Source organism: Rhizobium sp. P38BS-XIX (genome assembly GCF_012641435.1).
Lineage (GTDB): Bacteria > Pseudomonadota > Alphaproteobacteria > Rhizobiales > Rhizobiaceae > Rhizobium.
The window spans coordinates 1,526,895-1,756,416 of the sequence record NZ_JABAIJ010000001.1; the positions used below are offsets into that span (position 1 = coordinate 1,526,895).

At 59.3% G+C, this 229,522-nt stretch carries 217 protein-coding genes and 1 tRNA gene (2 of these 218 only partly in view); 115 read left to right on the forward strand and 103 right to left on the reverse strand.

The window, feature by feature from the left end; translation table 11 throughout:
• The 10 genes from HGP17_RS07410 to dnaG all read right to left on the reverse strand — a co-directional run.
• On the reverse strand, positions 1–687 hold the 5' portion of the coding sequence (locus HGP17_RS07410; RefSeq protein ID WP_168807337.1) for a phenylalanine--tRNA ligase beta subunit-related protein. The gene continues 6 nt to the left of window position 1, outside the view; the window shows 687 of its 693 coding nt (coding positions 1–687); its start codon is at positions 685–687; its stop codon lies off the left edge, out of view.
• 82 nt (positions 688–769) lie between these two features.
• Complete coding sequence (locus HGP17_RS07415) at positions 770–1,576, reverse strand: AraC family transcriptional regulator (RefSeq protein ID WP_168807339.1); 807 nt, start codon at positions 1,574–1,576, stop codon at positions 770–772.
• A gap of 107 nt (positions 1,577–1,683) precedes the next feature.
• On the reverse strand, positions 1,684–2,664 hold the full coding sequence (locus HGP17_RS07420) for a DMT family transporter (protein ID WP_168807341.1): 981 nt from the start codon (positions 2,662–2,664) through the stop codon (positions 1,684–1,686).
• 134 nt (positions 2,665–2,798) lie between these two features.
• Positions 2,799–4,238: a DUF930 domain-containing protein gene (locus HGP17_RS07425; RefSeq protein WP_168807343.1), complete on the reverse strand. Its 1,440-nt coding sequence runs from the start codon at positions 4,236–4,238 to the stop codon at positions 2,799–2,801.
• A gap of 236 nt (positions 4,239–4,474) precedes the next feature.
• The gene (locus HGP17_RS07430) at positions 4,475–5,275 is read right to left on the reverse strand and encodes an APH(3')-II family aminoglycoside O-phosphotransferase (RefSeq protein ID WP_168807345.1); all 801 of its coding nucleotides are present in this window, start codon (positions 5,273–5,275) and stop codon (positions 4,475–4,477) included.
• A 91-nt stretch (positions 5,276–5,366) separates the two neighbouring features.
• Positions 5,367–7,427, reverse strand: a complete 2,061-nt coding sequence (gene rpoD / locus HGP17_RS07435; RefSeq protein WP_168807347.1) for an RNA polymerase sigma factor RpoD — start codon at positions 7,425–7,427, stop codon at positions 5,367–5,369.
• A gap of 450 nt (positions 7,428–7,877) precedes the next feature.
• On the reverse strand, positions 7,878–8,915 hold the full coding sequence (gene tdh / locus HGP17_RS07440; RefSeq protein WP_168807349.1) for an L-threonine 3-dehydrogenase: 1,038 nt from the start codon (positions 8,913–8,915) through the stop codon (positions 7,878–7,880).
• Positions 8,916–8,936: 21 nt separating this feature from the next.
• Positions 8,937–10,124, reverse strand: a complete 1,188-nt coding sequence (locus HGP17_RS07445) for a glycine C-acetyltransferase (protein ID WP_168807351.1) — start codon at positions 10,122–10,124, stop codon at positions 8,937–8,939.
• 330 nt (positions 10,125–10,454) lie between these two features.
• The gene (recQ, locus tag HGP17_RS07450; RefSeq protein WP_168807353.1) at positions 10,455–12,335 is read right to left on the reverse strand and encodes a DNA helicase RecQ; all 1,881 of its coding nucleotides are present in this window, start codon (positions 12,333–12,335) and stop codon (positions 10,455–10,457) included.
• 8 nt (positions 12,336–12,343) lie between these two features.
• Positions 12,344–14,332: a DNA primase gene (dnaG, locus tag HGP17_RS07455; RefSeq protein WP_168807355.1), complete on the reverse strand. Its 1,989-nt coding sequence runs from the start codon at positions 14,330–14,332 to the stop codon at positions 12,344–12,346.
• Positions 14,333–14,902: 570 nt separating this feature from the next.
• Between dnaG and HGP17_RS07460 the strand changes: the two genes are divergently transcribed.
• A complete protein-coding gene (locus HGP17_RS07460; protein ID WP_168807357.1) occupies positions 14,903–15,136 on the forward strand; it encodes a hypothetical protein in 234 nt (77 codons plus the stop codon).
• Between the two features lie 335 nt (positions 15,137–15,471).
• The gene (locus tag HGP17_RS07465; protein ID WP_246703962.1) at positions 15,472–16,380 is read left to right on the forward strand and encodes a hypothetical protein; all 909 of its coding nucleotides are present in this window, start codon (positions 15,472–15,474) and stop codon (positions 16,378–16,380) included.
• Here the strand turns inward: HGP17_RS07465 and HGP17_RS07470 are convergent.
• Positions 16,355–16,807, reverse strand: coding sequence for a GatB/YqeY domain-containing protein (locus tag HGP17_RS07470; protein WP_168807359.1), 453 nt, complete (start codon positions 16,805–16,807; stop codon positions 16,355–16,357). The genes HGP17_RS07465 and HGP17_RS07470 overlap by 26 nt on opposite strands.
• A gap of 4 nt (positions 16,808–16,811) precedes the next feature.
• Complete coding sequence (locus HGP17_RS07475) at positions 16,812–16,979, reverse strand: hypothetical protein (RefSeq protein WP_168807361.1); 168 nt, start codon at positions 16,977–16,979, stop codon at positions 16,812–16,814.
• A gap of 126 nt (positions 16,980–17,105) precedes the next feature.
• Here HGP17_RS07475 and carA point away from each other — a divergent pair, with 126 nt between their 5' ends.
• Entirely contained in the window at positions 17,106–18,314 is a 1,209-nt protein-coding gene (gene carA, locus HGP17_RS07480; protein WP_168807371.1) for a glutamine-hydrolyzing carbamoyl-phosphate synthase small subunit, read from the forward strand.
• Positions 18,315–18,431: 117 nt separating this feature from the next.
• Here the strand turns inward: carA and HGP17_RS07485 are convergent, their stop codons facing one another.
• The 4 genes from HGP17_RS07485 to HGP17_RS07500 form a co-directional block, all read right to left on the reverse strand.
• Entirely contained in the window at positions 18,432–19,004 is a 573-nt protein-coding gene (locus HGP17_RS07485; protein ID WP_168807380.1) for an EVE domain-containing protein, read from the reverse strand.
• 94 nt (positions 19,005–19,098) lie between these two features.
• Positions 19,099–20,496 carry an MATE family efflux transporter gene (locus HGP17_RS07490; protein WP_168807382.1) on the reverse strand — a complete coding sequence of 466 codons (1,398 nt, stop codon included), beginning with the start codon at positions 20,494–20,496 and terminating at the stop codon, positions 19,099–19,101.
• A 148-nt stretch (positions 20,497–20,644) separates the two neighbouring features.
• The gene (locus tag HGP17_RS07495; protein WP_168807384.1) at positions 20,645–21,901 is read right to left on the reverse strand and encodes a TCR/Tet family MFS transporter; all 1,257 of its coding nucleotides are present in this window, start codon (positions 21,899–21,901) and stop codon (positions 20,645–20,647) included.
• Between the two features lie 160 nt (positions 21,902–22,061).
• On the reverse strand, positions 22,062–22,973 hold the full coding sequence (locus HGP17_RS07500) for a LysR family transcriptional regulator (RefSeq protein ID WP_168807386.1): 912 nt from the start codon (positions 22,971–22,973) through the stop codon (positions 22,062–22,064).
• 125 nt (positions 22,974–23,098) lie between these two features.
• Between HGP17_RS07500 and HGP17_RS07505 the strand changes: the two genes are divergently transcribed.
• Entirely contained in the window at positions 23,099–24,091 is a 993-nt protein-coding gene (locus HGP17_RS07505; RefSeq protein ID WP_168807388.1) for an aldo/keto reductase, read from the forward strand.
• 49 nt (positions 24,092–24,140) lie between these two features.
• Here HGP17_RS07505 and HGP17_RS07510 read toward each other — a convergent pair whose 3' ends face one another.
• Complete coding sequence (locus tag HGP17_RS07510) at positions 24,141–25,055, reverse strand: neutral zinc metallopeptidase (protein ID WP_168807390.1); 915 nt, start codon at positions 25,053–25,055, stop codon at positions 24,141–24,143.
• A gap of 93 nt (positions 25,056–25,148) precedes the next feature.
• Entirely contained in the window at positions 25,149–25,640 is a 492-nt protein-coding gene (locus tag HGP17_RS07515) for a DUF2306 domain-containing protein (RefSeq protein WP_168807392.1), read from the reverse strand.
• Positions 25,641–25,725: 85 nt separating this feature from the next.
• Here HGP17_RS07515 and HGP17_RS07520 point away from each other — a divergent pair, with 85 nt between their 5' ends.
• The 4 genes from HGP17_RS07520 to HGP17_RS07535 all read left to right on the forward strand — a co-directional run bounded on the left by HGP17_RS07520 (position 25,726) and on the right by HGP17_RS07535 (position 32,069).
• On the forward strand, positions 25,726–26,550 hold the full coding sequence (locus HGP17_RS07520; protein ID WP_168807394.1) for a LytTR family DNA-binding domain-containing protein: 825 nt from the start codon (positions 25,726–25,728) through the stop codon (positions 26,548–26,550).
• Positions 26,551–26,722: 172 nt separating this feature from the next.
• Positions 26,723–30,208 carry a carbamoyl-phosphate synthase large subunit gene (gene carB, locus HGP17_RS07525; RefSeq protein WP_168807405.1) on the forward strand — a complete coding sequence of 1,162 codons (3,486 nt, stop codon included), beginning with the start codon at positions 26,723–26,725 and terminating at the stop codon, positions 30,206–30,208.
• Positions 30,209–30,506: 298 nt separating this feature from the next.
• Positions 30,507–30,983 (forward strand): transcription elongation factor GreA, encoded by a 477-nt coding sequence (gene greA, locus HGP17_RS07530; protein ID WP_168807407.1) that lies wholly within the window; start codon positions 30,507–30,509, stop codon positions 30,981–30,983.
• Between the two features lie 6 nt (positions 30,984–30,989).
• Complete coding sequence (locus HGP17_RS07535; protein ID WP_168807409.1) at positions 30,990–32,069, forward strand: glycosyltransferase family 4 protein; 1,080 nt, start codon at positions 30,990–30,992, stop codon at positions 32,067–32,069.
• Between the two features lie 9 nt (positions 32,070–32,078).
• Here HGP17_RS07535 and HGP17_RS07540 read toward each other — a convergent pair whose 3' ends face one another.
• From HGP17_RS07540 to HGP17_RS07550, 3 genes are read right to left on the reverse strand one after another with little or no spacing between them, the layout of a single operon-like run.
• Positions 32,079–32,993: a glycosyltransferase family 92 protein gene (locus tag HGP17_RS07540; protein WP_168807411.1), complete on the reverse strand. Its 915-nt coding sequence runs from the start codon at positions 32,991–32,993 to the stop codon at positions 32,079–32,081.
• 47 nt (positions 32,994–33,040) lie between these two features.
• A complete protein-coding gene (locus tag HGP17_RS07545; protein WP_168807413.1) occupies positions 33,041–33,946 on the reverse strand; it encodes a glycosyl transferase in 906 nt (301 codons plus the stop codon).
• A gap of 4 nt (positions 33,947–33,950) precedes the next feature.
• Positions 33,951–34,418, reverse strand: a complete 468-nt coding sequence (locus HGP17_RS07550) for an Lrp/AsnC family transcriptional regulator (RefSeq protein WP_168807415.1) — start codon at positions 34,416–34,418, stop codon at positions 33,951–33,953.
• A 239-nt stretch (positions 34,419–34,657) separates the two neighbouring features.
• Between HGP17_RS07550 and trxB the strand changes: the two genes are divergently transcribed.
• The 5 genes from trxB (at position 34,658) to HGP17_RS07575 (ending at position 39,725) form a co-directional block, all read left to right on the forward strand.
• Positions 34,658–35,632, forward strand: a complete 975-nt coding sequence (trxB, locus tag HGP17_RS07555) for a thioredoxin-disulfide reductase (RefSeq protein ID WP_168807417.1) — start codon at positions 34,658–34,660, stop codon at positions 35,630–35,632.
• A gap of 23 nt (positions 35,633–35,655) precedes the next feature.
• The gene (locus tag HGP17_RS07560) at positions 35,656–36,552 is read left to right on the forward strand and encodes a LysR family transcriptional regulator VtlR (RefSeq protein WP_015340580.1); all 897 of its coding nucleotides are present in this window, start codon (positions 35,656–35,658) and stop codon (positions 36,550–36,552) included.
• Positions 36,553–37,116: 564 nt separating this feature from the next.
• Positions 37,117–37,410 (forward strand): metalloregulator ArsR/SmtB family transcription factor, encoded by a 294-nt coding sequence (locus HGP17_RS07565; RefSeq protein WP_168807419.1) that lies wholly within the window; start codon positions 37,117–37,119, stop codon positions 37,408–37,410.
• A 2-nt stretch (positions 37,411–37,412) separates the two neighbouring features.
• Positions 37,413–38,579, forward strand: coding sequence for an MFS transporter (locus HGP17_RS07570; RefSeq protein ID WP_168807421.1), 1,167 nt, complete (start codon positions 37,413–37,415; stop codon positions 38,577–38,579).
• A gap of 33 nt (positions 38,580–38,612) precedes the next feature.
• Positions 38,613–39,725, forward strand: a complete 1,113-nt coding sequence (locus HGP17_RS07575; protein WP_168807423.1) for an alkene reductase — start codon at positions 38,613–38,615, stop codon at positions 39,723–39,725.
• A gap of 80 nt (positions 39,726–39,805) precedes the next feature.
• Here the strand turns inward: HGP17_RS07575 and HGP17_RS07580 are convergent, their stop codons facing one another.
• Positions 39,806–40,783: an SDR family oxidoreductase gene (locus HGP17_RS07580; protein ID WP_168807424.1), complete on the reverse strand. Its 978-nt coding sequence runs from the start codon at positions 40,781–40,783 to the stop codon at positions 39,806–39,808.
• Positions 40,784–40,875: 92 nt separating this feature from the next.
• Between HGP17_RS07580 and HGP17_RS07585 the strand changes: the two genes are divergently transcribed.
• Both HGP17_RS07585 and HGP17_RS07590 read left to right on the forward strand, forming a co-directional pair.
• A complete protein-coding gene (locus HGP17_RS07585) occupies positions 40,876–41,787 on the forward strand; it encodes a LysR family transcriptional regulator (RefSeq protein WP_168807425.1) in 912 nt (303 codons plus the stop codon).
• On the forward strand, positions 41,787–42,302 hold the full coding sequence (locus HGP17_RS07590; protein ID WP_168807426.1) for a GrpB family protein: 516 nt from the start codon (positions 41,787–41,789) through the stop codon (positions 42,300–42,302). The genes HGP17_RS07585 and HGP17_RS07590 overlap by 1 nt, the downstream gene beginning before the upstream one ends.
• Here the strand turns inward: HGP17_RS07590 and HGP17_RS07595 are convergent.
• On the reverse strand, positions 42,299–42,580 hold the full coding sequence (locus tag HGP17_RS07595) for a DUF2188 domain-containing protein (protein ID WP_168807427.1): 282 nt from the start codon (positions 42,578–42,580) through the stop codon (positions 42,299–42,301). The two genes, HGP17_RS07590 and HGP17_RS07595, sit on opposite strands and share 4 nt — an antisense overlap.
• Before the next feature lie 232 nt (positions 42,581–42,812).
• On the opposite strand from HGP17_RS07595, the gene HGP17_RS07600 reads away from it, so the two are divergent.
• Complete coding sequence (locus tag HGP17_RS07600; protein WP_168807428.1) at positions 42,813–43,910, forward strand: calcium:proton antiporter; 1,098 nt, start codon at positions 42,813–42,815, stop codon at positions 43,908–43,910.
• Positions 43,911–44,050: 140 nt separating this feature from the next.
• Here HGP17_RS07600 and HGP17_RS07605 read toward each other — a convergent pair whose 3' ends face one another.
• The gene (locus HGP17_RS07605) at positions 44,051–45,253 is read right to left on the reverse strand and encodes a pyridoxal phosphate-dependent aminotransferase (RefSeq protein ID WP_168807429.1); all 1,203 of its coding nucleotides are present in this window, start codon (positions 45,251–45,253) and stop codon (positions 44,051–44,053) included.
• A 561-nt stretch (positions 45,254–45,814) separates the two neighbouring features.
• On the opposite strand from HGP17_RS07605, the gene HGP17_RS07610 reads away from it, so the two are divergent.
• From HGP17_RS07610 to HGP17_RS07625, 4 genes are all read left to right on the forward strand, one after another.
• Positions 45,815–46,924, forward strand: a complete 1,110-nt coding sequence (locus HGP17_RS07610) for a PQQ-dependent sugar dehydrogenase (protein WP_246703993.1) — start codon at positions 45,815–45,817, stop codon at positions 46,922–46,924.
• Positions 46,925–47,017: 93 nt separating this feature from the next.
• On the forward strand, positions 47,018–47,908 hold the full coding sequence (locus HGP17_RS07615) for a DMT family transporter (protein ID WP_168807431.1): 891 nt from the start codon (positions 47,018–47,020) through the stop codon (positions 47,906–47,908).
• Between the two features lie 498 nt (positions 47,909–48,406).
• Positions 48,407–48,622 (forward strand): cold-shock protein, encoded by a 216-nt coding sequence (locus tag HGP17_RS07620; protein WP_004116423.1) that lies wholly within the window; start codon positions 48,407–48,409, stop codon positions 48,620–48,622.
• Between the two features lie 147 nt (positions 48,623–48,769).
• On the forward strand, positions 48,770–49,207 hold the full coding sequence (locus tag HGP17_RS07625) for a BA14K family protein (RefSeq protein ID WP_168807433.1): 438 nt from the start codon (positions 48,770–48,772) through the stop codon (positions 49,205–49,207).
• A 145-nt stretch (positions 49,208–49,352) separates the two neighbouring features.
• Here the strand turns inward: HGP17_RS07625 and HGP17_RS07630 are convergent, their stop codons facing one another.
• A complete protein-coding gene (locus HGP17_RS07630) occupies positions 49,353–49,997 on the reverse strand; it encodes an MBL fold metallo-hydrolase (RefSeq protein ID WP_168807435.1) in 645 nt (214 codons plus the stop codon).
• Positions 49,998–50,247: 250 nt separating this feature from the next.
• Between HGP17_RS07630 and HGP17_RS07635 the strand changes: the two genes are divergently transcribed.
• The 6 genes from HGP17_RS07635 (at position 50,248) to HGP17_RS07660 (ending at position 55,046) form a co-directional block, all read left to right on the forward strand.
• A complete protein-coding gene (locus HGP17_RS07635) occupies positions 50,248–50,886 on the forward strand; it encodes a DUF1236 domain-containing protein (protein ID WP_168807437.1) in 639 nt (212 codons plus the stop codon).
• A 244-nt stretch (positions 50,887–51,130) separates the two neighbouring features.
• Entirely contained in the window at positions 51,131–51,394 is a 264-nt protein-coding gene (locus HGP17_RS07640) for a hypothetical protein (protein ID WP_168807439.1), read from the forward strand.
• A gap of 406 nt (positions 51,395–51,800) precedes the next feature.
• Positions 51,801–52,271, forward strand: coding sequence for a MarR family transcriptional regulator (locus HGP17_RS07645; protein WP_205925802.1), 471 nt, complete (start codon positions 51,801–51,803; stop codon positions 52,269–52,271).
• Between the two features lie 75 nt (positions 52,272–52,346).
• Complete coding sequence (locus HGP17_RS07650; protein ID WP_168807442.1) at positions 52,347–53,048, forward strand: response regulator; 702 nt, start codon at positions 52,347–52,349, stop codon at positions 53,046–53,048.
• Between the two features lie 23 nt (positions 53,049–53,071).
• Positions 53,072–54,454 (forward strand): ATP-binding protein, encoded by a 1,383-nt coding sequence (locus HGP17_RS07655; RefSeq protein ID WP_168807444.1) that lies wholly within the window; start codon positions 53,072–53,074, stop codon positions 54,452–54,454.
• A 10-nt stretch (positions 54,455–54,464) separates the two neighbouring features.
• Complete coding sequence (locus HGP17_RS07660; protein ID WP_168807446.1) at positions 54,465–55,046, forward strand: DUF1349 domain-containing protein; 582 nt, start codon at positions 54,465–54,467, stop codon at positions 55,044–55,046.
• 34 nt (positions 55,047–55,080) lie between these two features.
• Here the strand turns inward: HGP17_RS07660 and HGP17_RS07665 are convergent, their stop codons facing one another.
• The 4 genes from HGP17_RS07665 to HGP17_RS07680 all read right to left on the reverse strand — a co-directional run bounded on the left by HGP17_RS07665 (position 55,081) and on the right by HGP17_RS07680 (position 57,435).
• A complete protein-coding gene (locus HGP17_RS07665; RefSeq protein WP_168807448.1) occupies positions 55,081–55,422 on the reverse strand; it encodes a tRNA-binding protein in 342 nt (113 codons plus the stop codon).
• A 21-nt stretch (positions 55,423–55,443) separates the two neighbouring features.
• Positions 55,444–56,283 carry a pyrroline-5-carboxylate reductase gene (gene proC, locus HGP17_RS07670; RefSeq protein ID WP_168807450.1) on the reverse strand — a complete coding sequence of 280 codons (840 nt, stop codon included), beginning with the start codon at positions 56,281–56,283 and terminating at the stop codon, positions 55,444–55,446.
• A 1-nt stretch (position 56,284) separates the two neighbouring features.
• A complete protein-coding gene (locus tag HGP17_RS07675) occupies positions 56,285–56,785 on the reverse strand; it encodes a YbjN domain-containing protein (RefSeq protein WP_168807452.1) in 501 nt (166 codons plus the stop codon).
• 389 nt (positions 56,786–57,174) lie between these two features.
• The gene (locus tag HGP17_RS07680) at positions 57,175–57,435 is read right to left on the reverse strand and encodes an accessory factor UbiK family protein (RefSeq protein WP_168807454.1); all 261 of its coding nucleotides are present in this window, start codon (positions 57,433–57,435) and stop codon (positions 57,175–57,177) included.
• Between the two features lie 265 nt (positions 57,436–57,700).
• Between HGP17_RS07680 and lgt the strand changes: the two genes are divergently transcribed.
• From lgt to HGP17_RS07710, 6 genes are all read left to right on the forward strand, one after another.
• On the forward strand, positions 57,701–58,588 hold the full coding sequence (gene lgt, locus HGP17_RS07685; protein ID WP_168808138.1) for a prolipoprotein diacylglyceryl transferase: 888 nt from the start codon (positions 57,701–57,703) through the stop codon (positions 58,586–58,588).
• A gap of 78 nt (positions 58,589–58,666) precedes the next feature.
• Positions 58,667–59,764: a class I SAM-dependent methyltransferase gene (locus tag HGP17_RS07690; protein ID WP_168807456.1), complete on the forward strand. Its 1,098-nt coding sequence runs from the start codon at positions 58,667–58,669 to the stop codon at positions 59,762–59,764.
• Between the two features lie 125 nt (positions 59,765–59,889).
• Positions 59,890–60,681: a peptidoglycan editing factor PgeF gene (gene pgeF, locus HGP17_RS07695; RefSeq protein ID WP_168807458.1), complete on the forward strand. Its 792-nt coding sequence runs from the start codon at positions 59,890–59,892 to the stop codon at positions 60,679–60,681.
• Position 60,682: 1 nt separating this feature from the next.
• Positions 60,683–61,834: a Xaa-Pro peptidase family protein gene (locus tag HGP17_RS07700; protein WP_168807460.1), complete on the forward strand. Its 1,152-nt coding sequence runs from the start codon at positions 60,683–60,685 to the stop codon at positions 61,832–61,834.
• Positions 61,835–61,888: 54 nt separating this feature from the next.
• Positions 61,889–62,770 (forward strand): hypothetical protein, encoded by an 882-nt coding sequence (locus HGP17_RS07705; protein WP_168807462.1) that lies wholly within the window; start codon positions 61,889–61,891, stop codon positions 62,768–62,770.
• 105 nt (positions 62,771–62,875) lie between these two features.
• Positions 62,876–63,808 (forward strand): ribose-phosphate pyrophosphokinase, encoded by a 933-nt coding sequence (locus HGP17_RS07710; protein ID WP_168807464.1) that lies wholly within the window; start codon positions 62,876–62,878, stop codon positions 63,806–63,808.
• 35 nt (positions 63,809–63,843) lie between these two features.
• On the opposite strand, the gene HGP17_RS07715 is transcribed toward HGP17_RS07710, so the two are convergent.
• The 3 genes from HGP17_RS07715 to HGP17_RS07725 all read right to left on the reverse strand — a co-directional run bounded on the left by HGP17_RS07715 (position 63,844) and on the right by HGP17_RS07725 (position 68,119).
• The gene (locus tag HGP17_RS07715) at positions 63,844–65,082 is read right to left on the reverse strand and encodes an MFS transporter (protein ID WP_168807465.1); all 1,239 of its coding nucleotides are present in this window, start codon (positions 65,080–65,082) and stop codon (positions 63,844–63,846) included.
• Positions 65,083–65,107: 25 nt separating this feature from the next.
• A complete protein-coding gene (locus HGP17_RS07720) occupies positions 65,108–66,568 on the reverse strand; it encodes a hypothetical protein (RefSeq protein WP_168807467.1) in 1,461 nt (486 codons plus the stop codon).
• Positions 66,569–66,676: 108 nt separating this feature from the next.
• Positions 66,677–68,119, reverse strand: coding sequence for a hypothetical protein (locus tag HGP17_RS07725; RefSeq protein WP_168807469.1), 1,443 nt, complete (start codon positions 68,117–68,119; stop codon positions 66,677–66,679).
• Between the two features lie 301 nt (positions 68,120–68,420).
• On the opposite strand from HGP17_RS07725, the gene HGP17_RS07730 reads away from it, so the two are divergent.
• The 5 genes from HGP17_RS07730 to HGP17_RS07750 all read left to right on the forward strand — a co-directional run bounded on the left by HGP17_RS07730 (position 68,421) and on the right by HGP17_RS07750 (position 73,664).
• On the forward strand, positions 68,421–69,038 hold the full coding sequence (locus HGP17_RS07730; RefSeq protein WP_168807471.1) for a 50S ribosomal protein L25/general stress protein Ctc: 618 nt from the start codon (positions 68,421–68,423) through the stop codon (positions 69,036–69,038).
• Between the two features lie 257 nt (positions 69,039–69,295).
• The gene (locus tag HGP17_RS07735) at positions 69,296–71,662 is read left to right on the forward strand and encodes an EAL domain-containing protein (RefSeq protein ID WP_168807473.1); all 2,367 of its coding nucleotides are present in this window, start codon (positions 69,296–69,298) and stop codon (positions 71,660–71,662) included.
• A 14-nt stretch (positions 71,663–71,676) separates the two neighbouring features.
• Positions 71,677–72,408 (forward strand): transporter substrate-binding domain-containing protein, encoded by a 732-nt coding sequence (locus tag HGP17_RS07740; protein WP_168807475.1) that lies wholly within the window; start codon positions 71,677–71,679, stop codon positions 72,406–72,408.
• A gap of 73 nt (positions 72,409–72,481) precedes the next feature.
• Positions 72,482–73,201 (forward strand): aminoacyl-tRNA hydrolase, encoded by a 720-nt coding sequence (pth, locus tag HGP17_RS07745; RefSeq protein WP_168807477.1) that lies wholly within the window; start codon positions 72,482–72,484, stop codon positions 73,199–73,201.
• A gap of 1 nt (position 73,202) precedes the next feature.
• Positions 73,203–73,664 carry a GNAT family N-acetyltransferase gene (locus tag HGP17_RS07750; protein ID WP_168807479.1) on the forward strand — a complete coding sequence of 154 codons (462 nt, stop codon included), beginning with the start codon at positions 73,203–73,205 and terminating at the stop codon, positions 73,662–73,664.
• A gap of 15 nt (positions 73,665–73,679) precedes the next feature.
• Here the strand turns inward: HGP17_RS07750 and clpS are convergent, their stop codons facing one another.
• Entirely contained in the window at positions 73,680–73,991 is a 312-nt protein-coding gene (gene clpS / locus HGP17_RS07755; protein ID WP_168807481.1) for an ATP-dependent Clp protease adapter ClpS, read from the reverse strand.
• 316 nt (positions 73,992–74,307) lie between these two features.
• Here clpS and HGP17_RS07760 point away from each other — a divergent pair, with 316 nt between their 5' ends.
• The 3 genes from HGP17_RS07760 (at position 74,308) to ychF (ending at position 77,397) form a co-directional block, all read left to right on the forward strand.
• The gene (locus HGP17_RS07760) at positions 74,308–75,528 is read left to right on the forward strand and encodes an RNA ligase RtcB family protein (RefSeq protein WP_168807483.1); all 1,221 of its coding nucleotides are present in this window, start codon (positions 74,308–74,310) and stop codon (positions 75,526–75,528) included.
• The gene (gene prfH / locus HGP17_RS07765; RefSeq protein WP_168807485.1) at positions 75,521–76,138 is read left to right on the forward strand and encodes a peptide chain release factor H; all 618 of its coding nucleotides are present in this window, start codon (positions 75,521–75,523) and stop codon (positions 76,136–76,138) included. Before HGP17_RS07760 ends, prfH begins: the two co-directional genes overlap by 8 nt.
• A 155-nt stretch (positions 76,139–76,293) precedes the next feature.
• The gene (gene ychF, locus HGP17_RS07770; protein WP_168807487.1) at positions 76,294–77,397 is read left to right on the forward strand and encodes a redox-regulated ATPase YchF; all 1,104 of its coding nucleotides are present in this window, start codon (positions 76,294–76,296) and stop codon (positions 77,395–77,397) included.
• A gap of 21 nt (positions 77,398–77,418) precedes the next feature.
• Here the strand turns inward: ychF and HGP17_RS07775 are convergent, their stop codons facing one another.
• Positions 77,419–78,543: a hypothetical protein gene (locus HGP17_RS07775; RefSeq protein ID WP_168807489.1), complete on the reverse strand. Its 1,125-nt coding sequence runs from the start codon at positions 78,541–78,543 to the stop codon at positions 77,419–77,421.
• A 182-nt stretch (positions 78,544–78,725) separates the two neighbouring features.
• On the opposite strand from HGP17_RS07775, the gene HGP17_RS07780 reads away from it, so the two are divergent.
• The gene (locus HGP17_RS07780) at positions 78,726–79,187 is read left to right on the forward strand and encodes a MaoC family dehydratase (RefSeq protein WP_168807491.1); all 462 of its coding nucleotides are present in this window, start codon (positions 78,726–78,728) and stop codon (positions 79,185–79,187) included.
• Positions 79,184–79,651: a MaoC family dehydratase gene (locus tag HGP17_RS07785; protein ID WP_168807493.1), complete on the forward strand. Its 468-nt coding sequence runs from the start codon at positions 79,184–79,186 to the stop codon at positions 79,649–79,651. The genes HGP17_RS07780 and HGP17_RS07785 overlap by 4 nt, the downstream gene beginning before the upstream one ends.
• A gap of 48 nt (positions 79,652–79,699) precedes the next feature.
• On the opposite strand, the gene HGP17_RS07790 is transcribed toward HGP17_RS07785, so the two are convergent.
• The 4 genes from HGP17_RS07790 to petA form a co-directional block, all read right to left on the reverse strand.
• A complete protein-coding gene (locus tag HGP17_RS07790; RefSeq protein WP_034476679.1) occupies positions 79,700–80,242 on the reverse strand; it encodes an adenine phosphoribosyltransferase in 543 nt (180 codons plus the stop codon).
• 117 nt (positions 80,243–80,359) lie between these two features.
• The gene (locus HGP17_RS07795) at positions 80,360–81,226 is read right to left on the reverse strand and encodes a cytochrome c1 (RefSeq protein WP_168807495.1); all 867 of its coding nucleotides are present in this window, start codon (positions 81,224–81,226) and stop codon (positions 80,360–80,362) included.
• Between the two features lie 22 nt (positions 81,227–81,248).
• Positions 81,249–82,523, reverse strand: coding sequence for a cytochrome b N-terminal domain-containing protein (locus HGP17_RS07800; RefSeq protein ID WP_168807497.1), 1,275 nt, complete (start codon positions 82,521–82,523; stop codon positions 81,249–81,251).
• A gap of 14 nt (positions 82,524–82,537) precedes the next feature.
• Positions 82,538–83,116 (reverse strand): ubiquinol-cytochrome c reductase iron-sulfur subunit, encoded by a 579-nt coding sequence (gene petA, locus HGP17_RS07805; RefSeq protein ID WP_168807499.1) that lies wholly within the window; start codon positions 83,114–83,116, stop codon positions 82,538–82,540.
• Positions 83,117–83,583: 467 nt separating this feature from the next.
• On the opposite strand from petA, the gene HGP17_RS07810 reads away from it, so the two are divergent.
• Entirely contained in the window at positions 83,584–84,537 is a 954-nt protein-coding gene (locus HGP17_RS07810; protein ID WP_168807501.1) for an endonuclease/exonuclease/phosphatase family protein, read from the forward strand.
• A 29-nt stretch (positions 84,538–84,566) separates the two neighbouring features.
• Here the strand turns inward: HGP17_RS07810 and HGP17_RS07815 are convergent, their stop codons facing one another.
• Positions 84,567–86,429: an ABC transporter ATP-binding protein gene (locus tag HGP17_RS07815; RefSeq protein WP_168808140.1), complete on the reverse strand. Its 1,863-nt coding sequence runs from the start codon at positions 86,427–86,429 to the stop codon at positions 84,567–84,569.
• A gap of 143 nt (positions 86,430–86,572) precedes the next feature.
• A complete protein-coding gene (locus HGP17_RS07820) occupies positions 86,573–88,426 on the reverse strand; it encodes an ABC transporter ATP-binding protein (protein WP_168807503.1) in 1,854 nt (617 codons plus the stop codon).
• 394 nt (positions 88,427–88,820) lie between these two features.
• Between HGP17_RS07820 and HGP17_RS07825 the strand changes: the two genes are divergently transcribed.
• The 3 genes from HGP17_RS07825 (at position 88,821) to HGP17_RS07835 (ending at position 92,396) form a co-directional block, all read left to right on the forward strand.
• Entirely contained in the window at positions 88,821–89,318 is a 498-nt protein-coding gene (locus HGP17_RS07825; RefSeq protein ID WP_168807505.1) for a tRNA (cytidine(34)-2'-O)-methyltransferase, read from the forward strand.
• 77 nt (positions 89,319–89,395) lie between these two features.
• Positions 89,396–90,547, forward strand: a complete 1,152-nt coding sequence (locus HGP17_RS07830; protein ID WP_168807508.1) for a hypothetical protein — start codon at positions 89,396–89,398, stop codon at positions 90,545–90,547.
• Between the two features lie 205 nt (positions 90,548–90,752).
• On the forward strand, positions 90,753–92,396 hold the full coding sequence (locus HGP17_RS07835; protein ID WP_168807510.1) for a Na/Pi cotransporter family protein: 1,644 nt from the start codon (positions 90,753–90,755) through the stop codon (positions 92,394–92,396).
• A 48-nt stretch (positions 92,397–92,444) separates the two neighbouring features.
• Here HGP17_RS07835 and HGP17_RS07840 read toward each other — a convergent pair whose 3' ends face one another.
• Positions 92,445–92,705, reverse strand: a complete 261-nt coding sequence (locus HGP17_RS07840) for a hypothetical protein (RefSeq protein WP_168808142.1) — start codon at positions 92,703–92,705, stop codon at positions 92,445–92,447.
• Between the two features lie 169 nt (positions 92,706–92,874).
• Between HGP17_RS07840 and hemF the strand changes: the two genes are divergently transcribed.
• From hemF to HGP17_RS07855, 3 genes are all read left to right on the forward strand, one after another.
• Positions 92,875–93,786, forward strand: coding sequence for an oxygen-dependent coproporphyrinogen oxidase (gene hemF / locus HGP17_RS07845; protein ID WP_168807512.1), 912 nt, complete (start codon positions 92,875–92,877; stop codon positions 93,784–93,786).
• 288 nt (positions 93,787–94,074) lie between these two features.
• On the forward strand, positions 94,075–94,353 hold the full coding sequence (locus HGP17_RS07850) for a hypothetical protein (protein WP_168807514.1): 279 nt from the start codon (positions 94,075–94,077) through the stop codon (positions 94,351–94,353).
• Positions 94,354–94,481: 128 nt separating this feature from the next.
• Positions 94,482–94,667: a DUF1059 domain-containing protein gene (locus HGP17_RS07855; RefSeq protein ID WP_168807516.1), complete on the forward strand. Its 186-nt coding sequence runs from the start codon at positions 94,482–94,484 to the stop codon at positions 94,665–94,667.
• 14 nt (positions 94,668–94,681) lie between these two features.
• On the opposite strand, the gene HGP17_RS07860 is transcribed toward HGP17_RS07855, so the two are convergent.
• The 3 genes from HGP17_RS07860 to HGP17_RS07870 are packed head-to-tail and all read right to left on the reverse strand — an operon-like array spanning position 94,682 to position 97,190.
• Complete coding sequence (locus tag HGP17_RS07860) at positions 94,682–95,938, reverse strand: CCA tRNA nucleotidyltransferase (protein WP_168807518.1); 1,257 nt, start codon at positions 95,936–95,938, stop codon at positions 94,682–94,684.
• A complete protein-coding gene (locus tag HGP17_RS07865; RefSeq protein WP_168807520.1) occupies positions 95,935–96,570 on the reverse strand; it encodes a CoA pyrophosphatase in 636 nt (211 codons plus the stop codon). The genes HGP17_RS07860 and HGP17_RS07865 overlap by 4 nt, the downstream gene beginning before the upstream one ends.
• Positions 96,567–97,190 carry a DUF1285 domain-containing protein gene (locus HGP17_RS07870; RefSeq protein WP_168807522.1) on the reverse strand — a complete coding sequence of 208 codons (624 nt, stop codon included), beginning with the start codon at positions 97,188–97,190 and terminating at the stop codon, positions 96,567–96,569. Before HGP17_RS07870 ends, HGP17_RS07865 begins: the two co-directional genes overlap by 4 nt.
• A gap of 167 nt (positions 97,191–97,357) precedes the next feature.
• Between HGP17_RS07870 and HGP17_RS07875 the strand changes: the two genes are divergently transcribed.
• Genes HGP17_RS07875 through HGP17_RS07895 form a run of 5 tightly spaced genes read left to right on the forward strand, consistent with a single transcriptional unit; the run spans position 97,358 to position 104,643 of the window.
• Entirely contained in the window at positions 97,358–98,371 is a 1,014-nt protein-coding gene (locus HGP17_RS07875) for a MoxR family ATPase (protein ID WP_168807524.1), read from the forward strand.
• Positions 98,372–98,398: 27 nt separating this feature from the next.
• Entirely contained in the window at positions 98,399–99,319 is a 921-nt protein-coding gene (locus HGP17_RS07880) for a DUF58 domain-containing protein (RefSeq protein WP_168807526.1), read from the forward strand.
• Positions 99,316–102,138, forward strand: coding sequence for a DUF4159 domain-containing protein (locus HGP17_RS07885; RefSeq protein ID WP_168807528.1), 2,823 nt, complete (start codon positions 99,316–99,318; stop codon positions 102,136–102,138). Before HGP17_RS07880 ends, HGP17_RS07885 begins: the two co-directional genes overlap by 4 nt.
• Before the next feature lies 1 nt (position 102,139).
• Positions 102,140–104,212 carry a hypothetical protein gene (locus tag HGP17_RS07890; RefSeq protein WP_168807530.1) on the forward strand — a complete coding sequence of 691 codons (2,073 nt, stop codon included), beginning with the start codon at positions 102,140–102,142 and terminating at the stop codon, positions 104,210–104,212.
• Between the two features lie 5 nt (positions 104,213–104,217).
• Positions 104,218–104,643, forward strand: coding sequence for a GNAT family N-acetyltransferase (locus tag HGP17_RS07895; RefSeq protein ID WP_168807531.1), 426 nt, complete (start codon positions 104,218–104,220; stop codon positions 104,641–104,643).
• A gap of 26 nt (positions 104,644–104,669) precedes the next feature.
• On the opposite strand, the gene HGP17_RS07900 is transcribed toward HGP17_RS07895, so the two are convergent.
• Positions 104,670–105,242, reverse strand: a complete 573-nt coding sequence (locus HGP17_RS07900) for an N-acetyltransferase (protein ID WP_168807532.1) — start codon at positions 105,240–105,242, stop codon at positions 104,670–104,672.
• A 347-nt stretch (positions 105,243–105,589) separates the two neighbouring features.
• Here HGP17_RS07900 and HGP17_RS07905 point away from each other — a divergent pair, with 347 nt between their 5' ends.
• A complete protein-coding gene (locus tag HGP17_RS07905) occupies positions 105,590–106,579 on the forward strand; it encodes a glutathione S-transferase family protein (RefSeq protein WP_168807533.1) in 990 nt (329 codons plus the stop codon).
• A 24-nt stretch (positions 106,580–106,603) separates the two neighbouring features.
• On the opposite strand, the gene HGP17_RS07910 is transcribed toward HGP17_RS07905, so the two are convergent.
• Entirely contained in the window at positions 106,604–107,002 is a 399-nt protein-coding gene (locus HGP17_RS07910) for an NUDIX domain-containing protein (protein WP_246703994.1), read from the reverse strand.
• Positions 107,003–107,145: 143 nt separating this feature from the next.
• On the opposite strand from HGP17_RS07910, the gene HGP17_RS07915 reads away from it, so the two are divergent.
• From HGP17_RS07915 to HGP17_RS07935, 5 genes are all read left to right on the forward strand, one after another.
• Complete coding sequence (locus HGP17_RS07915; protein ID WP_168807535.1) at positions 107,146–108,084, forward strand: metallophosphoesterase; 939 nt, start codon at positions 107,146–107,148, stop codon at positions 108,082–108,084.
• Between the two features lie 91 nt (positions 108,085–108,175).
• Positions 108,176–108,742 (forward strand): tetratricopeptide repeat protein, encoded by a 567-nt coding sequence (locus HGP17_RS07920; protein WP_168807536.1) that lies wholly within the window; start codon positions 108,176–108,178, stop codon positions 108,740–108,742.
• 210 nt (positions 108,743–108,952) lie between these two features.
• Complete coding sequence (locus tag HGP17_RS07925; RefSeq protein ID WP_168807537.1) at positions 108,953–109,465, forward strand: RNA polymerase sigma factor; 513 nt, start codon at positions 108,953–108,955, stop codon at positions 109,463–109,465.
• A 21-nt stretch (positions 109,466–109,486) separates the two neighbouring features.
• On the forward strand, positions 109,487–110,305 hold the full coding sequence (locus HGP17_RS07930; RefSeq protein ID WP_168808144.1) for an anti-sigma factor: 819 nt from the start codon (positions 109,487–109,489) through the stop codon (positions 110,303–110,305).
• A gap of 104 nt (positions 110,306–110,409) precedes the next feature.
• Positions 110,410–110,613 carry a hypothetical protein gene (locus HGP17_RS07935; protein ID WP_168807538.1) on the forward strand — a complete coding sequence of 68 codons (204 nt, stop codon included), beginning with the start codon at positions 110,410–110,412 and terminating at the stop codon, positions 110,611–110,613.
• A gap of 189 nt (positions 110,614–110,802) precedes the next feature.
• Here HGP17_RS07935 and leuA read toward each other — a convergent pair whose 3' ends face one another.
• Entirely contained in the window at positions 110,803–112,509 is a 1,707-nt protein-coding gene (gene leuA / locus HGP17_RS07940) for a 2-isopropylmalate synthase (RefSeq protein ID WP_168807540.1), read from the reverse strand.
• Positions 112,510–112,836: 327 nt separating this feature from the next.
• Positions 112,837–114,021, reverse strand: coding sequence for a benzoate/H(+) symporter BenE family transporter (locus tag HGP17_RS07945; protein WP_168807550.1), 1,185 nt, complete (start codon positions 114,019–114,021; stop codon positions 112,837–112,839).
• Between the two features lie 199 nt (positions 114,022–114,220).
• Between HGP17_RS07945 and HGP17_RS07950 the strand changes: the two genes are divergently transcribed.
• Genes HGP17_RS07950 through HGP17_RS07960 form a run of 3 tightly spaced genes read left to right on the forward strand, consistent with a single transcriptional unit; the run spans position 114,221 to position 116,562 of the window.
• Positions 114,221–115,006: a DeoR/GlpR family DNA-binding transcription regulator gene (locus tag HGP17_RS07950; protein WP_168807552.1), complete on the forward strand. Its 786-nt coding sequence runs from the start codon at positions 114,221–114,223 to the stop codon at positions 115,004–115,006.
• 22 nt (positions 115,007–115,028) lie between these two features.
• Positions 115,029–116,213 (forward strand): MFS transporter, encoded by a 1,185-nt coding sequence (locus HGP17_RS07955; RefSeq protein WP_168807554.1) that lies wholly within the window; start codon positions 115,029–115,031, stop codon positions 116,211–116,213.
• Positions 116,179–116,562 (forward strand): VOC family protein, encoded by a 384-nt coding sequence (locus HGP17_RS07960; protein ID WP_168807556.1) that lies wholly within the window; start codon positions 116,179–116,181, stop codon positions 116,560–116,562. Before HGP17_RS07955 ends, HGP17_RS07960 begins: the two co-directional genes overlap by 35 nt.
• Positions 116,563–116,710: 148 nt before the next feature.
• Here HGP17_RS07960 and HGP17_RS07965 read toward each other — a convergent pair whose 3' ends face one another.
• The gene (locus HGP17_RS07965) at positions 116,711–117,286 is read right to left on the reverse strand and encodes a TetR/AcrR family transcriptional regulator (protein WP_168807558.1); all 576 of its coding nucleotides are present in this window, start codon (positions 117,284–117,286) and stop codon (positions 116,711–116,713) included.
• A gap of 65 nt (positions 117,287–117,351) precedes the next feature.
• On the opposite strand from HGP17_RS07965, the gene HGP17_RS07970 reads away from it, so the two are divergent.
• The gene (locus HGP17_RS07970; protein WP_168808146.1) at positions 117,352–118,056 is read left to right on the forward strand and encodes a DUF4336 domain-containing protein; all 705 of its coding nucleotides are present in this window, start codon (positions 117,352–117,354) and stop codon (positions 118,054–118,056) included.
• 89 nt (positions 118,057–118,145) lie between these two features.
• Here the strand turns inward: HGP17_RS07970 and HGP17_RS07975 are convergent, their stop codons facing one another.
• Positions 118,146–118,733 (reverse strand): ATP-dependent Clp protease proteolytic subunit, encoded by a 588-nt coding sequence (locus HGP17_RS07975; RefSeq protein ID WP_168807560.1) that lies wholly within the window; start codon positions 118,731–118,733, stop codon positions 118,146–118,148.
• Positions 118,734–118,965: 232 nt separating this feature from the next.
• Here HGP17_RS07975 and HGP17_RS07980 point away from each other — a divergent pair, with 232 nt between their 5' ends.
• The gene (locus HGP17_RS07980) at positions 118,966–119,778 is read left to right on the forward strand and encodes a DUF2076 domain-containing protein (protein ID WP_168807562.1); all 813 of its coding nucleotides are present in this window, start codon (positions 118,966–118,968) and stop codon (positions 119,776–119,778) included.
• Between the two features lie 59 nt (positions 119,779–119,837).
• On the opposite strand, the gene queF is transcribed toward HGP17_RS07980, so the two are convergent.
• On the reverse strand, positions 119,838–120,302 hold the full coding sequence (gene queF / locus HGP17_RS07985; RefSeq protein WP_168807564.1) for a preQ(1) synthase: 465 nt from the start codon (positions 120,300–120,302) through the stop codon (positions 119,838–119,840).
• Between the two features lies 1 nt (position 120,303).
• Positions 120,304–121,218: a cation diffusion facilitator family transporter gene (locus HGP17_RS07990; RefSeq protein ID WP_168807567.1), complete on the reverse strand. Its 915-nt coding sequence runs from the start codon at positions 121,216–121,218 to the stop codon at positions 120,304–120,306.
• A 339-nt stretch (positions 121,219–121,557) separates the two neighbouring features.
• Between HGP17_RS07990 and HGP17_RS07995 the strand changes: the two genes are divergently transcribed.
• Positions 121,558–122,073: a hypothetical protein gene (locus HGP17_RS07995; protein WP_168807568.1), complete on the forward strand. Its 516-nt coding sequence runs from the start codon at positions 121,558–121,560 to the stop codon at positions 122,071–122,073.
• A gap of 229 nt (positions 122,074–122,302) precedes the next feature.
• Positions 122,303–123,028 carry a 5,6-dimethylbenzimidazole synthase gene (gene bluB / locus HGP17_RS08000; protein WP_205925804.1) on the forward strand — a complete coding sequence of 242 codons (726 nt, stop codon included), beginning with the start codon at positions 122,303–122,305 and terminating at the stop codon, positions 123,026–123,028.
• 39 nt (positions 123,029–123,067) lie between these two features.
• Here the strand turns inward: bluB and HGP17_RS08005 are convergent, their stop codons facing one another.
• The 4 genes from HGP17_RS08005 to HGP17_RS08020 form a co-directional block, all read right to left on the reverse strand.
• Positions 123,068–123,703, reverse strand: coding sequence for a glyoxalase superfamily protein (locus tag HGP17_RS08005; protein ID WP_168807570.1), 636 nt, complete (start codon positions 123,701–123,703; stop codon positions 123,068–123,070).
• A 118-nt stretch (positions 123,704–123,821) separates the two neighbouring features.
• Entirely contained in the window at positions 123,822–124,532 is a 711-nt protein-coding gene (locus tag HGP17_RS08010; protein ID WP_348648893.1) for a TIGR02117 family protein, read from the reverse strand.
• A gap of 129 nt (positions 124,533–124,661) precedes the next feature.
• Positions 124,662–126,851 carry an anthranilate synthase gene (locus HGP17_RS08015; RefSeq protein ID WP_168807573.1) on the reverse strand — a complete coding sequence of 730 codons (2,190 nt, stop codon included), beginning with the start codon at positions 126,849–126,851 and terminating at the stop codon, positions 124,662–124,664.
• 267 nt (positions 126,852–127,118) lie between these two features.
• Complete coding sequence (locus HGP17_RS08020) at positions 127,119–127,484, reverse strand: antibiotic biosynthesis monooxygenase (RefSeq protein WP_168807575.1); 366 nt, start codon at positions 127,482–127,484, stop codon at positions 127,119–127,121.
• A 125-nt stretch (positions 127,485–127,609) separates the two neighbouring features.
• Here HGP17_RS08020 and HGP17_RS08025 point away from each other — a divergent pair, with 125 nt between their 5' ends.
• A complete protein-coding gene (locus HGP17_RS08025; protein ID WP_168807576.1) occupies positions 127,610–128,509 on the forward strand; it encodes a LysR family transcriptional regulator in 900 nt (299 codons plus the stop codon).
• A 15-nt stretch (positions 128,510–128,524) separates the two neighbouring features.
• Here HGP17_RS08025 and HGP17_RS08030 read toward each other — a convergent pair whose 3' ends face one another.
• Complete coding sequence (locus tag HGP17_RS08030) at positions 128,525–130,048, reverse strand: ABC-F family ATP-binding cassette domain-containing protein (protein WP_168807578.1); 1,524 nt, start codon at positions 130,046–130,048, stop codon at positions 128,525–128,527.
• 423 nt (positions 130,049–130,471) lie between these two features.
• Complete coding sequence (locus HGP17_RS08035) at positions 130,472–132,703, reverse strand: TonB-dependent hemoglobin/transferrin/lactoferrin family receptor (protein ID WP_168807580.1); 2,232 nt, start codon at positions 132,701–132,703, stop codon at positions 130,472–130,474.
• Between the two features lie 277 nt (positions 132,704–132,980).
• On the opposite strand from HGP17_RS08035, the gene HGP17_RS08040 reads away from it, so the two are divergent.
• A complete protein-coding gene (locus HGP17_RS08040; RefSeq protein WP_168807582.1) occupies positions 132,981–133,799 on the forward strand; it encodes an extensin family protein in 819 nt (272 codons plus the stop codon).
• 109 nt (positions 133,800–133,908) lie between these two features.
• Here HGP17_RS08040 and HGP17_RS08045 read toward each other — a convergent pair whose 3' ends face one another.
• Positions 133,909–135,588, reverse strand: coding sequence for a formate--tetrahydrofolate ligase (locus HGP17_RS08045; RefSeq protein ID WP_168807584.1), 1,680 nt, complete (start codon positions 135,586–135,588; stop codon positions 133,909–133,911).
• A 161-nt stretch (positions 135,589–135,749) separates the two neighbouring features.
• Here HGP17_RS08045 and HGP17_RS08050 point away from each other — a divergent pair, with 161 nt between their 5' ends.
• A complete protein-coding gene (locus HGP17_RS08050) occupies positions 135,750–136,259 on the forward strand; it encodes a TIGR00645 family protein (protein WP_168807586.1) in 510 nt (169 codons plus the stop codon).
• Positions 136,260–136,273: 14 nt separating this feature from the next.
• Here the strand turns inward: HGP17_RS08050 and HGP17_RS08055 are convergent, their stop codons facing one another.
• Positions 136,274–137,221 carry a hypothetical protein gene (locus tag HGP17_RS08055; RefSeq protein ID WP_168807588.1) on the reverse strand — a complete coding sequence of 316 codons (948 nt, stop codon included), beginning with the start codon at positions 137,219–137,221 and terminating at the stop codon, positions 136,274–136,276.
• 555 nt (positions 137,222–137,776) lie between these two features.
• On the opposite strand from HGP17_RS08055, the gene HGP17_RS08060 reads away from it, so the two are divergent.
• Entirely contained in the window at positions 137,777–138,505 is a 729-nt protein-coding gene (locus tag HGP17_RS08060) for a LuxR C-terminal-related transcriptional regulator (RefSeq protein WP_168808156.1), read from the forward strand.
• 105 nt (positions 138,506–138,610) lie between these two features.
• On the opposite strand, the gene HGP17_RS08065 is transcribed toward HGP17_RS08060, so the two are convergent.
• The 4 genes from HGP17_RS08065 to HGP17_RS08080 form a co-directional block, all read right to left on the reverse strand.
• Complete coding sequence (locus HGP17_RS08065) at positions 138,611–139,753, reverse strand: DUF2333 family protein (RefSeq protein WP_168807590.1); 1,143 nt, start codon at positions 139,751–139,753, stop codon at positions 138,611–138,613.
• 196 nt (positions 139,754–139,949) lie between these two features.
• Positions 139,950–140,972, reverse strand: coding sequence for a hypothetical protein (locus tag HGP17_RS08070; RefSeq protein ID WP_168807593.1), 1,023 nt, complete (start codon positions 140,970–140,972; stop codon positions 139,950–139,952).
• Positions 140,973–141,043: 71 nt separating this feature from the next.
• Entirely contained in the window at positions 141,044–141,445 is a 402-nt protein-coding gene (locus HGP17_RS08075) for a cytochrome c family protein (protein ID WP_168807595.1), read from the reverse strand.
• Positions 141,446–141,500: 55 nt separating this feature from the next.
• Positions 141,501–142,082 (reverse strand): thymidine kinase, encoded by a 582-nt coding sequence (locus HGP17_RS08080; protein WP_168807597.1) that lies wholly within the window; start codon positions 142,080–142,082, stop codon positions 141,501–141,503.
• A 243-nt stretch (positions 142,083–142,325) separates the two neighbouring features.
• Here HGP17_RS08080 and HGP17_RS08085 point away from each other — a divergent pair, with 243 nt between their 5' ends.
• The 7 genes from HGP17_RS08085 (at position 142,326) to ade (ending at position 150,032) form a co-directional block, all read left to right on the forward strand.
• Positions 142,326–143,273 carry a choline ABC transporter substrate-binding protein gene (locus tag HGP17_RS08085; RefSeq protein WP_246703996.1) on the forward strand — a complete coding sequence of 316 codons (948 nt, stop codon included), beginning with the start codon at positions 142,326–142,328 and terminating at the stop codon, positions 143,271–143,273.
• Positions 143,274–143,449: 176 nt separating this feature from the next.
• On the forward strand, positions 143,450–144,295 hold the full coding sequence (gene choW, locus HGP17_RS08090) for a choline ABC transporter permease subunit (RefSeq protein WP_348648894.1): 846 nt from the start codon (positions 143,450–143,452) through the stop codon (positions 144,293–144,295).
• The gene (gene choV / locus HGP17_RS08095) at positions 144,292–145,341 is read left to right on the forward strand and encodes a choline ABC transporter ATP-binding protein (protein WP_168807603.1); all 1,050 of its coding nucleotides are present in this window, start codon (positions 144,292–144,294) and stop codon (positions 145,339–145,341) included. The genes choW and choV overlap by 4 nt, the downstream gene beginning before the upstream one ends.
• Before the next feature lie 36 nt (positions 145,342–145,377).
• Positions 145,378–145,869 (forward strand): pyridoxamine 5'-phosphate oxidase family protein, encoded by a 492-nt coding sequence (locus HGP17_RS08100; protein ID WP_168807605.1) that lies wholly within the window; start codon positions 145,378–145,380, stop codon positions 145,867–145,869.
• Between the two features lie 369 nt (positions 145,870–146,238).
• Positions 146,239–146,556 (forward strand): metalloregulator ArsR/SmtB family transcription factor, encoded by a 318-nt coding sequence (locus tag HGP17_RS08105; RefSeq protein ID WP_004116664.1) that lies wholly within the window; start codon positions 146,239–146,241, stop codon positions 146,554–146,556.
• Positions 146,557–146,910: 354 nt separating this feature from the next.
• Positions 146,911–148,239, forward strand: coding sequence for an aspartate aminotransferase family protein (locus HGP17_RS08110; RefSeq protein WP_168807607.1), 1,329 nt, complete (start codon positions 146,911–146,913; stop codon positions 148,237–148,239).
• A gap of 95 nt (positions 148,240–148,334) precedes the next feature.
• Positions 148,335–150,032 carry an adenine deaminase gene (ade, locus tag HGP17_RS08115; protein WP_205925806.1) on the forward strand — a complete coding sequence of 566 codons (1,698 nt, stop codon included), beginning with the start codon at positions 148,335–148,337 and terminating at the stop codon, positions 150,030–150,032.
• Here ade and HGP17_RS08120 read toward each other — a convergent pair whose 3' ends face one another.
• On the reverse strand, positions 150,033–151,679 hold the full coding sequence (locus tag HGP17_RS08120) for an alpha-glucosidase family protein (protein ID WP_168807611.1): 1,647 nt from the start codon (positions 151,677–151,679) through the stop codon (positions 150,033–150,035).
• A 293-nt stretch (positions 151,680–151,972) separates the two neighbouring features.
• Between HGP17_RS08120 and HGP17_RS08125 the strand changes: the two genes are divergently transcribed.
• The 8 genes from HGP17_RS08125 (at position 151,973) to HGP17_RS08160 (ending at position 160,345) form a co-directional block, all read left to right on the forward strand.
• A complete protein-coding gene (locus tag HGP17_RS08125; RefSeq protein ID WP_168807613.1) occupies positions 151,973–153,553 on the forward strand; it encodes a peptide ABC transporter substrate-binding protein in 1,581 nt (526 codons plus the stop codon).
• A 51-nt stretch (positions 153,554–153,604) separates the two neighbouring features.
• The gene (locus HGP17_RS08130; protein WP_168807615.1) at positions 153,605–154,528 is read left to right on the forward strand and encodes an ABC transporter permease subunit; all 924 of its coding nucleotides are present in this window, start codon (positions 153,605–153,607) and stop codon (positions 154,526–154,528) included.
• The gene (locus tag HGP17_RS08135) at positions 154,525–155,442 is read left to right on the forward strand and encodes an ABC transporter permease subunit (protein ID WP_168807617.1); all 918 of its coding nucleotides are present in this window, start codon (positions 154,525–154,527) and stop codon (positions 155,440–155,442) included. The genes HGP17_RS08130 and HGP17_RS08135 overlap by 4 nt, the downstream gene beginning before the upstream one ends.
• 1 nt (position 155,443) lies before the next feature.
• A complete protein-coding gene (locus HGP17_RS08140) occupies positions 155,444–156,439 on the forward strand; it encodes an ABC transporter ATP-binding protein (protein WP_168807619.1) in 996 nt (331 codons plus the stop codon).
• Positions 156,432–157,418 (forward strand): oligopeptide/dipeptide ABC transporter ATP-binding protein, encoded by a 987-nt coding sequence (locus tag HGP17_RS08145; RefSeq protein ID WP_168807628.1) that lies wholly within the window; start codon positions 156,432–156,434, stop codon positions 157,416–157,418. Before HGP17_RS08140 ends, HGP17_RS08145 begins: the two co-directional genes overlap by 8 nt.
• A 99-nt stretch (positions 157,419–157,517) precedes the next feature.
• Positions 157,518–158,435 carry a sugar kinase gene (locus HGP17_RS08150; RefSeq protein WP_168807630.1) on the forward strand — a complete coding sequence of 306 codons (918 nt, stop codon included), beginning with the start codon at positions 157,518–157,520 and terminating at the stop codon, positions 158,433–158,435.
• A gap of 122 nt (positions 158,436–158,557) precedes the next feature.
• The gene (locus tag HGP17_RS08155) at positions 158,558–159,670 is read left to right on the forward strand and encodes a glycosyltransferase family 1 protein (RefSeq protein WP_168807633.1); all 1,113 of its coding nucleotides are present in this window, start codon (positions 158,558–158,560) and stop codon (positions 159,668–159,670) included.
• A 234-nt stretch (positions 159,671–159,904) separates the two neighbouring features.
• Positions 159,905–160,345: a MarR family transcriptional regulator gene (locus HGP17_RS08160; RefSeq protein WP_168807635.1), complete on the forward strand. Its 441-nt coding sequence runs from the start codon at positions 159,905–159,907 to the stop codon at positions 160,343–160,345.
• A 35-nt stretch (positions 160,346–160,380) separates the two neighbouring features.
• On the opposite strand, the gene der is transcribed toward HGP17_RS08160, so the two are convergent.
• The 3 genes from der to HGP17_RS08175 form a co-directional block, all read right to left on the reverse strand.
• Positions 160,381–161,811 (reverse strand): ribosome biogenesis GTPase Der, encoded by a 1,431-nt coding sequence (der, locus tag HGP17_RS08165; protein WP_168807637.1) that lies wholly within the window; start codon positions 161,809–161,811, stop codon positions 160,381–160,383.
• A gap of 15 nt (positions 161,812–161,826) precedes the next feature.
• Positions 161,827–162,510, reverse strand: a complete 684-nt coding sequence (locus tag HGP17_RS08170) for a tetratricopeptide repeat protein (RefSeq protein WP_168807639.1) — start codon at positions 162,508–162,510, stop codon at positions 161,827–161,829.
• 101 nt (positions 162,511–162,611) lie between these two features.
• Complete coding sequence (locus tag HGP17_RS08175) at positions 162,612–163,193, reverse strand: NnrU family protein (RefSeq protein WP_168807641.1); 582 nt, start codon at positions 163,191–163,193, stop codon at positions 162,612–162,614.
• A 176-nt stretch (positions 163,194–163,369) separates the two neighbouring features.
• Here HGP17_RS08175 and HGP17_RS08180 point away from each other — a divergent pair, with 176 nt between their 5' ends.
• Complete coding sequence (locus HGP17_RS08180; RefSeq protein WP_168807643.1) at positions 163,370–164,350, forward strand: polysaccharide deacetylase; 981 nt, start codon at positions 163,370–163,372, stop codon at positions 164,348–164,350.
• Positions 164,351–164,452: 102 nt separating this feature from the next.
• Here HGP17_RS08180 and sbmA read toward each other — a convergent pair whose 3' ends face one another.
• The gene (gene sbmA, locus HGP17_RS08185) at positions 164,453–165,718 is read right to left on the reverse strand and encodes a peptide antibiotic transporter SbmA (RefSeq protein WP_168807645.1); all 1,266 of its coding nucleotides are present in this window, start codon (positions 165,716–165,718) and stop codon (positions 164,453–164,455) included.
• Between the two features lie 425 nt (positions 165,719–166,143).
• Here sbmA and HGP17_RS08190 point away from each other — a divergent pair, with 425 nt between their 5' ends.
• Positions 166,144–166,728: a PadR family transcriptional regulator gene (locus HGP17_RS08190; protein WP_168807647.1), complete on the forward strand. Its 585-nt coding sequence runs from the start codon at positions 166,144–166,146 to the stop codon at positions 166,726–166,728.
• Positions 166,729–166,840: 112 nt separating this feature from the next.
• On the opposite strand, the gene map is transcribed toward HGP17_RS08190, so the two are convergent.
• The 9 genes from map to glpK form a co-directional block, all read right to left on the reverse strand.
• On the reverse strand, positions 166,841–167,593 hold the full coding sequence (map, locus tag HGP17_RS08195) for a type I methionyl aminopeptidase (RefSeq protein ID WP_168807649.1): 753 nt from the start codon (positions 167,591–167,593) through the stop codon (positions 166,841–166,843).
• 167 nt (positions 167,594–167,760) lie between these two features.
• Positions 167,761–168,273: a GNAT family protein gene (locus HGP17_RS08200; protein ID WP_168807651.1), complete on the reverse strand. Its 513-nt coding sequence runs from the start codon at positions 168,271–168,273 to the stop codon at positions 167,761–167,763.
• Between the two features lie 152 nt (positions 168,274–168,425).
• The gene (locus tag HGP17_RS08205; protein WP_168807652.1) at positions 168,426–168,854 is read right to left on the reverse strand and encodes a DoxX family protein; all 429 of its coding nucleotides are present in this window, start codon (positions 168,852–168,854) and stop codon (positions 168,426–168,428) included.
• Positions 168,855–168,884: 30 nt separating this feature from the next.
• Positions 168,885–169,355: an SRPBCC family protein gene (locus HGP17_RS08210; protein ID WP_168807654.1), complete on the reverse strand. Its 471-nt coding sequence runs from the start codon at positions 169,353–169,355 to the stop codon at positions 168,885–168,887.
• A 102-nt stretch (positions 169,356–169,457) separates the two neighbouring features.
• Positions 169,458–170,714: an RNA polymerase sigma factor gene (locus HGP17_RS08215; protein ID WP_168807656.1), complete on the reverse strand. Its 1,257-nt coding sequence runs from the start codon at positions 170,712–170,714 to the stop codon at positions 169,458–169,460.
• Positions 170,711–171,085 (reverse strand): YciI family protein, encoded by a 375-nt coding sequence (locus HGP17_RS08220; RefSeq protein WP_168807659.1) that lies wholly within the window; start codon positions 171,083–171,085, stop codon positions 170,711–170,713. The genes HGP17_RS08215 and HGP17_RS08220 overlap by 4 nt, the downstream gene beginning before the upstream one ends.
• A gap of 80 nt (positions 171,086–171,165) precedes the next feature.
• Positions 171,166–172,074 (reverse strand): LD-carboxypeptidase, encoded by a 909-nt coding sequence (locus tag HGP17_RS08225; protein ID WP_168807660.1) that lies wholly within the window; start codon positions 172,072–172,074, stop codon positions 171,166–171,168.
• Between the two features lie 105 nt (positions 172,075–172,179).
• Positions 172,180–172,983: a membrane-anchored protein gene (locus tag HGP17_RS08230; RefSeq protein WP_168807662.1), complete on the reverse strand. Its 804-nt coding sequence runs from the start codon at positions 172,981–172,983 to the stop codon at positions 172,180–172,182.
• 184 nt (positions 172,984–173,167) lie between these two features.
• Entirely contained in the window at positions 173,168–174,670 is a 1,503-nt protein-coding gene (glpK, locus tag HGP17_RS08235; RefSeq protein ID WP_168807664.1) for a glycerol kinase GlpK, read from the reverse strand.
• Positions 174,671–174,904: 234 nt separating this feature from the next.
• Between glpK and HGP17_RS08240 the strand changes: the two genes are divergently transcribed.
• The 3 genes from HGP17_RS08240 (at position 174,905) to xdhB (ending at position 179,561) form a co-directional block, all read left to right on the forward strand.
• Positions 174,905–175,681: a 3-hydroxybutyrate dehydrogenase gene (locus HGP17_RS08240; RefSeq protein WP_168807665.1), complete on the forward strand. Its 777-nt coding sequence runs from the start codon at positions 174,905–174,907 to the stop codon at positions 175,679–175,681.
• 67 nt (positions 175,682–175,748) lie between these two features.
• Positions 175,749–177,218: a xanthine dehydrogenase small subunit gene (xdhA, locus tag HGP17_RS08245; RefSeq protein ID WP_168807666.1), complete on the forward strand. Its 1,470-nt coding sequence runs from the start codon at positions 175,749–175,751 to the stop codon at positions 177,216–177,218.
• A 3-nt stretch (positions 177,219–177,221) separates the two neighbouring features.
• Positions 177,222–179,561, forward strand: a complete 2,340-nt coding sequence (gene xdhB / locus HGP17_RS08250) for a xanthine dehydrogenase molybdopterin binding subunit (RefSeq protein ID WP_168807667.1) — start codon at positions 177,222–177,224, stop codon at positions 179,559–179,561.
• A 13-nt stretch (positions 179,562–179,574) separates the two neighbouring features.
• On the opposite strand, the gene HGP17_RS08255 is transcribed toward xdhB, so the two are convergent.
• Positions 179,575–179,778: a hypothetical protein gene (locus HGP17_RS08255; protein WP_168807668.1), complete on the reverse strand. Its 204-nt coding sequence runs from the start codon at positions 179,776–179,778 to the stop codon at positions 179,575–179,577.
• 102 nt (positions 179,779–179,880) lie between these two features.
• On the opposite strand from HGP17_RS08255, the gene HGP17_RS08260 reads away from it, so the two are divergent.
• Entirely contained in the window at positions 179,881–180,777 is an 897-nt protein-coding gene (locus HGP17_RS08260; protein ID WP_168807669.1) for a LysR substrate-binding domain-containing protein, read from the forward strand.
• Positions 180,778–180,827: 50 nt separating this feature from the next.
• Here HGP17_RS08260 and HGP17_RS08265 read toward each other — a convergent pair whose 3' ends face one another.
• Complete coding sequence (locus tag HGP17_RS08265) at positions 180,828–181,160, reverse strand: hypothetical protein (protein ID WP_168807670.1); 333 nt, start codon at positions 181,158–181,160, stop codon at positions 180,828–180,830.
• A 213-nt stretch (positions 181,161–181,373) separates the two neighbouring features.
• Here HGP17_RS08265 and puuD point away from each other — a divergent pair, with 213 nt between their 5' ends.
• The 3 genes from puuD to HGP17_RS08280 are packed head-to-tail and all read left to right on the forward strand — an operon-like array spanning position 181,374 to position 185,102.
• The gene (puuD, locus tag HGP17_RS08270) at positions 181,374–182,612 is read left to right on the forward strand and encodes a urate hydroxylase PuuD (protein ID WP_168807676.1); all 1,239 of its coding nucleotides are present in this window, start codon (positions 181,374–181,376) and stop codon (positions 182,610–182,612) included.
• Positions 182,609–183,916 (forward strand): guanine deaminase, encoded by a 1,308-nt coding sequence (gene guaD, locus HGP17_RS08275; protein WP_168807679.1) that lies wholly within the window; start codon positions 182,609–182,611, stop codon positions 183,914–183,916. Before puuD ends, guaD begins: the two co-directional genes overlap by 4 nt.
• Positions 183,917–183,962: 46 nt before the next feature.
• Positions 183,963–185,102: an alpha-hydroxy acid oxidase gene (locus HGP17_RS08280; RefSeq protein ID WP_168807681.1), complete on the forward strand. Its 1,140-nt coding sequence runs from the start codon at positions 183,963–183,965 to the stop codon at positions 185,100–185,102.
• Positions 185,103–185,200: 98 nt separating this feature from the next.
• Here HGP17_RS08280 and HGP17_RS08285 read toward each other — a convergent pair whose 3' ends face one another.
• The 8 genes from HGP17_RS08285 to HGP17_RS08320 all read right to left on the reverse strand — a co-directional run bounded on the left by HGP17_RS08285 (position 185,201) and on the right by HGP17_RS08320 (position 190,760).
• Positions 185,201–185,941: a metallophosphoesterase family protein gene (locus HGP17_RS08285; RefSeq protein ID WP_168807683.1), complete on the reverse strand. Its 741-nt coding sequence runs from the start codon at positions 185,939–185,941 to the stop codon at positions 185,201–185,203.
• Between the two features lie 3 nt (positions 185,942–185,944).
• On the reverse strand, positions 185,945–186,301 hold the full coding sequence (gene uraH / locus HGP17_RS08290) for a hydroxyisourate hydrolase (protein ID WP_168807694.1): 357 nt from the start codon (positions 186,299–186,301) through the stop codon (positions 185,945–185,947).
• A complete protein-coding gene (locus tag HGP17_RS08295; protein ID WP_168807696.1) occupies positions 186,298–186,798 on the reverse strand; it encodes an ureidoglycolate lyase in 501 nt (166 codons plus the stop codon). The genes uraH and HGP17_RS08295 overlap by 4 nt, the downstream gene beginning before the upstream one ends.
• Before the next feature lie 7 nt (positions 186,799–186,805).
• Positions 186,806–187,168, reverse strand: a complete 363-nt coding sequence (locus HGP17_RS08300) for a HepT-like ribonuclease domain-containing protein (RefSeq protein WP_168807698.1) — start codon at positions 187,166–187,168, stop codon at positions 186,806–186,808.
• Positions 187,169–187,201: 33 nt separating this feature from the next.
• Positions 187,202–187,720: a 2-oxo-4-hydroxy-4-carboxy-5-ureidoimidazoline decarboxylase gene (gene uraD, locus HGP17_RS08305; protein ID WP_168807700.1), complete on the reverse strand. Its 519-nt coding sequence runs from the start codon at positions 187,718–187,720 to the stop codon at positions 187,202–187,204.
• A gap of 1 nt (position 187,721) precedes the next feature.
• Positions 187,722–188,645, reverse strand: coding sequence for an allantoinase PuuE (puuE, locus tag HGP17_RS08310; protein WP_168807702.1), 924 nt, complete (start codon positions 188,643–188,645; stop codon positions 187,722–187,724).
• 119 nt (positions 188,646–188,764) lie between these two features.
• Positions 188,765–189,472, reverse strand: coding sequence for a DUF1045 domain-containing protein (locus HGP17_RS08315; protein ID WP_168807704.1), 708 nt, complete (start codon positions 189,470–189,472; stop codon positions 188,765–188,767).
• Between the two features lie 109 nt (positions 189,473–189,581).
• On the reverse strand, positions 189,582–190,760 hold the full coding sequence (locus HGP17_RS08320; protein WP_168807706.1) for an FAD-binding oxidoreductase: 1,179 nt from the start codon (positions 190,758–190,760) through the stop codon (positions 189,582–189,584).
• Between HGP17_RS08320 and mnmD the strand changes: the two genes are divergently transcribed.
• Complete coding sequence (gene mnmD, locus HGP17_RS08325; protein ID WP_168807708.1) at positions 190,759–191,493, forward strand: tRNA (5-methylaminomethyl-2-thiouridine)(34)-methyltransferase MnmD; 735 nt, start codon at positions 190,759–190,761, stop codon at positions 191,491–191,493. The genes HGP17_RS08320 and mnmD overlap by 2 nt on opposite strands.
• Here the strand turns inward: mnmD and HGP17_RS08330 are convergent, their stop codons facing one another.
• Positions 191,494–194,718 (reverse strand): response regulator, encoded by a 3,225-nt coding sequence (locus tag HGP17_RS08330; protein WP_168807711.1) that lies wholly within the window; start codon positions 194,716–194,718, stop codon positions 191,494–191,496.
• A 287-nt stretch (positions 194,719–195,005) separates the two neighbouring features.
• Between HGP17_RS08330 and HGP17_RS08335 the strand changes: the two genes are divergently transcribed.
• The 3 genes from HGP17_RS08335 (at position 195,006) to HGP17_RS08345 (ending at position 199,079) form a co-directional block, all read left to right on the forward strand.
• Positions 195,006–196,592, forward strand: a complete 1,587-nt coding sequence (locus HGP17_RS08335; protein ID WP_168807712.1) for a trimethylamine methyltransferase family protein — start codon at positions 195,006–195,008, stop codon at positions 196,590–196,592.
• A gap of 144 nt (positions 196,593–196,736) precedes the next feature.
• Entirely contained in the window at positions 196,737–197,060 is a 324-nt protein-coding gene (locus tag HGP17_RS08340; protein ID WP_168807714.1) for a hypothetical protein, read from the forward strand.
• 372 nt (positions 197,061–197,432) lie between these two features.
• Positions 197,433–199,079: a DEAD/DEAH box helicase gene (locus tag HGP17_RS08345; RefSeq protein ID WP_205925807.1), complete on the forward strand. Its 1,647-nt coding sequence runs from the start codon at positions 197,433–197,435 to the stop codon at positions 199,077–199,079.
• A gap of 51 nt (positions 199,080–199,130) precedes the next feature.
• Here the strand turns inward: HGP17_RS08345 and HGP17_RS08350 are convergent, their stop codons facing one another.
• Entirely contained in the window at positions 199,131–200,024 is an 894-nt protein-coding gene (locus HGP17_RS08350) for a DMT family transporter (RefSeq protein ID WP_168807716.1), read from the reverse strand.
• 417 nt (positions 200,025–200,441) lie between these two features.
• Here HGP17_RS08350 and HGP17_RS08355 point away from each other — a divergent pair, with 417 nt between their 5' ends.
• From HGP17_RS08355 to HGP17_RS08370, 4 genes are all read left to right on the forward strand, one after another.
• Positions 200,442–201,851: a circularly permuted type 2 ATP-grasp protein gene (locus HGP17_RS08355; protein ID WP_168807718.1), complete on the forward strand. Its 1,410-nt coding sequence runs from the start codon at positions 200,442–200,444 to the stop codon at positions 201,849–201,851.
• A gap of 6 nt (positions 201,852–201,857) precedes the next feature.
• Complete coding sequence (locus tag HGP17_RS08360) at positions 201,858–202,799, forward strand: alpha-E domain-containing protein (RefSeq protein ID WP_168807720.1); 942 nt, start codon at positions 201,858–201,860, stop codon at positions 202,797–202,799.
• A 12-nt stretch (positions 202,800–202,811) separates the two neighbouring features.
• Positions 202,812–203,636 (forward strand): transglutaminase family protein, encoded by an 825-nt coding sequence (locus HGP17_RS08365; protein WP_168807722.1) that lies wholly within the window; start codon positions 202,812–202,814, stop codon positions 203,634–203,636.
• Positions 203,637–203,768: 132 nt separating this feature from the next.
• A complete protein-coding gene (locus HGP17_RS08370; protein ID WP_168807724.1) occupies positions 203,769–204,239 on the forward strand; it encodes a hypothetical protein in 471 nt (156 codons plus the stop codon).
• A gap of 132 nt (positions 204,240–204,371) precedes the next feature.
• On the opposite strand, the gene araD is transcribed toward HGP17_RS08370, so the two are convergent.
• The 6 genes from araD to chvE form a co-directional block, all read right to left on the reverse strand.
• Positions 204,372–206,117 (reverse strand): L-arabinonate dehydratase, encoded by a 1,746-nt coding sequence (gene araD / locus HGP17_RS08375; RefSeq protein WP_168807725.1) that lies wholly within the window; start codon positions 206,115–206,117, stop codon positions 204,372–204,374.
• A 64-nt stretch (positions 206,118–206,181) separates the two neighbouring features.
• The gene (locus HGP17_RS08380; protein WP_168807727.1) at positions 206,182–207,615 is read right to left on the reverse strand and encodes an aldehyde dehydrogenase family protein; all 1,434 of its coding nucleotides are present in this window, start codon (positions 207,613–207,615) and stop codon (positions 206,182–206,184) included.
• A gap of 65 nt (positions 207,616–207,680) precedes the next feature.
• Positions 207,681–208,679, reverse strand: a complete 999-nt coding sequence (gene araD1, locus HGP17_RS08385) for an AraD1 family protein (RefSeq protein ID WP_168807729.1) — start codon at positions 208,677–208,679, stop codon at positions 207,681–207,683.
• 118 nt (positions 208,680–208,797) lie between these two features.
• The gene (gene mmsB, locus HGP17_RS08390) at positions 208,798–210,033 is read right to left on the reverse strand and encodes a multiple monosaccharide ABC transporter permease (protein WP_168807731.1); all 1,236 of its coding nucleotides are present in this window, start codon (positions 210,031–210,033) and stop codon (positions 208,798–208,800) included.
• Entirely contained in the window at positions 210,030–211,568 is a 1,539-nt protein-coding gene (mmsA, locus tag HGP17_RS08395; protein ID WP_168807733.1) for a multiple monosaccharide ABC transporter ATP-binding protein, read from the reverse strand. Before mmsA ends, mmsB begins: the two co-directional genes overlap by 4 nt.
• Positions 211,569–211,673: 105 nt before the next feature.
• Entirely contained in the window at positions 211,674–212,738 is a 1,065-nt protein-coding gene (gene chvE, locus HGP17_RS08400; protein ID WP_168807735.1) for a multiple monosaccharide ABC transporter substrate-binding protein, read from the reverse strand.
• A 273-nt stretch (positions 212,739–213,011) separates the two neighbouring features.
• On the opposite strand from chvE, the gene HGP17_RS08405 reads away from it, so the two are divergent.
• Together HGP17_RS08405 and HGP17_RS08410 are read left to right on the forward strand one after the other, a co-directional pair.
• Complete coding sequence (locus HGP17_RS08405; protein ID WP_168807737.1) at positions 213,012–214,019, forward strand: LysR family transcriptional regulator; 1,008 nt, start codon at positions 213,012–213,014, stop codon at positions 214,017–214,019.
• 77 nt (positions 214,020–214,096) lie between these two features.
• Positions 214,097–214,567, forward strand: coding sequence for a hypothetical protein (locus tag HGP17_RS08410; protein ID WP_168807739.1), 471 nt, complete (start codon positions 214,097–214,099; stop codon positions 214,565–214,567).
• Here HGP17_RS08410 and HGP17_RS08415 read toward each other — a convergent pair whose 3' ends face one another.
• Positions 214,568–214,828, reverse strand: coding sequence for a hypothetical protein (locus tag HGP17_RS08415; protein ID WP_168807741.1), 261 nt, complete (start codon positions 214,826–214,828; stop codon positions 214,568–214,570).
• Positions 214,829–215,059: 231 nt separating this feature from the next.
• Between HGP17_RS08415 and iolG the strand changes: the two genes are divergently transcribed.
• From iolG to HGP17_RS08435, 4 genes are all read left to right on the forward strand, one after another.
• Entirely contained in the window at positions 215,060–216,052 is a 993-nt protein-coding gene (iolG, locus tag HGP17_RS08420; protein ID WP_168807743.1) for an inositol 2-dehydrogenase, read from the forward strand.
• Between the two features lie 151 nt (positions 216,053–216,203).
• Positions 216,204–216,518 (forward strand): metalloregulator ArsR/SmtB family transcription factor, encoded by a 315-nt coding sequence (locus HGP17_RS08425; RefSeq protein WP_168807745.1) that lies wholly within the window; start codon positions 216,204–216,206, stop codon positions 216,516–216,518.
• Complete coding sequence (locus tag HGP17_RS08430; protein ID WP_168807746.1) at positions 216,515–216,871, forward strand: hypothetical protein; 357 nt, start codon at positions 216,515–216,517, stop codon at positions 216,869–216,871. The genes HGP17_RS08425 and HGP17_RS08430 overlap by 4 nt, the downstream gene beginning before the upstream one ends.
• Before the next feature lie 43 nt (positions 216,872–216,914).
• On the forward strand, positions 216,915–217,538 hold the full coding sequence (locus tag HGP17_RS08435) for an ATP-dependent Clp protease proteolytic subunit (protein WP_168807748.1): 624 nt from the start codon (positions 216,915–216,917) through the stop codon (positions 217,536–217,538).
• Between the two features lie 14 nt (positions 217,539–217,552).
• Here the strand turns inward: HGP17_RS08435 and HGP17_RS08440 are convergent, their stop codons facing one another.
• The gene (locus tag HGP17_RS08440) at positions 217,553–218,794 is read right to left on the reverse strand and encodes an ROK family transcriptional regulator (RefSeq protein WP_168807750.1); all 1,242 of its coding nucleotides are present in this window, start codon (positions 218,792–218,794) and stop codon (positions 217,553–217,555) included.
• A gap of 223 nt (positions 218,795–219,017) precedes the next feature.
• Here HGP17_RS08440 and xylF point away from each other — a divergent pair, with 223 nt between their 5' ends.
• From xylF to HGP17_RS08460, 4 genes are all read left to right on the forward strand, one after another.
• Entirely contained in the window at positions 219,018–220,058 is a 1,041-nt protein-coding gene (gene xylF, locus HGP17_RS08445; protein ID WP_168807752.1) for a D-xylose ABC transporter substrate-binding protein, read from the forward strand.
• A gap of 286 nt (positions 220,059–220,344) precedes the next feature.
• A complete protein-coding gene (locus HGP17_RS08450) occupies positions 220,345–221,673 on the forward strand; it encodes a sugar ABC transporter permease (protein WP_168807754.1) in 1,329 nt (442 codons plus the stop codon).
• Between the two features lie 15 nt (positions 221,674–221,688).
• Complete coding sequence (locus tag HGP17_RS08455; RefSeq protein WP_168807756.1) at positions 221,689–222,471, forward strand: ATP-binding cassette domain-containing protein; 783 nt, start codon at positions 221,689–221,691, stop codon at positions 222,469–222,471.
• A gap of 163 nt (positions 222,472–222,634) precedes the next feature.
• Positions 222,635–222,711 (forward strand) — tRNA-Arg (locus tag HGP17_RS08460).
• A 190-nt stretch (positions 222,712–222,901) separates the two neighbouring features.
• Here the strand turns inward: HGP17_RS08460 and HGP17_RS08465 are convergent.
• From HGP17_RS08465 to HGP17_RS08475, 3 genes are all read right to left on the reverse strand, one after another.
• Entirely contained in the window at positions 222,902–223,495 is a 594-nt protein-coding gene (locus HGP17_RS08465; RefSeq protein ID WP_168807759.1) for a Swt1 family HEPN domain-containing protein, read from the reverse strand.
• Entirely contained in the window at positions 223,492–224,217 is a 726-nt protein-coding gene (locus HGP17_RS08470; RefSeq protein ID WP_168807761.1) for a DUF5343 domain-containing protein, read from the reverse strand. Before HGP17_RS08470 ends, HGP17_RS08465 begins: the two co-directional genes overlap by 4 nt.
• A gap of 464 nt (positions 224,218–224,681) precedes the next feature.
• Positions 224,682–225,353 carry a hypothetical protein gene (locus tag HGP17_RS08475; protein WP_168807763.1) on the reverse strand — a complete coding sequence of 224 codons (672 nt, stop codon included), beginning with the start codon at positions 225,351–225,353 and terminating at the stop codon, positions 224,682–224,684.
• A gap of 386 nt (positions 225,354–225,739) precedes the next feature.
• On the opposite strand from HGP17_RS08475, the gene HGP17_RS08480 reads away from it, so the two are divergent.
• On the forward strand, positions 225,740–226,201 hold the full coding sequence (locus HGP17_RS08480; protein WP_168807765.1) for a cupin domain-containing protein: 462 nt from the start codon (positions 225,740–225,742) through the stop codon (positions 226,199–226,201).
• Positions 226,202–226,255: 54 nt separating this feature from the next.
• On the opposite strand, the gene HGP17_RS08485 is transcribed toward HGP17_RS08480, so the two are convergent.
• The gene (locus HGP17_RS08485) at positions 226,256–227,251 is read right to left on the reverse strand and encodes a LysR family transcriptional regulator (RefSeq protein ID WP_168807767.1); all 996 of its coding nucleotides are present in this window, start codon (positions 227,249–227,251) and stop codon (positions 226,256–226,258) included.
• A gap of 120 nt (positions 227,252–227,371) precedes the next feature.
• Here HGP17_RS08485 and HGP17_RS08490 point away from each other — a divergent pair, with 120 nt between their 5' ends.
• Entirely contained in the window at positions 227,372–228,772 is a 1,401-nt protein-coding gene (locus HGP17_RS08490; protein ID WP_168807769.1) for an MFS transporter, read from the forward strand.
• A 23-nt stretch (positions 228,773–228,795) separates the two neighbouring features.
• On the opposite strand, the gene HGP17_RS08495 is transcribed toward HGP17_RS08490, so the two are convergent.
• Positions 228,796–229,522 carry the 3' portion of an RNA polymerase sigma factor gene (locus HGP17_RS08495; RefSeq protein ID WP_168807771.1) on the reverse strand. It continues 554 nt past the right edge of the window, so the window shows 727 of its 1,281 coding nt (coding positions 555–1,281); its start codon lies beyond the right edge, outside the window — the gene reads right to left on this strand; it ends in the stop codon at positions 228,796–228,798.

Genomic DNA, 229,522 nt, shown 5'->3' on the forward strand with positions numbered 1-229,522 from the left:
ATCAAATCGCGGTGATGAGCGGCTGAGAATTGCCTTTCGTGCTTCCGTCGACCAGGTGGCTGGCAGCTCCGCCGCCACGGTATCAATCAGCCGCGCGACATCTGCGCCGGCGGAATCGTGCATGGCTTCCGCCACGATCAGAACAGATCGCGTTTTCTCCCGCACGGCAGAAAGGCCGCTTTGCCGATTGGTCCAGCGCCGGGCGTGCGCCTGACCTGCTGCGTCGGAAAAGATCACTTCACCACGCTCCGGATGTTCCGTCTCGCCGGAAAAGGTCAGATAGGTTTCATCGCCGCCGGCGCGACGCACCTCCAGATCGCCCGAAATCTTCGCAAGGTCGAACACCGCAATCGGGATGGCGAACGCGATCGAGATGGCATTGCAGAGATCGACGAGCGGATGAAGCTCAGGCAGAGCGGCCTCCTGGCGAAAGCGACGCAATAGCGCCTCCGAAGCACAGCGATATTGCGTCGGCTTCAGGCCCATCTTTGAGAAAGCGCGACGCCACGCCTGAATTTCCGGCATTTCGCCTTCAGGACCGTGAGCCAATCGTTCCGCAGCCAGCTGATGATACCGGCTGATCCGATCCGCCACGACAACATCGGCGTGAATACCGTCGACGAGCAGCGCGCCGGCGACCAATTCTGGAAACGCGCTCCACATTTCATTCGAATGGCTAAACTGCATGTTCTCTCCTTCTTTGCGGCTTATCTGGCGTTCCAGAAAACCCTGCCATCACGCTGCGGTCTTGAAGGAAATTGCAGGAAATTCAGCAGGAAGCCGCATAGCTGCCGGGCGACACGCCGTAATTGCGAACAAACAGCCTGGTCATATGGCTTTGATCGGCAAAACCGCTGCCGGCGGCGGCCTCGGCCAATGGCGTGCCCTTCGCAATCAACCGCCTCGCCTTCTGGATACGGCGCTGGAGGAGATAAGCATGCGGTGTCAGCCCCGTCGCTTTATGAAACGCGCGCAAAAACTGAAATTGGCTTAACCCGCAGACACTGGCAAGCTCGGCGAGCGTGAGAGGCACCGAAGGATCATCATCGATCAGCTCGCGTGCCCGACGAATGACCGCCGGGACCTTAACCCCACGTGGGGGGCGCGTCCCTTCACGCATTATCGCTGCAATCAGAGTTAAGAGGCGCTCCTGGCACAGCAGTGCGCAACTCTGTTCGCATGTATCGAGCAGAAGCGGAAACAAGCTCCTGAAGCTCTTCGCCACCTGATTGTTGCGGATGACGGGCGACGGAAATTCTGCCCCGCCGCCGCCGCCCTCCGCGATATCCGCCAACAGATCGGCGATCAGCCGCGGATCGAAATACAGCATTGACCACGAACGGCTGTCGCCGATCGGCATGCCGTCATGTACCTCGTTGGGGTTGACGCTGATCACATCGCCGGCTTTGGCCGTCACTATGCCCCGCCCGCTGAGAGATGACTGAGCACCGGACTGGATCAGGCCGATGCCGAATTGATCATGCGTGTGCTTGGGAAAACTATGATCCGTCTCAGCGAAGACAGCCTCGACGCCCGGAACGGCGGAGCGAAATATCCGGAATTTGCCAGAGCGCATGCGCAACGCCTTCCCCGAAACGGTGGTCCTCATTCAAGCGTATCGGAGAAGCTTATCTTGTCGCAATCGCGCCTGGCAACGCCCGGTGATCGTCAACCAGGCCTGCCTCAATTCCGTGGCGCGTCAGAAGGCTCTTCCTGTGTCATCGCCACCGCGGCCTGTGTATTGCCGGCAACGGCGGCCGGCAGCGGCGTGCCGCGCCTGCGCTCCCGCGCCAGCGTCAACAATCCCGAAAAGATGATGAGTATGATGCCGAGCGCCATAGGCGTATCGATGCTGTCGTTAAACAGCAGATAACCGAAGATGATCGCCCAGATCATCTGGCTGTATTGTGGTGGCGCGACCAGATTGGCCGGCGCCATATGCGCCGCATTCATCAGCAACACGTTGCCGAGCGCGCCGAGCAGCCCATAGCTCGCCAGAAAGATCCACTGCGTCGGGGTCGGCATCGTGACCTCCGAGAGCATGAGGAAGCCACTGAAAATCAACGTGCCGAACAGGCCGGCGCCATAGAGCGAGATACGCTTTTCCTTCGCGCCGAGCGCGCGGTTGATGACAATGGAAATCGCCGACGCAAAGCCACCTATAGCGGCCGCGAGATGGCCGATCGAAAGCTCGCGAAAACCTGGACGCAGGACCACGAGCACGCCGATGAAACCGAGAATGACAGCCGTCCATCGCTGCCAGCGCACGTCTTCCTTGAGGAAGATCACCGACAGGATCGTCACAAACGACGGCAGCAGAAAGAGCAAAGCAAAGGCTTCCGCCATCGGCAGCTTCGTAAAGGCAATGACGGAGCAGATCGTGCCCGTCGCGCCGCAGACGAAGCGCAACAGCCACATGGGCCGGTTTGTCGTCTTCACCGTGTCAAGCCAGGCATCTTCCCGCCGCTTCAGGAATGGGACGGCGGCAAAGCCGAACAATGCGCCGATGAAAGCGACCTGATAGGACGGCAAGCCTCCATGCAGGATCTTGATCGACGCATCGCTGAAGGCAAAGACGGCATAGGACGCGAAGGCCACGAGGACTCCGCGCAGGGCGGAGCGGCCAGCGGCCGCGGAACTGGAATCGGCTGTGATCGAGGACATGGGAATCGTAAAACGTGCGATGGAAGGACACTGAATCAGTCAGATACAGGCAATTGTATGATGAAACGAGCCGATTTTCGATTGGGATGAGAATAAACTATTATTTCAGGCGGCCGCTGTCGGCGAGCACAGGATCAATTCCCAAGAAAGCCCAACTTATCGACCTGGCTCGGCGAGAGGTGGCCTCTGTTTGTATAGGAAAAAGCGTTGACCTTCAGCGCATCGCCGTCCACTTCGCATGTGAACGCAACTCTCTGCCAGCCGCTGGGCGTCTGCACTGCAACGCCGTCACCAAATAGTGTGGCATCGGAAACCATCGCTTGAGACAAAGCAGAGTTAACATAACCGACCGCTCGTAAATCGTTGCGATACTGAAGTTTTTCCTCCGAATTGCAAAGATATGCGACACGCTGGCGTCTCGGCAGCTTTTTCCAGGCATCGTATTCACTCTTGGAAAGGCGCGCCATCTCGGCACTCGAATAAAGCTTCTTGGCTTGGATGGCTCTTTTTGGTGCGACCGATTTGGGCGGCTGCGGTTCTGTTACCAATGCCGTGCCCTCTGCCGGATTACCCTGATTTCCCGACGGGGACTGACTTTCAGCATTTTGCTGCGACGGAGACGGCTTCACTGACGGAACGGCGATCTTGGGCGCTACCTGGGCTTCGATTTTATCTTCACCCTTTGGAGATTGCTGCGGCGGGTCGACTGACGGTGCTTGTGCCGCCTGTTGCCCTTCTGGATCATTGGGATCGGTCGACGGGGCCTGTGGTTGCTCAATCTGCGAGTCTGAAGGCTCGTTTGTTGCGAGAACATCTGGTGCGGTTGAACTGGCTTTGTTGGTGGCATCGCTGGCCGGCGGTTGAGCAGCATTGGTCTGCTGATCCTTCGCATCGGCCTGTTGCTGGGCTTGCTGGGCCTCTTGCGCCGCTTGAGCCTGAGCAGCCGCTTGTGCGGCGGCTTGAGCCTGCGCCTCTGCCGCCTGCTGTTCGGCGGCGTTGTCGTTCGCCTGCTCCACAGCGTCCGCCTGTTGCGTCGTGTTCGCGTCCTTGTCCTCGCCCTTCATGTCAGGAAAAGGCGTCTCCGTCGCGGAAGGCTTGTCTTCCGCCTTTTCGACAGGCTTGGCGGCGCCTGGATCGTCGGGCTTGGGCGCGGGCTTTTCTTCCGCTTTCTCTACGGGTTTGTCGGTCTTGGTCTCGTCAGGCTTGGCGGGTGGCTTATCCGCTGGCTCTTTGCCCTGGGGATCGGATTGCTTTGGCGGCTGCTGGTCCGATTTTTTCCCTTCAGGTTGCTGCGGCTCGTCCTTGGCCTCGGCCGTCTGCTGCGCCGGCTTCTCGTCGGGCTTCTGCGTCGGCTTCGGAGGCTGATCGGGCTTCTCGTTTTCCTTCGTCGCCAGCTCCTGCTTTTCTTCCTTCTGTGGCACCAATTCGACATTGACGCTTTGCTCGGGTTTGGCCTGTGGCGGCGCCGGCAGCAGCGGCAATAGGAAGATCGCGACAAACAGGACGTGCAGAAGGACCGACAGGACAAAGCCCGGCCTCATCTCCCTTTCCCGTTTTTCCGCAACCTTCTCCATCGTTTAGCGGATGGCTCGCACGGGTAAAGCAATCAAGAGGAAATTGCGCATCGATTCATTCGATCCTTGCCGGCAACACATTCAAAGAGACGTCAAACCGCTGACATATGGTATCCGACATCTCGCCGCGAAAGAGGCATCTGTCGAAATCGAACTTGTCAGGCCTCCATGCGATCCGCAATGGCGCAAAAACAAACCTGCGTGATTGCTCCGTCCTTGGCGCCTCAAGTCCACCGCTAAAAGAATTCATCCAGTAGCCGGTAGTACGTCATCTTTTCGGGATGCAGCTCGAAGTTTCCGTAGGCGATCAGAAACTCCGGAACAAGCTCGACACCAAAATTGCGTTCGATGCTGCCGCAGGCAAGCGCCATATCCTGATGCCGATCGGCAATGCCGAGGCGTCCACAATCAATATAGCCGCTAAAAAATTTTCCATCGATCATAAAGTTCGGAAGACAGGCATCGCCGTGTGTCACGACCCGATACTCAGTTTCCGGCCTGCTTTCCAATAGCTCTCGAAAGAGGTCCTGTGCCGGCCGTCCCAGCCTCGCTTCGTCAAAATCGTCTTCATCCACGAGCCCGGCATTCATCCGTGCCCGTGCCTGTGCGATCTTGCTGTCCAATCGATGATCGAAAGGACATGCGGACACATCGAGGCTGTGCAACTGTCGCAAAGCACTGGCCAGAGAATGAATTTTTTCAGCTGGTGACGATTTGATATCGCTGATGAGGTCGGCGCCGGGAAGCGCGCTCATCAGCAACCATTCACGCCCCTCGTCCATCTCATGGGCGATGACCGTCGGGCAGCTGATTCCCTGAGAGTTCAGCCACCGCAATCTGGCAACCTCGCCCGAAAGCTCACCGAGGGGATGACGAATTTCGGTCTTGAGATACACAGGAACGCGGTTATCAGCCTCCAGCCGAAAGACATTGGCCGTAGAGCGGCCAAGTGCATCCTGCCGCCACTCATATCCCTCCAGCAGGCCGCGCAAAGAGGCCGGCAAAGATAGGTTGGACGCCTGCGCTTCACTCGCCATCACCAAAACCCTGATCCGATCTGCCTTCAAAGGAAAACCCGGCTCGCTTTCGCAAACCGGGCTTGATGTCGTTTAAAAGCTCTCGGCAGCCTTAGCTGTCGAGGAAGCTTCTGAGCTTGCGGCTGCGGCTCGGATGCTTGAGCTTGCGCAGCGCCTTGGCTTCGATCTGGCGAATACGTTCGCGGGTAACCGAGAACTGCTGGCCGACTTCTTCGAGCGTGTGGTCGGTGTTCATACCAATGCCGAAGCGCATGCGCAGCACGCGCTCTTCGCGCGGCGTCAGCGATGCCAGAACGCGGGTCGTCGTCTCGCGCAGGTTTGCCTGAATGGCGGCGTCGATCGGCAGAAGCGCGTTCTTGTCTTCGATGAAATCGCCGAGATGCGAATCTTCTTCGTCACCAACAGGCGTTTCGAGCGAAATCGGCTCCTTGGCAATCTTCAGAACCTTGCGCACTTTTTCGAGCGGCATGGCAAGCTTCTCGGCCAGCTCCTCCGGCGTCGGTTCGCGGCCGATCTCGTGCAGCATCTGGCGCGATGTACGAACGATCTTGTTGATCGTTTCGATCATGTGCACCGGAATACGGATCGTACGTGCCTGGTCGGCGATCGAACGGGTGATCGCCTGACGAATCCACCACGTCGCGTAGGTCGAGAACTTGTAGCCACGGCGATATTCGAACTTATCGACCGCCTTCATCAGGCCGATATTGCCTTCCTGAATGAGGTCGAGGAACTGCAGGCCGCGGTTCGTGTATTTCTTGGCGATGGAGATGACGAGGCGCAGGTTGGCTTCGACCATTTCCTTCTTGGCGATGCGCGCTTCGCGCTCGCCCTTCTGCACCATGTGAACAATGCGGCGGAATTCCGAGATCGAGATACCGGTTTCGGTCGCAAGATTCTGAATTTCCTGGCGGATATCGCGGATCGTCGTGTTTTCGCTCTTGGCGAATTCCTTCCAGCCGCGAGCGGCCAGGTTACCGATCGACTTCATCCAGTTCGGATCGAGCTCGGCGCCCTGATACTGTTCCAGGAAGCTGTCGCGCTTGACGCCATAGGATTCGGCAAGACGCAGCAGGCGGCCTTCGTTCTGAACCAGGCGCTTGTTGATGTCGTAAAGCTGCTCGACGAGAGCATCGATACGATTCTGGTTCAGCGACAGAGACTTGACCGACTTGACCAGTTCATCCTTGAGTTCCTTGTAGCGGCGTTCCTGTGCCGAAGACAGCGTGCCGGAAGCCGACAGGCGCTGCTCGACCTGCTGGTCCTGCAGCTTACGCAGCTTCTTATAGGTCTCGGCAATGGTATCGAGCGTCAGCATGACCTGCGGACGAAGCTCGGCTTCCATGGCCGCAAGAGAAAGGCTGGACTCGTCTTCGTCCTCTTCCTCTTCCTCGATCGGCAAGCCTTCGCCGCCGACATTGGTGATATCGTCGTCACCGGACGGTGCGCGACCGCGACGGGCCTTTTCCTTCTCTTCGGCAGCTTTGCGGTCGGCCTCGATCTTCTCGGGGCTCTGGAACTGCGGCGCTGCCTTGGCTTCGGGACCGGAATAGGTGGTTTCGAGGTCGATGATCTCGCGCAGCAGTGTGGTGCCTTCGTTGAGTTCGTCGCGCCAGATAATCAGCGCCTGGAACGTCAACGGGCTCTCACAGAGACCACCGATCATGGTTTCGCGGCCAGCCTCGATGCGCTTGGCAATCGCGATTTCGCCTTCGCGCGACAGAAGCTCGACGGAGCCCATTTCGCGCAGGTACATGCGCACCGGGTCGTCCGTACGGTCGGTCGGCTCTTTCTTCTTGGTGGTGGCAAGCGCCGAGCCGCTGGTCGGAGCCAGTTCGCCGCCCTCGCCGTCTTCGTCGCCGCCGGCATCGTCGTCGTCGCCTGAAGCAGCACCTGCCTCTTCGACGTCTTCGTCTTCAATGACGTTGATGCCCATGTCGGACAACATCGCCATCGTGTCTTCGATCTGTTCCGACGTCACTTCTTCGGACGGCAGGACGGCGTTGAGCTCGTCCATCGTCACATAGCCGCGCTTTTTCGCGGCCTTGATCATCTTCTTGACCGCGTCATCGGAAAGATCGAGAAGCGGGCCGTCCGAGGTGCCGTCGCGTTCGACTTCAGCTTCTTCGTTCTCTTTGACCTTGGTTGCCATCTCTATATCGTCGCTTTCCCTGACGCTGCAAACTTACACGCGGTAGAACATTTCAATCCAGCCGGCACGCCCTGCGCCAGCCTCGACTCACCGGTAAACACCTAACGGAATGATCTTTAATGCCCGATTAACCACGATCACCTCTAGCGGATTGCAAAGCTGGATTGCGTTTTGGTTTCCGGCCATGGTACTAGGTGATCCGCTTGATCCAGTTTACCGTTCTTTCCGAAGTTAAACGGTGATTCCTAGATTTTTTGTTCTCGTCAAGCTTTTCCAGCAAAAAAGCCCGTTAAATGCCCGAAAAAGCCTTATCCACAGGCTCGGTGCGTCATAATCAATTGTTTCTGGTATTTAGGAAGTCTCTACGCATTGACAAGAGGATTCTAAAGAAACCTGCGCATTTCCGACATCGCCATGTATTGACGACGCCGGAAATGTGTCCAAACAGCATCAGTTCCAATCCATCACGACCTTGCCGGAGTTACCGGAGCGCATCGCTTCGAAACCTTCCCGAAAATCGTCGATGCCGATGCGGTGGGTGATCACCGGCGATACATCGAGACCGCCCTGAACGAAGGCAATCATCTTGTACCAGGTCTCGAACATCTCGCGGCCGTAGATGCCTTTCAAGTTCAGCATCTTGAAGATGACCTTGTTCCAGTCGATCTCGAAGCCGGCCGGGGCAATGCCGAGAATGGCGATCTTGCCGCCATTGTTCATCTTGTCGATCATATCGCGAAAGGCCGGCGCCGCACCCGACATCTCCAGCCCCACATCGAAGCCTTCGGTCATTCCAACGGATTTCATGACATCGGCCAGGTTTTCCTTGGAGGCATCGACGACGTGATCGATGCCGACCTTGCGGGCAAGTTCAAGCCGGGTGGGATTGATGTCGGTGATCACGACCTTTCGGGCACCGGAACGTTTGGCGACCATCGCTCCCATGATGCCGATCGGCCCTGCCCCGGTCACGAGCACATCTTCGCCGACCACATCGAAAGAAAGTGCCGTATGAACCGCGTTGCCGAAGGGATCGAAAATCGCGGCAATTTCATCAGGAATATCGTCGGGAATCGGCACGACGTTGGATTCGGGAATGCAGACGAACTCGCCGAAAGAGCCGGGCCGATTGACACCGACACCGAGCGTGTTGCGGCAAAGATGGCCTCGGCCCGCGCGACAGTTGCGACACTTGCCGCAGACGATATGTCCTTCTCCCGAAACGCGTTCGCCGACATGATACTTCGTGACGGCCGATCCGATCTCGGCAATCTCGCCGCAGAATTCATGGCCGACGACCATGGGCACCGGAATGGTCTTCTGTGCCCATTGATCCCAGTTCCAAATATGAACATCGGTGCCGCAGATCGCCGATTTCCTGACCCGAATCAGAACATCGTTCGGCCCGACTTCCGGCACCGGGACATGCTCCATCCATAGCCCGACTTCCGGCTTGGCTTTGACCAGTGCTTTCATCATGTTCGACATGATCGGTTCTCTCCAACCAATTCAAATGATTCCGAGTTCTTTTCCGGCTTCCGCAAAGGCTGTGATCGCCTTTTCAACATCGGCCCTGGAATGGGCAGCCGACATTTGCGTGCGGATGCGCGCCTGCCCCTTGGGCACGACCGGGAAAGAAAAGCCGATGACGTAGACGCCCTTCTTCAGCATCAGCGCCGCCATGTCCTGCGCGAGCTTCGCATCGCCAAGCATGACGGGAATGATCGGATGATCGGCGCCGGCGAGCGTAAAGCCGAGCTTCGTCATCTCTGTACGGAAAAGCTCGGCATTGCCCTTCAGCCGCGCCCGCAGTTCGCCGCCGTTCTCGATCAGATCGAAAACCTTGAGCGAAGCGGCGGCAATGACGGGTGCCAGCGTGTTGGAAAAGAGATAGGGCCGCGACCGCTGCCGTAGCCAGTCGACGATCTCGCCCTTGGCCGAGGTGTAGCCGCCCGAAGCACCGCCGAGCGCCTTACCGAGCGTGCCGGTGATAATGTCGATCCGGCCCTCGACGCCGCAATGCTCCGGCGATCCACGCCCATGCTTGCCGACGAAGCCGACGGCGTGGCTGTCATCGACCATGACCATCGCGCCATATTTTTCCGCCAGATCGCAAACACCGCCGAGATTGGCGATGATACCGTCCATGGAAAACACACCATCGGTGGCGATCAGCTTGAAGCGGCAGCCTTCGGCCTTCTTCAGCTCTTCCTCGAGTGCCGCCATATCGTTGTTGGCGTAGCGAAAGCGCTTCGCCTTCGAGAGGCGCACGCCGTCGATGATCGAAGCGTGATTGAGGGCATCGGAAATGATCGCATCTTCTTCCGACAACAGCGTTTCGAACAAGCCGCCATTGGCATCGAAGCAGGACGAATAGAGGATGGTATCGGCCATGCCGAGAAAGTTTGAAATCCTCGCCTCGAGCTGCTTGTGCTCCTCCTGCGTGCCGCAAATGAAGCGTACTGAGGCCATGCCGTAGCCATAACGGTCGAGTGCCTTCTTCGCAGCCTCGGCAAGCTCCTCATTGTCGGCAAGACCCAGGTAGTTATTGGCGCAGAAGTTGAGCACGCGAGCCCCACCGAGAACGGCGATTTCGCCGGCCTGCTTTGAGGTGATGACACGCTCGGCCTTGTAAAGGCCGGCCTCTTTCAACCCGAGAAGTTCGCTACGCAGATGTGATAGAAATTCTGTGGTCATTGTCGCATTCCGATGCTGGTCACAGTGCCTGATCGCTCAAGAAATAACACAGCATTCGGCCTGTTGCTGCATCCAGCAGCGGCAAAAACGCCCGGTGCCGTGACGTCGGGACGATAGCGCACGAGTTCGATATTATCTGTCAAACCGGCACTCGCGAGCGCAACTTTCCACCTGAAGATAATCAGCAGATATTTCGAAAATTACTTGACCGAGTCAATAAATCAGACAGACGCGCCGAAAAGGCACTCGGTTCTACAGAAACAGAGTGCGCTCAGTGCCCACCGAAGACGCCGCCTTCGTCTGGCGAGACGTCTGCTGCGCGTGCACGTATCAACGGGCAGCGAAATCCGAGATGACCGAGAGAAACGCATCGCCGTAACGCTCGAGCTTCGACTGGCCGACGCCCGAAACTCCGAGGAGATCCTTACGATTTCTCGGTCGCTCGGTGGCAAAGGCAATAAGCGTCGTATCGGGAAAGACGACATAGGGCGGCACGCCCAGTTCTTTGGCGATCCGTGTGCGCTCGGCACGCAATGCATCGAACAGCGCCTGTGCCTCGCCGGAAAGCCCGTGTGCCTGCTTTTCGGGGCGTCCCGCCTTCTTGCCGCGGCGGCCCGCCTCGGGCCGATCCTTCCGGAAGAAAACCTGCCGCTCGCGTTTGAAGACCGCCCGCGCCTGCTCTTCGAGCTTCATGGCGCCGAAGGCGGTATGATCGATGCTGATGAAGCCGTTCGCCAGCAACTGGCGGAAGATCGACTGCCAGGTACGGGCAGGAATATCCTTGCCCGCGCCAAAAACGGGCATATCGACATGGCCAAAGCGCTCGGTCTTCTCGTTGACCGCTCCCATCAACACATCGATGACATGGCCGGTGCCGAACCGCTCACCCGTGCGATAGACGGCCGCAAGCGCCTTGATCGCCGCTTCCGTACCGTCCCAAGTCTCGACAGGCTTCAGGCAGGTATCGCAACTGCCGCAACCGCCGCCGTGCGCTTCACCGAAATGCGCAAGGATCGACTGTCGACGGCATCCCGCCGTCTCGCAGATGGCAAGCAACGCGTTGAGCTTTGCCCGCTCGACACGCTTGATTTCCTCAGATGCACCGCCCTCGTCGATCATCCGCCGTCGCTGGATGACATCGGCCATGCCATAAGCCATCCAGACTTCCGACGGCAGACCGTCGCGCCCGGCGCGGCCCGTTTCCTGATAATAGGCCTCGACCGAGCCAGGCAGATCGAGATGAGCGACATAGCGGACATTCGGCTTGTCGATGCCCATTCCGAACGCGACCGTCGCCACCAGGCACAGGTCTTCTTCCTTTAAGAACGCGTCCTGGTTGGCGTCACGAAGCGCGCGATCCATGCCTGCATGATAGGGCAGCGCCCGGATGCCCTGCCCATTCAGCCAATCGGCAGTATCCTCGACCTTTGCTCTGGACAGGCAATAGACGATACCGCTGTTACCCCGATGACCGTCGAGAAAGCGCAGCAATTGCTGGCGAGGCTGATCGCGCTCGACAATCTCATAAGCAATGTTCGGCCGGTCGAAACTCGTGGTGAAGACCTTCGCATTGTCGAGAGCCAGCCGCTCGATAATGTCGTCGCGGGTATGCGGATCAGCCGTCGCCGTCAACGCGATACGCGGCACGTCGGGAAACAATTCGGCGAGCCGGCCGAGATCGCGATATTCCGGCCTGAAATCATGCCCCCATTGCGAGACACAATGCGCCTCATCGATCGCAAAAAGCGCGAGCTTTGTCCTGGAGATCATCTGCTGGAAGCCGTCGGTCAGGATGCGCTCCGGCGTCACATAGAGCATGTCGAGCGCGCCGTTCGAAACGGCGCGATAGACTTCGCTTGCCTCCTCGCGCGACAGAGACGAATTCAGTGCGGCGGCGCGGATGCCGAGCTGCTTCATCGCTTCCACCTGATCCCGCATCAGCGCGATCAGTGGCGAAACGACGATGCCGATTCCGTCCCGACAAAGGGCGGGAATCTGAAAGCAAAGCGACTTGCCGGCTCCGGTCGGAAACAGCACTACAGCATCGCCACCCGACACCACATGCTCAACCACTTGCTGCTGCTTGCCGCGAAACGCCGAATAGCCATAGACGCGTTTCAGCACATCAAGCGGCGCGGCATCTTCGGCACGGCCGCCAAACAAGGCTTCATCGGCGGAAAATCGCGGGTCCAGTCTATCCGGCTGCGGCATCTACGTCTCTACTTCCCCGCAGCGCTCTTGACGCGGCCCGACAGCACGCCAAAGCCATCGATGATCGCTTCCTGGTTCTCCAGTCGCACGGCTTCCAGCTGCACTTCCTGCAATGCGCGCATCAATTGGTCGATTGCCTCGCCATCGCCATCTTCCGTAGCTTCGGCGATCGCTCCCTCAAGCTCGATCTTATGCCAGCGCAACGCCTTCGATCGCTTATGGAGCGCCAGCGCCTGGCGATATCCTTCCCGCGCGTCTTCCATCGCGGCCTCCTCGGTGGCCGTCCAGAGTCGTGCATTGCGAACCTGCTGATCGAGACCTTTCAAAAGGGCACCGAAGCCCTGTTCCTCCAGCTGCTCCACCAGCCGCTCGCGGGTGAGCTGCGGACCGACCATGGCCGCGGCGATACCAAGAACCGCCGACCACAGACGCTGCAACTCGCGGCTGTCGTAGTCGATCGCGGCAATCTCGTCATATTCGTCCTGCAGCAGCAAAGGATGGTTCACGATCGTCAAGGCCAGCACGCTTTCGCGAAGGCTTGGAATATCCTGATGTCCCTTGATCATTGCCGAGCGCATCAGGCGATCGGAGGCCGTCGTGCTCGCTGCGGCCCGGTCGCGCCCTTGGCCGCCGCGCCCACCAAAGGAGCGGCCATTGCCATCACGGGAAAAGCCGCGCGCCTGCTGGTTGCCGCCCCGTTGGAACTGCGGCTGGAAAAGACCGTTGAGCCGCTCGCGCATGCTCTGCTGGTAATGCCGGCGAACATCTTCGTCGACGATGACCGATACGATGCGGCGCAGCCGCGCTTCGAGTTCGGCTCGCGCCTCGGGCGTTTCGAACGTGCCGCTGCCAGCCTCTCTCGCCCATATGAGATCAGCCAGGGGACGTGCTTGCGCCAGAACCTTGTCGAAGGGCGCGCGGCCATCCTGGCGCACGAGATCGTCCGGATCCTTCCCATCGGGCAGAAGCGCGAAACGGACGGTACGGCCGGGTTTGATATGCGGTAACGCCAGGTCGGCGGCACGATTGGCGGCGCGAATACCCGCGCCATCGCCATCGAAGCACAGCACGGGCTCCGGCGTCATCTTCCACAGAAGATCCAGCTGATTTTCAGTCAGCGCCGTGCCAAGCGGCGCAACGGCATTCTCGACGCCGGCCTGGTTCAAGGCGATGACGTCCATGTAGCCTTCAACGGCAATGATCGTGCCGGCGCCATCCGGCCCTTGCGAAGCGCGCCGGGCGCGAGTGAAATTGTAGAGCACGTTACCCTTGTGAAAGAGCTCCGTTTCATTGGAATTAAGGTACTTCGCCGGCGCATCCGGCGACATCGCCCGGCCACCGAAGGCGATGACCTTTTCCCGCGAGGAGAGGATAGGAAACATGATGCGGTCGCGGAAGCGATCATAGGAGACCGGCACGTTCTCGTGCACGACGAGGCCGCACGCCTCGATCTGTTCCTTCAGCACGCCTTTGCCGGCCAGATGTTCTTTCAACGCGTTACGGCTGTCGGGCGAATAACCAAGTCGAAACGTCTCGATGGTGCGGCCGGTCAGCCCGCGATCACGCAGATAGGCACGAGCGCGAGCGCCATTCGCAGTCTGTAGCTGATCCTGAAAGAACTGAGTCGCCATCTCCATGACGTCAAGCAGCGACGTGCGCTCTTTTTCCCGCTTCGCCTCCATCGGGTCGGCGACGGGCATGGGAACGCCAGCCATATCGGCGATCTGCTGCACCGCCTCCGGAAAGCTCAAGCCCTCAAGCTCGGTCAAAAAGCGGAAATGGTCGCCCGTGACGCCGCAGCCGAAGCAATGATACCGCCCCTTGCGGTCCTCGCAGTGAAAGCTCGGCGACTTCTCACCGTGGAACGGGCAGCAGGCCCAATAATCGCCCCGCGGTATATTGGTCTTGCGCCGATCCCACGTCACACGACGACCGATCACGTCTGAAATCAGAACGCGGTCGCGAATCTCGTCGAGAAACGTATTGGAAAATCGCATGGCTACCTCTGGCTCACTCCATATAAACAGGAATGGCGCGCATTGCCACGACGACCGAACAGGCGCGCACGCTATTCACAGGCCTTTGTCCGTCGATTGCAATTCGCCGGCTTCAATCACAACTCCGTGAATATGTCTAAGAAATGAACGCCTCCTTTTCGGCTTTCGGCGGCCTTCCAACCGAAAGCAAGGATAGGCCTTTCGCTGCGGTGCACGCGCAGAACTGACGCCTCGATCGCATGTAAATAACCAAAGCGTGAGCGGAAAATGCATCAGAAGCAAAGGCTTGCAGATGGTCCAAGTTATTGGTGACCGCAAACTTTAATCGGACCATCGGTGTCGGGCATAAGAACATCCGTAAGGCGCTGCTCTGTCTAGTGGCGCATTTGCGGCATAGTTTGTAAGCCAAACATTATTTTTTTGTAATTTGATTGTTGATGTGCAGCGCAATAGCTTTGTCCTCACGGGGCGAGACAAGCCGGCGAAGAAAAATACTTCGCGACGCGACATGCCGAGACGCCCCGACGAACGGGAAGCCACAAGGTACGGGCTTTCAGTTTAGGAGAGGAAATGCGCATTCTGATCGTACCCCTGGCCGCAGCGGCTATGTTTGCCACAGCAAATTACAGCTCTGCGACGGCGGCCAAAGGAAGTGACGAGATGAATGTTCTTTACGCTGGCGCAGGTTATCAGCTGCCAGCGGATATCAAAGTCCCTGCTCTTACCGCAGGTGTAAAGATTCAGATGTCCGAACTGCCGTCGCAAGCGTTGGCCTTGCCCCGTGAAGTCAGGATCCTCAGATAAGTTCAGCAGATACTCAGGTGGGGCACCATCCCTACCCCCGGCGCCGCCCCACCTGAGTGCCTTTGCAAAAGACGTTTGATTTTTGGGCCCCACCCTGCGTCATCAAACGCCTGCAAAGCGCAAGAAGGCAGGAGCTCCCCCAGCTCCTGCCTTCTCTAATTTTACGACACCGAACAGCACGAAAATCCTCAGCAGGCGGCTTAAGTCCGCCACGCCGGTATTTTAACGTGTATGATGCAATGTATATTTCATAATATCGCAAGATATGTCATCTTGAGCGCCATCATATTCATCAGATAATTCAGAATTTTACCTAGTTCATCGGAGACGGCGACATGTCTTTATCCGCGCAGGAACTTGCTAAAGATCTCGATTTTTTCGCAGAAATTCTCGGTTATACACGAGAAATGGTGTCAACTTATGATGAAAACCAGCAGGTCTGCTCGGTATTTGCTTCGCAACAGCGTTGGCTGATGGCGCTTGCCGGCTTTGGTCTCTATTACGGCGGAGTGGATGGCGAACCGCCGGGCATTCATGCCAATCGATTCGCGAGCTACGTGGTCGACCATGAGATTGCCAGTCACAATACGGCGCTGAGCTTTCTTCACGAGATGCTGGCGGATGGTTTTCTGCGGTATTTGCCGATCGCGCCGGATCGCCGGGCAAGACCGATGGAGCCGACGGAGGAAGCCATTCTGTATATGACAAAATGGCTCGGCATCCATCTTGCGGTTCTGGACAGGCTGGACGGCGGCAAACGCAGCCTGCTGCTGGCGAGACGACCCGAGATCGTTGCTACGCTGCAGCCTGCAATCTCAGCCGCCATCATCAACAGCCATGATCTCCGTGAGCCGGGAGACACGTTCGACCTGTTCACGTCAGCCAATTCCGGCGGCGTAATCATGGATTACCTGATCTCCCGCGTCGGGCTTTACGATTCGACCACACACCGCGCGATCGTCGGGCGCATCGCCTTCACGGACATCTGTCACCGCTTTCTCATTTCCAGAACGCATGCAAAGCGGCTCATGCATAAAGCAGCCGCAATGCAAAGCATCGGGTGGACGGGCTCCCCCGGTAGAAGCCAACTTTGGCTGTCTTGCGGCTTCCTTCAGGAGTACCGAAACTTTCAGGCCGAAAAATTCGCCCTTATAGAAGCCGCCTGGAAAAACGCGTTCGGACCTCTGCAGATCCGCCCAACGAAGCAGAAGCAGAGTTTTACTTCAGCAATTCCTTCAAGATAGCCGAGGCCTTGGCGAAATCCATCTGACCGGCATAGCGCTCGCGCAGCGCAGCGACGCACTTGCCCATATCCTTCAGGCCCTGCGCGCCGAGCTCGGCAACGACGGCAACGCAGATCTCGCGCACCTTCTCTTCGGAAAGCTGCTCGGGCATGAAGCCCTGGATGACCGCGATTTCCTCGCGCTCCTTATCGGCGAGCTCCGGGCGGCCGCCTTCGATATAGATCTTTATCGATTCTTCGCGCTGCTTGATCATCTTGGCGAGCAGCTGCAGGATTTCGTCTTCGCTTGCCTGCTCCTTGCCGAGACCGCGATTGGCGATATCCTTGTCCTTGATGGCGGCAAGGATCAGGCGAACGGTCGAAAGCCTCGCGCTGTCCTTGGCCCTCATGGCGTCTTTCTGGGCGTTGGAAAGGGTTTCGCGGATCATATCTCTAAACTCCTTGAAGCAGGCCAGCGACGATCGCCCCGGCCACCTGTGTCATGTTGCTGTCTTCTAGACCAACAGGGTCGATCAATGCAATTGCGCCAGCAAGCCCGAATTCCTTGATAGGAAAGCAAAAGCGCGCATTGACCGGCTCGCCTTGTTTGGTTATGTCCATCACCTGCACATTAGATCGATAGGAAGATCTCAAGCCGCGACGATGTCGCCGGCCGTACCTTGCTACAAACATGGCGGAACCGCTGGTCTCTTCAAGACCGCGCGCGACGCCGGAAACGGGATGACTATGACCGCGACAGCCCCATGGACCACTGAAAAGCCGACTGCTCTTCTCGTTCTTGCCGATGGCACCGTCATCGAAGGCAAGGGTATCGGCGCGACCGGCAAGGTCCAGGCCGAAGTCTGCTTCAACACGGCATTGACGGGGTATGAAGAGATCCTGACGGATCCTTCCTATCTCGGACAGATCGTCACCTTCACCTTCCCGCATATCGGCAATGTCGGCACGAACGACGAAGATATCGAAGACCTGACGCCGGCTGCCCGCCACGGCGCGGTCGGCGTTATCTTCAAGGCCGACGTCACCGATCCATCGAACTACCGCGCTGCCAAGCATCTGGACCAGTGGCTGAAGGCCCGCGGCATCATCGGCCTGAGCGGTATCGACACCCGCGCGCTGACAGCATGGATCCGCGAAAACGGCATGCCGAACGGCGTCATCGCCCATGACCCCAATGGCGTGTTCGATATCGAGCAGCTGAAGGCGGATGCCAAGGCCTGGAGCGGCCTTGAAGGTCTAGACCTCGCCAAGGTTGCCTCTTCCGGCCAGTCTTCGCAATGGTCGCAGACCCCTTGGGTTTGGAACGAAGGTTATGGCGAACTCGGCGCTGCCGACGCCAAGTACCACGTCGTCTGCCTGGACTACGGCGTCAAGCGCAACATTCTGCGCCTGTTTGCCGGCCTCGATTGCAAGGTCACCGTTCTCCCGGCAACCGCATCGACGGATGAAGTTCTCGGCCTGAACCCGGACGGCATCTTCCTGTCCAACGGCCCCGGCGATCCAGCTGCAACAGGCGAATATGCCGTCCCGGTCATCAAGGACCTGCTGAAGACGGAAATTCCGCTGTTCGGCATCTGCCTCGGCCACCAGATGCTTGGCCTCGCGCTCGGTGCCACGACCGCGAAGATGCATCAGGGCCATCACGGCGCCAATCATCCGGTCAAGGATCACACGACTGGCAAAGTCGAAATCGTCTCGATGAACCACGGCTTCGCAGTCGACTCGAAGTCGCTGCCGGAAGGCGTTGAGGAGACTCATATTTCGCTGTTCGATGGCAGCAATTGCGGCCTGCGCGTCTCCGGCAAGCCTGTCTTCTCTGTCCAGCACCACCCGGAAGCTTCTCCCGGCCCGCAGGACAGCCACTATCTCTTCCGCCGCTTCGTCAATCTGGTTCGCGAAAAGAAGGGCGAGCCGGCTCTGGCAGAACGCGCCTGATCACGACGAAAGCTTGATGACATGAAAAAAGCCCCGGATTGACAGCCAATCCGGGGCTTTCTCTTTGCGCGTCAAATTGGGAGGTCTCTTCGCTATATCGGTTTGACGGCCCTGGCCTCAGGCCTGCAGGCGACGTTGCTTGACCACCTCAAGCTCGCTCATCAGAATTTCCTCGAGGAACTCAAAATCGGACTGGCCGAACTCGATAAGGCCGAAGCGCAGCTTGTAGCCCCAATTCTTGTCCTGCGTGAAATCGAGCCAACCGAGAAGAGGACGAAGCGGTTGCTCTGGCGCATCAAGCCAATCCACATCCTTGCGGTACGCCTTCCCGCAGCCCATCTCCGCAAGATAAGGCTCGCCCTCGCGGACAAAGCCGATGGCCGTGAAGCTTTGAAAGCCGTCTCTTTCGCCCATTTTCACCGAGGGCGAGTAATAGACGATACCGTCACCCGGCTTGATGCGCTTCAAGGGCGCCCGCTTGCCGTGGTTTACCTGCATGAACCCATGCTGGCGTCCAATACGCACATGTTCGGCACTTGCCACCGCCAACCAGTAAGACCGCTGCGCAGGCTGAGCCTGGCGCGACGAGGAATTGGCATGCGGGAACAGACGCACCGTTGTGCCTTGGCGGATGGAGTCTTCCCGCGGAAAAAGCGCGGCATCATTACGATCGCTAGCTTCGAATGTCATGGTCGTCTCCCGTCGTTGGTATGAGAGGACTATAGACGACCATGCTGTCAATTTTTGTCAGCATGCTGAGGGGTTGGCATCGGAAAATGCGCCCTCAGACAGCAGCCTTTTCAGAGCGCACGAGAATGTAGAATCGTGCGCACAACATCGCCGCGGCGGAGGCAAGGCCGAGCAGAAAGCCGAACCAGATTCCGATGCCGCCAAAGCCGAGCGGGAATGCCAACAGCCAGGCCAGGAAGAAGCCGATCGGCCAATAGGCAATCAACGCCATGATCATCGGCACGCGTGCATCCTTGAGCCCGCGCAGCAGGCCGCTGGCAATCGACTGCAGACCGTCGACGAGCTGGAACAGGCCGGCCACGACAATCAACGGTGCCGCATAGGCAAGCACCTGCGGCGCCTCGGCCGAATGCACGTCGAGGAACCAGCTGCCCAGCCAGGACGGCGCCGTTGCAAACAGAATGCTGCCGCAAAGGGCAATGCAGCTCGAGACGACGAGAACCACGATGGCCGCGCGCCTCAGGCCGAGATGATCGCCCTGCCCGTGGGCGACGCCGACGCGGACGGTCGCCGCCTGGCTCAGACCCAGCGGAATCATGAACGCGATCGACGCCCATTGCAGCGCAATGCCATGAGCAGCAAGCTCGATCGTGCCGATCTGCCCCATCAACAACGAAGCTGCGGTGAAAAGGCTGACCTCCGCGAGAACCGTGACACTGATCGGAAAGCCCAATCGAACCACATCCCAAAGGGCACTCCAATCAGGGCGCCAGAAACGGACGAAAATCTCGTAGCGCCGCGTGTCCTGATGCGCCTGCACATAACCGACGATGAAGAAGAAGCCGGCAGTCTGCACCGCAACGGAGACGATGGCGGCGCCATGCAGGCCCATCACCGGCAGACCGAAATGGCCAAGCACCAGAATGTAGGCAAGCACCGCATTCATCACCAGCATCGCAATGGTGACCTTGAGAATAATCCCGGCACGGCCAATGGCGCTGACCAATGCGCGGATGACGTTGTAGAGCAGCCCCGGCAGCAGCGCGAAGTGACCGATATCGATGTAGCCGCTGGCGAGCTTGGCAACATCAGGTTTCTGCCCGGCTGCAAGCAGGATCTCCTCGGAATAGAAGAATGCGGGCTGCGCGATCAGCCAGTAGGCTGTCACAACCCAAAGGCCCATGCGCAGCGCACGGCGCACCGATGTCACGTCACCCTTGCCATAGGCCTGGGCAACGAGCGGCACGACGGCGATGGAAAAGCCCGAGCCGAAAATGAGAATCGTAAAGAGGAACTGCGCGGATAGCACCATCGCGGCAAGCTGCTCGGCGCCCAGCCGCCCGACGATCATCACGTCGGTCGTGTTGATGCCGAGCTGCGCCAACTGCGCACCGATCAGCGGTATGCCGAGCGCAAGGGTTGCACGGATATGTGCAGCCCACGAATTGTTGTTGTCATGAGCGTTGGGACGCGCAGCTACCGGCATATCCATGATGAAAACTCGATTTTTATAGTCGCGCAGGCCACCCTACCCAAGGGTGCGCGAGCCCGCCGCATTAACGCAACTTAGCTTAAAAAGCCAGCAGACAAGTCCATTGTGCTAAAGAATTCATCAGGACATCAAAATAACTGATGAATTTTTAGGCCGCTTCGCCCGCCTGCGACTGACCGACCACACTAGGTTCGCTTTTGCGGACCTTCGTCAGAAGCACGACAAAAGCCACCACCGTCAGGATTGCGCCCATGATGAACGGCGCGCCGGCAAAGACGACAGGCGCGGTCGGCGTCGTGTAATATTGAAACAGATAAGGGAAGAGCACCGGCCCGATGATGGCGGTGATGCTCGTCAGACTGCCAAGCGCGCCCTGCAATTCGCCCTGCGCCGATGGCGGCACCTTGCTCGCCGCGATCGACCTCAGCGGCGCATCGACAATGTTTTCGATGACAGTGACGACGACGACCACATAGACCATCCATCCCTGCCATGCGAAGGCATAGCCCGTGAGGCCGAGGCAGGAGAAACCAAGGCCAAGCAGCGCCGTCTTCCATTCGCCAAGCACCGGCACCAGCCGCGGCAGGATCAGGCCCATGACGATGGCGGCACCGATTCCATAGACGCCGAGGGAGAAGCCGATCTGCCCTTCGCTCCAATTATAGCGATAGGAGGTCACGAAGGACCAGACGGCCGGATAGACACCGTGCGCCAGCCAGTTCAGGAACATGACGACGCAAATCCAGCCGACACCCTGGTAACGCCGTATCTGACGCAGCGCACCGAACGGATTGGCACGGCCGATTTCAAAGGGACGGCGATTCTTTTCCTCCAACGTTTCCGGCAGCAGGAAATAGGCGCCCACAAAATTCAGGAAGGCCAATGCCGCCGCGCCGTAGAACGGCACACGCGGCCCGAATTCGCCAAGGAAGCCGCCAATGACTGGGCCAAGCACAAAGCCGACGCCGAAAGCCATGCCGATCAGGCCGAAATTCTTCGCGCGATTCTCGTCGTTGCTGATATCGGCGATATAGGCCGAGCAGGTCGAAAAACTCGCGCCGCTGATGCCTGCGAGAATCCGGCCGACGAACAGCATCCAATAGGAGCCGGCGATGGCGCAGATGAAATTGTCGATCGCAAAGGTCAGCACCGATGCGAGCAGCAGCGGACGTCGGCCGTATCGATCACTCAGATTGCCGATCAGCGGCGAGAACAGGAACTGCATGGCGGCATAGGCGAGCAGCAGCCACCCACCTTCCGTGGCAGCAGCGCTCACCGAGGCACCGGTCAGCTCCTCCAGATATTTGGGCAGCACCGGCATGATGATCGCAATGCCCATCACGTCGAGGAAGAGAATGAGGAAGACGAGGAACAAGCCCCGACGTGCGAATTTCTGGTCGATCATGGAGTTGCCTTATGAGGGCTCCGTCTCCATGAAAGAGACAGAACGTGAACGGAAAACCGGAACGTTCCCCATAGCGAAAGATTTTCGCAGAAACAATCCGTGAACGCTTCAATCTTATTGATTTATGGACCGCTTTTTTTGATCTTTAAGCCCCGGGCGTCTATCTGTCGCGGCTTCGACGCTGCTCGCGATTGAGAAAATCGACGAACGCGCGCAGCGGCGCCGGCATGTGCCGACGGCTGGCGTAATAGAGAAATGGACCGGGAAACACGGTGTCCCATTCCTCCAGGATCGGCACCAGTTCACCGCTTTCGATCTGCGGGGCAAGGAAGTCCCGAAACGTCCTGATAATGCCAAGACCGGCAGCCGCCGCATGGCATTCGATATCGATGGCGTTCGAAGCGACAACCACTGGCGGCGAGATGAAAATCGTCTCGCCATTCCTCTCGAACTCCCAGGGAGCAACCGAACCGCTGAGAAAGCGATGACGGATGCAGCGATGTTCGAGTATGTCCCGCGGATGTTGCGGGGTGCCGTGGGCAGCCAGATAGGCCGGCGATGCGGCAGTGACATAGCACTGCTGGCGCGGCCCGATCGGCACCGCGATCATGTCCTTCTCCAACCGCTCATCATAGCGGATGCCGGCGTCATAACCTGCCGCCACCACATCGATGAAACTATCTTCGGCGACGATCTCGAGAGAGATGGCCGGATACTCCTTCAGAAAGCGACTGATGATATCCGGCATGACGACCGTCGCGGCGACGGTGGGTACGTTCAGCCGCAGGGTCCCGCCAACGCTGTCGCGAAAGCTGTTGATATCGTCGAGGGCGACGGCGATCTCGCCCATGGCGGGCGTCAGCCGCTCCATCAACCTCTCACCCGCTTCCGTCGGCGTGACGCTGCGGGTTGTCCGGTTCAGCAGGCGCACCGCGAGCCGCTCCTCCAATCGGCGAACGGCTTCACTCAGGGAGGAAGCGGAAACACTGCGCTTGCGCGCGGCTTCGCGAAAACTGCGCTCGCGGGCAACGGCGGTGAAGGCGACAAGATCGGCCAGCGGCAAATCATCCATTGTGCGAAATTCCAAACAACCCGTTTCGATTTACCCAGATTATCGCACAGACAAGAATGAAGTAAAACAGCGTCGACAGAGATCCACGCGGCATGAGCACGCACCTTCGATCAAGGAGAGACACAATGGAAAAGCATCAATTGGGAAAGACCGGACCGCAAGTATCGGCCCTCGGCCTCGGCTGCATGGGCATGTCGGGCATGTATGGCCCGTCCGATCGCGCCGAAGGCATCGCGACCATTCATGCCGCCCTCGATGCGGGGATCAATCTGCTCGATACGGGCGATTTCTACGGCATGGGTCACAATGAAATGCTGATCGGCGAAGCCATAAAAGGCTTGAACCGGGATGATTTCCTGCTCAGCGTCAAGTTCGGCGCCCTGCGCGATCCCTCTGGCGCATGGCTCGGCTACGACGCACGCCCGGCTGCCATCAGGAATTTCGTTGCCTATTCACTCCAGCGCCTCGGCGTCGATCATATCGATATCTATCGCCCTGCCCGGCTCGACCCGAACGTACCCATCGAAGAACAGATCGGCGCCCTCTCCGACCTCATCAAGGCCGGCTACATCAGGCATATCGGCCTTTCCGAAGTGGGTGCGGACACCATTCGCCGCGCCGCCGCCGTCCACCCGATCGTCGATCTGCAGATCGAGTATTCGCTCATTTCGCGTGGCATCGAGGACAAGATCCTGCCGACCTGCCGCGAACTTGGCATCGGCATCACCGCATATGGCGTCCTTTCGCGCGGCCTGATCAGCGGCCACTGGCAAAAGGACAACGCCCAGAAAGGTGACTTCCGCACCATGAGCCCGCGCTTCCAGGCCGGGAATATCGAAAAGAACCTCGAGCTTGTGGAAGCGCTGCGAAAGATCGCCGACACGAAGGGCGCCAGCGTCGCACAGATCGCCATCGCCTGGGTGGCAGCGCAGGGCAAGGAAATCGTCCCGGTCATCGGCGCGCGCCGCCGCGACCGCCTGAGCGAAGCGCTGGGATCACTCCCGATCGAACTGTCGGCGGAGGATATGACAGCGATCGAGCGCGCGATCCCCAAAGACGCCGCCGCTGGGGGCCGCTATCCCGATGCACAGCTGACACATCTCGACAGCGAAAAGTAATAGCACGATGTCTTGCCCGCCCCCGCACTTCGGGAGCGGGCAAGGAAAATCAGACGGGATTGTTCAGCGTATCGCAGTCCGAAAGCTTGCCGGAATCGAAACCCTTTTTGAACCACTTCACCCGCTGCGCGGAGGTGCCGTGGTTGAAGCTGTCGGGCACGACATAGCCCTGCGTGCGCTTCTGCAACGTATCGTCGCCGATCTGCTGCGCTGCATTCAGCGCCTCTTCGAGATCGCCGGCCTGCAAAATGCCCTTCTGCTGCGTGAACTTACCCCAAATGCCGGCAAAGCAATCGGCCTGCAACTCGATGCGCACCGACATCTTGTTGGCATCCACCTCGCTCATGTTGCGACGGGCCTGATTGAACTTCGGCAGAATACCCAACTGATCCTGAACATGGTGGCCGACCTCGTGCGCGATGACATAGGCCTGGGCAAAGTCACCGGCCGCGCCGAATTGATCCTTCATCTGCTTGAAGAAGGCCATGTCGAGATAGATCTTCTGATCGCTCGGGCAATAGAACGGGCCGGTGGCCGCTGAAGCCTGGCCGCAGGCAGAGGGGAAGCTGCCGGAGAACAACACCAGTTTCGGATCCGTGTAAGTCTGGCCCATCGATTTGAAGATGCCCGTCCAGGTATCTTCCGTATCGCCAAGAACGGTCGCGACGAATTGCTTCATCTCGTCATTGGCCGGCTGACCGCCAGCGCCACTCGACGTGCTCTGCTGATATCCGGAACCGCCGCCGAGCACACCGCTCTGCTGCAGCAGACCCATGACATCGACGCCCATGGCGCGCAGCACCAGGAAAATGACCACAAGAACAATAATGGTGCGAAGGCTCAATCCACCGCCGCCGATCCCTCCTCCGGGAAAGCGAAACCCACCACCGCCGCCGCCGCCCATCGGTGATGAACCGCGCTCGTCCTCAATATTGTCGGATTGCCGACGCCCCTTCCAATCCATAGTGCACCTCCTGGCGATGCCTAAAACGAAAGTCCCTTGAGGCATTTATATATACAGGAAGGCGAACAAAGCCAGTTGGCTGATGGGAGAACGTCAGCCTAAGCGCCTGCGGCGCCATATTTCTTTGGACATCAGCCATAAAAGCCAGCTGGCGATCCCTGCCACGACCAGAATCGGCGCGATTTCATCGCCATGAAAGACGACCTTGTTCATGATACGGCCTGGCAGAAGAGTAAACACGCCAGCCCCCACGATGCCGCCGAAGTAGAGGCTCCTGACGATGCGCTTGTGCGCCGCGATATCGTGTTTGCGCGCGTTGGCGATTGCTCCCCAACAGCCGAACAGCACGAACACCGACAGCAGATGGATCGGACTGAAGCCATAAAACAGGTTGATCTGATGAATGAAGAAGCTCGATAGTGCTGTCACGACCATCAGGATCAGCCAGATCTTGCCGAGCAGGCGGTGCAGCGGCGTCCCCTTTGGCATGAGGAGTAGATAGGCACCGAGCAAGGCGGCAGGCACGACGGCTGCGACATGGATCTGGGTTGCGATGGGCGCATCAAGAAGGGGCTCGAGAGTCATGATCCTATCCGGTTGAGTTTATCGAGCCTTTCCGTGATAGTGTTGTTCTCTCAATCGAATTTGCGCGAAAGAACGGGAAATCTTCGTGGATCACACCTTTCTGCAATCCACGCTTCGTGAATTGCGTGTCATCCAGCATTCACCGCGCTTCTGGGCGACTTTCGTCACCATCGTCCTGATCTTTGCGCTGACCGGTCCATACGGCACTTTCGCTCGGCTCACGCCCGCAGCCCGGTTTGGCTATTGGTTAGTGCTGCATGCCATGGCCTGGTCGATCGCGATCGTCTTTTCCGTGATCGCGGAAATCCTTCTACGCAAATGGATATCGAGCATGTTCGCGCGAATGATGATCGGCTCCATCATTGCCGCGTTGCCGATCGGCTTCGGCATCACCCTCGTCGACGACGCATTCTTCGGGACCGCGGCAAGCCTCGCGGGAAGCCTGCAGCAAGCGCTGGGCTCCATACCGCTGTGCGCGCTCTTCTGCATTCTGACCTATCTGACCATGCATCGACAGATAGCGATGGCGGCTGAGGGCGTGGATATGCCAGCGATGCAGGCCGCGCCTGCCGCAGCACCGGAGATAAAAACTCCGCCTGCGCAGGCCCCCATCCTCTCGCGCCTGAAACCGGAAAACCGCGGCGCCTTGATCAGGCTCACCGTGCGCGACCATTATACGGAGATCGTGACAAGCAGAGGCCGCGAGCTGATCCTGTTGCGCTTCGGCGACGCCTTGATGGAGGTCGGCGATACCGAGGGTATTCGACTGCACCGATCTCACTGGATCGCGACCGACCACGTGGCCAGCCTGAAACGCGACAACGGCAAGCTTTTCGTCATAACGCGCGACGGCCTGGAAATGCCTGTCAGCCGTCCCTATGCCGAGGCTGTACGCCGCCGTTTCCCATAAAGGCGCCAAAGGCTGCGAATTCATGTCGATTCCGCGATTTATGGGGTTCCGTTTGCAAATACATTTGCCTATAAGCCGCTTCTAGCCTGAAAACATTTGCCCATGCGCCCCCGACCGGTGATCTCCCACCCTGGCCGGTTTTTTGCGCAACGAAAAAAACGGATGTGAGCCCATGCCGAAGCGCCAAGATATCAAATCGATCCTTATTATCGGTGCAGGACCGATTGTTATCGGGCAAGCTTGCGAATTCGACTATTCGGGCACGCAGGCCTGTAAGGCGCTTCGCGAGGAAGGCTACCGCGTCATTCTCGTCAACTCGAACCCGGCAACGATCATGACCGACCCGGGCCTTGCGGATGCGACCTATGTCGAGCCGATCACGCCTGAAGTCGTCGCCAAGATCATCGCCAAGGAACGCCCGGACGCGCTGCTGCCGACCATGGGCGGCCAGACGGCGCTTAATACAGCCCTTTCGCTGAAGCGCATGGGTGTCCTCGATCGCTACAATGTCGAGATGATCGGCGCGAAGCCCGCCGCGATTGACATGGCCGAAGACCGCGCCCTCTTCCGCGAGGCTATGGCCCGCATCGGCCTCGAAACGCCGCGCTCCATGCTGGCAAACGCCACCGACATCAAGGACGCCGATCGCAAGACACATGAGGCCCAGCGCAGCAAGCTCAAGGCGCAGCTGTCCGGCGCCGATCTAGACAAGGCGCTCGACGAACTGGAAAACCAGTGGAACCTCGGCGAGAGCGACCGCAAGCAGCGCTACATGAGCCATGCCATGGCAATTGCCGCGCAGGCGATCGATCATGTCGGCCTGCCTGCCATCATTCGCCCTTCCTTTACGCTTGGCGGCACCGGCGGCGGCATCGCCTATAACCGCTCGGAATTCTTCGAAATCGTCAGCGGTGGCCTTGATGCCTCGCCGACGACGGAAGTTCTGGTTGAGGAATCGGTGCTCGGCTGGAAGGAATTCGAGATGGAAGTTGTCCGCGACACGGCGGACAATTGCATCATCATCTGCTCGATCGAAAACATCGATCCGATGGGCGTCCACACCGGCGACTCCATCACCGTCGCCCCGGCGCTGACGCTGACGGATAAAGAATATCAGATCATGCGTAACGCCTCGATCGCGGTCCTGCGCGAGATCGGCGTCGAAACCGGCGGCTCGAACGTACAGTTCGCAGTCAACCCGAAGGACGGACGCCTGGTCGTCATTGAAATGAACCCGCGTGTCTCGCGCTCGTCTGCACTGGCTTCGAAGGCAACAGGCTTCCCGATCGCCAAGGTCGCTGCGAAGCTCGCCGTCGGCTACACGCTGGACGAACTGGAAAACGACATCACCGGCGGCGCGACCCCGGCTTCTTTCGAGCCATCGATCGACTATGTTGTCACCAAGATCCCGCGCTTTGCCTTTGAAAAGTTCCCCGGCGCCTCGCCTGTTCTCACCACAGCCATGAAGTCCGTCGGTGAAGTCATGGCGATCGGCCGTACCTTCGCGGAATCGCTTCAGAAAGCACTGCGCGGCCTAGAAACCGGCCTGACGGGCCTTGATGAAATCGAGATCCCCGGCACCGAAGAGGGCGAAGGAAATCGCAACGCCATCCGCGCTGCCATCGGCACGCCGACCCCTGACCGCCTGCGCATGGTCGCCCAAGCTCTGCGTCTCGGCCTGACGCCGGAAGAGGTACACGAAGGATCGAAGATCGACCCCTGGTTCATCGCGCAGTTCAAGAGCATCGTCGATATGGAAGCCCGTATCCGCGAGCATGGCCTGCCGCAGGATGAAGCCAACCTTCGCATGCTGAAGTCGATGGGCTTCTCCGACGCGCGCCTCGCGACGCTGACCGGCAAACGCCCGAAAGAAGTGGCGGAACTGCGCAACAGTCTGAATGTTCGACCGGTCTTCAAGCGCATCGACACCTGCGCCGCAGAATTCGCCTCGCCGACCGCCTATATGTATTCGACCTATGAGACGCCGTTTGTCGGCGCTGCCCGCTCGGAAGCACAGGTCTCCGACCGCAAGAAGGTCGTCATCCTCGGCGGCGGCCCGAACCGTATCGGCCAGGGCATCGAGTTCGATTATTGCTGCTGCCACGCCGCCTTCGCTCTGAAGGATGCAGGCTATGAAGCGATCATGATCAACTGCAACCCGGAAACGGTTTCGACCGACTACGATACGTCCGATCGTCTTTATTTCGAACCGCTGACGGCGGAAGACGTTATCGAAATCCTGCGCGCCGAGCAGGAAAAGGGTGAAGTCGTCGGCGTCATCGTTCAGTTCGGCGGTCAGACGCCGCTGAAGCTTGCCGAAGCGCTTGAAAAGAACGGCATTCCGATCCTCGGCACCGCGCCTGATGCGATCGACCTCGCCGAAGATCGCGACCGCTTCCAGAAGCTGCTGATGAAGCTCGATCTCAACCAGCCGAACAACGGTATCGCCTATTCGGTCGAGCAGGCTCGCCTCGTCGCCTCCGAAATCGGCTTCCCGCTGGTCGTGCGTCCATCCTATGTTCTTGGCGGCCGCGCGATGCAGATCCTTCATTCTGAGGGTCAGCTGCAGACCTATCTGCTCGACACCGTTCCCGAGCTGGTGCCGGAAGACATCAAACAGCGCTATCCGAACGACAAGACCGGCCAGATCAACACATTGCTGGGCAAAAACCCGCTGCTGTTCGACAGCTACCTCGCCAATGCCATCGAAGTTGACGTCGACTGCCTGTCCGACGGGACTGACGTCTACGTCGCCGGTATCATGGAGCATATCGAAGAGGCCGGTATTCACTCCGGCGATAGCGCCTGCTCGCTGCCGCCGCGCACCCTCTCCCCCGAGATGATCGATGAGCTGGAGCGTCAGGCAAAGTCCATGGCGAAGGCATTGAAAGTCGGCGGTCTGATGAACGTCCAGTTCGCCATCAAGGACGGCACCGTGTACGTGCTCGAAGTCAATCCGCGCGCGTCGCGTACGGTGCCCTTCGTCGCCAAGACCATTGGCGCGCCGATCGCCAAGATCGCCGCCCGCGTCATGGCCGGCGAAAAGCTGGATGCGACCTTTGCCGCTTATGGTGAAAAGCCGGATCCGCGCAAGCTGAAGCACATCGCGGTCAAGGAAGCCGTCTTCCCATTCGCCCGCTTCCCCGGCGTCGACATCCTGCTCGGACCGGAAATGCGCTCGACGGGCGAAGTCATCGGCCTCGATACCGATTTCGCGCTGGCATTCGCCAAGTCGCAGCTCGGCGCCGGCGTCGAACTGCCGCGTGACGGAACGGTCTTCGTTTCGGTCCGCGATGACGACAAGCCGCGCGTGCTGCCCGCCATCCGCATGCTGACGGAACAGGGCTTCAAGGTGCTGGCAACGGGCGGAACCCAACGTTTCCTCGCCGAAAACGGCATCGAAGCGACCAAGATCAACAAGGTGCTTGAAGGACGTCCGCATATCGAGGACGCCATCCGCAACCGTCAGGTCCAGCTCGTCATCAACACGACCGACAGCAACAAGGCGATCTCGGACTCGAAGTCGCTTCGCCGTGCAACATTAATGCAGAAGGTGCCCTACTACACCACCATGGCCGGTGCCGAAGCCGCGGCCATGGCGATCAAGGCGCTGAAGGCCGGAAACCTCGAAGTCCAGCCGCTTCAGAGCTATTTCTGAGGCGCAAACCAGGCGAGAACGAATGTGAGCAACAATAGCCAGCTCACATTCACCCCGGCCACTTGCGATTGAGTTGGCCGGCTTTGAAGAGACCTCGTAGCCGATAGCCGGCAACGGGGCCGCGGCATTCGTGCGCGAGGAGCAGCGTTCCTTAAAGCATCGAATTTTCTGGAAATCGGCTGTCGCAATCTGCTATAGATGACGCACTAACGGCTCTACTGGTTCCGAAGTACCGCTTCGGAACCTGTTTTCTTTTGTGTGTGCGGAAGAGCAGCGCAGGGAGTGAAGGACAAGGCAAATGGTTGAAAAGGTACCGATGACACAGAACGGGTTCGTCAAGCTGCAGGAAGAACTGCGCTGGCGTCAGCAGGAAGAGCGCCCGCGAATCATCGAGGCTATTGCGGAAGCACGCGCCCATGGCGACCTTTCCGAAAATGCCGAGTACCATGCCGCCAAAGAAGCTCAGAGCCATAACGAAGGCCGCATCGGCGAACTCGAAGACCTGACCGCGCGCGCTGAAGTCATCGACCTCACCAAGATGTCCGGCTCGAAGATCAAGTTCGGCGCCAGAGTTAAACTCGTCGATGAAGACACCGAAGAAGAGAAGATCTATCAGATCGTCGGTGACCAGGAAGCCGATGTGAAGGCTGGCCGCATTTCGATCTCCTCCCCGATTGCCCGCGCCCTGATCGGCAAGGAAGTCGGCGACTCGATCGAAGTCAACGCACCCGGCGGCGCCAAGGGCTACGAAATCCTCTCCGTCACCTGGGGCTGATCGCCCGTGCGCGACCGCCAGTCAGCGCATGCGAGCGATCTTCAAGAGATCGAAATCATAGCGACGAATTTCAAACGCCGGCTCTCCGGCGTTACGTCTACGATCGTGCAGCTGATCCCAAAGCAGATCGAGCTAGGCTACCATATCGCTACGCTCGGCCCTGGCCTGCCTGAGGATTTGCCGAAGCTCGGCTGGCTCAGACTGCCGGGCCTCTGGATGCGGCCGCGCAGGCGACGCAGCCGCGTTTGGCATGCCCGCCGCAACAATGAAATGCTGGTGGGCCTGCTGTTGCGCTCGGTGCTGCGCATGCCGTTGAAGCTCGTTTTTACGTCTGCCGCCCAGCGTCGCCACAGCAACTATACTCGTTGGCTGATCAGGCGCATGGATGCCATCATCGCCACCAGCACCCGCTCAGGCAGCTTTCTCGAGGTGCCGCACACCGTCATCCAGCACGGCGTCGATCTCAACCGCTTTCACCCACCGGAAACGGCCGATGACCGCATGGCTGCGACGGGTCTACCAGGCACATATCTGATTGGCTGCTTCGGCCGCGTCCGCCATCAAAAGGGCACGGATCTCTTCGTCAAGGCGATGATCGAACTGCTGCCGCGCCATCCCGACTGGACGGCGATTGTCTGCGGTCGGGTAACAGCGGAGCATCGCGCTTTCGGCGACGAGCTCGAAAAAATGGTGGCTGCCGCCGGCCTTTCCGACCGGATTCGCTTTATGGGCGAGGTCGACGACATCAAGCCGTGGTACCGTCGAGCAGCGCTCTATGTCGCCCCCTCCCGCAATGAAGGCTTCGGCTTGACGCCGCTTGAAGCAATGGCCTCGCGCACCGCCGTCGTCGCCTCCGATGCAGGTGCTTATGCCGAGATGATCGTGCCGGGTGAAACCGGTACCGTCGTTCCCGCCGGGAACGGCGAAGCGCTGACAAAGGCTATTGCCTTCTATCTGGCCGATCCCGAGGAAACGCTCCGGCAAGGTGAGAATGCAGTGCGCCACGTACGCGCCGAATTTGCTCTGGAAAAGGAAGCGACGGCGATCGGTGACATCTACCATCGGATGCTCGCGACAAACGCGTAAGCCAGCCTATCAGCTACCGAGATCGATGTGGTTATGCTCGATGAAATCGATCATGGATCTGTCTTCAACCAGGTCTTCCTCGATGCTTTTGACGACGGATAAGACCTTCTCCCGGTATTTCGTCGCGCTGCTGTCGTAAACCCATCCACGGTCGAGTTTCGCCATCAGCTCCTGCCGGGATTTTGTATAGTAGTGATTAAGCTGCAGGAACTGGTTTGAGTAAAACTCAGGAGCTTTTCGGCCGCGACGAGAAAAACGCTTGCCAGCATCATTTGCTGTCAAATCGCCATGGGCACGCGTCTGAAACTGATGGACGCTGACCTCGGTCACTTCACATGGATCGACGATGCATTTGAAATTGCTGACATTTTCCTTTGATGTCATCGGATCGGCACCGCGCAGCGTATAGTTCAGTGTCAAAGGCCCGTCAGGAGGCACATCATGACCGCTCGTGGCGAACATGTGCCAAGGCAACGAGACATTCGGAAAATCAGCCACCGCCTTCAATGCATCTTCCAAAGTGCGCCCATGCCTCGGCAGCAGGAATTCATCGACGTCGATGAATGCCATCCATCGGTAATCGCCGCCGAAGTTCAGGATGGCATGCGCAAAGGTGATGACCTGACCGTTCAGCATCGTTCCGGTTGCCGCATCCCGCATCCGCCCGGCCCACGGGACGATCGTCAGTTCTTCTTCGCTCAGGAGGCCGCGCAGCAACGCGCACGTCTCATCGCTGGAACCGTTGTCATAGATATAGAAGTGACGAATGCCGACGGCCTGATGGAAGCGGATCCATTCCTTTATATAGAGCGCTTCATTCTTGACGCAGGCGGCGATGGCGATACCGTGCCGCCCTGCCCTCGGCGCTGGCGGGTCGATGCTTAGTTTCTTGGCATCGGAGCTTTTCGGTTTCAGCCAGCGCATGCGTTTCTTCCTGCAATTCCGGTTCGATATTGGCGAAGTCGCCGCAATCAGGGCCTAGCCTTTGCAAACCTGTCGTCGTAGCCGAAATCGTATTTCAGCAACGCTGAGATCGGCGAATAATTGATGAATGCCACGCCCCGCTCTGCAGCGATCTGTCTTGCAAAGACAAGGTGCTCGACGATGCGGCCCTCCGCACGGGCGATACCGGAAAAAGCCGTATCGTCGCCGGTCTCGTAAAATCTTGGTTCGCCGGCATTCGAGATGTCTATGCCGAGAAAACCAACGGACTGTTGCGCGCAGTACAATGCAAATTGCAACGCCGACACAGCGACGGATCCGCCGAGGAAAACACCGCGATCCGGCGAAAGCGAGAAGCCGGCCGAACCGGCCGCATCCAGACGCACATATTGAAGCTTCTTCAAATCGTCGAGCGAACGGCGACGCGCACCATAGGGCTTGCGGATATCATCGATCAGAATGATCGTCTTGTCCGAAAGCCATCCCTTGTCGATCTCACAGAGCGCCCGCAATACGGAGACCGAAAACAGGCAAAGCGAACCGGGCAATATCTTCCTTCGCATGGTTTCGATGTGTCGCCACACGAAACGCTCGTCCTCGACCGCGATGGCCAGCGGCTCTTCGATCTGCTCGCCAATCAGCCTGATTGCGCCATTGAGGAGTATGGCGCTGCGCGGTTCCATCTGGCTCAGATCGCAATCGCGGATCGATGGACCGGAACCGACAATATATATGGCATTCCCGCAGCGTTCCCGCAGCCGATCCATTCCCGCAAGGCTGGCGACCTTGGCGCCACGGTAGAGCACTTCGCTGATATTCTGGCTGCGGACGATGCTGAGCCCCGGATACCAATCCTGCACATGTGCCAGCGAACCGCCCAAAAACAGGCGCACACCGGACTTGATCAGTGATCGATGCCAGGGCCGATCCGCCATGCGCCTAAAGCTCCACCAGGCCGAGCTTCTTGACCTGCCGAATGGTCAGCATCGTGCGCACCGTGTCGACATGCTCGTTTGCCGTCAGGACTTCGATGACGAAATCCTGGAAGCGCGTCAGGTTTTCGGCAACGCAGTGCAATAGAAAATCGCTGTCGCCGGAAACCATCCATGCCTGCCTGACCAGCGGCCATGCCGAGGTCGCACCGGCGAATGCCTTGAGGTTCGCTTCCGACTGATGCTTGAGACCAACCATGCAGAATGCCACGAGATCAAAGCCCAGCTTCGGGCTGTTCAGCATGGCATGATAACCCTCGATAACGCCCGCTTCCTCAAGCTTGCGCACCCGGCGCAGGCATGGCGGCGCCGAGATGCCGACACGATCCGCGAGTTCGACGTTGGTCATGCGTCCGTCCCGCTGGAGTTCCCGCAGAATCTTGATATCGATGGCATCGAGCTCAGCGCGAAGCACTTTTATTGCCTTTCTTTAATTCCCCCTCGCCAGCTTCTATATAAGGCTGGAAAATACGCAAGAAAGTTTCTCTCGCGTAATTGATTCTTACACAAAGCAGATTTGCCCTGTGTGTAATGCAAGGCTGCCCTTGAATAAATGCATAAGGCAATCATAAATGGACCAGCGGAACGTGAAATCGCCTGCTTTGAGCGTTTGAAGCCGTGATTTCCCAAGCGCTGAAATTGAAAGGACTGACTATGCCTGCCCGCCACACGAAGGTGCTCATCATCGGCTCCGGCCCCGCCGGTTATACCGCAGCGGTTTATGCCGCGCGTGCGATGCTGCAGCCGGTTTTGATCGCAGGACTGGAACAGGGCGGCCAGCTGATGATCACGACTGATGTCGAGAACTATCCGGGCTTTGCCGATCCGATCCAGGGTCCGTGGCTGATGGAGCAGATGCTGCAGCAGGCTCAGCATGTCGGCGCAGAAATCGTCAACGATCTCGTGACCGAAGTCGACACCAGCAAGCGTCCTTTCGTTGCCCTTACCGATAGCGGCCAGGTCTGGACCGCCGACACTCTGATCATTGCCACCGGCGCGAAGGCGAAGTGGCTCGGCATCGAGAGCGAGCAGCATTTCCAGGGCTTCGGCGTATCAGCATGCGCCACCTGCGACGGTTTCTTCTATCGCAACAAGGATGTCATCGTGGTCGGCGGCGGCAACAGTGCCGTCGAGGAAGCGCTCTATCTGTCCAACATCACCAAGTCGGTGACGGTGGTGCATCGCCGCGACTCGTTCCGCGCGGAAAAGATCCTGCAGGAGCGCCTGTTCGCCAAGGCCAACGTCAAGGTGTTGTGGAACACCGAAGTGGCAGAGATCACCGGCACGCCGGCCAAGCCACCGATGCCACCGTCCGTGACCGGCGCGCGCCTGCGCGATGTGCGCAGCGGCGCCATCACCGAAACGCCCGTCGACGGTGTCTTCGTGGCCATCGGGCATGCACCGGCGACCGAACTTTTCAAGGGCAAGCTGAAACTCAAGGACAACGGCTATCTCTGGACCGCGCCCGATTCGACCGCGACCAACGTCGAAGGCATCTATGCCGCGGGCGACGTCACCGACGATACCTTCCGTCAGGCCATCACGGCCGCGGGAATGGGCTGCATGGCAGCGCTTGAGGCAGAACGTTACCTGACCGGGCACATGCCCGTCGCCGTGGCCGCGGAGTGATGCAGCCGATGAGGGGAAACGGCATGCCATTGGATTGGGACAAGCTGCGTATCTTTCACGCGGCTGCCGAGGCGGGTTCATTCACGCATGCGGCCGACAAATTGCATTTGTCCCAATCCGCCATCAGCCGGCAGGTCAGCGCTCTCGAGCAAGACGTCGGCATCAAGCTTTTTCACCGGCATGCGCGCGGTCTTATCCTGACCGAACAAGGTGAGCTGCTTTATCGCACCGCACACGATGTTCTGCTGAAGCTCGAAACGGTCAAGATGCAATTGACCGAAACGACCGACAAGCCGAGCGGCAAGCTGCGCGTCACGACGACGGTCGGCCTCGGCCAGGGCTGGCTCACCGACAAGATTCAGGAGTTCCTGCAGCTCTATCCCGACATGTCGATCCAGCTCATCCTCGACAACGAGGAGCTGGACGTGAACATGCGACATGCGGATTGCGCCATTCGTCTGCGCCAGCCGCAGCAGTCGGATCTGATCCAGCGCAAGCTCTTTACCGTGCACATGCACGTCTATGCTGCCCCCTCCTACATCAACCGCTACGGCGAACCGCAGTCGGTGGAGGACCTGGACGAGCATCGCATCATCAGCTTCGGCGAGCCGGCACCGAACTACCTGCTCGACGTCAATTGGCTGGAAATCGCCGGGCGCTCCTCCGACAACAAACGCGCTCCGCATCTGCAGATCAACAGCCAGACGTCGATCAAGCGCGCCTGCCTGCTGGGCATCGGCATCGCCGTGCTGCCGGACTACATTGTTGGTCGCGACCCCGGTCTCATTCAGCTCGCGATCAATGCTGACGTACCATCCTTCGACACTTATTTCTGCTATCCAGATGAAATGAAAAATGCGGCTAAGCTCAAGGTTTTCCGTGATTTTATCGTCGCGAAAGCCCGTAACTGGAATTTCTGACGAAGGTAAGTCACTGATAACCAACTCTTTTTGAGGCTAATATATCAGCTCCGCTTATTATGCATGGCTGATATGCACAAAACGGAGTTGAAGCCTGCCCATTTAACTACCATATCGCACATAGCTGATGCACATGGTGGCTTTTCCTCCCAGTTCCACCGCATTGGCTGTTCCCCTCTGGAGGTTTTTGACCTTCATACCTATAGGGCCCTGGTTCACTCCGGAGGCCCTTTTTTTTGCCCTTTTGCTGCCAGGCCTGCAAACGCATAACTGCCATGCACAAAAAAGCATTGCGCACTGCACAAATTAGCATCATAACGCACACAGCTGATGCACACGGTGGCTTTTCCTCCCAGTTCCACCGCATTGGCTGTTCCCCTCTGGAGGTTTTGACCTTCACACCTATAAGGGCCCTGGTTTACTCCGGTGGCCCTCTTTTTTTGCCCATTTTCTAAGCACTCATCTCGGCTGCCCTGCAGAAAATAATGTTCTGCGCCGATCTTGATATATCGGAATCGATCGATACATATATCGAAATTCTTCGATATTCATTTGGTGAACACCATGGACAAGAGCGAGATTCTGAAGGCCCTGGCCCATCCGGCACGGCTCGAAATCCTCAACCACCTGAAAGATCCGCAGGCCCATTTTCCGACACAGGAGCATCCGCTGGAACTCGGCGTCTGCGCCAGTCAGTTCGAACGCTGCGGCCTGTCGCAATCCACCGTCTCCGCTCACCTCAGCACATTGCACCGCGCCGGCCTGGTGACGACGCGACGTCTGGGTCAGTGGATCTTCTATAAGCGCAACGAGGAAACCATCGCTGAATTCCTCGCAGCCATGCAAAAGGAACTCTGAACATGCCGCTTGCGCTTCTTGTTCTCGCGCTCAGCTCGTTTGCCATCGGCACCACCGAATTCGTCATCATGGGCCTGCTGCCCGAGGTCGGTTTGGATCTTGGTGTCACCATCCCGCAGGCGGGCTGGCTGGTCACAGGCTATGCACTTGCCGTCGCGATCGGCGCACCGATCATGGCGGTGTCGACTGCCCATCTTCGCCGCCGCTCGGCGTTGATCATGCTGATGGGCTTCTTCATTCTCGGAAACCTTCTCTGCGCTGTCGCTCCCAATTACTGGATCCTGATGATCGCCCGTATCGTCACGGCACTTTGCCATGGCGCCTTCTTCGGCATCGGGTCGGTCGTTGCCGCAAGCCTTGTCCCCGAAGACCGTAAGGCCCGCGCCGTCGCGCTGATGTTTACTGGTTTGACGCTCGCCAACGTGCTCGGCGTTCCCCTCGGCACGGCATTCGGCCAGGCTTTCGGCTGGCGTGCTCCCTTCTGGATCGTCACGTTGCTTGGCGTCGCTTCGATCGCCGGCCTCGTCGCCGTCCTGCCGAAGAACGAAGAAAGGCCTGAGGGCAGCCTCGGCCGCGAAATCGCCGCGTTGCGTGGTCTCGGCCTCTGGCTGGCATTGCTCACCACCGTCTTCTTCTCGGCCGCCATGTTCGCGCTCTTCACCTATATCGCCCCGATGCTGCGCGACGTTACCGGCGTTTCGCCGCACACCGTCACCCTCACGCTGCTGTCGATCGGTGTCGGCCTGACCATCGGCAACCTGATCGGTGGCAAACTGGCGGACTGGCGCCTCGGCACGACGCTGGCCGGTGTGTTCCTGGCGATCGCAATCACCTCGGCGATCTTCAGCGTGACGATTCACTCCGTCATCGGCGCCGAGATCACTCTGTTCCTGTGGGCAGCTGCAGCCTTTGCCGCCGTACCTGCCCTGCAGATCAACGTCGTTGCCTTCGGCAAGGACGCCCCCAACCTCGTCTCGACCATCAATATCGGCGCATTCAACACGGGCAACGCACTCGGTGCCTGGATTGGCGGCGTTGTCATAGATGAGGGCTTCTCCCTGGCTCAGGTGCCGCTTGCCGGCTCCGCCATGGCGATCCTCGGCCTGGTGACCGTCTTGCTGACGTTCGCCGCCATACGTCCCAAGGGCGAGGCGCTCGCCTCTTCCTGATCTTTCTCCTCCCCCTCAAGAAAGGACCTGCCAATGACCAAATTGTTCGAACCGACGAAGCTTGGCGACATCGCACTTGCCAACCGCATCGTCATGGCACCGCTGACGCGCAATCGCTCGCCGAATGCCGTCCCGAATGAACTGAACGTCAAATACTATGCTCAGCGCGCAACCGCTGGCCTCATCATCACCGAGGCAACCGCCATCACCCATCAGGGTCAGGGCTATGCCGATGTTCCCGGCCTCTACACCAAGGAAGCGCTTGACGGCTGGAAGAAGGTGACAGACGCGGTGCACGCAAACGGCGGCAAGATCGTCGTGCAGATGTGGCATGTCGGCCGTATCTCCCACACGACCCTGCAGCCGAATGGCGGCAAGCCGGTCTCGTCGACCTCGAAGCGAGCTGCAACCTCGAAGACCTATCTTGTCAACAGCGACGGCACCGGCGGTTTTGCCGATGTTTCCGAGCCGCGTGCGCTTGAAGCTTCCGAAATCCCGGGCATTATCGAAGACTACCGCAAGGCTGCTCGCGCCGCGATCGACGCCGGTTTCGACGGTGTCGAAATCCATGGCGCCAACGGCTATCTGATCGACCAGTTCCTGCGTGGCGATATCAATGACCGCACCGACCAGTACGGCGGCTCGATCGAAAATCGCGCCCGCTTCCTGTTCGAAGTTGTCGATGCGGTCACCAAGGAAATTGGTGCGGGCCGCACGGCCATCCGCATCTCGCCCGTTACGCCATCGGGCGACGCCAGCGACCAGGCACCGCAGCAGCTGTTCACCTACGTCGTTGAAGGCCTGGCAAAATATGGCCTCGCCTATGTGCACGTGGTCGAAGGCCAGACCGGCGGCAAGCGCGACTTCCTGCCCTTCGATTACGACGCCCTGCACGCTGCCTACAAGGCTGCAGGCGGCACGGCCGGCTGGATGGTCAACAACGCCTATACCCGCGAGATGGCAATCGAAGCCGTCGACAGCGGCAAGGCTGATGTCGTTGCCTTCGGCAAGCCGTTCATTTCCAACCCGGACCTCGTTCACCGCCTGAAGGAAAATGCCCCGCTCGCAGCCTTCGACCAGACGACGCTCTATGGCGGCGGCCCGAAGGGTTATGCCGACTATCCGACGCTGGACGAAGCGGCCTGAGGCCTTAAGTCCCTGAAATTCTAGGATGAAAAAGCCCTCGCAGCCGATGTTGCGAGGGCTTTCTTATAAGGTCAGACGTCTCACGCAGTCTGCAGACAACCGATCGACGCCAGGCTGCTTCTGACCGCCTCATCGATCGGCGTATGCGGTTCCTCGCCGAGCACGGCCCGCAGCTTGTCGTTCCGCATCTCGAGCGGCACATCCCAGAGATAGCTCATTTCCCGCAGCTCGCGCATAAACGGCACGAAGGGAGCGGCAAGCGGCACTGTCCACCAGGGGAACGACCTTACCTTGATCTTATGGCCCACCACGCGCTGGACGGCTTCAACCATCTGGGTGCCGTCGCCATCCCAATGTCCGCGCATGTGATAGACGGCGAAGTTCGGAAGCTCGTCAGCTTTTTCGATCAGGCGGATCATCGTCTCGGCAACGTCAGGCAGATAGGCCCACTGATGGCCGAGGCCGCGCTTGCCCGGATAGGTCATCGAATTGACCGGCTTGCCGGGCGTGACCATGGCCTGCGAGAACCAGCTGTTGGCACGCGAACCACCGAAGAAATCGCCGGCCCGCACGATGATAACCGGAGTATTGCCCTGCTCTGCCGCGGCTTTCAGGCGGCGCTCCATCTGCACGCGGATCGCTCCTTTCCGGGTCTTCGGCCGCTGCACGCTGTCCTCGCTCACATTCGGGAAGACGTCAGGACCGAAATTATAGACCGTGCCGGGCAGCACGATGCGGGCGCCGACGGCCTTGGCCGCTGCAATGGTGTTGTCCAGCATCGGCAGCACGACTTGCGCCCAGTTGCGGTATCCGGGTGGGTTGACGCCATGCACGATGATTTCAGCACCCTGCGCCGCTTTCAACACGTCTGCAGCCTGCATGGCGTCGCCCTGTATCCATTCGAAATTCGGTTGGTGGCGCGCAGCTTCCGTCGCATCGCGATTAAGCGCGCGGATGTGCCAGCCACGACGGGCAAGCCCGTCGGCGACCGCGCCACCGATGCCGCCTGTTGCGCCGAGTATCAAGGCCGTCTTGGTATTTGCTGTCTGGTTGTTCATGGTCATCTCCATCGGTTTCGTTGGAATGACTATGCTTCGCACCGCGGATAAACGAAATTGCCGAAAAATCTGCAGATGATATACATAAATGTATGGCATTCAATTCTGAACCCAGCTGGGATTTCTATCGCACCTTCCTAGCCGTGCTGGAGCACGGCTCGCTGTCGGCTGCGGCACGCGAACTCGGCTTGACCCAACCGACCGTCGGCCGACATGTCGACGCTTTGGAGCAATCGGTCGGCGGCGAATTATTCACACGATCACAGCAGGGCCTGTTGCCGACCGATGCCGCCCTCGTTTTGAAACCTTACGCAGAAACGCTGGCGAGCACCGCCGCCGCTCTCCTGCGCGCCGCCTCCGGCGCAAACGACAAGGTGACCGGCACGGTTCGCATCAGCGCGAGCGAAGCCATCGGAATGGAGGTATTGCCGCCGACCCTTGCCAAGCTGCAGGCACAATATCCCGAATTGATCGTCGAGCTATCAGCCTCGGACCTCGTGGAAGATCTGCTGCAGCGAGAAGCCGATATCGCCGTACGCATGGTCGCCCCGGCGCAGGAGGCATTGCTCGCCCGGCATATCGGCATCATCAGCCTCGGCCTGTTCGCTCACACAAGCTATATAGAGCGCCACGGCAAGCCAAGAACGATAGACGAGCTGCACCGTGGGCACAGAATGATCGGGTTCGATCGCCAGACCGCCTATATCCGAACGATGCTGAAGCGCTATCCGTTCATGGAAGGCGTACCGCTCAATTTTCGCTCCGATCAGACTGCGGTGCTGCACAGCGCCCTGCGCGCCGGCGTCGGCATCGCTTTCCTCCAGACGCCGCTGGCAAGGCGCGACGCGAACCTCGTACGCGTCTTGCCGGAGATCGAAGTGTCGATCGACACCTGGATCGTCATGCACGAAAATCTCAAGACATCGCCACGCTGTCGTGTCACCTTCGACGCTCTCGTCGAGGGGTTGCTCGCCTATGTCAAGGATAACGCGCGGGAGCCATGATGGGATCGGCAGTTGAACTGGTGGCTTACGACCCGGCGTGGCCGCAGGATTTTGAACGCATCCGCGCCAAACTCGAGCGTTTGCTCACACCCTATCTCGTGGCGATCGAGCATATCGGTAGCACGTCCATTCCCGGCATCGCGGCAAAGCCGCTTGTCGATATCGACATCATCCTGCGCAGTTCTGCCGATATCGCCGCCGCAACGCGGATTCTGCTCGATCAAAACTACGAGCCGCGCGGCAATCGATATGATGACGATGTATGGGCGTTCATACTGCGCAACGGTAAACCGCCGGAGCGCGTCTATCTCTGCCCGCCCAACAATCGCACCCACGAGAAAAGAATAATCTTTCGCGACCATCTTCGCGCTCACCGGGCCGATGCCGAGGCTTATGTCAATTTGAAACTCGAGCTTGCCGAACTCCACCGGCATGACGGCGATCGTTACACCGCCGAAAAGCATCACTTCGTCGATGCGATCATCGAAAAGGCCGAGGGCATGCGACGGGCCTAGGCGCCGGGAGCCGTATCCACCGGCGGGAAATGCATCTGGCCGTCGATGACCTCCGTTTCAGGTCGGTCGCCGCCGTCGGCATATTCCTCATGCCACTTGCCGCCTTCGTCTTGCCAGCTGATCTCAGCCGAGTCACCACCGACCTGCTGCTCAGCCGCCACGATCCTGGCAGCCTCAACGGCCTCGGAATGTGTCGGAAACGCTTCGGAATAAACATCGCGGAAGCGATAGGCCCACCCACCGTCATGCGGCACGATTTCATAAACGACCTTGACCATTAAAACCTCCTTCTCATCTGCCAAGACCTGAGCACCCGGCGTTGCCGGCGGGCCGCGTGCATCTGAGACGGGTTTCGAGTATGCCGCGACATTTATGGGTTGGGCAGACACTAGCCCGCGCAGTATTTCATTAAACGACACGGACTGCAAATCTCGCCGCGCCCGTACAAGCTTGATGTGTGAAATCATTGATTTAGAGTGCAACCGTGAATCGGCGCAAAGGTGGGGAAACGTGGTTATAGCCAATTGGTTTAAGCAGGAAAAAGCGCTTCTGGTGGCCTTGGCGATCGCCATTGCCGCCTATCTCGGCGAGCATTCCGTGCTCGAGATGGGGCAGTCTGCATCGATGATTGCAGCAGCGGCGCTGATCGTCACGATCGTTCTTGCGTCGATGCGCGTCGCTCATCATGCCGAAACCCTCGCGGTCAAGGTCGGCGATCCCTACGGCACGATGATCCTGACGCTTGCTGCCGTCGCGGTCGAGGTCATCATTCTCGCGATCATGATGAGCGGCGAGAGTTCACCGACCCTGGTGCGCGACACGATCTATGCTGCCGTCATGCTCGACATCAACGGCATTCTAGGCCTTGCCGCCCTTCTCGGCGGGCTCAAGCATGGCGAACAGCCCTATAATGACGATTCCAGCCGCACCTACGGCGTCATGATCCTGACCGCCATGGGCATTTCGATGATCGTGCCGGAATTCATCCCCGAAGCGAAATGGCACTATTATTCCGCCTTCACCATCGTCGCGATGATCGCGCTCTACGCGCTGTTCCTGCGCATGCAGGTCGGTCGGCACAGTTACTTCTTCAGTTATAGCTATCCACGCGTAGAGAAGAAGCATGCGGCAGCTGAAGAGCACCACGACGAGGAATCCACGACGAACTCGATCTTCACCATCCTGATCGGCGTCGTCCTGATCGGCGCACTGGCTGAATTCATGTCTGCCTTCATGGATATCGGGCTGAAGGGTACAGGCGCACCGCCGGCAATCGCCGCGATCGTCGTCGCGGCCATCTCGGCAGCACCGGAAATCCTGACGGCGTTGCGCGCAGCCCTTCGAAATCGCATGCAGGCGACGGTCAACATCGCTCTAGGCGCCTCGCTATCGACAGTCATCCTGACGGTGCCGGTCATGGAGGCAATCGCGCTCTATACCGGCCAGCCATTCATCATGGCGATGTCGCCGGTGCAGACGGTCATGGTGATGATCACGCTGATCGTCGCTGCCATCAACCTCAACGACGGCGAAACCAACGCCATCGAGGGCATGACCCATTTCATCCTTTTCGCCACATTCATCATGCTGACCGTGCTCGGCCTTTGAGTCTGATTTCAATGCCTTGTGCCGACAAGCGGACTCAAATTGCGAGGCGCTTGAATCAGTCGATTAAGCGGAAATCATGAGCCCGAATAAAAAAAGCCCGCCGTCTCCGGCGGGCTTTCTATTGGATGGCGAAAGGTCGCTTACTTGCAGGCGCCGCAGAAGCGCTGGATGCGACGGCAAGCTTCTTCAAGCAGCTCTTCAGAAGTGGCGTAGGAGATACGGAAGTTCGGGCCGAGGCCGAACGCGGAGCCGTGAACGACAGCAACGCCTTCCGATTCCAACAGCTCGGATACGAAATCCTCGTCCGTTTCGATGACCTTGCCGGTCGGAGCCGTCTTACCGATCAGACCTGCGCAGGATGGATAGACGTAAAACGCACCTTCCGGAACCGGGCACGAAATGCCCTTTGCCTGGTTCAGCATCGAGACGACCAGATCGCGGCGGCCTTCGAAGATCTTCTTGTTCTGCGGAATGAAGTCCTGCGGACCGTTCAGCGCTTCAACGGCAGCCCACTGGGCAATCGAGGTTGCGCCGGACGTTTGCTGACCCTGGATCATGTCCATGGCCTTGATGAGTTGCAGCGGGCCGGCAGCATAGCCGATACGCCAACCGGTCATCGCATAGGCCTTCGAAACGCCGTTCATCGTCAGCGTGCGATCATAGAGGCTCGGCTCGACTTCGACCGGCGTGGCGAACTTGAACTCGCCATAGGTCAGGTGCTCGTACATGTCGTCGGTCAGGACCCAGACATGCGGATGCTTGACCAGCACGTCCGTCAGAGCCTTCAGTTCGGCATGCGTATAGGCGGCGCCCGACGGGTTGGACGGCGAGTTGAACATGAACCACTTGGTCTTCGGCGTGATCGCCTTCTCAAGATCGGCGGGCTGCAGCTTGAAGCTGTTGGCCTGGGTCGTCGCGACGAAAACCGGCGTGCCGCCGCACAGCGCCACCATTTCCGGGTAGGAAACCCAGTAAGGCGTCGGGATGATGACTTCGTCACCCGGGTTCAGCGTCGCCATGAAGGCGTTGAACAGGATCTGCTTGCCGCCCGTGCCGACAATGGTCTGCTCGGGAGCGTATTCGAGATTGTTCTCGCGCTTGAACTTGGCGGCGATAGCCTTCCGCAGTTCGGGGATGCCGGCGACCGGCGTGTACTTCGTCTCGCCGCGATTGATCGCGTCGATAGCGGCCTTCTTGATATTATCGGGCGTATCGAAATCGGGTTCACCGGCGCCGAGGCCGATCACGTCGCGTCCTTTTGCTTTCAGCTCGCGCGCTTTCTGAGAAACGGCGATGGTGGCAGAAGGCTTTACACGGGAAAGAGCGTCGGCAAGAAAGGCCATGGTGATCGGTCCTATTCGGTTGAAAATGGCAGAAAGCCTGTGGACCAGTTTTCTGCGCTAAGCTCTATGTCGAATATGGGCCGACGTTTCAAGCGCAAAGGCGTCACAGTGTCTTTATTTCATGGCTTTTGCGACCAGCCAGACAAGACTTTCTTACCCGGCTGGACGGCCATGACATTGCATCATCTGCCAGCGCTGCGCGAACTCAATCGCTCACAATTCAACGCTGATCGCCTACGCGAACTTGAATCACTGCACGAAGGATCTGAATCAAAATCTGAACTTCGTCGAGATATAAACGATAAAACAACGACTTAAATCACCCCTACTGGCTCGATAACCGGCCGGCACGCGCTGTTTATGGAAAGAGCCCGGCATTTGCAGAGGCTGTGGCGAGGCAGATGCGCCGTTACTTCGAGAACGGGAACACAAAGACGTTATCGGCCCAACCTTGAATGGCTAACCAATGCCCCCACCTTGCGAAGGTGAGACTTGGGGGAGTTGAGACGCATGCGCCCTGATAAGACGAGATCTGCCAAGACGGGATTTTCAATCGCTCTGATGGCCGGCGTTCTGCTGAGCGTAACCCCGGTGCTCGCCGCATCGGCGCAAACCATTAAGACGCAGAGGATTGACCTCAAGGTCGAAACGATTGCTGCCGGGCTCAATCATCCCTGGGCGGTGGAAGCGCTGCCCGACAGTGCCTATCTCGTGACCGAACGCCCCGGCCGCATGCGGCTTGTGCGCGACGGCAAGATCTCCGCTCCGCTTGCAGGCTTGCCCGATGTCTACGCGCGCGGACAGGGCGGCTTGCTCGACGTGGCGCTCGATCCGAAGTTTTCCAGCAACCGCACTCTCTACTTCACGGCTTCGATGGCAGGCGACGGGGGAAGCGGCACGGCCGTCTTTCGCGCCAAACTATCGCCCGACGAAAAGCAGCTGACGGATGTGACGCGGATTTTCCTGATGAACAAGCTGTCGCGCGGCAATATTCAATATGGCTCGCGCATCGCCGTCGCGCGCGATGGCAGCCTATTCGTCAGCTTCGGTGATCGCGGCGAGCAGGATCGCGCCCAGGATTTCCACGACGACGCCGGCTCCATCATTCACATCAACGCCGATGGCAGCATCCCCGCCGACAATCCTTTCAAGGACGGCAAGCGCGCCCTGCCGGAGATCTGGTCGAAGGGTCATCGCAATCCGCAAGGCATCACCTTCGACGGCGAAACCCATACGCTTTACACTGCCGAGCATGGCGCCAAGGGCGGCGACGAGATCAACACGCCCGAAGCCGGCAAGAATTACGGATGGCCGGTCATCTCCTACGGCGTCAATTACAACGGCACGAAGATCGGCGTCGGCACCACCAAACCGGGTATGGAGCAGCCGCGCTTCTATTGGGATCCCTCGATCGCACCCGGCGCCATCGTCGTTTATCGCGGCAAGATGTTCCCCGAATGGAATGGCGACTTCCTGGTAACGGCACTGAAATTTCAGCTTTTGTCCCGCCTCACCCGCGACGCCAATGGCAAGATCACGGAACAGGAACGCATGTTCGACGATAAATTCGGCCGCATGCGCGACATCACGGTCGCACCGGATGGAGCGCTTCTGATTACCACGGACGAAGACCAGGGAACCCTCCTTCGCGTTTCAAGAGCGACAGACTAGGCAGGTCGCCTGCGACGCCTTTCACCCTTGCTCCGGACTAAAGCAACTGCTAACGGTCGCGCCAACTCGTTCTCCCCTTCCCGCAGGATACTGATGTCTCGCATACAGGCGAATTTGTTGTTGTTGGTTGCCGCCGCAATATGGGGCGGCGGCTTCGTCGCACAGTCGACGGCAATGAAGTCGATCGGACCGTTCTGGTTCATCGGCCTGCGGTTCGCCGTTGCCACCATCGTCGTTCTGCCTTTCGTATGGATGGAGAATAAGAAGACGACGCAGCCGATGACCTCGCGCAACTGGGTTTCCTTCGTCCTGATCGGCGTTGCACTGTTTGGCGGCGCGGCAACGCAGCAGCTCGGACTTCTAACGACCACGGTTACCAATTCCAGCTTCATCACCGGTCTTTACGTCGTCTTCGTGCCGTTGATCGCGGTGATCTTCATGCGACGCTCGCCACATTGGATCATCTGGCCGGCTGCGCTGATGGCGCTCTGCGGCATCTATCTTCTGTCTGGCGGATCGTTCTCGCACCTGACGATTGGTGACTTTTTGACCGTCATCTGCGCCCTCTTCTGGGCCGCGCAGATCACGCTGGCAGGCTCCGCTGTCAACGAGACCGGACGGCCGCTTGGCATTTCCGCGACCCAGTTTGCCGTAACAGCGGTGCTTGCCCTTGCTGTTGCGATCGCGATCGAGCCGATCAGCATCTCCGTTATTCGCGCAGCCCTCGGCGAAATCCTCTATGTCGGCATCTTCTCGTCCGGCCTCGCCTTCGCTCTGCAAATCATCGGGCAGCGCTACACGACGGCGCCGCAAGCCGCCATTTTCCTTTCATCGGAAGCATTGTTCGGAGCATCGCTGGGCACGCTGCTGCTTGGCGAAACGATGGGACCTCTCGGTTACGCCGGCTGCGCACTGATGTTCAGCGCTATGCTTGCCGTCGAGCTCGTGCCGGAATTGGTGCGCCGGCGTGGCGCGGCCGCATGAAAAAGGCCTGAGATACGCGCTATAGCTGTCCGATTGTAACGGTTTTTGAAATTTTTTCGAACAATCCGAAACGAGCGTTCACAGCGCCAAATTTGGGAAAATTTCGCCAAAACTATATCGCGAGCGATGCAAAAACCTTAGAAACTAGTTTCAAAGTGGGAAAATTTGCGAATCGCATTAACACAGTCTCATTACTGTAGTGTGCACCTCGCGATACGTTAAAAAACTTTTGCTTGCCAATTTTCCATAAACACAGCACTCTCAATGCTGTTCGGGCATTTTAGAGCATGGGAAGTCCTAATAAAATTGCGCGCCGGAAACGCTAATATTCCGGTCAGCTGGTCAAAAATGCGGGGTGGCAAACAGCGCATTGAGATCATGCCGAGGTATAGGGGACCTTTTCCTTCAAATTTCGAGAATTGCCTGCAAGCGCTCGCAAGGGCAAAACAAGTAATGCTGCCCGTGTGGATGGTGGGCAGAGAGAAAAGGACCTGAGGCATGGCCGAGACTGGCACTGTAAAGTTTTTCAATACCGATAAGGGCTTCGGTTTTATTAAACCGGACAAGGGTGGCGCTGACATCTTTGTGCATATTTCTGCAGTTCAGGCTTCTGGTCTGGCAGGTTTGTCAGAAAACCAGAAAGTAAGCTTCGACACGGAACCGGATCGCCGCGGCAAGGGACCGAAGGCTGTCAATCTTCAGATTGCCGGCTAAGACCTGTTAACGGCTACCATTCGAGTTGAGGCCCGGCAGCGATGCCGGGTTTTGTCATTCAGTCTGCATTCAGTTTGTCGCTTATAATCTAGTCCTCATGAAAGAACGGGAATGACAGTTCTCCCGGTCTCCTTTGAGGATAGGCCAATGACCATACTCGGCAAATCACTCGTCATATCCGCCATGGCCGCGGCAGTGACGCTGACGTCCCTCGGTACCGCTTCTGCGGATGAATATTGGCGCCATCGCAATCGTGACGGCTGGGCGCTCGGCGCCGCCGGACTTGCAACCGGCCTGATCGTCGGCTCCGCCATTGCCAGCCAACCACGTTATGTCGAGCCAGGCCCGGCCTATGCCTATCCGGATTACGACGCGCCTCCCCCGCCCTATTACTATCGCCCAGCGCCGCGCCGCGTCTATGTCGAGCGTGATGTCGGCTATTACGCTCCGCCGCCGTCAGCTGGCTTGCGCCCGTGGTCGCCGCAATGGATGCGTTATTGCTACGATCGCTACAGAACCTTCGATGGCCAGAGCGGCACCTATGTAGGCTTCGACGGCATGCGCCACTTCTGCACCGCCGATTGATCTCAACACGACGGATCGAAATGAAAGCGCCGCACCAAAGCGGCGCTTTTTGTATTTGGAGCGGTTCAGCTTTTCACGGAATCCTTGAACAGCTCTATCTCTTTGCTTTCACGGAAAACCACTACGCACTTTTCCTGGAATTGCTTTAAAGGCCGCGCAGGAACGGATTGGTGCGGCGCTCGTCGCCAATGCGGCTGCCGGGACCGTGACCACAGATAAAGCCGACTTCGTCCCCAAGCGGGAAGACCTTGTCGCGGATCGAGTCCAGCAGTTGCTGATGATTGCCGCCGGGCAGATCCGTACGCCCGATCGAGCCGCTGAAAAGCACGTCGCCCAGATGCGCAAACCCCTGCTTGCGATTGAAATAAATGACATGCCCCGGCGCATGACCCGGGCAATGGAACACTTCGAACTCGTGGTCGCCGAAGGAAACAGTGTCGCCTTCCTTCAGAAAGCGATCGGGCACGACATTGCGCACGCCGGCGATATTGAACATCGCACCCTTGGCTTCGAGATCGTCAAGTAGGAACTTGTCGTCTTCATGGGGTCCGATGACCTCGATGCCGAGCGCCTCTCGCACTTCGTCCGCGCCGCCGGCATGATCGATATGCCCGTGCGTAAGCCATACGGCCTTCAAGGTGATCCCGTTCTCGCGAACGGTTTGCAGAATGACATCGACGTCGCCGCCGGGATCGACAACCACCCCTTCCTTCGTATCCGGATCGAACAAGATAGTGCAGTTCTGTTCGAAAGGGGTCACCGGAATAATACCGGCCTGGAGCATGCCCATGAAGCGCCTCGTCTGTTTGATCGTCGTGCTGAGGGTATATCTGCAAATGCAACGCAAAACAGCCCCTGCCGCCCTCAAACTCTGTTTGCATGCATTGCACGTTCACAGAGAAACTCCAAAAATCTATAATCATTTCCGCCAGTTACCGGGGTTTCTCGCTGAAGTGCCATAGGCCGCACAATGGCTCGTCGGAACACCGAGGCGTCGCAAGCGTTGATGATACGTCTTTGAAGGAAGAAGGAGAGAACCAATGTCCTTTAAGAGAAATCTGCTGCTGGCCGGCTTTGTCCTTGTCGGCAGCGCCGGCCTGGCGCATGCCGAGATGTCGGCGACAACGGCAAGCGACATCGACGTGCGTTCGGGACCAGGCGCCGAGTTTCCAAAGGTCGGTGTCGCGACGCGTGGCTCCGAAGCGACGCTCGATGGCTGCATCGAAGGTAGCCGCTGGTGTCGGGTCGATGTGAACGGCATGCGAGGCTGGGTATTCGCTGAGTATCTCAATGTCGAGCAGGACGGCGCCCCTGTCGTTGTCCAGGATCACCGGGACGATCTCGGTATCCCGACGATCACCTACGAGCAAACGGACCCGGTCAAGACAGGTAGCGTCCAGGCCGTCCAGCCAGGCCCGAATGACGAGTTGCTCGGCCCTGTCGACGAGACCGGCCAGAAGGTCGTCGCGGTCACGCCGCCGGGTACAATCCGGACCTATATCGATGACAATCCGGTCGATACCGTGCAGCTCAGCGGCGATGTCGTCGTCGGCGCCTCGGTCCCGGAAAGCGTCGAAGTCCACCGCATTCCAGACTATGAGTACAGCTATGTCGAAGTGAACCACCAACCGGTTCTCGTCGATCCCGGCACACGCCGCATCGTCTACGTCTATCGCTGAGCCGATAGCAAACCACATGGAAGACAGAATTCGCATGCGGCCGCTCGGCCGCATGCACCGTAATGGGATTTCCCCTGAATTTGCTTGGTAATTCCTCCGTTTGGCGCACCTCTCTATTCCCCCTGATCCGTATATAATGTAGTTCTAATATCAAAGATGGTTATCGCCGCTCCGTGGCATTGATCCAGGGCGCGACGAGTGGGCATCCGGGCGCTATTCCGGATTTACGGGAGAAGGGGCAATCATGGAAACTCTAGGACCTATTATCGTACAGCTGATAGCCGGTGCGATCGGCGGCAACGCAGCGAGCGCCGTCTTGAAGCAGGATGGAATAAATCTCATCGCGCGAACGATCGCCGGCGCGGTCGGCGGCCTCGGCGGCGGCATCATTCTCAACTTGATCGGCAACGAAGCTCTGACGGGCCTCATCGCGCAGGGCATATCCTCGTTGATTGCCGGCGGCGTGCTGTCGGCCATCGTCGGGGCACTCCTCGGCCGCAAATCCTAAGACTTGCTTCATGCGAGAGCCGGATGAATTGGCACATCCGGCTTTTGCGTTTTCAAGAAACCCATTTCGATCCATATGCGCGTCGACGGCATCCCCGCCGCGTTCCAACCCGCGTCGCAGCCGCTGAAAATTGTTCAGCGTCGCTATCTGACCTGTAAAAGCTGGACATAAGGCCTGAACAACCAGCATTATGATGGTTGATAATTGCTCCCGACAGGCGCTACCACGGAGCAACAGGGGAAAATCAAAAACGGAACTGAATGCTTTATACGTCCCGTCTCGTTTGCGCGCAGCATTGTACGCTGTCGCCTGATGGCATAAAATATGTCAATAAAGCTGACATATCTTTCCATAAGTTTCGCGATTGATCTAAAATAAAAAAGGAAATGCCAAGGTGCCACGACAGATGAACCAAAACGCGGCAAAGGCGGAGCTGCTCGCGAGCCCGATGCAGAATGCCGGCGCCATCGATTTTGAGATCATCGAGCTGCTTTTCTTTGCCTACCGGGACTTCGTGTCGGATCCGGACCAGATCCTGGTCAAGAGCGGCTTCGGTCGTGCTCACCATCGCGTCGTCCATTTCGTTAACCGCGAACCGGGCATGACCGTTGCAGACCTTCTGGAAACATTGCAGATCACCAAACAGAGTTTGGCGCGGGTTCTAAAACAATTGATCGATTCAGGTTATATTCGTCAGGTCGCGGGTCCGGAGGATCGGCGGCAAAGGAAGCTTTATCCCACGCAGGCAGGCCGGGACCTCGCGCTGGCACTGGCAGAGCCGCAATCGCGCCGTATTGAGCGGGCATTCGAAGGCGCATCGGAAGCGACACGCGAAGGCGTTAAACGTTTCCTGAGGGGAATGCAGACCGGGAAGTGACGACGGCCCCACCCGCATGGCCGGCGCGAATGGGTCATTTCAATCAATGGGCAGGATAGGATCGAGACGGATCGAATGACGACGAAAACAGCTATTTCGGACGACGCGGCGCATCTACTGGTCGTGGATGACGACACACGCATCCGCGCACTTCTCAATCGCTACCTGATGGAGAAGGGATTTCGCGTCACGGCCGCCGCCGATGGCGCCGAAGCGCGCCGCAAGCTCGAAGGGCTCGATTTCGATCTCATCATCATGGACGTGATGATGCCAGGTGAATCCGGCATCTCGCTGACTGCGAGCCTGCGGGCCATCAAGAACATTCCCGTCATCATGCTCACCGCCCTCGCCGAGGCGGATTCCCGCATCGCGGGGCTTGAAGCCGGCGCCGACGATTACCTCCCCAAGCCCTTCGATCCGCGCGAGCTCGTGTTGCGCATCAACAATATCCTGCGACGCAACACACCCGCCGATTCTCCGAAGATCGAGCTCGTGATGTTCGGGCCCTACACCTTCTCGCTGACCCGCAAAGAGCTCAAGAAGTCGTCGGAAGTCATCCGCCTGACCGACAGGGAGCAGGAAATCATGCTGCTTTTTGCCAAGCGCGCCGGTGAGACCATTCCGCGCCACGAACTCATCGGCAATGATGCCGAAGTCGGTGAACGCACGATCGACGTTCAGATCAATAGACTGCGTCGCAAGATTGAAGACGATCCTGCAAACCCTATCTGGCTGCAGACGGTGCGCGGCATAGGCTACCGCCTTAGCATAGACTGAGCTCGGCTCCAGGATCAGCAGCAATGGTGACATTCGATTCAATCAGACGCGACCACGATCACACGCCCTCAAGCGGTCTGCGGTGGCTTTCGCGCTGGATGCGCCGTTACGTGCTTCCGACAGGTCTTTACGCCCGCTCGCTGCTGATCTTCATCGTGCCGATGATCCTGCTGCAGGCGGTCGTCACCGTCGTCTTCATGGAGCGCCACTGGCAGATGGTGACGCAGCGCCTGTCCATGGCGACGACGCGCGATATTGCCGCCATCATCACGGTCATTCAGACCTATCCGCAGGACGCCGATTATTCTGCGATCACCCAGATCGCCCGTCAGAAGCTGGATCTCAGCATCTCGATCGAGCCGGGTGGCGAATTGCCGCCGCCACGCGAAAAGCCTTTCTTCTCGATCCTCGACGGAATTTTGAGCGACGAGATCCGCGACCAGATCAACCTGCCCTTCTGGATCGATACGGTCGGCAATTCCAGCCTGGTCGAAATTCGCATCAAGCTTCCCGATAAGGTGCTGCGCGTCTTTGCCAAACGCAGCCAGACCTATGCATCCAACACCCATATCTTCATCCTCTGGATGGTCGGCACATCGCTGGTGTTGATCGGCATCGCAGTCCTGTTCCTGCGTGGCCAGATCCGGCCGATCCTGGCGCTGGCGCAGGCAGCCGAGAGCTTCGGCAAAGGGCAACGGCTGGAAAACTACTCTCCTCGCGGCGCAGACGAAGTTCGCAGGGCCGGCCTCGCCTTCATCCTGATGCGCGAACGCATAGAACGCCAGCTTGAGCAGCGCACGGCCATGTTGTCAGGCGTCAGCCACGATCTGCGCACCGTCCTCACCCGCTTCAAGCTCCAGCTTGCTCTGGTCGGCGACAATCCCGATCTCATCGGCCTCAATGAGGATGTCGAAGACATGCAGAGCATGCTGGAAGGCTATATGGCCTTCGCACGCGGCGAAGCGGAGGAGGATGTCGGTCAGTTCAGGCTCAGCGATATCCTCGAAAAGATCCGCCAGGATTTCACGCTGCACGGCAAAGCCATGGAATTCTCCATCGATGGCGACGATCAGATCTCCGTTCGCCCGAATGCCTTCACCCGCCTCGTTACCAATCTCGGCAGTAACGCCAGGCGCTATGCCAACAGCCTGCGTATCGAAGCGAAGCACAGTGCCAAGTGGCTGACGATCATCTTTGACGACGATGGGCCCGGTATTCCACCCGAGGCGCGGGAGGATGTCTTCAAGCCGTTCTTCCGGCTGGATTCCGCTCGCAATCTCGACAAGTCAGGCACGGGCCTCGGTCTCGCCATCGCCCGTGATATCGCTCGCAGCCACGGCGGCAACGTCACGCTGTCCGACAGCCCGCTCGGAGGCTTGCGCGCGACCATCCGCATTCCGGCATAGGGGGAGTTCAATGCCGATCGACATGGATCGCATGCACTGGTTGAACGAGCCGCCATCGTGGGAGCTGAACGGGGGACGCCTGTTCGTGCGCTCCGGGCACAAGACCGATTTCTGGCAGGAAACCTATTACGGCTTTCATCGCGATGACGGTCATTTTCTCGGAATGACCCGCCGCGGTGATTTCACCGCCGAAATAAGCTTCATCGGACATTATCGCGAGCTTTACGATCAGGCAGGCCTGATGGTCCGCCATGGCGCCAGACAGTGGATGAAATGCGGGATCGAATATACCGATGGCGCCAGGCATTTCAGCGTCGTCGTTACCAATGGCAATTCCGACTGGTCCGCGTTCCGGCTGGATCACGAGTTTGGCGCGATTTCCGCCCGGGTTACGCGCAACGGCGATGCGCTCTTCGTCCAATACCGGACCGATCGCATGGAAGAGTGGCGGATGGCGAGACTGGCCTGGTTTGACCCCACGCTGGAAGAGCTATCCGTTGGCCCGGCCTTCTGCTCGCCGCAGCGCGAAGGCTTCGAAGCGGAGTTTCTCGATTTCCGCCTGACCGATCCGTTATCGCGGGATATTCATTGACGCCATTCGCTGTCGATCGTGCGAGCGAAGCCGCTCACATCATCTTCTTGCCGTTCGGCACCGGCTGCGTGACGGCCGCAAGAACAATCGCACCGGACTCGTCTTCGAAACCGAGCGTCAGCACTTCGGAACGCACCGGTCCGATCTGGCGCGGCGGAAAATTGACGACGGCCAGCACCTGCCGCCCGAGGAGTGTTTCCGGCGTGTAGTGGACGGTGATCTGGGCCGAAGAGCGCTTGATGCCGACCTCTGGCCCGAAATCGATGCGAAGCTTGTAGGCAGGCTTGCGCGCCTCCGGAAAAGTCTCCGCCTCGATGATCGTCCCGACGCGAATATCCACCCGCTCGAAATCGCCGTAGCTGATTTCTTCCGTCATGTGCTGCCCTTTATTGAAAATTCAACCGGCAAGTTCCTGCGCCCGCTTGCGGGCGGCTTCCAGAGCCGCGTCAAACAAGGGCTGCATGCCGTCTTCCGACATCAAGACGCCAAGGGCCGCAGCCGTCGTTCCACCGGGCGAAGTAACATTCTGGCGCAGGCGCGAGGCGTCATCGGGAGACTGGTGCAATAGTTCACCAGCCCCCGCGACGGTTTCTCGTGCAAGCCGCATGGCGAGGTCCGCCTGCAGGCCCAGCTTCCGGCCCGCCTCCGCCATGCATTCGACGAGATAGAAAACATAGGCGGGGCCGCTACCGGAAACGGCGGTGACGGAATCGATATCCTCTTCGCCCGGCACCCATTCGACTGGACCGGATACTTTCAGAAGCGCCTGGACCAGCTGCCGCTGACGCTCAGTCACTCCGGCATTGGCGAAGGCGCCTGTGACGCCACGTCCAACCATCGCCGGCGTGTTCGGCATCGCTCGCACTGCCGCGATCTCACCCAGATGCGTCTTGAGCGCGGCGATCGTCTTGCCGGCGGCGATGGAGACGACAACCGTATTGTCCCCGACAGCAGCCTTCAAAGGCGGCAAAACGGCATCCATGATCTGTGGCTTCACCGCGATGAACAAGACACCGGCGACCATACCTGCCGGCGCTTCGGTCACGTGACTTGCGCCCGCATCCGCAATCATCTTGCGCATCGGCTCGGACGGATTGGGATCGACGACGATGACCGACGATCCCGGTACGCCGTTCTTCAGCCATCCCGTCAGCAACGCGCCTCCCATATTGCCCGCGCCGACCAACATGATCGGCCCGGAAGATGAGAACGCACTGGCGGAATGGTCACTTGTCATTTTACGCTTCGCCTACCGTTTCGAAAAGCACGGCTTCCATGGCGCGATTGGCATCGAGACCGGACCACACGACAAATTGAAAAGCCTGATAATATGCTTCGCATGTGTCGAGTGCGTTGGAAAGCAATACTTCCACCTGGCGATTGGTCGGCTCCGCGCCGCCCGAAAGCAACAGCGACTGACGGAAGATGACGATATCTTCCTGACGCCACAGATCGAAATGGCCCATCAGCACCTGCCCATTGATGCAGGAAAGCAGCTTGATCACCTCGTTGACGCGCGGATCGGGGACTTTCACGTCGAAAGCGCAGGCGATGTGCAGCGCTTCGAATTCCTCCATCCAGGAAAAGGAGACGTGATAATCCGTCCACCGGCCCTCGACGGTCATGGCAAGTTCATCTTCACCGGACCGCTCAAACGACCAGTCGTTGTTGGCAGCGACAAACTCGATCATATCAACCGGATTCGATTGGCGTTCGACTTCCATTTCCATAAGGCTCATGCAGCACCTTCTTGACCGGAACGAATGCAGTTTTCCCGTGACTCAACACTGAAAGAACGCAAACAGTTTTACTCCGGAAACATCTTCGGGATGATGTTGAACGGCTGCCAGACTAACGCATCCACCATGCCCGGAGCTTACCAAGTCCGTTTCGAATCATCATTTAAAATCAGTGTATAGCGGCATGCCCTGCCTGCCAGCCCCTGAGTATCGTTTTTGGAAACGGCGCTGTGGAAAGCTCCTCCGAAGCATATTCAGGAGGGAGTCATAACCGACTCTGGCGATTGGCTTTTTTGCCTATGTCCACAGGTGGAAAAACAGATCAATTTTTCAGTAAAAAAATGCGCGACAAACGAGTGCCGCGCAGATGCTCATTCATAAATTGCACATTATTTGCTCTTGGCAGCAAGCTTTGCTTCAAGCGCTTCGATTCTTGCCAGCAACGCGTCGTTTTCGTCGCGCGCCTTGATCGCCATCTCGCGAACGGCTTCGAATTCCTCGCGCTTGACGATATCCATACTGTTCAGCCAGCGCTCGGCATGGGCATTGAAAGCAGTCTCCACCTCGCGGCGCACGCCCTGAGCCGCACCGGCGGCATCGGTCATCAGCTTGGCGAATTCATCCAGGATTCGGTTCGGTCCGGTGCTCATGGCAATCTCCTTGCGGCCGTCGGCCCTAAACGGTCAGGCATCGATATGGGCCAGATAGTGCTGAGGTAAGATTTCCAAGGGGCCGATGCAAGCAAATTGAGATAGGACGGGACAACCGGCCCCTCGATATCGGGGAGAACAACAATCGACTTGACCGTTTCGATAGCGAACGCCATGTTCCGCGCACAATTGCATACTTAGCATGACCCCATCCCCATAGGGCGCAGTGCCTCTCGGGAACCATGCTGCAACGGGCCTGACGATCTTGCTGACATCCGCCAATCTCGCCGCCATCCTGCCGTTTCCGGATCTGGATCCGATCGCCATCAACCTTGGCCCCGTTCCCGTCCACTGGTACGGACTTGCCTATGTGGCAGGCATCCTGCTCGGCTGGTTTTATGCGAGGATGCTGGTCGACAACGGCAAGCTGTGGCTGAACGACACATCGCCGATTACGCGCCAGCATCTGGATGACTTCATCCTGTGGGTCGCCTTCGGCATCGTGCTCGGTGGCCGCATCGGCTACATCTTGTTTTATGATCTCGACCAGGTGCTGGCGAACCCCATCCGCGCCGTCCAGGTCTGGAAGGGCGGCATGTCCTTCCATGGCGGCTTGATCGGCACGACGATCGCGATGATCCTTTTCACGCGACGGAACAAGATCCCGACCTGGAGCCTCTTCGATGTCGTCGCCGCCGTCGCGCCGATCGGCTTGTTTTTCGGGCGCATTGCCAACTTCATCAATGGCGAGCTTTGGGGGCGCGTCTCGGATGTTCCCTGGGCCATGGTGTTCTGCAGCCCGCATGTGATTGCCGCACATGACGGCATCTGCCCCGCAGGTCCCGATCCGCGGCACCCGAGCCAGCTCTACGAGGCTGGCATCGAGGGCATCATTTTGTTCCTTGTTCTCTTTATTTTCACGCGCTGGGCATTTGCGTTGAAGAAGCCTGGCACGGTCAGCGGTATTTTTGTCATCGGCTATGCCTTCTCGCGTATTTTTGTCGAATTCTTCCGCCAACCTGATGAACAGCTCGGCTATCTCCTCGGCACAAACTGGCTGACGATGGGCATGGTGCTGTCATTGCCGATGGTCGCCATCGGTCTTTGGGCTGTCATTCGTGCCCGCCAGGCATCGACCAGGCAGGTAGCTTGAGGGTGGGGTTCAATTTCGCATGGTCTTCCTGAAAGACGTTCCCGGTTTGACCGGGCCATGCACTAGCGAAAGCAACGAATGACAACGGCGCTTGGGGAAAAAATCAAAGCCATCATCCGCACGAACGGACCATTGAGCATTACGGACTATTTTTCCCTATGTCTCGCCGATCCTCTGCATGGCTATTACAAGACGCGTGAACCCTTCGGCCAGTCCGGCGACTTCGTCACCGCCCCCGAGATCAGCCAGCTTTTCGGCGAGATGATCGGCGTCTTCATTGTGCATGCATGGCAGCGTCATGGAACGCCGGCCGACGTGCGTCTTGTCGAGATCGGTCCGGGCCGCGGCACGATGATGTCGGATATGCTGCGGGTTATCGGCAAGCTGGCTCCGCCGCTTTACAACGTCATGACCGTGCATCTGGTCGAAACCAGCGACCGGCTGCAGGGATTTCAGCGTGAAACGCTGGAGGCGCATGGTGCAAAGGTCTCGTGGCATGCCGATTTCGGCGAAGTGCCTGGCGGCTTCACGCTGCTCGCTGCCAACGAGCTGTTCGACGCCATTCCCATCCGCCAGTTTGTACGCACGTCGAACGGCTTTCGCGAGCGCACCGTCGGCCTCGATGTCAATGACGAGCTGACGTTCACCACCGGCGTCGCAACGCTTGATCCGGCGCTTCTCCCAGAGGGAGGCCTGCCGCCGATCGGCACCATTTTTGAAATCGCTCCGGCACGCCAGGCCGTGATGACGACGATCTGCGACAGACTGGCCACGTATGGCGGTACTGCGCTGGCCATTGATTATGGTCACATGGCGACGGGCTTCGGCGACACGCTGCAGGCCGTGCGAATGCACGAATTCGACCCGCCGCTCGATCATCCCGGCGAAGCCGATCTCACCAGCCACGTCGATTTCCAGAACCTGGCACAGACAGCGATTGCAGCCGGTCTGCACATAAACGGATGCTGTCATCAGGGAGATTTCCTGATCGGGCTCGGATTGCTGGAACGAGCGGCCGCCCTTGGCCGCGATCAGGATGGCGTCACGCAGGAGAACATCCGCGTGGCGGTGGAAAGGCTTGCTGGCGCGGGTGAAGGCAAGATGGGAGAGCTTTTCAAGGCTCTGGCGGTCTCCAGCCCGGCGATCGACCTCCTGCCCTTTCGTCCCGTCAGCTGATATCTGATCATCGACGCCGCGGATTGACAGCCCGCGGCGGCCTGGGCCAACATCGCGGCCAAATCGAACTGCTTCGCCGCGGCTGCGTTATGTCAAGCACGATAGGCCAAACCAGACATCAAGGGATGCTCCAATTGCCGACACCAATTGCAAGCACGCTGCTGAGCGCCGCCGAGGCTGTCGGCATTCGCCATGGCTATTTCACCAGGGCCGGCGGCATTTCGGAAGGCCTCTATCGCGGATTGAACGTCGGCCTCGGCTCGAACGACAATCGCGAACACGTGGAAGAAAACCGCCGTCGCGTGGCCGGTTGGTTCGGCCTGCCTGTAGAGCGGCTGGCAACCGTGCATCAAATTCACTCGCCTGACGTCGTGACCATCGGCACGAGTTATGATGGCAACCGCCCGCAGGCAGACGCCATGGTTACGGCCACTCCCGGCATTGCGCTCGGCGTTCTGGCTGCCGATTGCGGACCGATCCTTTTCGCCGATCCGGAAAACCGGGTGATCGGCGCGGCCCATGCCGGCTGGAAGGGAGCGCTGACGGGTGTTCTGGAAAACACGATTACCGCAATGGTGACGCTCGGCGCCCGGCGTGAAGCCATCATCGCGTGCCTTGGCCCATCGATCAGCCAGGCAAGCTACGAGGTCGGTCCTGAATTTGTCGAGCGCTTCCTGGCACACGACCCGGCCTATTCCAGATATTTCTTACCTTCGGAACGCGCAGGCCATGCAATGTTCAATCTGCCGGCCCTCACTGTCGACCGCCTGCGCAAGGCAGGCGTGACCGCCGAAAGCCTGGATCTTTGCACCTATCCGGATTCCGAGCGCTTTTTCTCCTACCGCCGCACGACGCATGCGAAGGAGCCGGATTACGGACGGCAGATCTCGGCCATCGCCATTGGGGAGGTAGCTTGATATGGCCCTGCATTTCGAACGCAGCGAATTCGATGCCCGCCTGGCGCGACTGCTGGCGAGGATGCAGGAAGAGAAACTCGATGCCATGCTGCTTTTCGCACAGGAAAGCATGTATTGGCTGACGGGTTACGATACCTTCGGCTACTGCTTCTTCCAGACGCTGGTCGTGAAGGCCGACGGCTCGTTGACGCTGCTGACGCGCTCCGCCGATCTGCGCCAGGCTCAGCTCACCTCGATCATCACGGATATCCACATCTGGGTCGACCGGCTCAATGTCGATCCGACCCTTGATCTCAAGGAGCTGCTGGCCGATCTCGATCTTCTCGGCGCGCGCATCGGCGTGGAATATGACACGCACGGCATGACGGGCCGCGTTGCCCGCCTGCTCGATCACCAGCTGGCCAGTTTCGCCCAGGTCGTCGACGCCTCCTATCTCATAAGCCGTCTGCGTTTGACGAAAAGTGCGGCCGAGATTGCCCGCGTCGAGCGGGCGGCCGCACTTGCGGATGACGCCCTCGATGCCGCTTTGTCACTGACCAGAGCGGGCGCCGATGAGTCGGACATTCTGGCTGCCATGCAAGGCGCCGTCTTTTCCGGCGGAGGCGACTATCCCGCCAACGAATTTATCATCGGCTCTGGAGCAGAGGCCCTGCTCTGCCGTTATAAGGCCGGCCGCCGCAAGCTGGATGCCAACGATCAGCTGACATTGGAATGGGCCGGCGTCGATGCGCATTATCATGCCGCGATGATGCGCACGGTCGTTGTCGGCGATCCCAGCCATCGCCATCGCGAACTTTTCAGCGCCTGCCTGGAAACGTTGCAGTCGATAGAAACAATCCTCAAGCCCGGCCATACCTTCGGCGATGTTTTCGACATGCACGCCAAGATCATGGATGAGCGTGGCCTTGCCCGTCACCGGCTCAACGCTTGCGGCTATTCGCTCGGCGCCCGCTTCTCGCCCTCGTGGATGGAGCATGAAATGTTCCATCTCGGCAATCAGCAGGAGATCGAGGAGAACATGTCGCTCTTCGTGCACATGATCATCATGGACTCCGACAACGGCACCGCGATGACCCTTGGCCAGACATACCTGACCACCTCGCAAGATCCGAAAGCCCTCTCGCGCCATCCACTCGAATTTCTTAACCGTTAGTGGCGTAAAATAGCGATCCTGAACGGAGAGACCGTCAAGAGAAGGGATCGCGTAATGGGACTGGTCAGGACAATATTGACTGTCGCCGGCTTATGCCTCGCACTCTCCGCTTGCAATACGACGGACGCACTAACGCCTCCCGAAACCATCGGCGATGCCGGAGGCTCAAGCCCTGTTACCCAGCGCGATGTCGAACGCATGGCGTCCGCGCCGCGTCGCCAGAACTATCAGGAGACGCAGGACAGCTACAGCTATCAACGGCAGCCATCCTACCAGCAGGGCTACCAGTCGCAGAATTATGGTGGTAGCGGCACGCTGGACGATCAGGCTTCCGCACTCAAATCGGGCGGCGCCAACCCATATGCCTCCCGACCGCTCGACGATGCTCGCACGGCCTCTATCGCCTCGGCCAACAATCAGTATTCCGAAGCCGACGAGCAGGCCGAAGCCGACCGTCGACTGTCGGACAACGCGCCGCCGCAACAGCAGCAGCAACAAGCCTCTGACGATCCGCAGCCGGACCAGCAGCAGGCATCGCTTCCGCCCTCTTCGGCGTCGGCGGCATCCGGCGGCAACAGCATCCGGTTTTTGCCCATCATCGGCGCGCCGGTGCAGGCAGTCACCCCGCTGTCGCGTCAGCTTGGTGCCGATGCTCGCTCGATGGGGTTGACGATCAAGAGCTCCAACGATGCCAGCGCGAGCTATATCCTGAAAGGTTATCTTTCCGCCTTTGAAGACGGACCGCAGATTTCCGTGACCTATGTCTGGGACGTTCTCGACGGCGCCGGCAATCGCGTGCACCGAATCCAGGGCTCTGAGAGTGCCCCGCTGAAGCGCGGCGATCCATGGACGGCCGTCCCACCATCCGTAATGCAGCAAATTGCCACCAAAACGATGTCGGATTTCAACTCCTGGCGCAATTCCAACGGTGGATAGCCACAAGCTTTGCAGAAATATGAAAGCTAACACGCCTCTCCCCCTTGCATTCGAGAGCGAGGCGGTTAAAAGCGCGGCTATCAGGTTGGTAATAGGCGGGCCAAGATGAAGGTTTTCGCAGGGAATTCGAACAGGCATCTTGCCGAAGCGATCTGCAATTATCTCAACGTTCCCTTAGGCAAGGCCAGTGTCCGGCGTTTCGCGGACCAGGAAATCTTCGTGGAGATCCAGGAGAACGTGCGCGGCGAGGACATTTTCGTTGTCCAGCCGACGTCCTTCCCGGCCAACGACCATCTCATGGAACTGTTGATCATGATTGATGCGATGCGGCGCTCCTCGGCGCGGCGCATCACGGCGGTGCTTCCCTATTTCGGTTACGCTCGTCAGGACCGCAAGGCCGGCCCGCGCACGCCGATCTCGGCCAAGCTCGTTGCAAACCTGATCACGGAAGCAGGAGCCGATCGCGTTCTGACGCTCGATCTGCACGCCGGCCAGATCCAGGGCTTCTTCGATATCCCCACGGATAACCTCTACGCGCTGCCGATCCTGACACACGATATCAAGGTCAATTACGATATCGGCAACGTCATGGTCGTCTCTCCTGACGTCGGTGGCGTCGTGCGCGCCCGTGCGCTCGCCAAACGCCTCGACTGTCTGTTGGCGATCGTGGACAAGCGCCGTGATCGCCCGGGTGAATCCGAAGTGATGAACATCATTGGCGATGTGACCGGCAAGGATTGCATCCTGATCGACGACATCGTCGATTCCGGCGGCACGCTCTGCAATGCGGCCGAGGCACTGCTGAAGAATGGCGCCACCAGCGTCACCGCCTATATCACCCATGGCGTTCTCTCCGGCGGCGCCGTTACGCGCGTGATGAACTCGAAGCTGAAGGAACTGGTGATTACCGATTCCATCCAGCCGACGACTGCGGTGCAATCGGCACCCAATATCCGCGTCATCACGACGGCAAGCCTCATTGGCGAAGCCATCAACCGCACGAGCCAAGAAGAATCCGTTTCCAGCCTGTTTGATTGATACATCGCGCGCGGATGTGATTTTAAGCAGGATGCCTATTCAGCGGCTTTCATGCCGGCTGGATGCGTGTGCTTCCACGCCAGCAGGCCTATTCCGATCAGTCCGGATATAAACACGGCCGCGCCCGAGCCCATGATCGAAGGACCGATGCCAAAGATGGCAAACAGGCTTGGCGACATCAGATAGGCCAGAAGCAGCCCGGAAAAGATCGCGCACATCAACAAGCGATAGACTTGCGCCAGACGATGAGGCTCGCTGCGCGACTGCATCAGATGCAGCATGGCCAGGTTTTCGAATGGCCCGTTGATCGCCGCAAAGCATGCCACAACCATCAACCAGATTCGGTCATGCATCAACGGCAACAGGAAAACGCCGGATCCGAAAATAAGCTTTGCCGCGATGATCCAGACCACCGGCCGACGCGGCTTGACGCTGCTGAGGATCAGGTTGGTCGTGAGGTTGCCAACGCCATAGGCCGTCATCATCAGGCTGTAGTCGGTCAGCGGATCGGCACTGGTTTCGCGCAAATGCAGGATCATTCCGAGCAGAATGCCCATCGCCCAGGCGACATTTCCCATCAGATTGGTGAACATGCCGTAGAGGATTGCCGCATGCCCTCGCGCCGCGCGCCAGCCACCGAGCACGCCGTCGACACCGGCTGCCATTCCGGAAAAATCCCGACGCCTCGGCGCCGAAGGAAGTTTCGCAATCGCCAGCCAGACGGCAATCGCCGACAGGATGAATGTGGCCGCCGTGACCGAGAAGAACTGCGATTTCGGCAGAAGCCCATTGACGAGCGCGATCAGGCTGGGACCGAGAATGCGCGCCATGCGTCGGGTTGCATCGAAGAGACCGTTGGTGGCATGACGAACCTCCGGATCGGCGGCGATCATCGGCAAAGTGGCCTGCAGCGACGGGTCGAATGTCGACGTCAGCAACGCGATGCAGCCCGCAAGCACCATGAGCAACGGCAGGCTCATCAGATGCAGAAGACCCGCCAGGGACAGCATAAGCAACAATGCGGCGCGCAGCAGATCCGCGCTGATCATCGTCACACTGTGACGCCAGCGATCCGTGACGATGCCACCAAAGAGACTGCCGAACAGCAGCGCGCCGGATTGCAATGCGGAGACATAGCCCGCATCGCTGCCGATGAAATCCGCAGCGATCCAGACCACCGCGACCATGTAGAATTCGGAACCTGTCGCCGCCAGCACCTGGCCGACCCAGAGGAGGGAAATCGAGCGCTGACCCAGCGGCTTCAGGACAAACATGATCGCATTCTGATTTCGGTGTGACTTACTTCATGACCTGGCCATTGACCGACACATGACCATCATCCGAAAGGTCGATATCCCAGCGCGAGCGCCCATCGGCATCCGTCTTGGCAAAGCCCTTGGCCATCATCAGGCCGAAGGAGAGCTGCGAGAGATCGGGCTTGGTCTTGGCTGCCTCCTGGACGGCGGCGATCGTCTTGTCGAGATCACGCGCAAGCACCGACATCTTCATGGAAACGCGGTCCTTGTCGTTCAGCCAGCCGCGCATCGTGCCGGTCGCCTCGATATCGTAGAGACCTGATACGGCGCTGATCTTCGGGAAGTTGATCTGCACCGTTCCATCCGGGAACATGGCCCGCTGCAGCTTCGTGTCCATATCCTTGTCGGCATCGGGATTCTTTAAGTCTGCCTGCTGAAAGACATCCATCATCGCGGAGAAATTCAGATTTGGTACCTGAACCTGAAAATCGGCGGAATCGGGAATGAAGGCCATATAATCTTCCGGCACCAAGGCGCTCTCAAGCGTCAGCTTCGTGGCATTCAAACCGAAATCGGCGCTCATCGCGTTCGCCGGCCCGGCGATCTTGAAGAAGTACCCCAGTTTGTCGAGGCCGCCATTGCCGAGCGGCATCGTGACCGAGATGCCGTTTATGCCGACCGACTCGTCGAAAGACCCGGCGATTGGCATTGCATCGGTGATCAGGGTCTTGAGCGTCTCGGCATCCTTATCGGAAAGCTTCTTCTCATCCTTGTGTTCGGAAGCGAACTGCAGAATGGAATTGACTGCCTTCAGCGGCAGCTTGGTTGCGCCCATGTTGAAGTCAATCGACGCGACCTTGATTTCACCGAGCGTTGCTCCCTGCGACGAAATCTTGTCGTAAAGCGATTGCAGGCTACCATTCATCTTGATGTCGAGGCGGCCGGGCTCGCCGCTATCGGCTGACGACAGGGTGTAGCCGATACTATCGATCGTAGCATCGTTCTTCTGGACGTTCTTCTCTTCGTCGGTCGTCGTCGTGTTGAAGATGATCCCCTTGCCCTTCATATCCATCGAGCGGAGATAATGAAGTGCCGGATCGAACAGGCCTTCGACGGTCGAAGAGTTCAGCGCATAGCGAACCTCGGTGTCGGGGCCCTTTTCAGGCTTGGAATGCGCAGTGATATCAAATGCATTATTGCCTTCGACCTTCCACAGTCCGTCATCCTGCGGCGTTGCCAGCATTTTGAGCGGCTCAAGGCCCTTGATATCGAGATCGTGGACTTTCAGCTTGGCGAGCATCTTCTGAAAGTCGTAGGTGACTTCGTAGTGCGAAGCGACAGGCTTGACCGAAATCGCACCGCTCTTGGCGAGATCATCCGGCAGGAAATAGGTCAGATTGTTGAGAAGATCCTTGGCACCCTTCTCGTTGACATCAGCAGCCAGCGCAAAGCCCGACACGCCCGCAGCAAGAACAGCTGCCGCGGCAACCGCTTTAAAACGCATGTTTCACCCCCAAAATGATAGAAAAAGAATTCGAGAATCCGAAATGCCGGGTCGGCTTTCGAAGGAAATAGTATCGTGCGCCCGGAGGCTCGCTCGTTTAGCTCCGCGTCAGGGCTTCTTCATCACCTGTCCGTTGACGGTCAACGTCCGGGCCTCGTCCAATGTAACATCCCATCGCATGCGGCCGTCCGCGTCGGTCTTCGCAAAACCCTTGGCGGCGAGCAGGCCGAAGGAGACGTTGTTAAGGCGTGGATCCGTCTTGGCCGCGGCTTGAACGGCGGCGACAGTCTTGTCGAAATCGCGCACCAATATTGTCGCCTGCAGCGAATAATCGGAGTGAGCCTTGGTCGAGCCCTTCAATTTACCAGAAACTTCTATGTCGTAGACGCCCGAAGTAGCGCTGATCTTCGGAAATTCAAGCGTGCCGTATCCACTTGGAAACATGGTACGTTTAATGACTTCGCCCGAGACCGGCGTGGCCCGCTTTGCCACGGCTTCCAGGGCCGTATCGATGAGGCCGGAAAAATTGATATCCGACATACCGAGCTGCACATCCAGGCTTTCGGGCAGGAACGGCGCATAGGCTGCGGGAACGAGGTCGGCGTCTGGCGTAAAATGATCGGCCCGCAGCTCGAAATTGACGTTCGAAGCCTTGGTGAGGCCGTCCATCTTGAAGCTGTAGTCGATGTGTTTGACGCCGACTTTACCCTTGTCCGTCGCCACCATGGCATTTGTCAGCGCCATCGTCTTGTTGAGCGAACCGAAGCCAGGCAAAGCGCGGTGCACCAGCTGCGCAAATTTCTCGCTGCCGCTTTCCGAGAGCTGTTTGGCCTTAACGTGCTGGACGAAGAAGCGGAAGAGCGCGCGCAGCTCCTTTTCCGGCAGACTCGTCGCGGACACAGTCGTATCGACGCTATCAGCGGTAAAGGTGACGGGGTCGCCATGCGGCCGCAAGGTGAATTGTTCGTTCAGACGCTGCAATCTCGTCTGCAGCTGCAGATCGACTTTACCCGCCTCCTTGCTGTCCGTCACCGTATGAGCGAATGACGCGCTATCGATCGTCGCGTCGATCTTGCGGCCGCTTCGCGGACCGCTGCCGACGCTGGAGAACTTTACGCCGTTGCTCTTGATGTTCATCGACCGCATCATTTCGATGGTCGGATCGAAGACGCCGTCGAGAGAACTGGACCCGATCGAGTAGCCGATATCCGACGTCGGCGAATGCACGGCGATATCGAGGCCGTTGTCGCCCGTCAGATGCCACCTGCCCTGGTCAACAGGCTGCGCAAAGAGGGATAGCGGCTTGAAGCCTGTGACGGAAAACACGCTGGAATTGATCTTGTCGAAGAATTTCGCGAGATCGTAAGTGATTTCGTACTTGTCGCCGGCCGGCTTGACCGTCACGAAATCGCTGCGGGCAAGGTCACGGGAGAGCGAATGCGTGAGCACGCTGCGCAGCTCGTTGGCACCCTGCTCGTTGATGTCGGCGGCCTGGGAGGTACCGGCGAGACCCATGGAAAAAACCGCGGCGGCGATAGTCCTGGAGCGCATGCCCGACCTCTCTTTCTGACCCTGAGCGACTGGATTCGACTGTTGAAGAGGCGAAGCCTATATGTCAAGCCGTTGATAGAAACGGTACCGACGGCTCTTACGCAAGAGTTGCAATGACACCACAGCCCTTCGCATTCCGGGGGTGCTTGCACCTTCGGCCAGTTTGTACTATACGCCACGCGTCCGCGTAGACACCCTTGGAGGCAACGCGGATGAGGCAGGGCAAGCCCTCCTCCAGTTCAGCCGATGCGACCTATAGCCGCCCGGATGAACTCTCCAAATAACCTCGAAAGGAATAGCTATGAGCCACGAAAGCTACGAGCTCAAGGCCGAGGCGCGCGAACGGGTTGGTAAGGGGTCCGCCCGTGAACTTCGCCGCAATGGTCTGATCCCCGCTGTCATCTATGGTGACAAGCAGGCCCCCATTTCTATCGCTCTCAACACCAATGAGGTGACGAAGCGCATCCACGCCGGCGGCTTCCTGACCACGGTCGCTACGATCGACGTCGGCGGCAAGAAGATCAAGGTTCTGCCGAAGGACTACCAGCTCGATCCAGTCCGTGACTTCACGGTTCACGTCGATTTCCTGCGCGTCTCCGGCAACACCGAAGTCACCGTTGAAATCCCGGTTCACTTCGAAAACCACGAGAAGTCCCCGGGCCTCAAGGCTGGCGGCGTTCTGAACATCGTTCGTCACGAAGTCGAAGTTCATTGCCCGGCCGACGCGATCCCGGAATTCTTCACTGTTGACCTGTCTGGTCTGAAGACCGGCGACAGCGTCCACATCTCTGCTGTCAAGCTGCCGAAGAATGTAAGCCCGGTCATCACCGACCGCGACTTCACGATCGCAACGATCGTTGCTCCGGCTGCCGGCATTGCTGAAGAAGAAGCTGAAGGCGGCGAAGAAGCCGAAGCTTAATCGGCATCTTCGACGTAAGTCGTATCAAACCCGCCTCCCCCTGGGACGGCGGGTTTTTTGCTGCCTTCGTTTCAACGAGCGCATTGAATATTAGATAAAGTAAAAATAACAATTTCTTGAAACAAGACTTTGGTTTATTTCCATTAACCCCAGAGTTTCAGCAACATTTAACGGATTCATGAAAATCTACCCGAAAGAGTTGTAGGGATCGACACCCCGGGATTTGGCTGGCCTATGACTGGGGAGCAAACGGAACGATGAGCCATTCGGTCGAAAACAGGTTTTTCGCGATCGTCTGCGGTGCGCTGCTGGTTTTCGTAGCGCCGCTCTTCATACTTTTTCTGTTTCTGTCGTCTGAGCGCGCCGAGAAGGAAATCAAGGACCACATCACTGTCCTGCTCGTTGCCAACGCCCAGGCGCTTGCCAAGCCGCTGTGGGATCTGGATGAAGACAGCGTGACGCAGATCAGCGCCACCACCGTCGCAGAAGGCGCGATCGTCCGCGTGAACGTTCGCGATCTCTCAGGTCAACTCGACGTCACCCAGTCGACCATTCCGAAATCATACAAGGGCAATCTGGAATCCGTCTCGCGCTCGATCATCTACAACGGCGTCGACGGAGCCAAGAAGCTGGGCACCATCACCGTCTACTATCCCGAGCTTGGCCTGTTCGACGGCCTGAAGAATGAAGAGATCGTCTTCATCTCCATCTTCATCTTTGCGGTGCTGACGGTTTTTGGCGCGGCGTTGATCGGCAACCGCATCTTTGTCATACAGCCGTTGATGCGCTTGACGCATGCGATCGAAGCCACGCGCCGCCTCGGCTCGCGTCATCACGTCGACTGGCAATCCAATGACGAAATGGGGCGCCTCGCCAGCAGCTTCAACGATATGCAGAGCAAGCTGCAGCGTGAAGAGAACGAGCTGAAGCTTGCCCACCGTCGTGCCACCGATACCTACAATCTGACGCCCGCGATGCTCTTCTCGCTCGACAAGGACGAGTGCATCGCGGCGGTGAGTGACTACTGGCTTGCCGCCACCGGTTACGACCGTGAAGAGGTGCTGGGGCGCGAATTCGCAAGCCTGGTGCTGCCGGAATCGCGCGCGCATTATGTCGAACGCAAGCACACCAATCCCGATAGCGCCGCGCGACTGGCCGTGACAGTCAAATTCCTGTGCCGCAACGAGCTGGTCATGGACGTGCTGATCCTTGAGACCACCGCCATCCAGGACGGCCTTTCGCTTTCGGTCATGACCGATGTCACCGAACTCAAGCAATCCGAAGACCGAAACCTGCGGCAGGCGATCACCGATCACCTCACAGGCCTGCTCAATCGGCAGGGCTTCGAAACCGCGCTCGACGGCAAGATCGACGAGGCGGATCTGCGTCGTAGCGAGCTCGCCTGTCTTTTCATCGACCTCGATCGCTTCAAGTGGATCAACGACAATATGGGCCATGCCGCCGGCGATGCGGCCCTTCGCGAGCTGGTATCCCGCCTGCAGAAGCGTCTGCGCCCCGGCGATATCGCCGCGCGCTTGGGTGGCGACGAATTTGCAATCCTGCTGGTCGCAGACGACGCGGAAGCCCGCGCCTTCGAGATGTCCGCCAGCATCGCCGAAATCTTCGAGTCGCCATTCGTCGGCGACGCTCGTCTCAGCGCCAGCATCGGCATCGCCATTTACCCGCGCCAGGCGACGAATGCCGCCGAACTGCTGCTCAAATCCGACATCGCGATGTATGCCAAGAAGCGCGACGGCAAGAACGGCGCCCAGATCTTCGATAACGGCATGCTGGATGATTCCCGTCGGCGCGCCGAGCTGGAAAGCCATATCGAAAGCGGCCTGAGCGAAGACTGGTTCGAGGCCTATCTGCAACCGGTCGTGAACATCGACGATCGTTCGATCGCCGGCTTTGAGGCGCTGATGCGGCTGAACCATCCGCAGAAAGGCATTCTGCCCCCGGGTCGCATAATCGAGGTTGCCGAGGAAACCGGCTCCATCATCCGGATCGGCAATCGCATCATGGAGAAAGCGATCGCCAACTTCGCACGCCTCTCGCGGGTCGACGCCATGCAGGAGACCTATCTGGCCATCAACTTCTCGCCGCTGCAATTCGAGCCGGAATTGCCGATGCGCATCGCATCCCTGCTATCGCGCTACGATATTTCGCCACGACGCATCATCGTCGAGATCACCGAAGCAGTTCTCATGGATGACAATCCCGAGACCCGGATGGCCATCAACGAAATCTGCCGCTATGGCTGCCGTATCGCGCTTGACGACTTCGGCACGGGCTATTCCTCGCTGAGCTATATCAACCGCTTCCCGGTCGACATCATCAAGATCGACCAGTCCTTTGTCCGCGCCATCAACGATACCGCTTCGGATGTCAGCGCCAAGAGCCGCATGCTGGTGGAAAGCATCACGACGCTTTCGCACAAGATGAATTGCACCGTGATCGCCGAAGGCGTCGAGACCGAGGAAGAGTGCGCGACGTTGCGCTCCATGGGGATCGACTACGGCCAGGGTTATCTTTTCTATCGGCCGCAGCACCCGGATCATCTGATGAAGACGCTGGCCAGCCAGCAATTCGAGCAACATGCCGGCGTAGCGCAGGCGTCCTAGAGATGAGGAACCGCATGCGAAAATTGGTGCTGATCTTATCCGCCGCCTTGCTTTCGCTGCCGCTCCTCTCAAAAGCTCAGGCCGAGCCGGTTCATTTTACCACCGAAGAATACCCCCCTTTCAATTATCGTGACGGCAAGCAACCGGTCGGTGCCCTCACCGATCAGGTGGTTAAGGTGATGAATGATATAGGCGTCGACTATACGATCGATGTCCTGCCCTGGGCTCGAGCCTATAGCCAGGCGCAATCCGATCCGATGACCTGCGTGTTCGCCACGGCCCACAACGAGGAGCGCGACAAGCTCTTCAAATGGGTTCAACCGCTGTTGATCGATCGCAATGTTCTGGTCAAGCACACAGGCTCCCAGGTCGCCGCCGCCACGATCGACGATGCCAAGCGCTATATCGTCGGCACCTGGCGCGACGACTATACGGAGACGATCCTGCGCCGGAACAGCTTTCCACGCATCGATGTCGGCACCGATTTCCGAGCCACCCTGAAGAAATTGATGAGCGACCGCATCGATCTCATGCCGATTTCGGAGTTTTACTTTGCCAAGCTGAAAAGCCAGGGCACGCCGCTGGAAAAGGTAACGATCCTGTCGCAGCAGCCGATGGGGATTGCCTGCCAGAAGAATTTCCCCAATGATCTCCTGAGCCGAATGCAAGCGGCGCTCGATGCGCTCATTGCCAACGGCACGCAGCAGCAGATTTTCGATAAGTACGGTCTTCGCCTGGACGACTGACGCCATCGCGCCTTGACTTTGCCGACAAATCGCTGTGGTGAAGGGCATCGGCATTTTCCAAGGGGTGAGGCGCATGCTTCTCATCGTGGGCCTCGGCAATCCCGGCGCCAAATATCAGGGCAACCGCCACAATATCGGCTTCATGGCCGTGGACGCGATCTACCGTCGTCATAGCTTTTCGCCCTGGTCGAAGAAGTTCAAGGCCGAGATCGCCGAAGGCGAGCTTGGCGGCCAGAAGGTCCTGCTCATCAAGCCGCAGACCTTTATGAACCTCTCGGGCGAATCCGTCGGCGAAGCCATGCGCTTCTACAAGCTTCAACCCTCGGATATTGTTGTCGTCTATGACGAGCTCGACCTGCCGGCCGGCAAGGCACGGCTGAAGACCGGCGGCGGTCATGGCGGGCATAACGGCATCAAGTCCATCGATGCCCATTGCGGCAAGGAGTACCGGCGCCTGCGTCTGGGTATTGGCCATCCCGGTGCCAAAGAACTCGTGCACAATCACGTTCTCGGCGATTTCGCCAAGGTGGACCGCGATTGGCTGGAACCGCTGTTCGACGCGCTGGCCGACAACACCGACATGCTGGTGCGCGGCGAGGATTCGCAGCTGATGAACAAGATCGCCCTTGCTCTTGGTGGCAAGGCGGAAGCCGAGACACCAAAACCTGAAAAGAAGCCGCCGGCCGCCAAGTCGCATATTCATCAGGCGCGCAATCACAACCAGCCGAAAATCCCGGAAACGGGACCCATGGCGGAAATGCTGAAGAGGATGTTCGGCAAAAAGGACAATTGACATGCCGGACGCTGCAACCGAAACAATCATCCGGCCAATCGAGAAGGCTGACCTGCCGACATTGCTTGCGCTCTACCAGCATCTGAACGCGGAAGACCCGATGCTGGACCCGCAGGTTGCCGAAAGCCGTTTTGCAGACATTCTGGCCCATCCCGGCATGACGATCTTCGCGGCCTTTGACGGCGAAAAAGCCACGTCATCCGTTACGCTTGTGGTCATTCCCAATCTGACACGCGCCGGCGCGCCCTATGCTCTGATTGAAAACGTCGTTACCCATGCCGACTACCGCCAGCGTGGCCTTGCCGGACAGGTGATCGGCAAGGCGGTCGAGACCGCGTGGGAAAGAAACTGCTACAAGGCGATGCTTCTGACCGGCTCGAAAGACCCTGCAACGCTACGCTTCTACGCCAATTGCGGCTTCCAGCAGGATAAAACCGGCTTCCAGATCCGCCGCCCCGGCTAGCGAGACCGTCTCACACTATTCTTCCGGTTCCGTCGTGAACATCAACGGGAAGCCGGCGTGCTTTGCCAGATCGATGGCCTCCTGGGCCTTCGTTTCGGCAATATCACGCGCGCAAACCATGACCACGCAGGTACCGAGCTTGTGCGCCGTCATCATCACGCGATGACCGGCATCCTCGCTCATGCGGAACACCGCCTTCAGCACCATGGTCACGAATTCGCGCGGCGTATAATCGTCATTGACGAGTATCACCTTGTAGAGCTTCGGCCTCTCGACCTTCGGCTTCGTTTTAGTCTTTGGTTTTAGGACAACATCATTGTCACTCATCGGCATCACCGTTGACGACAGGGAAAGGGATTTGAGCTAATGCCCTTATTATAGTGCGCCGCACCAGATCGTTCAAGCATGCTCGTGCGGAGAAGAACGAGGCAGGCGATGCCGCGCGGCAAAACCATCGCTTGCAATTCGTTCGATTTCGCTTATAAAGCGCCTTCTATTTACTCAGGTTCGGGAGCACAAAAATGAAGAGCACAGCTTCATCGCGCCCCTTAAGGGCACAAGCGTAAGCAGCGTCGACGCGCTGCCGTGAGCTTTTTCAATCGGCGTTGATGCCGAGAGATCGACCCATCCTGGGAATATTTTCATGGGCAATTCCATAGGGACCCCTGGTCCCATCGACATGCACTGCGGTCAGCCTGCTGCCGCGGTGACGCATTATTTTACATCGAAATCCTGGATCGAAGGGGCCGCGCTGGAACAGCTCCGGGAGACCGCAAGTCTTCCCGGCATGCGCTCCGTCGCCGGTTTTCCTGATCTTCATCCCGGCAAGTACGGACCGGTCGGCATGGCCGCGCTTGCATCAAGGGTTTATCCGCAGCTGATCGGCACGGATATCGGATGTGGCATGGGCCTGTTCGAGTTCGACTTGCCGCTGCGCAAATTCAAACTCGATAAGGCGGCTGACGCATTGCGCCGTCTGGAAAGCGTCGAGTTCGACGTTCCACACACGCCGAGCGTCGATCCGTCGTTCGGTCTCGAATTCGGCGCGGAAACGCTGGGCACCATCGGTGGCGGCAACCACTTTTGCGAAGTGCAGGCAGTTGAGGATCTGTTTGAAGATGATGCAAGCCAATGGCTGGACAAGCAGAAGCTCTATCTGCTCGTCCATACCGGCTCGCGCGATCTGGGAGCCAAGGTATTCAGCCGAACGGTCGCCGAGAGCAGCGGCATGGCCAACGGCCTCGACCCGCAATCCGGTGCCGGCGAGCAATGGCTGATGCTTCACGATCTTTGTGTCGAATGGGCAGCGCTCAATCGCCGTATGATCGCGCAGCGTGCCGCTGCAGTCCTTCGAGCGGAGATCCGGCTGGTTGCCGATGTCCCGCACAATCTCGTGCGGGCGTTTGAAGATGGCTACGTCCATTATAAAGGAGCGGGTGCCGTCCAGGGTTGCCCTATCGCACCGATCGCCGGCTCCAGGGCGAGCCTGAGCTATGTCGTCGAACCGCTTCCGGCGGTGGCAAAGGCACACTTTGCGATCTCGCACGGCGCCGGCCGGAAATACGATCGTCGCAACATGCATGGCCGCACGGGCAACACTCGCTCGGAACGGGAAGCATTGCTGCGCAACCCATGGGGCGGCATCGCGATCTGCGACGATCGCAAACTCGCGATCGAGGAAGCCGCCGGCGCCTACAAGAATGCCGACCAGGTCATCGCCGATCTGGCCGAACACGGTCTCATCCGGCCCCTCGCATCGATGAAACCGCTGATTACCTACAAGAAGGTCAACGTCGACCACGAGGAAGCGAAACAGGATCGAACACGGGACCGCAGAGCAGATGGGAGGCGCTGGAATGTCTGACATTCACCTTCTCGCAACATCAGGCAACGGCCCGGCGGAATGCCGGGTCGCGCTGAAGTCCCTGCTGTCCATTCTGGAGCGCGAGGCCCGCGAAAAAGACTGCGAGATCGAGATTGCCGCATCCCGAGCACCCGATCCGCACGGCCCGGTTTCGGCAATCATCACGCTGCGCGGGGCGCAGGCACGGCGCCTCGCCTCGGATTATTGCGGCTCGATCCGCTTCATTTTCAAAAGCAGGATCAGACCCGGGCACAAGCGGCAAAACTGGTTCGTCGGCATAAAGCAGATCGAACTCCCCGACACGGCGCAGGAAATGCCGACCGTCCAACGGGAGGATATCCGTTTCGAGACATTGCGTGCCGGTGGTCCAGGCGGACAACATCAGAACACGACGGATAGCGCCGTCAGGGCCACGCATATCGCCACCGGTATCACAGTGACCTGCCGCGACGAGCGCTCCCAGCACCGGAACAAGGCGCTGGCCGTGCGGCGGCTGGAAGCGATGCTGCAAGTGCTGGCCGAACGGCAGAGCCAGAATGCCAAGACCGCCCTCTTCCTTGCCAACAAGGAGCTGGAGCGCGGCAACGAAGTGAAGGTGTTCCGGCTTTGAAAAATGGTTCGCCCGGTCTACACCGGGCGAACACTTTCCGCTTCGGAACAAGCCTTTTCGCCGGAAAAGCGGCTCGCTTTCCGCACAAGACTTGACCCGCAACGGCCCTTCGCTCATACGCACTGCAAAGATTTTCAAGATATGGACAAGGTGCCATGGGTTTCAAATGCGGTATCGTCGGGCTGCCGAATGTCGGCAAGTCCACTCTGTTCAACGCGCTGACAAAGACGGCGGCAGCGCAGGCTGCCAATTATCCGTTCTGCACGATCGAGCCGAACACGGGTGAAGTGGCCGTTCCCGATCCGCGCATGCGCAAGCTTGCCGACATCGCCAAGTCGAAAGAGCTCATCCCGACGCGCATCTCCTTCGTAGATATCGCCGGCCTTGTACGTGGCGCGTCGAAGGGCGAAGGCCTCGGCAACCAGTTCCTCGCCAACATCCGCGAAGTCGATGCCATCGTGCATGTGCTGCGCTGTTTCGAAGACAGCGACATCACCCATGTCGAAGGTCGCATCAACCCCGTCGCCGACGCCGAGACGATCGAGACCGAGCTGATGCTCGCCGACCTCGATAGCCTCGAGCGCCGCACCGAGCAGACCCGCAAGCGCGCCACCGGCAAGGACAAAGAATCGGTGGCGATGCTGCCGATCATGGAAGCCTCGCTGAAGCTGCTTCAGGATGGCAAGCCGGTTCGCACGCTGCTGTCGAAACTCGACGCCGAAGAGATCCGCATCCTCAAGGGCCTGAACCTGCTGACCTCGCATCCGGTGCTCTACGTTTGCAACGTCGCCGAGGGCGATGCGGTGACCGGCAACGATCACACGGCAGCCGTTGCCGCCATGGCCAAGGAGCAGAATTCGGAAGTCGTCATCATTTCCGCCGCCATCGAGGCGGAAGTCGCACAGCTGCCGGATGAAGAAGCCACCGAATTCCTGTCCGCTCTCGGCCTCGACGAAGCCGGCCTCGACCGCCTGATCCGTGCCGGCTACAAGCTCTTGCACCTCATCACCTACTTCACCGTAGGCCCGAAAGAGACGCGTGCCTGGACGATCGAAACGGGCACGAAGGCGCCGCAGGCCGCCGGCGTCATCCATTCGGACTTCGAGCGCGGCTTCATCCGCGCCAACACCATCGCCTATGAAGACTACATTGCCTACAACGGCGAAGTTGGCGCAAAGGAAGCCGGCAAGGCACGCGACGAAGGTAAGGAATACGTCGTTCAGGATGGCGACGTCATCCATTTCCGCTTCAACACCTGATCCGTTTCAGCCTGCCGGCGCCTATCTGAGCGCCGGCAGCTTTGCCTGTATTCCCTCAGGCAGCCGCCGCACGACGAAGCGGCGCAGATCGGCCCATCCTATGCCGATGACGAGCACGATCAGACCGACAATCATCAAGACCAGAAAACCGACCTTCTCGAAGCCGGCATTGTTGTGCTGAAGAAGCGCGCCGGTCGCCAATCCCAACGACACGAGGCCGGCCGTGACGAAAGCGCGCCGATCGATGATCAGCCCGATCAGCATCATCACCAGAACCACCACCAGTACCGTCACCGCCTGTGTATAGCCACCGAAGAGCACGTTGGTGAGATTGGTGAAGACGACACCGCTATTGGCGAGTTCCAGGCGCAGCGCGAGCAGGATGGTGGAATAGAGCAAGGCGGGAGCCGTGGCCAGATGGAGCCAGAATGCCACATCGGAACGGCGCGTCACCCTGCCGGGATCGCTGAGATCGAAACGCATGGCCACGGCAAAGCTTCCGAGGGCAGCCGCAAGCAGTATGACGAGCGTCAGGATCGGATAATCGATCGGCAGATTCGAGGAGCCGAGCGCAGAGCCGATGACATAGAATATCGCCGCAAGCAGCAGGCCGAAGAGCGAGAAAAGCAGAAGCGCCAACGACAACGGCACGCGGTAGCGCCAATAAAAGAGCGACAGGACGAGCGGCAATGGTGCAGCAAGAACCAGCGCAGCCAGGGTAAAATTATCCACCAGGGACGGTGCCGAGCTTATGTAGCTGATCATCGTGTAGATGAGCCACTGGACCAGGGCGATCGTCAGGACGACCGCCGGAAGCGCCAATCGCTGGCGCCGCACCAAGACCTCAGCCAGAATGACGATCGCAACCAGCGAGACATAGCGGTTCGCCAATCCCCATAGACCGACCAGAAGCACGACGATGCCAATGGTGATCAGCACATCATGAAAGCCGCGGATAAATCTTGGCGCTTCCGTATCTTCCAGGGAATTGGGCGCATCGGTCGGCTGGTGTGCGGAGCGATCGCCTCCGATCGCAGTAACGCCGATGTTTCTCTGGGCCAGATAGGGAAGCAGCCGCTCCGCCTGGGTTGAGGAAATGATGCCCTCACCTGCCGCCTCTTCGAGTGCGATCTTGAGTTCGCTCATGGTGACTCCCGTGCCAGCGTCTTGCGATCTAGCCTCATCATATCGCTATCCCACAATCAAGAGGTGGCGAGTGGCAAAGATCCATAGCGCCAATCTGCTTCGGTCAGCCCATGAAAATGCTTGCACCCCTGCCGCCGGCTATGCGATTGCCGAAAGATGCGATGTGGAGGATGGCAGGAAAGATGACGAAACTGTCCTATGAGGATTTTCAGCCGGGGCGCGAATTTGCGCTCGGCCCCAAGCATGTGACGGCAGAAGAGATCATTGAGTTTGCTACCGAATTCGATCCTCAGCCAATGCATCTGGATGAAGAGGCCGGCCGCGCCAGCATTCTCGGCGGACTTGCCGCCTCTGGCTGGCATACATCCTCCATGTTCATGCGCATGATGTGCGATTCCTATCTTCTCAACTCCGAGTCCGAGGGCGCTCCCGGCATCGACTTCATGGATTGGAAAAAGCCGGTTCTGGCCGAAGACACGCTTTCGGGTCGCTCCATCGTTTTGGAAGTCCGCGCCATGCGTTCGCGGCCCGGCATCGGCATCGTCAAGTTCCGTCACGAAATCGAAAATCAGAAGGGTGAGATTGTTTGCCTTGGCGAGAACTCGACGATGATCCGCATGCGCGGCACGGAGGCTTCAGCATGAAGCTGACAGACCTTTATGCCATTGACGAGCGGATCGAAATCGGCAGCCACACCTTCACGCCGCAAAGCATCATTCACTTCGCATCGCGCTTCGATCCGCAGATCTTTCACATGGATGCCGAGGCTGCGAAGGAAACCCTGTTCGGCGGCCTTTGCGCCTCCGGTTGGCACAGTTGCGCCATGTGGATGCGCAGCTTCGTGGATTTCTGGAAATCCGAAAGATCCCGCCTGACCGCCGAAGGCCAGACGCCGCCGGAACTTGGTCCATCACCGGGGTTCAAGGCATTGCAATGGCTGCGCCCGGTCTTTGCCGGCGACACCATCACCTATGGCGTGACACTGCTCGCCAGCCGCCCACTGGCATCGCGCCCAGGTCGGGTACTACATACGCTCGCCTGCGACGGCTTCAACCAGCACGGCGTCCCGGTCTTGCGCTTCGAAAGCACCGTCTTGGGATTTGAATGAAACCACTGCGGGGAGACGGATGCCTCTCCGCAGAATTGATCCCTCCGGTCAGTGTCCGGAAAATTCCACCAGCGTGTGAACCGGCACATCAAGCTCTTCGAGCTTCTTGCGGCCGCCAAGATCGGGCAGATCGATCACGAAGCAGGCGGCGACGACTTCGGCGCCGATCTGGCGCAGCAGCTTCGTCGCGCCGACGGCCGTGCCACCCGTCGCGATCAGATCATCCACGAGGATGACCCTCTCGCCCGGATTGACGGCATCGCGATGCATTTCCATTTCGTCGACGCCATATTCCAGGCTGTAGGCAATGCGCACGATATCATGCGGCAGCTTGCCCTTCTTGCGGATCGGCACGAAGCCGGCCGACAGCTGATGCGCAACCGCGCCGCCGAGGATAAAGCCGCGTGCTTCCATCCCGGCGACCTTATCGATCTTGGTGCCGGCATAGGGTTGCACCAGCGCATCCACCGCGCGGCGGAAGGCCCTGGCGTCGCCAAGCATCGTCGTGATGTCGCGAAAGATGATGCCGGGCTTGGGATAGTCCGGAATGGAACGGATGCTGGCAGCGAGCTCCGAGGCAATGGTGTTCATGAAATCAGTACTCTCAAGGCTATGATAGGGCCGGCGGCACCCTACCAAGACCGGGGCGCTATACCAACAAAAAAGGCGGCCCCAAGAGGCCGCCTTTTCGCTTAATCCCTGTAGCGCTCAGTGAGCGCCAGCCTTGGCGTATACGGAGCGCTTGGTGAGGTAGATCAATATCGAGAAGATCAGCAGGAACACCATGACCATGAAGCCGAGGTGCTTGCGATCCTCCAGATGCGGTTCCGAGGTCCACATCAGGAAAGCCGCTACGTCACGCGCATACTGGTCGACCGTCTGCGGCGAGCCGTCGTCATAGGTCACCTGACCGTCCGAAAGTGGCTTTGGCATCGCAAAGGTCGCAGCCGCATCGAAATACGGATTGTAGTGCGAGTTCTGCGGCACCTTGAAGCCTGCGGGCGGCTCTTCATAACCGGTCAGCAGCGAGTAGATATAATCCGGGCCGCCTTCCTGGTACTGGGTGAAGATATCGAAGATGAACTGCGGGAAGCCGCGCTCGATTTCGCGAGCCTTGGCAAGCAGCGACATATCCGGCGGCACGGCGCCATTGTTCGATGCAGCAGCAGCTTCGTCGTTCGGGAACGGCGAATTGAAGTGGTCGGACGGAAGAGCCTTGCGGGTGAACATCTCACCCTGAGGATTTGGTCCGTCCTGGACTTCGTAATTGGCTGCAAAAGCCTTCACCTGGGCTTCGTTATAGCCCAGATCTTCCAGCGTGCGGTAAGCCACCAGCTTCATGGAATGGCAGGCGGAACAGACTTCCGTATAGACCTTGAGGCCACGCTGGAGCTGCGCTTTGTCATAATAGCCGAACGGACCGGAGAAGCTCCAATGCTGCTCGCGCGGCTCCTTCAGCGGATAGTGCGGCGTTTCGGCTTCTGCGGCAGGCTTCGTCTCGGCGGCGATGGCGGCAACGCTTGCCGAACCACCGATGAGCGTGAGCGACAGAAGGCCGACAATCAACTTCTTCATCGTTTTCTTCCTCTATCGCCGGTTACGCTTGCGCCGGAGCGGCAACTTTACCGCCCTGCTTTTCAAGAACCGCTTCCGTAATCGAATTCGGAATGCGCTTCGGTGTCTCGACGATGCCAAGGATCGGCATGATGACGAGGAAGAACAGGAAGTAGAACAGCGTCGCGAACTGTGCAGCCGTGGTGTAGATGCCTTCTGCGGGCTGAGAGCCAAGCCAGCCGAGCAGAATGGCATCGGCAACGAATAGCCAGAAGAACAGCTTGTACCAGGGACGATAAACAGCCGAGCGAACCTTCGACGTATCGAGCCAGGGCAGGAAGAACAGCACGATGATCGCGCCGAACATCGTCAGAACGCCGCCAAGCTTGGAGTCGATCGGGCCGATGTTGAAGGTGATCGAGCGCAGCATCGCGTAGAACGGCAGGAAGTACCATTCCGGAACGATGTGGGCCGGCGTCTTCAACGGATTGGCCGGGATGTAGTTATCCGCATGGCCGAGGAAGTTCGGCAGATAGAAGACGAAGTAGGCGAAAACCAGCAGGAAGATGGAAACGCCAAGCGCATCCTTCAGCGTCGCGTAGGGCGTGAAGGGCACGGTATCGGTCTTCAGCTTGACTTCGACGCCGGTCGGGTTCGTCTGGCCGGTCACATGCAGCGCCCAGATGTGCAGGATAACGACACCCGCGATCATGAACGGCAGCAGATAGTGCAGCGAGAAGAAGCGATTGAGCGTCGGATCGTCGACGGCAAAGCCGCCGAGCAGGAAGGTCTGGATCCAGTCACCGACCCATGGGAAGGCGGAGAAGAAGCCCGTGATAACCGTTGCACCCCAGAACGACATCTGGCCCCAGGGCAGAACGTAGCCCATGAAGGCAGTCGCCATCATCAGGAGATAAATGATCACACCGAGGATCCACAGGATTTCACGCGGCGCCTTGTACGAGCCGTAGTAAAGACCGCGGGCAATGTGCAGATAAACGGCGACGAAGAAGAAGGACGCGCCGTTGGCATGCATGTAGCGCAGCAGCCAGCCGTGATTGACGTCGCGAACGATCTTTTCGACCGAATTGAAGGCGATACCCGTATTTGCCGCATAATGCATGGCAAGGACGACACCGGTCAGGATCTGCAGAAGCAGCATGACGGCCAGCATGGCACCGAACGTATAGGCATAGTTCAGGTTGCGCGGGACCGGGTAGGCAATGAAACTATCGTAGACCATACGCGGCAGCGGAAGCCGCGCGTCTACCCATTTTTCGAGCCCTGTCGATGGCTCGTAAGACGAATGACCACTCATGATTCAGCTCCCCCTCAACCGACCTTGATCTTCTTTTCCGACGTAAACGCATATTGCGGAATCGCAAGATTCATCGGCGCAGGCCCATGGCGGATGCGCCCGGCGGTATCGTAGACCGAACCATGGCAAGGACAGAACCACCCGCCATATTCACCTGCCTGACCGAGCGGGATGCAGCCCAGATGGGTACAGACGCCGATCATCACGAGCCAGTTTTCCTTGCCGTCGCCAGCAGAACGGGCGATATCGGTTGCCTGGGCATCGGCCGGAAGATTGGCGTTGCGGGCGACCGGGTCCTTCAAATCCGAGAGCTGCGTGCCCTTGGCATCGTCGATTTCCTTTTGCGTGCGGTTGCGGATGAAGACGGGCTTGCCGCGCCACTTCACCGTGAGAGACATGCCAGGCTCGAGGCTCGACACGTCGACTTCGATGGAAGCAAGAGCAAGCGTCGATGCATCCGGACGCATCTGGTCGATAAACGGCCATGCGACCGAAACCGCACCGACGGCGCCGGCCATACCTGTCGTCAAATAAAGGAAATCGCGGCGCGTAGGCTCGCCTGTGGATTCACTTGTCGTACTATGCTCGCTCAACGCTGCACATCCTCTTCCCGCAAACCACGGCAAAACCGCGGTACCCCTCTCACTAACGGCGAATCATCGCGACCATAATTCCGCCATAGATTCCTCCGTAACCCGCTGCGTTCTAAGCTTGATCGCAAATTATGTCCAGTCTTGGCAAGCGTAGAGGGCACAATGTCGCGGCAAAACTGCGCTATAGCGTCGCAAGAGGGGGGCTTAATTTCCCCCATCACGGGTCGCTAAAGTTAAACGCATGAAAAAACAAAGAATTTTCGAAGCATCCATTTATGTTGCATGGCAAAATATCCAATGATTTCAATGCTGCGTTGCAAAAATATCCATAAAAATCACAGCAATGTCCCGTCTTGATCGAGGTCTTACCTCTTTAAACCAAATGGATTTCCCTCGGGATTTGGTGAGGATTGCGCTCGCGGTCTTGCCCAATGAAATTATCTGAAGATGAAGCACGAGAACGTCTCATGAGGCATACGGTTTACTGCGTTCTATGTGTCCTCGCCACGCTGGCTGTTGGCATCCTCTCGGCGCGTTATGTCGCCGACTCCTGGCTGCTGGCCTTTTTCGAAAGCCTGCAAACGCATATCAGCCTGTTTGCGATCGCACTCTCCCTGATCGCATTCGCGGTCAAGCGTCATTGGTATGCCCTCTTCCTGATCGCCGGCGGCGTTGTTCTTCTGCTTCACTCGGTCTTGATGCTTCAGGAATATGGGACATCGTCTCTCGTCGCCTCAGCCGAGGCGGGTGGCGGTCGTTTCCGGCTACTTTCTTTCAACATCGAGGACAGCAATTTTGAAAATGGCGCGCGCATCTCCGATTTCATCATCGACTCGAAAGCCGATGTGGTCGAAATCTTCGAGGCGGGACCAGTCTTTTCGCAGATGGACCGTCTCACGAAGACCTATCCCTATCGCGTCGGCTGCGGCGTGATCACGACCGATTGCGATTCGCTGCTGCTGTCGAAGAGGCCTTTTCAGAGCCAGCTCATGCGCAGCCTCGGCAGCCTTTGGGACAATCGCTTTATCCTCGTCACCATCGACATGGATGGCCAGCCCGTAAATTTCGCCTCAGCGCATCTGAGCAAGCCGTATTTCGATGCGTTTCACCAGATCGAGCTCGGTCTTCTCGCACCCATTCTCAACGACGTGAAAGGGCCGCTTATCCTCGCTGGAGATTTCAATGCCTCGGTCATCGCGCCCGACATGCGCGACTTTCTGGCGGCAACCAGTCTCCGTCACGCCTTCCCCGAGCCTGCGACCTGGCCGATCGTGGCCGGTGCCTACGGCATCAGCATCGACCATGTCTTTGCCCGAGCACCGTTGCGGCTGATCTCGGTCAAGCAGATCCCCGACGCGATGGGTTCGAACCACTTCGGCCTCATGACGGAGTTCAGTGTTCCTCATCCTGCAGGAAGCTGAGACGCAGAAATCGACGAGAGCAGCTGAAGTCAGTCGGCATCCACCGCGATAAAGCCGCCGGACTGGCGCGCCCACAATTCGGAATAAAGACCGCCACGGGCAATCAGCTCCTCATGCGTGCCTTCCTCGATGATCTTGCCCTTGTCGATGACGATCAGCCGGTCGAGCTTTGCAATGGTCGAGAGGCGGTGCGCGATGGCAAGAACGGTCTTGCCTTTCATCAGCGTATCGAGATTGGACTGGAGTACGGCTTCGGCTTCGGAATCCAGAGCCGATGTCGCCTCGTCGAGGACGAGGATCGGCGCGTCCTTCAGCATCACCCTTGCGATCGCGATGCGCTGACGCTGACCGCCGGAAAGCTTGACGCCGCGCTCACCGACATGGGCGGCATAGGCCGTGCGTCCCTTCTGATCCTCAAGGGTTGCGATGAAGCGGTCGGCCTCTGCCTGCCGCGCCGCCTCCACCATCTGCTCGTCGGTAGCGTCGGGGCGACCGAAAAGGATGTTGTCGCGAATGGAGCGATTGAGGAGCGCAGTATCCTGCGTCACCATGCCGATCGCGCCACGCAGCGACTCCTGCCGCACGGCTGCAATGTCCTGCCCGTCGATCAGGATCCGGCCACCCTCGAGATCGTAGAAGCGCAATAACAGGTTGACGAGCGTGGTCTTGCCGGCACCGGACCGACCAACGATGCCGACCTTCTCGCCGGCGGCGACGCTCAGCGAGAAATTGTCGATAATGCCGCCGCCGCGCCCGTAATGGAAAGTGATGTTGTCGAAACGGATGTCCGGACCGGTGACGGCCAGGTCCCTGGCGTCTGGCCGATCGACCAGGCCGATAGGTTCGGAGATCATCTCGGCCGAATTCTGGATCGTGCCGAGATTGCGCATGATGGCGTTGAATTGCGCCATCATGCGGCCGAAGAGCATGTTCAACCGCAGCACCATGCTGAGCGTGAAGGCAACGCCGCCAGTCGAAATTTCACCCGAAAGCCAGAGGTGAACGGCAAGCGCGCCGATCGTCGTAATCATCACGCCCGATAGCAGCGCCAATGACGAGCGAACGCCCGTCAGCAGCCGTGTAAACGGCATCACGGCGGCCTGAAAGCGATCAAAGCCGTTGCGGATATAGTGATCATTCTGTTCTTCGCGGCCGAAGAGTTTCAGCGTCTGGATGTTGGCATAGGCATCGACCATGCGGCCGTTCAGCATCGACGACGCCTCGGCCGCGTTACGTGCATGGCGGCGTATGCGCGGCACGAAGTAGCGCGCGAGCAACGAAAAAACGACGATCCAGACCGCAATGACAAGGGCCAGCCGCCAGTCCAAACCGCCGACCAGCGCGATCGTCGAGGCGGCATAGATGATGATGAACCAGACCACCTGCAGCAGCGACACGACGAGATCGCCCGTGGCCTGCCCCGCCGACCAGACCTTGGTCACCACCCGGCCGGAGAAATCGTTCTGGAAGAATTCGACGGACTGCCTCGCCACATGCCGATAGGCCTGCCAGCGCACGAGGTTCAAAAAGCCGGGAACGACAACCTGCTCCTCGACCAGCGCGCCGAGGCTGACGACGACAAAGCGCACGACAAGAACGACGAAGACCATGCCGAGCAATGTCGCGCCGTGGCCGTCCAGAAGCCCGCTCCACCCCTCGCCCGGCTTCACCTTGTCGAGAATATCGACCAGATGGCCGACGAACCAGAAGAGCGCCGCCTCCAGCATGGCAACGGCACCGCCGAGCGCCGCCATCGCCAGGAATGGCCCCTTGGCCTGACCGACATAATACCAGATGAAGGCACCGAGCGACCGTGGCGGGCGGAGATCGCCACTGCGGTAGTAAGGATCGATCCAGGTTTCGAACAGGCGGTATACGGAACGGATGAGCATGCCAGCGATATAGGCAATTTCCCCACGGGCGCAAAGGAAATGGCCGCGTTGCAAAGGTTATATTTTCGTTAGGTTTCGAGCGACCGTCCGCCCTGCTCTTCCCGCACATGAAAAGGGCGGCTTTCGCCGCCCTCTCGTCATCTCTATTGCGCCGCCGCCTCGACCTCTTCGTGATCGGCCAGGAAGCCACCGGACTGGCGGTTCCAGAGTTCGGCGTAGATGCCCCCCTCCTGAACCAATTCCTGATGCGAGCCCGTCTCGATGATCCGGCCCTTGTCGAGCACGACGAGGCGGTCCATCTCCGTCAACGTCGACAGGCGATGAGCAATCGCGATCACCGTCTTGCCGTGCATCAGCGCGAAGAGGTTTTCCTGGATCGCCGCTTCCACTTCGGAATCGAGCGCCGAGGTCGCCTCGTCGAGCACCAGGATCGGTGCGTCCTTCAGGAAGACGCGGGCAATCGCCACACGCTGACGCTGGCCGCCTGACAGCTTCACGCCACGCTCGCCGACTTGTGCATCAAGGCCAGTCCGGCCCTGCATGTCGACAAGGCCTTCGATGAAGTCCCAGGCATTCGCGCGCTTGGCGGCCTGGATGACCTCTTCGTCGGTGGCATCCGGACGGCTGTAGGCGATATTGTCACGGATCGAGCGGTGAAGCAGCGATGTATCCTGCGTCACCACGCCGATCATTTCGCGCAAGCTGTCCTGCGTGACCCCGGCAATATCATGGCCATCGATGGTAATGCGACCGCTCTCCAGATCGTAGAAGCGCAGAAGCAGGTTCATCAGCGTCGTCTTGCCGGCGCCCGAGCGTCCGACAAGACCGACCTTTTCGCCGGCACGGATGTCGAGGCTCAGATCTTCGATCACGCCCTTCGCCTTGCCATAATGGAAGCGAATGTGATCAAAGCGGATCGCACCCTGCTTGGCAGCGATGCCAGGGGCTGCCGGCTTGTCCACGATATCGTGAGGCTTCGCCATCATCTCCATGCCGTCATAGACGGTGCCGATGTTTTCGAAGAGCGCCGAAACCTCCCACATCACCCATTGCGACATGCCGTTGACACGCATGGCAAGACCAATGGCGATGGCAATGGCGCCGACGGAAATCGACCCGCCAAGCCAGAACCAGATCGACATTGCCGAAACGACGAACAAGGCCGCACAGTTGTTGATGTAAACGGCGGCATTGAACAGCGTTACCTTGCGCATCTGCTGATGCACGGCCCCGAGGAATTCCTGCATGCCGGCCTTGGCATAGGTCTCCTCGCGGCCCGCATGCGAAAACAGCTTCACCGTGGCGATGTTGGTGTAGCTGTCGACCACGCGGCCGGTCATCATCGAGCGCGCATCGGCTTGCTGGGCCGCGATCTTGCGCAAGATCGGAATGAAATAGGCGACGATGGCAATGTAGATGGCAAGCCAAACCAGGATCGGCAACATCAGACGCCAGTCGGCCGCCCCGATGATCAAGATCATCGAGATAAAGTAGGTGGCGACATAGACGAAGACGTCGAGCGTCTTCATGACCGTCTCGCGAACGGCAAGCGAGGTCTGCATCACCTTGGTGGCGACGCGGCCTGCAAACTCGTTGGCAAAAAAGGTCATGCTGTGGCGCAACAGGAAGCGATGCATCTGCCAGCGCGCGATCATCGGATAATTGCCGAGCAGGACCTGGTGCATGATGAAACTGTCGAGCACCGCCGCCAAAGGCAGGCCGACCAGCACCATCGCCCCCATCCAGAACAGCTTCGGCCATTCCGTCTGCAGGAACGTCGCCCTGTCCGCCTTGGTCAGCCAGTCGACGATATCGCCAAGGAACTGGAACAGAGCCACCTCACCGATCGCGATCAGCATCGAGAGCATGCTCATGGCGAGCAGCCAGGGTGCTGCGGGCTTGGTATAGTGCCAGCAAAAGGCAAGAAGGCCACGGGGTGGTGCGCCCGGTATCTCGCTCGGAAACGGATTTAGTCGGCGTTCAAACCAGCCAAACATTGAAATGCTCCAAAGACTCGACCTCTTGCCACCCAATGCGCCCGAAGGTCGCAGACAGATATGGTGGCCGGACGATGAAAGAACGAGGCCATACCGGCCGCGTAACTAAACGAAAAGGGGGGAACCTTGCGAAATTGCGTCCTAGAGCGGCTTATTCAGGGCCGTGGGTTCATGGCACGGAGGCGCATCATTACAAATAGGATATCCATCTGAGCCTCCTCTTTCGCTGGTTGTAGAGCGCTCACCTTGTAGCGCGCATTTTTTAATTTGGAAAGCGAAATATGCGCGAAAAATGGGCGGAATTCTTCAATTCTGCTGATGGGATCCATCACGAAAGCCAACCGAGCGACGAAAATCGAAGACAAATCCTGGCGAGTTCGCTAGGTGCAATCGCATGACAAAGCTTCGCATCGCCCTCTATCAGCCCGACATCCCCGGCAATACCGGTACGATCCTGCGCTTGGCCGCCTGCCTCGGCCTCGGCGTCGACATCATCGAACCGGCCGGCTTCGACATATCGGATCGCAACTTGAAGCGAGCCGGCATGGATTATCTCTCGGCCGTCACGCTGACGAGACATGTGAACTGGGAGCGCTTCGAGACATGGCGCCTGGAAAGTGGGCGACGGCTGGTGCTGGCCTCCACCAAGGCGGCGCAACCCTACACAGACTTTATCTTCCGCGCCGACGATATCCTTCTCTTCGGCCGGGAAAGCGCCGGCGTGCCCGACCACGTGCACGACAGGGCCGATAGCCGCATTCTGATCCCCATGGTTGAAGGCCAGCGCTCGATCAATGTCGCCATGTCCGCCGCGATGATCTCAGGCGAAGCGCTGCGGCAAACGCAATGGTCGCCACATCAGGCACCGGGCGGGAATGTCGCACCCGAATAGGCGTTGGCACGCCGGATAAAGTGTGAGAAGCTTCGCTCTGGAATGCTCTAACTCAGGCAACCTTGGCGAGGTGACCCATGTTCCAGACGGCATTCACGCTTTCCCTTACCCAATTCGCACGCACGTTGAGCCTACCCGAAAGGCTGCAGCATTCGCCTGCGCGAAATCTCGCGCTCGAGGCGCTTCGACAGCGAAACCTGGCACTCGATGCGCTGTTTTATGACGTCAAGGTGATCCGACCCGAGGAAGTCTTCTATATCAGCGACTCGCTTGCGGCGGAGGGCGCGATCATGATCGTTCCGCCGAGTGGCAGCGCTGCGATTGCGCTTTGCGAGACGGTCGACGAGTTCGTATTGCGCGGCGGAGACAAGGTGCGCGCACTGGCGGTCGCCGGCATCGGCGGCTCGGCGCTGGGAGCGGCGGCCTTCGCCCGGAACGTGGCGGACGCGATCGATGGACCGGTCGCCGTTGTCGTTTCCGGCTACGGCATTGCCGATGTCATCACGGAAACATTCGGCGGCCTGTTCTTCTTCGGTCACCTGAAAGGAATGCGCCCGCTTCTGCAGGCGTTTGACGATCTGGCCGGGCGCCCCAAAGTCGGCGCGCATCGTGCGAAGTCGGCAAGCCGCACCAGCCTGGATACCCGCACTGTTCAGGCACTGCTTGCGGACACACGCCTCTCCTTTCGGCTTCTGACCGGCCACTCCAAGGGCAATCTCGTGCTTGCCGCAGCGCTGCATGACCTGTGCAAGCAGGATGAGGCCCGGATCGCGCAGCTGGCGCAACATGCCAGGATCGTGACGATCGGCGCCCGCATCGCCATGCCGCCGGCTTTCACTGACGTCATGGACATCATGGGCGAATGGGATTGGTTCGGCGAAATCAATTCGCGCATGTTCATCGATGCCAACAGGCGCATGCCGAATGCAGGGCATCATACCAACACCGATCTGAACGGGCATCTGCCCGTCACATCGGCGCTCAGAGAAATCCTGGCAACCGTACCGAAGATGGCCGAGACCGGGGCGAAGGTGCAAGACGATGCGTCCGGGTCGCCGAAAGGGCCTTCACCGGCGCACACAGGGGCTGCCTCCACGCCGCTCGGCTCAAAACCGCGTGCAGTGACGATTGATGGGGTAAAGAAGGCCTTTTCCGAAAATCCGACGCCCGCACCGCCGCAGGCCGAAACCGGCTCGGCCGGCGCATTGCCCCCATCCAAGCCACATTGATGGCATAACCTGCGCAATTGTTGACCCAATATGTCGCAATCGCAGGTGGACTATGCTCGCGGCAAGCGTATAATGTTTAGCCGGCAAGCAAAATTGTCGTTTCTCATCCAACACGATTATGTGCTGAAATTCATGCCTTTTCAGTAGGTTATTATCGCTTTCGGATTCAGTTGCGCATGAAGGCATGAGGAAGAATTAGAAGAAAATGGAATCAACCATTGTCATGATCAACCTGTTCGGCGCCGTCGGTCTGCTGCTGTTCGGCCTTGCTCAGGTGAAGGATGGCGTGTCCCGCGCTTTCGGTGCACGCCTCAGAACTGGCCTTGCCAAGGGAACCCGCAGCGGCACGCGATCGTTCGTATCCGGTTTCTTTGCGACCCTTGCGCTGCAGAGCTCCACGGCAACGGCGTTGATGATCGCCTCCTTTGTCGAGCGCGATCTCGTTCTGCCGAGCATGGCCCAGATCGTGCTGCTCGGCGCTAATGTCGGCACGGCCGTAACGGCATGGATCGTCGCCACCGGCATCGAATGGCTCTCGCCCCTCATCATTCTGATCGGCATCGTGCTTTATCGCCGCTCCTCGACCGCCAAGCAGGGAGCCGGAGCAGCGCTGATCGGTATCGGCCTCATGCTGCTGTCGCTGCAACTTCTGAGCCTTGCGACCGCACCCATGCGGCAATCGGCAGCGCTTGGCGCATTCATCGGCCTTCTGGACGGCGCACTCCCGGTCGCGCTGATCTTTTCTGCGGTGCTCGCCTTCGTATCGTCGTCGAGCCTCGCCGTCGTCGTCTTGATCCTCTCGCTCGCCTCCACGGGCATTCTGTCCCCCGCTCTGACGGTCGTCCTTGTCCTCGGTGCCAATCTCGGTGGAGCAATCCCGCCCGTCATGGCGACGCTTTCGGGTCCGGCAACCGCCCGACGCGTCACGCTCGGCAATCTGATCGTACGCGCCATCGGCTGTCTCATCGTGCTCCCCCTTGCAGGCTATATCGGCGACTGGATGCAGAGCCTGCATCTGTCGCCCGCCAAACTGCCGGTGGACGCGCACCTGCTTTTCAACATCGTCCTTGCGATCTGCGCGTGGCCGTTTTCCAGCCTGCTCTCAAAAACCATGCTCAGGATGGTGGCGGACGATCCCCAGACCGACGACGGGCCGAAATTCCTCGACCAGCAGGCTCTCACGACCCCGGTCGTCGCCCTTGCCAGCGCCACGCGCGAGGTTCTGGCCGTGGGCGATCTCATCGAACGTATGCTCATCCGCACGGAGAATGCCTTCAACGACAATGATCTCTCGCCTCTGAGGGAAATTCCGGTTCTGGAAAAGCGCGTCGACCGCATCCAGCAGGAAGTAAAGATCTACCTGTCGAAACTGGGACACGCCGGACTGGACGACGAAAACGGCCGGCGCTCGATCGTCATCATCGATTATGCCATCAATCTCGAGCATATCGGCGATATCATCGAGAAAGGGCTTGCCGAGCAGGTGGCCAAGAAAATCGACAAGGGTCTCACCTTCTCGGATGACGGCTATCGCGAGCTGCGCAGCTTGTTCAGCCTGACCATCGATAATCTGCGCGTCGCCCAGACGATCCTCGTGACACGCGATTTCAATCTCGCTCGGCAGCTCATGGAAGTGAAGGTTGACGTGCGCCGGCTCGAAAAGCAGTCCTCGGAGCGTCACCTGGAAAGATTGCGCGACGGCCGCATCGACAGCCTGCAAACCAGTTCGCTGCATCTCGACATGCTGCGCGATCTGAAGCGCATCAATGCCCATATCGTTTCGGTGGCTCACCCGATCCTGGATGAAAGCGGCCTGTTGATCGAGAGCCGGTTGCGAAACACACAATAGGATCGGGCAGGCAATTGGCCCGCCATCAAAGATCGGTGTTGGTTCGGCTCAGTCTGCCGACGGCAGGCGCCGCATGGTGAATTCGATACGCTCGCCATCGATCTGGCGCCAGCTTTCGACTTCGGTCCAGTAAGCCGCCTTGGGGAATTCGTCGAACCACTCGCGTGCTTTGGCGCGTGCCTCAGGACGAGTGAGACAAAAAGTTTCGCGTATGAACTCGCTGCTTCCGCCGGCGGCCTGTTCCTGCCGATAGCGGAATATTCTGTTTTTCAGCCCATCCAGGGGCGGCGGTCCAGGTATCTTCATGATAAAACCTCGCCTGTGGGAGGGACCATAGTACCGCACCGAGAAATTTGCGAGTCGATTCTCCTGCGACGTCGCTGCACTGGTTGCGGTGCAGCATTGCTGGTATTCAACATGACGATAAATAAGGTGCGAATCGCGGGCCACCGGCTGCTCGCACCGTCGGAGAGCATGCATGGAACGACCCAATCTTCCCAAAGGACTACCTGAAGACATTGAAGCAAAGAAGGAGGCTGCGCGAGGCTGGTTCGAGAGCTTGCGCGACGCCATTTGCGCCGAGTTCGAACAGCTCGAAAACGAGCTTGCCGGCCCCCTCTCCGACCAGGAGCCGGGACGCTTCGTCGCCAAGGATTGGCAGCGGGAGAATGGTCAGGGCGGCGGCGGGCGCATGTCCATGATGGAAGGCCGGGTCTTCGAGAAGGTCGGCGTTCACACATCGACCGTCTACGGCGAGTTTTCGCCTGACTTCCGCAGCCAGATCCCCGGCGCCGAAGAGGATCCGCGTTTCTGGGCTTCCGGCCTGTCGCTGATCGCCCATCCGGTCAATCCGAATGTGCCCGCAGTACACATGAATACCCGCATGGTGGTGACGACGAGCCAATGGTTCGGCGGCGGCGCCGACCTTACGCCGGTGCTCGATCGCCGCCGCACCCAGGAAGATCCGGATAGCGTCCTCTTCCACCGCGCCATGCAGATCGTCTGCGACCGGCACACCGTCGCCGACTATCCGCGCTACAAGACCTGGTGCGACGACTATTTCTTCCTCAAGCACCGCAACGAACCGCGCGGCATCGGCGGCATCTTCTTCGACTGGCTGCACTCGGAAGAGGAAGCCGGCGGCTGGAATGCGGATTTTGCCTTTACCCGCGATGTCGGCCGGGCATTTTCCATGGTCTATCCGCGCATCGTTCGTTCGAGCTTCAACGAGGCATGGACGGAAGAGGATCGCGACGAGCAATTAATCCGCCGCGGGCGTTATGTAGAGTTCAATTTGTTATATGATCGCGGTACGATATTCGGGCTGAAGACGGGCGGCAACGTCGAGTCGATCCTGTCCTCAATGCCGCCGGTCGTACGTTGGCCCTAGGGCAATTCCAGGAAAAGTGTGCGGCAGTTTTCCTGGAATCGCGTGAATTCAATGAGTTGGAACATTTCGCTGTTCGAAGAACAGGCGGAAAGCTTCCAAAGCTACCGCCGCGGACAAGCGGCGGTTTCCGAGCAAAGCATTCGAAAATTGAGCCTAAGCGCAGTGGATACGGTCTGACCACCATGATGCGCCGTGGCCGTTCAACATAAAATGATCGAAAAAGATCTGAAATCGACGGGGGGAAGTGCCTAGATTGGGTGATGCTCGTTTCAATCGGAGGAGGTTGCAATGGCAGTACAGAACCAAGTCTCGGAATTGCCGAAAGAACAGAAACTTTCGCGCACGATAGACAGCCCGGAATTTATCGTCCGGCTGGCGGAAGACATGAGGGTCCGCAGCGGATCCGACCTTCCGCTCTCCTGCTTCATAGAGCAGGTCAAAATGCAGTTGGCAGGCAAATCACCGACCGATCTCGCCCGCATGACGGCTGATCGCGCGGTCAAGCAGACACCCCTGACACGCTATCAATCGTCCGACTGCTTCAAAGCCTGGGCGATGCCGGAGTGACGTGAATGCACCTGTCCGGCACGCGAGAGCACTGCCGGACGACGAAACTTTTTTACGATCGTTGCGTTCTAGCCTTCATGTCCTTCGACATGAAGGCATTGCACGTCGTTGACTATGTGGAGGAAGATATGCGCTTGTTTGAATGTGGTACGCTCGTCCCGGGTTGTGACTGGCATACGCGCGCCAAGGACGACGCCGAAGTGGTTCGCCGCGCCGTTGAGCATATGCGCGAAGCACATGGCGAAACCATTATCCGCGAGAATATGGTCGATAACATCAAGGCCCGCATTCGCGACGAAGCTCACGCCGCCTGAAATCGCTTCCGATCTCAGGCGTTCGCCAGCTCTTTCAGCCGGGCAAGAAGACTTGCCCGGTCGCCTTTGAAATTGCCGTCGACCCAGGCCTGCTCCAATATGCCCAGAAGTTCACCGATGCGCGGCCCGGCCGGTATGCCGGCTGCAAGAGCGTCTGCGCCGCTGATGGGAAAAGCAGGCTTCTTCCAGGCAGCGATACGATCAAGCAGTTTGCCGAGCCGGGCGCTCCGCGACATCTCCTCGAAATCGCTTTCAGCCTTGCCCCGCGCGACAGCCAAGGCAAGTTTCAGCCGTGTCGCGACACCTGAAGGCTCGTGGCGGTAAAGCAGGCGATCGAAGGCCGCTTCCGACATGTCATCCTTGACGACGGGCGCATTCGCCCATGCCTGGAGATAGGCGGCTTCCGCCTTGGACAGACGCAGCCGCTCCGCCAGCTTGGCAAGCCTTGCAGCATCGGGCGGCACGATGGCCGCAAGCCGGAGCATCGGATCTGCCGGCCAGTGAAGAACCTGTTCTGTGGCGATCAGCGCCGGAACGGCATCGATCCCCCATTTCTCCGTCTCCGGAAGAATCTCTGTCAAAATCCCGACCTGACGCATCCAGAGCAATGCCCGCCCGGGATCGGCCGCAGCCAGCAACTTCTTCATCTCCGACCAGACGCGTTCGGCTGATAGCGTCGAAATTTTCGAGCGCGCCGCAGCACAGGCGCGCAGCCCATCCGCATCCGGTCGACCGCTGCCATAATATGCGAAGAAGCGGAAGAAGCGCAGGATGCGCAGATAGTCCTCGGCAATCCGGGTCGCGGCATCGCCGATGAACCGGATATTGCGGCGCTCCAGATCGGCGAGGCCGCCAACGAGATCCACGACTTCGCCATCCGCAGAAGCGTAGAGCGCGTTGACCGTCAGGTCGCGGCGCTCTGCATCCGCCTGCCAGTCGTCGCTGAAAGCAACTCGGGCTCGGCGCCCGTCCGTTTCGACGTCGCGGCGCAAGGTCGTGATTTCAAATGGCTTGCCATCGATAACGAGGGTCACGGTTCCGTGCACAATTCCCGTCGGCACCGCTTTGATGCCGGCAGCGCCAGCGCGTTCGACGACAGCCTCGGGCAGCAGCGTGGTCGCGACATCGATATCGGCGACCGGGAGGCCCATGAGGCTGTTGCGCACCGCGCCACCGACCACGCGACCTTCGCCGCCATCGGCATTGAGCAACGACAGGACTCGCTCCAGCCCCTTGTCCCGGAACCATGCCTCTCCGGCAACGGACGTCATGTGTAAAGCCTTTCATAAAGCGTGCGGACGATGCCCGCGGTAATGCCCCAGATCATCCGCTGACCATAAGGCATGCGGTAAAAATGGCGCTCGGTTCCCTGCCAGACCATGGTGTCGGTGACATGGTGGCTTGGGTCCATCAAGAAGGACAGCGGCACCTCGAAAGCATCCTCAACCTCGGTCGGGTTGAGAGCCAGGTCGAAGCCGGGCCGCACGACCGCCAGGATCGGCGTGATGCGAAAGCCGGTTGCGGCCAGATAATGCGGAAGCCGCGCCACAGGTTCTATGAAGATGTCAGCAAGTCCGATCTCCTCGCCCGCCTCACGCACGGCCGCCATTTCCGGCGAGGCGTCTTCGGGATCGATAGCGCCGCCCGGGAAGGCGATCTGGCCGGAATGCTTGCGCAGGGTGGATGTGCGAAGCGTGAAGATCACCTTAGCATCGTCGCCGCTGTCGACCACCGGCACGAGCACGGCCGCATCCTTCAGCTTCAAACCCTCGACCTGCAATATCGTTTCCGGATTGAGGCGATGATCGCCATGATCCCGCCAGGCAAGCTCGACCGGTGCACCGCTCTGCATGAGTGCGCGGCGCCGAAACTCGTCTGCGGAATAAAGAGGAAATTCAATCATCGCGTCAGTGCATCCAGCTCGGCGACCGGCATGACAGGAAAGATGGAGCTGCCGGAGCGAATGCAGAAGATTTCCCGCCCGGCAATTTCGACCGGCTCGCCAAGCTCGACAAGATCATACATGACCGCACGCGTCACCAGCGCTTCCAGCCGACCACGCACATGCAGATAAGGCTTCAGCTCATCATTTTCTCCGCGGATGACGAAGCGGATCGGATGCTCCCTGCCCGCCTCGACAACATCGCCGACATTGGTGCGGAAGGTCAGCACACGCCTGCCGTCGCGTTCCGTCACGCTCATCTCGACGGCGACGAAGGGCGCATCGACGACGCGAATGCCGACTTTCTCCACAGGCGTGACGAGATAGGTCTTATCATCAGCATCCTTGCGCAGGACAGTGGAAAACAGCCGGACAAGAGGCGCGCGGCCGATCGGGGTGCCCAGGTAGTACCAGGTTCCGTCGGCCCGAATTTCCATGTCGATATCGCCGCAAAACGGCGGATCCCAACGATCGACGGGCGGCAGGCCCTTCTTGCGACCGCCGCTATCGCCGGCGGCGCGGGAAATCAGTGCCGCCAGACTTGCCGCATCGCCCGTTGCCTTGATTTCCTCGGTTGCCATTGTTCCGTCCCGGTTTACCGTTAGTCACGAATACGACAGTTTCTCACGAGATAGTCATTCGAAACGTGCTTGTCAGCCGTCTTCGTGGCGATAAGTTGTATTGATTATGAGGCAAATGTGTAAGGTCTGCGAATCGCAGGCACCGTTTTATGCCACTGGAGACGCAAATGGGCATGATCAAATCGACCGAAACGAACCTCGACGAGCAGGCTATGGTCGCATCGGCCGAGAAGGCCTTGAGCGATATCGCCCTGGTGCGTGAAGAGGTTTCGAAGGTCATTTTCGGCCAGGAAAGCGTCGTGGAAAATACGCTGCTTGCCGTGCTTGCCGGCGGTCACGCGTTGCTTGTCGGCGTACCGGGCCTTGCGAAAACCAAGCTGGTGACCACGCTTGGCGCGGTTCTCGGCCTTGCGTCCAATCGTGTCCAGTTCACGCCTGACCTGATGCCGTCGGATATTCTCGGCTCCGAAGTGATGGATCAGGACGAGAGCGGCCGCCGCTCCTTCCGTTTCGTCAAGGGCCCGGTCTTCGCGCAGCTCCTGATGGCCGACGAAATCAACCGCGCCTCACCGCGCACGCAGTCGGCACTGCTGCAGTCGATGCAGGAATATCACGTCACCATCGCCGGCCAGCGTTATGACCTGCCGGCTCCGTTCCATGTTCTGGCAACACAGAACCCGCTGGAACAGGAAGGCACCTATCCGCTGCCGGAAGCCCAGCTCGACCGCTTCCTGCTGCAGGTCGATGTCGACTATCCAGAGCTTGCCGACGAGCGGCGCATTCTGCTCGAAACGACCGGGATTGGCGAAGCCACGCCGGATGCCGTCATCAATGCCGAGCGCCTGCTGGAAATCCAGCATCTGATTCGCCAGATGCCGGTCAGCGATGGCGTGGTCGACGCAATTCTCGCACTGGTGCGCTCCGCCCGCCCCGGTCAAGGCAATGCCTCGACCGACAAGCATGTCGCCTGGGGTCCCGGCCCGCGTGCCGGTCAGGCTATGATGCTCTGCGCCCGCGCCCGCGCGCTTTACGAAGGCCGGCTCGCGCCATCGATCGACGACGTGCATGCGCTCGCAGAACCGGTGCTCGAACATCGCATGGCATTGACCTTTGCAGCCCGCGCCGATGGCATGTCCGTGCGCGATGTCATTGCAGGGCTGGTCAAGCAGTCGAGAGCGTAAGCCGGATCTCGAGGAGAATATAATCGCGTGGCATCCATCGGACAGATCGTCAGACCGACTTCAGGCAACGATGCCCTTTCCCGTGCCCGCAGTCGCGCTGCCCTCGTGCCGGATTGCCTCGTCGAAGCCAAGCGTATTGCCAATACGGTGATTGCGGGATGGCACGGTCGGCGCAAGCGCGGCATCGGTGAGAATTTCTGGCAATTCCGCCCCTATACCGAAGGCGAAAGCCTGTCGCGCATCGACTGGCGGCGATCAGCGCGTGACGACCATACCTACATTCGCGACCATGAATGGGAAGCTGCGCACACCATCTGGCTTTGGGCCGACCTTTCGCCTTCGATGATGTACAAGTCCACCTATGGCCATGTTTCCAAGGAAGGCCGCGCGCTGGTCATCATGCTGGCGCTTGCCGAAATCCTGTCCCGCTCCGGCGAACGGATCGGCTGCCCCGGCGTAATGGAACCCGTCGCCACCCGCAACGCCGCTGAACGCCTGGCCGCGGCTCTGATGCACACGCCGCTCGAAGGCGGCTTGCCGCAAACGGCAATGATCCGTGGCTGGAGCGATATCGTTCTCATCGGCGATTTTCTCGACGATGCCGACAATGTGATGGGTCGGATTGGGCCTCTGGCGCGGCGAGGTCTGCGCGGACACGTGGTCGAAATCGCGGACCCGGCCGAGGAAATATTCCCATATAGCGGCCGCACGGAATTCAGCGATCCTGAAAACGGCGCGAAACTGCTTGCCGGCCGCGCGGAAAATCTGCGCGAAGACTATCAGCGCGCCTATCTTGCCCGCCGGGAAAATCTCGGCCAGTCGTTGCGCCATCTCGGCTGGACCTTCATCAGCCATCGCACTGACCATCTCGCCTCGGAAGCGCTGGTCGCCGTGCACATGTATCTTTCCGGCATGCCTGCCAGGGTCGCGTCAGGAGGACAGCCATGAGCGGTCTCTCCTTCGCATTCGCTTCGCCGGCCATCCTTGCTGCACTGATCCTGCTTCCGGCGATCTGGTGGCTTCTGCGCCTGACCCCTCCCCAGCCGCGCAGCGAGGTGTTCCCGCCGCTGCGCATCCTGGCGAAGATCTTGAAGCGTGAGGAAACACCGGCCCGCAGCCCCTGGTGGCTGACGCTGCTGCGGATGCTGCTCGCCGCGCTCGTCATTCTCGCAATCGCCAATCCCATGTTCAATCCGCGCGCCAATACACTGTCGAGCGGCGGCCCGCTGGTTCTGCTCATCGACAACAGCTGGGCAAGCGTCTCCGACTGGGAGCGCCGCGTGCGAACCGCCGACGCGCTAATCGACGATGCCGACGCCAAGGGAATTCCGGTCTCCATCGCCTTCACCGCCGAGCAGGGCAACGATGCAACGCCCGGCGCGGCGGCAGCGGCGCGTGACAAGCTTCATGCGATGAATGCTCGGCCGCTGGTCCCGGATCGCCAGCGCGCAGCCGACGCCATAAAGGCCGCCCTTAACGGCACCGCCCCCGGCACGATCGCCTTCATTTCCGACGGTCTCCAAAGCAAGGATAAGGATGACATCGTCAACCGCCTCGCGGATCTGAAGCCAAGCGACTTCCGGCTGATCGAAGGGGATGGCAGCAACATCGTCGCAATCACCGGCGCCGCCAACAATGCCAGCGACATGACGGTGACGGCGACACGGCTGAACGGCACGGCGCCACTTCGCATGACCTTGTCTGCGCAGGACAATCAGGGGCGTCCGATCGCAGCTGGTACGCTGAACTTCAATGGCGGCCAGACGGTCGCGGCCGGCTCGATTACCGCGCCCTTCGAAATGCGCAACGATTTCGCCCGCATCGGCATCGACAGGAATGCCAGCGCCGGCGGTGTCTATCTGCTCGACGATGGCTTTCGCCGCCGCCGTGTGGCGCTGCTTTCCGGCCAGGCAGCCGACGAGTTCCAGCCGATCCTTTCGCCGCTTTACTACATTCAGCGCGCCCTTCAGCCCTATGCCGATCTGACCCAGCCCAATAGCTCCGATCTGGCGAAATCGATCCCGGAACTGCTGGCGAACAATCCGTCCGTGATGATCATGGCCGACGTCGGCCGCCTGCCGCAGGAAAGCTATGCGCCGCTGCAGCACTGGATCGAAAATGGCGGCACGCTGGTGCGCTTCGCCGGCCCGCGCCTTGCCGCCGCTCCTGCGGACGATCCGCTCGTGCCGGTCACCTTGCGCCAGGGCGAACGCACCTTCGGCGGCGCGCTCTCCTGGGCCGAGCCGCAGCCGCTGGCAGACTTCCCGTCCTTCGGTCCCTTCGCCGGCATGCCGAAGCCGGCAAACGTGCTCGTCAAACGACAGGTGCTGGCCGAACCGACACCCGACCTTGCGGAACGCACCTGGGCAAGTCTTGCCGACGGCACGCCGCTGGTCACCGAGAAGCAGATGCGCGCCGGCCGCATCATCCTCTTCCATGTCACGGCGGAACCGGAGTGGTCGGACCTGCCGATCTCCGGCGACTTCGTCGAGATGCTGCGTCGCGTCGTGCAACTGTCGCGCGCCGGCGGCGTCACCTCGACCGAGCAGGCGGCCAAGGTCACTGAAGCCATGCCTCCCTATCGGCTTCTCACCGCCAAGGGCGCGCTGACCAGCGAAATCGGCAGCGCTCGCCCGCTGGAACCCAATAGCAAGGGGGCTCCTGTCGCCAATTTCGACAATCCACCGGGCCTTTATGGTTCTGAGGAAGGCTTTACCGCGCTCAACGTGCTGCCACGCGGCACGGAGCTGAAACCGCTTGATGCGTCCGCTGTCGGAACGGTCACGCGCGAAGGCCTCATCGGCGGCGAGGCATGGTCGGCCAAGCCGATCCTCTTCACGCTCGCCTTCCTGATCCTGCTTGCCGACAGCCTGATCGTTCTCTTCATGAACGGCGCCTTCCCGCGCTTCGGCCGATCGGCAAAGACAATCGCCGGCGGAGCTGCGGTGTTGCTGCTGGCTGCATCGATCGCCGTCTTCCTGCATCCGGCAAAGGCTCTCGCGGACGATTCCAAGCCCGGCGACGACACGATCTTTTCCCGGCTGGACAAAACCCACCTTGCCTATGTCGTGACGGGTGAATCCGACGTCGATCATATTTCCGAGCGCGGACTGGCCGGCCTGTCCGATTATTTGACCTATCGCACGACCTTGGAGCCCGGCGCTCCGGTGGGATTGGACCTTTCCAAGGACGAGCTCGCCTTTTATCCGCTGATCTACTGGCCGATATCGGCAACCGCGCCGATGCCCTCGAACGAGGCCATCAACCGCATCGATGCCTATATGCGCAACGGCGGCACCGTGCTCTTCGATACACGGGACGCGATCGATACAATGGGTGATACGTCGACGCCGAGCCCGAATGGCCAGAGGCTGCAGCAAATCCTCGCCAATCTCGACATTCCACCCCTTGAGCCGGTGCCGGCAGGTCATGTGCTGACCAAGTCCTTCTATCTGCTTGCCAGCTTTCCAGGCCGCTACAACGACAGTCCGCTCTGGGTCGAGGCACGCCAGGACACTCGTCGTGATGGCAATGCCGTTGCATCGTCTGACGGCGTGACGCCGATCATGATCACCGGCAATGATTTTGCCGGCGCCTGGGCCACAGACGATAACGGATCGCCGATGCTGCCGACCGTTCCGCCGGATGAAATGCAACGCGAATATGCCTACCGCAGCGGCGTCAACATCATGATGTACATGCTGACCGGAAATTATAAGTCCGATCAGGTGCACATCCCGGATATCCTGCAACGGCTGGGGCAGTAAGATGAATATCGGTTTTGCCCCTTTTCTGCCCTGGCCCGTGCTTGCCGCTCTTGCGCTGCTCACCCTTGTTATTGCCGCGCTCGCGATCTATCGCGGCCTGCGCGGCGCATGGATCCGCACCATTGCCGCCTTTGCACTGCTGGCAGCACTCGTCAATCCGGTGCTGATGCAGGAGGATCGCGATCAGCTCAGCACCATCGTGCCTGTCATCGTCGATCGCAGCCTCAGCCAGGCGACGCCGGAACGCACCAAGATGACGGACGATGCGCTGGCCATGCTGAAAGATCGGCTGGCCCAGTTCCCGCGCATCGAGCCCCGGATTGTCGAGGTCCGCGATCCGGCGGAATCCGATTCGCCGTCGACACGGCTCTTCGGCGCTCTTTCCTCCAGTATTGCCGACGTTCCGCCGGCCCGCATCGGCGGCGCGATCTTTCTGACCGACGGCCAAATCCACGATATCCCCGGCGTCAACCAGCAGCTCGGCTTCGATGCGCCCATCCACGGCCTGATTACCGGCAAGCCCGACGAATTCGATCGACGCATCGAGATAGTGCGCGTGCCACGTTTTGGCATCGTCAACGAAGAACAGCAGCTTGTCTTTCGTGTCGTTGACGACGGCAAGAGCCCTGGAACCACGGCAGCCGTCACGGTGAAGATGAACGGCGACGAAATCGCCACCCTGCAGGCGACGCCCGGCCAGGACACGCCGTTCAGCTTCAAGGTTCCGCGCGCGGGCAACAATGTGCTTGAATTCGCCGTTGCCGAAGTGCCTGGCGAAGTGACGCCCATCAACAACCAGACGGTCCAGTTGATTGAAGGCATTCGCCAGAACATGCGCGTGCTTCTCGTTTCGGGCGAACCACATGCCGGCGAGCGCGCATGGCGCAATCTGCTGAAATCCGACGCTTCCGTCGATCTGGTGCACTTCACCATTCTGCGTCCGCCGGACAAACAGGACGGCACGCCGATCAACGAACTCTCGCTGATCGCCTTCCCGACGCGAGAGCTTTTCGTCGACAAGATCAACTCTTTCGACCTGATCATTTTCGACCGTTATCAGGACCGTCAGAACGTCCTGCCGACGATCTATTATGATTACATGGCGCAATATGTCGAAAACGGCGGGGCTCTGCTTGTGGCCGCCGGTCCCGAGCATGCCGGCGGAAGTTCGATCGCCCTGACACCGCTCGAGGCAGTCTTGCCGGCCGAACCGACCGGCCAGATGATCGAGAAGCCTTTCTATCCACGCTTGTCCGACCAAGGCCGCAAGCATCCGGTGACGCGCGGCCTGGACGGGTCCGATACCGAGCCGCCGCATTGGGGCCGCTGGTTCCGCAGCGTCGAAGTGGAGAAGCCACAGGGGCAGACCGTAATGGTCGGCGCCGACAACAACCCGTTGCTGGTGCTCAATCGCGTCGGTCAGGGCCGTGTCGCCATGCTGCTGTCCGATGAGGGCTGGCTTTGGGCGCGCGGCTTCGAAGGCGGCGGTCCTCACGTCTCGCTCTATCGTCGCATTGCCCATTGGCTGCTGAAGGAGCCGGCGCTGGAGGAAGAAGCGCTGACGGCAAACGCCGCCGGCCGGACAATCACAATAACGCGCCAGACGGTCGGCGACGACCCAGGTCCCGCGACGGTAAAATCGCCGTCGGGCAAGACGCAGACGATACCGTTGAAGCAAACGCAACCGGGTCTCTATCAGGCCCAGAAGCACATGGATGAAATCGGTCTTTATCAGATCGCCAACGGCAATCTTTCGACGCTGGTGCATATCGGCGCGATCGATGCGCCCGAATTCAAGGCGATGATCTCGACCACCGAGACGTTGAAGCCGCTGGCGCAGAAGACCAAGGGCTTGGTGACGCGCGTCGCAGGCAGCAATGGCAGCGTCACCGTCCCGCAGGTCCTGCCGGTCCGCGGTGCCCTGCGTGTCGCCGACGGCCAGCGGCTGACCATTCGCATGACCGACGAAACCGTGCTTAAGGGGATCAACACCCTTCCCCTGTTTGCGGGCTTTGCCGGGCTTGCCGCCCTGCTCCTTGCCTTCTCCGCCACATGGTGGCGTGAAGGACGGTGAGCCGGATGATGCAACTTCATGTGACCGACGCCCCTGCCGATGCGGAACTTGCCGCGATCAGTGAAAGCCTGACCGCGTTCAACAACGTGGACGTCGGCCCATCGCAACGCCGGTCGCTCACGGTGCTGATCCGCGACGACGCCGTCAAAACCATTGGCGGCATTTCCGGTTACACGGCATGGGGATGGCTGTTTACCCAATGGCTGTTCGTGCCGGAAACGCTGCGTGGTCAGGGCATGGCCGGAAAGCTGCTGGAAGCGGCGGAAAATGAGGCTATGGCACGCGGCTGTTTCGGAGCGTGGATCGATACGTTCAATCCACAGGCTCTCCGCGCCTACCAGCGTCAGGGCTACGTCATCTTCGGCGAATTGCCGGATTTTCCCGAAGGCCGCAGCCGCTTCTTTCTGCAGAAAAAACTATCGCCTCGCTAGGATTTGCCTTCAGCGAGGCGAGCGTCTTAAACAGCGACGGCCCTTAACGGCATCTCATCGAGATCGTCTTCTTCGACGAGTGCGACGATTTCGTTTGAACCATCCCGCCATGCGATGACACCATCCAGCCGCGCATGAGTATCGGCCGCAATCGGAACCACGAGAACACGATTGGGATCGACCGGTCCCGGGAAAGCCAGGGCGTTATAAGCGACCTTCTCGAAGCCGAGCGGTCCGTAATAAGGCGGGTCGCCAACGAGGATGACGGCCTCCGATCCCTTGCGCTTGGCTGCCTCAACGGCGATGCGGACCAGTTCGCGACCAATGCCCTTGTTCTTATGCGAAGGCCGCACTGCAAGCGGGCCCAGCAGATGCCCTTTGACCGCCCCTGCCATCACAGGTGTCATCCGAACGGAGGCAATGGTCTCGCCGTCGTCGGCGCAGATGAAGGAGAGCGCGCGATCATGCGGACCCTGCTCGCGAATCCGAGCTGCAGCGCGGGTAAACCGGCCGGGACCAAATGCTTCTTCGTTGATGATTTCGATGACAGCGTCGTGCGACGCATCCTCAGTGAGGTAGACCAGATCGTGCTTGTACATAAGACCAAGGAACCAGATAGACAGACGGGATTGTTCTCGAAGGCGCTCGTGGAGCGTTCAAGTTCATCGGCGTCGTCGCAGGCTTCTGGTGACTTTCATGACAAGGGGTCCTTAAAGTGTGACAAGCCCGATAGCAGGAAAAATTCGGCGCGTCCAATGCAAAATGCTTGGAGATGTTTGTTGACGCAAGATCGTGTCCGCTTGATGACATCGTGACTATGGATGTCCCTGAACCTCGTGCTTGCATGTCGCGCAACGCAGTGTTCATCGTTTATCGCCTCGCAATTCGGGCGGCATGCCATATCCTATGATCAGGTTCTCGAAAGCATTCCGAAAGGACAAGAGCAATGGGCATGTTGGTTGACGGCGTCTGGCACGATGTCTGGTATGACACGAAAGAGACGAAGGGCCATTTCAAGCGCGCCGCCTCGCAGTTTCGCAACTGGATCACCCCGGATGGCGCGGCCGGCCCGACGGGCACCGGCGGTTTCAAAGCCGAAGCCGGTCGCTACCATCTTTATGTTTCGCTCGCCTGTCCCTGGGCGCATCGGACCTTGATCTTCCGCAAGCTGAAAAAGCTCGAAGATCTGGTTTCGGTCTCCATCGTCGATCCTCTGATGCTGGAGAATGGTTGGGAATTCAAGGGGAAAGATGGCGGAACGCTTGATCCGCTCTTCGACGCGAAGGCCCTGTGGGAGGTCTACCTCAAAGCAGATCCGCATTATTCCGGCCGGGTGACCGTTCCCGTGCTGTGGGACAAGCAGACCGGCACGATCGTCAACAACGAATCGGCCGAAATCATTCGTATGTTCAACAGCGCTTTCGGCGGCATTACAGGAGCGACGCTGGATTTATATCCGGCGGATCTGGCGACGGAGATCGATGCCCTCAACGACATCGTCTACGACAGTGTGAATAACGGCGTCTACAAGGCCGGCTTCGCGACAACGCAGGAGGCCTATGCCGAGAACGCTCGGCGTCTGTTCGATACGCTCGACATGCTCGACAAGCGGCTTGAAACAAAGCGCTATCTTATGGGCGATCGGCTGACCGAAGCCGATTGGCGCTTGTTCACCACACTCATCCGCTTCGATGCCGTCTATGTCGGCCACTTCAAATGCAACATTCGCCGCATTGCCGACTATCCGAACCTTTCGGCCTATCTGCGCGACCTATATCAGGTCGCCGGTGTCGCGGAGACCGTCAACCTCTCGCACATCAAGGATCATTATTACCGCAGTCACAGGGCCATCAATCCGACAGGCATCGTGCCCATTGGCCCTGATCTGGATTTCGACGCTCCGCATGGCCGCGAGCGATTGGCAAAAGCTGCCTGATCCTTTGCCGGACCTTCGCGAACATCACCAATAATCGGATGGGGGCATTGCCCCCTCCAGCTCCTGCAGCCGACGAAAGGTGGCTTTGGTCGTACCGGCCGGCAGAGCATCAAGCGCAAAGAAGCCGCACTCGACGATTTCGCGATCCGGCCTGCGCGGCGCAGTCTGCTCCACCTCCACACGATAGAAGACCACGTGGTCGCGTTTGCTGGTGCGATTGTTGAAATAGACGTGGAACAGCTGCGGCTTGCCTGAAATCGTCAGATTGCCTTCTTCACGCAGCTCCTTGACGAGCGCCTGCTCGACCGTTTCATGACGTTCGACACCGCCACCAGGCATATGCCAGCCGGCGATATAGGAGTGGCGAACGAGGAAAAGTCGACCGTCGCGATCAAAGCATGCGGCGCGCACGCCAAGCGTCATGCTGCGTGTCAGCAAGAAGTAGATATGCAGGGCTCGACCAAACAGCCACCCGGCCAAACCCTTCTTTTCGTCCTGTTTAGGCGTCTCGGTCATGCCCGGGTCTCGATGTCTTGCACCGCAATCAAACGGGCGATGTATTTGTTTTGACAATAGAGTGGGCTATGTCTCATTCCATGTTCAAGCTCGCGCATATTTCCGACGTTCACCTGGGTCCCCTGCCACGCCTTTCGATCAGAGAGCTCGCCTCCAAACGCATCACCGGATTTGTGAACTGGCACCGAAATCGGCGCAAGCACCTTTTTGGAGGTACGCTTGATATCCTTCTTGACGATATCAGGGCGAAGCAGGCCGACCATCTCGCAGTCACCGGCGATCTGGTCAATCTCGCAAGCGGCATCGAGATCCAGACAGCAGCGGCATGGTTGAGAGCGGTCGGAGATCCCCAACGCACCTCTGTCGTGCCCGGCAACCATGATGCCTATGTACCCGGCGCATATGAAAAGGCCGTTCGTGCCTGGTATCCCTATGTCAGGGGCGATCAGGCACCGCTCGAATGGCCTCAGGATCGTCATGTGTTCCCCTATCTGCGCGTTCGCGACCAGGTCGCGCTGATCGGATGCTCGACGGCCGTTGCAACGCCGCCCTTTGCCGCCAGTGGTTTCTTCTCCGCCCGGCAGGCGCGCGATACCGTCAATATGCTTCGCGCCGCCGGCGATGCCGGCCTGTTTCGTGTTGTCATGATCCATCATCCGCCGATCCGCGGCGCCACCAGCTTTTACAAGCGCATGATCGGCATTCGCCGCTTTGCGGCCGTGATATCGACAGGCGGCGCCGAGCTGGTGCTTCACGGCCATACACATCTCAACACCCTGCATTGGCTGCGGGGCCAGACGGGACCGGTGCCGGTCGTCGGCATCGCCTCGGCCTCTCAAGGGGTCGGAGGCCTCAAGCCACCCGCCGCCTACAACCTCTTCACGATCGGCGGCCGCGCGGGCGCATGGGAGCTGAAGGCGGAACGCTTCAGCCTCAATGCCAAGGGCGACGACATCGACGCGCAGGGCACCGATATTCTTGCGCCTTGACCTCGATTTCGAAGCTTTGGACCGCATCGTTTCTGTAGCGTTTGCGAAGATACGGAGCTACACTCCAAGCCTGTGAATCTGGGAGGATGGAATGAGCTTCAAGGTCGTCACCAAGAATGCCGCAACGATCACGTTTGCCGCCGGTTTTCTGCTTGCAGCAAGCCTGCAGGCCTTTGCCGCCGGCTCGGAAGACGACGAAACAGCACCGCCGCCAAAGAGCAAGACAACGACCGAGTGCAAGGACGGCAAAGTCTGGGACAAGGACAAGAAGGAATGCGTCAAGCCTAAAGAGAGCGGCTTCAATGATGATGAGCTATTCAAGGCCGCCCGCGAATTCGCGTATGCAGGCCAATACGAGAACGCCATCACCGTTCTGAAGCTCGCCAAAAACCAGGACGATCCGCGCGTCCTAAATTATCTCGGCTATTCCAACCGCAAGGCCGGCCGGATGGAACTTGGCATGAGCTACTATCGCAAGGCTTTGCAGCGCGATGAAAACTACATCCTCGCCCGCTCCTACATGGGGCAAGCCCTCCTTGAGCAAGGCGACGTCCAGGGCGCGCGCGTGCAGCTCGTCGAGATCCGCGATCGCGGCGGCCAGGATACCTGGGCCTATCGCTCGCTGCAGCAATCGCTCAAAGGTCAGGTCACTTATTGAGGCCAACCCGGATAGCATCCGGCGCATCGATCATCACAATAAAGTCGGCCAAAAGCGCAATGGCTTTGAAGACTTGCGAAGCAACATGGAAATGGTTCATACCAATACAGGACGACTATTCTTTTCGCATCGCCATTCCCATGGGAAAGGCCTCTGCCTGCGGGAAGACATCGCCCGCGTGAAAATACCCAACGCCTCCCTGGAAACACCATGCCCACGCCGGTAGCTGCCATCGATATCAGACGCGATCTGGTCGGCCTTCTTCCGAAGCTGCGCCGCTTTGCGGTGACGTTGACGGGCGACCTGGCGGACGCGGATGAGCTGGTTCAGGCCGTCTGTCAGCGCGGCATAGCGAAGTTCCACCTGTGGAACGGCACCGGCAAGCTGGAGAGCTGGCTTTACACGATGGCGCGGCACCAATGGGTGGACGAAGCGCGGCGTCACAAGCTGCGTCCCGCCGCCAAAGGCAATGCCGTTGAGCAGGGAGAGATCGTCACGAGATTGCATCTCAATCCGGTGGAAGATGGCGAAGCGCACCGTTTGGTCACATCTTTGCCCGAAGGACTTGCCATTGTGTTCCTGCTGATCGATGTCGAGGGACATAATTACAAGCAGGCGGCCGATATTCTCGGCATCCCCTTGTCGGCAGTGGCGTCACGGCTTTCCAGCGCCCGCCTCTACCTTGCCTCTCAGGGTCACAGCCGTTCGCCTCGAAGGTCCTAAGCATTGCACGACATGAAGAAAATGCCGCTCGAAGTTCGTTTATCCACCTTCATGGATGGAGAAATGAGCCGTGAAGAAAAAGAGGAAATGGAGAGGCTGATCGCCTCCGATCCTGATGCTCGCCGGATTTTCGATGAGCTGCGGCATGGCTCCGATGTCGGCCGCAAGGCTTTCGACGAGGTGCTGAAGGAGCCGGTGCCTCTGGCGCTGGTCCGCTCCATCAAGAGCACGCAGCCTCCGAAAACACGCGATCCCTCCCCGCGTCTTGCCAGGCCATCTCTCAAGCTTGCGCCAACGGGAAGACAATCGCTGGCGGCAGCGCTCATTCTCTTCGTGCTCGGCGGCGGTATAGGCTATCTTTTCGGAATGCGGCCGGCCGACATATCATCCACGCCCCCCGCATCGACATCAGCCGCGCGAAACTGGCTGGATGATCTGGCCGCCTATCATCGCATCTATTCCCATCAGCCGCGTCATATGGTCGAGCTGCAGGCGAGCGAGCTTGATGAGATCGCCAAATGGCTGTCGAGCACGGTCGGCGTCAAATTCAACTTTCCGGACCTTGCCGCCGATGGCCTCGTCTTTCAGGGCGCCCGCATGTTCATCGCCGGTGGCAAGCCAGTGGGCCAGCTGATCTACAAAAACCTTGACGGCGATGTTGTCGCCATCTGTTTCACCAAGACAGACGGCGTGCCCGATGACGATAATTTCGATGAGACCATCAGGGACGATGTCAGCATCGTATCCTGGCATCGAGGTGGTGCAACCTATGCCGTTGTCGGCCCCTCGTCCAACGCCATGCTCGATCAGATCGCCAATCGCGTATCCTCTGAAATCTGAGAGGCTCGAGCTTGATTGCTTTGCGACTTGCGGCAAAGCAGCGGCCGATGGATAATCCCTCTCGCTAAACCGTGCTGGATTGATGTTCTCGCTGGAGTTCTGCCATGTCCGACGTTCTGCTGACCATTCCGGAAATCGATAGACGCATCGCGGTGATAAAGGAAAATCTTCGCGAACTGATCGAGCAAGCGACCGCCTTTTCAGGAGCCGCCGATGAAGAGCGGACGTCGGAGCGTATCGCCGAACAGGAAGAGGAGCTGGAGCGGCTGACGAGACAGCGCACGGCATTGGCCGAAGGCAAATCCTGAGCCCCTGCCGGCATCGAGGATCCCATCTTTACGTCTCGGACATTGCCGATCACATTTCGCCCACCTCAGGCAACGGCCGGAATGATGCGCGCTGCGCAAGATCGGAGGCGAAAGGCGCGACCATAAACAAAAATCCCCTCGGCCAGGCCAAGGGGATCTCTGGAAAATCTGCATCGAAAATCCGAATTCTCACTCGGCCTTGATAGCAAGTACGCGGTTTGCCGCAGAGACGATCGCCTCGAGAGACGCGGCGACGATGTTGGTATTGATGCCGGCACCGAAGAGCTTTCCGCCGGGATGCGAAACCTCGACGTAGGAAATCGCCGACGCGTTCGAGCCATGCTGGAGCGAATGCTCGGAATAATCCTCGACGGACATCGAAATGCCGAGGTAGATCGACAGCGCGTTGATGAAACCGTCGATCGGTCCGTTGCCGCGGCCTTCGATGCGCTTCACCTCGCCGTTGTCGGTGATTTCAGCCGCAACGATGCGCTGCCCCTTGTGCTCAGGATCGGCGAAGGTGTGGTGATCGACGAAGCGAAGCCGCGCGTCCGGCTGCGTCACGTAGCGCTCGATGAAATGCTCGTAAATCCGCTTGGACGGCAATTCCTTGCCTTCCTCGTCGGTGATCCGCTGGATCTCTTCGCGATACTCCACCTGCAGATTGCGCGGCAGGTTCAAGCCGTAGTCCTGCTGCATGATGTAGGCGATACCGCCCTTGCCGGACTGCGAGTTGATGCGGATGATCGCCTCATAGGTCCGACCGACATCCTGCGGGTCGATCGGCAGGTAAGGCACTTCCCACACCGGATCGTTGGCAACCTTGGACGCCTTCATGCCCTTGTTGATCGCATCCTGATGCGAGCCGGAGAAAGCGGTGTAGACCAGCTCGCCGACATAAGGGTGACGTTCGCCGATCGCCATCTGGTTGGAATATTCGAAGACTTCCTTCATGCGCTCGATGTTGGAGCAGTCCAGTTCTGGATCGACGCCCTGCGTGAACATGTTCAATGCCATGGTGACGACGTCTACATTGCCGGTGCGCTCGCCATTGCCGAAGAGCGTGCCTTCGACGCGGTCGGCGCCTGCCATTAAGGCCAGTTCGGCGGCGGCGATGCCGGTGCCGCGATCGTTGTGCGGATGCAGGGAGATGATCAGGTTTTCGCGGTTGTCGAGATTGCGGCACATCCATTCGATCTGGTCGGCATAGATGTTCGGCGTCGCCATTTCGACCGTGGACGGCAGGTTGATGATCAGCTTGTTATCTGGCGTCGGCTTCATCACCTCGATGACGGCATTGCAGATTTCCAAAGCCACATCAAGTTCGGTGCCGGTGAAGCTCTCCGGTGAATATTCGAAGCGATAGCCGCCACCGGCCTTGGCCGCCATGTCGGTGATCATCTTGGCCGCATCGACGGCGATCTGCTTGATGCCCTGCACGTCCTTGGCAAACACCACGCGACGCTGCAATTCGCTGGTGGAATTGTAGAAGTGAACGATCGGCTTGTTGGCGCCTTCCAGCGCTTCAAAGGTGCGGGTGATCAATTCCGGGCGGCACTGGACGAGAACCTGCAGCGACACGTCGGCGGGCACATTGCCGTGCTCGATGCACCAACGGGCGAAATCGAAGTCTGTCTGCGATGCCGAGGGGAAACCGATCTCGATTTCCTTGAAACCCATGTCCAGCAACAACTGGAACATGCGCGCCTTGCGATCGTGGCCCATCGGATCGACGAGCGCCTGATTGCCGTCGCGCAGGTCGACCGAACACCAGACCGGCGCCTTGGTGATGACCTTGGAAGGCCATGTGCGATCTGGAATGTTGATCTGGGGATAGGCGCGGTACTTCACCGCTGCTTCGGGCATGCCTTTGGGGGAATGGCTGTTCGCGTCCATGGTCTCGTCTCTTCCTTTCCCGTCATTTCGTCCCGCGTCTTAGCCGATCGGATGCGGCTTGGCGATGACAAATGCGGACCCTTTGCGGGTATGCTGTCGATTTTAGGGTAAGTCGCGAGGAGCGATGGCCAGCGGGCTTTTCGGCCGCCGGGCGCTCCTCAAAGGACCCGGCAACCGCGCGTAAGGCCGAGGAGAAGAAGCGAGGTAAGGGCGCGCGTATTGTCACGCAGGGCGACACGCCCACGTGCAATCTGTTCGGAAATCTTCGCGCCAGTCATCTTCATGGCCGCGCTTATAGCCGCCGGATAGGAAAGAAGCAACCCCTCCTCATTTCCTCAGCATTTTCACGCCACGCGACAGCGCCATCATCAGCCCGCCGGCGATCAGGCCCCAGAAGGCGCCGGAGATCCCGCCGAAAGAAACGCCCGATGCCGTCACGAGAAAGGTGATCGCCGCAGCCTCTCGCGACTCCGGCTGCTGGAAGGCATTGAGCGCCGAACTCGATAGCGCCCCGACCAGCGCCAGACCGGCAACCGCCTCGATGAGAATCGGCGGCGCGAGCGCGACGAATGCCGTGACGGCGCTCGCAAGCAGCCCCAAAATCACATAGCCGATGCCGGCAATGATCGCCGCCCAGTAACGGCGGCTCGGATCAGCATGCGCATCCTGTCCGGCGCACATGGCCGCAGTGATTGCCGCGAGATTGACGGCATGACCGCCGAAGGGAACGGCAAGAAGCGAGAACACCCCCGTCACGGCAAAAAGTGGGCCTGGCTTGGGATCGTAATCATGCACCTTCAGCACCGCGATGCCGGGAATATTCTGCGATGCCATCGTCACGATGAACAGCGGCAGCGCAATCGACACGATGCCGGCAACGGTAAAGACCGGCTTTACGAATTCGACCGTCGGCAATAGCGAATGTTCAAGCAAGGCAAAGGCGCCGTCCGGTATTTTCACACCGAAGGCCAGCACGAGAGCGAAGGCCGCAAGCGCTGCCGGTACCGCCCACAGCCGCTTGAACGAGCCAACGACGATCCAGGCGAGAATGATCGGCAAGCCGAAAGCAGGATTGAAGGCGATCGCCTTCACCGGCGCGAAGCAAAGGCCGATCAAGACGCCGGCCAGCATGGCATTGGCGAGTGGTGCCGGGATAGAGGCCACCGCGCGGCCGAACGGCCGGAACAGGCCGGCAATGACGATGAGTATGCCGCAAATGAGGAACGCGCCGACAGCTGCCGGAAATCCGCCCTCGATGGCTCCGGCGCTTGCCAGCAGTGCCGCTCCCGGCGTCGACCATGCGATACTGACGGGAAGCTTCGTCGCCACACTGAGAATGATGGCGCAAAGCCCCATGGCCACCGAAAGCGCCGTTAAACCGGATGCGGCCTGCGCATCGGTTGCCCCCACCGCCTGAAGGCCATGGAAGACCACAGCAAAGGAGCTGGCAAAGCCCACGAAGGCCGTAAGGCATCCCATGAACAGGCTTTGGACGGAAAAATCTTTGAGCATGACGAAGAGACTCGAAGAACGCGCGCGAGGATCGATTGAACACGCATGGAGCATCACAAGCATGGGGCGTGCAAGTGCTGTTTTGGCGCAAAATGACAGTGCCTTTAGACAAATCGCTCGCGGATTATATCGCCTCAAAGTCAAATCGTGCATAAACGTGCATATTGACTCTCTTGTTTATGCACGTTACTGCAAATTTATGAGCGATTCACTCCCATTGTCCCGCCGGGACATCATCGAAGCGCGGCTCGCGGAAGGGCGGCAGATTGTTGCCGCAACGCTGGCCGCCGAGTTTAACGTCTCCGAAGATGCCGTGCGCCGCGATCTGCGGGCTCTCGCCGCGGAAGGGAAATGTCGCCGGGTCTACGGCGGCGCGCTTCCCTTGCTGACGCCCTCGCAGCCCATGGCCACACGAGTTGGACAGGAATCCGGTCGCAAGAGAGCCTTGGCCAAGGCTGCTGTCGCGATGATCGAGCCGGGCGAATTCCTGTTCATCGACAGCAGCAGCACCAATCTTGCGATCGTCGATCTCCTGCCAAAGGACTTGGACGTGACGATCGCGACGAACTCCATCGATATCGCCGGCGCCATCATGAAGCGCGGCGATATTCCGCTCGTCCTGATAGGCGGGGCGGTCGATCCCGTTGTGGGGGGCAGCGTCGACGCATCCGCCATCGCAGCCATTGAAGCCCTGAACATCGATCGCTGTTTCCTGGGTGTCTGCGCCGTTTCGGCGAAAAACGGCATCAGCGTGTACGAACATGCGGATGCGATCTTCAAACGAACGCTGCTCAAGAGAAGCGCCGCACGCATAGCCCTGATTACATCGGAAAAATTTCACGAACGCGCACCGCACCGTATCGGTGGTGCTGACGATATCGATTGGCTCGTCATCGAGGATGACCTGCCTGCCGCAGACGAAAAAGCGGCTGCCGATGCCGGCTTCTCGCTCGTGAAGGCGAAAGACGTCGTCTCACCCTCCTGATCTCGACAGACAAGGAATGACCATGCAATCCACAGATCGGCCGGAAACCCGGCTGGCAACCCGACTTGCCTTTCTGGTGGCGGGCTTTGCCCTTGCCTGCTGGGCGCCCCTCGTCCCCTTCGCCAAGGATCGCCTCGGCGTCGATGACGGCGTTCTCGGCATGCTGCTGCTGTGCCTCGGTCTCGGCTCGGTGGCGGCAATGCTTGCAACCGGCATGCTGAGCGCGCGCTATGGCAGCAAGCCGATCATCATCGCCGGCGGCCTTGGCCTCGCCGTCATCTTGCCGACCCTGGCTGTTGCCGCCACGCCGTTCACCCTCGGCATCGCGCTCGCTGCCTTCGGCGCCTGCCTCGGATCGCTCGACGTCGCTATGAACATTCACGCCGTCGAAGTGGAGAAAGGCGCAGACCGGCCATTGATGTCCGGCTTCCACGCGCTCTTCAGCATCGGCGGCTTTATCGGCTCCCTGCTCGTCACTTTGCTTTTGTCGGTGAAAGCCGGGCCGCTTGCCGCCACGCTTCTGAGTTCGGCGGTGATGGTCGTCGCCATGGTGATCGCCTGGCCGCGATTGCTGCGCACCGTTCAAGCAGAAGACGCGCCTCTCTTCGTCATGCCCCGCGGCTTCGTGTTGCTGCTGGCCGCCCTCGCCGCCATCACCTTCCTCGTCGAAGGTGCAATCCTTGACTGGAGCGCCCTGCTGCTGACCACGCAGGGCCGCGTCGACGCCAGCCATGGCGGCCTCGGCTACATGCTGTTTGCCATCGCCATGACGGTCGGACGATTTGCCGGCGATGCGATCACGGCCAGAATTGGCGACAGGGCGATCATGCTCTGGGGCGGGCTCGTGGCGATCGCCGGCTTCGTCGTTCTGTTGCTGAGCCCCTTCTCGATCCTTGCCATGAGCGGCTTCCTGCTGATCGGCCTTGGCGCCTCCAACATCGTGCCGGTGCTGTTCCGCAAGGGCGGGGCGCAGACCGTGATGCCAGCGGGATTAGCCGTCGCGGCAATCACCATGTGTGGATATGCAGGCGTTCTGATCGGCCCGGCAAGCGTAGGCTTCGTGGCAAACCATGTCGGCCTTCCCGGCTCCTTCTGGATGCTTGCCATCCTGCTTTGCGCCGCGCCGCTCTGCGCCGGCGTCGTCACCCGCACTCAGGATCGGGAGGAAACCGATGCGCATCGCTCATACGGCTCTCTGGACACGTGATCTCGATACCGCCGCGGCGTTCTGGGCCAAGTACTTCGGAGCAAGCGTCGGCGAGCCCTATCACAGTCAGCGTCGTCCGGGCTTCGTCTCCCGCTTTGTGCAATTGCCTGAGGGTCCGGACCAGATCGAACTGATGACGGGTCCCTGGCTTGCAACCGATCCTCATGGCGAACGCATCGGCTGGGATCACATCGCCATCTCGCTCGGCAGCAAAGCCGCCGTCGATGCCTTGGCCGAGCGATGCAAGACGGAGGGCTGCCTGACGTCTCCGCCGCGCATGACCGGCGACGGCTTCTATGAGGCGGTCATTGCCATGCCTGACGGCACGCCGATTGAGATTACCGCTTAGGGAGAGCCATGCACACCACAAGCGACTTGCAGGCTCGCTGCTCTTTGGAACGTTGCAACCTCCCGGGCAGCGAAAAGCTGGCGGCGGAGTCCTCCGTCGCCAGCAACCGGCGTATAATTGGAAATCGCAGGGCGAAAGATATCGATGCTTAGGATTGGGAGCCAATTCCCTCGACGACGATGCGGATGATATGTCGGATTTCATCCGCACTGAATGATCCAACTGCCAAAACCGTCAACATCGCCTGCCCGTAAATGCCGAGCAGCACCAAAGACATGAAATTAGGATCCTCGTCGCTCCGAATAACGCCTTGCTTCTGGCCGAGTATGAGAAGGTCCCTTACTAGCCCTTGAAAAGACGGCCGATCCGATGGCGGCTCCAGCGAGGGTCTTTCGGCGGGGGCAAGCGCCAGCTTTGCAAGCGACGGATTTGCCAGGCACCAACCGGCGCTATCGAGAAAAACCTGTTCGAGCAGGCTAAAGACATCCTCGTTTGCGCCGATACGAGCTCGATAGATGGCATCGCCCGCTTCCACGCGAGCAATCAACTGCAGGGCTATGTCTTCCTTCGAGTCGAACAGATTGTAGACCGTCTTGCGCGTAAGACCTGCCCGCAAGGCGATCTCCTCGACGGAGGTTTCGGCAAAGCCCAATTCCCCAAATGCCCCGTCAGCGGCATCCAGAATAAGAGCGCGTGATCGCTCCGTTCGCTTCAGTCTTTTCATTTTTATACATTAGTGTAAATTTACTCGTATGTAAACTTTCAGAAACGAATGGGGACGGTGTGAAAATGCCTGCAATCCTCAAGGAGTTCGGTCCGGACATCTGGATCGCGGACGGCCCAATCGTCACGGCAGGGGGTGGCTTTCATTACCCCACGCGCATGGTTGTCATCCGACTGGTGGATGGAAGCCTGTTTCTATGGTCACCGACGCAGGTGTCGGATGGACTGCGTACTGAAATCGATATCTTGGGCAACGTGCGCTATTTGATCCCACCCAACTCGCTGCATCACGTCTTTCTGGGCGATTGGCAACGAACCTATCCGAGCGCCAAGGCATATGCGCCGCCCGGTCTGATCCAGAAACGCGGCGATATTCGATTTGACGGCAATCTCGATGACACAGCGCAAAAGGATTGGGCTGGCGAGATCGATCTGGTCGTCATGCCTGGCAACCTGATTACGACGGAGGTGGTCTTCTTTCATCAAAAGAGCAGGACAGTGCTTTTCACCGACCTCATCCAGCACTTTAAGCCAGACTGGTTCAGAGGCTGGCGCGCATTGATCGCCAGGCTCGACCTCATGGTTGGTCCCGAGCCTTCCGTGCCGCGAAAATTTCGCGTTGCATTTACCAATCGCCGCGCAGCGCGCACATCCGTCCAGCACATTCTGGACTGGCCGGCGGAAAAAGTGCTGATGGCCCATGGCGATCCGATCAACGAAAATGGGCAGGCCTTCATCGCCCGTGCCTTTCTCTGGCTCACCCGCGACTAAAGACCCCAACAAGACGACCGGAATGAAAACGCCCTCGCCTGCCTACCGACAAGCAAGGGCGTTCAAATCAGTCAGGCAGATCCGCTAGATCAGATTTCCGCCTGCGAGGTCACGATGCGCGAAACCAGGCCGTAAGCCTTGGCTTCCTCGGCGGAGAGCCAGTAGTCGCGATCCGTGTCCTTGGCGATCTTTTCGATCGGCTGGCCGGTGGCTTCCGAGAAGATCTTGTTCAGGCGCTCGTTCATCTTGATGATTTCGCGTGCCTGGATTTCAATGTCGGAGGCCATGCCGCGCGTGCCACCCGACGGTTGGTGCAGCAGGAAGCGCGTGTTCGGCAGGCAAATGCGGCGTTCCTTGGGAACCGAGACGTAGATCAATGCGCCAGCGGAAGCGACCCAGCCCGTGCCGATCACCCAAACCTTCGGCTTGATGAACTTGATCATGTCGTGAATGGAATCGCCTGACTCGACGTGGCCGCCGGGCGAGTTTACGTAGATGCGGATGTCTTCATCGCTGGCGGCGGCAAGTGCGACCAGCTGCGAGCAAACCTTCTGCGCCAGTTCCTGCGTGATGCCGCCATAGATAAAGATCGAACGCGACTTGAAAAGATTCGCCTCCGCGTCCTTGCCCAAAGGCTGCTCGGTCTTCTTGTCTTCCTGTTCGTCTTCGTCGTTCATTCCAATCTCCAGCATGATGCGTCGTTCACCGCACATAGTGCGACTCAATGCGTAAAACAATGCTGGAAAAAGACAAGGCGGGAATAGTGCCAGGGAACATGGTCTTATGGTTGCGGATTACCGAAATGTAACTTGAATGGCTTTGAAAAGCCGAGATTGGATCCTACGTCAGATCAGCGCGGTCGAGGATCGCGCCCAGAATTTACAGCAACAGATAGCCAAGGAGGCCATCATGTCGCCTGAAGAACGTCAATTGCTCGCCTCTCTCTTCGATCGCGTACGCTCGGCCGGCAGCACCCAGCGCGACGCCGATGCGGAGGCATTCATCAACCAGTCGGTCCGCGACCAGCCTTACGCCCCCTATTTGCTGGCACAGGCCGTCATCATGCAGGAACAGGGCATGAAGGCCGCAGCTGACCGCATCCAGCAGCTCGAGGCACGCGTGCACGAGCTTGAGCAGCAGGGCACCGACAGCCATCCGCAAGGACCGAGCGGCGGCTTCCTGGGCGGCATCGGCTCGCTCTTTGGCGGCGGCCAGCAACAGCAGCGCGCAGTCGCTCCGCAAGGTGGCAATCCGCCGCCGCAGCAGGGCCGTCTCTATGACGATTATGCCCGCAATACACCGCAGCCCGGCCCCTGGGCCAGCCAGCCGCAGCCGTCAGGCCCGTGGGGTCAGCAGGCTGGAGCACCTTCAGCCGGCGGCAGCTTCCTGCGCGGTGCGCTCGGCACGGCAGCCGGCGTCGCCGGCGGTGTGATGCTGGCGGAATCGCTCTCCAGCCTCTTCAGCCCGCATCTGGGCGGCACCGGCGGCGGTCTCTTCGGCGGGAACTCCGGCAGTGGCCTCTTCGGTGGAACGGCTGCAAGTGCCGCCGAACAGCCGGTGCAGGAGACGATCATCAACAACAACTATTTCGGCAACGACGATAATAGCGATCAGAACGATCAGACTGCGGCCGATTATGCCCAGGACGCGGCTCAAGACGCTCAGGACGATGATTACGACGACTCGTCCTATGACAATGGCGACGACAGCTCCTTCGCCTGAGCCCGACGCGTAGCCCATTTGATAAAAAAGCCGCCATCCCCGGATGGCGGCTTTTTCATTCAGCCTCGCCCGCGATAGGGTTGAACGCCCTGATCCGGCAGCCACACGCCTTCCGGCGGCTTGCCGGTTTGCCAGAAAACGTCGATCGGGATACCACCGCGTGGATACCAGTAGGCGCCGATGCGCAGCCATTTCGGCTGCAAGAGGTCGACGAGACGCTTGGCGATGTAGATCGAGCAATCCTCATGGAACGCGCCGTGGTTGCGGAAGGAATGCAGAAAGAGCTTCAGCGACTTCGATTCGACCAGCCATTCGTTCGGCACGTAATCGATGACGATATGGGCGAAATCCGGCTGTCCCGTCATCGGGCAGAGCGACGTGAACTCGGGCGCGGTGAAGCGCACGACATAATCGGTGCCGGCATGACCGGCCGGCACTTTTTCCAGAACCGCCTCTTCCGGATTGCTGGCGGTTTCCGTCTGGCTGCCGAGCATCGACAGGCCGGATACATCGGTCGTTGGCATCTCAGGTCTCCTTGATCATCTTGACGCGGATGCCATGGGCTTTTTCGCCCTCCGGCTCCACGTGAATGGTTATTTCCGAGCCCGCATGGATCGCTCTTATGGCGTCTTCAAGGCGGTCGCAGATACGATGGGCGTCTCGCACCGGCATGGCGGCCGGCACGACCATGTGAAAATCGACGAAGGTCACCGCCCCGGCCCGGCGCGTCTTCAGGTCATGCACACCAAGTGAGCCCTCCGCATTCTTGGCAATCGCATCCTTGATCACGGTCTCTTCTTCCGGCGGCACGGCCTTGTCCATCAACCCGTCGATGGAATGGGATATGACTTTCCAGCCTTGGTAAAGGATATTAATGGCAACGAGAATGGCGAGCACGGGGTCGAAGATCGGATAGCCGCTGCCGATCGCCAGCAACAGGCCGATCAGCACGCCGACCGAGGTATAGACGTCGGACATGATATGCTGGCCGTCCGCCGTCAGAGCCGGCGAGCGATATGCCCGCCCCGCGCGGATCAGGGTCACGGCCCAGACGGCATTGACGACACCGGCGACGAAGTTGATGGCAAGGCCGAGCACCGGCGCCTGTATCGGCTGCGGATTTCCAAGATGGCCCACGGCCTCCTGCACGATCATCAGCGCGGCGACGACGATCATGACACCTTCGGTGACAGCCGAGAGATATTCCGCCTTGTGGTGGCCAAACGGATGATCATGATCGGCCGGCTTTTGCGCATAGCGAATGACGAAGAAAGCGATGAAGGCGGCCACGACATTGGTGAGCGATTCCAGCGCGTCGGACAGAAGCGCCACCGAGCCCGTCAGCCACCAGGCCAACATCTTCAATCCAAGTACGCCGAGCGAAAGCGGAATACCCCAAAGGGCCAGCCGCCTGATCGTTTCGTTTCCCTGACTGCTCATGCCTATCCCCAATGTCCCGCGCCTGCATATGCGAATGAATTGCAAAAAAGGCGCCGTTGAAATGCAAAACCGCCCGCGCGAAATTTCGCGCAGGCGGTTCATTGACCGCTCATATGGGCCACGAGGCTGGGTTTGTCAAAGGATGCAACGCTCTTCAGCGTCATAAATCGTCGCCATCGACGATACTGGAGATAATTAAAGTCCAATGGTTTTATCATCAGCAATACAGATATCGGCCCAAATGCAAAGACCACAACCTAAAGTTAAAATGCGCCGCAATGTCTCAACGAGATTAAAATCAAACACTTGTATTCGGCCTCCCAAACTGAAGAGGACGATATGAAAAAAGCTTTCTGTCTCATTTTATTTACTTTAGCGATCGTTCAACAAGCGATCTCCGGCCCCTTGTCCGAGGCTGATATCAAAGCCCAAGAATTGCGCCTGCTTAACTGGGTGAAGACATGCGTCAGTCCGTGTATCATGCCAGAAGCTTTGAAAACCGGCGGCACCGCTGCATTTTTCATAGCAGGTGGGTGGGCCTTGGCTTCTCGAGGGGTGGAGCTCAGAGTAGACGGAGTGGACCAATGCAATTCCGGATGCACTCTACTTGTAGATCAAATGAAGAAGTGGGGAGGCAAAGTATGTGTCGGAAAGGGTGTTGTCTGGGGTATGCACCGGTCAAGGATTTGGGATAAAAACGGGAACGAAATCCTTCGAGAGACCCCTGTTTATGAAGCGCTACCGATTGCGCAGTGGATCTCGGCTCACGGCGGGATTCCTCAGAATGGGAAATGGGCTAATACACCACCCGACAGCGTTCTTTGGGCAGCTTATGGCAGATGTCCCGGCGCTTAAATTTGGATTGGGAACAGACGGTTTATACTGCTGGCACCAGGTTGGCATTTAACTTATGGTCTCCAAATACAGCGGCTGTATTGCTACGAGGGAACGAGGTCACATAGTCGCTGGTGGAAAATTGCGTTAACAGCCTCGCCAACGCTAAGATACTAAGCTGCGCTTCAGGCTGCAGAGATGATACAAGGTATCTGCTCAAGCCCCGCTTGTTGCTAAATCATGGATAAACATGCCCATTTTTGATGCTCCTGCGGACGCCAACGCCGTTACAGACATGTCAAATCACCTCATCGCGGCCGGATCCTTTTCCGAGGAAGAGCGCAGCGCCGTCTATCGCGCAATCGAGACACGGCGCGACGTCCGCGACCAGTTTCGGTCCGATCCCCTGCCCGACGACCTCGTCAGGCGCTTGCTCGAGGCCGCGCATTCCGCGCCATCCGTGGGCTTCATGCAGCCATGGAATTTCATCCTGATCCGTCAGGGAGAAACGCGCGAACGCGTGTGGCAGGCCTTTCATCAGGCCAATGAGGAAGCCTGCGCGATGTTCGAGGGCGATCGCCGCGCCCAATATCAACGGCTGAAGCTGGAAGGCATTCGCAAGGCGCCGCTCAGTATCTGCATCACCTGCGACACCAGACGCGGTGGCCCGGTCGTACTCGGCCGCACGCACAATCCGGATACCGACGTCTATTCGACGGTCTGCGCGGTGCAAAACCTATGGCTTGCGGCAAGAGCCGAAGGCGTCGGCGTCGGCTGGGTCAGCATCTTCCACGAGGATGCCATCAAGGCGATCCTCGGCATACCCGAGCATGTGAAGATCGTTGCATGGCTCTGCGTCGGCTATGTCGACGAGCTCTACGACATGCCGGAGCTTGCTGTGAAGGGATGGCGCGAGCGCCTGCCGCTCGACAAGCTGGTGTTCGAAGAAGGCTGGCAGGATTGCGAGGAGATGTAAGGGCCGCTGCTCTGCGGCGACCCTTGATGGATCAAACGGTTACGATCTGAACGTGACAAACGAGATCACGTTGCCATCGGGGTCTCGCACATGGAAATCGGTGCCGCCCCAGGCCTGTTTGGTGAGCGGCTGCGCGAACTCCGCGCCCCTCGCCTTGAACTCCTCGAACAATCCCTGGACATTCGACACTTCGATCGAAGCGAGGATCAGCGCCCCCTCTTTCGCCGCAGCGGCTGCAAAGTAGGGTTCATATACGAGCCGCAAATGAATCCAGATGCCATCACGCGACACGGCACCGTAGAATGGCGGCAACCCATGTAGAAACTCCGCCACGAAGCCAAGCTTCTCCCTGAAGAAGGTCGCACTCGCAGTCACATCCCGCACGAAGAGGATCGGAATGATGCTTTTGAAAACCGGAGGCTCCGCTGTAGCGGCCAGCATTTTCGGCGCATCCACCGCCGCGACCTTCAACTCGGCCCAGCTCTTGTGGCCCGCTTCGATCGCAACGATCTCCTGCGCCAGTGTCAGAGGAAACTTCATGGCCAGGATCTCGCGATCCGTCAGTGCCTTGAAACGCTCGAGCATTCGGACTCTTCCGCCAATGGAATAGTCATGCTCGCGGTGCCATCGCATCAAGAGCTTGGCCTGTTTACGGTAGGTATCGAGGGTTGGCATAGGCAGACTCCTGCTGAGTGATATCAGCGGGCAGGCCTAGCCCTTTCGGCCCAATGCCGATGTGCCCCACAGGAACGAAGTCATGATTAGGATACAACCTGTCGCAAGTCAAACTGCCTCACGGCAAGTGATTGCCTGCGGCAAAGCGACCCTCGTCATTATGCAGCCTTAGAGACATTCGCAGCATCCAAGGCAAGGATGTCCAAAGGCCGGAGGTCAATCCCGCCTGCCTGAGTGCGGCGGCAGTCCAGGTGTTGCATCCCATCAGCGCGTTGAAATAGCCGCGCGCTTCGAAGAACGCATCGTTCGGGCCGTAATTGCTGCCAATCAGCGGTACCGGCGCATTGTTGGCCTGTTCGAAGCTACCGAGTATGAATTGCGTCAAGCGCTCGAGACCTTCGGCATCGATGTCGATTGCCATAACGGGCGGCGCATCCAGCGGGATATCGCCCGCCAGTTCTGCGTGGATGACGGAACGGTCGAGCCCGAAGCTTTTTAATACGGGGCCTGCCTTCAAATCGGCCCAAGTCCGCGTTTCCGTGTAGAAGCTCCTGCCGCCCCAGCCGAAGATGAGATAGCGCAGGTTAGGATTGTCGAGATCGAGCCCCGCGGTCCGCAGGAAGGCGAAACGGGTAAGAAGATCGCCATCGACGGGAATGGCAATATCCGTATGGATGGGATTGCTGAGCACGAGGATCTGCCGGGATCGCTCGGCGTTCCCGGCCGGCGCATCATGCCAAAGCGGCCGCGGCACGATGATGCCGAGGCCGACGAGAAGCACGACGGCGAGAACGGCGAGCAAAACACCCTTGAATATCTTTGAGATCACCGACTGAGAGCCCCCGCTATCAATCGGATTCTTCAGCCGTTTGTTGGCTCTTTCAAGGCATAAAAATAACCCCATGCACTTTTTCCGAGTGCATGGGGCTATCGAAATTCTTGACTACACGCGATCGCCTCAGGCGGCTTTCGTCTTCACCCGCCGCGCCAGATGCGCCACGACATTCTCGATCATCCGCATGCCGGCATCGCCGCCGAGCGTCATGATCGATTCCGGGTGGAACTGTACGGCCGCGATCGGCTCCTTCACGTGCTCGATCCCCATGATCGTGCCGTCTTCGCTCTCGGCCGTGATCGTGAATTCGCGCGGCAGGCTCGACGGATCGGCGAAGATCGAGTGATAACGTCCGACCGTCACTTCGCGGCCAAGACCGGAGAAGACCAGTCCCGGCTCCAGCACGCGGATGCGCGAGGGCTTGCCATGCATCGGGATCGCCAGATGGCGCAGCTCACCGCCATAGGCTTCGGCGATCGCCTGCAAGCCCAGGCAGACACCGAAGATCGGCAGATTGCGCGCCCTCGCCTTCTTGATCGTCGCCTTGCAATCGAAATCCTTCGGATTGCCGGGGCCTGGCGACAGCACGACGAGATCGGGATCGAGCCGGTCGAAAACCTCTTCCGGCACCGGCGTACGCACGGTCGAAACCGTCGCGCCCGTCTGGCGGAAGTAGTTGGCAAGCGTGTGGACGAAGCTGTCTTCGTGGTCGACGAGCAGGATCTTCACGCCCTTGCCGACGGAAGCGACGTCACGTTGCTGTTTGCCGGAGTTGCCGGTCTTGGCATCACGAATGGCGGAAAGCATGGCGGAGGCCTTCAGTTCGGTTTCGGCTTCTTCTTCCTCGGGGATCGAGTCGTTGAGCAGCGTCGCGCCGGCCCGCACCTCGGCAATGCCGTCCTTGATGCGGACGGTGCGCAGCGTCAGGCCGGTGTTCATATCGCCATTGAAGCCGACCATGCCGATCGCGCCACCATACCATGCACGCGGGCTCTTCTCGTGGCTTTCGATGAAGCGCATGGCCCAGAGCTTCGGCGCACCGGTTACGGTGACGGCCCAGGCGTGGCTGAGGAAACCGTCGAAGGCGTCCATATCGTCGCGCAGACGACCCTCGATATGGTCTACCGTGTGGATCAGGCGCGAATACATCTCGATCTGACGGCGGCCGATGACCTTGACCGAGCCCGGCTCGCAGACGCGGCTCTTGTCGTTGCGGTCGACGTCGGAGCACATGGTCAGTTCCGACTCGTCCTTCTTGGAGTTCAGCAGCTTCAGGATCTGCTCGCTATCGGCGATCGGATCGTCGCCGCGCTTGATCGTGCCCGAGATCGGGCAGGTCTCGATGCGGCGGCCGGACACGCGCACGAACATCTCGGGCGACGCGCCGATCAGATATTCCTGGTTGCCGAGATTGATAAAGAAGGAATAGGGCGATGGGTTGATCGCCTTCAGGCGCTTGGAAATGTCGGAGGGCTTGCTGTCGCAGCGCTCCATGAACTTCTGGCCGGGCACGACTTCGAAGAGGTCGCCCTTGCGGAAGCTCTCCTTCGCTTTGACAACCAGCTCGGAATATTCGCCGGGACGATGATCGCTCTTCGGCGGAATGGCATCGGTGTGGCGGAATGGCTCGGTGGTGATATCGCCGGACTTGTCCTCTGTCGACACGCCGTCCTTCGCGAAATCGTAGCGATCGATCCAGGCCTTGGCCGAATAGTTGTCGACCACAAGAATTTCGTCCGGCAGGTAGAGCACCATGTCGCGCTGATCATCCGGCCGCTTGAGCTTCAGATTGATCGCATCGAACTGGAAGGCCAGATCGTAGCCGAAGGCGCCGTAAAAACCGATGCTGGCATCGGCCTGCGAATAGAACAGCTCGGTCACGGCACGCAGCACGGTGAAGACCGTCGGCATCTTCGAGCGCTCTTCCTCGGTGAAGACACGATCCGGCATCTTCACCGTGAGATCCATCCGGCGCGGCGTCGAAGCACCGAGAACGACTTCCGAAACAGTCTTCAGCTTCTCAACGATAAAGCCGAGAATGACTTCGCCACGCTCGTTATAGGCATCGATCCAGACATTGCGCCCATTGCAAGAGAGGCCGAGCGGAGGATCAACGATGGCGGTATCCCAACGCGTATAGCGGCCGGGATATTCGTAATTGGAAGAGAATACGGCGCCACGGCGCTCATCGAGCTTGTCGATATAGGACGATACGGCATCCGCATAGGGCGTTGGCCGACGCTGCCGGGTGACAGTGATCTCACCCTTCGTTTCGTAGATTTCCGCACCATCATCCCGAAGGATCGTTACCATCGTCACTCACTCCGTTGTCGGGCCCGGATGACAGGCGGCCAATATAACAAAAAAGCCGCCTCGAAATTTCGGGCGGCTCACTCGTCGTCTTTGAACACGATTGGTCGAGGCCGCCTTAGCGTGCCCACCACCAAACTGCAATGTTGTTCAAGGCCATGTTCATGGCGTGAATTGTTAGCGTGAGATGCCGCGATGCGCAAGCGGAAGATGGCAGGAAAGTTTCCGGCGGCGAAAAGGCAGTATCTGCTCGCTATCAATTACTGCGTCTCATGCACGGTCGCCTTCGCCGCCTCCGAGCTTTGGCAGAACCAGATCGCCGACGGTGTAGGTATGGAATTCGCTCGTCGAGACTTCATCGAGTTTGCGAAATTTCTCGACAAACACGGGATCGGAGAAGAACTCGTCGACATTGCCGGTGCCCCTGATGGCTTCGATGTTGACCACCGTCAGGCCATCCGTGCTCTTGGCAAGATTGCTCCAGAGAAATCCGTCCTTTCGTTCGGCCACGTAGTGGACGACGTCCTGGATCAGCCGAAAGGCTTCCTCCTGTTTGCCGGGATGAGCGTGAATGACATTGACCACGAAGATGGTCGGCTGCGGTTGAACGGTGAATTGGGCTGAGATCGTATCCATTGCGGTTCCTTTTTGAAAAGCGGCTTCGTTTTGCCGCACCGGCACTGGATATCGGGATCGAGATAGCGGATAAATGATCCGGTATTCGGATAAGACCGGAATTAATTTCCGCAATCAGAGATGTCATGGACAGGCTTGGAACGCTCGGCATCTTCGTGCAGACGGCGGAAGGCGGCAGCTTCGTTGCCGGCGCGAGAAGACTTGGCCTCTCCAGCTCCGCGGTCGGCAAGGCGATCGCGCGGCTCGAACAGGATATGGGCGTCCGCCTCTTTCATCGCTCGACCCGCAGCATGACGTTAACGGAGGAAGGCAGCTTCTTTCTCGACACCTGCCGGCGGATCATATCCGAGCTCGATACCGCCCAGGCACAACTTTCGAAATCGCACACGGCACCGCGCGGCCATCTCCGCGTCAGCCTTCCGATTGCCGGTATGCTGTTGATGCCGGCCATATCGGCCTTCATGCGCACATATCCCGATATCAGCCTGGATCTGGATTTTACCGATCGGCTGGTCGATGTGATCGAGGAGGGATTCGATGCCGTCATCCGGACAGGCGATGTCAGGGATACAAGGCTGATGAGCCGCAAGCTTGGCACATTTCGTTTCAGGATCGTCGCCTCACCAGATTATCTGAAGGCGGAAGGCACGCCGCTTACACCTGAAGACCTGCTCAAACACAAATGCCTGCATCATCGCTACCCAAGCACGGGCAGGCTGGAGCCCTGGCCCCTGAGGCGGAATGGGGAGGAGTTGCGGCTCGCTTTGCCGACGACGACGATCGCCAGCACCATCGAGCCGCTCATCCACCTTGCCGAAAACGGCTTTGGCATCACATGCCTGCCGCCCTTTGCCGTCAGGACGCAGATCGATGACGGCCGGCTTACGTCACTTCTCGGAGACTATATCGGTGAAACCGGTATTTTCCGCGTATTGTGGCCCACGAACCGTTATCTCTCCCCGAAAATTCGCGTCTTCGTGGACTTCATGGCGGCCAATCTGTTTTCGGATCGGTCGGCCGCCTGAAGATTGCGCCCTCGCCTACTCCTGCGCTCTCGCTGCCTCGAAGAACTCCTCCGGCCCATCCACTTCGACCAATCGCTTGCGGTCGATCAGCCAGAAGCGATCACCGACCGAGCGCACGAAGCTGCGATCGTGCGAGACGAGAAGGCAGCTTGCCTCGTTTGCCGTCAGCTCGTCCTCCAGTGCCTCCTGGCCATCGATGTCAAGATGGTTGGTCGGCTCATCCAGGAGATAGAAATTGGGATTGGTCAGCCGCAGCACCAGCATGGCAAGCCGCGCCTTCTGCCCGCCGGACAGACGGCCGATCTCCTTGCCCTGCATGTCGATGTTGATGCCTACGCCGACCAGCAAGGTACGAGCACGCTGCTCTCCAAGCTCGAACAGGCGGGTGACCATGCCGAGCGGCGTGTCCTTCAGGGCGAGATTGGAGAGCCCCTGATCGCTATAGCCGAGGACCAGAGACGGTGTCGGCTTGATCGCACCGCCAACAGCCTGATCCGCGATGGCCTTGCGGATCATTTCGACAAACCGCGTCTTGCCCGCGCCATTCTGCCCGAGCAGCACGATGCGATCGCCCTGGCAGATCCACTGCTGCCCTGTCTTGAACAGCAACGTATCGTCAGGCGTCGTCACCGCAGCATCCTCGAGAGTTAGAAGCACCTTGGCGTGGATGCCGCGATTGGCGAGCTTGATCGAGCCGGAAGAGCGCTCGCGGTAGCCCGGTCTGGCGCTGTCCTCCAGTTTCTCGGCCCGCGCCTTCAGCTGCTTCGTCTTGACAGTCAGAAGATCGCTGCCGGAATTGACGCCGAGATTGTAGAGTTTAGCCGCCTGCTTGCGCAGCTGCTGCGCCGTCTTCATCTCCTTCTGATAACGGCGCTCGTCCGAGGCATCGACCTCGTCCAGCGCCGCGCGCGCCCGGCTATAGGGGAGCGCATAGATCTGCGGCTGTTCCTGACGCAGGAACAGCGTCCGGTTGCAGACGGCATCCAAGAAGGCGCGGTCGTGGCTGGCGATGATGACGGGCACGTCGCGCGGCAGTGCATTCAGCCAATCCTCCAGCAGCGCGATCTTGGCGAGATCGAGATGGTTGGTCGGCTCGTCGAGTAGCAGCACATCGGGCTCCGTCACCCAGACGCGGGCAAGCATGGCGAGCCGCTGCCAACCGCCGCTGAGCTGAGCGAGCGCCCTCTCCCGCATCGCCGCAGGCACATCAAGCGAGTCGAGCGTGACGTCGACGCGCCAGCTTTCGCTCTCGATCTGCTCCTTCGGCAAGGCTTGAAGAACGGCATCATAGAAGGAAACATCCAGCAGGTTCGCCGGTACATTCTGCTCAACATAGCCGACGCGCAAGCCGCGGGCACGGGTGATATCGCCCGTCGTCGGCTCCAGCCTGCCGGCCAGGCAATTAAGAAGCGTGGTCTTTCCACGCCCGTTCGCAGCAACGATGCCGACGCGGTCGCCCGCATCCACCGTGATGTTCAGGTTGGAAAACAGCGGCGCACTCATGGTGACGCCCAGATTGCGGAGATTGATCAGAGTCATGGTCTTTTCCGGTCTCGATCGAGCATCTCAAGACATCGCCGGCGGCTCCTTTTGCCGCGCTACGCCGATGTCTATGGCCACAAACAGGCCAATGCTCGAAAACATATCATGACGCGACCGCGCGGATGCGCAGGCTCACGTCGCCCAATGGGCAGACCAGAAGGAATGAGTGAGTAACAGCCTCTGATCAGCCCTGCAAACGCATCTGCAGGGCACGAGTCGGACCGAACTGGCGAATATGCCAGACTATCTTGGTCATAATGGTCCTCCTCTCTTTTTCTCTCGACGGTTAAAGACTACGCGGCTCGGATAGCATCGAACGTTGCTCTTTACAATTGCGCAAGTCACCGGATGCCAGGCACGAGGGCAAAAAAAGAGGCGGCGCCGAAGCGCCGCCCAAGTTTGCTGCATCGATGAGACGGCTCAGAACCTCTGCGTCAGCGTCAGCTTGAAGGTCCGGCCGGGCTCGGAATAGTAGGAGGCCGGCTGGGTCAGCGTGCCGCTGTAGGACGGCGCGTTGAGAGCGTCGTAGTAGGTCTTGTTGAAGATGTTGTAGACGCCGCCGCGAATGCTGAGGCCCTTCACCTGTTCCGGCTCCCACCAACCCGTCAGGTCGAAGATCGCATAGGCAGGTGTGCGCAGGGTATCGCCCGTCTTCTTCGGCTCGCTGGTCGCGGTCACCATGGTCAGGTCAGTACCCCATACTTCCCTTGCATAGCCGACGGTGAAGGCGGCCTTGGCCGGAGCAACGGAGTTGATCCACTGATCGGTGTCGGAGTCCTTGCCGTTGACGTAGGCCAGCGATCCCTTGATATGGATACCGTTATCGAACTTCTTGTGCGCATTGACCTCGACACCGAACATGCGGACGTTGGCGCGGTTGAAGTATTCGGTGATGCCGAGCGGATAAGTACCGGTCGGATCGACCGACGAGGACGAGTCGATGAAGTTCTTGTACTTGTTGTAGAAGGCGCCGACATGGCCGCCGAAATCGTCGTCGCCGAGGTTGGTGCCGATTTCGATGCCGTTGCTGGTCTCGGGCTTCAAATCGGGATTGCCGTAGCTGACATAGCCACCGGGCACGCCGTAGTTGACGTAAAGCTCGCTGACATTGGGCGCACGGAACGCCATCGCCCACTGTGCGTAAAGCTCGACATTGTCCTGCGGCTGGTACGAGGCACGCAGCTTCGGCGAGAAGCGGCTATCGGATTGCCCTGCAGGCAGGCCCTGATAGTTGGCGCTGTCGCGGAAGGCAGTCGTGTTCTTCGGTGAGTAATCATACCAGTCGAAACGCAGGCCCGGCGTCAGGTAGAAGTTGCTGGAGCCGAATTCGATCTTGTCGTCGATGAAAGCGCCGACACGCTTGCCGTCGACATCAGGCATGTCGGACTGGTTAGTATGAAGGAACGAGCAAGAGAAAGCCCAACGCGGATTGGCGCAGGCATCCTTGCCGGCAGAATATTGATGTGCCTTGTCGAATGCGACATCGAGACCGAAGGTGATCTCGTGATGCAGGTTGCCTGTGTCGAAGGACTTGGATGCATTGCCATTGAAGCCGATGCTGCGGTCTTCAAATTCATTGCGACGCCAGTAATCGCCGATGACGGATGTATAGCGGTAGCCTTCGGCTCCCTCTTCACGAAGAAGGTTCTGCCAATAGAAGACGGCATTGGCCTTGTCTACGAGCGAGTCGGCACTTTCGGCATCGTACTTGTAGTCGAGCGAGACGCGATTGCGCTCGGTATCGTCCGTCGTGTCGTAGTTACCTGGGCGGAAGTTGCCGGTCGTGCTCTGCGAGTGCATTGCATCGACGGTCTTGTCTTTGTTGAAATGCTCCGCCGTCACACCGAATGCGCCGATATCGGTATACTGGCGGATCTTGAAGAGACCGCTTCTCTGATTGTAGTCGGCCGGGTCCGCCTTGGTGCGCTTGGTGGAATAGCCGCCAACATCGCCGTTGTTCTCAAGCTCATGGCCATGTGTATAGCCACCTTCGAAGAGGACAGCCGTGTTGTCGATGCGCTTGGCAACTGCGGCAGAACCGCCGATGCTGCGGTCATCGCCATTATAGCCGAACTTGAAGATGCCGCCCCAGGTGGAGCCGGGCGCGATCAGGTCTTCCGGCTCCAGCGTCCGCAACACGAAGGCGCCGCCAAGCGCGCCTGAACCGGCGCGGCTCGAATCCGCACCGCGCACGACGTCGACGCTCGAAAGCGCGTTGAAGTCAAAGCTGTTGGCACCGCCATCCGCACCGCGCGCAACATCGAGAAGGAAGGGAACCTGAATGCCGTCGATGGAGGTCAGAACGCGATCGTCGCCGAGGCCACGGATGTTGACGCCACCGGTCGTGCGATTGAAGCCGACACCCACTTCGGTGCTGCGACCGAGATCCTCGATACGGCTGATCTGGTTGTCGTCGATTTGCTTGGCCGTCGTCTCGCTGGCGGTCGGGGAATCGGCGAGCACATCCTTGCTTGCCTTGGCTTTGCCCTTCACGATGATCGGCTTGAGATCGGTGGCGCGATCGCCTTTGGCCGCTTCGCCGGAAGCACCCTCATTCTGCGTTGCTGTTTGTGCAAACGATGTCGTCGCCAGCCCGAGAGCCAGAAACGCAGTGCACGCCAAGAGAGCCGAGCGCGAACGCCAGACAACCATAACCATTCCTTTCGAACTGCTGGTACCGGGCTGGCTGGTTGCTGCGTCAGAAGCAGACAAGGGGCTGGCTAGGCTAGTTTTGTTAACGTGGCAGAAATATTCCGCCCTCTTTCTGCCGCATAAAAAACATGAGTATTATTGTCAATATATTCGGTGGCAATAATCATGAATAAAATTGTCACCTTTTAAGACGAAGACGAAAAGTTGCTGAATTGCAACGAAATGGTCGCATCAAACGTTCTAGCAGCATCATCATTAGGATTGGCTGATTTACTTGATGCTGTTTAGAATCGTTTCGGTTACCACCGTCGCCATGGCCCTCATGGCAGCCTCCCTTCCGCAAACCGGCCCTGTGCCGGAGCAAAAACCGGGGAGCGAACAGGCACAGCCAAGCGGCGAAACGCCGATTCCAGCCGAAAAACCGGAGACAGCATCCGACAAGCCTCCGGTTCCCTCGGAGAAGCCTGCGACCACGCAAACGGACCAGGCGCCGGGAGAGATGCAAGGCCCCCCTCGCCCTCAATTGACGATCGCTCCGGAATCCGACGAAGAGCACCAAGCCTGCCTGAAGGAGCTGACTGCGATGGGTGCGACCTTCAAGGACATCCCCCGCATCGATGACGGCAACGGCTGCGGCATCGACAAACCCATTGCTTTGAGTTCACCGCTGCCGGGCATCGATTTCAAACCGGAAGGCAAGATGCGTTGTGAAGCTGCGCTCGCATTGGCTCAGTGGATGAAGGAAAGCGTCATCCCCTCGGCCGCCGCTTTGGAAAACGGCAAGATCGTCACCATCAACCAGGCATCGACCTATATCTGCCGCCTGCGCAACAACGCCACGACAGGCAAAATCTCAGAGCATGCGCGCGGCAATGCTATCGATGTCGCAAGCTTTACCTTTGAAAACGGCAAGACCATCGGCATCGAACCGCGCCGCGAAGATCCGACGCTCACCGGCGCATTCCAACGCGCAGCCAGCGCCTCGGCCTGCCTCTATTTCACGACGGTACTCGATCCGGAAAGCGATGCAGCGCACGAAACTCACTTCCACCTGGACGTCATCGAAAGACATGGCGGTTTTCGATACTGCCATTAGTGACCGATCCATATGGCTATTGATGACCGCAGACCCACCTGCCTTCGTAGATCGCCATCACTCTTCGATGGCATACCGCCCACAAACGCAGTTGAATCAGAATCTGAACTTAAAACAATCCCTCGATGTAGCCTTGATCATTGAGGAAAATCCGTTCAGCCGCCGGCGCCTTCGGCAGGCCGGGCATTGTGGTGATCTCGCCGGTGATGACGACCACGAAGCCGGCACCCGCCGATAATCTTACCTCGCGGACCTGCACCACATGGCCCTCAGGTGCGCCGCCCAGATTAGGATCCGTCGAGAAGGAATACTGCGTTTTCGCCATGCAGACCGGGAGATGACCATAGCCCTGGTCCTCCCAGGAGCGAAGCTGATCGCGAATGGTCTTGTCGGCCGTCACCTCGCCAGCGTGATAGATTTTCGTCGCGACAGCCTCGATCTTCTCGAACAAGGTAAGCTCGTCGGGATAGAGCGGCGCAAAATTCGCCTGCCCAGACTCGGCGAGCTCAACGACCTTGTGCGCGAGATCGGTGATCCCTGCTGAACCTTCCGCCCAATGATGGCAAAGGATCGCCTCCGCGCCGAGCTGCGCAACATAATCCTTGACCGCTGTGACTTCGGCGTCCGTATCCGAGATGAAGTGATTGATGGCGACGACCACCGGCACCCCGAACTTCTGCACATTGGCAATGTGCCGGCCAAGATTGGCGCAACCTTTGACGAGGGCCTCAACATTTTCCTTGCCGAGATCGTCCTTGCGGATGCCGCCGTTCATCTTCAGAGCCCGCACCGTCGCGACGATGACGGCAGCATCCGGCGAAAGGCCGGCCTTGCGGCATTTGATGTCAAAGAATTTCTCTGCGCCGAGATCGGCGCCAAAGCCGGCTTCGGTCACCACATAATCCGCCAGCTTCAAGGCCGTTCGGGTTGCGATAACAGAGTTGCAGCCATGCGCGATATTGGCAAACGGGCCGCCATGTACCAGCGCCGGATTGTTTTCCAGCGTCTGCACGAGGTTCGGCTGCATCGCATCCTTCAAGAGAACGGCCATGGCGCCATCGGCCTTGAGATCGCGGGCATGGACGGGCGTCCGATCGCGTCGATAGCCGATGATGATGTTGCCGAGCCGCTTCTCGAGATCCTTCAGGTCCGAGGCGAGGCACAGGATTGCCATGACCTCGGATGCCACCGTGATGTCGAAACCGCCTTCGCGCGGAAAGCCATTGGCAACACCGCCGAGCGAAGCGACGATATCGCGCAAAGCCCGATCGTTCATATCCATCGCGCGACGCCAGGTGATGCGGCGAATATCGATATTCTGCTCGTTGCCCCAATAGATGTGATTGTCGATCAGCGCCGCCAGAAGATTGTGCGCCGAGGTAATGGCATGGAAATCGCCGGTGAAATGCAGGTTGATGTCTTCCATGGGGATGACCTGCGCATAGCCGCCGCCGGCCGCCCCACCCTTGACGCCGAAGCACGGCCCAAGAGACGCCTCGCGCACGCAGACGACCGCCTTCTTTCCGATGCGGTTCAGACCGTCACCGAGACCGACCGTGGTGGTCGTCTTGCCCTCACCCGCCGGTGTCGGATTGATGGCCGTGACCAGGATCAGCTTGCCATCCGGCTTGTCCGACTGGGCAGCGGTAAAGCTCGCGCCGATCTTGGCTTTGTCATAACCGTAAGGCACCAGATCATCGGCCGATATACCGAGCTTGGCGCCGATATCGACGATCGGCAGTTTCTTTGCCGCTCGCGCAATTTCAATATCGGATGCCACCGTTGCCATGAGATCTTCCTTACATGCCGTCATTTGCGTGTCGGGATAACTCAATACGTATCGAGTGTGAATAGCTGTAGACACCGCCCTCCACGAAACTCCCCACCTTGTCGTCGGAGCACCGCGCGCCTATTTTCGGGAACCGGACGACGAGGCAAAAGGACAAAGATATGAAGTCACTAGAACTACTGGTCGAGCGCATTATTCTCTCCAGCCGCTGGCTTCTGGTCGTCTTCTATCTGGGCCTTGCGGCGTCGCTCGCGGTCTACGCGGTCTCCTTCGCCTACAAATTTTACAAAGTGGCGATCAACGTCTTCCAGTATGACGAAGCCGACATGATCCTCGCCATCCTCGGCCTGATCGACGCGGCCCTCGTGGCAAGTCTGATCGTCATGGTGATGATCTCCGGCTACGAGAATTTCGTAAGCCGTTTCGACGAGGCCGAAGGTGAAGTGTCCTTCCTGGGCAAGCTTGATTCAGGCAGCCTCAAGATCAAGGTGGCATCGTCGATCGTTGCGATTTCCTCGATCCATCTCCTGCAGATCTTCCTGAACGCGACGCAATACGACAATGCCAAGCTGATGTGGTTCACCATCATCCATCTTGCTTTCGTCATATCGGCGCTACTGCTCGGCTTTCTGGAAAAAATCATGTCGAAAGCCAAGAGCAAGGATAGCTGACGCCCGGGCGACGGCTATTTTCCGATCATGGCCGATGCGCTGTTCATCTGCGGCGCCGCAACGCAATCCGATATGGTTTGTTTGTCACCGCAATTGCGCGCCGAAACGAGCATGACGGCATCGGCCAGTTCCGTCGTCAGCTTCAACTTCAGCGCATCCATCTGTGAAATCAGGTGGATGCCGGTGGGGTCGGTGCCAAGCATCAGATCCACAAGCGATTTGTCGATGCCCATCTTGGACAGAAACCCGACCAGCCTGGCGGTCTGAGCCTTATCGAGCTTGGTCGTATCGTATTTGCCCACGAACTTGCGCCCGATCTCCCTCTTGGAGAGAACTTTGCGCTTGCCGTTCACCATCTCATATTCGGTCCGATACTGGACGCGCACCTCGCTGTAAGTCGTGGTGATCTGATGCACGCCCAGGAGCGCGAACGGGCTATAGACACGTTGGATCCCGCCGGAGAAAAACAACGGGCAGGCGGAGAAACAGATCGCGCCCGAAGAATAGGGCTCACCCTTGATCGAGCCATCCTTGGCGATCTCTGCCGAGCAGATCGGTTCGGCATAGGGGCATGCCCGAACGCGCGTGCGGCCCACCGCGACGGGAAGCTTCTGCTTGCGGATGGTATAGGCCATCTCCATGGCCGCCCGCACATCGCCGCCCGGTGAGGAGATAAGGATCGGGAGCTTGCGGTCGCCAAGTCGTTTCAACAGCTTTTGCAGCTTCCGCGGTGAATCCGCCATGATCTGGCCTTCAGCCGAAATCCAATCGGGGCATGTATCTTCACCTCGGCACTGCCCCATGTCGCCATGCACAATCAGAAATTGCATTGACTTACCGCCGACGGCCTCCGCCGCCTGTGCGGATAATGGCAGAAGTGCCAGAAGCGAGATGGCCGTCAGAAACCACGATGCGGTTTTTAAAGACCGCATTGCGAGCCGCGGCAGGAAGTCGAAATTCATGAGGTGGACGCCTGGAAGCGATTTCTTTGGCAAGACCGATAGCAACCGCTTTTGGCCTTCGCAAGGCAAGCCTGTTCGCCACCGCATCATTTACGAAAATGGTGGCGCATTTGCATAGGGACGACAGCGAAAATGAAGCCTCACGCCAGGCACTCAAACTCAAATTTGAGTCCCATACTCATCATATCAGATGAAGAGTAAATCAGAGTACCATAGCCGCAAGAGCGGCGTCGGATCAAGCCCCGAGAATATGCAGCTACAAGCTCGAAAATGCCGAGCCCGTCGCCCGTCCGGAAGAATACTATTTTCTCAAGTTGCCGTGGACGAGGCTGAAAGTGACGTCAAACGTACATCGACGTCGTAAAAGATAGTGGTGGACTATCATTTTTTGTTCTCAAAGCCTATTTTGGCAAAAGATCATATGAATCAACACCTTTAAATATTAAAATATATGAAAATGAAATTATTTCTGGTCCTGTGGTATTTTTGCGTCTAGCATTCACTCTTAAATCGGGTATTTGATAACGAGAAGTCGCTGTGGGCCCCTCTACTCATATGTCGTATATCATCACCGCCGAGAGACAATTGCTGCTTTCTGCCGAGTTGGCTGCTGCGCGGACTCAGGCGGCGTTCGCCCAGGCTTTGGAGCAGGCGGGAGCGGCATTCGGGTTCAGCCACCTTGCCTTCATGAACGCACCGGTTCCGGATGATTCGATGATGACGCCGCTGCTGATCGCTGGATCGGTACCGGCGCAATTCGTGCGCGAATTCGATCGTCAGCAGTTGGTCCGTCGCTGTCCGACATTGCTCGCCACGCGCGACTCCGTCATGCCTCGTTCCTGGCACCTGCTGGAAAAGGATGGACAGAGCGTCGATTTACCGCGTGAGTTGCATGCGCTCCTCATCAACTATAATTGCCCCATGAGCGTGATCATCCCGATCAACGCTTCAAATGGACAACGCCTGCTGTTCTGGTTCATGGGCAATCGCAACAGCCTCGGTCAAAGTGAGCTGAACGAACTCACAATGATCATGCTGCAGGCGCTGGATGCCTATAATTCCCTGAAGCGCAATGACGGATCGGTGCCGCATACACTGTCTGCCCGCGAGCTCGAAGTGGTCCGCTGGACGGCGCAGGGCAAGACGTCGGTGGAGATCGGCCAGATCCTGTCCCTCTCCGACCACACGGTCAACGCCTACATGATGAACGCGATCAAGAAGCTGGATTGCGTCAACCGCACGCAGCTCGTCGCCAAGGCAATCCGCCTCAAGCTGATCAGCTAATATTCTTTTCGGTTACCCGCTCCAAACTAAGGTGTAATGCAAGGCTCCGCATTTACGGCGCAGCTCACTGATGCGGCCATGCGTCGAGCCGCAATCCCTGCCTTATCAGCGTCCACCTAATACAGTGCGGATCTCAACGAGATTTGAGCGCACGCGCAGGATATGGAAGCCCATGGTCGCAAGATGGCTTGGCATGAACGAGCTGTCTTCACGGCCATTCGATATGATGGTCGGCTGAATACGCAGCGCCACCTGCAGCATGCCAAGCGTGTCGGTCCAGAGCCTTCCGACGTTGCGCTCGGCAATGACATCCTGGAAATCCACGCCGGCGGCGCTCAATATGCCATAGGTAGCGTAAAGCTGGCCGTACGCGAACCAGAAACGATCATCCGCGCGCATGTCAAACCAGCCGTAGCTATAATTCTGCGAGCGGTCGGCCAAGATGTTGACGGTGCTGCCGAGATCACCTGCGATGTGGTCGACAAACTGTAGAAGATTGTCGGCTCGGCCGTCGAATATGGCCTTGCAGTTGCCAAGATCTGCGTTGAAGGCCCGCAAATTCCCGATCGCCGTGCGGTAGTAGCTTGGCGTCGGGGTCTTCGGGCCGAACGGATGCATCCCGAAATACCAGCTGGACTCATCGAATTGCAGGTTGCCGCGCGCCTTCTGCAGATCGGCATTGATACCCGAGGTCCCGCGCACGCGGCCAATCGTATCGACCAACTCAGCAGACGTACGGCGCACCACCGAATTGACGCCTCGCTGGAAGGAGGCCTTGTTGTCCAGGAAAGGCGTATCGTCCCAGGACATGCCGAAGAACCCGAGCTTGTAAAGCAGCATCGAGGAAATCCAGGAGTTCTGGTTCACGTTGAAATCGGTAAGGTCAGCAGCGACGTCAACGACTGCAGAGGTCTGACAAGTCTTCGGCGCGGCAGCACCGGCAGCGGCCTGTTGCGCAGTCGGCGGGAGATCCTGGCCGGCGGAAATTTTGCGGTCGGCAAACTTGTAGACATCGGGATAGGCCGGATTGAACCCAGTCCAGATCTGCGTTTGCCAGACGAAATAGATGTAGAGAAGCGCCAGAAGCGTGACAAAGGCGACGATCGGCAGCTTGATCAGCCAGCTTCCCTGTCGATACCAGCCATGAGCCGCCAGGAAAGGCCATGCAATCCAGACGAAGAGCAGCCCCAGCCATCGTGCAACGGCCGCGCCTATGCGCCTGAAGAATGCCGCGATCGAGCCAAGCATGGACACGTCTCCTAAACCAAAACGAGCATCCAGCCGCCATGCGAAGGACGCACCATACCGAACTTGCGGATAAGCCACGGCGAAAATCTCTTTCGATTTCCGCACCGTAGAGCTTATCGCTACTCTTGCTCCAGCAAATATGTGCTCCTGATGAAAACGACAACCGCCTGAGCCGAATTTTCAGTGAGGATGACGATCATCCCTCCGGTTGCACCTCATCCACCTCTTCCCGCACATCCGGCAAAGGCGGTAGCAGATGCGGCTCCAGCCGCCGCGTGAAGACACCGTCGACATGCGCCTTGCGTGCGGCAAGATCATGTCCGGCAAGCACGTTCATCTCGAACGCCCTGAGCAGGCTTTCGACGGCCGGTGACCGAACCGAGGCGAGTGATGGCGCCACCTCGGGCGCCAAGGCCTTCAAAAGAGCGATCCGTTGCTCGATATCGACGGTGAGCTTGCCCGCCATGGCGCCGACAGCCGCGATCTGCGCATTGAGAGCCGTTGCCAACCCTTCATAGATATCGATTAGACGCTGGCACACCGTCCGGCTCGCCTGCAGCTCTCGCTCCTTGGCGCCAAGCCGCTCCTGCTCGTCGACCAGTGCACGGTCGTCCTCTTCCAGCTCCTGTTCGACGTCAATGTCTTCATCATCCGCCGGCACGCTCCGGCGCCGATCCATGATCCTTGCCGCCAGGACATCGGAACGACGCAACACCTCCTCGATCTCGAAATCGACCTTCTGCCGGCGCTCGATCATCCCCTCGAGCTGGATCTCGCAATCGTGAAAGCTGTACGAGAAAACCGGTCGGGCTTGCTTGAACAGCAGATCGAGCTCAGCCGAGATGGCCAGTGCGACATTGAGGTCGGCGACGATCGCCTCCGGCTTCAGCGGGCCGCGCGCGAGCTTCCTGCGAACGAGACCCGCATTTTCAAGGCCGGCCTTTTCGTCAAACAGGCGCCGGTGCTGCAAATCGGCCTGCGCCGTCACCTGATCGAGATCCTTCACAAGCGCGGCGCCAAGAGACTTCCAGCGTTCCAGCAGCTCGACGGCTTCACGCACCAGCGCCTCCTCGACCGGGACATTGATAGTCTCGGTGCGTCCCTCGCCTTTGACGTGGCCAGCAAGCGTCGCCAGAGCGGCATTCGCACTGCCGATGGCATCGTCAAGCGTCGTTCGCGCCTTGGCAAGCGTGGTGTCGAAGGAATGAGGTATGGCCATAAAAGCATCTCTCCCCTGCCATTGGGGAGGAGACTAGCCGCTTCCGCGCCACAAGAAAATGGCCGGCTATATTATTCGGCAGACGCGGGATTCTTGAGATAGGCGATCAGATTGTCCAGGTCCCTGTCATTTCTGAGGCCGGGAAACGTCATCCTGGTGCCTTTCACCAGCAGTTGCGGCGATGGCAGATATTTTCGCAGCAGCGCCTCATCCCAGACCTTGCCGTCGGCGCCGAATGCCTTCATCGCCGGTGAATAGCTGTAGTCCGCCACGCTGGCGACCGGACGCCCGATGACGCCAAGCAAGGACGGGCCGACGCGGTTTTCATGTTCGGTCGCCGTATGGCACGCCGCACATCTCTTGAAAACCGAAGCGCCGGCAATCGCATCTCCATCCGCTACAGCCGCACCGCTCGACGCAAGCGTTACCGCCAAAAACAGACAGAGAAATTTCAAAATGCCTGGCGCTTCCATCGCGCTCTCTCCCGCTCTTGGCCGTATTTGAACATCTCACATGCGACACCGGAGCTCACTCGCCCGATATCGCCTCTTCCCAATGGCGGCGACACAGAGAAACATATTTGTCGCTGCCGCCGATTTCGATCTGCGCGCCATCACGTGCGACGGCGCCGGATGCATCGAGGCGCACCACCATCGTCGCCTTGCGGCCGCAATGGCAGATCGTTCGCACCTCACGCAATTCGTCGGCGATCGTCAGCAGCTCCTGCGAACCCGGAAACAATCGTCCATGAAAATCTGTCCTCAGCCCATAAGCCATGACCGGCAAGCCAAGGCGATCGACAATATGCGCTAGCTGCCAGACCTGATTACTCGTCAGGAATTGCGCTTCGTCGACGAAGACACAATTCAAGGCTTCGCTCGCATGCATGCCCTCGACCATCGCATAGAGATCATCGCCAGTCTCAAATGGGATGGCATCCATCGACAGACCGATGCGCGAGGCAATTTTTCCCCGGCCCGCGCGATCGTCCAATGCCGCAATGAAGGCGGCGGTGCGCATGCCGCGCTCCTGATAATTGTAGGCAGCCTGCAGCAGCATGGTGGATTTGCCGGCGTTCATCGTCGAATAATGGAAGTAGAGCTTGGCCATGACATTCTCCTTGCATGCTTCATGGGTGCTATGGAGGGAGAAGAAAAGGGATTCTCGACGAAAACCACAGGATTCAGGCGCGATCCGCCTTCATGTCCCATGCTCCGGAAATGCGCGGGCGGAAAAACGGAGGCGTCGCAATCAGCCCCCTGAAACCGGCGCAAATACACTGTGGTCGCTTGAAAATGTCAGTTATTGATGGTTGCTTGGGAACGTTACACTGGGAGTCACGCAATGATAAAAATGACCCTTACTGCAATCGCCTTCGCTTCAGCTCTTTCCGCACTGACCTTCGGCGCAACGGCTGCCTCCGCCGCCGAGCCGGCAAGCTGTAGCACCGTTCACTTCGCCGATGTCGGCTGGACCGACATCACCTCGACCACGGCGACGGCCTCGATCCTCCTGAAGGCTCTCGGCTACGACACCGACGTCAAGGTTCTCGCTGTTCCGGTGACCTATCAGTCGCTCAAGAACAAGGATATCGATGTCTTCCTCGGCAACTGGATGCCCTCCATGGCCGAAAACATCAAGCCGTTCGCCGAAGACAAGTCGGTGGAAACGGTCCGCGCCAACCTGGAAGGCGCCAAGTACACGCTGGCAACCAACGAAAAGGGCGCCGCACTCGGTATCAAGGACTTCAAGGATATCGCCGCGCACAAGGATGACCTCGACGGCAAGATCTACGGCATCGAGCCCGGCAACGACGGCAACCGCCTGATCATCGACATGGTCGACAAGAACACATTCAGCCTCAAGGGCTTCGAAGTGGTCGAGTCCTCGGAACAGGGCATGCTGGCGCAGGTGTCCCGTGCCGACAAGGAAGGCAAGCCGATCGTCTTCCTCGGCTGGGCTCCGCACCCGATGAACACCACCTTCAAGATGACCTATCTGTCTGGCGGCGATGACGTGTTCGGCCCGAACTACGGCGGCGCGAACGTCTTCACCAACGTCCGGGCCGGCTATCTGCAGGAATGCCCGAACGTCGGAACTTTCATCAAGAATCTCGTCTTCTCGCTGCCGATGGAAAACGAAATCATGGGCAAGATCCTGAACGATGGCAAGGAGCCGGAAGCTGCTGCGACGGAATGGCTGAAGGCCAACCCGGCGGCGATCACTCCCTGGCTCGCCGGCGTCACCACCAAGGACGGTGGTGATGGCATGGCGGCGGTCAAGTCGAAGCTCGGCTTGTAACATGGACGGATGAAGGGGCGGCCAAACCGCCCCTTTCTCTTCCCTGGACGAACTGCTTACTTCGCGTCTCGCCATCCCCCAGACAACTTCAAATGGCGTGACAGACCGTTATTCGGCGGCCTCTTCCGGACTGCAAGACATCATCGGATAAGCCGCCCCCAATCGTGGGCAAAGACGTGAACTGGTTAACCGATTACCGCCTCCCCATCGGGCCCTGGGCCAAAGCCGTCGTCGATTGGCTGACGACCAATGTCACATGGCTTTTCGACGGCATTTCCTTCATCGTCGCGCATGTCATCAATGCGCTGTTGTTCCTGCTCCAGGCGCCGCACCCCCTGGTCGTGGTCGTCGTCTTCTCGGCGATCGCCTATTGGATGCGCAGGAGCGTTGGCGTGACCGCCCTGACCTTCATCGGGCTGCTCATCACCATCAACCAGGGCTATTGGAAGGAAACGACCGAAACGCTCGCGCTGGTGCTGGCCTCGACCTTCGTCAGCATGCTCGTCGGCGTCCCGCTGGGGATCGCGGCGGCGCGACGCCCCTGGCTCTATGCTTTCATGCGCCCGATCCTCGATCTGATGCAGACAATTCCGACCTTCGTCTATCTGGTGCCCGCGATGATCCTGCTGGGTCTGGGCATGGTGCCGGGCCTCGTCGCAACCGTTGTCTTCGCCATCCCCGCCCCTATCCGCATGACGCGCCTCGGCATCATCTCGACGCCGCCGTCCCTAGTTGAGGCGGCCGAAGCGTTCGGTGCGACGCCTCAACAGGTCTTGCGCAAGATCGAGCTGCCCTTCGCAACGCCACAGATCATGGCCGGATTGACGCAGACCATCATGCTGTCGCTGTCAATGGTATCAATCGCCGCTCTCGTCGGCGCCCCCGGCCTCGGCGTTCCCGTCTTGCGCGGTCTTAACAGCGTCAACGTCGCCAAGAGCTTCGATTCCGGCGCCTGCATCGTCATCCTCGCCATCATCCTCGACCGCATGTTCCGTGCCCCCGGCGAAGGAGATCGCTCATGACCGCCGCTGTCGGATTCAACAATGTCAGCATCATCTTCGGCGACCGGCCGGACGCCGCGCTGAAGCTTGCCGACCAAGGCAAGTCGCGCGACGAGATCGGCAAGGCGACGGGAATGGTGCTTGGCGTCGCCAACGCCTCGCTGGAGATTCAGGAAGGCGAGATCCTCGTCCTCATGGGGCTCTCGGGCTCCGGCAAATCGACGCTGCTGCGGGCCGTCAACGGCCTTGCGCCAGTCGTGCGCGGCGATGTCGTCGTCAACACGAAGAATGGTCCGGTCAATCCGTATTCTTGCAACCCCAAGACATTGCGTGAGCTGCGCATGCACACCGTCTCCATGGTGTTCCAGCAGTTTGCGCTGCTGCCATGGCGCAGCGTGGCCGACAATGTCGGTTTCGGCCTGGAGCTTGCGGGCGTACCCGAACCGGAGCGCAAGAAGCGTGTCGGCGAACAGCTGGAACTGGTCAACCTCAGCCAATGGGCCAGCCGCAAAGTCGGCGAACTCTCGGGCGGCATGCAGCAGCGCGTCGGCCTCGCACGCGCTTTTGCGACCGGCGCACCGATCCTGCTGATGGATGAGCCGTTCTCGGCGCTCGATCCGCTGATCCGCACCCGTCTGCAGGATGAGCTTCTGGAATTCCAGCGCCGTCTGAAACGCACCATCCTCTTCGTCAGCCACGATCTTGACGAAGCGTTTCGCATAGGCAATCGCATCGCCATCATGGAAAGCGGTCACATCATCCAGTGCGGCACGCCGCAGGAGATCGTCAAGAATCCGGCCGATCAGTATGTGGCGGATTTCGTGCAGCACATGAACCCCATCAGCATGCTGACGGCCCGGGATGTCATGCAGCAGGGCGTCGGTCATTCCGCAGCCGGTGGTTCGGTCACCGCAACGGCAACGGCCGCCACCCCGCTGGTCGACATTCTGGACGCGTTGACGCGCCAGCCAGGCCATATCGGCGTGGTTGACAACGGTACGATTATCGGAACGATCTCGGCCCAGGACGTCGTGGCAGGCCTTACCAGCCATCGGCGCAAGGAGTAGCCGTTTAACGACTGCTCCGAAGTCAGGGAGCAGTTAATGAACGATAAACCATCCGTCATCAGGGAAACGGACGAGGATGCGCGCAATCAGTCGCGCATCCTCGTGCACACTTCAGCATATGCAGCGCTGGCCGTCATCGATCCCGAAACGGGTTACCCCTCGGTCAGCCGTGTGCTGACGGCAACGGATGATGATGGCACACCCATCATTCTTGTCTCGGCTCTGGCATCTCATACCAAGGCGCTTCTGAAGGATGCGCGCGCCTCGGCGCTGTTCGGCGAACCGGGCAAGGGCGATCCCCTCGCCCACCCTCGCCTGAGCCTGCGATGCAAGGCAGAGCGCGTCGATAGAGACGGCGATGCGCATGGACGGATTCGAACCCTGTTTCTTGAGCGCCACCCCAAGGCAAAGCTCTATATCGACTTCCCGGATTTTAGCTTTTTTCGCCTCGTCCCGCTCGACGCCAGTCTGAATGGTGGCTTCGGCAGAGCCTATATTTTGTCCGCTCAGGACTTCGCGATTCTTTAAGCTGAAAACAAATGGCTCGCGGCAGTATGAGGGTATAATAGTGCGAGAATTAGTATGCTAACAGCCTATCGTAGTATCGACCATTTTTGGTAGGTTGCAGTCCAATTGTCCCGAAAATTGGCATATTTCTGGCTCAGAAATGTCCATAATCGACCTAAATTGGGTTAATTAGTGCGCTAGAGGCATAGTCAAGAGCCTCTCCGGCATTGCTATGCTGTCATACATACATACCTAAAACAGCATACTCGATACCTTAAATTTAGGTATATACAATCTTCGGCTCGAATTGGTATTGTTAGATATCGAGTTGGTACCGGTTTAGAAATAACACAATTTCTGATGTACGAACCGCATTGGGAAGATTAGAAGATGAAGACAAGAAATTTGGCCGAACACTCAAATGTTGCGGCAGCATTACTATCGGCAATGGCAAACCCAAAGCGGCTTTTGATCCTTTGCAGTCTTGTTAAAGGCGAAGTTCCTGTTGGCGTATTGGCAAATCAGGTCGGCCTGAGCCAATCCGCACTTTCACAGCATCTTTCGAAGCTTCGCGCACAGAAGCTGGTCAAGACGCGCCGTGATGCTCAAACGATTTACTACTCCAGTACATCGGAATCGGTCATCCGAGTTCTCGAAACGCTGGAAGATATTTATTGTGAACCTGAAAAAAGTAGATCGGCAGCTTAAGGGCTTTAACTAGCTCCGGGTTTGCCGACGAACGATCTCGCGGGAAAGACTTTATCTCCCTGAAGATCGACTTGCTTTCATTACCACGTTTTTAACTGTTTTAACCGGCAGATCTCCGATCTGCCGGTTTTTTCATTCGTTTATCCATGCCATCGGCATGCTGGCTGCACCAGCCCACAAGCGCGCCTTTCGAGGCCATGATCGATCCCTCATCGACGCCCGCCTCCCTTCGCCGAGCCATCTTTGCCTTGACGCAAAAGGGTCCGCTGATAATTTGACCAAGCAGTAAATATAATCGTGCGGCGCAGCGCCGCGGTCGGGAAATGGGCCCCCGAATGGCCATTGGAGAACAGCATGTCGGACCGTCAGAATGCCACCCCCAACGATTTGCGCGCCTTCTGGATGCCGTTTACGGCCAACCGCCAGTTCAAGAAGGAGCCGCGCCTCTTCGTCAGCGCCAAGGACATGTACTACACCACCCATGATGGCCGGCAGGTGCTCGACGGAACCGCTGGCCTCTGGTGCGTGAATGCCGGGCATTGTCGTCCGAAGATCACGGAGGCGATCCGCCAGCAAGCCGGCGAGCTTGATTACGCGCCCGCCTTCCAGCTTGGCCATCCCAAGGCCTTCGAGCTCGCGAACCGTCTGGTGGATATCGCGCCGGAGGGCATGGACCATGTCCTCTACACGAATTCCGGCTCGGAATCGGTGGAAACCGCGCTCAAGGTCGCGCTTGCTTATCATCGCGTAAAGGGCAACGGCTCGCGCTTCCGCCTCATCGGCCGCGAGCGTGGCTATCACGGTGTCAATTTCGGCGGCATTTCCGTCGGCGGCATCGTCACCAATCGCAAGATGTTCGGCACGCTGCTGACCGGTGTCGACCACATGCCGCACACGCATGTCCCCGGCAAGAATGCCTTCACGCGCGGCGAGCCCGAGCATGGCGGCGATATTGCGAGCGAACTGGAGCGGATCGTCACGCTGCACGACGCCTCCACCGTCGCAGCCGTTATCGTTGAGCCGATCGCCGGCTCCACCGGCGTGCTGATCCCGCCAAAGGGCTATCTGCAGAAGCTGCGGGAAATCTGCACCAAGCACGGCATCCTGCTGATCTTCGACGAAGTCATCACCGGTTTCGGTCGCCTCGGCGCGCCCTTTGCAGCCCAGTATTATGACGTGAAGCCGGATATCATCACCACGGCCAAGGGCCTGACCAACGGCGTCATCCCGATGGGTGCCGTTTTCGTCACCTCGGAGATCCATGATGCGTTCATGCAGGGACCCGAGCACATGATCGAGTTCTTCCACGGATACACCTATTCGGGCAACCCGATCGCATCAGCCGCGGCGCTTGCGACACTCGACACCTACAAGGAAGAAGGCCTGCTCACCCGCGCAGCCGAACTGTCCGACTATTGGGCTGATGCCCTGCATTCCCTCAAGGATTGCCCGAACGTCATCGACATCAGAAACACCGGCCTGATCGGCGCCATCGAGCTCGACCCCATCGCGGGCGAGCCCACAAAGCGCGCCTTCACCGCGTTCCTCAAGGCATACGAAAAGGGCCTTCTGATCCGCACCACCGGCGACATCATCGCCCTCTCGCCGCCGCTGATCATCGAAAAGCATCATATCGACGAGCTGTTCGGCAAGCTTCGCGAGATCTTGCAGAATAATATCTGATACATAAGCTTCAGACATAATTACGCCCCTCACATCCCCTTTCTGCATAGGCAAAATGGCGGACGCGAGGGGCGAACTATATGCGAGGGACAGACATGACCACCAAACTCGAACGCTATATCGACCAGGGCGTCGGCCGGGAACCGGCGGATATCGTGCTGAAGGGCGGGCGGTTCTTCGATCTGGTGACGGGTGAGCTTGTCGCTTCAGACATCGCTATCTGCGGCGATCGTGTCGTCGGCACCTGCGGAGACTATCAAGGCCGCGAAGAGATCGATATCTCCGGCCGCATCCTGGTGCCGGGCTTCATCGACACCCACCTGCACATCGAATCCTCGCTGGTGACACCACATGAATTCGATCGCTGCGTGCTGCCCTATGGCGTGACGACAGTCATCTGCGATCCGCATGAAATCGCCAACGTGCTCGGCACCGAAGGCATCCGGTATTTTCTGGATAGCTCGCTGGAAACCATCATGGATATCCGCGTGCAGTTGTCCTCCTGCGTTCCGGCGACGCATCTGGAAACTTCGGGCGCGGATTTGCCGATCGAGACGCTCCTGCCCTTCCGCAACCATCCGCAGGTGATCGGACTTGCGGAGTTCATGAATTTCCCTGGCGTGGTCCATAAGGATCCGGTCTGCATGGCCAAGCTCGAAGCCTTTCAGGGCGGCCATATCGATGGCCACGCCCCGCTGCTGCGCGGCAATGACCTCAACGGCTATCTCGCGGCCGGCATCCGCACGGAGCATGAATCCACGACGGCGGAAGAGGCGATGGAGAAGATCCGCAAGGGCATGCATGTGCTGGTGCGCGAGGGCTCCGTCTCCAAGGACCTGCATGCGCTGATGCCCATCATCACCGAGCGCCTGTCGCCCTACCTCGCGCTCTGCACCGACGACCGCAACCCGCTCGATATCGCCGAACAGGGCCACCTCGACTACATGATCCGCACGGCGATCGCCCATGGCGTCGAGCCCTTGGCAATCTATCGCGCTGCGTCCATCTCGGCTGCCCGTGCCTTCGGCCTCAGAGATCGCGGCCTTGTCGCGCCCGGCTGGCGCGCCGATCTTGTCGTCATCGACAGCCTTGAAAACTGCAAGGCCGAAATCGTCTTCTCCGCAGGCCGCCGTGTCACCGCCGATCTGTTCGAGACCCGCAAGCCTGTCGCCCCCGTAGGTCTCGACAGCGTCAAGGCTCGCCCGATCAATGCCGCCGACTTCGGTGTCCCGGTGACGGAAGGCGAAAGCTCGGTGATCGGCGTGATGCCCGGCAAGATCATCACCGAACATCGCCGCTACCGCCTGCCGACCAAGGGAAACCAGACCGACATCGATCTCGGCAACGACGTCATCAAGGTCGCCGTCATCGAGCGCCACGGCAAGAACGGCAACCATGCGAACGGCTTCGTCCAGGGTTTCGGGCTGAAGAAGGGCGCGATTGCCTCGACGGTCGGTCATGACAGCCACAATATCTGCGTCGTCGGTGTGAGCGAGGATGACATGGCGCTGGCCGCCAACCGTCTCAGCGAGATCAATGGCGGCTTCGTCGTTGTCGAAGATGGTGCGATCGCAGGTGAGATCGCACTTCCCATCGCCGGCCTCATGAGCCTTGAGCCCTATGAAAGCGTGCGCGATACGCTGCACCATTTACGCCAAGCGGCCTATGCCCTCGGCGCGACTTTGGAAGAACCCTTTCTCCAGCTCGCCTTCCTGCCCCTGCCCGTCATCCCGCATCTGAAGATCTCGGACAGAGGCCTTGTCGATGTCGACAAGTTCATGCTGATCGGCTGATCAGGCAAGCGCGCCGCAATAGACGTCCAGCGCTGAGAGGGACACCGTCGACCCTGCATCGGCGGTGGTGAACCCCGGCATAGCGATCGTCTTGCCGAGCGTGAGCTCCTTGGGCAAGACAACCTTCACCGGCTCGCGGGATAGATTGAAGATAAAGAGCAGCGTCTCGCCACCCTTGGAGCGCGTGAAGGCAAGAACGTCTTCCCCGGTGTCGAGAAACGTCATGTCGCCATCGCGCAAGGCCGCATGCTCAGCACGGAAGGCCAGCGTCTCCCGATAGTGATGCAGGACGGAATCCACGTCAGCGTCCTGCTTGTCAACGGCAAGGGCCGCGTGCTGGTAGGGCACCGGCAGCCAGGACTTGTCGGCCGTCGTAAAGCCCGCATGGGCGCGGCTGGCTTCCCAGGGCATCGGCGTTCGGCATCCGTCACGCCCCTTGAAGGCTGGCCAGAAGCGAATGCCATAGGGATCGCGCAGGTCTTCGAAGGCAAGCTCCGCCTCCGGCAAACCGAGCTCTTCGCCCTGATAGAGGCATATCGAGCCACGCAGGGTCGACAGCAGCGAGATCGCCAGCTTCGCGACGCGCGGCTGCTCTTCCTCGTTCTGCGCGAAACGGCTGACATGGCGCTGGACGTCATGGTTTGAAAAGGCCCAGCAGACCCAACCGTCGACGACATTGTCCTGAAAATCGCCGACGCAGCGACGGAAATGCGACGGAGTGAAATCCGGCCCCAGCAGATCGAACGTGTAGCACATATGCAGCTTGTCGCCGCCGCTGGTATAGGCCGCAACCGTCTGCAGCGAGCGGGCGCCATCGCCCACTTCGCCAACCGTCGTGCGGTCTTCATATTGGTCAAGCAAAGCACGGAAACGCTTCAGAAAGTCGATATTCTCAGGCTGGGTCTTGTCGTAGAGATGGTTCTGCATCCCGTAGGGATTGCTCTCCGGGGCATCGAGCCCGCCCGTTGCGACGAGCGCCGGCGGATTGTCCCGCAGCTCCTTGTCGCAGAAATAGTAATTCACCGTATCCAGGCGGAAACCATCCACGCCACGGTCGAGCCAGAATTTCACGGTCGACAGCAATGCATCCTGAACCTCAGGATTATGGAAATTCAGGTCCGGTTGCGAAGTCAGAAAATTATGCTGGTAATATTGGCGGCGCACGCCGTCCCATTCCCAGCCGGGACCGCCGAAGATCGACAGCCAGTTGTTCGGCGCGGTGCCGTCCGGCTTCGGATCGGCCCAGACATACCAGTCCGCCTTGGCATTGTCGCGGCTCGTGCGGCTCTCCACGAACCAGGCATGCCTGTCCGATGTGTGGGAGATCACCTGGTCGATGATGACCTTCAGCCCAAGCTCGTGCGCCGCCGCCATCATCTCGTCGAAATCGGCAAGCGTGCCGAAGATCGGATCGACGTCGCAGTAATCGGAGACGTCGTAGCCCATATCGGCCATCGGAGAGGTGAAAAACGGGGCCAGCCAGATCGCGTCGACCCCGAGTGCGGCAATGTGAGGCAGGCGTCGGGTAATGCCCTTTATGTCGCCGAGCCCGTTGGCATCCGTATCCTGAAACGATCGCGGATAGACCTGATAGATCACCGCGCCACGCCACCAATCGGCTCCCGCCGCCTTCTTCGTCGATTTCATCAAACTGCCTCGATATCGCACAAGGTTCCCCAGTTTGCACACTCAGACGCGGGCGGCAAGGCGCAAACATCCTTGCGAGAAACTCATCTACCGGAGCGAGTAATTTTGCGTTATGAATTTTAGAAAATTCTCAATGTAAAAACTTGCATACACGGTTACTGCGTCTTTTAGGGGCTTGAAAGCGACGTCGCTTTCGATAGTTTCCCGCATTGACCTGCACGTACGGGTCACCTGCGGGATCAAGAACACCCTTGTTAAACAAGGATAATAACTCCAGAAAGGTGGGAAAAGGTATGACTCATTTCACCAGAAAATTTCTCGCGACAGCTCTCGTCAGCACGATTTTGAGCTTCTCCGCGCATGCTGCGACCTTGAATATCCACAATGGCGGCGATCCGACGTCGCTCGACCCGCAAAAAATTTCCGGCGATTGGGAAAATCGCATCGACGGCGATATCTTCGAAGGACTGGTGACCGAAGATCCCAAGGACAACCCAATTCCCGGCCAGGCTGCAAGCTGGACCGTTTCTCCCGACCAGAAAGTCTATACCTTCAAGCTGCGTGACGGTATCAAGTGGTCCGACGGCCAGCCGGTGACGGCACAGGACTTCGTCTTTGCCTTCCAGCGCCTGATGGATCCGAAGACCGCCGCGCAGTACGCGTATCTGCAGTACACGATCAAGAACGCGGAAAAGATCAACAAGGGCGAGATCAAGGATCTGACCCAGCTCGGCGTCAAGGCGATCGACGACAAGACGCTGGAAATCACGCTTGAGAACCCCACCCCCTACTTCCTCAACGCGCTGATGCACTACACGGCCTATCCGCTTCCGAAGCATGTCGTGGAAGCCAAGGGCGACCAGTGGGTCAAGATCGGTAACATCGTCACCAACGGCCCGTACAAGCCCACCGAATGGGTGCCCGGTTCTCACGTCAGCATGGTCAAGAGCGATCAGTATTACGACGCCAAGGACGTGAAGATCGACAACGTCAACTACTACACGCTGGAAGACCAGGCAGCCGCGCTGAAGCGCTACCGCGCCGGCGAATTCGATATCCTGACGTCGTTCCCTGCCGATCAGTATGACTGGATCCAGAAGAACCTTCCCGGTCAGGCTCACGTGGTGCCGTTCCTTGGCACTTACTACTACGTGATGAACGCCACCAAGCCGCCCTTCAACGACAAGCGCGTCCGCCAGGCTCTGTCCATGGCCGTCAACCGCGAAGTCATCGGCCCGAAGATCCTCGGCACCGGCGAACTGCCGATGTATTCCTGGGTCCCGCCGGGCACGGCAAACTATGGCGAACCGGCCTATGTCAGCTGGAAGGACGAGCCCTACAAGCAGAAGGTCGAAGAGGCCAAGAAGCTCTTGAAGGAAGCGGGCTTCGGCCCTGACCATCCGCTGAAGGCGCAGCTTCGTTACAACACCAACGACAACCACAAGCGCATCGCCGTTGCGATCGCCGCCATGTGGAAGCCGCTCGGTGTCGATATCGAACTCTACAACACCGAAACCAAGGTGCATTACGATGAAATGCAGCGCGGTGAGGTGCAGATCGGCCGCGCCGGCTGGCTCGCCGACTATAACGACCCGATCAACTTCCTGAACCTGCTCTCCACCGGCGTCGAAATGAACTACGGCCGCTGGAGCAACAAGGACTACGATGCTCTGATCAAGCAGGGCAACGAGGAAATCGATCTCAAGAAGCGCGCCGAAATCTACAAGAAGGCCGAGCAACTCGCCCTCGACGATAGCGCCGCGATCCCGATCTACTACTACGTTTCCCAGAACATCGTGGCCCCGAAGGTCCAGGGCTTCGTTGACAACATTCAGGACATCCACCGTACGCGCTGGCTGTCGATCAAAGAATAATTGGGAACAGGCTCCTTCCCGGACACAACCGGGAAGGAGCCGTTTAAAAATATGTTTGGCTATGCTCTCCGTCGTTTGCTGTCGACAATCCCCGTCTTGTGGATTGCCGTGACAGTCTGCTTTTTCATTCTGCGTCTCGCTCCTGGCGGCCCCTTCGATGGCGAAAGGCCATTGCCGCCCGAAGTCAAAGCCAACCTTGCGGCTCACTACAACCTCGACAAGCCCCTGGTTGAGCAATACCTGATCTATGTCGGCGACGTCATGAAGGGCGATCTTGGCCCCTCCTTCGCCAATCAGGACTTCACCGTCACCCAGCAGATCATGTCAGGCTTCCCCTATACGCTGACCATCGGCGGCGCGGCGTTCGTGCTTGCCACTGTCGTCGGTGTCTTCATAGGCTGTCTTGGCGCACTCTATCAAAACCGCGCGGCTGATTACTGGCTGGGCGGAGGGCTCCTTATTGGCCTCGTCATGCCGAGCTTCCTCATTGCGCCGATCCTTCAACTCGTCTTCGGCAATACGCTCGGCTGGCTGCCGGTTGGCGGCTGGGGCGATGGCTCCATCAGGTTCCTGATCCTGCCGATCATCGTTCTGACGCTGCCGCATGCGGCACGCATCTCGCGTCTCATGCGCGGCTCGATGATCGAGGTGATGAGCCAGAACTTCATCCGCACGGCCAAGGCCAAGGGCATCGGCCCGCGGCTGACGGTGATGCGGCATGCGTTGAAGCCTGCCATGATGCCTGTCGTCTCCTACCTCGGCCCGGCGGCAAGCTATCTGCTCACCGGCTCGCTGATCGTCGAAAGCATTTTCGGCCTTCCCGGCGTTGGCCGCTACTTCGTCGGCGCGGCCCTCAATCGCGATTACGGCATGGTGCTCGGCACGGTCATTTTCTACATGGTCCTGATCGTGGTCCTCAACCTGCTGGTCGACATCGCCTATGCGTGGCTCGATCCGAAAGTGAGAATGCGATGATCCTCAATTCCGCCAAGAGAGAATTGCTGGAAGCGGAATTGCTTTCGGCAGAAGGGCTTGCCCCGAAGGGCCGCTCGTTGACAGGCGACGCAATGCGCCGCCTGCTGCGCAACAAGGCAGCGACCCTGTCGCTGATCGTGTTGGCACTGCTGGTTCTCGCCGCCATTTTCGGCCCCTATTTCCTGCCCTTCAACTACGAAGACCCGGACTGGAACTCGTTCCGCGGCGCTCCGGACTTCGCCGCGGGCCACTATTTCGGCACCGACGGCAACGGCCGCGACCTGTTGGCGCGCACGCTGTACGGCACCCGCGTTTCGCTGACCGTCGCCCTGGTGGCGACCCTCGTTTCGGTCGTCATCGGCGTACTCTATGGTGCAGTCGCCGGTTATTTCGGCGGCCGCGTCGATGCGATCATGATGCGCTTCGTCGACATCATGTACGCCCTGCCCTACGTGCTCTTCGTTATCCTGCTGATGGTGATCTTCGGCCGTAACGTCTACCTTCTGTTTGCCGCGATCGGCGCACTGGAATGGCTGACGATGGCCCGTATCGTGCGCGGCCAGACCCTGTCGATCAAGCAGCGGGAGTTTATCGAAGCCTCGCGCGCCTCAGGGCAGAGGTCGTTCAAGATCATCCTCAAGCACATCGTGCCGAACCTTGTCGGACCGGTCGTCATCTATGCGACGCTGACCATCCCGGAAATCATCGCCACCGAGAGCTTCCTTTCCTATCTCGGCTTCGGCGTGCAGGAGCCTCTGACGTCGCTCGGTACGCTGATTGCAGAAGGCTCGGCCGGTATGGAAACGACGCCCTGGCTGCTGTTCTTCCCGGCCGGCTTCCTGGTCGCGCTGCTGATGAGCCTGCTCTTCATCGGCGACGGTCTGCGCGACGCATTCGATCCGAAGGATCGCTGACATGACAGACACACTTCTTGAACTCAAAGACTATTCGATCACCTTCCGCACGCCCGAAGGCGAAGTGGCGGCGGTGTCGAAGATGAACCTCAAGATCGGCCGCGGCGAGCGTATCGCCGTCGTCGGCGAGTCTGGCTCCGGCAAGAGCCAGACTTTCCTTGGTCTGATGGGACTGCTCGCCAAGAACGGCCGAACCAGCGGCCAGGCGCTGCTCGACGGCAAGGACCTGCTGACCCTGAAACCGCGCGAACTCGACCATGTGCGCGGCAAGGACATGGCCATGGTCTTCCAGGACCCGATGACCGCGCTGAACCCGTCGCTGCGCATATCCAGGCAGTTGACGGAGCAGCTCGAGGTCCATGGCGGCCTGACGGCGCGCGCAGCCTCGGCAGCCGCGCTCGATATGCTGAAGCGTGTCGGTATCCCTGACCCCACGCGACGCTTCCACCTTTATCCGCACGAGCTTTCGGGCGGCATGCGCCAGCGCATCGTCATCGCCATGGCGTTGCTGACCAAACCGAAGCTCCTCATCGCCGACGAGCCGACGACGGCGCTTGACGTGACGATCCAGGCGCAAATCCTCGATCTTTTCAACGAGCTGACGGCGGAAATGCACACGGCCCTGATCATGATCACCCATGACCTCGGCGTCGTCGCCGGCCTCGCGGATCGCGTCGCCGTCATGTATGCCGGCCGTATCGTCGAGGAAGCGCCGGTCGAAGAGCTGTTCGAAAGCCCGGCCCATCCCTATACGGGAGCGCTCCACTCCGCGATCCCGCGGCCGGACCAAGATGTCGACGATCTCACCGTCATTCCCGGCCGTCCGCCGAACCTGATGCATCTGCCGCGCGGCTGCGCCTTCTCGCCACGCTGTGCCCATGTGCAGGACGACTGTCTCGACGCCGCGCCACCACTGGCGCAAATCGCGCCGCGTCGCTGTGCGGCCTGCTTCCATCCCCTTTCGGCTGATCAGGAACGGAGCCTCGTCCATGGCTGAGCAAACGCTTCTGAAGGTCGAGCATCTGACGACCGAATTCGAAATACCGTCGAAGTCCTTCTTCAAGCCGCCGATGGTGCTGACGGCGGTCAACGATGTCAGCTTCGAGCTGAAGAGCGGCCGTACGCTCGGCATCGTCGGCGAGTCCGGCTGTGGCAAGTCCACACTCGGTCGCTCGATCCTGCGGCTGATCAAGGCACAGAAGGGCGGTATCCTCTGGCAAGGCGGCAACCTGCTCGATCTGACCGAAGAGGAGATGCGTGCCGCCCGTCGCGACATGCAGATCATCTTCCAGGACCCGATCGCCTCGCTCGATCCGCGCATGACCGTCGGCGACATTATCGCCGAGCCGCTGAGCGTCTTCGAACCGAAACTGAGCCGCGCACAGCGGCAGGATCGCGTTCGCGAGATCATGGCAGCGGTCGGCCTCGTGCCGGAAATGATCAACCGCTATCCGCACGAATTCTCGGGCGGACAGGCGCAGCGCATCGGCATTGCCCGCGCCGTCATTACGCGACCAAAGCTCATCATCTGCGACGAGCCGGTTTCGGCGCTCGACGTCTCGATCCAGGGACAGGTCATCACGCTTCTGCGCCGCCTGCGCAAGGAGTTCGGCCTCACCCTGATCTTCATCAGCCACGATCTCTCGGTCGTGCGCCTGATTTCGGACGACGTGCTGGTACTCTATCTCGGCAAGGTGGTGGAAGCCGGTGAAGCCGCCACGGTCTTCGACCATCCGGCCCACCCCTATACGCAGGCGCTCTTCTCCGCAGCGCCGATCCCCGACCCGAAGCTCGCCCGTGGGCGCGAGCGTATCCGCCTGCAGGGCGATCCGCCCTCGCCGCTCAATCCGCCGCCCGGCTGCGTCTTCTCGCCTCGCTGCTGGAAGGCAACGGATGTCTGTCGCACAAAAATGCCGCCGACCGAACAGGTACGCCCCGGCCAGACGGCGGCTTGCTATCATATGGATCGGCCATAGAGCAACCCAAGGAAAAGTGGTCGGCGGTCGCCGCCGTCCACCTTGCCCCAGCCGCTGCTTGCGCGTATGCAGCACCAGGACAAAATGCAGGAGGCAGTCTTGGGCGGGCGTTTTCTATCGATCGGCGAGTGCATGGTGGAACTGTCGCAGGCCAAGGACGGACATCTGCGCAAGGGCTTTGCCGGCGATACATTCAACACAGCCTGGTATGCGCGCGCCTGCCTGCCGACGGATTGGTCGATCGATTATTTCACCGCGCTTGGCGACGATGCCATGTCGGATGAAATGGCAACCTTCATGGGCAATGCCGGCATCGGCACCGGCTACATCCGCCGCCTCCGTGGCAAGACGCCTGGTCTCTACATGATCAACCTGAAGGATGGCGAGCGCTCTTTCAGCTATTGGCGCGACAGTTCCGCCGCCCGCCAGCTCGCTGCCGACGGCGATGTGCTGCGTACGGCGATCGAAGCTTCGGATGTTCTCTATTTTTCAGGCATCACCCTTGCCGTGCTGCCGCGCGAAGATGCCTATACGCTGCTTGCCGAACTTCGCCGTGCCAAAGCGATCGGCAAGATCGTTGCCTTCGACCCCAATCTGCGGCCGCGCCTCTGGTCCAGTCTGGATGCCATGCACGCCATGATCGCCGAGGGCGGTCGCGCCTCGACCCTGGCGCTGCCGAGCTTTGACGACGAAGCCGCGCATTTCGGTGACGACTCGATCTCGAGCACCATCCGCCGCTACCGGCAGTACGGGACCACCATGGTCGTCGTCAAGAACGGGCCTGACGGCGCAACGATCGGCGAAGGGTCTGACGAAACGCTCGTTCCCGCCGTCAAGGTCGAGAAGGTGATCGATACCACCAGCGCCGGCGATAGTTTCAACGGCGCATTTCTGGCGCACTATCTGCAGCATCATGACGCGCTTGCCGCAGCCGCTTTTGCGGCCGAGATCGCGGCAAAAGTCATTCAGGAGCACGGCGCGCTCGTCTCGCCGGAAAAGCTCAAATCCATCCAATAAGGTTGTAATATTTCCATCATGGACACCCCCCACAATATGGTGGGCGCGGGAATCATGTTTGAAGCACCGCAATCGCTGGCACCATCATCATGAGGATGTGGTGCGGATGGGCTGTTTTGGGCATGTTGCAACGTTTGTCGGACATCGAAAACAATATCTGGAAGCAGGCGGCGACTCCTGTCGCGATACCGGAGCGGTTGCTCATCGTGAGCGACGCCTGGCATCCGCAAGTCAACGGCGTCGTCCGCTCGATCGAGAATACCAATCGCGAACTCACCCGACGCGGCGTGGAAGTCTCCATGATTACGCCCGACGGTTTTCGCAACGTGCCCTGCCCGACCTATCCGGAAATCCGCCTTTCGATTGCCAGCTACCGCAAGATCGCCGCTCGCATTGAGGCTGCAAAGCCAACCTATGTCCATATTGCTACCGAAGGTCCGCTCGGACTGACGGCGCGGCGCTGGTGCATCCGCAACGGCATGCCGTTTTCGACGAGCTATCACACCCGCTTTCCCGAATATGTCTCGGCGCGCCTGCCGATCCCGCAAAGCTGGCTCTACGCCTTCGTCAAATGGTTTCACAATGCCGGTTTCGGCTGCATGGTGGCGACGCCGAGCCTTGCGAACGAGCTCAGTCAGCGTGGCATTCAAAACCTGCTGCCCTGGAGCCGTGGGATCGATTCCCACCTCTTCCGCCCACAACCACTTGACGACAATCCCTTTGGCCTGCCCCGCCCCATTTTCATGACGGTCGGCCGCGTGGCATTGGAAAAGAACCTTCCGGCTTTTCTCGATCTGGATTTGCCAGGTTCGAAAGTGGTGGTCGGCGACGGTCCGGCGCGGGCCGAGCTGCAGAAACTCTATCCCGACGTCCATTTCCTGGGAGCAAAGTTCGGCGAGGAGCTGGCCTATGCCTATTCCCAGGCCGATGTCTTCGTCTTCCCGTCGAAGACCGACACCTTTGGCAATGCCATTCTGGAAGCCCTTGCGAGCGGCGTCCCGGTCGCGGCCTACCCTGTCACGGGACCGGCGGATATTCTGGGCGGCAACGAAGGCGCCGGCGTTGTCGATGCCGACCTCGCGCAGGCTTGCCTTGCCGCATTGGCTTGCTCGCGCGATGCGGCGCGCACAATGGCGCTCAAATATTCCTGGGAAGCCGCAACCACCCAATTTCTCGGCAATGTGCGCGTCGCCAATCATCGTGGCCGGCTGCGGGCGCGTGGCAATTTGGTCTGAAACACAGCCAAGTTCAATATTGAATTCCTCCCGTCCGACTCCAGTTAATGGAGATCACCGCGCGTATGCGCGGTAGACGCTGGGCTGAGCGCAGAAGCGCCGCCGCGCTCGAGCGCTGTCGAACCCACCCTCGTGATGGATTTGCAAAAAATTGAAGAAACCAATAGCCGCGCCATGCGTTTAGGTATACGATTATTTATCGCACGATTTAGATGCCCTCAGGGAGTATTGGAGATGGCGGACGATCCGTTGAAACTAAGCGACTTCATTTGCTTTGCCCTTTATTCGGCAAACCATGCAATGAATCGACTGTACAAACCCATGCTCGACGAACTGAATCTCACGTACCCGCAATATCTGGTGATGGTGACGCTCTGGGAAGAAGATGGGCAGACCGTCGGCGGCATCGGCGAGAAACTGTTCCTCGAATCCAGCACGCTGACGCCACTTCTGAAGCGACTGGAAGTGGCCGGGTACATTCAGCGTATCCGCAGCAAGGAAGACGAGCGCCAGGTCATGATCCATTTGACCAGCGAAGGCTCGGCCTTGCAAAAGAGGGCGGCCACGATCCCAGCCTGCATCCTCGATGCCTCCGAAAAGAGCGTGGATGAACTGACACGACTAAAAGCTGAAATCACGACCCTGCGTGAAGCCTTGAACAAGAATGCCGCCTGAACAACCCTGCCCCGCCTCGGCGGGGCAACGCGATATCAGGTTCGCTTTTTCTTGTTTTCGTAGGGGTTTTCCGATGTGCGGAAATGGATGCGGATCGGCACGCCCGGCATCGCGAAGTCCTGGCGAAGACCGTTGATCAGGTAGCGCACATAGGATTCCGGCAGCGCATCGGAGCGCGTGCACGAAATCATGAACGCCGGCGGACGAGCCTTGACCTGCGTCATGTATTTCAGCTTGATGCGGCGGCCGGATACCGCCGGTGGCGGATGCTGAACCTGCTGCGTCTCGAGCCAGCGATTGAGACGCGCAGTCGAAACACGCTTGTTCCAGACCTTGTCGGTATCGACGATGGCCTGCATGAGACGGTCAAGGCCTTCGCCTGTCTGGCCGGCAATTGTGATCGCGCGAATGCCGCGCGCCTGTGGCAACAGGCGATCCGTCTTCTCGCGCAGATCGGCAAGAACCGCCTGCCGATCTTCGATCATGTCCCACTTGTTGAAAGCAAGTACCGCCGCACGTCCCTCGCGGATCACGAGATCGACGATCTGCAGATCCTGCTTCTCGAACGGGATCGTGGCATCGAACACAATGACAACGGTTTCGGCAAAGCGGATGGCGCGCAACGTGTCGGCAACCGAAAGCTTTTCCAGCTTCTCGATCACCTTTGCCTTGCGCCGCATGCCGGCCGTGTCGAACATTTTGACGGTGCGACCGCGCCAGCTCCAGTCGACGGAGATGGAATCGCGGGTAATGCCGGCCTCGGGACCGGTCAGCAGCCTGTCTTCACCAAGAAAGCGGTTGATGAGTGTCGACTTGCCGGCATTCGGGCGGCCGACGATTGCGACACGCAGCGGGCGCGTGTCGTCATAAGCGGGCTCTTCGTCGATCTCCTCGCCATCTTCCCCAACGTCCCCGCGCGGAATGCTGACATTCGTCTCCGCCTCGTCTTCGTCTTCCGGGAAGGCGCGCTCGGGGCCGATCGCCTCGACGATCGCGTCGCGCAGATCCATCATGCCCTGGCCATGCTCAGCCGAAATCGGGCACGGTTCGCCGAGCCCGAGCGTATAAGCATCGTAGAAACCGCTGTCGGAACCGCGCGCTTCGGACTTATTGGCAACGAGCACCACCGGCCGGCCACGCTTGCGCAGCATCTCGGCAAGTGTCTTGTCGACATGCGTCAGGCCCATCTTGGCGTCCACGACAAACAGCGTCAGATCGGCTTCGTCGATCGCCGCTTCCGTCTGGGCGCGCATGCGGCCTTCCAAAGTCTCCTCGCCGGCTTCTTCGAGGCCGGCGGTGTCGACGATGCGGAACCTGAGATCGATCAGCTTGGCGTCGCCAGGACGACGGTCACGCGTCACACCCGGCGTATCGTCGACAAGCGCCAGCTTCTTGCCAACCAGACGGTTGAACAGCGTGGACTTGCCGACATTCGGGCGACCGACGATCGCGACCGTGAAACTCATTTAGCGATCCGTCCTTCAGCCTTTAGCGACCGGGGCCTTGCCGGTGGCCGTGATGAGATCAAGCAGCATCTGGGCGCGATTGGAGACATTGCGCGGGCTTTGCGGATCGTCGACGATCGCCTGGAACCACTGACGGGCCTTGGCGAAATCGCCGGCCTTGTAGGCGGCAAGACCAAGAACATCGCGTGCGGAATGACGGAAGGGATCCGCAGGCACCGCAAGTTCCTGCACTTCGGCGGCAACCTGATCGTAGGTGCCGGTATCGACGAGCAGATAGCCGGCGCGCAGGCGCGCAGCATCGCGAATGACAACAGGAATATCCGTCTGCTTGCCGACGGCCGAGAAGGTGGCAATGGCACCAGCCGTGTCACCCTTCTGCGCCTGCAGCGTCGCCGAGCGCAACCGCGCGAGCAGCGGATAGGAACCCGGACCGGTCTTCTCGATCGTTGCCAGCGCAGTCAGCGCCTCATCCGTCTTGTTCTGATCCGCCAAGGTCAGCGCGGCGATGAACTGATCGCCGCCGCTGCCGGCCTGATTGCCTGCCCAATAGCGATAGCCGCTATAGGCGGCGGTGCCGAGAACAATGAGCACGGCTCCACCGATGATGAGCTTGCCAAAACGGCGCCACACGAACCGCAACTGGTCCGAGCGCAGTTCCTCATTCACCTCGCGGATGAAGCTATCGTCATTGAATGCCATTCTCGTCTCCGGCCCAGGCCAAATAATTCCAGAAAGCTTAGGGGTTAGTTGGGCCTTCTACTCCATTTTACGGCCGATGTAAGGGGGAATGGCAGAAATCGTCACATAACGAGCGGCGAAACCCCGATAATCCACGCATGAAGCTTCCAAATGATCAGGGCCCAGACAATTGCGCCGATGACGACAGCATAGAGATCGTATTTCGCCGAAACGAAGGGCCGCAGGGTAATCTCGCCGGCGCGCTCGCGCCGCTTCAGCGAAATGCGCAGGATGACGCCCCAGGCAAGGAAGGCGGCAAAGAGCAGGATCGCAGCGCCATCGCCATTGGATAGAAGATGCGCCAGCGCCCAGATCTTCACGGAAAGCACCATCGGGTGCTTGGCTTTGACCGCGATATGCCCCGCCGGAAGCAGCGAGGCGACGAGACAGATCATCGCAAACAGCATCAGCAGAATGGTGATGTGGCTCATCCAGAACGGCGGCGACCAGATCGGCGTCATGTCCCGCGCCTGCCCGAACCCGTAGATCAGCACGATCAACGCAACGATGCTCGCGACGGAGTAGGCAACCTTCCAGCCGGCATCGCCGAAGCTCGCGATCAGCGAGGTGCGGAGGCCCGGCGCGACGACACGGATAAGATGCAGGCCGAGAAAAAGAACAATGCCGAGAATAAGCAATGCCATGACTGAAATCCCTTCGATTTTGTAAGGACATCCTTATCGGCTACCGTAAAAAAATGCCAGCATCACCGCAGCTTCGCCGCATTTGCGCGAAAGTAAGGGAACCGAACCAGAGCACGCCATCCAAAATCGCTGGATGATCTTGGTAAGCCATGCTCGATCAAGCAATGTCGGTGCCCATGTTACGTTCCCTTTCTTATCTCTCCCTTGCGCTTTCCCTTGCCCTGCCCGCCGCCGCCCAGGCCGATGGAAAGCCCAAGCAACTCGTGATGATTTCCTTCGATGGAGCGCATGATGTCGCGCTGTGGACGAAGAGCCGCGAGATCGCTTCACGCAACGGCGCGCATTTCACCTATTTCCTCTCCTGCACCTTCCTGATGAACAAGGCGCAAGCAAAGGCCTATCAGGGCCCACACCAGCGCCTGGGCAAATCGAATGTCGGCTTCGCCAAGAGCGAAGACGACGTGCGCACCCGCATCGCCAACATCTGGAGTGCCCATCAGGAAGGTCATGACATTTCAAGCCATGCCTGCGGTCATTTCGACGGCAAGGGATGGAGCCAGGCCGACTGGAAGCAGGAATTCATGAGTGCCCGCATTGCCCTGCGCGATGCCTGGAAGAATGTCGGCGTTGCCGACAAGGAACCGCAGGGCTGGGAAGATTTTGCAACGCATGACGTCAAGGGTTTCCGCGCGCCTTACCTCTCCACCAGCGACGGCCTTGTGCCGGCCGAAAAAGAGATGGGCTTTCAGTATGATGCAAGCCTGGTCACGAAAGGCCCTGCCCTGCCGCAGGTGGTGAACGGCATCTATCGCTTCGGCTTGCCGCTGATTCCCGAAGGCCCGCAGCACCGTCTTGTGATTGGCATGGACTACAATCTCTATGTCCGTCATTCAAAAGGCGTCGAGGACAAGGCCAACGCCAAGACCTACGAAGACCGCACTTTCGACGCCTTCGAGGCTGCTTTCAACGCCCAATATGACGGCGAACGCATCCCCCTGCAGCTCGGCTTCCATTTCGTGGAAATGAACGACGGCGCCTACTGGCGCGCGCTTGACCGCTTCGTCAGCGATGTCTGCCATAAGCAGGACGTCGCTTGTGTCAGCTATTCCGAGGCCATCCCGCTGATTGCGGCGAGAGGCAAGCCGCAGCAGGGGTGAGCGATACTCTTTATTGCAAATGAAAAGGCCCGCACTTGCGGGCCTTTTCATTTCGTGTCGCTTTCGCGCGATGTATTGAAGGCTCATCCGACAGAACGATGGTCAACCGTCAGCGTGGATGACGCCTGTTTCGCGTTCCAGGTAGCGCTGGTCGATTGGCGGCAGCGGCTCATCGTCGATGGCTGCTTCAAAGGCCTTCAGACGCTTGTGGATCGAAAGAAGCTCGATAATCGTCGTCCATGAGCTGACGAGATACTGGAAGGAGTTGCTGACTTGGCCGAAGGCGGTCGCAATCTGCTGCCAGATACCGAGTGTAATCTTATGCGCGACGAAAGTCGGCACGAGCACGAAGTACAGGAAGATTGCATCGAGCTGACCGTATGAATAGCGCGCTACGTTAAAATAGGCGTAATGGAAATACATACGGAAATAGTTGCGCCGCACGTTGGCAAATAGCTCTCTCACGGTGAGCGGCCGCGCACGCTCCTCGCTATCCTCACCATAAACCAGCTCTTTGCGGTATGCCGCCTCAACGCGCTGATTGCGGAAGTTCAAGCCCGGAAGCTTGATACCGAAAAGCGCGAGCAGGAACGTGCCGAATACCGACCAGATCAAAGCCAACCAAACAAGCGAATACGGGATTGCGCCGATAATCGGCAAATCGGTGACATACTTCGAGAGCTCAAGAAGAATCGGCAAAAACACGATGAGTGTCATGACCGAGCCGATCAGGCTGACGCCCAATCCTTCCAGGTTCGTTGCGAAGCGCATGGTATCTTCCTGCACACGCTGCGACGCTCCTTCGATATGACGAAGCTTGTCCCACTTCGACATGTAGAAATCATTCATCGCCGAACGCCAGCGGAACAGATAATGGCTCAGGAAGAACGAGGAAATGACACTGACCGCCACGCCAACCATTCCAAGCTGTGTGAACGCCCACAGCAACGCATAAAAATCTCCATCCGTTACACCAGGCTTTCCACCCAGAGCGTTCTGCAGCAGATCGAAAAACGGTCGACGCCAGACGTTGATTGCTACGTCGATCTGAACGCCGAAATAGGTGATAAATACGATGAAAGCGGAACCCCATATGGACCATACCGCCCAGACGTTGTTCCTTGAGATGAGGTGCCAGAAGCCGCAAAAAATAGCGCTAATGACTATAAAATATAAATAAAACAAGAAATTATTCGGAACCGCGAAAAACGCTGCGCCTACCGGTTGTTGCTCTTCCGGCAGCGGCGGGTAGCCCATGGATGCAACGACATTTGCACCGACGAAGTACCACAGAAAGACGCAGACGAGCGCCCAGACAACCGCTGAGGAAAAAAATAATCTCGGATTCGGGAAGAATGAATGAAACACGACGGTTAGGCTTCCTGTTGGTTCGGACGACCACGAATGACGTCAATTTGCGGCGAGCCTAGGACAGTTCTGAAATAGCGGCAACCGGCAGAGCGCTATTCTTACGTAGATGTAACCGCTTATCCCATGATCGTGATGCAGTTGTTCAGCAGTTCATCTTCACCCATTGGATGAGCCCCCTTCCCGTTTTGGACGATAAGCATCCGCGCCGGCCCGCTACCCAAAGCTACCCTCTTGAATAAAACTATCTTACGATATATATCTTACGACATGACTAACGATATAAACTCTCACACTTCACAAGGAGAAACGATATGAGAGGTTTCAGAGATCGCATGTTCGGAGATGGCTTTGACATCGTCGAGGCATATATCCTACGACATGGTCGGGGCCGTGAATCGCGCGGCGAGCACAGGAGAGACTTCATGAGAGGCTTCAAGGGCGGCATGTTCGGCGGCGGGTTTCGCACCGGCCGCAAGTTCGATGCAGCCGATCTGCAGCTCATCATTCTTGCCCTGCTCTCGGAGCAACCGCGCCACGGCTATGAACTGATCAAGACCTTCGAGGAGCGTTCTGGCGGCTTCTACGTGCCGAGCCCAGGCGTCATCTATCCCGCGCTGACCTATCTCGAAGAGACTGGCCAGGCCGAAGTCGAGGTCAGCGGCACGAAGAAGCTCTACCGCATCACCGAAAGCGGCCAAAAGCGCGTCGATGACAACAGAGATCTGGTGGAGGTCACGCTCGCCAAGCTCAGCTCAATCGGCGAAAAAATGGCCCGCGTCCGAGAGGTCTTCGACGGCGGCGATGACGACGGCCGTGACAATCCGTTCGATCGCCATGGCGCCGGCGACGTCCATCGCGCCCGCCACTTGTTGCGCTCAGCTCTTCGCTCGAAGTTCCCGTGGAGCAAAGCTGAAGGTGCTCGCATCGCTTATATCCTCGAGCGCGCCGCCGCCGATATCATCCGCGGCGAAACGAAAGCCGAGGATGAAGCGCAGTCCGACGATTGAGCCGCAGCCTGTCGCGCAAGAATACCCAGCGTTTTTTTGCGCGATACGCACAAAATTGAAGACTTGAAGCGCAGGGCACGAAACCGGAAGGTTTGTCACGCGCTTCGAGACATCAGGCGTCCGGCAATGTCAGGATGATTGGCCCGTTGCGGGTGGCGATGATCGTGTGTTCGTACTGGACCGTCGGCGCCTGCGGATCGGCATAGAGCGTCCAGGCATCGTCGCCGCCCTCGGCCCAGGTCGCGCCAAGAGAGAGAAACGGCTCGACAGTGAAAACCAGACCGTCCTCCATGATCCGCGTTTCGTCGGGATCTGCCCAGGTCGACAGTTCGGAAGGCTCCTCGTGCAGCGACCGACCGATGCCGTGACTGGCGAGATTGGCGATCAAGGTATAGCGGTTCTTCTGCGCGAAGGCGCCGACTGCCTGCCCGATCTTTGCCAGCGGCGCGCCGCTCTTCACCTGATTGAGGCCGACCCAGAGTGCCCGCCTGCCGTCCCGGCACAGGCGATCAATCTTCGGCTTGACCGGCGGCACGGTGAAAGATGCACCGGTGTCGGAAAAGAAGCCATCCTTCTCGGCCGAGACGTCAAGATTGACCAGATCGCCCGCCTTGATGACACGCGGTCCCGGAATGCCATGTGCCACTTCTTCGTTGACACTGATGCAGGTCGCGCCTGGAAACTTGTAGACCAGTTCCGGCGCCGATTGCGCGCCGGCATCCTCGAGCACTTTACGGCCGATCACGTCCAGTTCCAGCGTGGTGATGCCCGGCTCGAGCGCAGCGGCCATGGCCTGCAGCGCGTTGGCGCAGATGCGGCCGATATCTTTCAGCTTGGTCAGTTCTTCTTCAGTCGAGACGATCATTTACGGTTTCCGGCATACACGCGCTCGGCGCAACGGTTTGGCGAGAGGCTTAAGGTCGCTTTCGCGCCTTCCCTCCCGGCAGTCAATGTCTTTCTGGGTCTTTCTGGGGCTTTATGCCAGATAGAGCGACTTTCGAATTCCGAAAGGGCATGGAGCAATGCTACCCCCTAGGAGCGCGGATCGTCCGCAAGCAATGCCCAGCGCTCGTGATCACACCAGACGCCACCAATCTTCAGATATTTGGGCGAAAAACCCTCCCTGCGGAAGCCGAGCCGTTTGACCAACGCGATCGAAGGATGATTGCCAGGCTGGATATTGGCCTCCACTCTGTGGAGCCCAACCGCATCGAAGGCGTGGATGACGGCCAGACGGACCGCATCCGTCATGAAGCCCTGGCCGGCAAAGCCGACCATGCCGTGATAGCCGAGATAGGCGCTGCGAAAACCGCCCCAGACCATCTGGCTGATATTGACGACGCCAACGATGCCGCCCGAGCCCGGATCTCGCGCCACCAGACCGATATTCGGCCCCGTGACCGTTTGGCCGAACCAGGCGTCAAAGCCGTCGCGATCAAGAAATGGATAGGCCCAGGGCACATGATGGGCACGGCTGGCGATATTGGCGGCGATCAGCTCGTCTGCATCCGACTGCTTGACCGGTGCGATGGTCACTTGCGGCATGGCTCGCTCCCCTCTTCAGAGCAGTTCCAGGAAAAGTGTACGGCAGCCTTCCATCCGGAGTTGCGCGGACACAAAACAGAAGATCACCCCGGCATTTTGGTGACGTGCCGAGGCGATCCAAAGAAGCGAGCATTAGCAAATCGAATCCGAAATCAAAAGCTTCGGTCTAAGAGCGGAATCATTCTGCGAACTGCTTCATAACGAAGATAAAGGCCGCCCCAGGCGATCACACCGATATAAACGCCGAAGAGAAGATGCGAGAAGATCGGGCTGCCGATCCGCAAATGCGTCGCGATCGCCCCACCGAGAAGACCTGTAAGAAGGATAGCGCCAAGGACCGACGTCCGTGGGATGGCGTAGAGGATGGCACAGCCAAGCGTGATGACGCCGAGCAACCGCGCCAGCCCCCGATCGGCGGAGTAACCGAGCGTCTCCATCGTCTCCGTAACAACGGGCAGAGGGATGAGCTTGATCGCGCCGTCGAACAAAAGGAAGGCGACGACCAAACCGCTCAGGATCATGCCGGCCACGCGCTGAGCGCGCGTGACCGAAGGCAAAGATGAATCGACTGCATAAGACATTCCCATATCCCCCGGAATTGAATCGGAAATTCAGATCCTGGCCGCCAGCGCAGCCAGCTGATCGGCGCACTGCGCCCATCCCTGATGGAAGCCCATCTTCTCGTGCGCCTCGCGATCCTCCGCCGACCAGTGCAGGACAGTCGCGGTATAGCGGGTCTTGCCGTCACCAAGGTCGTCGAGCTGAACCGTCACCACCATGAACGCTTTTGCCGACGGCACCCATGCGCTGCTGAACGCATCCGTGAAGACGATGCGCTCATTGGGAACGACCTCCAGATAAACGCCGTTGCCCGGATAATCCTCGCCTTCCGGGCTGCGCATGGTAATCGAGCTTGAACCACCCGCACGCGCATCGATCTTGGCGGCCGATACCGTCCATGGCTGCGGCGCGAACCACTGCTTCATCAACGCCTCTTCCGTCCAGCAGCGGAAGATCTTCTCACGCGGGGCATCGATGATGCGGGTCAGTGAAAGTTCGTGGCGCTGGGCTTGCTCGGTCATGGTCCTCTTCCTCTTTTATCGGTGTGACGCGGCCTGTTCGGCCTATACTTCAATGACGTTCATGGCCGTCGTTTCCCGACATCCCGAGCGCAAGTTTTTCGATTATTTTGCCGTCGCCAGCGCATCCGCGCTCAAACGATCGAGCTGGTGGCGAATATGGGCCGCTTCGGCTGGCGAGCGGGCCAATGCAATAGCCCTGTCGAAGGCGACACGAGCCTCCTGCGAGCGACCGAGCTGCGCAAGCAGTCCGCCACGCACACCATGAAAGTAAAAGTAGCTGTCGAGCTGCGCTTCGAGTGTCGCGACCAGCGTCAGCGCCGCATCCGCCCCTTTCAGCTTGGAGAGCGCGACCGATCGGTTGAGCGTCACGACCGGCGATGGCGTCAGCCGCTCCAGCATCTGGTAGAGAAGGTCGATCTCTTCCCAATCCGTATCGGCGGCACGCTTTGCCCGCGAGTGAAGCGCCGCGATCGCCGCCTGCACCTGATAGGGGCCCGGCCGACGGTGACGGATCGCCTTGTCGAGCAGCGCCAGCGCCTCATCGATCAACGTACGGTCCCAAAGCGACCGATCCTGATCCTCGAGAAGAATGATCTGCCCGTCGGCATCGAAGCGGGCATGCTTGCGCGATTGCTGCAAGAGCATGAGTGCGAGCAGCGCCATCGTCTCCGGCTCGGCGGGGAAGATCCGCAACAGAAGGCGACCAAGCCGGATTGCCTCGTCGGCGAAGGCTGTAGCTTCGCGATGCGTTCCGCCTGCCGAATAGCCTTCGTTATAGATCAGGTAGATCATGGCGCTGACGAGCGCCAGACGCTCGCTACGCTCTGCGGCGCCCGGCGTCTCGAAAGGAACGCCGGCTGCGGCAACGCGCGCCTTTGCCCGGGTAATGCGCTGCTCCATGGCGCTGTCGCTGACCAGAAAGGCACGGGCAATCTGTTGTACGGAAAGGCCGGACACGATGCGCAGTGCGAGCGCGATCTGCTGCGTCGCCGGCAGATCCGGATGGCAGCAGATGAACAGCAGCCGCAAGATATCGTCGCGATATCCAGAGCCGTCGAGCCGCTCGGCGAGATCGCTTTCGGCATCGCTCTTATCGGAAATGAGCTCCTCATCCGGCAGGCTCTGCAATCGCGCCTGCTTGCGGGTCGTATCGATACCGCTGTTGCGGCCGACGAAGATCAGCCAGGCGACGGGGTCGCGTGGCGGCCCTTTGTCGGGCCACGTCTTCAAGGCTCTGAGGCAGGCCTCCTGAAAGGCCTCCTCCGCAATATCGAGATTACGGAAATAGCGCAGCAATGCGCCCATCACCTGCGGTCGGGCGTTGGTGAGCGCGATGTCGATCCAGGCAATATCGGTCATGTCGCAGCAGCTCCCGGGCGGAAGACGTAAAGCGGGCGGATTTCGTAAGAGCCGACACCAGGATTGGCCGCGGCAAGCTCCTTCGAAAACCCGATGGCTTCATCCAAGGTTTCGAAATCGACGACGTAGAAACCGAGCAACTGCTCTTTGGTTTCAGCAAAGGGACCGTCGATGACGATCGGCTCGTCCTTGCCCTTACGCAGGGTCGTTGCTGCCGTCGTCGGCATCAGGCGTGCCACCGGGCCAAGCTTTCCAGCCTGTCGTAGCGGCTCCTGAACGGCAATCAGCCGTGCCATCGTCGCATCCTCCTGTTCCTTCGACCAGGCAAACACGGTGTCTTCGTCGTTGTAGCATAGGATCGCGTAGAGCATGACTATTTCCTTCTCCCTATAAAGACGAAGGAATATCATCCGGACCGACAGGTCACGTCAAAAAAATATTGAAGAAGACGTCAGGCGCTTCCACGCTGGATGACCAGAGTCCCCGCCTGCGTATCCATCGTCGCCACAGCGCCGATCAAAACGCTTGCCGGCCGATCGTCATGCCCGAGCGGCAAGCCGCCGAGAATGGGCACATTCAACACGGTCAGATGTTCCCGCAGGATATCGATCACCGAATATGGACGATCGAATTCGAAGTCGGTGAACTGGCCAACGACCACGCCTGCAAGGCCATCGAGATGCCCTGCCTTGCGCAACATCGTCATCTGCCGATCCACCTGCCCGGGATAAAGGCCTATCGCCTCCAGCAGCAGGATTGCGCCATGCATGTCCGGCAACGCCCAGCCGGCCGATGTGGCCACCATATCGAGATTGCCGCCGATCAGCGGCCCTTTGGCTGTTCCGCCTGTCGTCAGCCTTGAGGTCGGCTCTTCCGCACGCGCGGCGATGACGATGTCCTCCGTTGTCATCAACGCGAGACGCAGCGCGTCCTGCGTATAGGAGCTGACACTCTCTTCGTTCGGCCCGATAAAGAGCGCCCCGTGAATACCGACCTGACCGCAATATTTCAGCAGGCTCAAATGCAATGCGGTGATATCGCTGAAGCCGATCACAAATTTCGGATCTCGCCGCACCGCCGCAAAATCAACTTGGTCGGCTATGCGATAAGACCCCTTACCGCCACGCGTGGCAAAAATCGCGCGAACATCAGGATCGCGAAGTGCGGCGTTAAAATCGGCCAGGCGCTCCTCATCCGTGCCGGCAAGATAGGCCCATTTGCGAAAGGCATGCTCACCGAAGTCGACTTTCAATCCCCAGCTCTCGAGGATCTCGGCAGCCGCCAGAACCCTCTCCCTATTGGGCGTGCTTGCGGGAGAAACGAAGCGAACCTTGTCACCCGGCTGCAATGGCGGCGGCATCAGCATCCGATCGGTCCCTGAATAGGTAAGTGATTCCCTGCCGTGATCTTCGCACGGAATCGCGATCGACGTCAGCCGCAGATCGACCGATGGCGCAGCTCTAGCTCAGGGATTGATGACGGCCGCAGCGGTTAGCGGTGGCGGCCGCTTGGCTTTGATATCGGCGTCCACGGTCCCTTTGGCCCTGACCTTGCCCGTCCACAACGGCAGGCCGACGGATTGCGAAACGCCGGGATCCGTCGTGAACACGGGAAAGCCGCGCTCGATCAGCCGCTCAAGGACCTCGCGGTCCTTGCGGACATGCAATCGCGCCAGATTTTCCTTGTTGTAGACATGGCCGCCGGAATCGGGATTGATGCCGGTGATGATGACCTCGGTCGCGCCGTTATAAAGGGCGAAAAGCACGGCATTGATACCATTCGAGCACTTGTCGTCGGCGCCAAGCTCGCTGCACTTTACACCACCGACACGATCCAGCAGCGCCATGCGCTTGTACCGATCGACGATTTCGAGCTTGTCGTAGCCGTAGTTGAAAGCCTTCAACCCATCTTCCAGCCGCTGGAATTCCTTTCGCCAGAGCAGGACATAGAGCATCTTCGCGCGCTCGCCATTCAGAACGCGACGTACCTCGACGGCGTTGGTATTCGTACCCTCGATCTGGTTGAACTGGACGAGCGCCACATCGGGCGCCTCTATGCCCCATGCCTTTGTCACCACCTGAGAACCGTTGATGGTGATCACCCGGAATGTCTCATCGAAATCGACGGGTTTATGGGACACCGGCGCCGAACCGACCACAAGAACAGGACCATCAAACCGCTCCGCCAAAACCGGTGGTTTCGGCCGGGTAACATGATACTTGATCTGCCTGTAGATGTGCTTTTTCAGTTCGCTAAGTTGAGCCGCCATTATCCGCTTCGTCATCTCTCAAAAGGCGTTGATCCAAACACGGATTTATCGCGTGGAAACGTGGCCCGGACCATTTCGTTCCGAACCATTTCGGACGGCGGAAATATCGCTGCTTGCCCTTATATAAGCAAAATAAAGAAATTTTACATTACATAACCTAAGGTGAGCGGAGTGCTATCGCTTATCATCCCTGCCGTGTACTCAAGGTGCGCGATACGGCGTTCTTCCAGCCCTTCAGCTTCGCATTTCGAGTCTTGGCGTCCATATCGGGCTCAAAGCGCTTGTCGCGCGCCCAGGCCTTGGCGAAGCCGGCGCGGTCCGGCCAGACACCGGCGCGGCTGCCGGCGAGCCAGGCGGCCCCAAGCGCCGTCGTTTCGAGGATCGTCGGACGGTCGACCGGCGCATCCAGAAGATCAGCAAGCCGCTGCATCGTCCAGTCGGAAGCGACCATGCCGCCATCGACGCGCAGAACCGTATGCTGCTCGCCACCATTGCGCCAATCCTTGTGCATGGCATCGAGCAAATCGCGAGACTGATAGCAGACGGCCTCCAGCGCTGCCCGCACGATTTCCTCCGGCCCGGTATTGCGCGTCAGTCCGAAGATCGCGCCGCGAGCATCCGGGTCCCAGTGAGGCGCACCAAGACCGGTGAAGGCCGGCACGAGATAGACCTCTTGCTGTGGATCGGCCTTCGCTGCCAGATCACCGGAATCGGAAGCACGTTTGATGGCCTTCAGCCCATCGCGCAGCCATTGCACGGCGGCTCCGGCGATGAAGATCGACCCTTCGAGCGCATAGGTCGTCTCGCCGTTCAGCCGATAGGCGATGGTGGTCAGCAGGCGGTTCTTCGAGCGCACCATGTCCGCGCCCGTATTCAGCAGCGCAAAGCAGCCGGTGCCATAGGTGGATTTCATCATGCCGCGCTCGAAGCAGGCTTGCCCGATCGTTGCCGCCTGCTGATCGCCGGCAACACCGAGGATCGGAATTTCGGCACCGAAGAGCGAGGGATCGGTCGTACCAAAATCGGCGGCGCAATCCTTCACCTCAGGCAGCATTGCAGAGGGAACTCCCAAGATATCCAGCAGCTCGTCGTCCCACTCGTTGGCGCCGATATTATACATCAGCGTCCGCGATGCATTGGTGGCGTCGGTGACGAAACTCTTGCCAGCAGTCAGCCGCCAGATCAGGAACGTGTCGATGGTGCCGAAGCACAGCTTGCCCTTGGCAGCGCGAGCGCGGGCGCCCTTCACGTTGGACAGCAGCCAGGAAAGCTTCGTGCCGGAGAAATAGGGATCAAGCAGCAAACCGGTGCGACGGGTGAAGAGCTTTTCAAGGCCTTGGCGCTTGAGTTTCTCGCAATAGCTTGCCGTACGGCGATCCTGCCAGACAATGGCGTTGTGGATCGGCTTACCCGTCTCGCGATCCCACACGACGACGGTCTCGCGCTGGTTGGTGATGCCGAGCGCGGCAATATCCTTTGCGGTGACGCCGGCAGCTGCGATCGCCTTGCGGACAGTCGCAAGGACGGACGACCAGATCTCCTCCGGATCGTGCTCGACCCAGCCGGACTTCGGGTAATGCTGGGTGAATTCCTTCTGCCCGACACCGGCAACCTTCATCTTGCCGTCGAAGACGATAGCCCGCGTCGACGTCGTTCCCTGATCGATCGCCAAGACATAGCCGCTCATGCATTCCTCCCGCCTGTTGCATCCCGAAACAACAGATACGCGAGCAAAACGAATGTGAAAAGAAAGCGAAACGAAATTTTTCGTCGGATGATGCGCTTTTCACTTCAATGCATCGTAGTGAGCGGCGCCGCAAAAGAGACGTCAGGCCATGCGATTGCCTTATCTGCCTTTTTGGGACTAGGCTCAGCCCGTTTTGCATTGCAGCAGGAAGCTGCGCCGTCCAGGGAGAAGATCATGGCTAGAACAGTTGTCGTCACCGGTTCCACGAGCGGTATCGGCCTCGCCATCGCGACCGCCTTTGCCGCCAAGGGGGATAACGTCGCCATCAACGGCTTCGGAAAGCCGGAAGAGATCGATGCGATCAAGACGAAGCTGGAAGCCTCCGGTGGTGGCAAGGTGATCTATCATCCGGCCGATATGACGAAGCCCGCCGAGATCGCCGATCTGATCGCGACAGCCTACTCCACGTTTGGCAGCGTCGATGTCCTCGTCAACAATGCCGGCATTCAGCATGTCGAAAAGATCGAGGATTTCCCGATCGAGAAGTGGGATCAGATCATTGCGATCAATCTTTCCAGCTCCTTCCACACCATGCGCGCCGCCATTCCGCTGATGAAGGCAAAGAAATATGGGCGGATCATCAACATCGCCTCGGCGCATGGCCTGGTGGCCTCGCCTTTCAAATCTGCCTATGTTGCTGCAAAACATGGTATACTCGGCCTCACAAAGACGGCAGCACTCGAGCTTGCCGAATTCGGCGTCACAGTGAACGCCATTTGCCCCGGCTACGTTCTGACACCGCTTGTCGAAAAGCAGATCCCGGATACGGCCAAGGCGCGAGGGATGACGGAGGAGCAGGTGAAAAACGAAGTCATCCTCAAGGCCCAGCCAACGCGTGAGTTCGTCAAAGCCGAAGAAATCGGTGCCCTGTCGCTCTACCTAGCAAGCGACGAGGCGCGGCAGGTGACCGGAACACACGTCTCGATTGACGGTGGCTGGACCGCGGCATAACCATAGACGGTTAGGACCGGATTCGTATTCGTATCGGTCCCGGCCAACAGACAAAAATGGGAACGACATGAGCGGCAGCATTCGCTTTATCCTCAACGGCGAGGATATCACCCTATCGAGCCTGCGCCCCACCAAGACGCTGCTCGACTTTCTGCGTCTGCGGCGACGCCTGACGGGAACGAAGGAAGGATGCGCGGAAGGCGACTGCGGTGCCTGCACGGTACTTGTAGGACGTCTCATCGATGGTGGGCTGCATTATGAGTCCGTCAACGCCTGCATCCGCTTCGTCGGCTCTCTGCATGCCACCCATGTCGTCACGGTCGAGCATCTCGCCGCCCAGAACGGCACGCTTCACCCGGTGCAGCAAGCCATGGTCGATTGCCATGGCTCGCAATGCGGCTTCTGTACCCCCGGCTTCGTCATGTCTCTCTATGGCCTCTGGCTGTCGACGGATAGGCCGAGCCGCGCGCAGATCGAAAAATCGCTCCAGGGCAATCTCTGTCGATGCACAGGCTATGAGCCGATTATCAAGGCGGCTGAGCAGGTCAGCCAGAAGCGGCCGAGCGCGCTATTCGATCCCCTGGAAAAGACGAGAGCCGACATCATAGCCCGCCTCTGGGCGATGCAAGGCGGCGACACCATCGAAATCGTCGATGGCGAGGATCGTCTGATCGTCCCCGGTTCCGTTGCGGCCTTGGCAAAAGTACTTGCCGACGAGCCGAAGGCGACGGTCGTTGCCGGCTCGACGGATGTCGGCCTTTGGGTCACCAAGCAAATGCGCCGGCTCAACCCGGTGGTTTTCATCAATCACCTGAGCGATCTGCAGAAGATATCGGTCGAAGACGATGGGCTGAGCATCGGCGCCGGCGTCACCTATAGCCGCGCCTTTGCCGTTTTCGGCGAAAAGATCCCTGCCCTTGCCAACCTCATCAACCGCATCGGCGGCGAGCAGGTGCGCAATATGGGCACCATCGGCGGCAATATCGCCAATGGCTCGCCGATCGGCGACACGCCGCCGCCATTGATCGCACTTGGCGCCACCGTGAAACTCCGTTCGACGGCGGGAACGCGCAGCCTGCCGCTGGCAGATTTCTTCATCGAATACGGCAAGCAGGATCGTCGTCCCGGCGAATTCGTGGAAGGCCTTTTTGTGCCCTACCCGGCCGACGATGTGCATTTCGCCGTCTACAAGATTTCCAAGCGTCGCGATGAAGATATCTCGGCCGCCTGCGGCGCGTTTTATCTGTCACTGGATGACGCCGGTAACGTCGCCGATATCCGCATCGCTTTCGGCGGCATGGCCGGCACACCGAAGCGCGCCCGCTCCGTCGAGGCCGAGTTGATCGGCAAAGCCTGGACCGAAGCGACTGCAGTCGCCGCGCGCGATGCCTTCGACAGCGATTATACGCCGCTGTCCGACTGGCGCGCCTCAGCCGAATATCGTCAGCTGACGGCCAAGAATCTTCTGATCCGCTTCTATCTTGAGACGACTGGCGCGCCGCAGGAACTGAAGCGGTTCGCGATGGCGGAGGCCTGAACCATGGATAAATCCGCTTTCGAAGAAACCAAGGTCGTCATCAACGGATCCATGCACGGCTCCCTGCGCCATGATTCCGCGCATAAGCATGTGACCGGAACTGCCGATTATATCGACGATATTCCAGAACCCGCCGGATTGCTGCACGGCGCGCTTGGCCTGTCCGACCGCGCCCACGCCGAGATCGCCGGCGTCGACCTCTCAGCCGTTCGAGCCTATCCCGGCGTCGTCTGGGTCTTCACGGGCGCCGACGTTCCCGGTGTCAACGACACCAGCTCCAACGGCATGCATGACGAGCCGCTGCTTGCCGAAGCGAAGGTCGAGTTCCACGGCCAGCCGATCTTCGCCGTCATCGCCGAAACCCGGGATGCCGCCCGTCGCGCCGCCCGCCTTGCCAAGATCGATTATCGCGACCTCACGCATTGGAGCGATATCGACGGCGCACTCGCCAATGGCGCCCCGCTCGTCTACGAACCGATGACCTTGAAGCGCGGCGAGCCCGAGACCGAGATGGCAAACGCCAAGCATCGGATCAAGGCGCAGATGCGCATCGGCGGCCAGGAGCATTTCTATCTGGAAAGCCATATCGCTCTGGCGATTCCCGGCGAAGACGATGAAGTCGCCGTCTGGTCTTCGACGCAGCATCCGAGCGAAATCCAGCACATCGTCGGCCATGTCCTTGGCATTCCCTCCAATGCCGTGACCGTTAATGTTCGCCGCATGGGTGGCGGCTTCGGCGGCAAGGAAACGCAGGGCAACCAGTTTGCGGCGCTCGCTGCCGTCGCCGCCAAGAAGCTCGGCCGCGCCGTCAAATTCCGGCCCGACCGCGACGAGGACATGAGCGCTACCGGCAAGCGGCATGACTTCCTCGTGAACTACGAAGTCGGCTTCGACGACGAAGGCCGCATCCATGCCGTCGATGCCACCTATGCCGCTCGCTGCGGCTTCTCCTCCGATCTTTCCGGCCCGGTCACCGACCGTGCGCTCTTCCACGCGGATTCCAGCTATTTCTATCCGCATGTGCATCTGGTCTCGAAACCGTTGAAAACCCATACGGTCTCCAATACCGCCTTCCGCGGCTTCGGCGGCCCGCAGGGCATGGTCGGCGGCGAACGCATGATCGAGGAGATCGCCTATGCGCTCGGCAAAGACCCGCTGGAAGTCCGTCGCGCCAATTTCTACGGCCAACCGGGCTCAGGCCGAACGCTGACCCCCTACCATCAGGAGGTCACCGACAACATCATCAACCGCGTCGTTGACGAGCTGGAAGCCTCATCCGAGTATCAGGCGCGCCGCAGCGCCATCATCGAATTCAACCACTCGAGCCGCTTCATCCGCAAAGGCATCGCGCTGACGCCGGTGAAGTTCGGCATTTCCTTCACCATGACCGCCTTCAACCAGGCAGGCGCGCTGGTGCATATCTATCAGGACGGCTCCATTCACCTGAACCATGGCGGCACCGAAATGGGCCAGGGTCTCTATACGAAGGTGGCGCAGGTTCTGGCCGACAGCTTCCAGGTCGATATCGACCACGTCAGGATTACGGCGACGACGACAGGCAAGGTGCCGAATACATCCGCGACGGCAGCATCGTCCGGCTCCGATCTGAATGGCATGGCCGCCTATGATGCAGCCCGGCAGCTCAAGGAACGGCTGGTCGCCTTCGCGTCGGAGAAATGGGGCGCCGGCGCCGAGGAAGTACAGTTCCTTCCCAACCGCGTCCGCGTGGGCGAGGAGGAGATCCCCTTCCCCAATTTCATCAAGCAGGCCTATTTCGCCCGCGTCCAGCTTTCGGCAGCCGGCTTCTACAAGACACCGAAGATACACTGGGATCGCAAGGCCGGCCGCGGCACGCCATTCTATTACTTTTCCTATGGCGCCGCCTGCTCCGAGGTGTCGATCGACTTGCTGACGGGCGAGTATCTGATCGACAGAGCCGATATCCTCCACGACGTCGGCCGCTCGCTCAACCCGGCGATCGATATCGGCCAGGTTGAGGGCGCCTTCGTGCAGGGCATGGGTTGGCTGACAACCGAAGAACTCTGGTGGGATGCCAAGGGCCGGCTGCGCACGCATGCGCCCTCCACCTACAAGATCCCGCTTGCCTCCGACCGGCCGAAGATCTTCAACGTACGGCTGGCCGAATGGTCCGAAAATACCGAGGCCACCATTGGCCGCTCCAAAGCCGTCGGCGAGCCGCCGTTCATGCTTCCGATCTCTGTTCTGGAGGCACTATCGATGGCCGTTGCCAGCGTGGCGGATTATCGTGTCTGTCCGCGCCTCGACGCACCGGCAACGCCGGAGCGCGTGCTGATGGCGGTTGAACGGCTCAAGGGGATGTAAAGGCCGTCAGCCATTACAGCGGCGCTCTTTCGTCGTAACGCGGCTCACGTCCGTCGAGAAAGCCGAGGTCGCGCTTGACCCTATCCGACATCTCGTCAAGGTCGAGATGCGCGGAGGGTTCTCCATGCATCGAGAAGACATGCGACAGGGTTTCCCGCAGACGCTCCAGAACCGTAGGCCGGGCTGCTTCAGGCTGTTCCACAAGATAGCAATCCATAACAACACCTCAGTTAAATCAGCGATATGAATTGCAGTTTGGCGCTAAAAGTGCTGGAGTTCCAATCGAACAATCGTCTGCACTCATAAAGAGAACTTATCCATGAAGCTGTCGAAACGCTTCCCGCTAAATGCCCTGCGTGTCTTCGAGGCGGCAGCGAGGCTCGGCAGCTTTACACGCGCCGGCGAAGAACTCGGCATGACGCAGACAGCAGTCAGCTATCAGATCAAACTGCTGGAGGAGACGGTTGGAGAGCCCCTGTTCCTGCGCCGTCCGCGCCAGATTTTGCTGACGGAGTCGGGGGAACAACTTGCCCCGAAGGTGGCGGAAGCCTTTGCGATGCTGCAGGAGGCTGTGACTTCTCTTAGCGGTGAAGCCGAGACGACGCTGCATATTCACTCGACACCGACTTTCGCCTCGCAATGGCTGGCTCGCCATATCGGCTCGTTTCAGCTCAAACACCCCAATATCGCGGTGCGATTGGATACTTCCGGTTCAATCATCGATTTTGCCCGCGAGCCGTCCGACATCGCCATCCGCGCCGGGCGTGGAAACTGGCCGGGATTGCGGGCGCATCTCCTGATGAAGATGCACTTCACGCCGATGCTCAGCCCGGCTCTCGCGGAAACAATCGGTGGCGTACATGAACCGGCCGATCTCCTCAAACTGCGTATTGTCGACGCCGGCGACCCCTGGTGGATCCAATGGTTTCAGGATGCCGGCGTGCCCGATCCCGGCCTTCAGGGCAGACCGCGCAGCAGGCTGGGGGCGCAATCATTCGAGGCGAGCGCAGCAATCGCCGGCCAGGGAGTTGCGGTGCTGACACCGGAATTCTATGCGGAAGAGCTCGCATCCGGGCGCCTGATCCAACCTTTCGACATCCTCTCGACGGATGGCGCGGATTATTGGGTCGCCTATCCGGAAAACAGGCGCCATACGCCGCGCATCCGTTCCTTCAGGAACTGGATCCTTAGCGAGTTCGGCATGCCGCTCGACTAGACCGATTTACAACACGCGACGCGACGCTCCTGCTGAAAACCATCCGATGCTCAATCGGACATGTCGGGCGCATAGAAGCAACGCGGCGTATTTTCGTCTGGAAACAGACAGAGATGATAGGCGCCGTCTGGCGAGTGCATCGCTTTCTGCTGCGGCAAGTTGAAGATATGCGCATGCGTTATGTCGCGGTGATCACCGGGATTGAGGGTCACTCGATATCCACCCGGCACGATGGCAACAGTCCGCGAGGGGATCATCTGGCAATCCCCGGTCTCGCTGTCGCCGTTGCAACAGTAAGGATCGTATGACCAGCCAGAGGGCGCATCATGTGCGAGAGCAGAAGTCGCCAGGAGGAAAGGAACGAACGCCAGAACACCACGCATGGGCAATTCTCCGTCGAAAAGGACGGCTGCCGCGGACACGGCCCGCTCCAAGCAGCCGAGGGCGTTTTAGTAAAAAAACACCATGATCTGATCTAATGCGCCTCTGTCGCCAGACAAGGTCGCGGCTTTTTGCCGACGCATCAAACCTTCCTCTTCCATCCGCTCCCAACATTCTGCAAGGTATCGAGTCGGAAGAAGAAAAAGGGGAACCGAATGTATGAATACGCCATCGCGTGGGAATGGCTGGCCTTTGCTGCCCGCTGGTTCCACGTCATAACCGCCATTGCGTGGATCGGTTCGTCCTTTTACTTCATCGCCCTCGATCTCGGGCTGGTGAAGCGCCCGCATCTGCCGCCCGGCGCCTATGGCGAGGAGTGGCAGGTTCACGGCGGCGGCTTCTATCATATCCAGAAATATCTCGTGGCCCCCGCACAGATGCCGGAGCACCTGACCTGGTTCAAATATGAGAGCTACTTCACCTGGCTTTCCGGCTTCCTGATGATGTGCATCGTCTATTACGGCGGCGCCAATCTCTTCCTCATCGACAGGCATGTGCTCGATGTCAGCGTTCCCGTCGCGATCCTGATTTCTCTGGCTTCGCTCGCCGTCGGCTGGCTCATCTATGATCTCCTGTGCAAGTCGCCGCTCGGCAACAACACCTGGGGCCTCATGATCGTGCTGTATGCCGTGCTGGTCTTCATGGCCTGGGGCTATACGCACCTCTTCACGGGGCGCGCCGCATTTCTGCATCTCGGCGCCTTCACGGCGACGATCATGTCCGCCAACGTCTTCATGATCATCATTCCCAATCAGAAGATCGTCGTTGCCGACCTCATCGCCGGCCGCACGCCGGATCCGAAATACGGTCGCATCGCCAAGCAGCGTTCGCTGCACAACAACTACCTGACACTGCCCGTCATCTTCTTCATGCTGTCGAACCATTACCCTCTGGCCTTCGGCACAGCCTACAACTGGGTGATCGCCGCATTGGTATTCCTGATGGGCGTTACCATTCGCCACTGGTTCAACACGACGCACGCGCGCAAGGGTCGCCCCACCTGGACATGGATCGTCACGGTGGTCATCTTCATCGTCATCATGTGGCTTTCGACCGTTCCGAAGGTGCTAACCGGCGAAAAGGATGCAAATGTCGTTGCCCCCGCCTTCCAGCAGTTCGCCTCCGATGCCCATTTTCCGGCCGTCAAGCAAATGATCTCCACACGCTGTTCCATGTGCCATGCGGCCGAACCAGTCTATGAGGGGATCGTCCGTCCGCCGAAGGGCGTAACGCTGGAAAATGACGCAGAAATCGCTATGCATGCCCGCGAGATCTATATCCAGGCCGGCCGCAGCCATGCCATGCCGCCCGGCAACGTCACCGACGTCTCGCCGGAGGAGCGCAAGCTGCTGGTCGCCTGGTTCGAAAGCTCCATCGGAGAAAAGAGCCAATGACGACCCTTCTGCGCGGCCGCCCGCTGTCTTTCAAGCGCCTGCCGCAAAGCCTCGACGATACCGACAGCTACGCCTACGAAAGCGACGGCGGATTGCTGATCGAAAACGGAACGATCGTCGCGACCGGTCCCTATGCCGATATCAAGGCGCAAGCGCCGGAAGGCGTGAGCGAAATCGACCATCGCCCGCATTTGATCCTGCCGGGTTTCATCGACATGCATCTGCATTTTCCGCAGATGCAGGTGATCGCCTCCTATGCCGCCAACCTGCTGGAATGGCTGAACACCTATACCTTCCCCGAGGAATGCCGCTTCGTCGAAAGCGCCCATGCGGAGCGTATCGCCAGGCATTTCTATGACGAAATGATCCGTCACGGCACGACGACCGCCGTCGCCTATTGCTCTGTGCACAAGACCTCCGCCGACGCCTATTTCGCCGAAGCCATGCGGAGAAACATGCGCATGGTCGGCGGCAAGGTGATGATGGATCGCCATGCGCCGCAGGGCCTGCTCGATACGCCTGAAATGGGTTATGACGAGACGCGCCAGGTCATATCAGACTGGCACGGCAAGGGCCGCAACCACGTCGCCATCACCCCGCGCTTCGCCATAACCTCGACACCGGCGCAAATGGAGGCGACAGCCGCGCTTGCCCGCGAATTCCCGGACCTGCACATCCAGACACATCTTTCCGAGAACCACGACGAGATCACATTCACCTGCGAACTCTATCCGGACGCGATCGACTATACCGATATCTATGCACATTATGGCCTGCTTGGCCCCAAGAGCCTGTTCGGCCATGCGATCCATCTTTCGGAGCGCGAGGCCGACGCCATGAGCGAAGCAGGCTCCGTTGCCGTCCATTGCCCGACCTCGAACCTGTTCCTCGGCTCCGGTCTCTTTCCGCTGAAGGCGCTGGCCCGGCGCGAAAAGCCCGTTCGCATCGGTGTCGCTACCGATATCGGCGGCGGCTCCAGCTATTCGATGCTGCGGACCATGGACGAGGCCTACAAGATCCAGCAGCTGCTCGGTGAGCGCCTGAACCCGCTGGAAAGCTATTATTACATGACACGCGGCAATGCCGAATCCCTCTCGCTCGTCGACAGGATCGGTACGCTCGACGCCGGCACCGAAGCCGATCTCATCGTCCTCAATGCCGCAGCAACACCCGCCATGGCGTTGAAGATGGAGGTCACGAGAAGCCTCACCGAAGAGCTGTTCCTGCTCCAGACCATGGGCGACGACCGCGCCGTCGTCGAAACCTACGTCGCCGGAAAGCCGATGAAATCGACCCTCCAGTAAGGCAATCCGCACCGCCCGCCATGTAACCACCCGGAAGGCAGAGACCATGACCGCGCCGCTTACCATCGCCGAATTGAAGACGCTTGCTCAGCGGCGCGTGCCGAAAATGTTCTTCCAATATGCCGATTCCGGCTCGTGGACAGAATCGACCTATCAGGCAAATGAGGCTGACTTCGCCAAGATCAAGTTGCGCCAGCGCGTCCTCGTCGACATGTCGGACCGGTCGCTCGCAACCAGCATGGTCGGCCAGAAGGCCTCGATGCCGGTGGCGCTAGCACCGACCGGCCTCACCGGCATGCAGCACGCCGATGGCGAGATGCTGGCGGCGCGTGCGGCCGAGGAATTCGGCATTCCCTTCACCCTGTCGACCATGAGCATCTGCTCGATCGAGGATATCGCCTCGGTGACGAAGCAACCTTTCTGGTTCCAGCTTTACGTCATGAAGGATCGCGATTTCGTCCTGAACCTCATCCAGCGCGCAAAGGCGGCGAAATGCTCGGCACTCGTGCTGACGGCCGACCTGCAGATCCTCGGCCAGCGCCACAACGACATCCGCAATGGATTGTCGGCACCGCCGAAAATGACGGTGAAGAATCTCTGGCAGATGGCGACGCGGCCAAGCTGGTGCATGGAAATGCTGAAAACCAAGCGTCACTCCTTCGGCAACATCATCGGTCATGCCAAGGATATTTCTGACATGACGACACTGTCGCACTGGACGCACTCGCAGTTCGATCCCAGGCTCTCCTGGAGCGATGTCGCCTGGATCAAGCAGCAATGGGGCGGCCCGCTCATCATCAAGGGCATTCTCGATGTCGAGGATGCAAAGGCAGCCGTCGATACCGGCGCCGACGCGATCATCGTCTCGAACCATGGCGGCCGGCAGCTCGACGGCGCCCATTCTTCCATCAGCATGCTGCCACGGATCGTCGACGCGGTCGGCGACAGGATCGAAGTGCATATGGATGGCGGCATCCGCTCCGGTCAGGACGTGCTGAAGGCGATCGCTTACGGCGCCAAGGGCACTTTCATCGGCCGTCCCTTCCTCTATGGCCTCGGCGCCATGGGCAAGGAAGGTGTGACACTGGCGCTCGAGATCATCCGCAAAGAGCTGGATATCTCGATGGCGCTGTGCGGCAAGCGAGACATCAAGGCCGTCGATCGCTCGATCCTGGCTGACTCTTAGAGCAATTCCGGGAAAAGTGCGCAGCGGTTTTCCGTCCGGAATTGCGAGAAAACAAAGAGATAGAGCGGTTCGGGGATTCCGTGAAAAGCTGAACCGCTCTAGCGTAGCCAACCGGTCGCAAGACCGCTTGCCCATTCCGCACGGCCATTCCCCGCCGCAAGCTTTGCCATCGCCATATGATCGTAGGCTACCTGCCGGAAGTCCGGCAGCCAAATACCGTCAGTCTTCTCCAGAATAGCGTAGGAAGCAAAGGGGTGGCCCGCCTCGACCTTGTGACGATAGGGCAAATCGTCGTCATAGGCCGGGCAGCCAACGCTACCGGGATTGACGACGAGCCGGCCGTCTGAAAGCCTGACCAGGCGCGGAATGTGGCTATGCCCGCACAGCATCAATGGAAAATCGATGCCGGCAGCCAAGGCTTCGATTTCCTCTACCGGCTTTTGATGGACATGACCGTCCGGTGAAACGGACTCGAGCCAATAGACATTGTCTTGAGCCGGCGTCGCATGGCAGAGATAGACTTGATCCCGGTAGGTCGCGTTGAAGGGCAGTCCACGCAGCCAATCGAGATGACGTTCCGACAGCTCGGAATAGGCAACTCGGTCCGAAGCATGCATGGCCTCCGGTGCAAGTTCGACCAAATATCGGTCGTGATTGCCGCGCACCGTCACCACATTCAGATCCAGCAGCAAATCCGCCGTCTTGGCCGCAGTCAGCGGCCCGCTGAAACAATCGCCGAGGTTGACGATGTCGTCGATGCCTTGCGCGCGGATATCCCTGAGCACGGCTTCAAGCGCCAGATGATTGCCGTGAATGTCCGCAATGGCTGCAAACCTCATGGTTCAGCTCCCGCGATAGGTCGAATAGCCGTATGGCGAGATCAGCAACGGCACATGGTAATGTGCCGTCGTGTCAGCGATGCCGAAGCGGATCGGCACAAGATCGAGGAAAGCCGGCTCCGGCAGCCTGGCGCCGCTGGCTCGCAGATAGTCACCGGCGCGGAACAGCAATTCATAGGTGCCGGCGACGAAGCTTTCACCGATCAGAATAGGCCCGCCGTCCACACGCCCGTCGGCATTGGTCTTCACCGTCTTCAAATGCGTGCGGGCATCGCCATCGATCCTGTAGAGATCGATCACTAAACCTTCGGCCGGCTTGCCAAGAGCGGTATCGAGCACATGCGTGGTCAGTCCGGTCATAGCGTCGGCGCTCCGATGATGAAGGGCGTGTCGAAGAAGGACTCTTCCAGATTGTTTCCCGGCCCGTCACGATCGACGATGAGGAAATCGCTGTGTTCGCCGAGCGCCATCAACGGATAGTGCCAGGCGTTGATCTTGTAGTTCACACCCTGATCGCCCCGCGCCAGGAAAACTTGCGGCCGGCCTGGTTTGCCACCCTCATCTTGCGCGACGACGACAAGGAACGGCCGGCCGTTCAGCGGCACGAAACACTGGCTGCCGAACGGATGACGCTCCATCATGTCGATCGAGAAGGGAAAAGCGCGCGGCTGGCCTCGAAAGAGGTTCAAAATGACGCGTGCGCCGTCGCCAATGGCTTCCGCTGTCGACAGCGCATGAAAGCGCTCCGTCGTACCGCCATTGATATATCGCATGCTTGCCGGATCGGCCTCGATCACGTCACCGAACGGCGCAAACGCCGCTTTCGTCAAAGGATTAATCTGTAGATGCTGTGTCATTGAAGGATCATTCGCCTTCCGCTCGCCAATGGCGAATGGAGTCCAGTTGCAGAAGCAATTCCGAAGCGGATTGGTGCGCAAGCTCCCACAACTCCGTCAAGTCGATGTCGAGATAGCCTTGCTCAATCCGCTTTCGAAAATTCTGCATCACATGCCAAGGCAACTCCGGATGGTCAACGGCAAACTCCGGAAACTCCTCCGAAATTCGCGCGGCGGCCTCGCCGATCAGCAGGAGATTCATGCCGACGGCACGATGCTTCTCCACATTCTTGAAGAACGCCGCCTGATCGATGCGCTGCAGGAACCGATCGATCTCGGATGCGGCATCTTGCATCCGCTCAAGATGGATAATCAGCTGTTTGGAACTCATGAGCGTGCCACTTCGCGAGGACGATGCAGTGTCTTAGCGCGACCCTCGGGCCACGCCAACTTCGGGTAACATGGATTGCAGGCGCAGCAGCGCGATCTTCTCCACCTGTACGGCCGCTGTCGCGAATTCCGCATCTCGGCTGTTGTCGATCCGGCTTTCAAAGGCGGCGAGGATATCATCCTTGCCGAGCCCCTTGACCGCAATGATGAAGGGGAATCCGAACTTCGTCACATAGGCGCCGTTGAGTTCGGTGAAGCGGGCGTGCTCCTCAGGGCTTAACCGATCAAGCCCGGCGCCGGCCTGCTCATTGCGGCTGTCCTCCGTTAATTCGCCGGCAATTGCCAGCCGACCGGCGAGATCCGGATGCGCCCGCAGCACGCCAAGTCTTTCCGCCTCACTTGCAGCGCGGAAGACCTGCACAAGCGCTGCATGCACGCCGCCAGAGGTCAATGGCTCTACAATAGAGCCGGCATCGTGGGCGCGCTCGGCGACGAAAGGCGAATGTTCGAAGACGCCGCCGAAGCGGCCGACAAAATCGTCCCGCGAGATCATGTCAGCGCGCGCCTCCAGGAAGGTGATTCTCATACCAGTGGTTGGCGATCTCGATGCGCTTGGGAAGCCAGACCTTGTCGTGCTTCTGCACATACTCGATAAACCGCCGCAAGGCAGCAGCGCGGCCGGGGCGACCGACGAGGCGGCAATGCAGGCCGACGGACATCATCTTCGGACTGCCCTGCTTGCCTTCTTCATAGAGCGTATCGAAGGCATCCTTGAGATAGGTGAAGAACTGATCGCCCGAGTTGAATCCCTGCGGCGTCGCAAAACGCATATCGTTGGTTTCGAGCGTGTAGGGAATGATCAGGAACGGCTTGCCGTTCAGACCGTCGACCCAGAAGGGCAGATCGTCTGAATAGGAGTCGGAAGAATAGAGGAAGCCGCCCTCCTCCATGACGAGCCGCAGCGTGTTGTCCGATGGCTTGCCCTGATACATGCCATAGGGCCGCTCGCCGGTCAGCTCGGTGTGGAGCCGCACGGCTTCGACGATGTGCTTGCGCTCCAGATCCTCCGAGAAATCCTTATATTCCAGCCAGCGATAGCCGTGGCTCGCAATCTCCCAGCCCGCCTCCTTCATGGCGGCGACCGCTTCCGGGTTGCGGGCCATCGCAAGCGTCACGCCATAGACGGTCGCCTGCACCTTGAGTTCGGTAAACATGCGCCACAATCGCCAGAAGCCGGCACGCGATCCATACTCGTAGATCGATTCCATATTGAGATTGCGCTGGTTCGGCCAGGATGCCGCACCGACAATTTCCGAAAGCAGATTTTCCGACCCCGGATCCCCGTCGAGGATGCAGCTTTCGCCACCCTCTTCGTAATTGATGACGAACTGCACGGCGACGCGGGCATCGCCGGGCCATTTCGGATCCGGCGTGTTGCGGCCGTAGCCGATGAGATTGCGGGCGTAGTTTTCCGACATTGAAGCACCTTCTCGAATAAGGAGAACGGTAGCACCCATGCAACGAAAGTCGAGACTGAAAGTGGGAAAATCACTTTCTCTTCAATGGCAAGCCGTCAGCGCAGCCGGAGTCCGACGGCTCAGGCAATCTTGCGCGCGCTGACCTTGCCCATGGGATGCAGCGAGTGCACGCGGAACGGACCACCAGCACCGTCTTCCATCAGCAAAGCGATATTGGAAATCGCAATAGGGCCGGCAAGAACGGGCTCGAAGAAGCTGCGAAGGCCCTTCTCGATCCGCTGCGTGTCGGCAGGGCCTACGGTGCCGGTCAGCATCATCTGAAAGCGGAACTCGTCCATCACATGCGGATGACCCCACCGATGCAGATTGGCGAACTGCGTCGCCGAGAGCCCGTCCGGATCGATGCGCTCAATTTCGGCCTCCGTCAGCGGCGCGCGGTAAACATCGAAAGCCTGCACCAGGGATGCGGCAAGGAAATGCATCTGCTGGCTGGGTGTGGACGAAACCAGTCCAAAGGCACCATCGAGCCGCGCGACTTCCAGTTGCGGAATTTCGAAGGGCGCGACCGATCCGGAAAACCGCATGAGGTCTCGCAGCAGCGACGCCTCGGACATCTCTTCCGCCAAACGGAAAGGCGCCTTCAGCACTCCCATGAAACCATAGCGGCGTGGAACGGCGGTGTAGAATGCGATCTCGTGGATCCCCAGCCCACGGATCGCGGGCGGATCGACCATCTCGCCGGAGTAGATGTTTCGCCCGAGCCAATTTGCGGCCACAAGCGTCAGCGGATCGCTCGCAGACGGCGTGAAGCAAATGGCGTAGCGCATAAAATCTCCTCCAGAGCGCGAAAACCGGCTGAGCGCTCGGTCGCTGTCGGCCAAGGGGATAGGTGATTTGCGTGACAGATTGACGACCTGAACGGCCGTATATTCACATTTAGTGTGATACGACGGCAATATGACTTGCCAGTGTGAAGTTATGCGGCAACGTGAAGCGGCAAGGCGCTCCGATCGCCTCGTGGACAGCCGATTCCGCCAACCGATGCGCCAGCCCGAAACTCACCTTGAAGCCCCCCGTCAGCGCGATGAGCGAGGCATGCTCGGGATGGGCACCCACCATCGGATCGCGATCGATCGCCTTCGGCCGCAGACCGGCCCAGCGTTCGACCACCTCCGCATCCCGCAAGATCGGCGCCATGGCGCGGGCAGCCAACAGCAGCTCGTCCAGCTGATGATCCGTGGATAGCGGATCGCCGAAGCGGTTTTCACTGGTACTGCCGACGGCAACGAAACCAGCGTCATGCGGCACGATGTAGAGCCCGTCGCGGAAGATGACCGGCAGGCTGCCGTCGATATCGGCTTTCAACAGCGCCGCCTGTCCCTTGACCGCCTGCCCCAGAGCCGATTTGCGATTGCGCGTAAGCTCGTCCAGGATTGGAAAGGACTCGTGACCGGCGGCGAGAATGCAGCGGCCAAAACGGATATTACCGCCACGCGTGGTTGCAACGCCCTTGTCCGGATCGATATGATCGACGCGCAAGCCTTCGACCATTTTGACGGTGCGGGTGGTCGCCAGGAATTTCTGCAGCATCGCAAGAAAAGCGCGCGGAGCTACGCGCGCCGCCAGCGTGTCGAAAACGAAACCGTTCTCAGCTGCAGCTGGATCGATCCAGTTCTCAACAGGCGCAGCATCCAGCACATGCCAGTGAAAGTCGCAGCCATGCTGATGCCAATGCGTCTCCGCATCCTGCGAATGGCCGATCGCGATCCGCCGCAGATGCGGCTTTGGCAGCGGGATCAGACGGCCGGCGCGCCGGTAGCCCGCCGAAAGCCCGGTTTCAGCTTCCAGGGCAGCAATATCACCTTCCAGCGACACGAGCGCATCGAATTGAAACTGCTTCTTTTCCGACCATTTGTCCGGCATATGCGGCATGAGCGCACCAAGCAGGCCACCGCTTGCCCCCTGCCCGAAACGACCGGCGTCGATCAGCAGCGTTTGAAGACCAAGGCGCTCGGCATGAATTGCGGCCCACAAGCCCATGATTCCGCCACCGACGATCAACAGATCGACGGATGATTGACCGGCAGGCCTTGGAGGATTATCCGCTCTTTCCATGACTGATCCAGTTTCCCAGCGGACAGATGCGTCCAAAACCAATGCGGCAAGCCCGGAGCTCGAATGGCGCGACGGCGATATGCCCTATTCGCCGGCTTTTGGCGACCATTTTTATTGTCAGACCGATGGGCGGCTTGAATGCGGGCATGTGTTTCTGGCTGGCAACGACCTGCCCGCACGCTGGAAACGGCAGCAGAAGCTGCTGATCGGCGAACTCGGCTTCGGCACAGGCTTGAATTTTTGCGAGACTTGGCGTCAGTGGCGGCAAGACGCCACATCGGGCAGCGAACTTCATTTCATGTCCTTCGAGCTCTACCCGATGCGAGCCGAAGAGATCGACCGCGCCCTGGTACACTGGCCGGAGATTGACAGTGAGCGTCAGGCCCTGGTCGCCCACTGGCCAAGCGATCCACAAGGGCTGGTATCGCTGGCGCTTGATGCCAATACCCGCCTGAGCGTCGTCTGCGGCCCTGCTCTCGAGGGTGTTGGCAACGCTCATGCGGGCTTCGACGCCTGGTATCTGGATGGTTTCGCGCCATCGCGCAATGCCGACATGTGGTCGTTGGAATTGATGCAGACGCTCTGCGAAAAGACGGTTGCGGGCGGCACTTTCGCCACCTACGCCGCTGCCGGTTTCGTCCGCCGCAATCTGCAGGCGGCAGGCTTCGTGGTCGAGCGGCGGCAAGGCTTTGCCGGGAAACGCGAGATGCTCTGCGGCGTCAAGCCGCTCTAGCTACTGGAGCGATCGGCCTGCGATCGCTGCGTCATCGAGCCAGCGCTGAATTTTGGCCTCGAGAAGTTCCGGGCTGATTGGCTTCGACAGACAATCGTCCATGCCTGCCTCCATGCACATTGCGCGGTCCACATCGAGTGCCTGCGTCGTCACGCCAATGATCGGAATGTGCCAGCCATATCCGGCCTCCGTCTCCATTTGGCGGATCATGCGCGTTGCCTGATGCCCGTTCATGACAGGCATGGAGACATCCATCAGGATCAGGGATGGCCGCAGCTGGCGCCACGCATCCACGGCCGCCTGACCATTCTCGACGACGAGGAAACGCAGACCCGTTGCCTGCAGGATTTGCGTGAAGACGATCTGGTTCACCTCGTTGTCCTCGGCCACGAGAACATCGATCGCATTGGCGGGCTGTTCAGAGATCATCTGCTCGCTGGCCTCGATTGCCACCGCCACTTCAGTTTCCAACGGCAGGTTCCGGGCAATCGGACCGGATTGATCGATCGCCTTGCGCCGGCGCGCGGCACGCACGACATCGACGATTGTACCGCGCAGCACATTGGCGCGAACGGGCTTCATCAGATGCGCTTGACCATTGACCTCATCGAACTCCGCGTCGTGGCCAACGACGCTCATCGACGTCAGAAACATCATGGGCAGCGTGTCGAAGCGGGGATCGGCGCGAACGGCGCGGGCCACCTGATAGCCATTCATATCCGACATCGCGCAGTCGATCAGCATGGCATCAACAGGCACGCCCATATCGGCGGCGGCATTCAGGATCGCGATCGCGGTATCGCCATCTTCGGCGACATAGCCGTCAAAGCCCCATTGCGCCAACTGTTCGGTCAAGATGCGTCTATGGATCTCGTTGTCCTCGACAACAAGAATGCCTGCGCCCTTGATGTTGAGCGGCAATTCCGGCGCTGCGCTGCGCTCGGCAACGACAGGCATGGGCAGATGAACGGTAAAGATCGACCCTTTGCCCCATTTGCTCTCGACGGTCAGCGAGCCGCCAAAAAGGTCGACCAATCCGGCCGTGATGGCAAGGCCAAGGCCCGAGCCCTCGAAGCGCCGTGCGAAAGAAGAATCCACCAGCGAAAATTTGTCGAAGATGCTGTCGAGCTTCTCGTCGGGAATACCGATGCCGGTATCCTCGACCCGCAGCACAAGCAGAGAATCCTCGCCCGGTGTAGACAGGCTGTCCAGCTCCACGAACACATGACCGCGTTCGGTAAACTTGATCGCGTTGCCGACAAGGTTCGTGATGATCTGGCGGAAGCGGCCGGCATCGCCGAGCATGCCCGCCGGAACACCAGGTGCAGCGCGCACGATCAGCTCGATACTCTTCTCCGATGCCGCAGCGGCCAGCAGTGTCGCCACGTCCTCGACCGCCTCGATCGGGTCGAATGCCACCTTGCGCAACGGCATCTCACCCGCATCGATGCGCGAGAAATCAAGGATATCGTTGATGATCGTCAGCAGCGCATTGCCCGACTTGACGATGATATCGACAAAGGTCTTCTGCCGCGCATCGAGATCGGTCTTGCCGAGCAACTCCGCCATGCCGAGAACCCCGTTCATCGGCGTGCGGATTTCATGACTCATATGGGTCAGAAACTCGGACTTGGCCCGATCCGCGGTGTTGCTGCGCGCCAGAAGATGCTGCAGATCCGCCTCACGCTCCTTCATGTCGGTGACGTCGGTCAGTACGACGGTCCAGCGACGGTGTTCACCGATCGCCGCGTCCAGCTGCATCCAGCGATCATCGACGATCTGGAAGACGCAGGAGATCGGCTTGCCCGCCGCGATACTCTCGCCCCATGCCTGCCGCACCGCGCCGGCATCGTCACCGAAATCGCCACGTTCGGCGCAATAATCGAACGCCGCCGACCAATCCTTGCCGACATCGAGAAGTTCCGCCGGCAGCTTCAGCATGTGTTTCAGCGTCTCGTTCGCCAGCATGATCGTGCCGTCCTGGACGATCAGTAGCCCTTGCGACATAGCCTGCATCGCATCGGCCATGAGCTCGCCGAGGCGCTCCAGCGCCTGCTGCGTCTCGGTAAACTCGCGGGATTGCTGCTTGACGGAGGAAATATCCGTATAGGACATCAACGTCCGACCATTCGAAATACGGCGCGCATCGATGATCACGGACTTGCCATCGGCGAAATTCACTTCCGTCTGCAGATGCGAATCCGCCTTTCGTAGCGCGGCAAGCCGCGCCTGGTAGATATCCTCGACGCTGCGGCAATCCGAGCCGAAGCGCTCCAGTTCGAAATGCTTGGCGATCAGATCGCGATAGGGACGTCCCTCGAAGCGCTCGTCCTTGGGGAACTCCCATATGTCGTACCAGGCGTCATTGACGTATTCGACGATATAGTCGCTGTTGTGGATCAAAACGCCGATCGGCATCGAACGCAGGATATTGTCGAGATCGTGGTGCAGGGCCTCGGCGCGCGCCTGTGCTTCGATCAATTGCGTTTCGCGCTGCCGCAGCGCGGAGATGTCGGTGATCGAACCGACCGTGTAATGCTCCCCATCGGGCGTGACGGCGCGGCTGACGCGGATCTTCACCGGATGCGTTACGCGCTGCCGGTCGACCACCTGACTTTCGAATTCGTGCCCGCGACCGTCCTTGAGGACGTCTTCATTTTCGGCAAAGAAATCGTCCGCACCGACATCGAACATCTCGTGCTCGGTTTTACCAAGCATTTCGCCATGATCGAGACCGGTAATCGCCGTGTGCGCCGCATTGGCATAGACAAGCCGATGGCCGGCATCGCGCACAAACGTCGCAACCGGCAAATCCTCGAGAATGGTGCGAAAGAAGTCGTCGCGCCCCGCCGAATTGTCGGCATGAGACGCAGCTGGTGTGTCGGGGAACATGCCGAAGACATAGACCCGGTCTTCGGATGGCGAAAAGCTTTCGATCTGCAGGCGTGAGCGCTGGCGTCCGGCCGCGTCGAAACACATAGCCGTCTCTTCCGAGCCGAAAACGAGCGCACGGCGCTCCTTGTCTTCCCGTTCGGCGCTTTCGCCCGCATCAAGCAGATCATGGCTGCGCGTGCCGATGAAATCCGAAACCTCGCGGCCGAAGAAACGCGCATAGGCCTCGTTGACGGCAACGTAACGAAGCTCGCTATTCTTGATGTAGGCGGGCCTTTCCAGATTGGCGATCCGGCGGCACGCTATCTCCAGCAGTTCACCGTCCAGGGTCAAACGGAGCCTCTCTTTTAGCGCGCATGGCAGTTCATAAGACGACGCTGTAGCACGGATCGCTTTAACAAGCCGTTAACCATGTTTAACCGGGCTGACGGCGTCGCGTTCAGGCCATGCACTATCCTATAACGGTCATCCCATGGTCGCAAACAACGGCGGCACGTCGCCGCAAACTCTGCCAAGAATCGCCCAGGGAATCCTGGGAAAGCGCTGCCGCCTTCCCTTTGGGTCAACGAAAAAGACAGGAAGCGGCCCGGCCGCTTTACATATCATCGGGAGCAAGCGGTATGAGCGACGAAGCGGGCGTGACCTTGAACGAAGCGGAGGCTGCGGTAGCAACGGGTGAGCGCCGCCGGCGGGCCGGCGGTCGCGGTGCCGAGCGCAACCGCAAGCCGAGCGGCAACAAGTATCTCAATCTCGTCAACAACATTGCCCGCACCGAGCTTCTGTCGCCCGAAACCCTTGATGACATTCACAACGCCTCACTGACCATCCTTGAGGAAATCGGCATGGACATCATCCTGCCGGAAGCGCGCGAGCGCATGAAAGCCGCAGGCGCGGACGTGACCCCTGGCACGGAGCGCGTGCGCTTCGACCGCAACATGATCATGGAACTGATCGCGTCCGTTCCCTCGAGCTTCACGCTGCATGCCCGCAATCCGATGCGGAACGTCGAGATCGGAGGCCGCAATCTCGTCTTCGCCCAGGTCGCTTCGGCGCCCTTCGTCGCCGACCGCGAAGGCGGCAGAAGGGCAGGCAATCAGGAAGACTTCCGCAAGCTCATCAAGCTTGCTCAGTCTTTCGACGTCATTCACATGACCGGCGGCTACCCGGTGGAGCCAATCGACATCCACGCTTCGGTGCGCCATCTCGACTGCCTTTCCGATATCGTGAAGCTAACCGACAAAGCCTTCCATTGCTACTCACTGGGCCAACAGCGCAATCTGGACGCCATCGAAATCGCTCGCATCGGCCGTGGCATCAGTATGGAGCAGATGGAGCGCGAACCCTCGCTCTTCACCATCATCAACTCCTCTTCTCCGCTGCGCCTCGACGGGCCGATGCTGCAAGGCATCATCGAAATGTCCTCGCGCGGTCAGGTCATCGTGCTGACGCCGTTTACCCTGGCGGGGGCCATGGCGCCGGTGACGATCGCCGGCGCGCTGGTGCAGCAGAATGCAGAAGCCCTCTGCGGCATCGCGTTCAGCCAGATGGTCCGCAAGGGTGCGCCGGTCATGTATGGCGGCTTTACCTCCAACGTCGATATGAAGACGGGAGCGCCTGCCTTCGGCACGCCGGAATATATGAAGGCTGTCATTGCCGGCGGCCAGCTCGCCCGTCGCTATGGCATTCCCTACCGTACATCCAATACCAATGCCTCGAATACTCTGGATGCACAGGCGGCCTACGAGTCGGCCCTCTCCTTGTGGGCGCTGACCCAGGGCGGCGGCAATTTCGTGCTGCATGCCGCAGGCTGGAGCGAAGGCGGCCTGACCGCCTCCTTCGAAAAATTCATCCTCGATGTCGACATGCTGCAGATGGTCGCCGAATTCCTGAAGCCGCTCGATGTCAGCGCCGATGCGCTGGCTCTGGATGCGGTGCGCAACGTCGGCCCGGGTGGCCATTATTTCGGCACGGCGCACACGCTTGCTCGCTATGAAACAGCCTTCTATTCGCCGATCCTGTCGGACTGGCGCAACCATGAAACCTGGACCGAGGCCGGCAAGCCCACGACGTACGATCACGCCAATCGTGTCTACAAGGAAACGCTCGCCCGCTATGAGCGGCCACCGCTCGATCCTGCCATCGAGGAAGAGCTCGACGCCTTCGTCGCCAGACGCAAGGCCGAGGGTGGCGTTCCCACCGATTTCTAGTTGAAAATCAAAGGCTTTCACCCGCCTCATCATGAACGAAATTTAATGTCGCGGCCCTCTTTTTAGCCGCGACTTCGCCTGCTTTCCCGCACACCTTCAAGCTCGGCTTCGGCTGGGAGCCTTTGTTTTGGGAAAGGGATGTCAATGTCTGTGCTTCGCACTTTAACGACGGCCGGTTTGATCGCGCTGACGCTTGGCAGCGCCGCGGCCGCAACCACCACCACTGCAGCCGCCTCCGAACGCGGCGCCATTTTTGGCGGCCTCGCCGCCGGTATAGTCGGCGGCGCGCTTGCGGCCGAAGCGACGCGACCGGCCTACCCCGCCTATTATCCGGCTTACCGCGCCTATCCGGCCTATTATGCAGGCCCTGCCTATGAGCGCGTTTATGTCCGCCCCTACCCAAGCTGCTACTGGGCCTGGCGCCATGATGGCTGGGGTCGTGCATATCGTGTCGAAGTCTGCCGCTGAGGCTTCCGATAGCGCATAACAGCGCCCGCTCGGATAGCGGACCATGAATGCCGCCGGTTTTCGGCGGCATTTTCGCAGCTGCTTGGAAAAGCTTTTGCCCGCACCCCTTGACTTTGAGCGCAAATAAGACCAAATGCGCCCCAGCTTTCACCTTCCGGCCGCCGCGTGAGCGTGCCATGCGGGACTAGACGTACGCAAGAGAAGGACAAAAGCGCCTAGATAACAAGGCTGCACCCAAGGCAGCCAGATGCGCTGGAAAGCTTTTTCCAACTTACAAGTTCCCACTTCACGCGGGGTTCTTGACGCCAGAGACAGACCGGACCGCATGGTGCGATCCGGCCTTTTTGCTTTGGCGCCCCGAAAGGTATTGAATTGACCGATTTTCACTCGCTTGGTCTTTCCAAGCAGATCGTCGATACGCTGTCGCAGAACAACTTCGCCACGCCGACCCCCATTCAGGCGCAGGCGATCCCGCTTGTTCTCCAGGGCCGCGATCTCATCGGCCTGGCTCAGACCGGCACCGGCAAGACGGCCGCCTTCGGCCTGCCGATCATCGAGATGCTGCTGAAGGATCCCAAGCGCCCGGACAACCGCACGGTCCGCACGCTGATCCTCGCACCGACTCGCGAACTGGTGAACCAGATCGCCGATAACCTGAAGCTCTTCGTGCGTAAGACGCACCTGCGCATCAACCTCGTCGTTGGCGGCGCATCGATCAACAAGCAGCAGCTTCAGCTTGAGCGCGGCACGGATATTCTTGTCGCCACCCCTGGCCGCCTGCTCGATCTCATCAGCCGCCGCGCCCTGTCGCTCGGCCACGTGACCCATCTCGTCCTCGACGAAGCCGACCAGATGCTCGACCTCGGCTTCATCCACGATCTGCGCAAGATCTCGAAGATGGTTCCGGCCAAGCGCCAGACGATGCTGTTTTCGGCCACCATGCCGAAGGCGATCGCAGACCTCGCTTCGGACTATCTGAGCAATCCGGTGAAGGTGGAAGTCTCGCCTCCGGGCAAGGCCGCCGACAAGGTGGAGCAGTATGTCCACTTCGTTGCCGGCCAGAACCACAAGACCGAAATCCTCAAGGAAAATATTTCCGCCAACCCGGACGGCCGCGCCATGGTCTTCCTGCGCACCAAGCACGGCGCCGAGAAGCTGATGAAGCATCTCGAACATGTCGGCTTTGCCGCCGCCTCCATCCACGGCAACAAGAGCCAGGGCCAGCGCGAACGCGCGCTCAAGGGCTTCCGTGACGGCGATGTCCGCGTTCTCGTCGCAACCGACGTCGCCGCCCGCGGCATCGATATTCCCGGCGTTTCGCATGTCTACAACTTCGATCTGCCGGAAGTTCCGGACGCCTATGTTCACCGCATCGGCCGCACCGCGCGCGCCGGCCGCGACGGCATCGCCATCGCCTTCTGCGCGCCCGACGAAATCCGTCTGCTGCGCGATATCGAGCGCCTGATGGGCATCGAAATCGCCGTCGCCAGCGGCGAAGCCCCTGCTGACCGTGGTCGTCCGGCTCGCGGCAAGAGCCGTGGCAGTGGTGCCGGTGGTCGTGGTGGCCAGGGTCAGGGTCAGGGCCGTGGCGCCGGTCAGGGCCGCGCCGAAGGCCGTCCGGCTCGCCCGGCACGCCGTCCCTTCTTCGACAAGGAAACCGGTGAGGCCGTTGGCCAGTCCGGCGAACGCCAGGAGCGTCGTCCGCCGCGCGAAAACAACCGCAACGCCGACTTCCGCGGCCAGCGCCGCAACGAGCAGGCGCCGCGCTCGGAGCCGGACAACGATCTCACATCGACGTCCGACTTCCGCCCGGCCCGCAAGCCGCATCACGGCAACGCCGCCAATGGCAATGGTGCGGCTCACGAGGGCGGCGCTCATCGCGGCCAACGTCACGCCCATGGCCGTCCCGCCGGCCGTCATGGCGAAGAGCGTGGACAAGGCGAACAGCGCAATGGCGGCAACGGCCGTACCAAGCGCCGCGGCCCCGGCAATGGTGGCCAGCGTCGCGAACGCGCTTGATCAAATGAAAAGGGGGCCAACCGGCCCCCTTTTTCTTTCCTCCATCTCGGCCTACTCCGGCACGATATCGGCCGTGCGCCGGTTGGTGAGATAGACACCGGCAACCACGACGACGGTACCGAAAATGATCGGCAACGTCAGCGGTTCGCCGAAAGCAATCGCCGCCTCGATCGCAACGGCAGGCGGCATCAGATAGATCAGCGACGCCGCACGCGACACCTGCCCGCGTCGGATGAGATAAAGCAAAAGCCCGACGGCCCCCATAGACAGCCCGAAGACGGACCAGATCAGCGACAGGATCGCCGTCTGCGTGCCATCGAACCGCAAGCCCTCGAACATGAAGGCCAGCGGCACGGTGACGATCAATGCGCCGACATATTGCAATGTCGCGATCGTGCGCAGATCGCCCGTTTGCAGATACCGTTTCTGGTAGAGCGTGCCATATGTCACCGAGACCATCGCCAACAGATTGACGATCAGCGGAACGAGGGATTGCCAGAGATTGCCCGCATCCATCGTCAAGAGCTTCGGCGAGATGGCTATGGCGATGCCGACGAAGCCGAGGAGCAAGCCGGCCTTCTGAATGGGTTGCAGACGCTCGCCGACGAGAAGCGGCGCCGCCATGGCGGTCATCAGTGGCTGCAACGCCGCAATGATACCAGAAATACCGGCCGGCACACCCTCGGCAATCGCCCACCAGAGGCCGGCCAGATAGATGCCGTGGAGGAAGATGCCGGAGTAGATGGCGCGAAATACACTAGACCAATCCCGGGGCCACCGAGCGCCAGTCGCCGAACAGACGGCAACGAAGGCGAGCGCCGAAATGCAGTAGCGCATCATCAGAAAGGTGAAAGGGCCTGCATGCAGCGAGGCATATTTGGCAACGATCCAGCCGGTGGACCACAGGAGGACGAAAATCGCCGGCGCGAAGGCATCAAGGGACATGAACGAGGGACCGATATGTTGGGCGCGTCGAAGCCGGAATCGGGATCGAACTCGGAAAGTCGCGCGGGGGCTGCTGGCTGATAGCCGATGGCTGCGGTGCGGTCAAAATCGATCTGTTGAAAGCAACAATCAATTTTTCTTCACGCCACCAACATCCCGCCGAGAACGTCAGGTTCATCGCGGCGGCCTGGTAAGGCAATCTCCTCCCATGGGCGCATCGACCGCAAAACAAGCAGATGCTTAAATTTTGATCCGCGCTGACGGCAGGCACGCGGCGAGTGGAAACGTTGATGGTCTTAAATGCCTGCAAATCCGGCATTTTCCCTGCCCGCGAAATTCGCGAGGGCAACTGCGCATAGTTCTTGCATTGTCAAAATTGTTGTATTCAAATGAGTGAAAAATACGGGGACCGCACCTTTGGCATTTGATGAAATGATGACTGCGGATGAAAGTCCGCGCGCACCTTACGAGAAATACTTCGAGTGGTACTCGGGCCAGGACAGAGGCCACCTCATTGCCAAATCCCGCGATGCGGAAACGATCTTCCGAAAAACAGGTATTACCTTCGCGGTCTACGGACACGCAGACTCCTCCGAAAAACTCATTCCCTTCGACATCATCCCCCGCATCATATCAGGCCGCGAATGGCGCAAGCTCGCCCAGGGCATCGAACAGCGGGTTATCGCACTCAACGCCTTCCTCCACGACATCTATCACAAGCAGGAAATCATTCGCGCCGGCCGCGTTCCGCGTGAGTTGATCGAGAAGAACGTCGCGTTCCTGCCTGAGATGATCGGCTTTCGCCCACCCGGCGGCGTCTACACGCACATCGTCGGCACAGATATCGTACGCACTGGCGAAGACCAGTTCTATGTGCTCGAGGACAATGCCCGCACCCCCTCCGGCGTCAGCTACATGCTGGAAAACCGCGAAACGATGATGCAGATGTTCCCCGAGCTGTTTCACCAGAACAAGGTGCAGCGCGTCGAGGATTATCCGCTGCTGCTGCGCCAGAGCCTGGCGTCACTCGCCCCTCCCGGCTGCAAAGGCAAACCGCGCGTCGCCGTGCTGACGCCCGGCATCTACAACTCGGCCTATTACGAACATTCCTTCCTCGCCGATATGATGGGCGTCGAGTTGGTCGAAGGCTCGGATCTGCGCGTCATCGACGGCAAGGTGAAGATGCGCACCACGCGCGGCTACGAGGCCATCGACGTGCTCTATCGCCGTGTCGATGACGATTTCCTCGATCCCCTCACCTTCCGCCCGGATTCCGCGCTCGGCATTCCCGGCATCATGGATGTCTATCGCGCCGGCAACATCACCATCGCCAATGCACCCGGCACCGGCATTTCCGACGACAAGGCGATCTATTCCTACATGCCTGAAATCGTCGAGTTCTACACCGGCCGCAAGGCGATCCTCGAGAACGTGCCGACCTGGCGCTGTTCGGAGCCCGACAGCCTGAAATATGTGCTCGAAAACCTCGCCGATCTCGTCGTCAAGGAAGTTCACGGCTCCGGCGGCTATGGCATGCTTGTAGGACCGACGGCGACGAAGAAGGAGCGGACGGTCTTTGCCGAAAAGCTGAAGAGCAAGCCGAACAACTACATCGCGCAGCCAACCCTTTCGCTCTCGACCGTACCGATCCTCGTCAACAAGGGCATTGCGCCGCGGCATGTGGATTTGCGGCCCTATGTCCTCGTCTCCGACAAGGTGCGGATCATTCCCGGCGGGCTGACCCGCGTGGCGCTGAAGGAAGGCTCGCTGGTGGTCAACTCCAGCCAGGGCGGCGGCACCAAAGACACCTGGGTTCTGGAGGACTGACCGGACATGCTGGGAAGAACCGCGAATGGCCTCTACTGGATGTTCCGTTACATCGAGCGTGCCGAAAACATAGCCCGCCTGGTCGATGCCGGTCAGCGCATGTCGCTGACCCGCGCCGATGCCGTCGATGACGATTGGGACGGCGTGCTGCAAAGCGCCGGCGTGCGCGAGGCCTATGACGAAGTGCATGGCAAGCTGACGGGCGCCGACGCGATCGATTATCTGATGCGTGACCGCTCCAATCCGTCTAGCGTGATGTCCTGCATCGAATATGGCCGCAACAACGCCCGCATGGTGCGCACCGCGCTGACCCGCGACACCTGGGAAGCGACCAACGAATGCTGGATCGAGCTGAAGTCGCTGCTCGGTAAGAAGCTGAAGACGGCGGAACTGCCCGAGACGATCGACGTCATCAAGCAGCGCGCCGGCCTCATTCGCGGCGCCTTCCACGGCTCGATGCTGCGCAACGAGCTCTATAATTTTGCACGCATCGGCACCTTCATCGAGCGCGCCGACAATACCGCCCGCATCCTCGACGTGAAGTATTATGTGCTGCTGCCCTCGGTCTCGCATGTCGGCTCCTCGCTCGACAACGCGCAGTGGGAGTCGATCCTGCGCTCGGTTTCGGCTCACCGGGCCTATAAGTGGGCCTATGACCCCGAATACAAGCCCGCCAACATTGCGGACTTCCTGATCCTTAACGGCCAGATGCCGCGTTCGCTGGCCTATTGTTATGACAAGATCGTCAGCAACCTCGGTTATCTCAGCACCGAATATGATGGGCGATTGAGCGCGCACGATACCGCAGAGGCCATCCGCCAGTTGCTTCAGAAGCTGACGATCAAGCGCGTCATGGATCAGGGCCTGCATGAATTTCTCGAAGATTTCGTTGCCCGCAACAATCAGCTGGGCGTCGAGATATCCGATGGCTATCGGTTCTATGAGTAGGCGGACGACATCATGAAACTGACGATCAGCCACATCACCGAATACCGTTATGACGATCCCGCACAATTCTCGCTGCAACGGCTGCGTCTGACGCCGCTCAGCGGACCCGGCCAGACGGTCATCGACTGGAAGCTGATGGTCGAAGGTGCCAATACCGAGGTCGAATATGACGACCAGTTCGGCAATCGCACCACACTCGTCTCGGTCGACGGCCTGCAGAACTCGACCCGGATCGTCGCGTCGGGCGAAGTCGAGACGCAGGATCTCAATGGCGTTATCGGGCAGCATCTCGGCTTCACCCCGCTCTGGCTCTTTCTGCGGGAATCGCCGCGCACCAAGATCGGAAAGCTGACGAAGGAGCTCGTGCGTGGCCTGACGGGCGACAACGAGCTCGGCAGGATGCACGCGCTGATGGCCGCCATTCACGAAGCGGTGGAATACAAGCCCGGCACCAGCGATACCGAGACGACCGCCGAGCAGGCTCTGGAGGCAAAGAGCGGCGTCTGCCAGGATCACGCCCATATCTTCCTTGCCGGCGCCCGGTCGTTGCAGATACCCGCCCGCTACGTTTCAGGCTATCTGCTGATGGAAGGAACGACGGAGCAGGCAGCGACCCATGCCTGGGCCGAGGTGCACATACCCGGTCTCGGCTGGGTCGGCTTCGATGCCGCCAACAACGTGTGCCCCGATGCCCGCTATGTCCGCATTGCCACCGGCCTGTGCTATCAGGATGCCGCCCCCGTCTCCGGCCTGCGGCTGGGCACGCCGGGCGAGAGCCTTTCGGTCACGGTGACGGTGGCAAATCAGGGACAGAGCCAAAGCCAAAGTCAGAGCTGAAAGATACAAGCTTGGCTTGCGAAAGAGGTCGTGGCACCGCATTGTGCCCGTCGAAACCACGGACTATCGATGTTCGTGGCATCACGAGACTTCGGTCTTCATCAGCCGTTTCAGCACATATGGAGAGATTAGATGGCCAGGCACTGCAACAGGTCGATAGCCACGGCCGTAGCACTCCTCACCGTCGCCCTTACGACTGGCACCGCCTTTGCGAAATCCGGCGCGGAATTGCTGACGGGCCGTTGGGCGCTCGCGCAAGATAGCCAAACGTCTGCAGAGCAGCAAAAGCCTTACAAGACAATTGACATCCAGCCGTGTGGCGACGGTCTTTGTGGCGTGAGCGTCACCGATAAGGGCGACTGCGGCGAGACTCTCTTTCGCGATCTGACACTGCACGAGGGGCCGCTTGGAACATTTGCCGACGGATCCGGCCCCTGGGGCAAGGATATGCTCGATCTCCGCATCGTCTATCTCGATGAAACCGCGCAGATCGGTTTGTTCCTGTCCAGCTTTACGCCTGGCGCCAATGACGAGGGCACGAGGTCCGTCGAATACCACGAGACCTACCAGCATAGTGCGGAAGCGACCTGCAAGGTCAAATAGCCAAGTCGAAAACAGGCAATGAGGGTCTCATTCGCCAATGAAGAGCAACCGGATTGCAGCTACGATCCAGGCTTTGCCCCATAATAAAAGAGCGGAGCTTCAGCCCCGCTCTTTCCATTCAAGACACCGATATCAATGGCTGTCGCGGTTGTTCGGGATTTCCGAGCCGCGCGGGCCGACGAGGAAGTCGAGGTCGGCGCCGGTATCGGCCTGCATGACCGACTTCACATAGAGACCACCGTAACCGCCGTTGAGCGGCTTGACCGGTGAAACCCAGGCGGCGCGGCGCTTTGCCAGTTCCTCGTCCGAAACCTCGAGCTGGATGGTGCGGCCGGGAACGTCGACGGCGATGATGTCACCGTTTTGAACCAGCGCCAGCGGACCGCCATCGGCCGCTTCCGGAGCGGTGTGCAGGATGACGGTGCCGTAGGCGGTGCCGGACATGCGTGCATCCGAAATGCGGATCATGTCGGTGATACCCTTCTTCAGCACCTTCGGCGGCAGGCCCATGTTGCCGACTTCGGCCATGCCCGGGTAACCCTTCGGGCCGCAATATTTGAGAACCATGATACAGTTCTCGTCGATATCGAGATCGTCGCGGTTGATGCGGGCGTGATAGTCCTCGATGCTTTCGAAGACGACCGCGCGGCCCTTGTGCTGCATCAGATGCGGCGAAGCGGCGGATGGCTTGAGGACGGCGCCCTTCGGTGCGAGGTTGCCACGCAGAACGGCGATGCCGCCCGACTGCGTCAGTGCATTCTCCTTCGGAACGATGACGTCGTCATTGTAGTTGACCACGTCCTTCACACCGGCCCAGATCGTGTCGCCGGTCACGGTGAGAGCGTCCTTGTGCAGCAGGCCCATCTCGCCCACGGCCTTGATGACGACAGGCAGGCCGCCGGCATAGTAGAACTCTTCCATCAGGTGCTTACCCGACGGCTGCAGGTTGACGATCGTCGGAACGTCGCGGCCGAGACGATCCCAATCGTCGAGCGAGAGATCGACGCCGATGCGGCCGGCCAGTGCCAACAGGTGCAGCACGGCATTCGTGGAGCCGCCGACGGCACCGTTGACGCGAATGGCGTTCTCGAAGGCTTCCTTGGTCAGAATGTCCGATGGTTTCAGGTCTTCCTTGACCATGTCGACGATGCGGCGGCCGGACAGTTGCGAGATGACGCGGCGGCGCGCATCGACAGCCGGAATGGCGGCATTGCCGGGCAAGGTCATGCCGAGCGCTTCGGCCATAGACGCCATGGTCGAGGCCGTGCCCATGGTCATACAGCTACCGGCCGAGCGAGCCATGCCCTGTTCAGCATCCATGAATTCGTCGAGCGACATCTCGCCGGACTTCACCATTTCCGAGAACTGCCAGATCGCCGTGCCGGAGCCAACATCCTTGCCGCGCCACTTACCGTTCAACATCGGGCCGCCGGAAACGAGAATGACCGGGATATCAACCGAGGCAGCCCCCATCAGCAGGCTCGGCGTGGTCTTGTCGCAGCCGCCGAGCAGCACGACGCCATCGACCGGATTGCCACGGATCGCTTCTTCGACGTCCATGGCCGCGAGGTTGCGGAACATCATGGCCGTCGGGCGCAGCGTGCTCTCGCCGACGGAAAAGACCGGGAATTCGACGGGGAAACCGCCCGCTTCGTAAACGCCGCGCTTCACGCGCTCTGCGAGATCGCGCAGATGCGCGTTGCAGGGCGTCAGCTCCGACCAGGTGTTACAGATGCCGATGATCGGGCGGCCGTCGAACGTGTCGGCCGGCAGGCCCTGGTTCTTCATCCAGGAGCGATGCATGATCGCGTTCTTGCCGGTGCCGCCGAACCAGTCGTAGGATCGCAGCTTGCGCGGCCATTCAGCTTTCTTTTTCATAGTCTCAGGTACCTTTTGCGTCGCCCGGGCCGCCTCGTCGCGCCCGGGCTTTGGAAGTCGATCGTCAGGCCAGCGTGTAGGCGGTCTTGACGGTGGTGAAGAATTCGGCGGCATATTTGCCCTGCTCGCGCGGACCGAAGGACGAACCCTTGCGGCCACCGAACGGCACGTGGAAGTCGACGCCGGCCGTCGGCAGGTTGACCATCACCATGCCCGCTTCCGCATTGCGCTTGAAATGCGTCGCATGCTTCAGGCTCGTCGTGGCAATGCCGGAGGACAGGCCGAACGGCGTGTCGTTGGCAACAGCAAGCGCCTCGTCGTAATCCTTGACGCGGATGACCGAGGCAACCGGTCCGAAGATTTCTTCGCGGCTGATGCGCATCTCGTTCGTCGCCTCGGTGAACAGCGTCGGCTGCAGGTAGAAGCCGGGCGTGTCGCGGCTGATAAGCTCGCCGCCGAAGGCAAGCCTGGCGCCTTCCTGTTTGCCGATCTCAATATAGTCGGTATCCGTCTTCAGCTGCTTGGCATCGACCACAGGGCCGATATGCGTGCCCGACTTCAGGGCATTGTCGACATTCAGCGTCTTCAGTCTCTCCGTCAGCGCCGCCACGAACCTGTCGTGAATGCCTTCTGTGACGATCAGACGCGACGAGGCCGTGCAACGCTGGCCGGTCGAGAAGAAGGCGGAGTTGGCAGCCGCTTCGACGGCAACCGTCAGATCGGCATCGTCAAGCACGACCATCGGGTTCTTGCCACCCATTTCGAGCTGATACTTGCGGCCATGCTCGACCGAAGACAGCGCCACACGCTTGCCGGTGCCGACCGAGCCGGTGAAGGTGAGACCCGACAGAAACGGGCTGTCGAGCATCGCCTGGCCGACGACAGAACCCTTGCCCATGACGAGGTTCAGCACGCCCTTCGGCAGGCCGGCGCGATGGAGGATATCGACGATCGCCCAGGAGCAGCCCGGCACGAGATCCGCCGGCTTGAAGACGATGGTGTTGCCGTAGCAGAGCGCCGGCGCGATCTTCCAGGCCGGAATGGCGATCGGGAAGTTCCAGGGCGTGATGATGCCGATGACGCCGAGCGGCTCGCGGGTGATCTCGACGCCGATATTCGGACGCACGGAGGGAAGAACTTCGCCTGCCAGGCGCAGCGCCTCGCCGGCGAAGAAGTCGAAGATCTGCGCGGCACGGATGGTCTCGCCGATCGCTTCAGGAAGCGTCTTGCCCTCTTCGCGGGCAAGCAGCGCGCCGAGTTCATCTTTGCGGGCCAGGATCTCGTCGCTGGTCTTCCTCAGGATGGAATGACGCTCCAGAATACCGGAGCGCGACCAGGCCGGAAAGGCAGCCTTGGCGGCAGCGATCGCATCCGCGACATCCTGTGCGGTCGCGCTCGCGTAGAGGCCGACGACCTCGTTCGTATCCGACGGGTTGATGTTCTCGCTCCCGCTCGTTCCCGTCCACTCACCGGCGATCAAGTTCTGATGAATCGTCATGGCCTCATGCCTTCCTGGTCATATTGGAGACGCCCGGCCAACCGCTTGCGGCCGGGCTCGACAAATTACAGCTGGCGAACAGCCACGTCTTCCTCGGCATCGACAGCCAAAGGATTGCGCAGCGGCAAACCAAACTCGGCAACTTCGATTTCGAAGACATCGCCGACTTCCGGCTTGATGCCCTCCGCGAACGACAGCGTCGCCGTGCCGAACATGTGCACATGCACATCGCCTGGAACGCGGAAGATGCCGTACTTGAAGTGGTGATATTCGAGATTTGCGAAGGTGTGCGACATGTTCGCCTCGCCAGACAGGAAAGGCTTTTCGAAGATCACCTTGTCGCCGCGCGTAATGCGGGACGTGCCGCGAATATCGTCCGGTGCCGCACCAATGCGGATTTCCGGGCCGAAGCTGGCCGGCCGCAGCTTGGAATGAGCGAGATAGAGATAGTTGATCCGTTCGGTAACGTGATCGGAAAATTCGTTCGACAGCGCAAAACCGATGCGGAACGGCGTGCCATCCTTGGCGATGACATAGATACCGGCCATTTCAGGCTCTTCGCCGCCATCAAGCGCGAAGGACGGCGACACGAGCGCTGCACCCGGAGCCGCAACGCCATAGCCGTTGCCCTTGTAGAACCATTCGGGCTGCACGCCCTTTTCGCCCGCCTTCGGCTTACCGTTCTCGATGCCCATCTTGAACATCTTCATGGAGTCGGTCAGCGTCTCTTCCGCAGCTTCTGTCGTTTTCTTGTGCATGGAATCGCGCGTGGCGGCAGAGCCGAGATGCGTCAGGCCGGTGCCGGTCAGATGCAGGTGAGCAGCATCCGGATGCGTGATCGGCGACAGGAAGCGACCTTCGACGTAAACCTTCTCGAGATCGATGGTTTCGCCAAGACCATGTGCCTCGATGACTGACGCTAGCGACTTGCCGCTCTCGGCCGCTTCCATGGCGAGCTGGTAGACGCTTCCGCCATTGACGACAGCCTTGGCGGCTTCGCCAGGTCCATTGCGGACGGCAACGACGATCTCGCCGTTCGAACCCTTGATCTGGGAGATGAGCATGTCTTTCATCCTTTCCTATCAGACAGAGAACGGATGCAGTTTACCGTTCCGGCTCTCAGCGAGAGCCGGACTCTGTCATGGATTTGGTTTTAAAATCTTGGATTGAACGCTTGAGCGATCAACCCTTGTTCTTGTTGTAGACGTCGATGAAGACGGCGGCGAGAAGGACCGCGCCCTTGATCATCTTCTGGGAGTCCGTCTGGTATCCGAGGATCGACATGCCCTGGTTCAGCACGCCCATGATCAGAGCGCCGATAACGGCACCCGTAACCTTGCCGACACCGCCGGAAGCCGAAGCACCACCGATGAAGCAGGCCGCGATCACGTCGAGCTCGAGACCGTCGCCGCCCTTGGCGGTTGCCGAGTTCAGGCGCGTTGCGATGATGATGCCGGCGATGCTCGCCAGAATGCCCATGTTGATGAAGGTATAGAAGGTCAGGCGGCGCGTATCGATGCCCGAAAGCTTCGTCGCCTTCTCGTTGCCGCCCATGGCGTAGATGCGGCGGCCAATCGTGGTGCGCTGCGTTGCGAAGCCATAAAGGGCGATCAGAAGCAGCATGAGAACCAGGACGTTCGGCAGACCGCGGTAAGACGAGATCTGGTAGCCGATGAAGATGGTCGCAGCGGCGATGACCAGATTTTGGCCAAGGAAGAAGCTGAATGGCTCGACATCGATGCCGTGCTTCTCGTTCACGCTGCGGCTACGCCAAGAAAGCAGGAACATGACAATCGGGATGGCGATCGTCAGCAAGATCGAAGTAGAATGGATGGCTCCTACGCCGATTAAATTGAGAAGGGGGTTTATGTCGATAAAATCGGGAATAAAACCGGTGGCGACAACCTGAAAGGCCGGCGGGAAGGGACCGATGCTGCTGCCGTTGCCTGTCGTGTTGATGATGGCATAGGTCAGGCCGCGGAAAACCAGCATGCCCGACAGTGTGACGATGAACGACGGAATGCGGTGATAGGCGATGAAATAGCCATGCCAGGCACCGACTGCGGCGCCCATCAGAAGACAAATCACCGTCGCAGCGGCAAGATTCATATGCATCTGCACGACTAGCACGCCGGCAACGGCACCAACGAATCCGACGACCGAACCGACGGACAGATCGATATGGCCGGCGACAATGACCAGCAGCATGCCGAGCGCCATGATGACGATGAACGAGTTCTGCAGCACGAGGTTGGTCAGGTTCTGCGGCCTGAAGAGAACACCGTTAGTCAAGAACTGGAACAGCAACATGATGACGACGAGCGCGATCAGCATGCCGTATTCGCGAATATTGTTGCGGATATGGTCGCCGACGGAAACGACGTTGCTGGTTTCCGTGGCTGGGTTGGCCGAACTCATTGGTGCTTCTCCCCTGAGCGCATGATAGCGCGCATGATACTTTCCTGGCTCGCCTCTGCCTTTGGCAGTTCGGCGACGATACGACCTTCATTCATAACGTAGATGCGGTCGCAGGTACCGAGAAGCTCGGGCATTTCCGATGAGATCATCAGAACGCCCTTTCCGTCGGCGGCAAGCTGGTTGATGATGGAATAGATTTCGTATTTGGCACCGACGTCGATGCCGCGCGTCGGCTCGTCGAGGATCAGGACGTCCGGATCCGAGAACAGCCACTTCGACAGCACGACCTTCTGCTGGTTGCCGCCGGAGAGGTTGCCCGCCTCCTGGAAGACGCCGGCCGAGCGGATGCGCAGCTTGGCGCGATAGTTCGTCGCCACCTGCAGCTCGCGCACATCGTCGATGACGGTTGCCTTGGATACGCCGAAGAGATTGGCGAGCGTCGTATTGTGCAGAATGCTGTTCGTCAGCACGAGACCGAGATGTTTACGGTCTTCGGTCACATAGGCGAGACCCGCGTCGATCGCCTTGCGCACCGTGGTGGTGTCGACAGGCTTGCCGTGGACAAAGACTTCGCCGCTGACCTTGTGGCCGTAGGACTTGCCGAAGACGCTCATCGCGAATTCGGTGCGCCCTGCCCCCATCAGGCCGGCGATGCCGACCACTTCGCCCTTGCGGACGTTGACGTTGATGTTGTGCAGGATCTGCCGGTCGCGGTGCTGCTGGTGGAAGGCGTTCCAGTTCTTGACCTCGAAGATCGTCTCGCCGATCGGCACGGAGCGCGGCGGGTAACGATCGGCGAGTTCTCGGCCGACCATGTTGCGAATGATGATGTCTTCGCTGATCTCTTCTTCATGACAGTTCAGCGTCTTGACGGCCATGCCGTCGCGCAGCACGGTGATCTCGTCGGCCACTTTGCGCACTTCGTTGAGTTTGTGCGTGATGATGATCGAGGTGATGCCCTGATTGCGGAACTCGATCAGGAGGTTCAGGAGCGCATCGGAATCGCTTTCGTTCAGCGATGCCGTCGGCTCGTCGAGGATCAGCAGCTTGACGCTCTTCGACAGGGCCTTGGCGATCTCGACGAGCTGCTGCTTGCCGACACCGATGTCGGTCACGAGCGTGTTCGGAGATTCCTTGAGACCCACTTTGCTCAGAAGCTGCTTGGTCCGGGTAAAGGTTTCCTGCCAATTGATCATGCCATTGGCGACGACCTCATTGCCCAGGAAGATGTTTTCGGCAATCGACAGCAGCGGCACGAGCGCCAGCTCCTGGTGGATGATGATGATGCCAATTTCTTCGGAGTCCTTGATGGTCTTGAACTGACGGACCTGGCCGTCATAGTAGATGTCACCATCGTAGCTGCCGGCAGGGTAGACGCCCGAAAGCACCTTCATCAAGGTTGATTTGCCGGCCCCGTTTTCCCCGACCAAGGCGTGAATTTCGCCCTGACGGACCTTCAGATTAACATTTTCCAAGGCGTTCACACCGGGGAACGACTTGGTGATGCTCCGCATTTCGAGGATGGTATTGTCCATTGTCCGTATCCAACGCCGCGATCGAACATAGCAGACCGCGCGATCGTCTTAAATATCAAGATCAGGGCCCGCATTTCGGCGAGCCCTGACCGGTATATCGCAAAATTACTTCAGCTGGTCAGCCTTGTAGTAACCACCATCGACGAGAATCTTCTGGTAGTTGCTCTTGTCGACTGCGACCGGGGTCAGCAGGTAGGACGGGATGACCTTGACGCCGTTGTCGTAGGTCTTGGTGTCGTTGACTTCAGGCGTCTTGCCTTCCATCAGCGCGTTGACCATGTCGACGGTGACCTTTGCGAGGTCACGGGTGTCCTTGAAGATCGTGGAGTGCTGCTCGCCGGCAATGATGGACTTGACCGACGGAATTTCGGAGTCCTGGCCGGTAACGATCGGCAGCTTCACGTCGCCGGAACCGTAACCAACGCCCTTGAGCGAGGAAAGGATACCGATGGAGAGACCGTCATACGGAGACAGAACGGCGTCGACGTGGGCGTCGGTGTAGTAGGCCGACAGGAGGTTATCCATGCGAGCCTGGGCCGTTGCCGGGTCCCAACGCAGCGTACCGACCTTGTCCATGCCCATCTGGCCCGACTTCACGACCAGCTTGCCGCTGTCGATGTAGGGCTTCAGAACCGACATTGCGCCGTCGTAGAAGAAGAAGGCGTTGTTGTCGTCCGGAGAACCGCCGAACAGTTCGATGTTGAACGGACCCTTGCCATCCTTGAGGCCGAGAGCGTCGACGATCGAGCCAGCCTGCAGCACGCCAACTTTGAAGTTGTCGAACGTGGCGTAGTAGTCGACGTTGCCGCTGTTGCGGATCAGACGGTCGTAAGCGATGACCTTGATGCCAGCATCATGAGCCTTCTGCAGAACGTCGGACAGCGTGGTGCCGTCGATCGAAGCGATAACGAGAACCTTGTCGCCCTTCGTGACCATGTTTTCGATCTGCGAAAGCTGGTTCGGGATGTCGTCGTCGCCGTACTGCAGGTCGGTGCCGTAACCGGCTGCCTGGAGCTGCTTGACGATGTTGTTGCCGTCGTCGATCCAGCGAGCCGAAGCCTTGGTCGGCATGGCGATACCGACAGTTCCCTTATCCGCCGCGAAGGCAGGCGCCACCAGCGTAGCGACGCCGAGCGCTGCGCCGGCCATCAATGAGATAATGGATTTCATTACTCTCTCCCTTGTTAATAATGTGGCGGACGCAAAACGCCCGCCCGAAACTGCGGCAGGTTCCGTAGAAGGAATGGTTTACTTCTAATTGTGAGAAACGAAGTAGGTCTCCTCCACGCTCTCACGTGTTATGAGCTGCAACCAGCGCACGATGGGCAAACTCGTACGATTTCGTATAACTGTCAAATAGAATAACTGGCAAAACATATACCAGATTTGGTATAATGTTAAAAAATAGTACTTTTTTGCCGACGAAGGGGAAAATTGGCCGTTATGGAGAAAATATATAACGATTATGTCAGTGAAGGCATCGAGATTCATTCCGACAATTTTCGCGACGACACGCTGCTGAAAGCCGGTTTGAAGCTCAATCACTTGCGTATGATCGTCACGATAGAAGATCACGGCCAGATCTCGGCTGCCGCTGAGTCCATGAACATGTCACAACCTGCGGCTTCACGTATGCTCTCAGAAATGGAGTCGATTGTCAAAAGCCCGCTTTACGAGCGCGTTGCTCGCGGCGTGGTTCTGACTCCCTTCGGCTTCGCGCTCGCCAAGCGTGCCCGCAAGATCCTGCTGGAGCTGCGTGAGGCAGGCCGGGAATTGGGCGCCCTTCGCACCGGCAAGGGTGGTGCGGTGTTCCTCGGCGCCGTCACCGCCCCGGCCATCAGCCTCGTCGTGCCGGCGATCCAGCGCGTCACGCGCACCTATCCCGGTATCGAGATCAATATCGAGGTAGAAAACAGCAACGTCCTGGCCCGGGAATTGCTCGCCGCCCGCCACGATTTCATCATTAGTCGCATTCCGGACGATCTCGATCCGCGCTTGTTCATGGCGCATGAAATTGGCGTGGAAAAAGCCTGTCTTGTCGTCCGCAACGGACATCCGCTGCTCGAAAAGGGCGTTGCAAGCCTTGAGGATCTCGCCGGCTACGACTGGGTCTTCCAACCACCGGGCACATTGCTTCGCCGCAAGGTGGAAGACATTTTCCTCACCGCCGGCGTGCCGCTGCCGGAGAATGTCGTCAACACCTCGTCGCTGCTGCTCACGCTTGCAGTGGTGTGCAAGACGGATGCGATCGCTCCCATTGCCCTCGACATGGCGCAATTCATCTGCGGACAGTCATCGCAAGCCGGCGAATCCAGCATTCTGCCGATCGATTTCGATATCGACGTGCGGCCCTACAGCCTCATAACGGCCCGAGAGCGCGCCATGCCGCCAAGCGCCCGCTTGCTCCACGACATGATTCTGGAGGAGAGCAAGACTCTCGCCCTGCTTTAGAAGCATGCCCGCACGATCATCCGCACATAAGCTCCGCACCAACTTGCGCGCCTATGCAGATCGGATTGGAGGCTCGAATGCTGGTCAGGCAATCCTTATTTCAATCCGTGCTCGATCGCCTCGATACGGAAGAAGAGATTTCCGAGAATGAGGAAACCGCGCATCGCATTCGCGGCCTAAATGTCAGCTTTGTCGCCACCGTGCTGGGCGGCGAGACGCCGCAAGCGCATCGGGCCGACGAAGCCTATCGCGACAATCTCGGCGATCCGATCGCACCCGAGCCGGAACCGGCGCCTGAACCCACACCGAAGGAGCCGGAGCCGCCGGTCATTCCGGAGCATCTGACACGCACCTCGCGGGATGAAGTGGCGGCCGAGCTGGCGATCACCTCCGACCACTCGCGTGAAGCTCTGCAGGAAAAACGTCGCGGTTTTGCCAAAGCCAATCATCCCGACAGCGTCGATGCGGCCTTTCGGGAGCCGGCGACGATCCGCATGACTCTCGCCAACCAGCTGATCGACGAAGCCATACGCCGCCTGAAACGATGATTATTTCTTATCCTCGGCCGGTTCGTCATCCTCGGCGACATCGTCGGGCGCGGACACGGCCGGCGTCGCCTCAGGTGGCTGCGGCTTGAAATTCAACAGCAGCATCCAGGCGGAATAGGCCCCGAGCGCGCCCGACAGCATCGCCCAGAACGGCTGCCCGCCAAGCGTTTCGACCCCCGCCCATCCGAAGCAGACAGCCACGATCAGGATACGCACCCAAAGCGGCTTATAGAGAGGGTGGCTGGGATCGATGAGCTGCATGGGTCTCTTTTGCCTGTTCAAGAAGACTTGTCTTTAAAGCAAGATCGGGAAAACTGTGAAGCGTTTTGACGAAAATAACGTCATGCCGACAAGTTCCGGTCAAGTCGGCCTGTCATGATGATTTTCGGAATTGTGAAGTGCCAGCGGCTTGACGCCGCCTTCGTAAAATGGAATGAAAATTCCATATAGATTATTATTCGGTTCATTTATTCCGAATCCAGGGAGGTAAGAATGACTGTCAGATTTGGCCTGCTCGGCGCTGGACGTATTGGCAAGGTGCACGCGAAAGCCGTCAGCGGCGATGCCAATGCCAAGCTCGTTGCCGTCGCGGATGCATTTCCCGCCGCTGCGGAAGCAATCTCCGCCGCCTATGGCTGCGAAGTGCGCACCATCGAGGCGATCGAAGCTGCCAAGGATATCGATGCCGTCGTCATCTGCACGCCGACCGACACCCACGCCGACCTCATCGAGCGCTTCTCCCGCGCCGGCAAGGCGGTTTTCTGCGAGAAGCCGGTTGATCTCGATGCCGCCCGCGTCGAAGCCTGCATCAAGGTGGTTGCTGAAACCAAGGGCAAGCTGATGGTTGGCTTCAACCGCCGCTTCGACCCGCACTTCATGGCCGTCAAGAAGGCGATCGACGATGGCCGCATCGGCACCGTCGAAATGGTGACGATCACCTCGCGCGATCCAGGCGCCCCGCCGGTCGACTATATCAAGCGCTCCGGCGGCATCTTCCGTGACATGACGATCCATGACTTCGACATGGCGCGCTTCCTGCTCGGCGAAGAGCCGGTTGCCGTCACGGCAACTGCCGCAGTTCTGGTCGACAAGACGATCGGCGAAGCCGGCGATTACGACAGCGTCTCCGTCATCCTCCAGACGGCATCCGGCAAGCAGGCGGTCATTTCCAACTCGCGCCGTGCCACCTACGGCTACGATCAGCGCATCGAAATCCACGGTTCGAAGGGCATGGTTTCAGCCGAAAACCAGCGCCCCTTCTCCATCGAGGTTGCGAATGGCGACGGCTACACCCGTCCGCCGCTGCATGATTTCTTCATGACGCGCTACACGGAAGCCTATGCCAATGAGATCGCAAGCTTCATCGCCGCAGTCGAGAAAGGCGCGACCATCACGCCGTCTGGCGCCGATGGCCTGGCGGCTCTCAAGCTCGCCGATGCCGCCCTGCAGTCGGTCAAGGAAGGCCGCCTCGTCAAGATTGGCTAAGACGCCGGCTGCGATCAGAACACAATAAAAGATCCTTCCCGGGAGCCCGTCGCGAATTCGTTTGCGGCGGGCTTTTGCAAATCGAGCGCCCCTCCTGTGGGGCATCAATAGTCCCTTGCGAATCAAATAAGTCTGTGCTTATCTGTTATCCATGATTGAGAACGAGATATTCCGAGCATTGGCGGATCCCACCCGCCGCACGATTTTCGAGAAACTGGCGGCCGGCAGCAGGAATGCAAGCGCCCTGCGCGAAGGCATGGACATCAGCCAGCCGGCCATGTCCCAGCACCTGTCGGTTCTCCGCACCGCCGGCCTCATCAAGGAAGAACGCCAGGGGCGGTTCGTGAATTATGAAGTCGATCCTGAAGGGCTGGCGCTCATTGCCCAGTGGCTGGCGAAATATCGCGCTTATTGGCCCGCTCGCATCGACGCTCTCAAGGTCTTGCTGAAGGATATGGACCAATGAAAACCGGAAAGACCGACGAGCACGGCCACGACATAGAACTCGAATACCAGCTGGACGAACCACCACAGAAGGTCTGGCGGGCAATCAGCATCCCTGAATTCCGGGAAAACTGGTTGCCGAGAGAAGCCCTGGCCGATCCAGAGGCGACATCCATCACGCCCGGTGAGGAAATCCGCTACCGAATGCGGGATGACACCCCGCCTTTTCTCGAAAGCACCGTGACCTTCCGGATTGCTCCGAATGCGGCCGGAGGAACCTGCTTGCAGATCATCCATCAGCTCACCGACGCAAGGGTCGAGCGCATGAAGGACACCGCGGCCAACAATAACGGCCACGTCCTGCTCGCCGCCTGAGCCGATAAAGCTCCCGAAAATTTCAAACGCTAGGAGTTCGCCAATGCGCGAAGCGATGCAACTCGTCCCTATGGTCGTGGAACAGTCCAGCAAGGGAGAGCGATCTTTCGATATCTATTCCCGCCTGCTGCGCGAACGAATCATCTTTCTGAATGGCGAGGTAAACGATGCCGTATCGGCCCTTGTCTGTGCCCAGCTATTGTTTCTGGAAGCGGAAAGCCCGAAAAAGCCGATCAGTCTCTATATCAATTCGCCGGGTGGCGTCGTGACCAGCGGCTTCGCCATGTATGACACGATGCGGTATATCCGCGCGCCGGTTCACACGCTCTGCATGGGAACGGCCCGTTCCATGGGATCTTTCCTGCTGATGGCCGGCGAACCCGGCCATCGCGCCGCCTTGCCGAACGCCAGCATCCTCATTCACCAGCCCTTGGGCGGCTTTCAGGGGCAGGCCTCTGATATATTGCTGCATGCCGAAGAGATCCGTCGCATCAAATATCGCATGACCCGACTCTATGCCGAGCATTGCGGCCGCTCCTATGACGAATTCGAGCAGGCCATGGACCGCGATAACTTCATGACAACAGAGCAAGCACTGGAATGGGGATTGATCGATCACATTCTGACCGCGCGCGCGGAAGATCAAAGCGCGCCAGTGGACGCTTGATCCAAGGCAATTGTCTAGCCGGCCTGATCGCGCAGCTCTACGACGGAAGCCCCCTTGCGCACGATGTCATTGTCGAGAATCGAAAGCGCTCGGTTCAAATGCCCTTCGAACACCAGGGTCTGCTCGTCGATCGCGACGCGCAGCTCCGGCATGCCCTCCATGCGCACCACATGCGACTCCGCCAGCCCCTCCTCTATCCCCCCGATCAGCAGATCGTAATAGCGCACGCCTGGGCCGGTGATGACGATCGGCATCCGCTCGTGCAGGCTGAGCACCCGCGACAAGCCGTTGCCCAGCGCAAGACCCGCCTGTCGAAAAGCCAATACGTTGCGCCGACCGCCGTGCCGCGCACTCACCGCGATCTTGTCCAGCTCGGCGATCGGCACGAACTTCGCCGGGATCGTATCCAACGGAACGTCGAAGGCCGTGCGCAGCATGGCGTAGAACCCGGCATAGGCCTCGATGCATCCTCGCGCGCCGCATCGACACAATGCGCCGCCCGGAACATGCATCATATGCCCGAAGTTTGGCGCGGATATCTGATGATGGCCCTCTTCGTCGCGCCGCACGATGCCGAGCCCGATACTGTGGCCGAGCGATAGCGCCGCCAGTGCCCGAAATTCGCCTCCCATCTTGTTCTCGTCCTGCCGACCGAGAGCTGCGGCAACAAGTTGCGTCTCGTTGCCGAGGATGATCCTCGCCGACCATTCGTCGGAAAGCACCGCCGCAAAATCGATTTCGTCCCTTCCGAAGGTCGGCGACCAGCGCAGCACCGGCTCGGAATTGTCCACCAATCCCTTGCTGCTGATCGAAATCATCAACACCTGGTCATGCGCAAGCTGCGAGCGCGCAGCGATGCGGCGCAGGGCATCGCGCAGGGCTGCGACGAGCGAGACGACGCCGGACGTCTCGCGAGGCCGCTCCTCGCTGAAGCGGTCGATCAGCCGCCCGGAATAATCGACGAGCGAATATTGCACGGCATTCGACGAGATGACGACGACGATGAGATAGCCGCAATCGCGCCGCGGCGAGAACAACACGCGCGGACGACCACGGCCGGTGGTCGCCTGCTGCTCTGATTTTTCGATGATCTGCGCCCGCTCCAGATCGGCGGTGATGACGGAAACCGTGGCGGAGGAGAGCCGCGTGAAATCAGAAAGCTCCGTATGAGCCAGAGGCCCATGCTGACGCAGCGCCGACAACACAAGACCGCTGTTCTTCTGGCGGACCAATTCGGTGCTCGATTTGGCCAGCATCTTCAAGTCCCCCGCTCATTCCACCCGACCCCGCCGGCGCTCCAGACGACTCTTGTCAGGCAGTTGATTTAACCCAACAGGCTGGGTGTTGACAGTTGAAAAAATCTCTGACAGTTAATTTCTCGACTGTCGAGAAAAAAATCAAAACCTTTCTCGTCAGCGATATCGCGGCGGCCGACGGGAGTTCAGGATACGTGCGGTCGCATTCACTCGGGAGGATAATATGAAAGCTTTCATCAAGCTGGCTGCGGGCGCGGCCATCGTTTTGACCATGCAGACGGCAGCCTTCGCCAAGGACCTCGTTGTTGGCGTTTCCTGGTCGAACTTCCAGGAAGAGCGTTGGAAGACCGACGAAGCCGCCATCAAGAAGGCACTCGCAGCAGCCGGCGCCAAGTACATTTCCGCCGATGCACAGTCTTCCGCTTCCAAGCAGCTGACCGACGTTGAATCCCTGATTTCGCAGGGCGCCAACGCACTCATCATTCTCGCCCAGGATTCCGACGCCATCGGCCCGGCCGTCGAAAAGGCTGCCGACGAAGGCATTCCGGTCGTCGGCTACGACCGCCTGATCGAAAATCCGGCCGCCTTCTACATCACCTTCGACAACAAGGAAGTGGGCCGCATGCAGGCTCGCGAAGTCCTGAAGACAAAGCCGGAAGGCAACTACGTCTTCATCAAGGGCTCGTCTTCCGACCCGAACGCCGACTTCCTCTTCTCCGGCCAGATGGAAGTGCTGAAGCCCGCCATCGACGCCGGCAAGATCAAGAACGTCGGCGAAGCCTACACGGACGGCTGGCTGCCGCAGAACGCACAGCGCAACATGGAGCAGTTCCTGACCGCCAACAACAACAAGGTTGACGCGGTCGTCGCTTCCAACGACGGCACCGCCGGCGGCGCTGTTGCCGCTCTCGACGCCCAGGGTCTGGCCGGCTCCGTTCCGGTTTCCGGCCAGGACGCCGACAAGGCAGCCCTGAACCGCATCGCGCTCGGCACGCAGACCGTTTCCATCTGGAAAGACTCGCGTGAACTCGGCAAGCGCGCCGCTGAGATCGCGCTCGATCTCGCCGGTGGCAAGACCATGGACCAGGTTTCCGGTGTTCAGACCTTCAACGGCGGCCCGAAGCATGTTGCCATGAAGTCTGTGTTCCTGACCCCGATCGCCATCACCAAGGACAACCTCAACGTCGTCATCGACGCCAAGTGGATCTCCAAGGCTGAAGCTTGCCAGGGCGTCAAGGCCGGCGCCGTCGCAGCCTGCAAGTAAGCCATCCTTGAGCGACTGACCAATCGAAATACCGACGCCGCAGCGGCACCCCGTTGCGGCGTCGAATGCAGATTAGAAGCCAACAACTCTTCCTTGCAGTTGGAGATGGAGCTTCCCCAGCGTGTTGCGCTGTCGCATGCCCCTTGGCCCGCCGGATGGCGGTCATCGGGACCGGACGAAGATCGGCTGGACAGGCGATGACGCATTTTTTGAGATTGGCGCGGTTGCCAGCGATAGCCCAGCATGCATCGCCGACCGCGCCCGACAGAGGGAGAACGGCAAAGCGATGGCCGACATGACACAGTCCACCACATCGAGCGGTCCCCGCAATGCAGAAGCTGGCGCGATCACCCGCTTTCTGCGGGCCACCGAGATCGATACCCGCCTGCTCGGCATGATCGGAGCGCTGCTGATCATCTGGATCGGCTTCGATCTGTATTTGCGGATTTTCGACGGCCGTGAGTTTCTGACCGCCAGAAATCTCTGGAACCTCTCAGTGCAAACCTGCGAAATCGCGGTTCTTGCCACTGGTATGGTGCTGGTGATCGTTACCCGCAACATCGACCTTTCGGTCGGCTCCCTGCTCGGCTTCGTTGCCATGATCATGGGCGTCATCCAGGCGAAATGGCTGCCGCAATATCTCGGCTTCGACAGTTCCTGGACCTGGATCATCACCCTCTTCTGCGGCCTTGTGATCGGTACGGCCATCGGTGCCTTTCAGGGCGCGATCACCGCCTTCATGAACGTCCCCTCCTTCATCGTCACGCTTGGCGGCCTCCTCGTCTGGCGCGGTCTGGCCTGGTATGTCACCAGCGGCCAGACAGTCGCGCCGATGGACTCCACCTTCGTCATCATGGGCGGAAGCGGCGCCACGGGTTCGATCGGCGCCACATGGAGCTGGATCGTCGGCGTGCTCGCCTGCCTGATGATTATCGCCGGCATCGTCGGTTCGCGCCGCCAGAGAAAGCGTTTCGGCTTTCCCCGCCGCCCCCTCTGGGCCGAATATTTCCTCGGCTGCCTCGGCGCGGTCGTGGTGCTCGGCACCGTCTACCTATTCAATAGCTATAACTGGCCGGTCGGCATCGCCAAGCGCTATGCGACCGAGCACAACATCGCCTGGCCAGAAGGCGGTCTGGATATCCCCTACGGCATCTCCGTTCCGGTCCTGATCGCAGTCCTCATCGGCATCGTGATGACCTTTATCGCCACGCGCCTGCGCTTCGGCCGCTATGTTTTCGCCATCGGCGGCAACCCGGAAGCCGCCGAACTCGCCGGCATCAAGACCCGCTGGGTCATCGTCAAGATCTTCGCGCTGATGGGCTTCCTCGCCGCCGTCGCCGCCGCGATCTCGACGGCGCGCCTGAACTCGGCGGTCAACTCGCAGGGCACCACCTACGAACTCTTCACCATTGCCGCAGCCGTCATCGGCGGCACGTCGCTTGCCGGCGGCAGCGGCACGGTCGCAGGCGCCATGCTCGGCGCGCTGGTCATGCAATCGCTGCAATCGGGCATGGGCCTCGCCAATGTCGACACCCCGATCCAGAACGTCGTCGTCGGCATCGTCCTCGTAGTCGCCGTCTGGCTCGACATCGTCTACCGCTCGCGCGCCAAGTAAAAGGAATTCTGAACCATGACGGATCAAACCACTCCGCTTGTGGAAATGAAGAACATTTCCATCTCCTTCGGCGGCATCCACGCAGTCGACAATGCCTCGGTGAACCTCTATCCCGGCGAAGTCGTCGCGCTGCTTGGCCATAACGGCGCCGGCAAATCGACGCTGATCAAGATCCTCTCCGGCGCCTACAAGCGCGACAGCGGCGATATTCTGATCAACGGCGAGCCCGCCGATATCCGCACGCCACGCGACGCCAAGAAATATGGCATCGAAACGATCTACCAGACGCTCGCCGTCGCCGACAATGTCGACGCGGCCGCCAACCTCTATCTCGGCCGCGAACTGCAGACCCGCTGGGGCACGCTCGACGACGTCGCGATGGAGGCCAAGGCCCGCGAAGTCATGGGGCGTCTCAACCCCAACTTCAAGCGCTTCAAGGAGCCGGTGAAGGCGCTTTCCGGCGGCCAGCGCCAGTCGGTCGCCATCGCCCGCGCCATCCTCTTCGATGCCCGCATCCTGATCATGGACGAACCGACGGCCGCCCTCGGGCCCCAGGAAACCGCGCAGGTCGGCGAGCTGATCAAGCAGCTGAAAAAGGAAGGCATCGGCATCTTCCTCATCAGCCACGACATCCACGACGTCTTCGACCTCGCCGACCGCGTGTCGGTGATGAAGAACGGCCAAGTGGTCGGCCACGCCCGCACCGAAGACGTCACCAAGGACGAAGTGCTGGGCATGATCATCCTCGGCAAGGTCCCGCCGAAGGCGATCCCCGGCCCCGGCGCGATGAAGGAATAAGCCGAAACCACGGCACACACGCCAAGGCCGCGGCCCAAAAGCCCGCGGCCTTTCGCATTCAAAACGAACGATCTGCGCTTTCCTGAATTTTCCGCATTGAAGCCAAGCCTTTCCTAGGCTAAGAACCAGCCATCGGACAGGCGATTCAACCCGCCTAAGGCATGCACCCGTAGCTCAGCTGGATAGAGTGTTGGATTCCGATTCCAAAGGTCACAGGTTCGAATCCTGTCGGGTGCGCCAATGTTTTCCTCTGTATCGCCACATAAATGCGGATTGAGTGCCACATGGCGCAGACTCTGACGGCATAAGCGGGGATTTTCGCAGACCAAAACCATTCCGGACGGTCTGCCTGCTCGCCGGGCATTAGCGTCAATTCCACGCAACCAGCTTCAAAACTTGTCGCTAGTGCATCTGCCTTTCGAGCCGAGTTCTATTCCATGAGCTTGTACCAGTCGCGTGTAGCCAGCTTCAGCCGGATCGCCTCTTCTTCCGGCAGGAAATTGCAATGGGCGATTGGCCCTCGGACGAGATTTAGGCGGTTGATGACGCGAAGAACCCTGTTTCGCGTAGCATTAGAGAACATCCCTGAAAAGACGTCCCAGTTATCCTTCACAATTTCACCAAGCTCGCCGAAGGTCGTGTAGTCAATCAGGCGGTCCGAACGAGGAGGCAGTCCTTCAGCCGCCTCGCGATCGTAGTTCTTTTGAACGTTATCTCTAACGACCTGCGGGACGCAGGTCTTCCACCATTCGTTTCCACTGCTCTCGAGCATCGTCGCCTCGATCAGCTCTCTGATGTCGTTTTCGAGTGCGTAGAAGAGCTTATAGAATTCGCTCATCCGCTCGGCGGCGGCGAGCGTTTCGAAGTCTACCTGCCTCAAATAGTCGGCGACGAGCGAGTCAGCTTGGGCTTCAAGCGCACCTCTGGTATTGCCGATCCTGTTAACATTGAAGGCGGTCCGAAGATCGCGAGTTATCACCGCATTCTTGAGGATGAACAGCTCGATGTGATCTTCCTGACTCATCTGAGGAGATTGTCCCGCAGACTTTTGAAGATCGCATTGAAGACCGCAATGTTTTCGGTTTCTGGCAGAACGATGTTTATCTGATACGACAGCCCGAGCTTCACTCCGTCGACCGGCCGACCCTGGTGAATCCTTTCAGAAGCGTTCTCGACGTCGGTCTCACGGGCTGCATCCGACTCCTTCGCGACATCGGCCGTAATGAACGCACGAACCGCTTCGAAGGAGGCATACATCAGGCGGATGATAGCGTCGGTTTTCTTCAGCCCGGTAATTTCGACTAGGACATCCTTCACAGCGTTCTCGTCGGCGCGATGCACGAATTCTTTCCGCTTGAACAGCTCGCCGAACGCGTTCCGCAATCCTTCGTAGGCGGCTTGGCTCCGACCGCCATCGGTCTTGACCTTCGAGTACAAAGTCGTGGGCGAACCATCAGGACTGAGAAACTGCATCTTCTTCAACATCGGGGGCACCGCTCTGGCACCGCCCCCCGTCAGGTGGAGGATCGTCTCCATGAAGTCGGGACTGAACTTGTCGGGTCGCTCCGCAGCTATTATCCCTTCTAGGGCGCGTTTGAACACGCCGGGGGACGGCGTATAGGGAACGCCACCTTTGATCTCTCTTGGCTTGCCTTTGTCGGTGGAGGACGCCGAAGCTTCCTCCACTACGTCGTTCGCATCTTCCGCCGCTTTAGCGACGCCTGCAGGATTCGGTTGCTTTGCCATGATGTCTCCCAGCCGACTGGAGCTTATCGCAACGGCTTGACTCTGCAAGGTGTAAGCGAACTTATGTGCAACTAATCATTTCGGTATAAATCGGGCGATGAACCCTTCACAGCTTGAATAAAGTTCGTCCCTACTGTCTCGGAGCGGCTGTCGAAGCTCGGTCCAGATCGCACCCTGAAGGCGTAATCCAGTCAATCATTGGCGCTCTTGTCTTTCCCTCGCGAATCCGGGACGATTCAAAGCGCAGATTCTTGATCCACATCCTGGAGAGTCGAATCCACGTTTATGATGGCAGGGGCAAAGCAAGTCCGCACTTTTGGGTACTCAGTTCAGCTTTATAGTGGCGAGCGATCGGGAAAAGCCAGCGAAATCAATAGACGTGAAACCGCGTTTATGTGGCGACACAGATTTCCTTAAATTCTCGTGATTTACGCGTTTTATGCTTACTTAAATAGAGCGCCAATTTATCGATCGAAAAGCGGATAAAAGCAGAAGAACACCCGTGTCTTCTTTTCCAACAATCCGAATTTGAGATCCTCGAAATACCACGCCAGAGAGGTTTTTTTCGGTCGAGGTACCGAAGGCACAGCAGCGTACAGCCTATCTATAGTCGCGGGGTCGTCCAACATTGGGTCTATGCTCGCGATTAGTTCCTCGCACTGCCTACCGAAGAGCGTAAAATACATGTCATGCCCCGAGGACATGACTGGATTCATCATAAAGCCTTGGCCGGACTGAAGGTCCTTACTAATATAAGTTTGGCATATAGCAAAGAACCTCTCGTGCTCGGCAGTTCCGAATGCAAAGGCCGTATGATCAGAGATTGCAATTACCCTGAATTCGTCTTTCAGAACGTGTGCGAAGACTAGTTTGTCGGTTCTACCAACGGCGCCGCCCGGCCCCTCTGCCCCGACGTGAAAATGGTGAAGACCGTTCCTTATGAGGACGCCATCCAAGCCCTTGCCCTTCTCAGTGGGATTCGCACCGGGGAGAACAAGACCCCGAGTGTTTACGAGTGTCGAGAGATGCGGTGTAAGGTCTTCACCCGAGGCCGCCTTTCTAAGGAGGGGGAGAATTTCAGCATGTTCCACCTCGAGAGATTGTTGAGGTGCGCCTCCCGACCAAAAGCTTACCATCCGCGGTCGCGTAGGAATCAAACGTGATCGCCATGTGAGGAAATATAAAACCAGTTCACGAACGGGGGCGGCTTCAAGCACCGCCAGCGTTTCGCGATTGTTTGGTACACGAGGAACAGAGTTTATTATCCAGTCCCGAAAAGCTCGAATACGAGTTGAACCCGTCGCCGCCTCTGTCAACAAAGTCATAAAGGTGGACTTAATAGCAATTGGATGTTGCCATGAAGGAAATGAAGCAACGTCGAGTGCACCCTTTGCCATTTGCTCATCAAGCATTCTAAAATAAGTGTTCGCGACATCTAACTAGACCTTGGTCAACAATCATTGTTAAACTCTCAACCAAGCTAGCACACCATCCCGCCCCACCAAATCACAGGCACCCCCTCATGCCGAAGATCGATGTTGCAGCCATCCCGAAGATCAAGGGCACCCGTTATCCCGCGCCATTCAATGATCCCTGCGCCGAGCGCATTCGGCAGCGGCTGGGAGATGCCGGCGGGCTCGCGGATTTCGGGGTCAATCTCATGCGGCTGCCACCGGGGAATTGGTCGAGCCAGCGGCATTGGCATTCGGAAGAGGATGAGTTCGTCTATGTGCTGGAGGGCGAGCTGACGCTCGTCGAGGATGGCGGCGAGACGGTGCTGCGCGCCGGCGATTGTGCCGCCTTTCCAAAGGGTTCCGGCAACGGTCATCACCTGATCAACAAGGCCGATATCACCGCCATCTATCTCGAGGCCGGCTCGCGCTCACCGACCGACCTCATCACCTGTTCGGATGTCGACATGATGAGTTCGAGCACGGACGGACGGTTCGTGCATAAGGATGGCGAGCCCTATCCCGACGGCTAGGGTGTCTGCAGGGATACGACAGGCAGGGGACCGGTGCGAGTGATTGCCGGACAGTTACACGGCCTCGGCCAGCATCGGCGGATCATAGCAGCAGGCGTCGGTCGAGACCCCGATGCTGCAGCCGCTTGCCTCAAGTGCCTCCGTCACCACCTCGACGAAGAGACGCCGCAGCCAGACCGCACGGCTGTCGGCCTGATCGATCCGGCGGTAGAGCAAGGTTACGGGTTCGGCGGCCAGCTCGAATGGCAAGGCCGATGTCACCAGATCATGCAGCTGCGCCATGCAGCGGGCAACGGACTCCGGCACGGTCGCAATCGCCGGAATGGCCTGCAACGTCATCGGCAGCGCGGAAAAGCGCGGTGCCGTCGCCACCACCTGACGGCGATGGCCGAGCCGCGCGAGCGCCGTATCGACGCTGGTCGACGTGCTGCCCTCCAAAGATACGGCCACGTGCGGGGCACTGACAAATTGCTTCACGCTCAGCGGCGTCGCATATTTCAGCAGCCGGGCGTCGTAAATGCAGAGCGAGGCCTGCTCGAACAACGGCGCGCGAACATGCCATGAGGCCGGCTCGTCATGCACGGCGATGCTGAAATCGAAAGCGCCTTCATCCAGCAGACGCGCCGCATCCCGCCGATCGAACGCCACGCTGGTCAGCCGCGCATTGGGTGCCAGTTCGCGCAGCCGCGCCACCAGCGGCCCGAAGAAGGACGACTCCAGATTGTCGCACATGCCGACGCGGAACTCGCCGTGCCAGTCTGCGGGATCGAAGGCGGCCGGCGGGCGAATGGCCCGCTCGATGCCGGAAAGCGCATCCTCGATGGCCGGCGCGATGGAGAGCGCCCGCGGCGTCGGCTGCAGACCACGGCCGACGCGGACGAACAATTCGTCGTCCAGCGTCTCGCGCAGCCGGCGAAGGGCAGCGGAAAGACCGGGCTGGCCAAGCAACAGACGCTCGGCAGCGCGGCTGACATTCCGCTCCTGCATCAGCACCGAGAAAGCCAACAGCAGATTGAGATCGATTTTTCGAAGTGTCGCATCATTCATCATCGCCAGTAATACCTGACATGGTTACTATCAATTTGCAATAGGGTTTGAAGATGTACATTTTCTCGTTCCCTGCCGGTCTCACCTCCCAAGAGGCGGCAGCCTAGAAAAGGAACGATCCCGATGACTTCTTCCACGACCCGAAGCGGGGCCGGATTGGCGTTGCTGCTGTTATGCGCCGCCAACTTCCTGGACGCCATGGACGTCTCCACCATTGGCGTGGCCCTGCCCGCCATCCAGAAAGAACTGGGCATGCAGGCCACCTCGCTGCAATGGGCCGTCAGCGCCTATGTGCTTGGCTATGGCGGCTTCCTGCTGCTTGGCGGCCGCGTCGCCGATCTTTTCGGCCACCGCCGCGTGTTTCTCTGGTCGCTTGCCGTCTTTGCCGCTGCCAGCATTGCCGGCGGCTTTGTCGATAGCGCCCCGACGCTGATCGCCGCCCGCCTGATCAAGGGCATTGCCGCCGCCTTCACGGCACCAGCCGCCCTCGCCCTCCTCCTTTCCGTCTTCGGCGAAGGAAATGCCCGCGCCAAGGCGCTTGGCGTCTTTTCCTCAACCGGCGCCGCCGGCTTCGTGCTCGGTATGGTGCTGGGCGGGGCCGCGACCATCATCAGCTGGCGCGCGACCCTTGTCATGGGCGCACCGGTCGCCATCCTTGCACTGATCGTCGCTCCGCTCGTCCTGCCTGCGGATCATAAGCGGACAGGCCCGGGCGCCCGCTTCGATTGGGCCGGCGCAATTACCATCACCCCCGGCCTCCTGCTCTTCGTCTTCGGCGTCACCAATGCCGCTGCCGATGGCTGGCAGGCATTCGCGACCTGGGGTTCGCTCGTGGCGGCACTGATCCTGATCCTGCTCTTCCTGCTGGTCGAATCGCGCCATAGCGATCCGATGGTGCCGCTGGCCATGTTCCGCCGCGCCAAGCTCAGCCACGCCAACGCGATTGCGGCACTGTTCCAAGGCGCTTATGTGGGCTTCCAGTTCATCGCGACGCTCTACTACCAGACCGTTGTCGGCTGGTCGGCATTCGCGACCGGCTTTGCCTTCGCGCTCGGCGGTCTTTGCGTGATGTTCCTCGCTCCGCGCTTCGCCACCATCGGCCAGGCTCGCGGCACGACCCTGCTGATGACCTTCGGTGTCGGACTGCAGGCCATCAGCTATCTCTTCTGGGTGCTGTCGGCCGGTCAGATCGATACGATCGTGCTGGTTGCCATTTCGCAGCTGCTGCTTGGTATCGGCTATGCCATGACCTATCCGTCCATTCAGGTCGCAGCCCTCTCCGAAATCGAAGAGGATCAGTCGGGCCTTGCCTCGGGAATGCTTTTTGCCTCCTTCCAGATCGGTGGCGGCATCATTCTGGCGGCAGCATCGGCCGTCTTCAGCGCAGCACCGAGCTATGGCTGGAACCCCTATATCGCCGGTATCGGCTTCGTTACCATCCTTGCAGCCGCCATAACGCTGCTTGCCGCCGTCGGCCCCCGCACTTCAACGGCAAGAACGACGAACTACCAGGCCGCAGAATAGCCCTCGATATCGAGACCCGCTCGTCACTGAGCGGGTCCATTCCTTTCAAGCCGATCGGCCTCCGCCGCGCGCCGCATCAGAAACTCCCGCTCGCGCTGATTGCCCGCAAGAGAAGCCGCAGCCTCGAAGGCCACTTGCGCTTCCCGATATCGGCCGAGCTTGTAAAGAAGATCGCCACGCACGCTCGGCATGAGATGATAGGATCTCAAAGTCGGCTCCTCCACCAAGCGATCGACGATCTCCAAAGCTGCGGCAGGCCCGTCGACCATCCCGATGGCGACGGCGCGATTGAGCTCAACGACCGGCGAGTTGAGGCTTTCAGCAAGTTGCCCATAAAGTTCGGCGATGCGCCGCCAATCTGTCTGCTCCGCCGTCGGCGCGCTCGCGTGGCAGGCAATGATCGCGGCTTGGAGCGCGTAGACACCGCCGGCACCGCCAAGTTCGCGCACCCGTTCCAGCGCCTGCAAGCCGCGTTGAATCTGAAGCTGGTCCCAAAGCCCACGATTCTGATCGAGTAACAGGATGGGATCGCCCGCGGCATCCGTCCGTGCCGAAGCTCGGGAGGCGTTGAGCTCCATCAGGGCAAGCAGCGCATGCGCCTCCGGCTCCTGAGAGGCCACCGAAATCAGCACACGCGCCAGCCTCAGCGCCTCGTTGCAGAGCTGTTGCCGCAGCCAGTTCTCGCCACGTGCGGCCGTATAACCCTCGTTGAAGATGAGATAGATGACCTCAAGCACGGTCGCCAGTCGC

Coding starts and splice junctions, on each gene's coding strand:
- HGP17_RS07415 (WP_168807339.1), bottom strand. CDS start 1,576: ATGCGCTCTGGCAAATTCCGGATATTTCGCTCCGCCGTTCCGGGCGTC.
- HGP17_RS07420 (WP_168807341.1), bottom strand. CDS start 2,664: ATGTCCTCGATCACAGCCGATTCCAGTTCCGCGGCCGCTGGCCGCTCC.
- HGP17_RS07425 (WP_168807343.1), bottom strand. CDS start 4,238: ATGGAGAAGGTTGCGGAAAAACGGGAAAGGGAGATGAGGCCGGGCTTT.
- HGP17_RS07430 (WP_168807345.1), bottom strand. CDS start 5,275: ATGGCGAGTGAAGCGCAGGCGTCCAACCTATCTTTGCCGGCCTCTTTG.
- rpoD (WP_168807347.1), bottom strand. CDS start 7,427: ATGGCAACCAAGGTCAAAGAGAACGAAGAAGCTGAAGTCGAACGCGAC.
- tdh (WP_168807349.1), bottom strand. CDS start 8,915: ATGTCGAACATGATGAAAGCACTGGTCAAAGCCAAGCCGGAAGTCGGG.
- HGP17_RS07445 (WP_168807351.1), bottom strand. CDS start 10,124: ATGACCACAGAATTTCTATCACATCTGCGTAGCGAACTTCTCGGGTTG.
- recQ (WP_168807353.1), bottom strand. CDS start 12,335: ATGCCGCAGCCGGATAGACTGGACCCGCGATTTTCCGCCGATGAAGCC.
- dnaG (WP_168807355.1), bottom strand. CDS start 14,332: ATGCGATTTTCCAATACGTTTCTCGACGAGATTCGCGACCGCGTTCTG.
- HGP17_RS07460 (WP_168807357.1), top strand. CDS start 14,903: ATGCGCATTCTGATCGTACCCCTGGCCGCAGCGGCTATGTTTGCCACA.
- HGP17_RS07465 (WP_246703962.1), top strand. CDS start 15,472: ATGTCTTTATCCGCGCAGGAACTTGCTAAAGATCTCGATTTTTTCGCA.
- HGP17_RS07470 (WP_168807359.1), bottom strand. CDS start 16,807: ATGATCCGCGAAACCCTTTCCAACGCCCAGAAAGACGCCATGAGGGCC.
- HGP17_RS07475 (WP_168807361.1), bottom strand. CDS start 16,979: ATGGACATAACCAAACAAGGCGAGCCGGTCAATGCGCGCTTTTGCTTT.
- carA (WP_168807371.1), top strand. CDS start 17,106: ATGACCGCGACAGCCCCATGGACCACTGAAAAGCCGACTGCTCTTCTC.
- HGP17_RS07485 (WP_168807380.1), bottom strand. CDS start 19,004: ATGACATTCGAAGCTAGCGATCGTAATGATGCCGCGCTTTTTCCGCGG.
- HGP17_RS07490 (WP_168807382.1), bottom strand. CDS start 20,496: ATGGATATGCCGGTAGCTGCGCGTCCCAACGCTCATGACAACAACAAT.
- HGP17_RS07495 (WP_168807384.1), bottom strand. CDS start 21,901: ATGATCGACCAGAAATTCGCACGTCGGGGCTTGTTCCTCGTCTTCCTC.
- HGP17_RS07500 (WP_168807386.1), bottom strand. CDS start 22,973: ATGGATGATTTGCCGCTGGCCGATCTTGTCGCCTTCACCGCCGTTGCC.
- HGP17_RS07505 (WP_168807388.1), top strand. CDS start 23,099: ATGGAAAAGCATCAATTGGGAAAGACCGGACCGCAAGTATCGGCCCTC.
- HGP17_RS07510 (WP_168807390.1), bottom strand. CDS start 25,055: ATGGATTGGAAGGGGCGTCGGCAATCCGACAATATTGAGGACGAGCGC.
- HGP17_RS07515 (WP_168807392.1), bottom strand. CDS start 25,640: ATGACTCTCGAGCCCCTTCTTGATGCGCCCATCGCAACCCAGATCCAT.
- carB (WP_168807405.1), top strand. CDS start 26,723: ATGCCGAAGCGCCAAGATATCAAATCGATCCTTATTATCGGTGCAGGA.
- greA (WP_168807407.1), top strand. CDS start 30,507: ATGGTTGAAAAGGTACCGATGACACAGAACGGGTTCGTCAAGCTGCAG.
- HGP17_RS07540 (WP_168807411.1), bottom strand. CDS start 32,993: ATGCGCTGGCTGAAACCGAAAAGCTCCGATGCCAAGAAACTAAGCATC.
- HGP17_RS07545 (WP_168807413.1), bottom strand. CDS start 33,946: ATGGCGGATCGGCCCTGGCATCGATCACTGATCAAGTCCGGTGTGCGC.
- trxB (WP_168807417.1), top strand. CDS start 34,658: ATGCCTGCCCGCCACACGAAGGTGCTCATCATCGGCTCCGGCCCCGCC.
- HGP17_RS07560 (WP_015340580.1), top strand. CDS start 35,656: ATGCCATTGGATTGGGACAAGCTGCGTATCTTTCACGCGGCTGCCGAG.
- HGP17_RS07565 (WP_168807419.1), top strand. CDS start 37,117: ATGGACAAGAGCGAGATTCTGAAGGCCCTGGCCCATCCGGCACGGCTC.
- HGP17_RS07570 (WP_168807421.1), top strand. CDS start 37,413: ATGCCGCTTGCGCTTCTTGTTCTCGCGCTCAGCTCGTTTGCCATCGGC.
- HGP17_RS07575 (WP_168807423.1), top strand. CDS start 38,613: ATGACCAAATTGTTCGAACCGACGAAGCTTGGCGACATCGCACTTGCC.
- HGP17_RS07580 (WP_168807424.1), bottom strand. CDS start 40,783: ATGAACAACCAGACAGCAAATACCAAGACGGCCTTGATACTCGGCGCA.
- HGP17_RS07585 (WP_168807425.1), top strand. CDS start 40,876: ATGGCATTCAATTCTGAACCCAGCTGGGATTTCTATCGCACCTTCCTA.
- HGP17_RS07590 (WP_168807426.1), top strand. CDS start 41,787: ATGGGATCGGCAGTTGAACTGGTGGCTTACGACCCGGCGTGGCCGCAG.
- HGP17_RS07595 (WP_168807427.1), bottom strand. CDS start 42,580: ATGGTCAAGGTCGTTTATGAAATCGTGCCGCATGACGGTGGGTGGGCC.
- HGP17_RS07605 (WP_168807429.1), bottom strand. CDS start 45,253: ATGGCCTTTCTTGCCGACGCTCTTTCCCGTGTAAAGCCTTCTGCCACC.
- HGP17_RS07610 (WP_246703993.1), top strand. CDS start 45,815: ATGGCCGGCGTTCTGCTGAGCGTAACCCCGGTGCTCGCCGCATCGGCG.
- HGP17_RS07615 (WP_168807431.1), top strand. CDS start 47,018: ATGTCTCGCATACAGGCGAATTTGTTGTTGTTGGTTGCCGCCGCAATA.
- HGP17_RS07620 (WP_004116423.1), top strand. CDS start 48,407: ATGGCCGAGACTGGCACTGTAAAGTTTTTCAATACCGATAAGGGCTTC.
- HGP17_RS07625 (WP_168807433.1), top strand. CDS start 48,770: ATGACCATACTCGGCAAATCACTCGTCATATCCGCCATGGCCGCGGCA.
- HGP17_RS07630 (WP_168807435.1), bottom strand. CDS start 49,997: ATGGGCATGCTCCAGGCCGGTATTATTCCGGTGACCCCTTTCGAACAG.
- HGP17_RS07635 (WP_168807437.1), top strand. CDS start 50,248: ATGTCCTTTAAGAGAAATCTGCTGCTGGCCGGCTTTGTCCTTGTCGGC.
- HGP17_RS07640 (WP_168807439.1), top strand. CDS start 51,131: ATGGAAACTCTAGGACCTATTATCGTACAGCTGATAGCCGGTGCGATC.
- HGP17_RS07645 (WP_205925802.1), top strand. CDS start 51,801: ATGAACCAAAACGCGGCAAAGGCGGAGCTGCTCGCGAGCCCGATGCAG.
- HGP17_RS07650 (WP_168807442.1), top strand. CDS start 52,347: ATGACGACGAAAACAGCTATTTCGGACGACGCGGCGCATCTACTGGTC.
- HGP17_RS07655 (WP_168807444.1), top strand. CDS start 53,072: ATGGTGACATTCGATTCAATCAGACGCGACCACGATCACACGCCCTCA.
- HGP17_RS07660 (WP_168807446.1), top strand. CDS start 54,465: ATGCCGATCGACATGGATCGCATGCACTGGTTGAACGAGCCGCCATCG.
- HGP17_RS07665 (WP_168807448.1), bottom strand. CDS start 55,422: ATGACGGAAGAAATCAGCTACGGCGATTTCGAGCGGGTGGATATTCGC.
- proC (WP_168807450.1), bottom strand. CDS start 56,283: ATGACAAGTGACCATTCCGCCAGTGCGTTCTCATCTTCCGGGCCGATC.
- HGP17_RS07675 (WP_168807452.1), bottom strand. CDS start 56,785: ATGAGCCTTATGGAAATGGAAGTCGAACGCCAATCGAATCCGGTTGAT.
- HGP17_RS07680 (WP_168807454.1), bottom strand. CDS start 57,435: ATGAGCACCGGACCGAACCGAATCCTGGATGAATTCGCCAAGCTGATG.
- HGP17_RS07690 (WP_168807456.1), top strand. CDS start 58,667: ATGACAACGGCGCTTGGGGAAAAAATCAAAGCCATCATCCGCACGAAC.
- pgeF (WP_168807458.1), top strand. CDS start 59,890: ATGCTCCAATTGCCGACACCAATTGCAAGCACGCTGCTGAGCGCCGCC.
- HGP17_RS07700 (WP_168807460.1), top strand. CDS start 60,683: ATGGCCCTGCATTTCGAACGCAGCGAATTCGATGCCCGCCTGGCGCGA.
- HGP17_RS07705 (WP_168807462.1), top strand. CDS start 61,889: ATGGGACTGGTCAGGACAATATTGACTGTCGCCGGCTTATGCCTCGCA.
- HGP17_RS07710 (WP_168807464.1), top strand. CDS start 62,876: ATGAAGGTTTTCGCAGGGAATTCGAACAGGCATCTTGCCGAAGCGATC.
- HGP17_RS07715 (WP_168807465.1), bottom strand. CDS start 65,082: ATGTTTGTCCTGAAGCCGCTGGGTCAGCGCTCGATTTCCCTCCTCTGG.
- HGP17_RS07720 (WP_168807467.1), bottom strand. CDS start 66,568: ATGCGTTTTAAAGCGGTTGCCGCGGCAGCTGTTCTTGCTGCGGGCGTG.
- HGP17_RS07725 (WP_168807469.1), bottom strand. CDS start 68,119: ATGCGCTCCAGGACTATCGCCGCCGCGGTTTTTTCCATGGGTCTCGCC.
- HGP17_RS07730 (WP_168807471.1), top strand. CDS start 68,421: ATGAGCCACGAAAGCTACGAGCTCAAGGCCGAGGCGCGCGAACGGGTT.
- HGP17_RS07735 (WP_168807473.1), top strand. CDS start 69,296: ATGAGCCATTCGGTCGAAAACAGGTTTTTCGCGATCGTCTGCGGTGCG.
- HGP17_RS07740 (WP_168807475.1), top strand. CDS start 71,677: ATGCGAAAATTGGTGCTGATCTTATCCGCCGCCTTGCTTTCGCTGCCG.
- pth (WP_168807477.1), top strand. CDS start 72,482: ATGCTTCTCATCGTGGGCCTCGGCAATCCCGGCGCCAAATATCAGGGC.
- HGP17_RS07750 (WP_168807479.1), top strand. CDS start 73,203: ATGCCGGACGCTGCAACCGAAACAATCATCCGGCCAATCGAGAAGGCT.
- clpS (WP_168807481.1), bottom strand. CDS start 73,991: ATGAGTGACAATGATGTTGTCCTAAAACCAAAGACTAAAACGAAGCCG.
- HGP17_RS07760 (WP_168807483.1), top strand. CDS start 74,308: ATGGGCAATTCCATAGGGACCCCTGGTCCCATCGACATGCACTGCGGT.
- prfH (WP_168807485.1), top strand. CDS start 75,521: ATGTCTGACATTCACCTTCTCGCAACATCAGGCAACGGCCCGGCGGAA.
- ychF (WP_168807487.1), top strand. CDS start 76,294: ATGGGTTTCAAATGCGGTATCGTCGGGCTGCCGAATGTCGGCAAGTCC.
- HGP17_RS07775 (WP_168807489.1), bottom strand. CDS start 78,543: ATGAGCGAACTCAAGATCGCACTCGAAGAGGCGGCAGGTGAGGGCATC.
- HGP17_RS07780 (WP_168807491.1), top strand. CDS start 78,726: ATGACGAAACTGTCCTATGAGGATTTTCAGCCGGGGCGCGAATTTGCG.
- HGP17_RS07785 (WP_168807493.1), top strand. CDS start 79,184: ATGAAGCTGACAGACCTTTATGCCATTGACGAGCGGATCGAAATCGGC.
- HGP17_RS07790 (WP_034476679.1), bottom strand. CDS start 80,242: ATGAACACCATTGCCTCGGAGCTCGCTGCCAGCATCCGTTCCATTCCG.
- HGP17_RS07795 (WP_168807495.1), bottom strand. CDS start 81,226: ATGAAGAAGTTGATTGTCGGCCTTCTGTCGCTCACGCTCATCGGTGGT.
- HGP17_RS07800 (WP_168807497.1), bottom strand. CDS start 82,523: ATGAGTGGTCATTCGTCTTACGAGCCATCGACAGGGCTCGAAAAATGG.
- HGP17_RS07810 (WP_168807501.1), top strand. CDS start 83,584: ATGAGGCATACGGTTTACTGCGTTCTATGTGTCCTCGCCACGCTGGCT.
- HGP17_RS07815 (WP_168808140.1), bottom strand. CDS start 86,429: ATGCTCATCCGTTCCGTATACCGCCTGTTCGAAACCTGGATCGATCCT.
- HGP17_RS07820 (WP_168807503.1), bottom strand. CDS start 88,426: ATGTTTGGCTGGTTTGAACGCCGACTAAATCCGTTTCCGAGCGAGATA.
- HGP17_RS07825 (WP_168807505.1), top strand. CDS start 88,821: ATGACAAAGCTTCGCATCGCCCTCTATCAGCCCGACATCCCCGGCAAT.
- HGP17_RS07830 (WP_168807508.1), top strand. CDS start 89,396: ATGTTCCAGACGGCATTCACGCTTTCCCTTACCCAATTCGCACGCACG.
- HGP17_RS07835 (WP_168807510.1), top strand. CDS start 90,753: ATGGAATCAACCATTGTCATGATCAACCTGTTCGGCGCCGTCGGTCTG.
- hemF (WP_168807512.1), top strand. CDS start 92,875: ATGGAACGACCCAATCTTCCCAAAGGACTACCTGAAGACATTGAAGCA.
- HGP17_RS07850 (WP_168807514.1), top strand. CDS start 94,075: ATGGCAGTACAGAACCAAGTCTCGGAATTGCCGAAAGAACAGAAACTT.
- HGP17_RS07855 (WP_168807516.1), top strand. CDS start 94,482: ATGCGCTTGTTTGAATGTGGTACGCTCGTCCCGGGTTGTGACTGGCAT.
- HGP17_RS07860 (WP_168807518.1), bottom strand. CDS start 95,938: ATGACGTCCGTTGCCGGAGAGGCATGGTTCCGGGACAAGGGGCTGGAG.
- HGP17_RS07865 (WP_168807520.1), bottom strand. CDS start 96,570: ATGATTGAATTTCCTCTTTATTCCGCAGACGAGTTTCGGCGCCGCGCA.
- HGP17_RS07870 (WP_168807522.1), bottom strand. CDS start 97,190: ATGGCAACCGAGGAAATCAAGGCAACGGGCGATGCGGCAAGTCTGGCG.
- HGP17_RS07875 (WP_168807524.1), top strand. CDS start 97,358: ATGGGCATGATCAAATCGACCGAAACGAACCTCGACGAGCAGGCTATG.
- HGP17_RS07885 (WP_168807528.1), top strand. CDS start 99,316: ATGAGCGGTCTCTCCTTCGCATTCGCTTCGCCGGCCATCCTTGCTGCA.
- HGP17_RS07890 (WP_168807530.1), top strand. CDS start 102,140: ATGAATATCGGTTTTGCCCCTTTTCTGCCCTGGCCCGTGCTTGCCGCT.
- HGP17_RS07895 (WP_168807531.1), top strand. CDS start 104,218: ATGATGCAACTTCATGTGACCGACGCCCCTGCCGATGCGGAACTTGCC.
- HGP17_RS07900 (WP_168807532.1), bottom strand. CDS start 105,242: ATGTACAAGCACGATCTGGTCTACCTCACTGAGGATGCGTCGCACGAC.
- HGP17_RS07905 (WP_168807533.1), top strand. CDS start 105,590: ATGGGCATGTTGGTTGACGGCGTCTGGCACGATGTCTGGTATGACACG.
- HGP17_RS07910 (WP_246703994.1), bottom strand. CDS start 107,002: ATGACGCTTGGCGTGCGCGCCGCATGCTTTGATCGCGACGGTCGACTT.
- HGP17_RS07920 (WP_168807536.1), top strand. CDS start 108,176: ATGAGCTTCAAGGTCGTCACCAAGAATGCCGCAACGATCACGTTTGCC.
- HGP17_RS07925 (WP_168807537.1), top strand. CDS start 108,953: ATGCCCACGCCGGTAGCTGCCATCGATATCAGACGCGATCTGGTCGGC.
- HGP17_RS07930 (WP_168808144.1), top strand. CDS start 109,487: ATGCCGCTCGAAGTTCGTTTATCCACCTTCATGGATGGAGAAATGAGC.
- HGP17_RS07935 (WP_168807538.1), top strand. CDS start 110,410: ATGTCCGACGTTCTGCTGACCATTCCGGAAATCGATAGACGCATCGCG.
- leuA (WP_168807540.1), bottom strand. CDS start 112,509: ATGGACGCGAACAGCCATTCCCCCAAAGGCATGCCCGAAGCAGCGGTG.
- HGP17_RS07945 (WP_168807550.1), bottom strand. CDS start 114,021: ATGCTCAAAGATTTTTCCGTCCAAAGCCTGTTCATGGGATGCCTTACG.
- HGP17_RS07950 (WP_168807552.1), top strand. CDS start 114,221: ATGAGCGATTCACTCCCATTGTCCCGCCGGGACATCATCGAAGCGCGG.
- HGP17_RS07955 (WP_168807554.1), top strand. CDS start 115,029: ATGCAATCCACAGATCGGCCGGAAACCCGGCTGGCAACCCGACTTGCC.
- HGP17_RS07960 (WP_168807556.1), top strand. CDS start 116,179: ATGCGCATCGCTCATACGGCTCTCTGGACACGTGATCTCGATACCGCC.
- HGP17_RS07965 (WP_168807558.1), bottom strand. CDS start 117,286: ATGAAAAGACTGAAGCGAACGGAGCGATCACGCGCTCTTATTCTGGAT.
- HGP17_RS07970 (WP_168808146.1), top strand. CDS start 117,352: ATGCCTGCAATCCTCAAGGAGTTCGGTCCGGACATCTGGATCGCGGAC.
- HGP17_RS07975 (WP_168807560.1), bottom strand. CDS start 118,733: ATGAACGACGAAGACGAACAGGAAGACAAGAAGACCGAGCAGCCTTTG.
- HGP17_RS07980 (WP_168807562.1), top strand. CDS start 118,966: ATGTCGCCTGAAGAACGTCAATTGCTCGCCTCTCTCTTCGATCGCGTA.
- queF (WP_168807564.1), bottom strand. CDS start 120,302: ATGCCAACGACCGATGTATCCGGCCTGTCGATGCTCGGCAGCCAGACG.
- HGP17_RS07990 (WP_168807567.1), bottom strand. CDS start 121,218: ATGAGCAGTCAGGGAAACGAAACGATCAGGCGGCTGGCCCTTTGGGGT.
- HGP17_RS07995 (WP_168807568.1), top strand. CDS start 121,558: ATGAAAAAAGCTTTCTGTCTCATTTTATTTACTTTAGCGATCGTTCAA.
- bluB (WP_205925804.1), top strand. CDS start 122,303: ATGCCCATTTTTGATGCTCCTGCGGACGCCAACGCCGTTACAGACATG.
- HGP17_RS08005 (WP_168807570.1), bottom strand. CDS start 123,703: ATGCCAACCCTCGATACCTACCGTAAACAGGCCAAGCTCTTGATGCGA.
- HGP17_RS08015 (WP_168807573.1), bottom strand. CDS start 126,851: ATGGTAACGATCCTTCGGGATGATGGTGCGGAAATCTACGAAACGAAG.
- HGP17_RS08020 (WP_168807575.1), bottom strand. CDS start 127,484: ATGGATACGATCTCAGCCCAATTCACCGTTCAACCGCAGCCGACCATC.
- HGP17_RS08025 (WP_168807576.1), top strand. CDS start 127,610: ATGGACAGGCTTGGAACGCTCGGCATCTTCGTGCAGACGGCGGAAGGC.
- HGP17_RS08030 (WP_168807578.1), bottom strand. CDS start 130,048: ATGACTCTGATCAATCTCCGCAATCTGGGCGTCACCATGAGTGCGCCG.
- HGP17_RS08035 (WP_168807580.1), bottom strand. CDS start 132,703: ATGGTTGTCTGGCGTTCGCGCTCGGCTCTCTTGGCGTGCACTGCGTTT.
- HGP17_RS08040 (WP_168807582.1), top strand. CDS start 132,981: ATGCTGTTTAGAATCGTTTCGGTTACCACCGTCGCCATGGCCCTCATG.
- HGP17_RS08045 (WP_168807584.1), bottom strand. CDS start 135,588: ATGGCAACGGTGGCATCCGATATTGAAATTGCGCGAGCGGCAAAGAAA.
- HGP17_RS08050 (WP_168807586.1), top strand. CDS start 135,750: ATGAAGTCACTAGAACTACTGGTCGAGCGCATTATTCTCTCCAGCCGC.
- HGP17_RS08055 (WP_168807588.1), bottom strand. CDS start 137,221: ATGAATTTCGACTTCCTGCCGCGGCTCGCAATGCGGTCTTTAAAAACC.
- HGP17_RS08060 (WP_168808156.1), top strand. CDS start 137,777: ATGTCGTATATCATCACCGCCGAGAGACAATTGCTGCTTTCTGCCGAG.
- HGP17_RS08065 (WP_168807590.1), bottom strand. CDS start 139,753: ATGCTTGGCTCGATCGCGGCATTCTTCAGGCGCATAGGCGCGGCCGTT.
- HGP17_RS08070 (WP_168807593.1), bottom strand. CDS start 140,972: ATGGCCATACCTCATTCCTTCGACACCACGCTTGCCAAGGCGCGAACG.
- HGP17_RS08075 (WP_168807595.1), bottom strand. CDS start 141,445: ATGGAAGCGCCAGGCATTTTGAAATTTCTCTGTCTGTTTTTGGCGGTA.
- HGP17_RS08080 (WP_168807597.1), bottom strand. CDS start 142,082: ATGGCCAAGCTCTACTTCCATTATTCGACGATGAACGCCGGCAAATCC.
- HGP17_RS08085 (WP_246703996.1), top strand. CDS start 142,326: ATGACCCTTACTGCAATCGCCTTCGCTTCAGCTCTTTCCGCACTGACC.
- choV (WP_168807603.1), top strand. CDS start 144,292: ATGACCGCCGCTGTCGGATTCAACAATGTCAGCATCATCTTCGGCGAC.
- HGP17_RS08100 (WP_168807605.1), top strand. CDS start 145,378: ATGAACGATAAACCATCCGTCATCAGGGAAACGGACGAGGATGCGCGC.
- HGP17_RS08105 (WP_004116664.1), top strand. CDS start 146,239: ATGAAGACAAGAAATTTGGCCGAACACTCAAATGTTGCGGCAGCATTA.
- HGP17_RS08110 (WP_168807607.1), top strand. CDS start 146,911: ATGTCGGACCGTCAGAATGCCACCCCCAACGATTTGCGCGCCTTCTGG.
- ade (WP_205925806.1), top strand. CDS start 148,335: ATGACCACCAAACTCGAACGCTATATCGACCAGGGCGTCGGCCGGGAA.
- HGP17_RS08120 (WP_168807611.1), bottom strand. CDS start 151,679: ATGAAATCGACGAAGAAGGCGGCGGGAGCCGATTGGTGGCGTGGCGCG.
- HGP17_RS08125 (WP_168807613.1), top strand. CDS start 151,973: ATGACTCATTTCACCAGAAAATTTCTCGCGACAGCTCTCGTCAGCACG.
- HGP17_RS08130 (WP_168807615.1), top strand. CDS start 153,605: ATGTTTGGCTATGCTCTCCGTCGTTTGCTGTCGACAATCCCCGTCTTG.
- HGP17_RS08135 (WP_168807617.1), top strand. CDS start 154,525: ATGATCCTCAATTCCGCCAAGAGAGAATTGCTGGAAGCGGAATTGCTT.
- HGP17_RS08140 (WP_168807619.1), top strand. CDS start 155,444: ATGACAGACACACTTCTTGAACTCAAAGACTATTCGATCACCTTCCGC.
- HGP17_RS08145 (WP_168807628.1), top strand. CDS start 156,432: ATGGCTGAGCAAACGCTTCTGAAGGTCGAGCATCTGACGACCGAATTC.
- HGP17_RS08155 (WP_168807633.1), top strand. CDS start 158,558: ATGTTGCAACGTTTGTCGGACATCGAAAACAATATCTGGAAGCAGGCG.
- HGP17_RS08160 (WP_168807635.1), top strand. CDS start 159,905: ATGGCGGACGATCCGTTGAAACTAAGCGACTTCATTTGCTTTGCCCTT.
- der (WP_168807637.1), bottom strand. CDS start 161,811: ATGAGTTTCACGGTCGCGATCGTCGGTCGCCCGAATGTCGGCAAGTCC.
- HGP17_RS08170 (WP_168807639.1), bottom strand. CDS start 162,510: ATGGCATTCAATGACGATAGCTTCATCCGCGAGGTGAATGAGGAACTG.
- HGP17_RS08175 (WP_168807641.1), bottom strand. CDS start 163,193: ATGGCATTGCTTATTCTCGGCATTGTTCTTTTTCTCGGCCTGCATCTT.
- HGP17_RS08180 (WP_168807643.1), top strand. CDS start 163,370: ATGTTACGTTCCCTTTCTTATCTCTCCCTTGCGCTTTCCCTTGCCCTG.
- HGP17_RS08190 (WP_168807647.1), top strand. CDS start 166,144: ATGAGAGGCTTCAAGGGCGGCATGTTCGGCGGCGGGTTTCGCACCGGC.
- map (WP_168807649.1), bottom strand. CDS start 167,593: ATGATCGTCTCGACTGAAGAAGAACTGACCAAGCTGAAAGATATCGGC.
- HGP17_RS08200 (WP_168807651.1), bottom strand. CDS start 168,273: ATGCCGCAAGTGACCATCGCACCGGTCAAGCAGTCGGATGCAGACGAG.
- HGP17_RS08205 (WP_168807652.1), bottom strand. CDS start 168,854: ATGTCTTATGCAGTCGATTCATCTTTGCCTTCGGTCACGCGCGCTCAG.
- HGP17_RS08210 (WP_168807654.1), bottom strand. CDS start 169,355: ATGACCGAGCAAGCCCAGCGCCACGAACTTTCACTGACCCGCATCATC.
- HGP17_RS08215 (WP_168807656.1), bottom strand. CDS start 170,714: ATGACCGATATTGCCTGGATCGACATCGCGCTCACCAACGCCCGACCG.
- HGP17_RS08220 (WP_168807659.1), bottom strand. CDS start 171,085: ATGCTCTACGCGATCCTATGCTACAACGACGAAGACACCGTGTTTGCC.
- HGP17_RS08225 (WP_168807660.1), bottom strand. CDS start 172,074: ATGCCGCCGCCATTGCAGCCGGGTGACAAGGTTCGCTTCGTTTCTCCC.
- HGP17_RS08230 (WP_168807662.1), bottom strand. CDS start 172,983: ATGGCGGCTCAACTTAGCGAACTGAAAAAGCACATCTACAGGCAGATC.
- glpK (WP_168807664.1), bottom strand. CDS start 174,670: ATGAGCGGCTATGTCTTGGCGATCGATCAGGGAACGACGTCGACGCGG.
- HGP17_RS08240 (WP_168807665.1), top strand. CDS start 174,905: ATGGCTAGAACAGTTGTCGTCACCGGTTCCACGAGCGGTATCGGCCTC.
- xdhA (WP_168807666.1), top strand. CDS start 175,749: ATGAGCGGCAGCATTCGCTTTATCCTCAACGGCGAGGATATCACCCTA.
- xdhB (WP_168807667.1), top strand. CDS start 177,222: ATGGATAAATCCGCTTTCGAAGAAACCAAGGTCGTCATCAACGGATCC.
- HGP17_RS08255 (WP_168807668.1), bottom strand. CDS start 179,778: ATGGATTGCTATCTTGTGGAACAGCCTGAAGCAGCCCGGCCTACGGTT.
- HGP17_RS08260 (WP_168807669.1), top strand. CDS start 179,881: ATGAAGCTGTCGAAACGCTTCCCGCTAAATGCCCTGCGTGTCTTCGAG.
- HGP17_RS08265 (WP_168807670.1), bottom strand. CDS start 181,160: ATGCGTGGTGTTCTGGCGTTCGTTCCTTTCCTCCTGGCGACTTCTGCT.
- puuD (WP_168807676.1), top strand. CDS start 181,374: ATGTATGAATACGCCATCGCGTGGGAATGGCTGGCCTTTGCTGCCCGC.
- guaD (WP_168807679.1), top strand. CDS start 182,609: ATGACGACCCTTCTGCGCGGCCGCCCGCTGTCTTTCAAGCGCCTGCCG.
- HGP17_RS08280 (WP_168807681.1), top strand. CDS start 183,963: ATGACCGCGCCGCTTACCATCGCCGAATTGAAGACGCTTGCTCAGCGG.
- HGP17_RS08285 (WP_168807683.1), bottom strand. CDS start 185,941: ATGAGGTTTGCAGCCATTGCGGACATTCACGGCAATCATCTGGCGCTT.
- uraH (WP_168807694.1), bottom strand. CDS start 186,301: ATGACCGGACTGACCACGCATGTGCTCGATACCGCTCTTGGCAAGCCG.
- HGP17_RS08295 (WP_168807696.1), bottom strand. CDS start 186,798: ATGACACAGCATCTACAGATTAATCCTTTGACGAAAGCGGCGTTTGCG.
- HGP17_RS08300 (WP_168807698.1), bottom strand. CDS start 187,168: ATGAGTTCCAAACAGCTGATTATCCATCTTGAGCGGATGCAAGATGCC.
- uraD (WP_168807700.1), bottom strand. CDS start 187,720: ATGATCTCGCGGGACGATTTTGTCGGCCGCTTCGGCGGCGTCTTCGAA.
- puuE (WP_168807702.1), bottom strand. CDS start 188,645: ATGTCGGAAAACTACGCCCGCAATCTCATCGGCTACGGCCGCAACACG.
- HGP17_RS08315 (WP_168807704.1), bottom strand. CDS start 189,472: ATGCGCTACGCCATTTGCTTCACGCCGTCTGCGAGCGATCCGCTGACG.
- mnmD (WP_168807708.1), top strand. CDS start 190,759: ATGACTGATCCAGTTTCCCAGCGGACAGATGCGTCCAAAACCAATGCG.
- HGP17_RS08320 (WP_168807706.1), bottom strand. CDS start 190,760: ATGGAAAGAGCGGATAATCCTCCAAGGCCTGCCGGTCAATCATCCGTC.
- HGP17_RS08335 (WP_168807712.1), top strand. CDS start 195,006: ATGAGCGACGAAGCGGGCGTGACCTTGAACGAAGCGGAGGCTGCGGTA.
- HGP17_RS08340 (WP_168807714.1), top strand. CDS start 196,737: ATGTCTGTGCTTCGCACTTTAACGACGGCCGGTTTGATCGCGCTGACG.
- HGP17_RS08350 (WP_168807716.1), bottom strand. CDS start 200,024: ATGTCCCTTGATGCCTTCGCGCCGGCGATTTTCGTCCTCCTGTGGTCC.
- HGP17_RS08360 (WP_168807720.1), top strand. CDS start 201,858: ATGCTGGGAAGAACCGCGAATGGCCTCTACTGGATGTTCCGTTACATC.
- HGP17_RS08365 (WP_168807722.1), top strand. CDS start 202,812: ATGAAACTGACGATCAGCCACATCACCGAATACCGTTATGACGATCCC.
- HGP17_RS08370 (WP_168807724.1), top strand. CDS start 203,769: ATGGCCAGGCACTGCAACAGGTCGATAGCCACGGCCGTAGCACTCCTC.
- araD (WP_168807725.1), bottom strand. CDS start 206,117: ATGAAAAAGAAAGCTGAATGGCCGCGCAAGCTGCGATCCTACGACTGG.
- HGP17_RS08380 (WP_168807727.1), bottom strand. CDS start 207,615: ATGACGATTCATCAGAACTTGATCGCCGGTGAGTGGACGGGAACGAGC.
- araD1 (WP_168807729.1), bottom strand. CDS start 208,679: ATGCTCATCTCCCAGATCAAGGGTTCGAACGGCGAGATCGTCGTTGCC.
- mmsB (WP_168807731.1), bottom strand. CDS start 210,033: ATGAGTTCGGCCAACCCAGCCACGGAAACCAGCAACGTCGTTTCCGTC.
- mmsA (WP_168807733.1), bottom strand. CDS start 211,568: ATGGACAATACCATCCTCGAAATGCGGAGCATCACCAAGTCGTTCCCC.
- chvE (WP_168807735.1), bottom strand. CDS start 212,738: ATGAAATCCATTATCTCATTGATGGCCGGCGCAGCGCTCGGCGTCGCT.
- HGP17_RS08405 (WP_168807737.1), top strand. CDS start 213,012: ATGGAGAAAATATATAACGATTATGTCAGTGAAGGCATCGAGATTCAT.
- HGP17_RS08410 (WP_168807739.1), top strand. CDS start 214,097: ATGCTGGTCAGGCAATCCTTATTTCAATCCGTGCTCGATCGCCTCGAT.
- HGP17_RS08415 (WP_168807741.1), bottom strand. CDS start 214,828: ATGCAGCTCATCGATCCCAGCCACCCTCTCTATAAGCCGCTTTGGGTG.
- iolG (WP_168807743.1), top strand. CDS start 215,060: ATGACTGTCAGATTTGGCCTGCTCGGCGCTGGACGTATTGGCAAGGTG.
- HGP17_RS08425 (WP_168807745.1), top strand. CDS start 216,204: ATGATTGAGAACGAGATATTCCGAGCATTGGCGGATCCCACCCGCCGC.
- HGP17_RS08430 (WP_168807746.1), top strand. CDS start 216,515: ATGAAAACCGGAAAGACCGACGAGCACGGCCACGACATAGAACTCGAA.
- HGP17_RS08435 (WP_168807748.1), top strand. CDS start 216,915: ATGCGCGAAGCGATGCAACTCGTCCCTATGGTCGTGGAACAGTCCAGC.
- HGP17_RS08440 (WP_168807750.1), bottom strand. CDS start 218,794: ATGCTGGCCAAATCGAGCACCGAATTGGTCCGCCAGAAGAACAGCGGT.
- xylF (WP_168807752.1), top strand. CDS start 219,018: ATGAAAGCTTTCATCAAGCTGGCTGCGGGCGCGGCCATCGTTTTGACC.
- HGP17_RS08450 (WP_168807754.1), top strand. CDS start 220,345: ATGGCCGACATGACACAGTCCACCACATCGAGCGGTCCCCGCAATGCA.
- HGP17_RS08455 (WP_168807756.1), top strand. CDS start 221,689: ATGACGGATCAAACCACTCCGCTTGTGGAAATGAAGAACATTTCCATC.
- HGP17_RS08465 (WP_168807759.1), bottom strand. CDS start 223,495: ATGAGTCAGGAAGATCACATCGAGCTGTTCATCCTCAAGAATGCGGTG.
- HGP17_RS08470 (WP_168807761.1), bottom strand. CDS start 224,217: ATGGCAAAGCAACCGAATCCTGCAGGCGTCGCTAAAGCGGCGGAAGAT.
- HGP17_RS08475 (WP_168807763.1), bottom strand. CDS start 225,353: ATGGTAAGCTTTTGGTCGGGAGGCGCACCTCAACAATCTCTCGAGGTG.
- HGP17_RS08480 (WP_168807765.1), top strand. CDS start 225,740: ATGCCGAAGATCGATGTTGCAGCCATCCCGAAGATCAAGGGCACCCGT.
- HGP17_RS08485 (WP_168807767.1), bottom strand. CDS start 227,251: ATGATGAATGATGCGACACTTCGAAAAATCGATCTCAATCTGCTGTTG.
- HGP17_RS08490 (WP_168807769.1), top strand. CDS start 227,372: ATGACTTCTTCCACGACCCGAAGCGGGGCCGGATTGGCGTTGCTGCTG.